208 protein-coding genes, 5 tRNA genes, 3 pseudogenes, 1 riboswitch and 1 other annotated feature (2 of these 218 cut by a window edge) are annotated in these 230686 nt (G+C 53.4%); of the genes and pseudogenes, 87 read left to right on the forward strand and 129 right to left on the reverse strand.

What is annotated here, in order from left to right:
- From fliZ to P0H77_RS13310, 3 genes are all read right to left on the reverse strand, one after another.
- On the reverse strand, positions 1-156 hold the 5' end (the start) of the coding sequence (fliZ, locus tag P0H77_RS13300) for a flagella biosynthesis regulatory protein FliZ (RefSeq protein ID WP_276157350.1). Its footprint begins 396 nt before the window's first position; the window shows 156 of its 552 coding nt (coding positions 1-156); the start codon lies at positions 154-156; its stop codon lies off the left edge, out of view.
- 62 nt (positions 157-218) lie between these two features.
- A complete protein-coding gene (locus tag P0H77_RS13305; RefSeq protein WP_276157351.1) occupies positions 219-938 on the reverse strand; it encodes an RNA polymerase sigma factor FliA in 720 nt (239 codons plus the stop codon).
- Between the two features lie 164 nt (positions 939-1102).
- The gene (locus P0H77_RS13310) at positions 1103-2560 is read right to left on the reverse strand and encodes a flagellin (RefSeq protein WP_276157352.1); all 1458 of its coding nucleotides are present in this window, start codon (positions 2558-2560) and stop codon (positions 1103-1105) included.
- 266 nt (positions 2561-2826) lie between these two features.
- On the opposite strand from P0H77_RS13310, the gene fliD reads away from it, so the two are divergent.
- From fliD to amyA, 4 genes are all read left to right on the forward strand, one after another.
- The gene (fliD, locus tag P0H77_RS13315) at positions 2827-4236 is read left to right on the forward strand and encodes a flagellar filament capping protein FliD (protein WP_276157353.1); all 1410 of its coding nucleotides are present in this window, start codon (positions 2827-2829) and stop codon (positions 4234-4236) included.
- Between the two features lie 17 nt (positions 4237-4253).
- Positions 4254-4664, forward strand: coding sequence for a flagellar export chaperone FliS (gene fliS / locus P0H77_RS13320; protein ID WP_276157354.1), 411 nt, complete (start codon positions 4254-4256; stop codon positions 4662-4664).
- Positions 4664-5038: a flagella biosynthesis regulatory protein FliT gene (gene fliT / locus P0H77_RS13325; protein ID WP_276157355.1), complete on the forward strand. Its 375-nt coding sequence runs from the start codon at positions 4664-4666 to the stop codon at positions 5036-5038. The genes fliS and fliT overlap by 1 nt, the downstream gene beginning before the upstream one ends.
- 110 nt (positions 5039-5148) lie before the next feature.
- Complete coding sequence (gene amyA, locus P0H77_RS13330) at positions 5149-6636, forward strand: alpha-amylase (protein ID WP_276157356.1); 1488 nt, start codon at positions 5149-5151, stop codon at positions 6634-6636.
- 313 nt (positions 6637-6949) lie between these two features.
- Here amyA and yedD read toward each other — a convergent pair.
- A pseudogene (gene yedD / locus P0H77_RS13335) lies at positions 6950-7345 on the reverse strand (lipoprotein YedD); the annotation flags it as partial.
- Between the two features lie 205 nt (positions 7346-7550).
- Between yedD and yedE the strand changes: the two are divergent.
- From yedE to P0H77_RS13355, 4 genes are all read left to right on the forward strand, one after another.
- On the forward strand, positions 7551-8762 hold the full coding sequence (gene yedE / locus P0H77_RS13340) for a selenium metabolism membrane protein YedE/FdhT (RefSeq protein WP_276157357.1): 1212 nt from the start codon (positions 7551-7553) through the stop codon (positions 8760-8762).
- Positions 8759-8992 (forward strand): sulfurtransferase-like selenium metabolism protein YedF, encoded by a 234-nt coding sequence (gene yedF / locus P0H77_RS13345; RefSeq protein WP_103674052.1) that lies wholly within the window; start codon positions 8759-8761, stop codon positions 8990-8992. Before yedE ends, yedF begins: the two co-directional genes overlap by 4 nt.
- 110 nt (positions 8993-9102) lie before the next feature.
- Positions 9103-9633, forward strand: a complete 531-nt coding sequence (locus P0H77_RS13350; RefSeq protein WP_276157358.1) for a TetR/AcrR family transcriptional regulator — start codon at positions 9103-9105, stop codon at positions 9631-9633.
- Complete coding sequence (locus P0H77_RS13355) at positions 9630-10766, forward strand: MFS transporter (protein ID WP_276157359.1); 1137 nt, start codon at positions 9630-9632, stop codon at positions 10764-10766. The genes P0H77_RS13350 and P0H77_RS13355 overlap by 4 nt, the downstream gene beginning before the upstream one ends.
- A 28-nt stretch (positions 10767-10794) precedes the next feature.
- On the opposite strand, the gene fliE is transcribed toward P0H77_RS13355, so the two are convergent.
- Positions 10795-11106: a flagellar hook-basal body complex protein FliE gene (gene fliE, locus P0H77_RS13360; protein WP_276157360.1), complete on the reverse strand. Its 312-nt coding sequence runs from the start codon at positions 11104-11106 to the stop codon at positions 10795-10797.
- Positions 11107-11320: 214 nt separating this feature from the next.
- On the opposite strand from fliE, the gene fliF reads away from it, so the two are divergent.
- From fliF to rcsA, 14 genes are all read left to right on the forward strand, one after another.
- Positions 11321-13024 carry a flagellar basal-body MS-ring/collar protein FliF gene (fliF, locus tag P0H77_RS13365; protein WP_276157361.1) on the forward strand — a complete coding sequence of 568 codons (1704 nt, stop codon included), beginning with the start codon at positions 11321-11323 and terminating at the stop codon, positions 13022-13024.
- Complete coding sequence (gene fliG, locus P0H77_RS13370) at positions 13017-14012, forward strand: flagellar motor switch protein FliG (protein ID WP_276157362.1); 996 nt, start codon at positions 13017-13019, stop codon at positions 14010-14012. Before fliF ends, fliG begins: the two co-directional genes overlap by 8 nt.
- Positions 14005-14703, forward strand: a complete 699-nt coding sequence (gene fliH, locus P0H77_RS13375) for a flagellar assembly protein FliH (RefSeq protein WP_276157363.1) — start codon at positions 14005-14007, stop codon at positions 14701-14703. The genes fliG and fliH overlap by 8 nt, the downstream gene beginning before the upstream one ends.
- Complete coding sequence (gene fliI / locus P0H77_RS13380) at positions 14703-16073, forward strand: flagellar protein export ATPase FliI (protein ID WP_276157364.1); 1371 nt, start codon at positions 14703-14705, stop codon at positions 16071-16073. The genes fliH and fliI overlap by 1 nt, the downstream gene beginning before the upstream one ends.
- An 18-nt stretch (positions 16074-16091) precedes the next feature.
- A complete protein-coding gene (fliJ, locus tag P0H77_RS13385; protein WP_276157365.1) occupies positions 16092-16535 on the forward strand; it encodes a flagellar export protein FliJ in 444 nt (147 codons plus the stop codon).
- Positions 16532-17671: a flagellar hook-length control protein FliK gene (locus P0H77_RS13390; protein WP_276157366.1), complete on the forward strand. Its 1140-nt coding sequence runs from the start codon at positions 16532-16534 to the stop codon at positions 17669-17671. The genes fliJ and P0H77_RS13390 overlap by 4 nt, the downstream gene beginning before the upstream one ends.
- Positions 17672-17776: 105 nt before the next feature.
- Complete coding sequence (fliL, locus tag P0H77_RS13395; RefSeq protein ID WP_276157367.1) at positions 17777-18247, forward strand: flagellar basal body-associated protein FliL; 471 nt, start codon at positions 17777-17779, stop codon at positions 18245-18247.
- Between the two features lie 4 nt (positions 18248-18251).
- Complete coding sequence (fliM, locus tag P0H77_RS13400) at positions 18252-19253, forward strand: flagellar motor switch protein FliM (RefSeq protein ID WP_276157368.1); 1002 nt, start codon at positions 18252-18254, stop codon at positions 19251-19253.
- Positions 19253-19666 carry a flagellar motor switch protein FliN gene (gene fliN / locus P0H77_RS13405; RefSeq protein ID WP_276157369.1) on the forward strand — a complete coding sequence of 138 codons (414 nt, stop codon included), beginning with the start codon at positions 19253-19255 and terminating at the stop codon, positions 19664-19666. Before fliM ends, fliN begins: the two co-directional genes overlap by 1 nt.
- 1 nt (position 19667) lies before the next feature.
- Positions 19668-20042, forward strand: coding sequence for a flagellar biosynthetic protein FliO (fliO, locus tag P0H77_RS13410; RefSeq protein ID WP_276157370.1), 375 nt, complete (start codon positions 19668-19670; stop codon positions 20040-20042).
- Positions 20042-20779, forward strand: coding sequence for a flagellar type III secretion system pore protein FliP (fliP, locus tag P0H77_RS13415; RefSeq protein WP_276157371.1), 738 nt, complete (start codon positions 20042-20044; stop codon positions 20777-20779). The genes fliO and fliP overlap by 1 nt, the downstream gene beginning before the upstream one ends.
- 10 nt (positions 20780-20789) lie before the next feature.
- The gene (gene fliQ / locus P0H77_RS13420) at positions 20790-21059 is read left to right on the forward strand and encodes a flagellar biosynthesis protein FliQ (RefSeq protein WP_176918972.1); all 270 of its coding nucleotides are present in this window, start codon (positions 20790-20792) and stop codon (positions 21057-21059) included.
- Positions 21060-21066: 7 nt separating this feature from the next.
- Positions 21067-21861, forward strand: coding sequence for a flagellar biosynthetic protein FliR (gene fliR, locus P0H77_RS13425; protein ID WP_276157372.1), 795 nt, complete (start codon positions 21067-21069; stop codon positions 21859-21861).
- 279 nt (positions 21862-22140) lie between these two features.
- Positions 22141-22764: a transcriptional regulator RcsA gene (gene rcsA, locus P0H77_RS13430; RefSeq protein WP_276157373.1), complete on the forward strand. Its 624-nt coding sequence runs from the start codon at positions 22141-22143 to the stop codon at positions 22762-22764.
- 39 nt (positions 22765-22803) lie between these two features.
- Here the strand turns inward: rcsA and dsrB are convergent, their stop codons facing one another.
- A complete protein-coding gene (dsrB, locus tag P0H77_RS13435; protein WP_276157374.1) occupies positions 22804-22995 on the reverse strand; it encodes a protein DsrB in 192 nt (63 codons plus the stop codon).
- Between the two features lie 129 nt (positions 22996-23124).
- Here dsrB and yodD point away from each other — a divergent pair, with 129 nt between their 5' ends.
- Both yodD and P0H77_RS13445 read left to right on the forward strand, forming a co-directional pair.
- Entirely contained in the window at positions 23125-23355 is a 231-nt protein-coding gene (gene yodD / locus P0H77_RS13440; protein ID WP_276157375.1) for a YodD family peroxide/acid resistance protein, read from the forward strand.
- Positions 23356-23658: 303 nt separating this feature from the next.
- A complete protein-coding gene (locus P0H77_RS13445) occupies positions 23659-24486 on the forward strand; it encodes a mannosyl-3-phosphoglycerate phosphatase-related protein (RefSeq protein ID WP_276157376.1) in 828 nt (275 codons plus the stop codon).
- Here the strand turns inward: P0H77_RS13445 and dgcQ are convergent.
- The 3 genes from dgcQ to P0H77_RS13460 form a co-directional block, all read right to left on the reverse strand.
- Positions 24471-26132, reverse strand: a complete 1662-nt coding sequence (gene dgcQ, locus P0H77_RS13450; RefSeq protein WP_276157377.1) for a cellulose biosynthesis regulator diguanylate cyclase DgcQ — start codon at positions 26130-26132, stop codon at positions 24471-24473. The genes P0H77_RS13445 and dgcQ overlap by 16 nt on opposite strands.
- Positions 26133-26249: 117 nt before the next feature.
- Positions 26250-26435 (reverse strand): DUF2158 domain-containing protein, encoded by a 186-nt coding sequence (locus P0H77_RS13455; RefSeq protein WP_276157378.1) that lies wholly within the window; start codon positions 26433-26435, stop codon positions 26250-26252.
- A gap of 78 nt (positions 26436-26513) precedes the next feature.
- Positions 26514-27425, reverse strand: coding sequence for a DUF808 domain-containing protein (locus P0H77_RS13460; RefSeq protein ID WP_276157379.1), 912 nt, complete (start codon positions 27423-27425; stop codon positions 26514-26516).
- Between the two features lie 176 nt (positions 27426-27601).
- On the opposite strand from P0H77_RS13460, the gene yedA reads away from it, so the two are divergent.
- Complete coding sequence (yedA, locus tag P0H77_RS13465; protein ID WP_276157380.1) at positions 27602-28513, forward strand: drug/metabolite exporter YedA; 912 nt, start codon at positions 27602-27604, stop codon at positions 28511-28513.
- On the opposite strand, the gene P0H77_RS13470 is transcribed toward yedA, so the two are convergent.
- From P0H77_RS13470 to drpB, 4 genes are all read right to left on the reverse strand, one after another.
- Positions 28503-28943 carry a very short patch repair endonuclease gene (locus tag P0H77_RS13470; protein ID WP_276165132.1) on the reverse strand — a complete coding sequence of 147 codons (441 nt, stop codon included), beginning with the start codon at positions 28941-28943 and terminating at the stop codon, positions 28503-28505. The genes yedA and P0H77_RS13470 overlap by 11 nt on opposite strands.
- A 22-nt stretch (positions 28944-28965) precedes the next feature.
- The gene (locus P0H77_RS13475) at positions 28966-30309 is read right to left on the reverse strand and encodes a DNA cytosine methyltransferase (protein WP_276165133.1); all 1344 of its coding nucleotides are present in this window, start codon (positions 30307-30309) and stop codon (positions 28966-28968) included.
- A 145-nt stretch (positions 30310-30454) separates the two neighbouring features.
- Positions 30455-31150: a phosphohydrolase gene (locus P0H77_RS13480; RefSeq protein ID WP_276157381.1), complete on the reverse strand. Its 696-nt coding sequence runs from the start codon at positions 31148-31150 to the stop codon at positions 30455-30457.
- Positions 31151-31171: 21 nt separating this feature from the next.
- Positions 31172-31441 carry a cell division protein DrpB gene (gene drpB / locus P0H77_RS13485; protein WP_276157382.1) on the reverse strand — a complete coding sequence of 90 codons (270 nt, stop codon included), beginning with the start codon at positions 31439-31441 and terminating at the stop codon, positions 31172-31174.
- A 617-nt stretch (positions 31442-32058) separates the two neighbouring features.
- Here drpB and ompC point away from each other — a divergent pair.
- Positions 32059-33237: a porin OmpC gene (gene ompC, locus P0H77_RS13490; protein WP_276157383.1), complete on the forward strand. Its 1179-nt coding sequence runs from the start codon at positions 32059-32061 to the stop codon at positions 33235-33237.
- 164 nt (positions 33238-33401) lie between these two features.
- On the opposite strand, the gene P0H77_RS13495 is transcribed toward ompC, so the two are convergent.
- Positions 33402-33491 (reverse strand) — tRNA-Ser (locus tag P0H77_RS13495).
- A gap of 93 nt (positions 33492-33584) precedes the next feature.
- Between P0H77_RS13495 and mtfA the strand changes: the two genes are divergently transcribed.
- Entirely contained in the window at positions 33585-34379 is a 795-nt protein-coding gene (mtfA, locus tag P0H77_RS13500) for a DgsA anti-repressor MtfA (RefSeq protein WP_276157384.1), read from the forward strand.
- A gap of 100 nt (positions 34380-34479) precedes the next feature.
- Positions 34480-34555: transfer RNA gene (locus tag P0H77_RS13505), tRNA-Asn, on the forward strand.
- A gap of 65 nt (positions 34556-34620) precedes the next feature.
- Here the strand turns inward: P0H77_RS13505 and ugpC are convergent.
- The 7 genes from ugpC to nac all read right to left on the reverse strand — a co-directional run bounded on the left by ugpC (position 34621) and on the right by nac (position 41970).
- Positions 34621-35682, reverse strand: a complete 1062-nt coding sequence (gene ugpC, locus P0H77_RS13510) for a sn-glycerol-3-phosphate ABC transporter ATP-binding protein UgpC (RefSeq protein WP_276157385.1) — start codon at positions 35680-35682, stop codon at positions 34621-34623.
- A 2-nt stretch (positions 35683-35684) separates the two neighbouring features.
- Positions 35685-36548, reverse strand: coding sequence for a carbohydrate ABC transporter permease (locus tag P0H77_RS13515; RefSeq protein ID WP_276157386.1), 864 nt, complete (start codon positions 36546-36548; stop codon positions 35685-35687).
- Positions 36529-37431 carry a sugar ABC transporter permease gene (locus tag P0H77_RS13520; protein WP_276157387.1) on the reverse strand — a complete coding sequence of 301 codons (903 nt, stop codon included), beginning with the start codon at positions 37429-37431 and terminating at the stop codon, positions 36529-36531. The genes P0H77_RS13515 and P0H77_RS13520 overlap by 20 nt, the downstream gene beginning before the upstream one ends.
- A gap of 10 nt (positions 37432-37441) precedes the next feature.
- Positions 37442-38770, reverse strand: a complete 1329-nt coding sequence (locus P0H77_RS13525; protein WP_276157388.1) for an extracellular solute-binding protein — start codon at positions 38768-38770, stop codon at positions 37442-37444.
- Positions 38757-39725: a TauD/TfdA family dioxygenase gene (locus tag P0H77_RS13530; RefSeq protein WP_276157389.1), complete on the reverse strand. Its 969-nt coding sequence runs from the start codon at positions 39723-39725 to the stop codon at positions 38757-38759. The genes P0H77_RS13525 and P0H77_RS13530 overlap by 14 nt, the downstream gene beginning before the upstream one ends.
- Before the next feature lie 276 nt (positions 39726-40001).
- The gene (gene cbl, locus P0H77_RS13535) at positions 40002-40952 is read right to left on the reverse strand and encodes an HTH-type transcriptional regulator Cbl (protein WP_276157390.1); all 951 of its coding nucleotides are present in this window, start codon (positions 40950-40952) and stop codon (positions 40002-40004) included.
- Between the two features lie 100 nt (positions 40953-41052).
- Positions 41053-41970 carry a nitrogen assimilation transcriptional regulator NAC gene (nac, locus tag P0H77_RS13540; RefSeq protein ID WP_276157391.1) on the reverse strand — a complete coding sequence of 306 codons (918 nt, stop codon included), beginning with the start codon at positions 41968-41970 and terminating at the stop codon, positions 41053-41055.
- A gap of 334 nt (positions 41971-42304) precedes the next feature.
- On the opposite strand from nac, the gene P0H77_RS13545 reads away from it, so the two are divergent.
- The 4 genes from P0H77_RS13545 (at position 42305) to P0H77_RS13560 (ending at position 46578) form a co-directional block, all read left to right on the forward strand.
- Positions 42305-42380, forward strand: a tRNA-Asn gene (locus P0H77_RS13545).
- A gap of 121 nt (positions 42381-42501) precedes the next feature.
- Positions 42502-43233, forward strand: a complete 732-nt coding sequence (locus P0H77_RS13550; protein ID WP_276157392.1) for a phosphodiester glycosidase family protein — start codon at positions 42502-42504, stop codon at positions 43231-43233.
- A 99-nt stretch (positions 43234-43332) separates the two neighbouring features.
- Positions 43333-44787, forward strand: a complete 1455-nt coding sequence (locus P0H77_RS13555) for an AMP nucleosidase (RefSeq protein WP_276165134.1) — start codon at positions 43333-43335, stop codon at positions 44785-44787.
- Between the two features lie 18 nt (positions 44788-44805).
- A complete protein-coding gene (locus P0H77_RS13560; RefSeq protein WP_276157393.1) occupies positions 44806-46578 on the forward strand; it encodes an aminopeptidase P family protein in 1773 nt (590 codons plus the stop codon).
- A 71-nt stretch (positions 46579-46649) separates the two neighbouring features.
- Here the strand turns inward: P0H77_RS13560 and P0H77_RS13565 are convergent, their stop codons facing one another.
- The gene (locus P0H77_RS13565; RefSeq protein ID WP_276157394.1) at positions 46650-47072 is read right to left on the reverse strand and encodes a DUF2000 domain-containing protein; all 423 of its coding nucleotides are present in this window, start codon (positions 47070-47072) and stop codon (positions 46650-46652) included.
- Positions 47073-47234: 162 nt separating this feature from the next.
- Between P0H77_RS13565 and P0H77_RS13570 the strand changes: the two genes are divergently transcribed.
- The gene (locus P0H77_RS13570; protein ID WP_276157395.1) at positions 47235-47705 is read left to right on the forward strand and encodes an Lrp/AsnC family transcriptional regulator; all 471 of its coding nucleotides are present in this window, start codon (positions 47235-47237) and stop codon (positions 47703-47705) included.
- Between the two features lie 47 nt (positions 47706-47752).
- On the opposite strand, the gene P0H77_RS13575 is transcribed toward P0H77_RS13570, so the two are convergent.
- Together P0H77_RS13575 and P0H77_RS13580 are read right to left on the reverse strand one after the other, a co-directional pair.
- Positions 47753-47828, reverse strand: a tRNA-Asn gene (locus P0H77_RS13575).
- Positions 47829-47949: 121 nt separating this feature from the next.
- A complete protein-coding gene (locus P0H77_RS13580; RefSeq protein WP_276165135.1) occupies positions 47950-49395 on the reverse strand; it encodes an EmmdR/YeeO family multidrug/toxin efflux MATE transporter in 1446 nt (481 codons plus the stop codon).
- 179 nt (positions 49396-49574) lie between these two features.
- On the opposite strand from P0H77_RS13580, the gene P0H77_RS13585 reads away from it, so the two are divergent.
- Positions 49575-49650: transfer RNA gene (locus P0H77_RS13585), tRNA-Asn, on the forward strand.
- Between the two features lie 69 nt (positions 49651-49719).
- Here the strand turns inward: P0H77_RS13585 and P0H77_RS13590 are convergent.
- Positions 49720-50523, reverse strand: a complete 804-nt coding sequence (locus tag P0H77_RS13590) for a hypothetical protein (RefSeq protein ID WP_276157396.1) — start codon at positions 50521-50523, stop codon at positions 49720-49722.
- A 184-nt stretch (positions 50524-50707) separates the two neighbouring features.
- On the opposite strand from P0H77_RS13590, the gene P0H77_RS13595 reads away from it, so the two are divergent.
- Positions 50708-51211, forward strand: a complete 504-nt coding sequence (locus P0H77_RS13595; RefSeq protein WP_276157397.1) for a DUF1543 domain-containing protein — start codon at positions 50708-50710, stop codon at positions 51209-51211.
- A gap of 80 nt (positions 51212-51291) precedes the next feature.
- Here P0H77_RS13595 and P0H77_RS13600 read toward each other — a convergent pair whose 3' ends face one another.
- The 6 genes from P0H77_RS13600 to dacD all read right to left on the reverse strand — a co-directional run bounded on the left by P0H77_RS13600 (position 51292) and on the right by dacD (position 56804).
- Positions 51292-51741, reverse strand: a complete 450-nt coding sequence (locus tag P0H77_RS13600) for a hypothetical protein (RefSeq protein WP_276157398.1) — start codon at positions 51739-51741, stop codon at positions 51292-51294.
- 336 nt (positions 51742-52077) lie between these two features.
- Positions 52078-53103, reverse strand: coding sequence for an LLM class flavin-dependent oxidoreductase (locus tag P0H77_RS13605; protein ID WP_276157399.1), 1026 nt, complete (start codon positions 53101-53103; stop codon positions 52078-52080).
- A gap of 292 nt (positions 53104-53395) precedes the next feature.
- Positions 53396-53737 carry a DUF496 family protein gene (locus tag P0H77_RS13610; RefSeq protein WP_276157400.1) on the reverse strand — a complete coding sequence of 114 codons (342 nt, stop codon included), beginning with the start codon at positions 53735-53737 and terminating at the stop codon, positions 53396-53398.
- A 165-nt stretch (positions 53738-53902) separates the two neighbouring features.
- Positions 53903-54961, reverse strand: a complete 1059-nt coding sequence (locus P0H77_RS13615; RefSeq protein ID WP_276157401.1) for an FUSC family protein — start codon at positions 54959-54961, stop codon at positions 53903-53905.
- Between the two features lie 104 nt (positions 54962-55065).
- Positions 55066-55533, reverse strand: coding sequence for a DNA gyrase inhibitor SbmC (sbmC, locus tag P0H77_RS13620; RefSeq protein ID WP_276157402.1), 468 nt, complete (start codon positions 55531-55533; stop codon positions 55066-55068).
- Positions 55534-55631: 98 nt separating this feature from the next.
- On the reverse strand, positions 55632-56804 hold the full coding sequence (dacD, locus tag P0H77_RS13625) for a serine-type D-Ala-D-Ala carboxypeptidase DacD (RefSeq protein ID WP_276157403.1): 1173 nt from the start codon (positions 56802-56804) through the stop codon (positions 55632-55634).
- Positions 56805-56987: 183 nt separating this feature from the next.
- On the opposite strand from dacD, the gene sbcB reads away from it, so the two are divergent.
- Complete coding sequence (sbcB, locus tag P0H77_RS13630) at positions 56988-58412, forward strand: exodeoxyribonuclease I (protein WP_276157404.1); 1425 nt, start codon at positions 56988-56990, stop codon at positions 58410-58412.
- 23 nt (positions 58413-58435) lie between these two features.
- Here the strand turns inward: sbcB and tsuB are convergent, their stop codons facing one another.
- The 4 genes from tsuB to P0H77_RS13650 all read right to left on the reverse strand — a co-directional run bounded on the left by tsuB (position 58436) and on the right by P0H77_RS13650 (position 62500).
- Entirely contained in the window at positions 58436-58663 is a 228-nt protein-coding gene (gene tsuB / locus P0H77_RS13635) for a thiosulfate utilization sulfurtransferase TsuB/YeeD (RefSeq protein ID WP_103674147.1), read from the reverse strand.
- 19 nt (positions 58664-58682) lie between these two features.
- The gene (tsuA, locus tag P0H77_RS13640; RefSeq protein WP_276157405.1) at positions 58683-59738 is read right to left on the reverse strand and encodes a thiosulfate utilization transporter TsuA/YeeE; all 1056 of its coding nucleotides are present in this window, start codon (positions 59736-59738) and stop codon (positions 58683-58685) included.
- 242 nt (positions 59739-59980) lie between these two features.
- Positions 59981-61339 carry an APC family permease gene (locus tag P0H77_RS13645; protein WP_276157406.1) on the reverse strand — a complete coding sequence of 453 codons (1359 nt, stop codon included), beginning with the start codon at positions 61337-61339 and terminating at the stop codon, positions 59981-59983.
- 336 nt (positions 61340-61675) lie between these two features.
- Positions 61676-62500, reverse strand: coding sequence for an SDR family oxidoreductase (locus P0H77_RS13650; protein WP_276157407.1), 825 nt, complete (start codon positions 62498-62500; stop codon positions 61676-61678).
- A gap of 171 nt (positions 62501-62671) precedes the next feature.
- Here P0H77_RS13650 and hisL point away from each other — a divergent pair, with 171 nt between their 5' ends.
- The 9 genes from hisL (at position 62672) to hisIE (ending at position 70123) form a co-directional block, all read left to right on the forward strand.
- Positions 62672-62722: a his operon leader peptide gene (gene hisL / locus P0H77_RS13655; RefSeq protein WP_101706263.1), complete on the forward strand. Its 51-nt coding sequence runs from the start codon at positions 62672-62674 to the stop codon at positions 62720-62722.
- Positions 62698-62821: a sequence feature (His leader region), on the forward strand. Its footprint overlaps the gene before it by 25 nt.
- A gap of 35 nt (positions 62822-62856) precedes the next feature.
- Complete coding sequence (gene hisG, locus P0H77_RS13660) at positions 62857-63756, forward strand: ATP phosphoribosyltransferase (RefSeq protein WP_176919175.1); 900 nt, start codon at positions 62857-62859, stop codon at positions 63754-63756.
- Between the two features lie 247 nt (positions 63757-64003).
- Positions 64004-65311, forward strand: coding sequence for a histidinol dehydrogenase (hisD, locus tag P0H77_RS13665; protein WP_276157408.1), 1308 nt, complete (start codon positions 64004-64006; stop codon positions 65309-65311).
- Complete coding sequence (gene hisC / locus P0H77_RS13670; protein WP_276157409.1) at positions 65308-66369, forward strand: histidinol-phosphate transaminase; 1062 nt, start codon at positions 65308-65310, stop codon at positions 66367-66369. Before hisD ends, hisC begins: the two co-directional genes overlap by 4 nt.
- Positions 66366-67433, forward strand: a complete 1068-nt coding sequence (gene hisB / locus P0H77_RS13675) for a bifunctional histidinol-phosphatase/imidazoleglycerol-phosphate dehydratase HisB (RefSeq protein WP_276157410.1) — start codon at positions 66366-66368, stop codon at positions 67431-67433. The genes hisC and hisB overlap by 4 nt, the downstream gene beginning before the upstream one ends.
- Positions 67433-68023, forward strand: a complete 591-nt coding sequence (gene hisH, locus P0H77_RS13680) for an imidazole glycerol phosphate synthase subunit HisH (RefSeq protein ID WP_276157411.1) — start codon at positions 67433-67435, stop codon at positions 68021-68023. Before hisB ends, hisH begins: the two co-directional genes overlap by 1 nt.
- On the forward strand, positions 68023-68760 hold the full coding sequence (hisA, locus tag P0H77_RS13685) for a 1-(5-phosphoribosyl)-5-[(5-phosphoribosylamino)methylideneamino]imidazole-4-carboxamide isomerase (protein WP_276157412.1): 738 nt from the start codon (positions 68023-68025) through the stop codon (positions 68758-68760). Before hisH ends, hisA begins: the two co-directional genes overlap by 1 nt.
- Positions 68742-69518 carry an imidazole glycerol phosphate synthase subunit HisF gene (gene hisF, locus P0H77_RS13690; RefSeq protein WP_276157413.1) on the forward strand — a complete coding sequence of 259 codons (777 nt, stop codon included), beginning with the start codon at positions 68742-68744 and terminating at the stop codon, positions 69516-69518. The genes hisA and hisF overlap by 19 nt, the downstream gene beginning before the upstream one ends.
- Entirely contained in the window at positions 69512-70123 is a 612-nt protein-coding gene (gene hisIE / locus P0H77_RS13695) for a bifunctional phosphoribosyl-AMP cyclohydrolase/phosphoribosyl-ATP diphosphatase HisIE (RefSeq protein ID WP_276157414.1), read from the forward strand. The genes hisF and hisIE overlap by 7 nt, the downstream gene beginning before the upstream one ends.
- A gap of 42 nt (positions 70124-70165) precedes the next feature.
- Here hisIE and P0H77_RS13700 read toward each other — a convergent pair whose 3' ends face one another.
- The 12 genes and pseudogenes from P0H77_RS13700 to P0H77_RS13755 all read right to left on the reverse strand — a co-directional run.
- Positions 70166-71269, reverse strand: a complete 1104-nt coding sequence (locus tag P0H77_RS13700) for a hypothetical protein (protein WP_133159215.1) — start codon at positions 71267-71269, stop codon at positions 70166-70168.
- 197 nt (positions 71270-71466) lie between these two features.
- Positions 71467-72447, reverse strand: a complete 981-nt coding sequence (gene wzzB / locus P0H77_RS13705) for an LPS O-antigen chain length determinant protein WzzB (RefSeq protein ID WP_276157415.1) — start codon at positions 72445-72447, stop codon at positions 71467-71469.
- A 117-nt stretch (positions 72448-72564) separates the two neighbouring features.
- Entirely contained in the window at positions 72565-73443 is an 879-nt protein-coding gene (rfbA, locus tag P0H77_RS13710; RefSeq protein WP_103674161.1) for a glucose-1-phosphate thymidylyltransferase RfbA, read from the reverse strand.
- Between the two features lie 24 nt (positions 73444-73467).
- Positions 73468-74364, reverse strand: a complete 897-nt coding sequence (rfbD, locus tag P0H77_RS13715; protein ID WP_276157416.1) for a dTDP-4-dehydrorhamnose reductase — start codon at positions 74362-74364, stop codon at positions 73468-73470.
- On the reverse strand, positions 74364-75449 hold the full coding sequence (gene rfbB / locus P0H77_RS13720) for a dTDP-glucose 4,6-dehydratase (RefSeq protein WP_276157417.1): 1086 nt from the start codon (positions 75447-75449) through the stop codon (positions 74364-74366). The genes rfbD and rfbB overlap by 1 nt, the downstream gene beginning before the upstream one ends.
- A gap of 26 nt (positions 75450-75475) precedes the next feature.
- Positions 75476-76018: a dTDP-4-dehydrorhamnose 3,5-epimerase gene (gene rfbC / locus P0H77_RS13725; RefSeq protein WP_103674164.1), complete on the reverse strand. Its 543-nt coding sequence runs from the start codon at positions 76016-76018 to the stop codon at positions 75476-75478.
- Between the two features lie 20 nt (positions 76019-76038).
- Positions 76039-77469 carry an undecaprenyl-phosphate galactose phosphotransferase WbaP gene (gene wbaP / locus P0H77_RS13730; RefSeq protein WP_276165136.1) on the reverse strand — a complete coding sequence of 477 codons (1431 nt, stop codon included), beginning with the start codon at positions 77467-77469 and terminating at the stop codon, positions 76039-76041.
- 2 nt (positions 77470-77471) lie between these two features.
- Positions 77472-78410: a glycosyltransferase gene (locus P0H77_RS13735; protein ID WP_276157418.1), complete on the reverse strand. Its 939-nt coding sequence runs from the start codon at positions 78408-78410 to the stop codon at positions 77472-77474.
- Entirely contained in the window at positions 78410-79549 is a 1140-nt protein-coding gene (locus tag P0H77_RS13740; protein WP_276157419.1) for a glycosyltransferase, read from the reverse strand. Before P0H77_RS13740 ends, P0H77_RS13735 begins: the two co-directional genes overlap by 1 nt.
- Positions 79542-80447, reverse strand: a complete 906-nt coding sequence (locus P0H77_RS13745; protein ID WP_276157420.1) for a glycosyltransferase family 2 protein — start codon at positions 80445-80447, stop codon at positions 79542-79544. The genes P0H77_RS13740 and P0H77_RS13745 overlap by 8 nt, the downstream gene beginning before the upstream one ends.
- Positions 80448-80563: 116 nt before the next feature.
- Positions 80564-81817, reverse strand: coding sequence for a flippase (locus P0H77_RS13750; RefSeq protein ID WP_276157421.1), 1254 nt, complete (start codon positions 81815-81817; stop codon positions 80564-80566).
- 665 nt (positions 81818-82482) lie between these two features.
- Positions 82483-82703: pseudogene (locus P0H77_RS13755) on the reverse strand (UDP-glucose 6-dehydrogenase); the annotation flags it as partial.
- A gap of 215 nt (positions 82704-82918) precedes the next feature.
- On the opposite strand from P0H77_RS13755, the gene P0H77_RS13760 reads away from it, so the two are divergent.
- On the forward strand, positions 82919-83923 hold the full coding sequence (locus tag P0H77_RS13760) for an NAD-dependent epimerase (protein ID WP_276157422.1): 1005 nt from the start codon (positions 82919-82921) through the stop codon (positions 83921-83923).
- A gap of 58 nt (positions 83924-83981) precedes the next feature.
- On the opposite strand, the gene ugd is transcribed toward P0H77_RS13760, so the two are convergent.
- From ugd to P0H77_RS13910, 30 genes are all read right to left on the reverse strand, one after another.
- A complete protein-coding gene (gene ugd, locus P0H77_RS13765; RefSeq protein WP_276157423.1) occupies positions 83982-85148 on the reverse strand; it encodes a UDP-glucose 6-dehydrogenase in 1167 nt (388 codons plus the stop codon).
- Between the two features lie 262 nt (positions 85149-85410).
- A complete protein-coding gene (gene gndA / locus P0H77_RS13770; protein WP_276157424.1) occupies positions 85411-86817 on the reverse strand; it encodes an NADP-dependent phosphogluconate dehydrogenase in 1407 nt (468 codons plus the stop codon).
- A 127-nt stretch (positions 86818-86944) separates the two neighbouring features.
- Positions 86945-87958: an alginate lyase family protein gene (locus tag P0H77_RS13775; RefSeq protein WP_276157425.1), complete on the reverse strand. Its 1014-nt coding sequence runs from the start codon at positions 87956-87958 to the stop codon at positions 86945-86947.
- 19 nt (positions 87959-87977) lie between these two features.
- Positions 87978-88784 carry a glycosyltransferase gene (locus tag P0H77_RS13780; protein ID WP_276157426.1) on the reverse strand — a complete coding sequence of 269 codons (807 nt, stop codon included), beginning with the start codon at positions 88782-88784 and terminating at the stop codon, positions 87978-87980.
- On the reverse strand, positions 88768-89595 hold the full coding sequence (locus P0H77_RS13785) for a glycosyltransferase family 2 protein (protein ID WP_276157427.1): 828 nt from the start codon (positions 89593-89595) through the stop codon (positions 88768-88770). Before P0H77_RS13785 ends, P0H77_RS13780 begins: the two co-directional genes overlap by 17 nt.
- Entirely contained in the window at positions 89588-90784 is a 1197-nt protein-coding gene (locus P0H77_RS13790) for an O-antigen polymerase (RefSeq protein WP_276157428.1), read from the reverse strand. The genes P0H77_RS13785 and P0H77_RS13790 overlap by 8 nt, the downstream gene beginning before the upstream one ends.
- Entirely contained in the window at positions 90771-92237 is a 1467-nt protein-coding gene (locus tag P0H77_RS13795; protein WP_276157429.1) for a hypothetical protein, read from the reverse strand. Before P0H77_RS13795 ends, P0H77_RS13790 begins: the two co-directional genes overlap by 14 nt.
- Positions 92230-93414 carry an oligosaccharide flippase family protein gene (locus P0H77_RS13800; protein ID WP_276157430.1) on the reverse strand — a complete coding sequence of 395 codons (1185 nt, stop codon included), beginning with the start codon at positions 93412-93414 and terminating at the stop codon, positions 92230-92232. Before P0H77_RS13800 ends, P0H77_RS13795 begins: the two co-directional genes overlap by 8 nt.
- 130 nt (positions 93415-93544) lie before the next feature.
- Positions 93545-94309 (reverse strand): glycosyltransferase family 2 protein, encoded by a 765-nt coding sequence (locus P0H77_RS13805; protein WP_276157431.1) that lies wholly within the window; start codon positions 94307-94309, stop codon positions 93545-93547.
- A 521-nt stretch (positions 94310-94830) separates the two neighbouring features.
- Positions 94831-95727, reverse strand: a complete 897-nt coding sequence (gene galF / locus P0H77_RS13810) for a UTP--glucose-1-phosphate uridylyltransferase GalF (RefSeq protein WP_276157432.1) — start codon at positions 95725-95727, stop codon at positions 94831-94833.
- A 147-nt stretch (positions 95728-95874) separates the two neighbouring features.
- Positions 95875-97281: a colanic acid biosynthesis protein WcaM gene (wcaM, locus tag P0H77_RS13815; protein ID WP_276157433.1), complete on the reverse strand. Its 1407-nt coding sequence runs from the start codon at positions 97279-97281 to the stop codon at positions 95875-95877.
- A gap of 11 nt (positions 97282-97292) precedes the next feature.
- The gene (gene wcaL, locus P0H77_RS13820; protein ID WP_276157434.1) at positions 97293-98513 is read right to left on the reverse strand and encodes a colanic acid biosynthesis glycosyltransferase WcaL; all 1221 of its coding nucleotides are present in this window, start codon (positions 98511-98513) and stop codon (positions 97293-97295) included.
- Complete coding sequence (gene wcaK / locus P0H77_RS13825; RefSeq protein WP_276157435.1) at positions 98510-99790, reverse strand: colanic acid biosynthesis pyruvyl transferase WcaK; 1281 nt, start codon at positions 99788-99790, stop codon at positions 98510-98512. The genes wcaL and wcaK overlap by 4 nt, the downstream gene beginning before the upstream one ends.
- Before the next feature lie 22 nt (positions 99791-99812).
- A complete protein-coding gene (locus tag P0H77_RS13830; RefSeq protein ID WP_276157436.1) occupies positions 99813-101291 on the reverse strand; it encodes an MOP flippase family protein in 1479 nt (492 codons plus the stop codon).
- Between the two features lie 10 nt (positions 101292-101301).
- On the reverse strand, positions 101302-102684 hold the full coding sequence (wcaJ, locus tag P0H77_RS13835; protein ID WP_276157437.1) for an undecaprenyl-phosphate glucose phosphotransferase: 1383 nt from the start codon (positions 102682-102684) through the stop codon (positions 101302-101304).
- 80 nt (positions 102685-102764) lie between these two features.
- On the reverse strand, positions 102765-104135 hold the full coding sequence (cpsG, locus tag P0H77_RS13840) for a colanic acid biosynthesis phosphomannomutase CpsG (RefSeq protein WP_276157438.1): 1371 nt from the start codon (positions 104133-104135) through the stop codon (positions 102765-102767).
- Between the two features lie 147 nt (positions 104136-104282).
- A complete protein-coding gene (cpsB, locus tag P0H77_RS13845) occupies positions 104283-105719 on the reverse strand; it encodes a mannose-1-phosphate guanyltransferase (RefSeq protein WP_176919140.1) in 1437 nt (478 codons plus the stop codon).
- Position 105720: 1 nt separating this feature from the next.
- Positions 105721-106947 carry a colanic acid biosynthesis fucosyltransferase WcaI gene (wcaI, locus tag P0H77_RS13850; RefSeq protein ID WP_276157439.1) on the reverse strand — a complete coding sequence of 409 codons (1227 nt, stop codon included), beginning with the start codon at positions 106945-106947 and terminating at the stop codon, positions 105721-105723.
- Complete coding sequence (locus tag P0H77_RS13855) at positions 106944-107423, reverse strand: GDP-mannose mannosyl hydrolase (protein WP_276165137.1); 480 nt, start codon at positions 107421-107423, stop codon at positions 106944-106946. The genes wcaI and P0H77_RS13855 overlap by 4 nt, the downstream gene beginning before the upstream one ends.
- Before the next feature lie 2 nt (positions 107424-107425).
- Positions 107426-108391: a GDP-L-fucose synthase gene (locus tag P0H77_RS13860; RefSeq protein ID WP_276157440.1), complete on the reverse strand. Its 966-nt coding sequence runs from the start codon at positions 108389-108391 to the stop codon at positions 107426-107428.
- Positions 108392-108393: 2 nt separating this feature from the next.
- A complete protein-coding gene (gene gmd / locus P0H77_RS13865) occupies positions 108394-109515 on the reverse strand; it encodes a GDP-mannose 4,6-dehydratase (RefSeq protein ID WP_276157441.1) in 1122 nt (373 codons plus the stop codon).
- Positions 109516-109580: 65 nt separating this feature from the next.
- Positions 109581-110117: a colanic acid biosynthesis acetyltransferase WcaF gene (gene wcaF / locus P0H77_RS13870; protein WP_276157442.1), complete on the reverse strand. Its 537-nt coding sequence runs from the start codon at positions 110115-110117 to the stop codon at positions 109581-109583.
- A 15-nt stretch (positions 110118-110132) separates the two neighbouring features.
- Entirely contained in the window at positions 110133-110879 is a 747-nt protein-coding gene (wcaE, locus tag P0H77_RS13875; RefSeq protein ID WP_276157443.1) for a colanic acid biosynthesis glycosyltransferase WcaE, read from the reverse strand.
- Positions 110880-110889: 10 nt separating this feature from the next.
- A complete protein-coding gene (gene wcaD, locus P0H77_RS13880) occupies positions 110890-112113 on the reverse strand; it encodes a colanic acid polymerase WcaD (protein WP_276157444.1) in 1224 nt (407 codons plus the stop codon).
- Positions 112088-113302, reverse strand: coding sequence for a colanic acid biosynthesis glycosyltransferase WcaC (wcaC, locus tag P0H77_RS13885; RefSeq protein ID WP_276157445.1), 1215 nt, complete (start codon positions 113300-113302; stop codon positions 112088-112090). The genes wcaD and wcaC overlap by 26 nt, the downstream gene beginning before the upstream one ends.
- Positions 113299-113790, reverse strand: coding sequence for a colanic acid biosynthesis acetyltransferase WcaB (wcaB, locus tag P0H77_RS13890; protein ID WP_276157446.1), 492 nt, complete (start codon positions 113788-113790; stop codon positions 113299-113301). The genes wcaC and wcaB overlap by 4 nt, the downstream gene beginning before the upstream one ends.
- The gene (wcaA, locus tag P0H77_RS13895; protein ID WP_276157447.1) at positions 113790-114635 is read right to left on the reverse strand and encodes a colanic acid biosynthesis glycosyltransferase WcaA; all 846 of its coding nucleotides are present in this window, start codon (positions 114633-114635) and stop codon (positions 113790-113792) included. The genes wcaB and wcaA overlap by 1 nt, the downstream gene beginning before the upstream one ends.
- Before the next feature lie 57 nt (positions 114636-114692).
- Positions 114693-116855 (reverse strand): tyrosine-protein kinase Wzc, encoded by a 2163-nt coding sequence (wzc, locus tag P0H77_RS13900; RefSeq protein ID WP_276157448.1) that lies wholly within the window; start codon positions 116853-116855, stop codon positions 114693-114695.
- A 2-nt stretch (positions 116856-116857) separates the two neighbouring features.
- A complete protein-coding gene (wzb, locus tag P0H77_RS13905; RefSeq protein WP_276157449.1) occupies positions 116858-117301 on the reverse strand; it encodes a low molecular weight protein-tyrosine-phosphatase Wzb in 444 nt (147 codons plus the stop codon).
- Positions 117302-117307: 6 nt separating this feature from the next.
- On the reverse strand, positions 117308-118447 hold the full coding sequence (locus tag P0H77_RS13910; protein ID WP_276157450.1) for a polysaccharide export protein: 1140 nt from the start codon (positions 118445-118447) through the stop codon (positions 117308-117310).
- 676 nt (positions 118448-119123) lie between these two features.
- Here P0H77_RS13910 and P0H77_RS13915 point away from each other — a divergent pair.
- The gene (locus tag P0H77_RS13915) at positions 119124-120707 is read left to right on the forward strand and encodes a TerC family protein (RefSeq protein WP_276157451.1); all 1584 of its coding nucleotides are present in this window, start codon (positions 119124-119126) and stop codon (positions 120705-120707) included.
- A 187-nt stretch (positions 120708-120894) separates the two neighbouring features.
- On the opposite strand, the gene asmA is transcribed toward P0H77_RS13915, so the two are convergent.
- The 3 genes from asmA to udk all read right to left on the reverse strand — a co-directional run bounded on the left by asmA (position 120895) and on the right by udk (position 124081).
- Entirely contained in the window at positions 120895-122742 is a 1848-nt protein-coding gene (asmA, locus tag P0H77_RS13920) for an outer membrane assembly protein AsmA (protein ID WP_276157452.1), read from the reverse strand.
- Positions 122743-122768: 26 nt separating this feature from the next.
- Positions 122769-123350 (reverse strand): dCTP deaminase, encoded by a 582-nt coding sequence (gene dcd / locus P0H77_RS13925; RefSeq protein WP_176919127.1) that lies wholly within the window; start codon positions 123348-123350, stop codon positions 122769-122771.
- Positions 123351-123439: 89 nt separating this feature from the next.
- The gene (gene udk / locus P0H77_RS13930) at positions 123440-124081 is read right to left on the reverse strand and encodes a uridine kinase (protein ID WP_276157453.1); all 642 of its coding nucleotides are present in this window, start codon (positions 124079-124081) and stop codon (positions 123440-123442) included.
- A 339-nt stretch (positions 124082-124420) separates the two neighbouring features.
- On the opposite strand from udk, the gene P0H77_RS13935 reads away from it, so the two are divergent.
- A complete protein-coding gene (locus tag P0H77_RS13935) occupies positions 124421-127750 on the forward strand; it encodes a diguanylate cyclase (protein ID WP_276165138.1) in 3330 nt (1109 codons plus the stop codon).
- Here the strand turns inward: P0H77_RS13935 and alkA are convergent.
- On the reverse strand, positions 127743-128588 hold the full coding sequence (alkA, locus tag P0H77_RS13940) for a DNA-3-methyladenine glycosylase 2 (RefSeq protein ID WP_276157454.1): 846 nt from the start codon (positions 128586-128588) through the stop codon (positions 127743-127745). The genes P0H77_RS13935 and alkA overlap by 8 nt on opposite strands.
- 168 nt (positions 128589-128756) lie before the next feature.
- Between alkA and P0H77_RS13945 the strand changes: the two genes are divergently transcribed.
- The 12 genes from P0H77_RS13945 to P0H77_RS14000 all read left to right on the forward strand — a co-directional run bounded on the left by P0H77_RS13945 (position 128757) and on the right by P0H77_RS14000 (position 146800).
- Positions 128757-130163, forward strand: coding sequence for an MBOAT family O-acyltransferase (locus tag P0H77_RS13945; protein WP_276157455.1), 1407 nt, complete (start codon positions 128757-128759; stop codon positions 130161-130163).
- Positions 130150-131178 (forward strand): SGNH family hydrolase, encoded by a 1029-nt coding sequence (locus P0H77_RS13950; protein WP_276157456.1) that lies wholly within the window; start codon positions 130150-130152, stop codon positions 131176-131178. Before P0H77_RS13945 ends, P0H77_RS13950 begins: the two co-directional genes overlap by 14 nt.
- Positions 131165-132379, forward strand: a complete 1215-nt coding sequence (locus tag P0H77_RS13955) for an SGNH/GDSL hydrolase family protein (RefSeq protein ID WP_276157457.1) — start codon at positions 131165-131167, stop codon at positions 132377-132379. Before P0H77_RS13950 ends, P0H77_RS13955 begins: the two co-directional genes overlap by 14 nt.
- An 87-nt stretch (positions 132380-132466) precedes the next feature.
- Complete coding sequence (yegD, locus tag P0H77_RS13960; RefSeq protein ID WP_276157458.1) at positions 132467-133819, forward strand: molecular chaperone; 1353 nt, start codon at positions 132467-132469, stop codon at positions 133817-133819.
- A 271-nt stretch (positions 133820-134090) separates the two neighbouring features.
- On the forward strand, positions 134091-134552 hold the full coding sequence (locus P0H77_RS13965; protein ID WP_276157459.1) for a DUF2314 domain-containing protein: 462 nt from the start codon (positions 134091-134093) through the stop codon (positions 134550-134552).
- A gap of 453 nt (positions 134553-135005) precedes the next feature.
- The gene (locus tag P0H77_RS13970) at positions 135006-136244 is read left to right on the forward strand and encodes an MdtA/MuxA family multidrug efflux RND transporter periplasmic adaptor subunit (RefSeq protein WP_276157460.1); all 1239 of its coding nucleotides are present in this window, start codon (positions 135006-135008) and stop codon (positions 136242-136244) included.
- The gene (locus P0H77_RS13975; protein ID WP_276157461.1) at positions 136244-139366 is read left to right on the forward strand and encodes an MdtB/MuxB family multidrug efflux RND transporter permease subunit; all 3123 of its coding nucleotides are present in this window, start codon (positions 136244-136246) and stop codon (positions 139364-139366) included. Before P0H77_RS13970 ends, P0H77_RS13975 begins: the two co-directional genes overlap by 1 nt.
- A complete protein-coding gene (gene mdtC / locus P0H77_RS13980) occupies positions 139367-142444 on the forward strand; it encodes a multidrug efflux RND transporter permease subunit MdtC (RefSeq protein ID WP_276157462.1) in 3078 nt (1025 codons plus the stop codon). It abuts the gene before it with no gap.
- Position 142445: 1 nt separating this feature from the next.
- Positions 142446-143861, forward strand: a complete 1416-nt coding sequence (locus P0H77_RS13985) for an MFS transporter (RefSeq protein ID WP_276157463.1) — start codon at positions 142446-142448, stop codon at positions 143859-143861.
- Positions 143858-145303, forward strand: a complete 1446-nt coding sequence (baeS, locus tag P0H77_RS13990; RefSeq protein WP_276157464.1) for a two-component system sensor histidine kinase BaeS — start codon at positions 143858-143860, stop codon at positions 145301-145303. Before P0H77_RS13985 ends, baeS begins: the two co-directional genes overlap by 4 nt.
- Positions 145300-146022 (forward strand): two-component system response regulator BaeR, encoded by a 723-nt coding sequence (gene baeR / locus P0H77_RS13995; RefSeq protein ID WP_276157465.1) that lies wholly within the window; start codon positions 145300-145302, stop codon positions 146020-146022. The genes baeS and baeR overlap by 4 nt, the downstream gene beginning before the upstream one ends.
- A gap of 64 nt (positions 146023-146086) precedes the next feature.
- Positions 146087-146800 carry a tetratricopeptide repeat protein gene (locus tag P0H77_RS14000; protein WP_276157466.1) on the forward strand — a complete coding sequence of 238 codons (714 nt, stop codon included), beginning with the start codon at positions 146087-146089 and terminating at the stop codon, positions 146798-146800.
- A 30-nt stretch (positions 146801-146830) separates the two neighbouring features.
- Here the strand turns inward: P0H77_RS14000 and P0H77_RS14005 are convergent, their stop codons facing one another.
- On the reverse strand, positions 146831-148186 hold the full coding sequence (locus P0H77_RS14005) for a DUF3999 family protein (protein ID WP_276157467.1): 1356 nt from the start codon (positions 148184-148186) through the stop codon (positions 146831-146833).
- Positions 148183-150840, reverse strand: a complete 2658-nt coding sequence (locus P0H77_RS14010) for a DUF2339 domain-containing protein (RefSeq protein WP_276157468.1) — start codon at positions 150838-150840, stop codon at positions 148183-148185. Before P0H77_RS14010 ends, P0H77_RS14005 begins: the two co-directional genes overlap by 4 nt.
- Positions 150841-151065: 225 nt before the next feature.
- Here P0H77_RS14010 and yegQ point away from each other — a divergent pair, with 225 nt between their 5' ends.
- Both yegQ and yegS read left to right on the forward strand, forming a co-directional pair.
- Complete coding sequence (gene yegQ / locus P0H77_RS14015; protein WP_276157469.1) at positions 151066-152427, forward strand: tRNA 5-hydroxyuridine modification protein YegQ; 1362 nt, start codon at positions 151066-151068, stop codon at positions 152425-152427.
- A 311-nt stretch (positions 152428-152738) separates the two neighbouring features.
- Entirely contained in the window at positions 152739-153638 is a 900-nt protein-coding gene (gene yegS / locus P0H77_RS14020; protein ID WP_276157470.1) for a lipid kinase YegS, read from the forward strand.
- A gap of 185 nt (positions 153639-153823) precedes the next feature.
- Here the strand turns inward: yegS and P0H77_RS14025 are convergent, their stop codons facing one another.
- From P0H77_RS14025 to dalD, 4 genes are all read right to left on the reverse strand, one after another.
- Complete coding sequence (locus tag P0H77_RS14025; RefSeq protein WP_346429451.1) at positions 153824-154495, reverse strand: HAD-IA family hydrolase; 672 nt, start codon at positions 154493-154495, stop codon at positions 153824-153826.
- A gap of 59 nt (positions 154496-154554) precedes the next feature.
- Positions 154555-155835 carry an RbtT/DalT/CsbX family MFS transporter gene (locus P0H77_RS14030; protein WP_276157472.1) on the reverse strand — a complete coding sequence of 427 codons (1281 nt, stop codon included), beginning with the start codon at positions 155833-155835 and terminating at the stop codon, positions 154555-154557.
- Between the two features lie 65 nt (positions 155836-155900).
- Complete coding sequence (gene xylB / locus P0H77_RS14035) at positions 155901-157364, reverse strand: xylulokinase (protein ID WP_276157473.1); 1464 nt, start codon at positions 157362-157364, stop codon at positions 155901-155903.
- A gap of 9 nt (positions 157365-157373) precedes the next feature.
- Positions 157374-158741, reverse strand: a complete 1368-nt coding sequence (dalD, locus tag P0H77_RS14040; protein ID WP_276157474.1) for a D-arabinitol 4-dehydrogenase — start codon at positions 158739-158741, stop codon at positions 157374-157376.
- Between the two features lie 211 nt (positions 158742-158952).
- On the opposite strand from dalD, the gene P0H77_RS14045 reads away from it, so the two are divergent.
- Positions 158953-159894 carry a sugar-binding transcriptional regulator gene (locus tag P0H77_RS14045; RefSeq protein WP_276165139.1) on the forward strand — a complete coding sequence of 314 codons (942 nt, stop codon included), beginning with the start codon at positions 158953-158955 and terminating at the stop codon, positions 159892-159894.
- A gap of 9 nt (positions 159895-159903) precedes the next feature.
- On the opposite strand, the gene P0H77_RS14050 is transcribed toward P0H77_RS14045, so the two are convergent.
- Positions 159904-160917 (reverse strand): LacI family DNA-binding transcriptional regulator, encoded by a 1014-nt coding sequence (locus P0H77_RS14050; protein WP_276157475.1) that lies wholly within the window; start codon positions 160915-160917, stop codon positions 159904-159906.
- Positions 160918-161154: 237 nt separating this feature from the next.
- Here P0H77_RS14050 and P0H77_RS14055 point away from each other — a divergent pair, with 237 nt between their 5' ends.
- The gene (locus P0H77_RS14055; RefSeq protein WP_276157476.1) at positions 161155-161904 is read left to right on the forward strand and encodes an SDR family oxidoreductase; all 750 of its coding nucleotides are present in this window, start codon (positions 161155-161157) and stop codon (positions 161902-161904) included.
- A 19-nt stretch (positions 161905-161923) separates the two neighbouring features.
- Positions 161924-163534, forward strand: a complete 1611-nt coding sequence (locus P0H77_RS14060) for an FGGY-family carbohydrate kinase (protein ID WP_276157477.1) — start codon at positions 161924-161926, stop codon at positions 163532-163534.
- Between the two features lie 64 nt (positions 163535-163598).
- Here P0H77_RS14060 and fbaB read toward each other — a convergent pair whose 3' ends face one another.
- Positions 163599-164651 carry a class I fructose-bisphosphate aldolase gene (gene fbaB, locus P0H77_RS14065; RefSeq protein ID WP_276157478.1) on the reverse strand — a complete coding sequence of 351 codons (1053 nt, stop codon included), beginning with the start codon at positions 164649-164651 and terminating at the stop codon, positions 163599-163601.
- A gap of 253 nt (positions 164652-164904) precedes the next feature.
- Between fbaB and P0H77_RS14070 the strand changes: the two genes are divergently transcribed.
- Genes P0H77_RS14070 through P0H77_RS14080 form a run of 3 tightly spaced genes read left to right on the forward strand, consistent with a single transcriptional unit; the run spans position 164905 to position 168151 of the window.
- Positions 164905-166188 carry a nucleoside permease gene (locus tag P0H77_RS14070; protein WP_276157479.1) on the forward strand — a complete coding sequence of 428 codons (1284 nt, stop codon included), beginning with the start codon at positions 164905-164907 and terminating at the stop codon, positions 166186-166188.
- A complete protein-coding gene (locus P0H77_RS14075) occupies positions 166185-167189 on the forward strand; it encodes an ADP-ribosylglycohydrolase family protein (RefSeq protein ID WP_276157480.1) in 1005 nt (334 codons plus the stop codon). The genes P0H77_RS14070 and P0H77_RS14075 overlap by 4 nt, the downstream gene beginning before the upstream one ends.
- A complete protein-coding gene (locus tag P0H77_RS14080) occupies positions 167186-168151 on the forward strand; it encodes a PfkB family carbohydrate kinase (protein WP_276157481.1) in 966 nt (321 codons plus the stop codon). Before P0H77_RS14075 ends, P0H77_RS14080 begins: the two co-directional genes overlap by 4 nt.
- On the opposite strand, the gene P0H77_RS14085 is transcribed toward P0H77_RS14080, so the two are convergent.
- The 4 genes from P0H77_RS14085 to P0H77_RS14100 all read right to left on the reverse strand — a co-directional run bounded on the left by P0H77_RS14085 (position 168125) and on the right by P0H77_RS14100 (position 171112).
- Positions 168125-168871: a GntR family transcriptional regulator gene (locus P0H77_RS14085; protein WP_276157482.1), complete on the reverse strand. Its 747-nt coding sequence runs from the start codon at positions 168869-168871 to the stop codon at positions 168125-168127. The two genes, P0H77_RS14080 and P0H77_RS14085, sit on opposite strands and share 27 nt — an antisense overlap.
- 42 nt (positions 168872-168913) lie before the next feature.
- Entirely contained in the window at positions 168914-169714 is an 801-nt protein-coding gene (gene thiD, locus P0H77_RS14090) for a bifunctional hydroxymethylpyrimidine kinase/phosphomethylpyrimidine kinase (protein WP_276157483.1), read from the reverse strand.
- Positions 169711-170499, reverse strand: a complete 789-nt coding sequence (thiM, locus tag P0H77_RS14095; protein WP_276157484.1) for a hydroxyethylthiazole kinase — start codon at positions 170497-170499, stop codon at positions 169711-169713. The genes thiD and thiM overlap by 4 nt, the downstream gene beginning before the upstream one ends.
- Before the next feature lie 36 nt (positions 170500-170535).
- Positions 170536-170632: riboswitch (TPP riboswitch) on the reverse strand.
- 150 nt (positions 170633-170782) lie between these two features.
- Complete coding sequence (locus P0H77_RS14100; protein WP_276157485.1) at positions 170783-171112, reverse strand: hypothetical protein; 330 nt, start codon at positions 171110-171112, stop codon at positions 170783-170785.
- 400 nt (positions 171113-171512) lie between these two features.
- Between P0H77_RS14100 and P0H77_RS14105 the strand changes: the two genes are divergently transcribed.
- Entirely contained in the window at positions 171513-173936 is a 2424-nt protein-coding gene (locus P0H77_RS14105; RefSeq protein WP_276157486.1) for a DUF3772 domain-containing protein, read from the forward strand.
- Here P0H77_RS14105 and P0H77_RS14110 read toward each other — a convergent pair whose 3' ends face one another.
- The gene (locus tag P0H77_RS14110) at positions 173937-174854 is read right to left on the reverse strand and encodes a LysR family transcriptional regulator (RefSeq protein WP_276157487.1); all 918 of its coding nucleotides are present in this window, start codon (positions 174852-174854) and stop codon (positions 173937-173939) included.
- A gap of 129 nt (positions 174855-174983) precedes the next feature.
- Between P0H77_RS14110 and P0H77_RS14115 the strand changes: the two genes are divergently transcribed.
- Positions 174984-176810: an adenine deaminase C-terminal domain-containing protein gene (locus tag P0H77_RS14115; RefSeq protein WP_276157488.1), complete on the forward strand. Its 1827-nt coding sequence runs from the start codon at positions 174984-174986 to the stop codon at positions 176808-176810.
- Entirely contained in the window at positions 176797-178140 is a 1344-nt protein-coding gene (locus P0H77_RS14120; RefSeq protein ID WP_276157489.1) for an NCS2 family permease, read from the forward strand. Before P0H77_RS14115 ends, P0H77_RS14120 begins: the two co-directional genes overlap by 14 nt.
- Before the next feature lie 117 nt (positions 178141-178257).
- Here P0H77_RS14120 and P0H77_RS14125 read toward each other — a convergent pair whose 3' ends face one another.
- From P0H77_RS14125 to P0H77_RS14170, 10 genes and pseudogenes are all read right to left on the reverse strand, one after another.
- Positions 178258-179277 (reverse strand): fimbrial protein, encoded by a 1020-nt coding sequence (locus P0H77_RS14125; RefSeq protein ID WP_276157490.1) that lies wholly within the window; start codon positions 179275-179277, stop codon positions 178258-178260.
- 17 nt (positions 179278-179294) lie between these two features.
- Complete coding sequence (locus tag P0H77_RS14130; protein WP_276157491.1) at positions 179295-181784, reverse strand: fimbrial biogenesis outer membrane usher protein; 2490 nt, start codon at positions 181782-181784, stop codon at positions 179295-179297.
- A 12-nt stretch (positions 181785-181796) separates the two neighbouring features.
- The gene (locus P0H77_RS14135; protein WP_276157492.1) at positions 181797-182480 is read right to left on the reverse strand and encodes a fimbria/pilus periplasmic chaperone; all 684 of its coding nucleotides are present in this window, start codon (positions 182478-182480) and stop codon (positions 181797-181799) included.
- A 57-nt stretch (positions 182481-182537) separates the two neighbouring features.
- Positions 182538-183065, reverse strand: coding sequence for a fimbrial protein YehD (gene yehD, locus P0H77_RS14140; protein ID WP_276157493.1), 528 nt, complete (start codon positions 183063-183065; stop codon positions 182538-182540).
- 281 nt (positions 183066-183346) lie between these two features.
- Positions 183347-183631, reverse strand: a complete 285-nt coding sequence (locus tag P0H77_RS14145; protein ID WP_276157494.1) for a DUF2574 family protein — start codon at positions 183629-183631, stop codon at positions 183347-183349.
- 130 nt (positions 183632-183761) lie between these two features.
- Positions 183762-184604: a hypothetical protein gene (locus P0H77_RS14150; RefSeq protein WP_276157495.1), complete on the reverse strand. Its 843-nt coding sequence runs from the start codon at positions 184602-184604 to the stop codon at positions 183762-183764.
- A 10-nt stretch (positions 184605-184614) separates the two neighbouring features.
- Positions 184615-185649, reverse strand: a pseudogene (locus P0H77_RS14155) (oxidoreductase).
- Between the two features lie 11 nt (positions 185650-185660).
- Positions 185661-187346, reverse strand: a complete 1686-nt coding sequence (locus P0H77_RS14160; protein WP_276157496.1) for a PTS transporter subunit EIIC — start codon at positions 187344-187346, stop codon at positions 185661-185663.
- A gap of 9 nt (positions 187347-187355) precedes the next feature.
- Positions 187356-187667 carry a PTS sugar transporter subunit IIB gene (locus P0H77_RS14165; RefSeq protein WP_276157497.1) on the reverse strand — a complete coding sequence of 104 codons (312 nt, stop codon included), beginning with the start codon at positions 187665-187667 and terminating at the stop codon, positions 187356-187358.
- Positions 187668-187682: 15 nt separating this feature from the next.
- Positions 187683-189002, reverse strand: a complete 1320-nt coding sequence (locus P0H77_RS14170; protein WP_276157498.1) for a PTS transporter subunit EIIC — start codon at positions 189000-189002, stop codon at positions 187683-187685.
- 236 nt (positions 189003-189238) lie between these two features.
- Here P0H77_RS14170 and P0H77_RS14175 point away from each other — a divergent pair, with 236 nt between their 5' ends.
- Complete coding sequence (locus tag P0H77_RS14175; protein ID WP_276157499.1) at positions 189239-189949, forward strand: GntR family transcriptional regulator; 711 nt, start codon at positions 189239-189241, stop codon at positions 189947-189949.
- On the opposite strand, the gene P0H77_RS14180 is transcribed toward P0H77_RS14175, so the two are convergent.
- On the reverse strand, positions 189918-190844 hold the full coding sequence (locus tag P0H77_RS14180) for a LysR family transcriptional regulator (RefSeq protein WP_276157500.1): 927 nt from the start codon (positions 190842-190844) through the stop codon (positions 189918-189920). The two genes, P0H77_RS14175 and P0H77_RS14180, sit on opposite strands and share 32 nt — an antisense overlap.
- 110 nt (positions 190845-190954) lie before the next feature.
- On the opposite strand from P0H77_RS14180, the gene P0H77_RS14185 reads away from it, so the two are divergent.
- Positions 190955-191962 carry a zinc-binding alcohol dehydrogenase family protein gene (locus P0H77_RS14185; protein ID WP_276157501.1) on the forward strand — a complete coding sequence of 336 codons (1008 nt, stop codon included), beginning with the start codon at positions 190955-190957 and terminating at the stop codon, positions 191960-191962.
- Between the two features lie 41 nt (positions 191963-192003).
- Here the strand turns inward: P0H77_RS14185 and wecA are convergent, their stop codons facing one another.
- The 8 genes from wecA to P0H77_RS14225 all read right to left on the reverse strand — a co-directional run bounded on the left by wecA (position 192004) and on the right by P0H77_RS14225 (position 201078).
- On the reverse strand, positions 192004-193014 hold the full coding sequence (gene wecA / locus P0H77_RS14190) for a UDP-N-acetylglucosamine--undecaprenyl-phosphate N-acetylglucosaminephosphotransferase (RefSeq protein ID WP_276157502.1): 1011 nt from the start codon (positions 193012-193014) through the stop codon (positions 192004-192006).
- 124 nt (positions 193015-193138) lie between these two features.
- Positions 193139-195313: a tyrosine-protein kinase gene (etk, locus tag P0H77_RS14195; protein WP_276157503.1), complete on the reverse strand. Its 2175-nt coding sequence runs from the start codon at positions 195311-195313 to the stop codon at positions 193139-193141.
- Positions 195314-195332: 19 nt separating this feature from the next.
- Positions 195333-195779: a protein tyrosine phosphatase gene (locus tag P0H77_RS14200; RefSeq protein ID WP_176919073.1), complete on the reverse strand. Its 447-nt coding sequence runs from the start codon at positions 195777-195779 to the stop codon at positions 195333-195335.
- Complete coding sequence (locus tag P0H77_RS14205; protein WP_276157504.1) at positions 195767-196906, reverse strand: polysaccharide export protein; 1140 nt, start codon at positions 196904-196906, stop codon at positions 195767-195769. Before P0H77_RS14205 ends, P0H77_RS14200 begins: the two co-directional genes overlap by 13 nt.
- Before the next feature lie 195 nt (positions 196907-197101).
- Entirely contained in the window at positions 197102-199195 is a 2094-nt protein-coding gene (locus P0H77_RS14210) for a YjbH domain-containing protein (RefSeq protein ID WP_276157505.1), read from the reverse strand.
- Entirely contained in the window at positions 199195-199938 is a 744-nt protein-coding gene (locus tag P0H77_RS14215; RefSeq protein WP_276157506.1) for a capsule biosynthesis GfcC D2 domain-containing protein, read from the reverse strand. The genes P0H77_RS14210 and P0H77_RS14215 overlap by 1 nt, the downstream gene beginning before the upstream one ends.
- Positions 199935-200561 (reverse strand): YjbF family lipoprotein, encoded by a 627-nt coding sequence (locus P0H77_RS14220; protein ID WP_276165140.1) that lies wholly within the window; start codon positions 200559-200561, stop codon positions 199935-199937. Before P0H77_RS14220 ends, P0H77_RS14215 begins: the two co-directional genes overlap by 4 nt.
- 268 nt (positions 200562-200829) lie before the next feature.
- Positions 200830-201078 carry a hypothetical protein gene (locus P0H77_RS14225; protein ID WP_049841205.1) on the reverse strand — a complete coding sequence of 83 codons (249 nt, stop codon included), beginning with the start codon at positions 201076-201078 and terminating at the stop codon, positions 200830-200832.
- 839 nt (positions 201079-201917) lie between these two features.
- Between P0H77_RS14225 and P0H77_RS14230 the strand changes: the two genes are divergently transcribed.
- Entirely contained in the window at positions 201918-202250 is a 333-nt protein-coding gene (locus P0H77_RS14230; RefSeq protein ID WP_276157507.1) for an RcnB family protein, read from the forward strand.
- Positions 202251-202285: 35 nt separating this feature from the next.
- On the opposite strand, the gene apbC is transcribed toward P0H77_RS14230, so the two are convergent.
- Entirely contained in the window at positions 202286-203395 is a 1110-nt protein-coding gene (gene apbC / locus P0H77_RS14235) for an iron-sulfur cluster carrier protein ApbC (protein WP_276157508.1), read from the reverse strand.
- A gap of 163 nt (positions 203396-203558) precedes the next feature.
- On the opposite strand from apbC, the gene metG reads away from it, so the two are divergent.
- Both metG and P0H77_RS14245 read left to right on the forward strand, forming a co-directional pair.
- Positions 203559-205592 (forward strand): methionine--tRNA ligase, encoded by a 2034-nt coding sequence (gene metG / locus P0H77_RS14240; RefSeq protein WP_276157509.1) that lies wholly within the window; start codon positions 203559-203561, stop codon positions 205590-205592.
- A 192-nt stretch (positions 205593-205784) separates the two neighbouring features.
- Positions 205785-206243: a YehR family lipoprotein gene (locus tag P0H77_RS14245; protein ID WP_276165141.1), complete on the forward strand. Its 459-nt coding sequence runs from the start codon at positions 205785-205787 to the stop codon at positions 206241-206243.
- 35 nt (positions 206244-206278) lie between these two features.
- On the opposite strand, the gene P0H77_RS14250 is transcribed toward P0H77_RS14245, so the two are convergent.
- Genes P0H77_RS14250 through P0H77_RS14260 form a run of 3 tightly spaced genes read right to left on the reverse strand, consistent with a single transcriptional unit; the run spans position 206279 to position 209193 of the window.
- The gene (locus tag P0H77_RS14250) at positions 206279-206746 is read right to left on the reverse strand and encodes a DUF1456 family protein (protein WP_276157510.1); all 468 of its coding nucleotides are present in this window, start codon (positions 206744-206746) and stop codon (positions 206279-206281) included.
- Positions 206747-206791: 45 nt separating this feature from the next.
- Positions 206792-207511 (reverse strand): two-component system response regulator BtsR, encoded by a 720-nt coding sequence (gene btsR / locus P0H77_RS14255; RefSeq protein ID WP_194206388.1) that lies wholly within the window; start codon positions 207509-207511, stop codon positions 206792-206794.
- Positions 207505-209193: a sensor histidine kinase gene (locus P0H77_RS14260; protein WP_276157511.1), complete on the reverse strand. Its 1689-nt coding sequence runs from the start codon at positions 209191-209193 to the stop codon at positions 207505-207507. Before P0H77_RS14260 ends, btsR begins: the two co-directional genes overlap by 7 nt.
- Positions 209194-209421: 228 nt before the next feature.
- Between P0H77_RS14260 and P0H77_RS14265 the strand changes: the two genes are divergently transcribed.
- Positions 209422-209529: a protein YohO gene (locus tag P0H77_RS14265; protein ID WP_276157512.1), complete on the forward strand. Its 108-nt coding sequence runs from the start codon at positions 209422-209424 to the stop codon at positions 209527-209529.
- A gap of 24 nt (positions 209530-209553) precedes the next feature.
- Here the strand turns inward: P0H77_RS14265 and P0H77_RS14270 are convergent, their stop codons facing one another.
- The 7 genes from P0H77_RS14270 to bglX form a co-directional block, all read right to left on the reverse strand.
- Positions 209554-211065: an AMP-binding protein gene (locus P0H77_RS14270; RefSeq protein ID WP_276157513.1), complete on the reverse strand. Its 1512-nt coding sequence runs from the start codon at positions 211063-211065 to the stop codon at positions 209554-209556.
- Positions 211058-211906: an SDR family NAD(P)-dependent oxidoreductase gene (locus P0H77_RS14275; protein WP_276157514.1), complete on the reverse strand. Its 849-nt coding sequence runs from the start codon at positions 211904-211906 to the stop codon at positions 211058-211060. The genes P0H77_RS14270 and P0H77_RS14275 overlap by 8 nt, the downstream gene beginning before the upstream one ends.
- Before the next feature lie 91 nt (positions 211907-211997).
- Positions 211998-212729, reverse strand: a complete 732-nt coding sequence (locus tag P0H77_RS14280) for an ABC transporter permease (RefSeq protein ID WP_276157515.1) — start codon at positions 212727-212729, stop codon at positions 211998-212000.
- Positions 212713-213660, reverse strand: a complete 948-nt coding sequence (locus P0H77_RS14285; RefSeq protein ID WP_276157516.1) for an ABC transporter ATP-binding protein — start codon at positions 213658-213660, stop codon at positions 212713-212715. The genes P0H77_RS14280 and P0H77_RS14285 overlap by 17 nt, the downstream gene beginning before the upstream one ends.
- A complete protein-coding gene (locus tag P0H77_RS14290; protein ID WP_276157517.1) occupies positions 213653-214810 on the reverse strand; it encodes an ABC transporter permease in 1158 nt (385 codons plus the stop codon). Before P0H77_RS14290 ends, P0H77_RS14285 begins: the two co-directional genes overlap by 8 nt.
- A gap of 13 nt (positions 214811-214823) precedes the next feature.
- A complete protein-coding gene (locus tag P0H77_RS14295) occupies positions 214824-215741 on the reverse strand; it encodes an ABC transporter substrate-binding protein (RefSeq protein WP_276157518.1) in 918 nt (305 codons plus the stop codon).
- A 150-nt stretch (positions 215742-215891) separates the two neighbouring features.
- The gene (gene bglX, locus P0H77_RS14300; RefSeq protein ID WP_276157519.1) at positions 215892-218189 is read right to left on the reverse strand and encodes a beta-glucosidase BglX; all 2298 of its coding nucleotides are present in this window, start codon (positions 218187-218189) and stop codon (positions 215892-215894) included.
- 197 nt (positions 218190-218386) lie between these two features.
- Between bglX and dld the strand changes: the two genes are divergently transcribed.
- The 3 genes from dld (at position 218387) to P0H77_RS14315 (ending at position 220985) form a co-directional block, all read left to right on the forward strand.
- Positions 218387-220162 (forward strand): D-lactate dehydrogenase, encoded by a 1776-nt coding sequence (gene dld / locus P0H77_RS14305; protein ID WP_276157520.1) that lies wholly within the window; start codon positions 218387-218389, stop codon positions 220160-220162.
- Between the two features lie 82 nt (positions 220163-220244).
- The gene (locus P0H77_RS14310; RefSeq protein ID WP_276157521.1) at positions 220245-220799 is read left to right on the forward strand and encodes a GNAT family N-acetyltransferase; all 555 of its coding nucleotides are present in this window, start codon (positions 220245-220247) and stop codon (positions 220797-220799) included.
- Positions 220800-220817: 18 nt separating this feature from the next.
- On the forward strand, positions 220818-220985 hold the full coding sequence (locus P0H77_RS14315) for a hypothetical protein (protein WP_276157522.1): 168 nt from the start codon (positions 220818-220820) through the stop codon (positions 220983-220985).
- On the opposite strand, the gene pbpG is transcribed toward P0H77_RS14315, so the two are convergent.
- Both pbpG and P0H77_RS14325 read right to left on the reverse strand, forming a co-directional pair.
- Complete coding sequence (gene pbpG, locus P0H77_RS14320; RefSeq protein ID WP_276157523.1) at positions 220982-221914, reverse strand: D-alanyl-D-alanine endopeptidase; 933 nt, start codon at positions 221912-221914, stop codon at positions 220982-220984. The two genes, P0H77_RS14315 and pbpG, sit on opposite strands and share 4 nt — an antisense overlap.
- Before the next feature lie 171 nt (positions 221915-222085).
- The gene (locus tag P0H77_RS14325; RefSeq protein ID WP_276157524.1) at positions 222086-222673 is read right to left on the reverse strand and encodes a Yip1 family protein; all 588 of its coding nucleotides are present in this window, start codon (positions 222671-222673) and stop codon (positions 222086-222088) included.
- A 164-nt stretch (positions 222674-222837) separates the two neighbouring features.
- On the opposite strand from P0H77_RS14325, the gene P0H77_RS14330 reads away from it, so the two are divergent.
- Complete coding sequence (locus P0H77_RS14330) at positions 222838-223401, forward strand: DedA family protein (protein ID WP_276157525.1); 564 nt, start codon at positions 222838-222840, stop codon at positions 223399-223401.
- Between the two features lie 24 nt (positions 223402-223425).
- Here P0H77_RS14330 and P0H77_RS14335 read toward each other — a convergent pair whose 3' ends face one another.
- Positions 223426-224196: an SDR family oxidoreductase gene (locus tag P0H77_RS14335; RefSeq protein WP_276157526.1), complete on the reverse strand. Its 771-nt coding sequence runs from the start codon at positions 224194-224196 to the stop codon at positions 223426-223428.
- Between the two features lie 58 nt (positions 224197-224254).
- Positions 224255-225697: a multidrug resistance outer membrane protein MdtQ gene (mdtQ, locus tag P0H77_RS14340; RefSeq protein WP_276157527.1), complete on the reverse strand. Its 1443-nt coding sequence runs from the start codon at positions 225695-225697 to the stop codon at positions 224255-224257.
- A gap of 227 nt (positions 225698-225924) precedes the next feature.
- Between mdtQ and yohP the strand changes: the two genes are divergently transcribed.
- Complete coding sequence (gene yohP, locus P0H77_RS14345; protein ID WP_000698460.1) at positions 225925-226008, forward strand: small membrane protein YohP; 84 nt, start codon at positions 225925-225927, stop codon at positions 226006-226008.
- 33 nt (positions 226009-226041) lie between these two features.
- Here the strand turns inward: yohP and dusC are convergent, their stop codons facing one another.
- On the reverse strand, positions 226042-226977 hold the full coding sequence (gene dusC / locus P0H77_RS14350; RefSeq protein WP_276157528.1) for a tRNA dihydrouridine(16) synthase DusC: 936 nt from the start codon (positions 226975-226977) through the stop codon (positions 226042-226044).
- A gap of 203 nt (positions 226978-227180) precedes the next feature.
- On the opposite strand from dusC, the gene P0H77_RS14355 reads away from it, so the two are divergent.
- The 5 genes from P0H77_RS14355 to P0H77_RS14375 all read left to right on the forward strand — a co-directional run.
- Positions 227181-227579 carry a CidA/LrgA family protein gene (locus P0H77_RS14355; protein ID WP_276157529.1) on the forward strand — a complete coding sequence of 133 codons (399 nt, stop codon included), beginning with the start codon at positions 227181-227183 and terminating at the stop codon, positions 227577-227579.
- Positions 227576-228271 carry a CidB/LrgB family autolysis modulator gene (locus P0H77_RS14360; protein ID WP_276157530.1) on the forward strand — a complete coding sequence of 232 codons (696 nt, stop codon included), beginning with the start codon at positions 227576-227578 and terminating at the stop codon, positions 228269-228271. The genes P0H77_RS14355 and P0H77_RS14360 overlap by 4 nt, the downstream gene beginning before the upstream one ends.
- A gap of 129 nt (positions 228272-228400) precedes the next feature.
- On the forward strand, positions 228401-229285 hold the full coding sequence (cdd, locus tag P0H77_RS14365; protein WP_276157531.1) for a cytidine deaminase: 885 nt from the start codon (positions 228401-228403) through the stop codon (positions 229283-229285).
- Between the two features lie 124 nt (positions 229286-229409).
- The gene (sanA, locus tag P0H77_RS14370) at positions 229410-230129 is read left to right on the forward strand and encodes an outer membrane permeability protein SanA (protein ID WP_276157532.1); all 720 of its coding nucleotides are present in this window, start codon (positions 229410-229412) and stop codon (positions 230127-230129) included.
- A gap of 122 nt (positions 230130-230251) precedes the next feature.
- Positions 230252-230686 carry the 5' end (the start) of a HipA domain-containing protein gene (locus tag P0H77_RS14375; protein ID WP_276165145.1) on the forward strand. Its footprint extends 915 nt past the window's final position, so 435 of the gene's 1350 nt are visible here — the first part of the coding sequence; its start codon is at positions 230252-230254; its stop codon lies off the right edge, out of view.

The raw sequence follows: 230686 nt of genomic DNA on the forward strand, positions 1-230686 counted from the left end.
GAGGCGGGAGATGGCAATTTTATTGACGATTTCGCCCTGCCGGACCAGCGTGATGCGGTCGAGCAGCTTGTGACAATGAGCGCAATGCGTCTGGCTGTGTTTAAAGTCTTTTAAATAGCGGCTTAAAGGCCGTCTTTTTACTTGCTGCACCGTCATGATAACTCCTGGTTGTCATTGCTTGTGCGGCACTTTTCAGGGGCGGTGAATTCACCACCAACCTATAACTTACCCAGGCGGCTCCTCAGACGTTTAATGGCCTGACTGTGCAACTGGCTGACGCGCGACTCGCCGACCTCCAGGACCGCGCCGATCTCTTTGAGATTCAGCTCTTCCTGATAGTACAGCGTCAGCACCAGCTGTTCGCGTTCCGGCAAGGCTTCAATCGCCTCCATGACGCGCTGGCGCAGGTTGCTGTCCAGCAATTGTTGCAGTGGATTTTCCCGTTGATGTTCGTCTGACACCAGTTCAATACCGTCGCCATGCTCTTCGTGATATTCGTCCCACGAGAAGATCTGACTATTATTGGTATCCAGCAGCATCTGACGATAATCTTCAACCGGGATGCTGAGATGCTGCGCAACTTCGGTTTCGGTTGCGCTACGTCCCAGCCGCTGTTCCAGCTGTCCCATTGCCTGCGCCACTTCGCGCGCGTTGCGGCGGACGCTGCGCGGGACCCAGTCCCGACTGCGCAATTCGTCCAGCATCGCCCCGCGAATGCGTTGCACTGCGTAAGTTGTAAATGCCGTTCCTTGCAGAGCATCGTATCGATCAACGGCATTTAATAACCCAATGCCACCCGCCTGAATCAGATCGTCCAGTTCAACGCTCGCCGGCAAGCGCACCTGAAGGCGCAATGCTTCATGACGCACCAGAGGTACATAACGCTGCCAAAGCGAGTGTTTATCCATTACACCTTCAGCGGTATAGAGTGAAGTCACGATAAACAGCCCTGCGTTAATGAGTTATCGGCATGATTATCCGTTTCTGGAGGGCTTTTAATCGGATGAATAGTGGGTGAAATGAGGGGTTATTTAGCAGTTACGACAGATCGGAGCAGTGAAAAAACCCCGCCGGAGCGGGGTTGGACAGGTCAGAGAGGCGATTAGCCCTGCAGCAGAGACAGGATCTGCTGTGGTACCTGGTTAGCTTTGGACAGCACGGAGTTACCAGCCTGCTGGATGATCTGCGCTTTAGACATGTTCGACACTTCGGTCGCATAGTCGGCGTCCTGAATACGGGACTGCGCTTCAGACAGGTTAGTGGTGGTGTTGTTCAGGTTGGTTACTGCGGAATCCAGTTGGTTCTGTACGGCACCCAGAGAAGAACGGAATTTGTCAACCATGGCAATTGCGTCGTCCAATGCAGCTAAAGGTTTATTAGTGGGACCTTCAGTTGCGATATCGTTAGATTTATCTGACAAATCTTTACCAGAAACATTGCTTAACTTATAAGTTTTGCCACTGGAAGCATCAGTAACGACTTCAGTAATACCGTCTTTACCGCCCAGTTTTACAGGCTGATCAGTTACAGCAGCACCAGTTGAATCTGTATAGCTGCCAACCTTCATTGAAACTGAGCCATCATCACTGTCTACTTCCGCTGCATAAAGGTTACCATCTTTATCCTGTAACGCGTAAGTATTAAGATCTTTACCATTAGCATCAGAGAGTTTTACGAGTGCAACATCTGCACCTAATGCAGTTTTAGTCCCAGCAGAAATGGTTACATCTGCGCCTGGAGGGCTATATTTTGTTACCTCAGTAGCATTTGTTGGGTCAACGGCCTCTTTAGTTTGTGTGCCAGACATGGTCGCAGCACCAGTATCACTTATTGTTACTTTATAATAGCCTGCGTTAGTTCCGCCTGTAGATTGAGTGTAATAGTTATCACCATCTTTATAAATCTTACCATCAAGAACGCCGCCACCAGCTAAAGCATCAGTTGAACCGGTTAAACCTGTCTTTGTAATTGTTACTGGAGCGCCATCAGGAAGCTTTTCAATTGCAGAACCAACCGTAACTTTAGCGTTATTTTCAACGTTGAAGCCATCCAGGCCCAAAGTATCGGAATTAATTTTTTTCAAATCAATTGAGATAGTTTGTCCATCATTCGCACCAACCTGAATTTTCATAGTACCGTCTTTTGCCAGTACGTCCACGCCGTTGAACTGGGTCTGACCGGATACGCGGTCAATTTCAGACAGACGGGATTTGATTTCATCCTGAATTGAAGACAGGTCAGAATCAGAGTTGGTACCGGTAGTTGCCTGAACGGTCAGTTCACGTACACGCTGTAAGTTGTTGTTGATTTCAGACAGTGCGCCTTCCGTGGTCTGTGCCAGAGAGATACCGTCGTTGGCGTTACGCGCAGCCTGAGTCAGGCCTTTGATGTTAGAGGTAAAGCGGTTAGCAATCGCCTGACCCGCTGCATCGTCTTTGGCGCTGTTGATACGCAGACCGGAAGACAGACGCTCGATAGAGGTAGACAGAGCAGACTGGTTTTTGTTGATGTTGTTCTGAGTGATCAGCGAGAGGCTGTTGGTATTAATGACTTGTGCCATGATTCATTTTCCTGTTTTGCAAGTCTACGATTAACGTGTTGGGTTTCCACCCGTCGGCTTCGTCGCCGTCAAACCTGTTATCGTCTGGTCGCTGATAACCTTTAGCTTTTTTTTCACAGCAGCGTTATTTTTCCTGAGCCGCGAAATACCCTTTTCTACCCCCCTTATTCCCGCCATTAAATAAACACAATTAATCGTAAACTTTGCGTTATTGAGGCCGATAACTCCGGTATTCGTTCTATATGTCGGTACATTAAGGAATTACTATGGCAAGTATTTCAACGCTGGGAGTCGGGTCGGGCCTGGATCTGAGCAGCATTCTGGACAGTCTGGAAGCAGCAGAAAAAGCAACCTTAAAGCCTATTTCGGCTCAGCAGTCCTCGTATACCGCCAAATTAAGCGCCTATGGCTCGTTAAGCAGCGCGCTGGAGAAATTCCAGACCGCAAATACCGCCCTGGGTAAAGCAGATTTGTTTACCGCGACCTCAACGACCAGCAGCAGCACGGCGTTTACGGCCACGACGTCCGGTAGCGCCATTGCCGGTAAATACACCATTAAAGTCACGCAGCTCGCCCAGGCGCAGACGCTGACCAGCCAGCAAACGCAGCTTGACAGTAAATCCGCGATTGCCACCAGCGATAGTACACTCACTATCCAGCAGGGTGGCGATAAAAAGCCGGTTACGATTGATATCAGCGCCGCGAACTCGTCATTAACCGGTATCCGTGACGCCATCAACAATGCCAAAGCGGGCGTCAGCGCCAGTATCATTAACGTGGGTGGCGGCGAGTATCGTCTGTCTATTACCTCCGACGATACTGGCGCAGACAACGCGATGACGTTAAGCGTCAGCGGCGACAGCGCGTTGCAGGAATTTTTAGGCTATGACGGTACTGACAGTACCAAAGGCATGGAAGAGAGCGTTACCGCCCAGGATGCTGAACTGTATGTCAACAACGTCAAAATTACCAACAGCAGCAACACCATCAGTAACGCGCTGGAAGACATCACGCTGAATCTGAGCGACGTGACCACCGGCAACCAGACCTTAACCATCACCAAAGACACCTCGAAAGCGGAAACGGCGATCAAAGACTGGGTGACGGCCTATAACACGCTGCAGGATACGTTCAGCAGTCTGACTAAATATACGGCGGTGGACGCTGGCGCTGAAAGTCAGGACACCAGTAACGGCGCGTTACTCGGCGACTCGACGCTGCGCACCATTCAGACGCAGTTAAAAGGTCTGTTAACGAACACGTCTGGTTCAACCTCTATAAAAACATTGGCGCAAATTGGCATCACGTCCGACCCGAGCACCGGGCAGTTAGAACTGGATGAAGACAAATTGAAAACCGCGCTGAAAACCGATCCTTCCGGTATCAAGGATATGTTCGTTGGCGATGGCAAAAAGACCGGGGTCACCACCACCATTGGCAGCAGCCTGACCAGTTGGCTATCTAAAACCGGCATCATCCAGGCGGCTAAAGATGGCGTGAGTAAAACACTGAATCATCTGACCGAACAATATAATGCTGCCAGCACGCGTATCGATTCACTGGTCACCCGCTACAAGGCCCAGTTCACCCAGCTCGATATTCTGATGAACTCATTAAATTCAACCAGCAGCTATCTGACTCAGCAGTTTGAGACGACCAGTAGCAGCAAAAATTAATTCATGCAGGAGACGTCATGTACGGCGCAAAAGGCACGCAAACCTACGCAAAAATTGGAGTGGAAAGCGCAGTGATGAGCGCAAGCCAGCAGCAGCTGGTGACCATGCTGTTTGACGGCGCGCTGAGCGCATTAGTGCGCGCGCGCCTGTTTATGCAGGACAACAATCTGGAAGGAAAAGGACTGTCTCTTTCGAAGGCAATTAATATCATCGAAAACGGCCTGAAAGTGGGCCTTGATGAAGAGAGTCATGACGAATTAACGCAAAACCTGCTGGCGCTCTATGCCTATATGGTAAGACGCCTGCTGCAAGCGAATCTTCGTAATGACGTTAACGCTGTCGAGGAGGTTGAAGGTCTGCTGCGCAATATCGCAGAAGCCTGGAAGGAATCGTTACTTACGCCTAATTTGATTCAGGATCCTGTCTAATGAACCACGCACCGCAACTGTATACCTCGTACCAGCAGCTGCTTGAACAAAGCAATATGATGCTGCGCCTTGCCACCGAAGGATTGTGGGAGGAATTAATCGCTACAGAAATGGATTACGTCAGTGCGGTGCAAAAACTCGCGCAGCTTACGCAGCAGGTTGCCCCTTCTTCCGTGATGCAGGACCAGCTTCGGCCCCTGCTGCGGCTGATTCTGAGCAACGAAAGTGAAGTAAAACGGCTGCTGCAAATCAGAATGGATGAACTGGCAAAGCTGGTGGGTCAGTCTTCCATTCAGAAATCCGTTCTCACCGCCTATTCTAAACAGGGCGGGCACGTACTGGTCCCACAGGATAACCTCGACACCAGCCATTAAGTTTACTTATCCCCCTGCCGCACGGCGCGAGAAAAATAATCTGACTCGTGCCAGGCACTTTTCAACCGTATATCCCATACTTGTGACACCTGGTTACATGGAGATTACGTATGCGCAACCCCACGTTGTTGCAATGCTTTCACTGGTATTACCCTGACGGCGGCAAACTCTGGCCTGAGATAGAAGAGCGAGCTGCCACGCTCAACGATATTGGTATCAATATGATTTGGTTGCCCCCGGCCTATAAAGCCGCGTCGGGCGGGTATTCGGTCGGTTACGATACCTACGATTTATTCGATTTGGGCGAATTTGATCAAAAAGGATCGGTTGCGACAAAATATGGTGACAAACAGCAGCTGCTGTCCGCCATCAACGCATTGCGACAAAACGACATCGCCGTGTTACTGGATGTGGTGGTGAACCATAAAATGGGGGCTGATGAAAAGGAGACGGTTCAGGTACAGCGCGTCAATGAACACGACCGCACGCAGATTGATGATGAGATCATCGAGTGTGAAGCCTGGACGCGGTACACCTTTCCGGCGCGAGAAGGGAAATACTCCCAGTTTGTCTGGGATTACAAATGCTTCAGCGGGATCGATCATATCGAGAATCCGGATGAAGACGGCATTTTTAAAATCGTCAACGACTACACCGGCGAAGGCTGGAACGATCAGGTCGATAATGAGCTGGGTAACTTCGATTATCTGATGGGTGAAAACATCGATTTTCGCAACCACGCGGTGACCGAGGAGATTAAGTACTGGGCGCGCTGGGTAATGGATGAGACACAGTGTGACGGTTTTCGTCTGGATGCGGTGAAGCATATTCCGGCGTGGTTCTATAAAGAGTGGATCGATCACGTGCAGGAAGTGGCACCGAAGCCACTGTTTATCGTTGCGGAATACTGGTCGCATGAAGTTGAAAAACTTCAGCAGTATATCGATCAGGTCGAAGGCAAAACCATGCTTTTCGACGCCCCGCTGCACATGAAATTTCATGAAGCATCGCTTCAGGGTCGCGATTACGACATGACGCAGATCTTCACCGGTACGCTGGTGGAAGCCGATCCGTTCCATGCGGTTACGCTGGTGGCAAACCACGATACTCAGCCGCTTCAGGCGCTGGAAGCCCCGGTTGAGGCCTGGTTTAAACCGCTGGCCTACGCGCTGATCCTGTTACGGGAAAACGGTGTGCCGTCAGTGTTCTACCCGGACCTGTTTGGCGCCAGCTATGAAGATACCGGCGGCGACGGTAATACGTATCAGATTGAGATGCCGATTATCGAACAGCTGAGCGAACTGATTATGGCCCGCCAGCGCTTCGCCCACGGTATTCAGACGCTGTATTTTGATCATCCGAACTGTATCGCCTTTAGCCGTAGCGGCACCGACGAAGCGGCAGGCTGCGTGGTGGTGATGTCCAACGGCGACGACGGCGAAAAAACCATCGAGCTTGGCGAAAACTACGCGAACAAACGCTGGTGCGACTTCCTCGGTAACCGTGAGGAAGTCGTTGAAACGGACGATCAGGGTACGGCAACATTCCTGTGCAACGGCGGCAGCGTCAGCGTATGGGTGATGGAGGACGTGCTGTAGGGGACTTACCACCCTCACCCCAGCCCTCTCCCTGAGGGAGAGGGCGCGGCACGGCGATGTCTTCAGGTAATGAGGATCATATGCCGCCCCGGTTCATCCTGACGCAGGTCCGCTAATCACCAGCGCCGCCGTATTTTTCTTAATGTAGGCCCGGTAAGCGCAGCGCCACCGGGCATTTCAGCCAGGCGGGCCGAATTCACGTATACTCACGTTGGGTCATTCACCCTCAACGGTAAAACCGGTTTTTCTTCTCTTTCGGCTTAGTGCTTTCAACTTTTTTCGCCGCAGGTTTCGCCACTACCGGTTGAGCCGACAGCGGATTTTTTGCCAGATAATCCGCGCATTCCTGCGTGGGGCGGTCAACACGATGCAGCGTCATACCGGCGTATTCCAGCTCTGCCCCGCTCCGCTCCAGGTTGTAAACCTCAAGTTTATTCGTGACGTTATAATAATCATCTGACCGCTTCATCAACTTGCCCGGCAGCGCAATCACCCGTTGCCACTGGCGACAATCAAGCGTATCGCCCTCACGCGTTACAATCAGGCTGGCAATCGCTTCCGGGCTCACCAGCTTGCTCTGCGGGCCGCTTGACTGCCAGTATCCGACCAGATCGCCAGGCGCAGGCGTTTTCACCACTTCCTCATAGTTATCGACCTGGGCACAGCCTGTCAGGGCCAGCAGCAGGCCGGCAAACGCTACTTTTTTCATCATCTATCCTGCAACGAACAAAAAAAACATTGTGGCATTAAAGCCCTGAGCCTGCCAGCCATTCCCCGCTGGCGTTATAAATTGATCTCATCGACCTTTTGTCTTTTTTCCATTAGTCATCTTTATCATTTCGCGTAATATTCCCTCTTCTTCAGCACGCTCTCATCGTGCGTATTAGTTCCTTCTGAGTTCAGAGGCTATATTAATGACCTGGCAACACTTCAAACAGGCTTACCTGATTAAATTCTGGGCACCTGCTCCCGCCGTTATCGCTGCGGGTATTCTCTCAACGTATTATTTTGGCATTACCGGCACCTTCTGGGCCGTGACCGGCGAATTTACCCGCTGGGGCGGACAGTTACTCCAGCTGGCCGGTGTCCATGCCGAAGAATGGGGATATTACAAACTTATCCATCTTGAGGGGTCGCCCTTAACCCGTATCGACGGAATGATGATTATCGGCATGTTTGGCGGCTGTTTTGCGGCGGCGCTATGGGCCAATAACGTTAAATTGCGTCTCCCGCGTAGCCGGGTTCGTATTTTTCAGGCCGTTGCGGGCGGCATTATTGCGGGTTTCGGCGCGCGTCTGGCAATGGGATGTAACCTTGCCGCGTTCTTTACTGGTATTCCACAGTTCTCCCTGCATGCCTGGTTCTTCGCCCTGGCCACCGCATTAGGATCGTGGTTTGGCGCACGCTTTACCCTTCTGCCGATCTTTCGTATTCCGGTTAAGATGCAAAAAGTCTCCGCCGCGTCGCCGCTGACGCAAAAGCCGGAGCAGGCGCGCCGCCGTTTCCGTCTCGGGATGCTGGTTTTTATCGGCATGCTGGGCTGGGCGCTCCTGACGGCGATGAATCAGCCGAAGCTGGGCCTGGCGATGCTGTTTGGCGTAGGCTTTGGTTTACTGATCGAACGCGCGCAGATCTGTTTTACCTCTGCGTTCCGCGATATGTGGATTACCGGACGCACCCATATGGCGAAGGCCATTATCTTCGGTATGGCGGTGAGCGCCATCGGCATCTTCAGCTACGTGCAGCTGGGCGTTGAGCCGAAAATCATGTGGGCCGGGCCGAACGCCGTGCTTGGCGGCCTGCTGTTTGGCTTCGGCATCGTGCTGGCGGGCGGCTGTGAAACCGGCTGGATGTACCGCGCGGTGGAAGGTCAGGTGCACTACTGGTGGGTCGGGCTGGGTAACGTTATCGGCTCAACGATCCTCGCATATTACTGGGACGATCTCGCCCCGACGCTAGCTACCCGATGGGATAAGGTGAACTTACTGGATACCTTTGGCCCGCTCGGCGGCCTGCTGATGACCTATGCCATGCTGTTTATCGCGCTGATGCTGATTATCGGCTGGGAGAAACATTTCTTCCGCCGTAAAACGATCCCGGTCACCGATGTTAAGGAGATGGCATGAAAACGATAGTACCGGATTACCGTCTTGATATGGTCGGTGAGCCCTGCCCTTATCCGGCAGTAGCTACCCTGGAAGCGCTGCCGCAATTAAAAAAAGGCGAGATCCTGGAAGTGGTCAGCGATTGTCCGCAGTCGATCAATAATATTCCGCTGGATGCACGCAATCACGGCTATACGGTGCTGGATATCCAGCAGGATGGCCCGACGATCCGTTATTTGATTCAGAAGTAACCCAACTGGCCGGGGATGTCGCCCCGGCCATGGTAATAGTAAAGGCTCTTTTTCCGGCGATTCGGTGCAGGTGGTTTGCAAAAGTAAAACGATCGGTTTACTTTTAAGGTATGCGAAAAAGAGACGATATCCTTCAGGCCGCCGAGCGGCTGTTCTATGAAAACGGGTTTCATAGCACCAGCACTGACCAACTCTGTCAGGAAGCGAAGGTGTCTACCCGCACGTTTTACCGTTATTTTCCGTCCCGGGAAATATTAACCGAAGCGGTGATGGCGGCACGTCAGCAGCGTTTTTTTGAAGGGCTGCATTCTCCCGATCATCCGCAGGCGATTAACCAGCTATTCTCACTTCTGGAGCAGTGGATGCGCGAGTACGGCACATCCGGATGTTTCTTTATCAAAGCCTGGGGAGAATATGCCCGCGAGGATGTGCGACTGTCCGCGCTGGCGCTGGATTTTCGTTACGCGCTGCGTCGTTATATCGCCGATTGCCTCGGCAATACTGATCCGGCACTGGCGGATACCGTCTGGATATTGTTTGAAGGCGCCATCACCTCTGCATTGATTACCGGCCCTGAAGCCGCGTGCCAGGCGGGTAATGCCGCCCTGTTCCTCCTCGCTCACAGCAGGGATCAAACATGAAATCGTCCCTGCCGCTGGCTTTCTCTGGCTTTGCCCTGATCGCCGTCACCTACGGACTGGCACGTTTTTCGTGGGGATTGATGCTGCCAGCGGTTAATCACGATATCCCGTTGCGCGCATCACAGGCGGGGATGATTGCTGCCGCCAGCTTTGCTGCCTACTGCATTGCCGTACTGGGCGCATCGCCACTAAGCGCACGGTACGGCTCCCGGCTGTCGGCCATCATCACGGCGCTTTGCGCGGCGGTAGGATTACTGCTGATGGCGATGGCCACCTCTCCTGCCATGCTGGGACTCGGCCTGTTTATTGCCGGCTTAAGCCCCGGTCTGGCATCGCCGTCACTGGCGGATGCGGTAAGTTTACGAGTGGCTGAGTACCGCCAGCCGCAGGTCAATACGTTGATTAACGCCGGCACCGGCGCAGGTATTATTCTTTCGGTACCCATCTTATTCTTTATGCCCGGCGGCTGGCGTGCCGCGTGCGTCGTATTTGCGCTTATCGCTCTGGCCTGTCTGCCGCTGATAGTGCGCTATCTGCCCGTAGAAAAACGACACGGAGATCGACACCGCGGACGTACGTGGTCCTCGGCGTTAAAGCGTCTGACGGTTATTGGGTTTATCTGCGGTTTTGCCAGCGCGGCATGGTGGAGTTTCGGGCCACAAATCCTGCAACAGCATCTGCATATCGAAAGCAAGGTAACCAGCATGCTATGGTTGCTGAGCGGCGGCGCAGGGATCCTCGGCATTTTTACCGGACCGTTGATCCGTCGTCATGGCGTTAACACCGTTTACCGTGTAGCACTGCTTTTTATGACGATACCGTTGCTGATCCTGACGTTCAGCCATGGGTTTCATCACGGCTTGTACCCTGCGGTGGCGCTGGCTGGCGTGGGCTATATCACGCTCTCAGCCGTGCTGCTGGTGAGCGGCGCAGCGGCCATCCCTGACGCGCCCGCCGCTGGCGTCGGTATTGCCTTTTTTATGCTGGCGGCGGGACAGGCTGTCGGTGCACTCACTTTCGGCAGACTGTATGTCGATATGGGAGCCTCCGTCACGCCCAGCCTTTTTGCTGCCACCGGCGCATTAATGCTGTTTTTCACGTTATCCGGGCAATCCGATCGGTGTACACAATGACCCTACTGCCGCACAACGTCTTTCGGTCTTACACACTCATCGCCATAATATCCTGATACGCCGCAATCAGCTTATTACGTACCTGAATCCCCATCTGCAGTGACACCGACGATTTTTGCAGATCGGTCATCACGTCATTCAGCGCCACACCCGGCTCGCCCAGCGAAAATTTTTCTGCCTGCACGCGGGCCGCATTCTGTGTATCGCTGATCCGGTCGATGGCGGCATGAAGCTGCCCGGCAAAGCCGACGGTCGGCTCGCTTTGCACGCTCTGATTGCGCGCGATACTGGCGGTTGCCTGTAGGGTGCTGAGCACCCCTTCAATACCCTGAACGGCCATGTTTTACCCCTGGTGAAATTCAACGCGGTGAGATTACCAGCTTGTCAATGGGATAAAGGCGTTAAATAACGCAGAAAAAACAGGTTATTTCGCCCATCGAAAATCGCAAACCGACAAATAATGGCGGGGCTAACAGTATGCGTTTGCCGACCCGGGAGTCTGTTTTGTTTCACTACACGTTTACCGCCATCCACCAGGATTTACGAGGTGCGCAATGAGCGCGGCTGCAACGACCACAACACAAGCGAAAACCGCCGAGTGGATCAATCGCCTGCGCGCCAATCCTAAAATTCCGCTGATGGTAATAAGCGCCGCTGCCGTGGCTGTGGTTGTCGCTATGGTACTGTGGGCAAAAAGCCCGGACTACCGCACGCTATTCAGCAATTTGTCCGATCAGGACGGCGGAGCCATCGTCCAGCAATTAACGCAGATGAATATCCCCTACCGCTTTGCCGATAACGGCGGCGCGCTTGAAGTTCCGGCGGACAAAGTGCATGAGCTGCGGCTGCGTCTGGCGCAGCAAGGGCTGCCGAAAGGCGGCGCGGTCGGCTTCGAGCTGTTGGATCAGGAAAAGTTCGGCATCAGCCAGTTCAGCGAACAGGTTAACTACCAGCGCGCGCTGGAGGGGGAACTGGCACGCACCATCGAAACCCTCGGCCCGGTTAAAACCGCGCGCGTGCATCTGGCCATGCCAAAACCCTCGCTGTTCGTGCGCGAGCAAAAATCCCCTTCGGCCTCGGTGACGGTGAATCTGGAACCGGGCCGGGCGCTGGATGAAGGGCAAATCAGCGCCGTGGTTCACCTGGTTTCCAGCGCGGTGGCGGGCCTGCCTGCGGGTAACGTGACGCTGGTCGATCAGAGCGGACATCTGCTGACCCAGTCCAATACCAGCGATCGGGCGCTGAACGATGCACAGCTGAAATACGCCTCCGACGTGGAGGGCCGCGTTCAGCGCCGCATCGAATCTATCCTCGGGCCTATCGTCGGTAACGGCAATGTCCATGCTCAGGTGACGGCGCAGATCGATTTCGCCGATAAAGAACAGACTGAAGAGCAATACCACCCGAACGGCGACAGCAGCCAGGCGGCGATGCGTTCCCGCCAGCTAAACCTCAGCGAACAGAACGGTAGCGGGATCGTGGGCGGCGTGCCGGGTGCGCTGTCTAATCAGCCTGCGCCAGCCAATACCGCGCCAATTGCCAATCCGCCGTCGACCACCGCGCAGAATGGCCAACAAAATGCGCAGCAAAACACGCAGTCAACGTCGACCGCCGGCAACAGCGCCGGTCCGCGCAGTTCCCAGCGTAACGAAACCACCAACTATGAAGTTGACCGGACTATCCGCCACACCAAATTAAACGTGGGTGATGTACAGCGACTCTCTGTCGCCGTAGTGGTGAATTATCGCACCCTGACGGATGGCAAGCCGCTGCCGCTGACCGCCGATCAGATGAAGCAGATTGAAGATCTCACCCGTGAAGCCATGGGTTTCTCCACCACCCGTGGCGACACGCTAAACGTCGTGAACTCGCCGTTCAGCGCGGTGGATGAAACCGGTGGTGAACTGCCGTTCTGGCAACAGCAGTCGTTTATCGATCAGTTGATGATCGCCGGACGCTGGCTGCTGGTGCTGCTGGTCGCGTGGCTGCTGTGGCGTAAAGCGGTGCGTCCGCAACTGGTGCGTCGTCAGGAAGAGATCAAAGCCGTGCAGGAAGAAGCGCAGGTGCGTCAGGAAAGCACCAGCACGGTGGATGGTGTTGAAGTTCGCCTGACCAAAGATGAACTGACCCAGCAGCGTCGCGCCAATCAGCGTATGGGCGCGGAAGTGATGAGCCAGCGTATCCGTGAGATGTCAGATAACGATCCGCGCGTCGTCGCGCTGGTCATTCGCCAGTGGATGAATAACGAACATGAGTAATCTTACCGGAACGGAAAAAAGCGTCATTTTACTGATGACCATTGGTGAAGATCGCGCGGCAGAGGTGTTTAAACACCTTTCCAACCGCGAGGTACAGCACCTGAGTTCGGCGATGGCCAACGTGCGGCAAATCTCCAACAAGCAGCTGACGGAAGTGCTGGGCGAGTTTGAGCAGGAGGCGGAACAGTTCGCCGCGCTCAACGTTAACGCCAGCGAATACCTGCGGTCGGTGCTGGTCAAAGCGCTGGGCGAAGAACGCGCCGCCAGCCTGCTGGAAGATATTCTCGAAACCCGCGAAACGTCGAGCGGCATCGAAACGCTCAACTTTATGGAGCCGCAAAGCGCTGCCGATCTGATTCGCGACGAGCATCCGCAGATTATCGCCACTATCCTCGTGCACCTCAAACGCGGTCAGGCAGCTGATATTCTGGCGCTGTTCGACGAACGCCTGCGCCACGATGTGATGCTGCGTATTGCCACCTTCGGCGGCGTCCAGCCTGCCGCGCTGGCGGAGCTGACCGAAGTGCTCAACAACCTGCTCGACGGTCAGAATCTCAAACGCAGCAAAATGGGCGGCGTGAGAACCGCAGCCGAAATTATCAACCTGATGAAAACGCAGCAGGAAGAAGCGGTTATCTCTGCCGTGCGCGAATTCGACGGCGAACTGGCTCAGAAGATCATCGACGAGATGTTCCTGTTCGAAAACCTGGTCGAAGTGGACGACCGCAGTATTCAGCGTCTGTTGCAGGAAGTGGATTCCGAATCCCTGCTGGTCGCACTCAAAGGGGCCGAGCAGCCGCTGCGCGAGAAATTCCTGCGCAACATGTCGCAACGTGCCGCCGATATTCTGCGTGACGATCTCGCCAACCGCGGTCCGGTTCGCCTGTCACAGGTTGAAAACGAGCAGAAAGCGATCCTGCTGATTGTCCGCCGTCTGGCGGAAACCGGCGAAATGGTGATCGGCAGCGGCGAGGATACCTATGTCTGATCAACTGCCGTGGAAAATCTGGCAGCCTGACAGCCTGTTTGCGCCGTTGACCGAGGCTGCGCCATTCGAGGATGACCAGCCAGCGCCGCTGCCTCAGGAGGAGATTTCTCCCGAACAGCAGCTACAGCAGCAGCTGGCGCAGCTACAAATCCAGGCCCATGAACAGGGTTACGCTGCCGGGATGGCCGAAGGCCGCCAGGCCGGTCATACGCAGGGGTATCAGGAAGGACTGGCGCAGGGTCTGGAGCAGGGGCAGCTTCAGGCGCGTCAGCTGCAGGAGCCGCTGCACGCGCGAATGCAGCAACTGGTGAGTGAATTCCAGAATACGCTGGATGCCCTCGACAGCGTAATTGCCTCACGCCTGACGCAAATGGCGCTGACGGCAGCGCGACAGATTATTGGCGAAATGCCCGCAGTGGATAACCACGGCTTAATGAAACAGATCCAGCAGTTACTTCAGCAGGAACCGCTGTTTAGCGGCAAGCCGCAGCTGCGCGTCCATCCGGATGATTTGCAGCGCGTGGAAGACGTACTCGGCGCGACGCTCAGTCTCCACGGCTGGCGGCTGCGCGGCGATAACACGCTGCATCCTGGCGGCTGTAAAGTCTCCGCCGACGAGGGCGATCTGGATGCCAGCGTTGCGACGCGCTGGCAGGAACTCTGCCGCCTAGCGGCACCGGGAGCCTGTTAATGACCTCCCGCCTCAGCCGCTGGCTGCAAACGCTGGATAACGTCGAGGCCAAAATGGCCCAGCTGCCGTCCGTGCGCCGCTATGGTCGGCTGACCCGCGCCACCGGACTGGTGCTGGAAGCTACCGGGCTCCAGCTACCGCTGGGCGCAACCTGCATTATTGAGCGTCAGGACCGGGGCGAAACGCAGGAAGTCGAAAGTGAAGTGGTTGGCTTTAACGGTCAGCGGCTGTTTTTAATGCCGCTGGAAGAAGTGGAAGGCATTCTGCCTGGCGCACGCGTTTATGCCCGTAACAGTAGCGGTGACGGCCTGCATAGCGGCAAGCAGTTGCCGCTTGGTCCGGCGCTGCTCGGGCGCGTCCTTGACGGCAGCGGCAAACCGCTCGACGGCCTCCCCTCCCCGGATACCACCGAAAGCGGGGCATTGATCACCCAGCCGTTTAACCCGCTGCAACGTACCCCGATTGAACACGTGCTGGATACCGGCGTGCGTCCGATCAACGCCCTGCTTACCGTCGGACGCGGGCAGCGTATGGGACTGTTTGCCGGGTCCGGCGTCGGTAAAAGCGTCCTGCTGGGCATGATGGCGCGTTACACCGAAGCGGATGTGATTGTGGTGGGGCTTATCGGCGAACGTGGACGCGAAGTTAAAGACTTTATCGAGAACATTCTCGGCCCGGAGGGTCGCGCCCGATCGGTAGTGATTGCCGCTCCGGCGGACGTCTCTCCCCTGCTACGAATGCAGGGTGCCGCTTACGCCACGCGTATCGCCGAGGATTTTCGCGATCGCGGCCAGCATGTGCTGCTGATTATGGACTCCCTCACCCGCTACGCGATGGCGCAGCGTGAAATCGCGCTGGCCATCGGTGAACCCCCTGCGACCAAAGGTTATCCGCCCTCCGTTTTCGCCAAACTACCGGCGCTGGTGGAGCGTGCCGGGAACGGGATCACCGGCGGCGGGTCGATTACCGCCTTTTATACCGTGCTCACCGAAGGCGACGACCAGCAGGATCCGATTGCGGATTCCGCCCGCGCCATCCTCGACGGACACATCGTCCTTTCCCGCCGTCTGGCGGAGGCAGGCCACTATCCGGCGATTGATATTGAAGCCTCGATCAGCCGTGCCATGACGGCGCTGATTGATGAGCGGCACTATGCGCGGGTGCGTAATTTTAAGCAGCTGCTCTCCAGTTTTCAGCGTAACCGCGATCTGGTCAGCGTGGGAGCCTATGCCAGAGGCAGCGATCCGCTGCTCGACCGGGCCATTGTGCTCTGGCCGCAGCTCGAGGCGTTTTTACAGCAGGGCATCTTTGAAAAAGCAGGCTGGGAAGAGTCGCTCCAGGCGCTGGAACTGATTTTCCCCACGGCGTAATGAAGCGGGAGAGCGAACGTGACGCAGAATAGCGCATTAGCCACCTTAAAAGATCTGGCGGAAAAAGAAGTCGATAACGCCGCGCTACGGCTGGGGGAAATGCGCCGTGGCTGTCAGCAGGCGCAGGAACAGCTGCAAATGCTGATGAATTATCAGGATGAGTATCAGTCCAGTCTCAACACCAGTATGAGCCAGGGAATTGGCAGTCAGCGCTGGCAAAATTATCAGCAATTTATTCAGACGCTGGAAAAAGCCATTGACCAGCATCGCCAGCAGTTAGCGCAGTGGAACCATAAGGTCGATCAGGCGCTCGGCGTCTGGCGCGAGAAAAAACAGCGTTTGCAGGCCTGGCAGACGCTATCGGACCGACAGGCTTCAGCCGCGCTGCTGGCGGAAAACCGTCTGGATCAAAAAAGAATGGATGAGTTTGCGCAGCGCGCAACCCAAAGGAAACACGAGTGATTACATTGCCTGATATCAGCGTCAGCGACGCCAACGTTACGTCCGGTGGACTGTCTGCTAAAAGCACAGACGGCGCGCAGGATTTTCTCGCCCTGCTGGCCGGCGCACTGGGCGGCGATAAAGCCCCGGCGACGCTGGCAGAGGTAGCAGACTCACGCCCGGTGGCGCAAAACGCACGCAAAAGCGGCCTTACGCTCGACGATCTCCATGCCAGTATGGAGGATGAAACGCTGACCGATCTCAGCGATATCCGCCTGCTGCTAAGCGGGCTGACGGCAGATCAAAAATCGGTGGTTAAAAGCGACGCTGCGGAAAACGATCTTCCGCCAGCGGACGTTCATGAAGACGATCTTACCGATCTGAGCGCGTTAATGGCGATGCTGCCGCCACCGTCCACTCCAGCGCCGACGCAGCCGGCAGCACGCGAGGCAACTCCGGCGCTCGCGAGCAGCGTTCCGCTCAAAGGGAATGTCAGTGGCGATAAAGCCTCATCACTGAAAGAGGCCATCGCTGACGGCCCGTCACGTCCGCAGACGACGGCAATTAACACGCAGCCATTCACGGCGGCACAAAGTAACGCAGCGGTCCGCGTTGAAACGGAAAGTACGCCGTCCCCCGTTGCCACCTCATCCAACGTCGCACCCGTCATCAGCCCGACCATGACGCCGGCACCGGCACACGCGGCGGCCATTGCCACCGTCAGCGCTCCGCTGGGCAGCCCGGACTGGCAGCAGACGGTGAGCCAGCACGTCACGCTGTTTACCCGCCAGGGCCAGCAGACGGCCGAACTGCGTCTGCATCCGGAAGACTTAGGACAGGTGCAAATCACCCTGAAAATGGACGATAACCAGGCGCAGCTACAGATGGTCTCGCCGCACAGCCACGTGCGCGCCGCGCTGGAAGCCGCGCTGCCGATGCTGCGCACGCAACTGGCTGAAAGCGGCATACAGCTTGGTCAGAGCAGCATCAGTAGCGAGAGTTTTGCCGGGCAGCAGCAGTCGTCCTCTCAGCAACAGTCGGCCCGCCATAGCCCGACTGGCGGCCAACTGGATGCGCAGGATGATGAATTGCTTAACGTGCCTGCCAGTCTGCAATCGCGCTCACGCGGCGAAAGTGCGGTCGACATCTTTGCTTAAACGCCAGAGGTAGCGTGATTATTCTCGTTTGTTCCACGCTTTGACCAACCGCGGACACGGGATAATCACCCCATAAGCAGTACCGAAACAGGAAGCACGTATCAGATGACCGACTCCGCCATCACCACCAAAAAAAGCAAACGCGCCATTTGGATCCCGCTGCTGGTGTTAATCACCCTCGCCGCGTGCGCCACCGCAGGTTACAGCTACTGGCGTATGCAGCAGCAGCCCGCCGCGCATGTGACCGCGGAAGCGCCGCCGCCCGCCGCGCCGGTGTTTTTTGCGCTGGATACGTTTACCGTTAATTTGGGCGATGCGGATCGTGTTCTGTATGTCGGCATCACCCTGCGCCTGAAAGATGAAGCCACCCGCGCGCGTCTTAACGAATATCTGCCGGAAGTCCGCAGCCGCCTGCTGCTGCTGTTTTCCCGCCAGGATGCCAGCCAGCTTGCCAGCAATGAAGGCAAACAAAAACTCGTTGCTGATATCAAGAGCACCCTGGCACAGCCGCTGATCGCCGGGCAACCAGGCCAGCAAGTGACCGACGTTCTCTATACAGCCTTTATTTTACGGTAGCGGCATGGGCGACAGCATTCTTTCTCAGGCCGAAATTGACGCGCTGCTCAACGGCGACAGCGATAAAACCGACGAACCGCAGCCGGGGAAATCCGCCGACAGCGACATTCGTCCCTACGATCCCAACACCCAGCGTCGCGTGGTGCGCGAGCGTTTGCAGGCGCTGGAGATCATCAATGAACGCTTTGCCCGCCAGTTCAGGATGGGGCTGTTCAACCTGCTGCGTCGTAGCCCGGACATTACCGTCGGCGCGATCCGCATTCAGCCGTACCATGAATTTGCACGCAACCTGCCGGTGCCGACCAACCTGAACCTGATCCACCTGAAGCCGCTGCGCGGTACCGGGCTGTTTGTGTTCTCTCCGGGGCTGGTATTTATCGCGGTGGATAACCTGTTTGGCGGCGATGGCCGTTTCCCGACCAAAGTTGAAGGCCGTGAATTCACCCATACCGAGCAGCGCGTGATTAACCGGATGCTGAAGCTGGCGCTGGAATCCTACAGCGACGCGTGGAAAGCGATTCACCCGCTGGACGTGGAATATGTGCGCTCGGAAATGCAGGTGAAGTTTACCAACATTACCACTTCGCCGAACGATATCGTGGTCAACACCCCGTTTCATGTGGAAATCGGCAACCTGACCGGCGAGTTTAATATTTGTCTGCCGTTCAGCATGATTGAGCCGCTGCGCGAAGTGCTGGTCAATCCGCCGCTGGAAAACTCACGCAGCGAAGATCAGAACTGGCGTGAAAATCTGGTGCGCCAGGTGCAGCACTCCGAGCTGGAGCTGATTGCCAACTTTGCTGATATTTCACTGCGCCTGTCGCAGATCCTGAAACTAAAACCCGGCGACGTACTGCCCATCGAAAAGCCTGACCGTATTATTGCGCATGTGGACGGCGTCCCCGTATTGACCAGCCAGTATGGTACGGTCAACGGTCAATATGCGCTACGCGTTGAGCACCTGATCAACCCGATTTTGAATTTGCTGAATGAGGAACAGCCCTAATGAGTGACATGAATAATCCTTCTGATGACAACAGCGGATCGATGGACGACCTGTGGGCTGAAGCGTTGAATGAACAAAAAAATCCCGCCGGGAAAAGCGCGACGGACGCGGTATTTCAGCAGCTGGGCGGTGGCGATGTGAGCGGTACGCTCCAGGATATCGATCTGATTATGGATATCCCGGTCAAGCTCACCGTCGAACTGGGCCGCACCCGGATGACCATCAAAGAGCTGCTGCGCCTGACGCAGGGCTCGGTGGTGTCGCTGGACGGTCTGGCCGGTGAGCCGCTAGATATCCTGATTAACGGTTATCTGATTGCGCAGGGTGAAGTGGTGGTGGTCGCTGATAAATACGGCGTGCGCATTACCGATATCATCACGCCGTCAGAGCGTATGCGTCGTCTGAGTAAATAAAATGAAAACCCAGGCCACGGTCGTTCAGCCGGCCGTTTCCCCTGCCTCGTCGCTGATGCAGGTCAGCGGCGCGTTACTTGGCATTATTTTCCTGATCCTGATGGCCGCATGGCTGTTAAAGCGGGTCGGGTTCAGCGGCAAAGGCAGCGCGGCTCGCGGCCTGAAGGTGAGCGCAGGGGCGACGCTTGGCCCACGCGAACGGATTGTGATTGTGGAAGTTGACGACGCCCGTCTGGTGCTCGGCGTAACGGCCGCACAAATCTCGTTATTGCATACGCTGCCCCCTGCCGCGCCGGAGAGTGCTCCGGCAACACCAGTCCCCCCCGATTTTTCGGCGATGATGAAAAACCTGCTTAAGCGTTCCGGGAGATCCTGATGCGCCGCGTACTACCCTTTTTGTTTGCCGGTCTCTGGCTGGCAGCCCCGGCGGCCATGGCCCAGCTTCCCGGCCTGGTCAGTCAGCCACTCGCCAACGGCGGCCAGAGCTGGTCGCTGCCGGTGCAAACGCTGGTGTTTATCACCTCGCTGACGTTCCTGCCCGCGCTGTTACTGATGACCACCAGCTTTACCCGCATCATTATCGTCTTCGGCCTGCTGCGTAACGCGCTGGGCACGCCTTCCGCGCCGCCGAATCAGGTGATGCTGGGTCTGGCCTTGTTTCTGACCTTTTTTATTATGTCGCCGGTGATCGACAAGATTTATACCGACGCATACCAGCCGTTCAGCGAAAATAAAATTTCGCTGGATGTGGCGATGGAGAAAGGCGCTCAGCCGCTGCGCGAGTTTATGCTGCGCCAGACGCGTGAAGCCGATCTCGCGCTGTTTGCCCGCCTGGCAAACAGCGCCCCGATTGCCGGCCCGGAAGCCGTGCCGCTGCGCATTCTGCTTCCGGCCTACGTCACCAGCGAACTGAAAACGGCTTTCCAGATTGGTTTCACCATTTTTATTCCGTTCCTGATCATCGACCTGGTGATCGCCAGCGTGCTGATGGCGCTGGGGATGATGATGGTGCCCCCCGCCACCATCGCTCTGCCGTTCAAGCTAATGCTGTTCGTACTGGTGGATGGCTGGCAGTTGCTGGTCGGCTCGCTGGCGCAGAGTTTCTACAGTTAGGGAGCGCGAAATGACACCTGAATCGGTCATGATGATGGGCACCGAGGCAATGAAAGTGGCCCTAGCGCTGGCCGCGCCTCTGCTGCTGGTGGCGCTGATCACCGGTCTTATCATTAGCATCCTGCAGGCCGCCACCCAGATTAACGAAATGACGCTGTCGTTCATTCCGAAAATTATCGCGGTGTTTATTGCCATTATCGTTGCCGGACCCTGGATGCTGAACCTGCTGCTAGATTATATGCGCACCCTGTTCAGCAATATTCCTTACATCATCGGATAACCGCCCCATGGTGCAGGCAACGAGCGATCAATGGCTTCACTGGCTGGGTCTCTATTTCTGGCCGCTGCTGCGCGTGCTGGCGCTGATTTCCACTGCCCCTATTTTAAGCGAGAAAAGCGTACCGAAACGCGTCAAGCTGGGGCTGGGCATCATGATCACGGTTATTATCGCCCCAACGCTGCCTGCCACAAATGTGCCGCTGTTCTCCCTTGAGGCGCTGGGGCTGGGGCTGGAACAAATCCTGATCGGCATCGCGCTCGGGTTTACCATGCAGTTTGCCTTTGCGGCCATTCGCACTGCCGGGGAGATTATCGGCCTGCAAATGGGGCTGTCATTCGCCACGTTCATCGATCCGGGCAGTAATTTGAATATGCCGGTTCTGGCGCGGCTGATGGATATGCTCGCCCTGCTGCTGTTTTTGACCTTTAACGGTCATCTGTGGCTGATCTCCATGCTGGCAGACACCTTCCACACCCTGCCCATCGGTGGCGACCCGATTAACAGCAACGCCTTTTTAGCCCTCGCCCGCGCGGGTGGGTTAATTTTCCTCAACGGCCTGATGCTGGCGCTACCGGTGATAACCCTGCTGCTGACGCTCAACCTGGCGCTGGGAATGCTCAACAGAATGGCCCCCCAGCTTTCCGTTTTTGTCATTGGCTTTCCGCTTACCCTCAGCGTCGGCATCCTGCTGATGTCGGTGTTAATGCCATTAATCGCGCCATTCTGTGAACATTTATTTAGTGAGATTTTTAATTTACTCGCTGACATTATCAGTGAGTTACCGAAAATAACATCCCGATAATTATCAGGTGTTATCTGAGGATAATCCTAAAATAAAAATTATTGTATACTCTCCACGATATACCGAATGGCTAATCGTTGTTTTAATTCCCATCACATAAACTTATCTGCAATTTAGTTTAAGATGATTCCTGGCAACTTATACGCAACTTTACGGGATAGTGCTCAGGCCTGAAAAACGCTGCCTGTATTATTAATCTAAAAAATTATTACCACAGGACGTTGTGAGATCGGCAAGGCAATGGGTTAATTATCGTTATGCATTGAGTGAGGGTATGCCATGTCAACGATTATTATGGACTTGTGCAGCTACACCCGATTAGGATTAATCGGATACCTGGCAAGTCGGGGGGTTAAACGACGCGAGATCGGGGATGCGAAGGACACAGCAGCCCTGGCGGTGGCCTGCCAGGAAAGCCGGCCTGACGTGGTGTTTATTAATGAAGACTGTTTTATCCACGACCCTGAAAGTAGTCAACAAATCAGGCAGATCATTAATCAACACCCCGACACGTTATTCATCGTATTTATGGCGATTGCTAATCTCCATTTCGATGAGTATTTACTGGTCAGAAAGAACTTGTTAATTAGTTCAAAGTCAATCAAACCTGAATCTCTGGATGATATTTTGGGTAATTGTCTTAAAAAAGGTAGCGAACATTTTAGCGCAATTAATATGCCGACACTGTCGTTAAGCCGGACTGAATCTTTTATGCTGCGAATGTGGATGTCAGGGCAAGGAACGATTCAGATTTCAGATCAGATGAATATCAAAGCAAAAACCGTTTCGTCACACAAAGGTAATATTAAAAGAAAGATTAAAACACATAATAAACAGGTTATTTATCATGTTGTCCGATTGACAGATAACGTTACTACCGGGATTTATGTCAACATGCGCTAAAGACAACCACTGGCGGGGCCACCCGCCAGTGATCCAGAATCAGCCATCGACCTTCTCAACGAAAACACCGTCATGATGTCCCAGTTCGTTAAAAAACCAAATCCCCATTGGATAATCTTCGAGCGACACCAGATACATTGTGCCTTCACTGAACTCTTCGATGGCCAGTACCACACCTGGCCGGCGCGGTCCGCCATCCGTCTTAACCGTCACACGATCGTTTACCTGCATAGGGTCACCTCCACATGTTTTTGTGCCAGTGTAGAACAAAACCGCGGTGCTGGCTGCGTCTGTCGTGACGAATGCTGCTTTTCTGGACGGTCTATACTTAGTCTGTGCGGCAGCCTGCGAGGAAATGATATGAAAACCGCAAAAGAGTACGACGATACGGCAAAACGCGAGGTCGGCGTTGACGTTGACGCCCTGCTGGCGGCGATCAATGAGATTTGTGAAGGTGAAGTCACGCGCGCGGAGGATGGCGACCCGCATCATGCGAGCGTCAACGGGCATGACTATCATACCTGGCGCGAACTGGCCGAAGCATTTGAGCTGGATATCCACGACTTCAGCGTGAGTGAAGTTAACCGTTAACCGGCACGAAAAAAAACCCGGCCCCATCAGGGTCGGGTTGAAGCTTGCGAATGCAAGAAGCACTTTAAAATTCGTTACACCAGGAAATCTGATGCGGCATTAAACATATCCGCAATTTTTTTGCATGACAAGATATATTCGCAAGGTGAATAGTTCATAACGATACGGTTTCAGACTGGTGAATTCTGATAGAGGGCATCGCGCCTCGCTTGTTGGGTTCGTTCCCATAAAAAGCGTTCAGCACGCCCGATTGTATTTAGGAATTATCTCAGGCTGATCATGACGGACTGAAAGGAGAAAAATATGCCCGACCTGCATCAACCGCTACTGGTTTTTACCGATCTGGAAGGCACCCTGCTAGAAAGCCATACCGGGGACTGGCAGCCTGCGGTGCCGTGGCTCAACCTGCTTAAAGAGGCGGGTGCGCCGGTGATCCTGTGCAGCAGCAAAACCGCTGCTGAAATGGCGCAAATCCAGCAGGAGACAGGGTTACAGGGGCTGCCTTTCATCGCTGAAAACGGCGCGGTGATCCAGCTTGCTGCTGACTGGCAGGATGATGAGCACTTCCCGCGACTGATCGCTGGTTCGCCTCAGGGGGAGATTGCTGAAATTCTGACATCGCTGCGCGAAAAAGAAGGATTTAAGTTCACCACTTTTTCGGATGTGGACGAGCAGATTATTAGCGACTGGACCGGCCTCAATAGCGCTCATGCCGCCCTCGCCCGTCAGCAGGAAGCCTCCGAAACGTTAATCTGGCGCGACAGCGATGCGCGCATGGCGGAATTCGCCACGACGCTGGCCTCATTCGGTCTGCAGGTGGTTCAGGGTGCCCGCTTCTGGCATGTTCTCGATCGGCAGGGCGATAAGGCGCAGGCGACAATTTTTTTACTCAATAAATACCAGCAGCGCGAAGGTAAACGGCGCACGACTCTGGGGCTCGGCGACGGACCTAATGATGCGCCTTTGCTGGATGTCGTTGACTATGCGGTGGTGGTGAAAGGTTTAAATCGCGATGGCGTGCAGCTAAAACGCCACGATCCGCAGCGCGTTTATCATACCACGCAGGAGGGGCCGGCGGGCTGGAGTGAAGGCATGGCGCATTTTTTCCCCGATGCTCAGCCACTGGAATAAACGCGGTTACGCCCGTTTTGTTTGGCCAGGTACAGGCGACGATCGGCAATGGATTGCAGATATTCAAACTCATAGCGACCATGCTCTTCCGTACTGCTCACGCCCAGCGAGGCGCTGATCCGCAGCGTGGTATTTTTGCGCACCAGAAACTCCTTTGCGCTAATGTGATTGCGGATCCGTTCAGCAACGCGCATTGCCATCGCCATGGTGGTATTGGGCAGGACAATACAAAATTCCTCGCCGCCCACGCGGCCCGCCACATCGTTCTCACGCAGGGCATTGGTGATGAGGCTCCCTACATGCGAAAGCACGCGGTCTCCGGCCTGATGCCCATGCTGATCATTAATCCGTTTGAAATGGTCGAGGTCGAACTGAATAACGCACAGCGGCTGCTGCGCCCGCTTGCAGGCCTGCACGGCCTCTTCCGCCCGGTCAAATAGTGCTCCGCGATTGGGTAGCCGCGTGAGGGTGTCATACCACGCGCGCCACTCAAGCGATTCCTGCATCGCGATCATATTGCGTACCATCCGGCGGATCACTATCCATGACAAGATCAGAATTAAGGTAAACGCCAGCCATAGCAGGCTCAGCGCAATAATAATATTGCCAAATGCGCCGCCAAGCCCTTCGCGCAGCGTATGGACATGCAAGACGATACCGTCGAAATTTTTGAGTTTTTGCCAGCTGATATAACCGCTGGTGGTCAGAATGCCCCCGCGCGTATCGCGGCCAATAGCGTCAAGAATACGCTGGCGATCCGTTGCGCTAAGGGTTGGCTCGTCAGAGGCGTCGGTTATGCTTGATGCCAGCCAGACAAGCTGACTATCGTAAAGTTGCCATCGCCCTTCATGCTGATCGCCGATGGCTTCCACCAGCAGGCGCTGCAATGCGCTAACGTCGACATCCATCGCCAGCACGCCGTACCAGCGATCGGCCAGCTCAAGAGGGATGCTGGCCGTAATGAGCTGCACGTCGTGCGCTTTACCCTGTTCCGTATACCAGCGGATCCCACGCCCACGATTATCACGTGTCGACTGAGTATAAAACCACGGTTTCGCAATTAACCATGCGTAATATGACCTGATATCCGCGATGGGCTGCGGATCGCTGGTGACGAAGAAGCCAGCCCGGGAGACATACTGCGTCCGGAATTCAATGCTGTTGCTGCTGGAGGAAAGATGCAGGAGATAGCCCAGTTCAAGGGCTGCCGTCAGCTCATTATGCAAAAGCGCATCATCCCGGTTCAGGTCCGGATCGTTTGCAACAAAGGCATCCGACACGCCATTTACGGTCAGTAAATGCCGGCTTCCGGAATGAACCGACCACGCATCCAGCCGGCGCTTGATATCAAACTCATGGCGGGCAATCGCCATGCTTTTTAATTGCAGAGGGGTTTTCAGGGCGGCCTGCATACCATTGCGCAGAAAAAACAGCCGGTCCATATTGAACTGAAGCTGCATATCCATGCCGTGTGAGACGCTCTCAAGACGATTGCGCTGGCTGCTAATATAGTTATCTTCCAGCACCGCGACTTCCCGCCAGGTCAAAAAAGACGAGCAGATCAGAACCACGATAAAACAAAGGCTGACCACCTGACCGGGCGTAAAGCGCAGGCCGAATTTTTTCAGCCACTGAGTTTTTTCCACTACTGTCTCGCGCTAAATGCAAACTCCAGGCGTCGCCTTATATGACCAGGATCTTGCTGGGGTGAATAATATGCCCGGCTCGCGGCAGGCCGGGCTTGAGGGAACGCAGCGACGCGCTTACGGATCCGGGTGGCGGTGAAAATAACCGTCCCCCGGTAATAACTCTTCTTCCCGAAACGCCTCCCGCTTTACGCCCAAGCCGTCATACCAGCGGCACTCCACCATGCCACTGGCATAGCCCGTGACCACCATGTGCCGCCCGCCGTTTTTAGTCATCACTTCATCGCTGACCATAAAGACCATTTTTTGCCTCCGGTATCAGAGTGAAACGATTTCACCTTAGACGAAATTTTGACGTTTTGCGTACCCTGTGATGGATATTTAATGAGCAGGCTGGCGCACGCGTGACACCATTTTCACCACCGCAACGACGATCAGGCCGAGAATAAATCCGAGGACCAGGTTAACCAGCGACGGAATTAACCACTGGATCGCCGCGCTCTGCTGCTCGCTAAAATGCTCTATGGCATGATGCAGCGGCGCGATACCGTGCACGACAATGCCGCCACCCACGAGGAACATCGCCAGCGTGCCGACCACCGAAAGGATTTTCATCAACCACGGCGCGATAAATAACAGCGTTTTGCCGAGAGCCTGCGCCAGGGCATTGGTTTTTTCCACCAGCCAGAAGCCCATATCGTCCAGCTTAACAATAACGGCAACAATGCCATATACGCCAATTGTCACAAGGATGGCAATGCCGGACAAAATCAGTACCTGAGTCAGCAACGGCGCTTCGGCGACGATGCCAAGGGTAATGGCCACGATCTCGGCTGACAAAATGAAATCGGTGCGGATTGCGCCTTTGACTTTATCGCGCTCGAACGTTTTCGGATCCTGTTTGGCGATAGAGGCTAATCGCTCCTGGCGCGCTTCGGGGCTTTCCTTATGTTTGCGCGCGTGCAGGGTATGGAGGATTTTCTCTGCGCCCTCAAAACACAGAAATGCGCCACCGATCATCAGCAGCGGCGTAATTGCCCACGGCAGAAACGCGCTGATCAGCAGCGCCAGCGGCACCAGAATCACCTTATTTAGCAGCGAGCCTTTAGCCACTCCCCAGACGACGGGTAATTCCCGATTGGCACGGACGCCGGAGACCTGCTGAGCGTTAAGCGATAAATCATCCCCCAGTACGCCAGCGGTCTTCTTTGCCGCCAGTTTTCCCATCAATGAGATATCATCCAGCAGGGTGGCAATATCATCTAAAAGCGTTAACAAACTCGATCCGGCCAAAATGTCTTTCCTTTGTTTAAAACGTCTCAGGTCAATAGTATGGAATAAAAGTGCCCGCTCGGGTATAGCAGAATAATGTCAACATTTAATTAACATCCAAATTAAGATTAACCGCTCGCCAGGCGGATAGTTTTGACGTTTACTATATGCGTCCTTTCTTTATGCTGTGAGGCAGTATGCGTTTCAGGCAACTTTTACCGCTGATGAGTGCGCTTTTCGCACTGTATATTATTTGGGGTTCCACTTATTTCGCGATAGGTATCGGCGTCAAGAGCTGGCCGCCGCTGCTGATGGCTGGCGTACGCTTTTCCACCGCAGGCGTGCTGCTAATGGCGTACCTGTTAATCATCGGCCACAAACTTCCTGCCCTGCGCCCGATACTCAATGCGGCGCTGATTGGCGTGCTTCTGCTCGCCGTAGGCAACGGTTTTGTCACCATCGCTGAACATCAGCACGTGCCGTCCGGGATTGCGGCGGTGATGGTCGCCACCGTACCGCTATTCACCCTGTGCTTTAGCCGCTTTTTCGGCATCGCCACCCGCAAGCTGGAATGGCTCGGCATTGCCATTGGCCTCGCGGGAATTATCCTGCTTAACAGCGGCGGCAACCTGAACGGAAATCCGTGGGGCGCAGTATTGATCCTGATAGGCTCGGTAAGCTGGGCATTTGGTTCGGTTTACGGTTCACGCATTGAACTGCCTGTCGGCATGATGGCCGGGGCGATTGAAATGCTGGCGGCGGGCATGGTGCTGCTGGCGGCATCGTTTTTAACGGGTGAGAAATTAACCGCGATGCCTGGACTGTCGGGGTTCCTCGCCGTCGGCTATCTGGCGATTTTCGGCTCGGTGATCGCCATCAACGCCTATATGTACCTTATCCGCAACGTCACGCCTGCGATTGCCACCAGCTACGCCTATGTTAACCCGGTGGTCGCCGTTTTACTGGGTACCGGCTTTGGCGGCGAACATCTCTCGTCAGTGGAATGGCTGGCGCTGGGAGTGATTATTTTTGCGGTGGTGCTGGTTACGCTGGGGAAATATCTCTTTCCGGGGCGTCCTGTGGTAACGCCGTGTGAGATCAAGAAATAACCGGCAGTGGATGAATGCCCTGAGTGTCGATCTGCGCGCTGTCACCGCCGCCGCAGATCCACTCCTCAAGCCGCTCAGTCAGGGCGCTGTCGCTGAGCTTTTCTCGTCCGCGTAGCGCACATTCCCAGACGATCAATACTCTCCAGCCCTGCTCCATCAGCCGCTGAACATCGCGGCGGTCACGCTCAACGTTTTTACCGATTTTTTCCAGCCAGAACTCCGTGCGGGTCGCGGGAACCTTAAACAGATAGCAGTCATGATGATGCCAGAAACAGCCGTGGGTAAAGATCACACAGCGGTACTCGGCAATCACAAAATCAGGACGCCCCGGCAGCGCGGCATCCTGTACGGTAAAGGTAAAACCGGACGTTTCCAGCAACAGCGCCAGCCGCTTTTCAATGGCCGTATCGCGGGTGCCTATTGCCCGCATATTCTTACTGCGCGTGGCCTTATTATGAACGTCCACCTAATCCGATCTCTTTTTTACGTAGCGCCACTGCCTGCAGGATGCGCGGCTTAAGTAATTTTGCCACCGCTGCAAATGCCGGAACCACCACCGAATTACCAAACTGGCGATAGGCCTGGGTATCGGATACCGGAATACGGAACTGAAAGCCCTGCGGCGCTTCAAATCCCATTAAGCGGGCGCACTCACGCGGCGTTAAACGACGCGGGCGATGCTGCTGATTCAGCGCATCATCGAAATTCGCCTCGCCTAGGGACATATCCCAGCCGCGATCGATAAGAATTTCGGCACCATCTTTGTAATAACGGGCGGAAAGCGTGCGGGCGACGCTATGGGGATTGGTCGGATCGACCAGCCCAAATCCAAAACCGTTGCCGCGCGCCTGATGCTTTTTGGCGTAGTGATAAAGGTATTTCCACAGCACCGGCGTCAGGATAAATTTGGCATCCACCACGGGCTCCAGCAGGTCAGCAAAGCGCAGCCGTTGCGCAGGGTAAAAAGCGGGAAGATCGCGCAGCGTAAACCCGTTATGCAGGTTGAGATCGCGGCGAAAGCCCACCAGCACGATACGCTCACGATGCTGTGGCAGAAAATGCTGGCCATCGACAATTTTTGGATCGTCCGCGCCCATTTCGGCGGCGTCGGACACTTCGTAGCCTAACTCATCCAGCGTCTGCATGATGATGCGGAACGTTTTACCGCCGTCATGGCTCTTCAGGTTTTTGACGTTTTCCAGCACGAAAATGGGCGGCCGGCGCGCGTCGATAATGCGCACCACATCAAAGAAAAGCGTCCCCTGGGTATCACAGGCAAAACCGTGCGCGCGGCCAAGCGCATTTTTCTTTGAGACTCCCGCCAGCGAAAAGGGCTGGCAGGGAAAGCCCGCCAGCAGCACGTCATGCTGCGGGATGACCTCGCGGATATGGTCTGCCGCCTGCCGATCGCTGACCTCTGGCTGGTGGCTCAGGGTAACATCACGAATATCTTCATTAAAATGATGCTGCTCCGGGTCACAATACCAGTTCGCTTTATAGGTACGCACCGCGTGTTTATTCCATTCGCTGGTAAACACGCACTGCCCGCCGATGGCTTCAAAGCCGTGGCGGATCCCGCCAATACCGGCAAAAAGATCAACGAAACGAAAAGCATAATGGGGATGATGGACGGGCGGTGATGGTAACAGCGCCGCAAGATGGGCCCGTTCATTCTCGCTCAGCCGCTGCCAGGCACGTTCACTGGTCGCCACGCGCTTGAGAATGGCGGGGCTCCAGTGATGTTCACCCAGCGAACTCAGTTCAGCGACCAGCGTTTTGACATCATAAATCGCCATTACCTGACGCAGCAAGGCGTGTACGGTGGCAGACGGCGCATCCGCAGTCCGGCCAGATGCCGCTGAGAGGGAAAGGTTTTCCTGCATAAAATTAACCGGGCAAGACAAATATTTCTCAGAGTATCATAAATTTGCTGCCAGCGTTTCAGCCCTTCGGCGTAAAACGCACGAGGATATCGTTATCCAGCGACTGATAGCAGCCCTGGAGTTCGGCGCTCAGTTTGGCCATGAACTGTACGAGGAAACGCACGTTCTCCTGGGCCAGCGCCCTCCCCTGTGGCGTCCGCATCGTGGATGGCAGACGCAGAAGCTTACGCTGGAAATGGTCGAGCGCGTACGCCCGGTCATCCAGCGGGCGACGATCGGCAAAGGGATCGTCGGCATCAAAAAGCGGGGTGTTGAGCGAGCCGGCAACGGCAAAGACTCTCGCCAGCCCAATGGCTCCTAGCGCTTCCAGTCGGTCCGCATCCTGAACAACGCGCGCTTCGTCCGTTTGCGGTTCGATTCCGGCGCTGTAGCTGTGTGCTTCTATCGCGTGCATTACCGCCTGGCAGCGTTCAGCAGGAAAATCGGCAAAATCCTCCGTCAGGATCCGCCGCGTCTCTTCAGCCGCCAGCGTTGAGGCGCGGTGCCGCTGTGGATCGTTTTTGGGCAGGCTAACGATGTCATGAAAATAGCAGGCGGTCAGGACCGTCAGTTCATCCACCGCCCCTCCCGATGCAAGCTGGCGGGCGGTGTTCCATACCCGGCGAAAATGCGCCAGGTCGTGCGCGGCATCATTGTTACGGTAATGTTGGTGGAACCAGTCTTCATAGCGTTGTTGCCAGTGGAGAATGTCCATGATCGGCACCGTCCTTACTCCTTAAAAATCTGCCTGCCGGGGTCGCGTATACCATGCCAGCGCGCCGAGCAGCAGCGCAACGGCGCTTAACACCAGAAAGCCCAACAAGGCGCCCAGCCATTTACCGGTCATGGTCCCCCAGTCCCCGTCCACCGTCGCGCCGGGGATACTTTGCACGTGGCTTACCACCCAAAAGTAGCGCACCATGGCCCAGGCAAAGTAGCCGCAAAAAGCATAAAAAAGCCACAATGCCAGTTTGCCACCAGGGCTACGGTTCATTTTTTCATCCATAAAATAGTCTCTGTTGATCGTGTTTGTACGCCCGGGCAGATAGCACCGTTTCACCACACAGGTGATTGACGTCACATTATAGTGCATATTCCGGGGTAGCCCGCGCGGATTAATTAAAATAATATATACAAATAAAATTTCTATTCACCTTTTAAATACATAAAGGCCAAAAAAATACTTTATCTTAAATAATAACTGTGCAATTATCTCTCCGTTATTAGCCTATTATCGTTACCACTGCACTTGTTATTATTGCCCTTCTTCTGTTTTCTATAAGCCTGACTTTGCGCCAGGCTTTTTTTTGCCACACAAAAAAGATGCAATTCATCAATACATACTACAAAGCAATCAGCCAGATTAATGCTATCCATGCAATGTATTGATTTCAATATACTATAATCCCAGTAAATACAACAATATCAATAATTTATATATTTAATTATTAAATCATAGTTCCCGTGAATTTAAAATAACATAGAAACATTTTGCAATACTACATATAACTTTATTACACCTTTCCCTTAAAATTTAATGAACTTAATAGAATAGTATCCGTGTTGTAGTCTGAATAAAGATTACATATATTCATAAAAATTATTCCTTGAAGGAAATATATAATGAACAGAAAAGTTCTGGCACTTCTTATGCCTGCCCTGTTAATGGCTGGCGCAGCAAATGCGGCTGAAGTTTATAATAAAGACGGCAACAAACTTGACCTGTACGGTAAAGTGGATGGCCTCCACTATTTTTCTGATGACGCGGGTAGTGATGGCGATCAGTCTTACGTTCGTTTGGGCTTCAAAGGCGAAACCCAGATTAGCGATCAACTAACCGGCTTCGGTCAGTGGGAATACAACGTTCAGGCAAATAGCACTGAAGGTGAAGGCTCCAATGCATGGACTCGTCTGGGCTTCGCCGGACTGGGTTTTGGCGATTATGGTACCTTTGACTACGGTCGTAACTACGGTGTGATTTATGACGTTGAAGCCTGGACCGATATGCTGCCGGAGTTTGGTGGTGATTCTTATACCCAGACCGACGTTTACATGTTAGGCCGTACCAACGGCGTGGCAACCTACCGCAATAATGACTTCTTTGGTCTGGTCGACGGCTGGAAATTTGCACTGCAATATCAGGGAAATAACGAGAATCCAGGCTCAGGTGAAGGCACCGGCAACGGCGGTGGTCGTAAACTGGCGCGTGAAAACGGCGACGGCTTCGGTATGTCCACCTCCTACGATTTCGACTTCGGTTTAAGCCTGGGTGCAGCGTATGCTAACTCTGACCGTACCGATAACCAGGTTGCGCGCGGATATCAGGATGGCCTCAACCACCGCAACAACTACGCTGGTGGTGATACCGCCGAAGCCTGGACCGTCGGCGCGAAATACGATGCGTACAACGTGTATCTGGCCGCGATGTATGCTGAAACCCGTAATATGACTTACTACGGCGGTGGCAACGGCGAAGCCAATGGTGGTATCGCGAACAAAACGCAGAACTTCGAAGTTGTTGCCCAGTATCAGTTTGATTTCGGCCTGCGTCCTTCCATTGCTTATCTGCAATCGAAAGGTAAAGACCTCGGTGGTCAGGAAGTGAGCCGCGGCAACTGGCGTTCTACTGATAAAGACCTGGTCAAATATGTTGATGTCGGCGCCACCTACTACTTCAACAAAAACATGTCCACTTATGTTGATTATAAAATCAACCTGCTGGATGAAGACGACAGCTTCTACGCAGACAATGGCATCGCTACCGATGACATCGTCGGCGTCGGTCTGGTTTACCAGTTCTGATAATCGCTGTATCGCAAAGCCCGCCGCGTGCGGGCTTTTTTATGGCTAAGAAAGAGCATTCTTATCGCGCGCGGAAGCCAGCGGCTATAAAATAATCGCTGGTGGGCAAAAAAAGCAACTGTGACGAGGGTCGTTGAAAGCGAAGCGGGTAAATGTTTGAATAATGGCGGAGAGAGGGGGATTTGAACCCCCGGTAGAGTTGCCCCTACTCCGGTTTTCGAGACCGGTCCGTTCAGCCGCTCCGGCATCTCTCCGTTTTGATGGTTGCAATAATGCCAGGAAATTTGGCATTTTAACAGTCCCAGTCCCTTCAATTCTGTTCAAGTGATGAGTTTGCGAGCAAAACGATGATTAAGTGGCCCTGGAAAGCACATGAATCAACCCGTAGCCCTGATTTCCCGTGGGAACAGGCACTTGCGATCCCTGTCTTAGCCAGTCTTACCATGGATGAACAAGCGAAACTGATACAGCTTGCTGAGCGTTTTCTCCAGCAAAAACGTATCGTTGCGCTGCAGGGGCTGGAGCTTGATACGCTGCAAAACTGCCGTATCGCTCTGCTCTTCTGTCTCCCCGTGCTCGAGTTAGGCATTGAGTGGCTTGATGGTTTTCATGAAATCCTGATTTACCCTGCGCCGTTCGTGGTGGATGACGAATGGGAAGATGATATCGGCCTGGTACATAATCAGCGTCTGGTGCAGTCAGGGCAAAGCTGGCAGCAAGGGCCAATCATTTTGAACTGGCTGGATATTCAGGACTCCTTCGACGCGTCAGGGTTTAACCTGATTGTGCATGAGGTGGCGCACAAACTGGACACGCGTAACGGCGATCGCGCCAGCGGCGTGCCCTTCATTGCGCTACGGGAAGTCGCGGGCTGGGAGCACGATCTGCATGCGGCAATGAACAATATCCAGGATGAGATCGATATGGTAGGCGAAAGCGCTGCCAGCATAGACGCCTATGCAGCGACCGATCCGGCCGAATGCTTTGCCGTGCTTTCCGAATATTTTTTCAGCGCGCCCGAGCTTTTCGCCCCACGTTTTCCTGCCCTGTGGCAACGTTTCTGTCTCTTTTACCAGCAGGATCCGCTTCAACGACTGCGGGAAAACAGAGAAGCGGATAGCGCCACGTCGCTGGTACATTAAAAGCACAGGTTGCATCATTATTAATCATTTGAATCAACGATTTAAATTTATCGTTGACACGAAATTGCGGGGCCAGTAATATGCGCCCCGTTCACACGATTCCTCTGTAGTTCAGTCGGTAGAACGGCGGACTGTTAATCCGTATGTCACTGGTTCGAGTCCAGTCAGAGGAGCCAAAATTCAAAGAAGCCCGCTTTTCAGCGGGCTTTTTGCTTTACGCCGTCCGGCCATTACCCCTACGTCAGTTCAGCCGCAGCCCGCTGGCGGCATCAAAAAGATGAGCATGACGGGCGTCCGGGACGATGCTCAACGTTTCACCGGGCGTCGCCGTGACGCGCTGGTGAAATAAGGTCGTCACTTTTTGCTGGCCGATGTTGAGCATAATTTGCGTTTCTGACCCGGTGGGCTCTACCACATTAACCTGCGCATCAATCGCGGCGCCCGGTGCCAATACAAAATGCTGCGGGCGCACGCCGTAAACCACGCGCTGTCCGATATCCACTCCTGACGTGGGTACTACCGGCAACGCAATACCGTCATCCGTCATGACAACACCCTGCCGCTCCACACGTCCGCTGAACAGATTCATCGACGGCGAGCCGATAAAACTCGCGACGAAGGCATTTGCCGGACGGTCGTACAATTCCAGCGGCGTCCCGACCTGCTCAATATGCCCGTCACGCAATACCACAATGCGGTCCGCCATGGTCATGGCTTCAATCTGATCGTGCGTAACATAAATCATGGTGGTGTTCAGCCGCTGATGCAGGGCTTTGATTTCGGTACGTAACTCAACGCGCAGTTTGGCGTCGAGATTGGATAACGGCTCGTCGAAAAGAAACAGCCGGGGATGGCGCAATATCGCGCGTCCCATCGCCACACGCTGACGCTGCCCGCCAGAGAGCTGAGCGGGTTTGCGGGTCAATAATGCTGTTAATCCCAGGGTGTCGGCGGCCTGGCGCACCTGCTGGTCAATGTTGGCCCTGGTCACGCCCTGCATTTTGAGCGAGAAACCCAGGTTTTCCGCCACTGACATATGCGGATACAGCGCATAGTTTTGAAAGACCATCGCCATATTACGATCCTGTGGAGACAGATCGTTAATCACGTCGCCGTCCAGCACCAGCTCACCGCCGTCAATACTTTCCAGTCCGGCAATCATCCGCAGTAAGGTCGATTTTCCACAGCCGGACGGCCCGACCAGCGCGATAAACTCGCCGTGATGGATGGTCAGGTTCAGATCCGGGATGATGGACTGCCCGTTAAAGGTTTTCGCGATATGTTGTAGTGTCAGCGTTGCCATAATTAATCCTTAATGCCCCCGGCGGTTAAGCCATGTACCAGATAGCGACGGACCAGCAGCGTAAACGCCACCACCGGCAGCATCACCAGCGTGCCGCTGGCGGCGATCTTGCTCCATTCCCAGCCTTCATATTGCAGGAAGTTCACAATGGCGACCGGTGCCGTGATGGCGTTAGTGCGCGTCAGGATCAGCGCGAAGAAAAAATCATTCCAGGAAAATATAAAGCACAGGATGGCCGTCGCCGCGAGGCCGGGTTTGACCAGCGGCAATGAGATGTGCCAGAAACTGCGCCACAGCGAGCAGCCGTCCATCCACGCGGCTTCTTCCAGCGCCACCGGGACCGCGGAAAAGAAGGTCTGCATCAGCCAGATCACAATCGCCAGATTAAACGTCAGATAGACGATCGCCAGCCCGATAATGGTGTCCTGTAAGCCCAGCCAGCGCCAGGCGAGGAAAAAGGGAATGGTGAACGCAATGGGAGGAGCCATACGGGTGACGAGGATCCACAATGCGACGTAACGGCGGGCGCGAAAACGCCAGCGCGTCAGCACCCACGCCGCCGGGACGCCCAGCAGCAGGGAAAACACGGTTGAAAGCACGCTGACCATCAGGCTGTTACCAAACGGCTGGAGAAAATTGCCGGCAATCAGCGCACGGTAGCCGTCAAGCGTCGGCGTAAACCATAACGTCAGCTCAAAGGCATCCAGCGAGGGGCGCACTGACATTATCACCATCCACAAGAATGGCGCGAGAAACACCCCCAGCAGCACCAGCGCCAGCAACGTGCGCTTTCCCCTGAGACGCCATTTTTTACGCCGGGCAGCAGCAAACGGCTGCGGCCGCGCGTCAGTGTGTTGTACTGTCATCGTTCCACCCTGCCCGGCCAATCAGCCAGCTTAAAATGAACACGCCCACCAGGATAACGACCGCAATCGCGCTGCCGTAACCCCACCAGGAAAAGTTAAACGCCTGAATAAAACCGTAGTAGTTAGTCACTTCCGTCACCGATCCCGGCCCGCCGTCGGTCAGGATATAAATGAGCGGGAACGCCTTAAAACTGTCGATCAGGCGGAACAAGATACACACGACCAGCACCGGCTTCAGATGCGGCAGGACGATATAACGAAAGATATTGAATGAGGATGCCCCGTCCAGGCTCGCCGCTTCCCGGGGTTCATTCGGTACCATCTGGAGCGCTGCCAGCACCATCAACATGGTAAATGGAAACCACTGCCAGACATCCGCCACCGCGATGGCCCATAACGCAGTGTCCGGGTTGGCAATCAGCGAGTCCAGCGGCAGGTTAAAGCGGTCCAGCACCTGATGCAGCGGGCTGATATCCGGCGTATAAATGATTTTCCAGATCAGCGCCACGATGATTGGCGGCAGGACCATGGGAATAAGCAGCAGCGTTCGTACGCCGTTCAGCCAGCGCGACGTCCCGTTCAACAGCAGCGCCAGCAGCAGTCCGATCAGCACCTGGAAAAACACGCTGACAATCGAAAGCTTAAGCTGTGTTACCAGTGAGCCGAGGAAACGATCATCGTGCAGTAACTGCTGATAGTTAACCAGCGGGTTGGCAAAGGTGAATGAGGTGTCCGGGTTGGTCAAACTGAACGGCGTCAGACTGGTAACCAGCAGCGCTAGCGCAGGCACCAGCGTCAGCAATGTCAGCACGATCAGCGACGGAGCGAGGCCCAGGAGCCAGGCATTACGCTGACGCGCGCGCCAGCTTAGTGATAACGCCATTTTCTCCTCCTCAGAGTTTCACGCCCGCACGCTGCAAATCGGCCACCGTGCCAGCCTGCGCTTTACCCATCGCCTCTTTGGCAGACAACTGCCCGGAAACAATAAGCGCAATCGCCTTATTCAGCTGTTGATCCACCTGCGGGTAAAACTCTACGGTACGATATTTCATGTAGCCGCCCTGTCCTGCCCGGTCGATCGCATCAATGGATAACTGCGCCAGATCCACGCCGTTAATCACCTGCTTACTGCGAAAGGCCTGCGAGTCAATGTCGCTGCGACGGGTCGGCGAGCCGTACCCTGCCGCCAGCGCGCGGGAAGTCATCTGTTTTGACAATGACCACTGAATAAAGGCCCACGCGGCTTCTTTGTTTTTCGAACCAACCGGGATCCCCAGCGCGTGCGTTGCCATACCGGGGAACCATCCTTTCGGTCCGTTGACCATCGGGCCGAAATGCGAGGTTTTAACCGTGCGCGAACTTTGCGCATTACCCAACTGCGCCAGATAAGTCTGACTGGCGTCGGAAAAGTTGACGCGCCCCTGCTTCAGCGCCTGTAGCGACTGGTCGGCCGTGTAGGTGATACCGCCATTAGGTCCGAAATCACGAATAAGCCGGGAAAAATACTCTGCCGCTTCGATGGCTTCTGACGTATCCAGCGTGGGGAAAAGATCGTCCGGCGGTGCGCGGAATACGTTGCCGCCAAACGCCTGCAGATAAGGGATAAACGTCCAGCCGTAGTGGTTATCCGTCACGTACCCGGCCACGCGCTCTTTTTTATTCACCGCCTGTAAAACCTTTACCAGTTCATCAGTGGTTTTCGGAAATTCCAGTCCTGCCTGCTGGATCAGATCGTAGCGCGATGCCCCCGCCAGCATCGCTTCTACAACATAAGGAATGCCGTACAGTTTACCGTCACGCCCGGTTTCTGCGGCAAGCGTGGCGGGCAGAAAATCCTGTAATCCCCAGTCCTGCGGGGTCAGGTTTGGATTCGTGATAAAGTCATTCAGCGGCGTCAGCCAGCCAGCGTTGATCCAGCGGCTGGTATAAATAAAGGTGACGTTCACCACGTCATACGCTGAGCCGCGAGTAGACAGCTCCAGATCGGCACGCTGGTTGTACACCGGGAATGCCGGCGTATCCAGTTGCACCTTTGCGCCGGTCAGCGCTTCAAACTCCGGTAGCCATTGGCGAATTAGCTGCGGCCAGGCGGTACTGAAGGTAGAGACATTCAGCGTGACGCCCTCATATTTTCGCGCCGTGTTTGCACCGCGCGCGATGGCGGGCACCATGCTGTACACGCCGAACGCTGCCATTGCTTTTAACAGATCACGACGCTGCATATTTCACATCCGTAGTTGGGTTAACCGGAGATCCTTCATTGACGGCATCCTGGGGACGGGCCACCGTGCGGCTGCGGCTGCCGTCAATGCCCGTTGCGGGCTCGCCCTCCACCGTCACCCGGCGTACCACGCGAGGCTGCGTTCCATAATCATTTACAGCGTAATGTTGCGTGCTACGGTTATCCCAGATCACCACGTCATCCTGCTGCCACTGCCAGCGGACGGTATTTTCCAGACGAATAATACGATTCTGCAATAAATCAAAAAGCTGTGCCGATTCGCGGCTGCTGAAGCCCACCAGATTTTTGACAAAATGGCCGAGTAATAAAATACGTTCGCCGCTCACCGGGTGAATATGCACAACCGGGTGTTCAGCTTCCCAGACGGAAGAGACAAAAACCTTTTTATGATGATTCAGTCGCTGTTTATCCGTTTCGACACGTTCAGCCGCATAATCATAATTATTAGTGTGAACGGCGCGCAGGGTTCCGACAAATTGTTTTAAGGATTCGGGTAATGATTCATACGCCCGTGCGGTATTAGCCCAGACCGTGTCGCCACCATATTCCGGGATCGTCACGCCGCGCAGAATCGATATTTTCGGAAAGGCTTCTACAAAGGTGACATCAGTATGCCAGGAATCAGCTCGTCCGCCGCCTTTGGAGGCGTCCAGTTCGAATAATTTGGTGCCATCAGGCGAGGGAACCGTAGGATGGGCAACGATTTTTCCAAAGCGTGCGCCAAATGCCTGGTGTGTTTCATCCGTTAAATGATGCTGGCGACGGAAAAATAAAACCTTATATTTTATCAGCGCATTTTCTATCTGCTGAATAACCTCGTCACTCAGATCCGCAGACAGGGATATATTACGAACCTCCGCACCAATGTTTCCGGCTACGGGATGAACATCTAATTGATCAAAGTCGCTACGGGCAACAGTAATTACTGAGGTCATGGTTGATTTCCTTAAATATTAACAGGAACTCAACTTTATTAATAAAGCGCGATGGCGGAAAAGACTTTTTGGTAATAAATATAGTAAGCGCTTCTGCATAAGCTAAGTCAGAAAACACAAATATACGTCACGGTAGTCTATTCATCTGGCACTACTGGCGAAAGCATGGGAGCAAGGATAACCGAACCCCATGCTTAAACAATAAAGCCCGGGTCCGGCAGGATGCCAGACCCGGGCTTTACCGACGCCAGACACGGCGTCAACCATTGCAAAGATTTAAATCTGGTAGTCAATCACCACTTCATCCGGCTCCATCGCCTGGCGTTTAATTTCCGCCAGCGACAGTCCGGCATTGCATAATTCGATAAACTGCCAGACATAATTACGCTGAAGCTGGCCGCGTTTAAGGCCCAGCCAGACGGTGCTGGCATCAAAAAGATGGCGGGTGTCGAGACGCACCAGCTTACCGTTCTCCTGCTCCCCGGCGGACTGCTCGGCCACCAGACCGATGCCCAGCCCCAGATCGACGTAGGTTTTGATAACGTCAGAGTCCTGAGCGCTCAGCACGATATCCGGCGTCAGCCCTTTACGGCTGAAGGCTTCATCAATGCGGGAACGACCGGTGATCCCCTGACGGTAAGTAATCAGCGGCCAGCCTGCGATGTCTTCCAGCGTCAGGGGGGAGATGAGCGTCAGAGGATGATCGTGCGGCAGCAGCAGGCTGTGATGCCAGCGAAACCACGGGAACGCCACCAGCGTTGGGTCATTACTTAATCGTTCACTGGCGATACCGATATCCGCCCCACCGTTATGCAGCAGCGCCTCTATTTCCTGCGGCGTCCCCTGCACCAGCTCCAGGCGAACCTCTTTAAAGAGTTCACGAAACGCTTTAATCACAGGCGGCAGGCTATAACGCGCCTGCGTGTGAGTGGTGGCAATAGTCAGCACGCCAGAGGCATCGTTAGTGAACAGGTCGGCCAGCCGACGCACGTTACTGGCTTCATTAAGGATCCTTTCCGCAATCACCAACAACGCTTTTCCCGGCTCCGTCATCCCCAGCAAGCGCTTGCCGCGCCGGATAAAGATTTCTATACCCAGCTCTTCTTCCAGTTCGCGAATGTGACGACTGACGCCGGATTGCGAGGTATAAAGCATGTTGGCGACCTCCGTCAGATTAAAATCCTGACGTGCCGCCTCGCGAATAATTTTAAGTTGCTGGAAATTCACCCTACCCTCCAGGGCCATATGACATAACGCTATTGTTAGAGTCCCGGGCCTGGCAGAACAAATAATAAAAACCAGCAACTTATTCTTTTTGGTTATATGGTTAACTGACCAGCAGTAATTCGCGGTTTTCCAGCGCCGGACGGGTGACCAGCGACATTAGGATCTCACGCACCGCCTGCGCCTGTGGCGAGAGTGCGCCCCGCGCAGAGACGTTTAGCGAAAGCGGCAGACTCATTGACGGCGTCGAGATCCGCGCCATCCAGCCATTCGCTGCGCCGGACAGTGAGCGGGCAGCCGACTCCGGCAGTACCGTAACGCCCATCCCACTGGCAATCGCCGCCGTTAGCGTTGCGATGGAGTCGATTTCGCCGACAATTTTCGCCGTCAGGCGGCGCAGCGAAAACGCTTCATCCACGCGTAAACGCACTGCGCTATAGTCCCGCGGCAGAAACAGGTTCATTTCCGCCACCGCCGCAAGATCGACGCTCTGCCCTGGACAATCACGCGTCCCGACAAGATACAAATCTTCTTTTAACAACGGCTGGCTGGAGATACCGGCCACGGGGGAACGCTCATACAGCACTGCCATATCAAGCTGGCCGCTGAGCAATTTATCATTCAACACCGAGCCGCTGTTTTCGTGCAGATAAACCTGCACATCCGGCAATTCCGCGCGTACCGCCTGTAACAGCGGCATGGTCACGGAAGACGCCGCGGTTCCCGGCGCAAGGCCAATCGATACCTGCCCGCGTAGCGTTTGCCCGACATTATTCACCGCCAGCTGCGCCTGTTCACACTGGCGAAGGATAGTGCGCGCGTGGGTATAAAGGATTTTGCCCGCTTCGGTCGGCGTCACGCCGCGTTTCGTGCGGATCAGCAATTGCTGATCCAGTTCCCCTTCCAGGGTGGCAACCTGCTGACTTAGCGCGGGCTGTGCAATATGCAGCACTTCCGCCGCCTGCGTCAGACTGCCAATATCGACGATTTTTACGAAATACTTCAGCCGTCTTAAGTTCATTTTGCCTCCGGTCAGGAAAGCCAGTAGTTATGCTGGCAATAATCTTATCGGGACTATTGCAAGATATTTGCCAGTTTTGACAAATGGTCTTTTTTGGACTCTAACCGGCTGGATAATAAGACATTGTGATGTGAAACAGCGTTTTTATCATTCAGCCAGTGGAAATGGCTATGCCCCATTAAGGGGTAGATTGCACCATCAGCGTGCGTGAATATCAGCAAAAACGCAGAACAGACCGTGTATTGTTGATTTTGTCAGCAATCAGACGTCTTCGCTGCATCCACCCTTTGACAAGATCTCTGACCCTCGCTACTATTCGCCCCGTTCACACGATTCCTCTGTAGTTCAGTCGGTAGAACGGCGGACTGTTAATCCGTATGTCACTGGTTCGAGTCCAGTCAGAGGAGCCAGATTTAAAGAAGCCCGCTTTTCAGCGGGCTTTTTGCTTTTCTCCCCTCCTGAAAAATCTCATACTTACCCCCACCGGACCGGGTGACTTTTACACCCTTGTTAATCGAAGGAACCGCCACGTTGAAATTACGTCTACTGCTTCTGCTTCCCACCTTGCTTTTACCGCTTTCCGCCCTTGCCAGCACCTGTACGCTCAGCGATCCAACGCTGACGGTGCAGAGTTATAACGTCAACGCGCAGCAAGAACGTATCGTCATGTACTGGAAAAAAGCGGATGGCGCCGCCTGGGAGTCATTGCTTAATCTGCTGGCGGACAATAATGCTGACGGACGGATACAAATGGCGATGAACGGCGGGATTTACGCAAAATCGTATGCCCCTCTCGGGCTGTATATTGAGAAGGGAAAGCAGTTAGCGCCGCTGAATCGCGCCTCCGGCGGCGGGAACTTTTTTATACGTCCCGGCGGGGTATTTTATGTGAAGGGTAAGCAGGCCGGAATTGTCAGTCTTGATACGTATAAACCCGCGCAAAGTATCGATTATGCCGTGCAGTCCGGTCCGCTGATGATCGAGAACGGCACCATCAACCGCCGTTTGCTCCCGTCCGCCAGTTCACGAAAAATCCGCAATGCGGTGGGCATCACAACGCGGGGCGAGGCGGTATTTATGCTGAGCGGGCGTGGAACCAGTTTCTATGACTTCGCCTGCTATGCCCGGTCAAAACTGGATGTCCGCCAGATGCTTTATCTCGACGGCACGATTTCCGCGATGTATCAGAAAGGCGCTGATATGCTGTGGCAGTCTCATCCGTTTGTGACCATGATCGCCGTAGAAACCCGGCATCCTGATTAACCGCCCGCGTTACCTTCAGTTTTATCTGCTGGCTTTTGTTTCATATTCCTGTGACATACTATCGGATACAGGCAGTCTATCTGACACATGGAGCGAATGATGAACAATAAGGGTACCGGGCTGACCCCGGAACAGGCGCTGGATCAGCTGGAAGCACTTTATGAACAGTCGGTAAGCGCGCTACGGGACGCCATCAGCACGTACGTGGCCGACGCCACTTTGCCCGACAGCGAGGCGCGCGCGAAAGGGCTGTTTGTCTATCCGCAAATTTCCGTGACCTGGGACGGCAACGCCCACAAGGCGCAGAAAACCCGCGCCTATGGCCGCTTTACCCACGCGGGCTGCTACACCACCACGGTGACGCGCCCCGCCCTGTTCCGCCATTATCTGGCTGAACAACTGACGCTGCTTTATGAAGATTACGGCGCGGAAATTATCGTGCAACGGTCGCAGCATGAAATCCCCTTCCCTTATGTCATTGATGGTTCCGAAATCACGCTCGATCGTTCGATGAGCGCGGGCTTAACCCGCCACTTCCCGACAACCGAACTGGCGCAAATTGGCGATGAGACGGCGGACGGGCTGTTTCACCCCACCGAGTTTTACCCGCTGTCGCACTTTGACGCCCGTCGCGTCGATTTCTCGCTGGCCCGTCTGCGTCACTATACGGGCACGCCGGTTGAACACTTTCAGCCGTTTGTCCTGTTCACTAACTACACCCGCTACGTAGACGAGTTTGTGCGCTGGGGATGCAGTCAGATCCTCGATCCTGACAGCCCTTACGTGGCACTCTCCTGCGCGGGCGGGATCTGGATCACCGCCGAAACCGAAGCGCCGGAAGCCGCCATTTCCGATCTGGCGTGGAAAAAACACCAGATGCCCGCCTGGCATTTGATCACCGCCGACGGTCAGGGCATTACGCTGGTGAATATTGGCGTCGGTCCGTCAAACGCGAAAACGATCTGCGATCACCTTGCCGTCCTGCGTCCGGATGTCTGGCTGATGATTGGGCACTGCGGCGGACTGCGTGAAAGCCAGTCTATCGGCGACTATGTGCTGGCCCACGCTTATTTACGGGACGATCATGTGCTGGATGCGGTTTTGCCGCCGGATATTCCCATCCCGAGCATCGCCGAAGTGCAGCGCGCGCTGTATGACGCCACCAAACAGGTGAGCGGCATGCCCGGCGAAGAGGTTAAGCAGCGTTTGCGTACTGGCACGGTAGTCACCACCGACGACCGCAACTGGGAGCTGCGCTACTCCGCCTCCGCCCTGCGCTTTAACCTGAGCCGCGCGGTGGCGATTGATATGGAGAGCGCTACCATTGCGGCGCAGGGCTACCGTTTCCGCGTGCCTTACGGCACTCTGCTGTGCGTGTCTGATAAACCGCTACACGGTGAAATCAAACTGCCCGGCCAGGCCAACCGTTTTTATGAGGGGGCGATTTCAGAGCACTTACAGATCGGCATTCGCGCCATCGACCTGCTGCGTGCCGAAGGCGAACGCCTGCATTCGCGCAAGCTGCGTACCTTTAATGAACCTCCGTTCCGTTAACCGCGATAAGGACTCTTTATGAACAGTTCTCTTTCTGCGCTCCGCGACGTTCTCATTACACAGTCGCTGGACGGTATGATCGTTCCCCGGGCGGATGCGCACCAGAGCGAAGACTGCGCCCCACACGATGACAAACTGGCGTGGCTTACTGGCTTTACCGGTTCCGCCGGGCTGGCGCTGGTCCTGCGCGATCGCGCTCTGCTGTTTGTCGACGGACGCTATCAGGTCCAGGCACGCAACGAGGTGGATCTCAACGCGTGGGAGATCCATCATCTGCATAATGAACCGCTTGCCGACTGGCTGATCGGCGAGCTTCCCGCGGGCAGCCGCATCGCTTTTGAACCGCTGCTGATGGTCAACAGCCAGTATGAGGCGCTCAGCGCCACCTCTTGTGAACTGGTGCCGCTGCCGCACGATCCCTTCGATGCGATCTGGACCTCGCGTCCCGCAGCGCCCGAGGGTGCTATTCGGGAAATGCCCACCGACATTGCCGGAGAGAGCAGCGAAGACAAGCGCCAGCGCATTGCCGCCCTGCTGCGCGAACAGAACGTTGATTTTCTGGCGATTACCCAGCCGGATAATATCGCCTGGCTGCTGAACGTGCGCGGGGCAGACGTGGCGATGAGTCCGGTTGCCCTTTCTTTTGCGCTATTAAGCCAGACCGGCGAGGTGGAATGGTTCGTCGCCGCGGGTAAAACGGCCGGATTGCCCGAATCGTGTCTTGCCTCGCTCACGCTGGCACCGGAGGACGCGTTTATTGCCCGCGTTCAGCAGGTTGCCACGGAAAAACGAATTTCGCTGGATGCGGATAATGCCCCGGTCGCGCTGCGTTTCGCCGTGGAGCAATCCGGCGGCGAGGTGGTCTGGCAGGCTGATCCCATCACGTTTATTAAAGCAAAGAAGAATCAAACCGAGCTGGAAGGCTACCGCCATTGCCACCGCTACGATGGCGCGGCATGGGTGAATTTTCTGGCGTGGCTGGCGCATGAGGTCTCGGCCCGTGAAGCTGCGAACAATCCGCTCACCGAACGTGAAGCGCAGGAAAAGCAGCTGGCGTTCCGCCAGCAGCAGCCGGGCTTTATTGAGCAGAGCTTCAGTACCATTTCGGCGGCGGGCAGTAATGCGGCGATGTGTCATTACCATTCCAGTGAGAAAACCAACGCCGCCATCACCGGGGCGAATTTTTATCTCAACGATTCCGGCGGTCAGTACGCTAACGGCACCACGGACGCCACCCGCACGCTGGCGTTCGGCACGCTGGATCCGCAGCGTCGCCTGCACTATACCGCCGTGCTGAAAGGCTTTCTGGCGCTGATCACCCTGCAATTTCCGGGCGGCACGCAGGGCCATCAGATCGACGCCTTCGCGCGCCGTCCGCTATGGGAGCTGGGCCTGGATTACGATCACGGCACCGGGCACGGCGTCGGCCATCAGCTGCTGATCCACGAGCAGCCGCACCGGATGGCGAAGAAAGTGAATCCCTGGCCGCTTACTCCTGGCAATATCATCACCATCGAACCGGGCCTGTATCTGGAAGATCGCTATGGCATCCGCATCGAAAACCAGGTGGAAGTGGTTGAAGGCCATCCGGGATTTTGTCGTTTCGCTTCGCTGACGCTGATCCCCATCGATTTAAGTCAGGTAGAGCTGTCGTTGTTGAGCGAGCAGGAGAAACAGTGGCTGGACGACTACCATCAGCAGGTGCGTGAAGCGCTTTCCTCTCTGGTGGAAAGCGATGCGCGTCCATGGCTGTTTGCCGCCACCGCGCCGCTGCGCGTGCAGGCGGGTTAACAGATAAATAACGGCGACCCGTTGCGGTGGTTTACCCCGCCGCAACGGGAATAATGCTATAAACTTTGCACTTATTTATAAAGCGCAAGATTTCCCGTCAGTTTGGTTATTTTCTTCTTCGGCCCTACCAGCCCGATAGCCACCAGTTCAATTGCATTGCTGTCTACCGAGGCAATTCTCTCGCCATACTCATCATAGGTTTTGCACGACTGTGCCAGCGCGCTAAAGGGCATAATTTCAATGTCATCGTCAGCTTCACCCGCGATCAATAACTCATGAATACAGGTTCCCGAAGCCCGCAGAACAGGAAGCGGACTGTATATTACACCGGGATAATTGATCCCATCACGGCTTTGCCTGTCAGGCCCCACAAGATCCTCAACGATGCGGCCAAAACCGATCCCTATAACGCTTGCGGCATTCATGGCAAGACCCACGGGTAGATCGTTATCAATAATAATCGTACAGCGATGCAGGCTGGCATCAAATTTCATCTTTCGTCCTCACTATAGCGGCATGTCTTCAGCAGGTGTCTGCAGGGTCGATACAGTATGCCGAAGCGAAACAGAAATGTGCTGCCTGTTTCATGTACTTACAGGACGATATCCGGTAAAAATAACCTTCTTATACTTCTTAAAAGAAAGGAATTCCCCGCTATGGTGCCAGACACGACAGAAATGAAACTCCTCAGGCTGTTGCAGGACAACGCTCGTATCACCAATCAGGAACTGGCTGACAAAGCGGGGATGTCCGCCTCCCCCTGCTGGCGCAAGGTACGCAAGCTGGAAGAAGATGATGTCATCCAGGGCTATCGTGCAGTTCTGAACCGGAAAAAAATCGGTCTGGGCGTGATGGTATTCATTCGGGTGACTATCGACAGCCATAGCGAAACGGAGGCGAAAAAATTTGAGGAGGAAGTAACCGCGCTGGAAGATGTCGTTGCCTGCTACAGCATCGGCGGGGATGCCGATTTTCTGCTACAGGTGGTGGCGTCGGATCTGGATTCGTATGCGGATTTCGCCATGTCGGTAGTGCGCAGGCTGCCGGGCATTAAAGAGATGCAAAGTATGTTTGTGCTCAAAGAGATCAAACCGCTGACCGCTTATCCCGTCAAGAGGCAGCGTTAAACGCAGAAAAGCAAAAAGCCCGCTACAAAGCGGGCTTTTTTGAATTTTGGCTCCTCTGACTGGACTCGAACCAGTGACATACGGATTAACAGTCCGCCGTTCTACCGACTGAACTACAGAGGAATCGTGTGAACGGGGCGAATAGTAGCGAGCCACCCGCCCCTTGTCAAAGCCTGTTTGGACAAATTCAATCGTTTGCCGATTTATTCTCCGAAATGCGCAGAAACAGCGCGATATCGTTCAGTTAATCGACCGCTTTCTTCTGCCGCGGATATTTCCACAGCCAGCGTCCGCTCACCATTCGCCAGTAGAAGCAGATGCCACGAACCGCCCAGTCGAAGAACATTCCCAGCCAGACGCCGACCACGCCCATACCGAGCATAATCCCCAGTACGTAGCCCGCCACCACGCGGCAGCCCCACATGCTGAGCATGGAGACCCACATTGAGAAACGCGCGTCGCGTGCGCCCTTCTGCCCGGCAGGCAGTACCCACGAGGCCGCCCAGATCGGCATAAAGGCGGCGTTGAGCCAGATAAGGATTTTAACCACTTCCTTCACGTCCTCCTCGCGGGTATAGAACGCGGCCATCAATCCGGCAAAAGGTGCAGTGAACCAGGCAATAATCGTCAGGCCAATGGTCGATAGCCAGAACACGTGGCGTAACTGGCGCTCGGCCTGGGCAATCTGCCCTTTCCCCAGCCGCTTACCGGTGATAATCGTCGACGCCGATCCGAGGGCGTTACCGGGCAGGTTAATCAGCGAGGCAATAGAGAACGCAATGAAGTTACCCGCGATAACGTCGGTCCCCATACCGGCAACAAACATTTGGGTCAGCAGTTTCCCGCCGTTAAACAGCACCGACTCAATGCTCGCCGGAATGCCGATCCCCAGCACTTCCCACAAAATGCTGAAATTCAGCGGTGCAAAGTAGCTTTTCAGGGAAATACGCAGCGCCGGGTTAAAACCGATCATCAGCACCATAATAATTGCCACCGCGCCGATATAACGCGCAATGGTCAGCCCCAGCCCCGCACCAACGAAGCCCAGCCCGTCCCAGGAAAAAACGCCGTAGATTAGCGCGCTGCTGATGATAATGTTCAGGATGTTCATCCCGCCGTTAATCAGCAACGGGATTTTTGTATTGCCCGCCCCGCGCAGCGCGCCGCTGCCAATCAGGGTGATCGCCGCCGCCGGATAGCTCAGCGCCGTTAATTCCAGATAGGTCAACGCCAGTTCTTTCACCTGCGGGGTGGCTTCTCCGGCGACAAAATCGATAATCTGACTGCCAAACGCGTGGATCAGTACCGTCAGCGCGATGGCAAACAGCGTCATGATCACCAGCGACTGCCGCGCCGCCGCCCGCGCCCGGCTGGGATCCAGTTTGCCAAGGCTGAAGGCCACCACCACCGTTGTACCCAGATCGACCGCGGTAAAAAAAGCCATGATGACCATATTGAAACTGTCGGCCAGCCCCACGCCCGCCATCGCCTCTTTACCCAGCCAGCTCACCAGGAACGTGCTGAGTACGCCCATCAACAGGACACAGGTATTTTCCAGAAAGATGGGAATGGCAAGCGGGGTGATCTCACGCCAGAAGAGAACCCGGTAACTCTTTCGTTTCGCATACCAGGGCGTGCGAGCGACGACCCGGCGCAGAGAAGCAGTAACGTCCAAAATTGACCTTAACAGAGAATGTTGAAACTACATTTCAAATGATGGGAGAGAAAGGCAAAACCTGCAAAGTATTTTCCCACAAAAATTTGTCGGCAAATACAACAGATTGTTGCAAAAAGAGCCAGTTGAACAACAAGCCCTGGATTGGGATTTGACAAAAGTTTTTACGCCGCTAAGATAAGCCTCCAACCGATTCCTCTGTAGTTCAGTCGGTAGAACGGCGGACTGTTAATCCGTATGTCACTGGTTCGAGTCCAGTCAGAGGAGCCAGATTTAAAGAAGCCCGCTTTGAGCGGGCTTTTTGCTTTTCTGGCGTAGACACCGTGACACGGCTGCATATTACGCCGTAATAACGTTCACCATCGTGGTGAACTTCTCCCACTGCTGCTGGAGCTTCGCCACGTGTGAAGAGGCAATATCCTTAAAAAAGTCCGTATCATTACCTGCGCCAATCCCCTGCCGTAATCCTGAAAACCAGGCCGAACTGTCAGTGGTGCTGTTGGTTAGCGACAGCATATCGCGCCGTTCATTTTGCGTTTCATGCTGGCCCGCATTGAGCTGCCTCAGCTGTTCGCTGAAGCTCTTCTCTCCTGCCGTATCACCGTATTGTTTTGCAATCGCCAGCGAACGGCTGGTCATATCTTTGACGATGTCATCCTGATCGTCAGCTTTTTTGGTCAGGTAGTTATTGATTTCAGCAACGCTTGCGGCCTGATGCTCAGATGGCACAAACTTCTGCACCAGAACGTTCAGTTTTGCCTGAGTAAGCGAAAGATCCATGGAAAGGGTTGTGGAGTTGCCTGAACCGCCTGGCGTCTGTAATGCTTCGGAAATCAGTCCGCCCATATCGAGCGAAGACAGCGAAGACTGTGAGAGCATGCCGGAAAAATAAGTATCAATGTCGTTTACGATAGCGTTGGTTTTGCTTTGAGTAAGTTCGATAATGCTATTTCTGGCCTGCAACATCTCCTTTTCGCTTTTGTCTATTGCTTCCTGACTCAACTGCGGATTGGCCGGGGCTTCTCCCGCGCGCATCCGTTCGATTTTTTCCTGTGAGAGAGAAATAGTAGTGGGCTGGTTGACTGCTTTCTTAAACACATCGTTCTGAGTCTGACTAAGATCCGTTACGCTCACGCTGCTCATACAAATTCCTTCGCGTTGTTTAGAAAATGATGTCGGGATTATCGGAAAAGCGGGAGAGAAACTTTAGCGGTGATTTAAGGCGTAATCGGCTTCAACGGCAGAGGAGTGCTCTTTTTAGCAGGTTGCAGCACAAATCGTTATGTAGTCAAATACATAACGAAGTAAAGCGCAAATGAGGGTTTTAATGAATCTGTATATGTTTTATATCGGCGGAAATGCCGGTAAATCGAATATTGAAGTGCATGACATTCAGTTTGTCGCTGCACGTGAGCCAAAAGAGGCCTGGCCTGCGCTTCGCGAGGCATGGTTTGGTGACAGCGATAAAATTCATATTGACGGCTACAGTCGCATTACGTGGGCCGACGGATATTCTGTTACGCTTTCGGCTGAAGCACCTCACTCTGCGGAACGGTTATTTTTCGTTAATGCCGGAGGTTACAGGCCGGACACCCTGGCGGAACTGCATGAGTTTGATCTGTTTGTCGCCGAAAATGCGCAGCGTGCTAAAAAGAAAGCGATGCAAACGCTGCTCCGTGGCGTCGATCATCAACATAAGGATAATTTAAAAGATGTTGATGATTGTCTGTTACTTGAAAAGGTGGGTGATTTATTTATTCACCTCACTCCCTGCGATGCAGGACATCGCGATAAACCTGAATGGCAAGGCTATCAACCGATTGGTGTCTGACACTGCAAAGACAGGCGTAGCAATCCAGGATGGAGAATGCCAGAGCCCGCGCCTTCAGCGGGCTTTAGCATCAGACGCCTTTACCCAATATCCACCACCCCTTCTGCCGTTCTCAACCACCGCGGCGCGCGCATTTCCGCTGAGAAGTAGCTGAGCAAGTCAAACAGCAGCCAGCTAAGGTATTTCTCCGTTTCTGAGGAAAACCCCGTCCCGGCCAGCGTTTGCGTCAGGGCCAGGCAGTAGTTGCACAGTTCAGTACATTCGGGGGTAAAACGGGGGACATCCTCCGGCGGCGCGTTCACCGTCAGGCTTTCAACAAGATGCGCCGGAACAGGGTCGAGCAAGGTGGGCTGTAATAACATCAGGCTGGCGTTGATTCTGCCGCACAGCGCCATTTTCAGGGTGGGATCGTTGCTTTCAATCAGCGTCCCGGCGAAGGTTTCGCAGTGTTCGGCCAGCACGGTGAAATCCGTGGCAGCGTTAAAGGGAACAGCAAGTAACGGGTGTGTTTGAGTGGGGATCGTAGCCATAAAGGCAACCTCCAGTGAGTAGTAAGTTATTTCCATCACCGGAGAGGCTAATCTCATGGGTGGTGGAACCGAACGGAGTTAGCCTTACCGGCCTCACTGACACCGGCGCGTCTTTCGACGCCCCCGTCCGGCCCCACCATTGAGGTGTAGCAGAACGCACGACACAAAAAAAGCGCAGACGCGCCTTGTGTCGTCAGTGAAGGATTTTCAGGAGGCTAATCCCGGCACCTGATTTTGCAGGTGCGGGAAAAGAATACTGCGATTGATAAGGAGCGGCAAGCGCGTTTCTGGAAGACGGCTCGCAAAATCATCACGCCGTCTTTATTTGATTAATCTCTACCCTTTCCACCCCATCGCAGGTGCCACGTGTTTCAGTATCGATTCAATCACGTGGACGTTATATTCCACGCCGAGCTGGTTCGGCACGGTCAGCAGCAGGGTATCCGCTTCGGCAATCGCTTCATCCTGTTTTAACTGCGTAATCAGCTTGTCCGGCTCGGCGGCGTAGCTGCGGCCAAAGATGGCGCGGGTCTGGTCGTCAATAAAGCCGACTTTATCGCTGTCATCGCCGCTGGCACCGAAATACGCCCGATCGCGATCGTTCATCAGCGCAAAGATGCTGCGGCTGACCGAGACGCGCGGCGTACGTGCATGCCCCGCTTCCGCCCAGGCGGCACGATAGGCGCGGATCTGTTTGGCCTGCTGAATATGGAACGGTTCGCCGGTTTCATCGTTCTTCAATGTAGAACTTTGCAGATGCATGCCCAGCTTCGCCGCCCAGACCGCCGTCGCATCGGACGAGGCTCCCCACCAGATGCGCTCGCGCAGCCCCTCAGAATAGGGTTCCGGGCGCAGCATTCCCGGCGGGTTGGGAAACATCGGCTGCGGGTTGGGTCTGGCAAAGCCTTCACCGCGTAGTACGTCCAGCAGCACCTCTGTATGCTGACGCGCCATATCGGCCTCGTTCTGCCCCTCAGCAGGCTGATAGCCGAAATAACGCCAGCCATCGATCACCTGCTCCGGCGAACCACGGCTGATGCCGAGTTGCAGGCGGCCACCGGCGATAAGATCCGCCGCACCGGCGCTTTCGGCCATATACAGCGGGTTCTCATAGCGCATGTCGATCACCCCGGTGCCAATCTCAATGCGGCAGGTCTTTGCGCCAATGGCGGCCAGTAAGGGAAACGGTGAGGCAAGCTGGCGGGCAAAATGGTGTACGCGAAAATACGCGCCGTCAGCGCCCAGCTCTTCAGCGGCAACCGCTAAATCGATGGACTGGAGCAGCGCATCGGCCGCGGAACGCGTTGCCGAATGCGGCGACGGCGTCCAGTGACCAAACGACAAAAAGCCGATCTTTTTCATGAGGGATTGTCCTGTTCTGGTAAATCATCAGCAGGCTCTCTACTTTACGCATGACTGTGAAAGAATAAATAGCGTTTGATTCACCTAAAACGTCAAATAAATTGACCAATTAAGACTGCTTTAAAGCGGGTGAATTTGCCCTGACGCATCGTTGCAGTGCTCACGCAGAATAAGCTACGCGTGATAAGGGCTAAGCAAATACGGGAGCGTGTCCCGCCATCATGGAATGTTTTTGCGCCAGATCTGGCTTAAGAAAGGATGCGGTGAGAGAGCCTCTCACCGCAGACCAGCATTACTCAGGCTGAGCATCCGTGTCGTGAACTTTCAGCTCGCCCATCACCTTCAGTTTTTTGGAGATTTCGCGGCGCTCTTTGGAGATTTCCGCATTTTTGATGATGTAGTCATCCACGCGATCTTCATAGTCGCTTTTCATGTTGGCGATGATGCCCTGAATCGCTTCCACGCTCATCCCCGGCTTGATGTAATCGCTGAGGTTGTCGAGCAGCAGTACGCGCTTCTGGTTATCACGGATCTTTTTCTCAACGTCCTGGATTTCACGCTGCAGTTTGTTTTTACGACGGAACAAACGAACAAACTCCAGTACGTCCTGAAATGAAGGCTTGGTGGTTTCCATTGCTATACCTCTGATAATTGAGATTCGGATTCGTTAATGCGACAGCCATAAGGTAAACACTACTGAGAGCTATCGCTGAAGACAATCATTTTTACTTTGTTCTTATCATACCGCTAAATGGGGCTGAATCGAAACACCTGGCGCAAAACCGCCGCCGTTTGCAGTTTATTTGCGCAGCGCCCGGCAAATCAGATGCGATAGCAGTTCCAGTTGCCGCGCCAGTTCCATGCTCAGCCACACGTAGCCGTGCATCGGTGTTTCGACCAGATCATCTCCTTCATACTCTTTGATAAGCTGACGAAGCTCGGCGACAATCTCATTGAGTTTTTCGCTATTGGCGAGGATCGGCTGCGGATTGCCTTCGTACAACGCATGAGCAATGGTCAGCAGCGTTTGCTGGGTCATCTGCTGGGTTTCGCGCAGGGTATGCGCGTTGAGCATGATGAAATGGCTGGCGCGCGAGGCCCAGAAGGCGTTGATTTGCAGCTCCAGGATACACACCAGATTGCGGTTAATGGTCTGGATGGCTTCAAAAATCGACTTCTGGATATGGGTTTCTTTGCTGGCGGGAGTAATCAAACCGCGCATTTTTACCACATCGTTAAGCACGTTTTGCTGGCGCTTTTCAAGACGCGGGCGCTCGACCAGGTTGGGCGAAAACCCGGCCTGATAAAGGCGGTTAAACGTGGTCACGTAGTTCGCCATCTGAATGCGCCAGTGCAAAAACGCCCGCTGCGGCCAGATGCCGGTAAAGAGCATTGCCAGCAAGGAGCCGAAAATAACATCGCCGCTTCGCCACAGCGCAGTGTGCATATCACCGACCGGCGACCCGACAACCACCGCGAGGGTAATGCCGATCAGTAGCGCCTGATAAGGTCGCTTGCCGAGCGTCAGCCAGGCGCATAAAAACATCGCGGCTGCACACCAGATCAGCATAATGGGCAATGAGTAGCGCTCGAGCTGAAGGGCCACCAGCCCCAGCGCCGAGCCGAGGATCGTGCCGCCGATACGCTCAAACGCGCGCGGCACCACGTTACCCCAGAACGAAATGGGCCCCATGATCACCACCAGGGTAATGAGCGGCCACGTCCCTTCCGGGATATCAAATAGTCTTACCAGTAAAAAGGTAAGAATAAACGCCAGTGCGATACGGACACCGTGCACTATCCGGTAGTGACGATACAAACGGATCTCAAAGGGACTTAAGGACTTATCAGCGCGCAAACCCGCTCTCCGGCCACTCGTTCAAAAGCGCAATTGTACCGTTTTTTTCCGGGCATAAGCATCCCCTCTGTGCGAATTCCCTTTCAATCAATAAGGCGATTTTCTTATGCATCCGCGAGCGGGATATACATATCAATATCCCAGTAGCCGTCCGCGTTACCGTCATTCAGGTAAATTTCAAAACAGGGACGAGGGGCAATCTGGTGGTTGCCATCCTGCGACAAGCTCTCAAAGAACTCACGCCACGGGGTGGCAAAATCATGATTGTCGACCCGCGCGCTGGCGATGGCGTACTGCCCGCCCTCAATCTCGGTATGGATCACGCCAGGGCTGTTTTCGCCAACGGTGAAGCCTTCTTCCACTCTCACCACCGTTGCACAGCGCAGTTTTTCGGCGGGCGTGTCATCCGGATTATCGTAATAAATCGCCAGCCATTCCTGCGGCTGAATATGCCGGGTATCAACCCACAGCACCAGTTGCTCAAAGCCCTGTTTAACCGTTTTCTCCCACGGTCCGACGAGGTGAAAACCTGCGACGTTGCGCGAGTCAGCCTGTTCAATGTGATAATCCATGTAGCCTCCCGTTGGATGACGATATGAAGCCGATAGGTTAAGTATGTCTGCTGAAAGGAGGAGATGCAAAAAGCGCCCCCGATGGGGGGCGCTGAAAATCAGGATTTGTGATGCAGATAATCGCTCAGGCGCGAGAACAGACCGCCTTTTTCCACGCTGTTCAGGGTGGTAAGCGGCAGCCGGGCGACGACCTTATCGCGATCGTAGAGTTCGATTTCACCGACAGATTGATGAGCGGCAATCGGCGCATCCAGCTCTTTGCCGTTCAGCACGTACCGGGCCTTAATATGTTCGATTTCCGTTTTCGGCAGCGCCATCCAGAAATCACGGTCCGGGCCAACGGCGACATTTTCTTTATCACCATACCAGACGCGCTCGTTGCCAATGGATTTCCCCTTCGTCAGGATCTGCACGGTGGCATAGTTCTGCTGGCCCCAGACCAGCAGCTTGCGCGCTTCATCTTCGCGGCCTTTGGCACTGGCTGCGCCCATAATCACTGCGATCAGCCGCTGATTTCCCTCTACGGCAGAGGCGATCAGGTTAAACCCGGCTCCCGACGTGTGACCGGTTTTCAGACCGTCGATTTTCAGTGTCTTATCCCATAACAGGCCGTTACGGTTCTGTTGGGTAATACCGTTCCACGTCAGGCTTTTCTCACTGTACATGTGATAAAACTCCGGCTCGCCGTGAATAATGGCGCGGGAAAGCACCGCCAGATCGTAAGCCGAACTGTGCTGCCCCGGCGCATCAAGGCCGTGGACGGTTTCGAAATGGGTATCGCGCAGGTTAAGCTTCTGAACATAGCTGTTCATCATCTTCACAAACTGCGGCTGGCCGCCGGCAACATAATCCGCCAGCGCCACGCAGGCATCGTTACCTGAATCGACAATCAGCCCCCGGCTCAAATCGTGTACCGTTAAGCGATCGCCGGGTTTAAGAAACATCAGCGACGAGCCGTCAAACACCGGATTCCCTTTCGCCCACGCGTCTTTGCCAACGGTTACAACGTCATCTGCACGAATACGGTGACTATCAATAGCCCGGTCAATAACATAACCGGTCATCAGTTTGGTCAGGCTGGCGGGGTTGCGCTGCTGATGTTCGTTCCCGGCGGTCAGAATTTGACCGGTGGTATAATCCATCAGCACCCAGGCTCCCGCCTGGACGGCAGGCGGCTGCGGCGAGACGGCAAAGGTATCGTCAGCCAGCGCGGAAGAAATCCCTGAAGCGAGTAAAGAAACAGCAATAAACAGACGGCGTTTCAACAGCATATCCTCATTCTATAATTCGCCGTCCTTTGTACGGGAGATCCTGACAACGTGCCCGGTTAAAGTGCAAGGAAATATGACATCCATCACGGACAGAAACCCGGAACTGACGCTTACGATGGCTGGCTAAATCGTTTACCATACCGGTGAGTCTCCCTCGCAGCCCATCACGGATTAATCATACCTATGCAAGATACGCCGCATCAGCCAGGATTTTTATTTCACGATTACGAAACCTTTGGTACCAGTCCGGCGCTGGACCGGCCTGCTCAGTTCGCCGCCATCCGCACCGATGCTGATTTTACCGTGACGGGTGAGCCCGAGGTGTTCTACTGCAAGCCCGCTGATGATTATCTTCCGCAGCCGGAAGCGGTAATGATCACCGGCATCACGCCGCAGGAAGCGCTGGCGAAAGGCGATAACGAAGCCACCTTCGCGCGGCGCATTCATGACCTGTTTACCGTGCCGAAGACCTGCGTGGTGGGCTATAACAACGTGCGTTTTGACGATGAAGTCACGCGGAATATTTTCTATCGCAACTTTTACGATCCCTACGCGTGGAGCTGGCAGCATGACAACTCGCGCTGGGATCTGCTGGACGCAATGCGCGCCTGCTACGCCCTGCGCCCGGAAGGCATTCACTGGCCGGAAAATGACGAAGGCTTGCCGAGCTTCCGCCTTGAGCATCTGACCAAAGCCAACGGTATTGAGCACAGTAACGCCCACGATGCGATGGCAGATGTCTACGCGACAATTGCCATGGCGAAGCTGCTGAAAACCAGACAGCCGCGCCTGTTCGACTATCTCTACACGTACCGCGGTAAAAATAAGCTGATGACGCTGATCGACGTGCCGCAGATGAAACCGCTGGTGCATGTCTCAGGGATGTTCGGTGCCTGGCGCGGCAATACCAGTCTGGTCGCCCCGCTGGCGTGGCACCCGGAAAATCGCAACGCGGTGATTATGGTCGATCTCGCGGAAGACGTCTCCGTGCTGCTGGACCTGGATGCCGACGCCCTGCGCGAACGGCTCTATACCGCGAAAGCCGATCTCGGCGATGCGCTGCCGGTGCCGGTCAAGCTGGTGCATCTGAACAAATGCCCGGTGCTGGCACAGCAAAATACGCTGCGCCCGGAAGATGCCGACCGTCTGGGCATCAACCGCCAGCGCTGCCTCGACAACCTGAAAATCCTGCGTGAAAACCCACAGGTGCGCGAAAAAGTGGTGGCGATCTTTGCCGACGCCGAGCCGTTTGTGCCGTCGGACAATGTCGATACGCAACTCTATAACGGCTTTTTCAGCGATGCCGATCGCGCGGCGATGAAAATCGTGCTGGAGACCGATCCGCGCAATCTGCCCGCGCTGGATATTACCTTTGCCGATAAACGCATTGAACGTCTGCTGTTTAATTACCGGGCGCGCAATTTCCCTGGTACCCTGGACGAAGCCGAACAGCAACGCTGGCTGCAGCACCGTCGCAACGTTTTCACGCCTGAGTTTTTACAGGGCTATGCGCAGGAGCTGGAAGCGTTGTGGGGGCAATATGAGGGAAACAGTGAGAAGCAGGCGCTGCTGAAGGCGTTATATCAGTATGCGCAGGAGACGGTGTAAGCCGTCCCCCGCGCCAGTCAAACTCAGGCTTTTTTGACGGTAATGGACCAGGCGGCATCGCCAACCTGCTGATAGTCGGTGATGCTGTGCCCCTCTTCTGCTGCCCACTGCGGGATCGCTTCCGTCGCCTGGGTACAGTCAAAGTCGATCACCAGTTCATCACCGCTGTGCATCTCTGCCAGCGCCGCTTTCGCTTCAATCAGCGGGAACGGGCAAACCTGCGTCACCACGTCGAGTTTTTTAATCGCCATTTCTACTCCAGTCAATCAATTAAGCGGCCGCAGCGGCGAGTTTTGCTTTACGCTGCGGACGTACATACAGGAACCAGGACGCCGTCCAGACACCGAGGATCATAAAGACCAGGCCAATCCAGCCCTGCCAGGTGAGCATGGCGGTCATGACCAGTCCGTTACCGATGGAACAGCCACCCGCGATGCTGGCCCCGAAGCCCATCAGCACGCCGCCGGAGGCGCTGCGCAACGTGGTGCCAACGTCAGCGGCACGCACGCGGAACTCACGGCTGGCCTTAGCGGCAATAAACGATCCGAGGAAAATCCCCAGCACTAGGAACACGCCCCAGTTGAGGAATTTGCTGTCACCCGCGACCAGAAATTGCAGGATATTGGCGGTTGGCGAGGTGATGCCTAAGCCGAACATGCGCCCGGTCGCTTCGCTGAGCGGCCATGCCAGCAGCGCAATCAGCCCAATCAGGGTTGCCGTGAAGAACGGATGCCAGCGCTTTTCGAACAGCAGATGCGCCAGACCGGTACGGCGCGGCGGCAGCGTTGCAACCCTCAGCTTCGGTTTACGCAGCTCTTTGAGTACCAGCCAGCCAGTGACCACCAGCAGGAGCGCAATCAACGGCCAGACGGAGACATTCAGCGTTTCGGCAATAGAGTTGTGCGCGGTGCTTTGTGTTTTCAGGAACTGGTTCAGCCCGGCGGCGTGCGGGGAGCGCATCACGGCACTCATCACCATGTAAGTCACCAGCGCGATCCAGCTGCCAATAAGCCCTTCTCCCGCCCGATACCAGGTGCCGGTCGCGCAGCCGCCGGCATAAACAATGCCGAGGCCAAAGACAAAGCCGCCCACCACGGTGCCGAGCCACGGGAATGCGCCCGCGTCGTATTGCACGATGCCCAGCTGGATCAGGGCAAACACGCCAACGCTCTGAATACAGATCGCGATTAACAGGGCGTAAAACATACGGTTATTTTTGGCGATGTACATATCGCGGAAGCCACCCGTCAGGCAGAAACGTCCGCGTTGCATCACAAAACCCAATAGCGCACCGCAAAACAGGCCGCTTACTATCATCTGCAACATAAGAAATACTTAATCCGGAAAATATCAGTCAGCAAATTATTCCTGACCCGTCCGGCGCAAACCAATAACCAAAGACTCTAAACCATAACCATGAGTTATAAGACATAAAAAAACCGGAGCACAAAGTCTCCGGTTTCGGGGGGCGTGGTGCCCGGCGGCGCTACGCTTGTGCGGGCCTACGGGTCATGGTTGACCGTAGGCCGGGTAAGGCGAAGCCGCCACCCGGCATTACGCCTTAATGATCAGGCGATATCTTCGTACTGCGGGACCGGGCTACGGAACACGCGGGTTACACAGGCCAGGTAAACCAGACCAATAGCGCCCCAAATCAGGCCGAGGATCATCGAACTTTCTTCGAGGTTAACCCACAGCGCGCCCACGGTCAGCGCACCGCACACCGGCAGGATCAGATAGTTGAAATGGTCTTTCAGCGTTTTATTACGCTTTTCACGGATCCAGAACTGGGAAATCACCGACAGGTTAACGAAGGTGAACGCTACCAGCGCACCAAAGTTAATCAGCGCCGTTGCGGTAACCAGGTCAAATTTAATCGCCAGCAGGGCAATCGCGCCAACCAGCAACACGTTCCATGCCGGGGTACGCCATTTCGGATGCACATAACCAAAGAAGCGGCTCGGGAACACGCCATCGCGCCCCATCACGTACATCAGACGAGACACGCCCGCGTGCGCTGCCATACCGGAGGCCAGTACGGTTACGCTGGAGAAAATCAGCACGCCCCACTGGAAGGTTTTGCCTGCCACGTACAGCATGATTTCTGGCTGCGAAGCATCCGGATCTTTAAAGCGAGAGATGTCCGGGAAGTACAGTTGCAGGAAATACGAAGCGACGATGAATACCAGCCCGCCAATCAGCGCGGTGAGGAAAATCGCTCTCGGGATCACGCGCTCGGCATCTTTGGTCTCTTCAGAAAGCGAAGAAATACCGTCAAAGCCCAGGAACGAGAAGCAGAGAATGGTTGCCCCGGTGATCATCGGCACGACATGTGCGCCTTCAGACCAGAACGGACGGGTGCTGGTCAGCGTCCCCGCGCCTTCGCCGTGATCGACACCATAAATGATCATCCCGACAATGACCGCCACGATGCCCATTTGCAGGATCACAATCAGGGTATTGAAATTGGCAACGGTCTTGATGCTGCGCAGGTTAGAGATGGTCATAAAGGCCACCAGCGCGACAACGAAAATCCACGACGGCACGGAAGGCACCAGCGCTTCAAAATAGATTTTTGCCAGCAGAATGTTGATCATCGGCATGAACAGATAGTCCAGCAGCGACGACCAGCCAACCATAAAGCCAACGACCGGGCTGATGGATTTCTGGGCATAGGTGTAAGCGGAGCCAGCGGACGGGAAACGACGTACCAGTTTACCGTAGCTCAGCGCCGTAAAGAGGATCGCCACCAGCGCGAAGGCGTATGCCGTCGCCACATGACCATCCGTCAAACCAGAGACTATGCCGAACGTATCGAACAGCGTCATCGGCTGCATATAGGCAAGACCCATCATAACAACCGGAATCAGCGTAAGCGTTTTACGCAATTCCACGCGAGAGGTGTTTGGAGTAACGTTATGCGACATGGTCATTCCCCTTTTCGGCGAATGCCGTCGCGTAAACAAAAAATTGCCCCATTTTCAGGATTCCTCAGCGACAACAACTGTCGGTTTTTAGTAAATATCTATCCGGTACGAAGCCCGGCCTCTTGGTATTGAATGAGTGTCTTTATGCAAAAAAATAACCGACGCGTTTAACGTCGGTTAGTTTCATTTTTTGCAGGCGGCGTATTTTGCCCTAAAGAAAGGCGGCCTGACAAGAGAATGCGAGGCAGATCATAAAATAACGCGCGTTAACTGACTGATTTTTAAGCACTGGCGGCATCATTAAAAGTATTAATAGCACTATTTGCTAAAAATACCCTACTCCATCGGCATAACCAGCGGATCGGGGAACTGATAGTCAAAGCCCAGTTCGTGACAAATCCGGCTGCCATCAATCAGTTTTCCTTTATTCTCTTCGGCACCCGAGGTGAATACCGGCGGCTCGAGTCCCAGTTGCCGGGCCATCTGCGGATAAAACACCGCGCGGGACGGGTGCTGCGGCGCGCAGATATTATAAATATGCCCGCCTTTAGGCGTCTGGAGCAGTAACGTGATGGCGGCAACAACGTCTTCCAGATGCACCAGATTAACGCCCTGCTGCCCGTCCGGTGCAGTTTTACCGGCAAAGAAACGCCCGGGATGACGCCCCGGCCCAACCAGCCCGGCGAGACGCACGATATCGACGGAGGTTCCCGGCAGATGGTGCAACCAGTCTTCCAGCTCCTTAAGCACCCGGCCACTGGCGGTAACCGGCTCGCGCGGTGCGTTCTCCTTTATTACCCCGGAGGCGTTACCGTACACTGACGTGGAACTGGTGAAAATAATTCGCTTCACCTGGTACGCCAGCGCACTGTCGACGATTTCCTGCACCGCCTGGAAATAGAAGTCTTCACCCGGTCCGCTGCGGCGGGCGGGCAACGTGATTACCAGCGCGTCAACGTTCATTAACGCGTCAAGATCGTCAGTCTCGCAGACCAGTTCCGGCTCCAGGCGCAGCAGATAACTGTCGATCCCGCACATCCGCGCGGCCTCAACCCCATCGGACGTGGTTTTACTGCCGGCGATCTGCCATCCTCGCGCCGTGAGTGAAAGCGCCAGCGGCATCCCCAGCCATCCTAAACCGACAATTGCGATCTTTTTCACGGCTTATCTCCTTAACGTGACCTGTTATTGATAAGGCTACGCCACCCTGACGGAACTGACAATTCAGTGGGTGAATATGAAATGAGTTAAAGTTGAAAAAAAGGGCTTGCCATTCTCAGGTGAAGTAGTTTAGGTTTAAAGCAACACGAATAAGCATTCATCGGAATTACTATGATCAGCGTTCAATTTAAACACCACCATCATCACCATCATCCTGACTAGTCTTTCAGGCGATGTGTGCTGGAAGACATTCAGATCTTCCAGTGGTGCATGAACGCAAGAAAAAGCCCCCGGAAGATCGCCTTCCGGGGGCTTTTTTTTGGACAGAATTCAGACAGGATAATGAGGACCACAGAATGTTAGATAACACCCGTTTACGCATAGCTATTCAGAAGTCAGGCCGTCTTAGCGATGATTCACGCGAATTACTGGCCCGCAGCGGCATTAAAATTAACCTGCACACTCAGCGTCTGATTGCGCTGGCGGAAAATATGCCCATCGACATTCTGCGCGTGCGTGATGACGATATTCCGGGGCTGGTGATGGATGGCGTGGTGGACCTCGGGATTATCGGTGAGAACGTGCTGGAAGAGGAACTGCTGACCCGCCGCGCACAGGGCGAAGATCCGCGTTACTTTACCCTGCGCCGTCTCGACTTCGGTGGCTGCCGCCTGTCGCTGGCGACCCCGGCCGATGAAGCCTGGGATGGCCCGGCGATGCTGGACGGCAAACGTATCGCGACCTCGTATCCGCACCTTCTGAAACGCTATCTTGATCAGAAAGGCATTGCCTTTAAATCCTGTCTGCTGAACGGCTCGGTTGAAGTGGCTCCGCGCGCAGGTCTGGCGGATGCGATTTGCGATCTGGTCTCGACCGGCGCGACGCTTGAGGCGAACGGCCTGCGTGAAGTCGAGGTGATTTACCGCTCGAAAGCCTGTCTGATCCAGCGCGACGGCGAAATGGAAGAAGGCAAACAGCAGTTGATTGACAAGCTGCTGACCCGTATTCAGGGCGTGATCCAGGCGCGTGAATCGAAATACATCATGATGCACGCGCCAACCGAGCGTCTGGAAGAAGTGGTCGCCCTGCTGCCCGGCGCGGAACGTCCGACCATTCTGCCGCTGGCGGGCGATCAGCAGCGCGTGGCGATGCACATGGTGAGTAGCGAAACCCTGTTCTGGGAGACAATGGAAAAACTGAAGGCGCTGGGGGCCAGTTCGATTCTGGTGCTGCCGATTGAGAAGATGATGGAGTAAGCGGCGTCGGCAAACCTGCCCGGTGGCGCTGCGCTTACCGGGCCTACAACAGGCAGGCAAAACGGTAGTCCATGCAAACCGGCAAACAGCCGCAAAGTCGGATATCCATCCGTAGGCCGGGTAAGCAAAGCGCCACCCGGCAGGCAGGCGCAAAAACGGATATTCATCCGTAGGCCGGGTAAGCGTAGCGCCACCCGGCAGGCAGGCGCAACGACTGGCGTTCAGCACAAACAGACAGGGTAATCATATGAGCTTTAACACCATCATCGACTGGAACAGCAGCACCCCGCAGCAGCAGCGTGAACTGCTGATGCGCCCGGCGATTTCCGCCTCCGACAGCATTACCCGCACGGTAGTGGAGATCCTCGACAACGTTAAAACCCGGGGCGACGCCGCGCTACGCGAGTACAGCGCCAGATTCGATAAAACCGACGTCAGCGCGCTGAAAGTGACCGCGCAGGACATCGCCGACGCCAGCGCGCGTCTGGATGATGACATCAAACAGGCGATGGCGGTAGCGGTGAAAAACATCACCACCTTCCACAATGCGCAGATCCTTCCCGCCGTGGATGTCGAAACGCTGCCCGGCGTGCGCTGTCAGCAGGTCACGCGCCCGATGGATTCCGTGGGCCTGTACATCCCCGGCGGTTCAGCGCCGCTGTTCTCTACCGTGCTGATGCTGGCGACCCCGGCACGCATCGCGGGATGTCATAACGTCGTACTGTGCTCGCCGCCGCCGATCGCCGACGAAATCCTTTATGCCGCGCAGCTGTGCGGCGTGCAGAACATCTTCAACGTGGGTGGCGCGCAGGCCATCGCGGCGCTGGCGTTCGGCACCGAATCCGTGCCCAAAGTGGATAAAATTTTTGGCCCCGGTAACGCGTTTGTGACCGAAGCCAAACGCCAGGTCAGTCAGCGTCTGGACGGCGCGGCCATCGATATGCCCGCCGGCCCCTCTGAGGTGCTGGTGATTGCCGACAGCGGCGCAACCCCGGATTTCGTCGCCTCCGACCTGCTTTCACAGGCCGAACACGGCCCGGACTCACAGGTGATCCTGCTGACACCGGACGCCGACATGGCGAGTCGCGTGGCGCAGGCCGTTGAACGTCAGCTTACCACCCTGCCACGTGCAGACACCGCGCGTCAGGCACTCTCCGCCAGCCGCCTGATCGTGGCACAGGATTTAGCCCAGTGCGTTGCCATCTCCAACCAGTATGGCCCGGAGCACCTGATTATTCAGACCCGCAACGCCCGCGATCTGGTCGACAGCATTACCAGCGCCGGCTCGGTTTTCCTCGGCGACTGGTCGCCGGAATCCGCCGGTGATTACGCCTCCGGCACCAACCACGTGTTACCGACTTACGGCTATACCCGCACCTGTTCAAGCCTCGGGCTGGCTGATTTTCAGAAACGGATGACCGTCCAGGAGCTGTCGCGCGAAGGCTTTGCGGCGCTGGCGTCGACCATTGAAACGCTGGCGGCGGCTGAACGGCTGACCGCGCACAAAAACGCCGTCACGTTGCGCATGAACGCGCTGAAGGAGCAAGAAGCATGAGCATTGAAGAATTAGCCCGCGCTAACGTCCGTGAACTGGTTCCTTATCAGTCCGCCCGCCGCCTTGGCGGTAAAGGGGACGTCTGGCTGAACGCCAATGAATATCCGCAAGCGGTGGAGTTCCAGTTGACCGCGCAGACGTTAAACCGTTACCCGGAATGTCAGCCGAAAGCGGTGATTGAAAACTACGCGCGTTATGCTGGCGTCACACCACAACAGGTGCTGGTCAGCCGCGGGGCGGATGAAGGCATTGAACTGCTGATCCGCGCGTTTTGCGAACCGGGTCAGGACGCGGTGCTGTTCTGCCCACCGACCTATGGCATGTACAGCGTCAGCGCCGAGACCATCGGCGTGGAATATCGCACTGTTCCGGCACTGGAAGACTGGCAACTGGATCTCCAGGGCATCGCCGACAAGCTGGACGGCGTGAAAGTGATTTATGTGTGTAGCCCCAACAATCCCACCGGGCAAATTATTAATCCACAGGATCTGCGCGTGCTGCTGGAGATGACGCGCGGCAAGGCAATTGTCGTCGCCGACGAAGCCTATATTGAGTTTTGCCCGCAGGCTTCGCTGGTTGGCTGGCTGAGCGAATATCCGCACCTGGTCATTTTGCGCACCCTGTCGAAAGCCTTTGCGCTGGCCGGGCTGCGCTGCGGCTTTACGCTGGCGAATGAAGAGGTGATTAACCTGCTGATGAAAGTGATCGCCCCCTACCCGCTTTCCACGCCGGTTGCCGACATCGCAGCCCAGGCGCTCAGCACGCCAGGTATCCTCGCTATGCGCGAGCGAGTACAACAGATCCTTGATGAACGCCAGCGCCTGATTGAGGCGCTGCAAAATATCCCCTGTGTGGAGCAGGTATTCCCGTCAGAAACCAACTATATTCTGGTGCGGATCACCGCATCGAGTGCGGTATTTAAATCTTTGTGGGATCAGGGCATTATCTTACGGGATCAGAATAAACAACCCTCTTTAAGCGGCTGCCTGCGTATTACGGTCGGCACCCGGGAAGAGTCTCAGCGCGTCATTGACGCCTTAAGTGCGGAGAAGGTATGACACAGAAGTATCTGTTTATCGATCGCGATGGAACGCTGATTGCCGAGCCACCCAGCGATTTTCAGGTCGATCGTTTCGACAAACTGGCCTTCGAGCCAGAGGCAATCCCGGCGCTGTTAACACTCAAGAAAGCCGGATTTAAGCTGGTGATGATCACCAATCAGGACGGGCTGGGGACTGACAGCCTGCCGCAGGCCGACTTTGACGGCCCGCATAATCTGATGATGCAGATTTTCTCTTCGCAGGGCGTTCAGTTTGAAGAGGTGCTGATTTGCCCGCACCTGCCTGCCGATAACTGTGACTGCCGCAAGCCGAAAACCCGGCTGGTGGAAGCCTGGCTGGCGGATGGCGTGATGGATAAAGCGCAAAGTTATGTGATTGGCGATCGCGCGACCGACATTCAACTGGCGGATAACATGGGCATTACCGGGCTGCTTTATAACCGCGACACCCTGAACTGGCCGGCGATTAGCGAACAGCTCACCCGCCGCGACCGCTATGCGCACGTCGAGCGCAACACCAAAGAGACGCAGATCGACGTTAAAGTCTGGCTGGACCGCGAAGGCGGCAGCAAAATGAACACGGGCGTCGGCTTTTTCGACCATATGCTCGATCAAATCGCCACCCACGGCGGCTTTCGCATGGAAGTGCAGGTGAAAGGTGATTTATACATCGACGATCACCATACCGTCGAAGATACCGGTCTGGCGCTCGGCGAAGCGCTGAAACTGGCGCTCGGCGACAAGCGCGGCATTAACCGCTTTGGTTTTGTTTTGCCAATGGATGAATGCCTGGCCCGCTGCGCGCTGGATATTTCCGGTCGTCCACATCTGGAGTATCGCGCCGAGTTTACCTATCAGCGCGTGGGGGATTTAAGCACTGAGATGGTCGAGCATTTCTTCCGCTCACTCTCCTATACCATGGGCGTGACCCTGCACCTGAAAACCAAGGGCAAAAACGATCACCATCGTGTCGAGAGTCTGTTTAAAGCCTTTGGCCGTACGCTGCGTCAGGCGATCCGCGTTGAAGGCGATACTCTTCCCTCCTCTAAAGGGGTGCTGTAATGAACGTCGCGATTCTGGATACCGGCTGTGCCAACCTGAATTCGGTTAAGTCCGCGATACTGCGCCACGGCTATGAGCCGGTGGTCAGCCGCGATCCGGATGTGGTGCTTCGTGCCGACAAATTGTTCCTGCCGGGCGTCGGTACCGCGCAGGCAGCGATGGATCAAATCCGCGAGCGTGAGCTGTACGATCTGGTCAGAGCCTGTACCCAGCCAGTGCTGGGGATTTGCCTGGGTATGCAGTTGCTCGGCAGCCGCAGCGAAGAGAATAACGGCGTCGAACTGCTGAATATCATCGATCAGGATGTGCCGAAGATGACCGATTTCGGTCTGCCGCTGCCGCATATGGGCTGGAACCAGATTTATCCGCAGGCGGGCAATCGTTTATTTCGTGGCATTGAAGACGGAGAGTGGTTCTATTTCGTACACAGCTACGCCATGCCGGTAAATACCTGGACTATTGCCCAGTGCCACTACGGTGAGCCGTTTACCGCCGCCATTCAAAAAGATAACTTCTACGGCGTGCAATTTCATCCGGAGCGCTCCGGTGCGGCGGGTGCGCAACTGCTGAAAAATTTCCTGGAGATGTGATGATCATTCCGGCTTTGGATTTAATTGACGGCACGGTTGTGCGACTGCATCAGGGCGACTACGCGCAGCAGCGTGATTACGGTAGCGACCCGCTGCCCCGGCTACAGGATTATGCCGCGCAAGGTGCTGAGGTCCTGCATCTGGTGGATTTGACCGGGGCGAAAGATCCGGCGAAGCGCCAGATTTCGCTGCTCAAAACGCTGGTCGCGGGCGTCACTGTCCCGGTGCAGGTCGGCGGCGGCGTTCGAAGCGAAGAAGACGTGGCAACGCTACTGGCGGCGGGCGTCTCCCGCGTAGTGGTTGGCTCCACGGCGGTCAAATCGCCGGAGGTCGTCAAAGGCTGGTTTGAACGCTTTGGTGCGGACGCGCTGGTGCTGGCGTTAGATGTTCGTATTGACGATCAGGGTAACAAACAGGTAGCGGTGAGCGGCTGGCAGGAAGATTCCGGCGTCTCCCTTGAAGCGCTGGTGGAAACCTATCTGCCGGTGGGGTTAAAACACGTCTTATGTACTGATATCTCCCGCGACGGTACGCTGGCAGGCTCCAACGTCTCGCTGTATGAGGAAATTTGCAGCCGCTATCCGCAGGTGGCATTTCAGTCCTCCGGCGGCATTGGCGATCTTAACGATATTGCCGCATTACGCGGCACCGGCGTGCGCGGCGTGATTGTCGGACGTGCGCTGCTGGAAGGTAAATTTACCGTGAAGGAGGCCATCGAATGCTGGCAAAACGGATAATCCCCTGTCTTGACGTGCGCGATGGTCAGGTGGTGAAAGGCGTACAGTTTCGCAATCATGAGATCATTGGCGATATCGTGCCGCTGGCCCAGCGCTACGCGGCAGAAGGCGCGGATGAACTGGTTTTCTATGACATTACCGCCTCCAGCGACGGGCGCGTGGTCGATAAAAGCTGGGTCTCCCGCGTCGCAGAAGTGATTGATATCCCCTTTTGCGTGGCGGGCGGGATTAAATCCCCCGAAGACGCGGCGCAGATCCTCTCCTTCGGCGCGGATAAGATTTCCATTAACTCCCCTGCCCTGGCCGACCCGGAATTGATTACCCGGCTGGCCGATCGCTTTGGCGTGCAGTGTATTGTGGTTGGTATCGATACCTGGCGTGATGAAAAAACCGGCAAGTACCATGTGAATCAGTATACCGGCGACGAAAGCCGCACCCGTATTACCCAGTGGGAGACCCTCGACTGGGTGCAGGAAGTGCAAACGCGCGGCGCGGGCGAAATCGTGCTGAATATGATGAATCAGGACGGCGTACGTAACGGTTACGATCTTGAACAGCTGAAGAAGGTGCGTGACGTCTGCCGCGTGCCACTGATCGCCTCCGGCGGTGCGGGTACGATGGAACACTTCCATGAAGCCTTCCGTGATGCCGACGTCGATGGCGCGCTGGCCGCGTCCGTCTTCCACAAACAGATCATTAATATTGGTGAATTAAAAGCGTTTCTGGTGACACAGGGCGTGGAGATACGAGTATGTTAACTGAGGAACAACGCGCAGCGCTGGACTGGGAAAAGACCGACGGGCTGCTGCCGGTGGTGGTACAGCACGCGGTGTCCGGCGAGGTGTTGATGCTGGGCTATATGAACCAGGATGCACTGGCAAAGACCGAGGAATGCGGTAAGCTCACCTTTTTCTCCCGCACAAAGCAGCGTTTATGGACCAAGGGCGAAACCTCGGGCCATTTTTTAAAGGTGGTGAGTATTACGCCAGATTGCGATAACGACACCCTGCTGGCGCTGGTGAACCCCATCGGGCCGACCTGCCATAAAGGCACCTCCAGCTGCTTCGGTGAGGCCAGCCATCAGTGGCTGTTTCTTTATCAGCTTGAGCAGTTGCTGGCCGCGAGAAAAACCGCCGATCCTGCGAGTTCCTATACGGCGAAACTGTACGCCAGCGGGACTAAGCGTATTGCGCAGAAGGTGGGAGAAGAAGGCGTGGAAACCGCGCTGGCTGCCACGGTGCATGACCGCTTTGAGCTGACTAACGAGGCGTCGGATTTGATGTATCACCTGCTGGTGCTCTTGCAGGATCAGGAACTGGATTTGACGGCGGTGATTGAGAATTTACGGGGAAGGCATCAGTAAAAAATACAGCGGTCAACATAACGTATGTTGACCGCCAGTGTTTTATCGGTTCATTTGCGTATAAAAGTAACGTTTACGATAAAACAGATCGATATGCTTTCTTAGACTACCGGTTTTATCAAACTCAATGCCATTGGTTTTGATAAACATCAGCAGATAAAAAATGATAACGACGCTCGTTTCTGCCCTTGCCATGATTGCCTCTGTAAATCCATAACAGATCAGCGAAAAGACCAGCACGATAAAGTACTTATTAGGGTTGTTGAGGATGGCCTGGTAAAGCATCCAGGTAAAAGGAATGATAAAAAATAAGCCGAGCGCACTCATTAGTATCAGATAGGAGTTATCGAGAGCATAATCCGGAAGCGCCGACCCAAATACATAATTGTAGGAATTAAGCGAGCTAAGATAATCATAAAAATAACTTAATCTTCCACTCAACATATAATCTAAATCGCCACCATGGTAATCCCACGGCAAAAACAAGGATATCGCCAGTAAAGTGACAGGCACCAGGGGCAAGTAGAAAACCACCAGATAGCGAAACAAGCCAATAGAAATGGCGACGTAAAAAATTAATGAAACAATCATCGCATAACCCGGCGTACGGGAATCTGCCAGGAAAGGTACACAGATGAAGAATACCAGAAGAATATTAGTAAACCAGCGAATAACGGAAGGTATTCTACCAGAAAGATATCCTTTACAGGCAAACAGAGTCATAAAGCAGGAATAAGCAATCATCCCTGGATAGTTTGCCGACCAGAATCCCATATTATTTCTATAGCGTCCAGTCTCAGGGATATAGACGATATCGGGATGGATGATGCCTTTGATGACTAACGCGGTGAAAAGCAGCGAAAACATTAATGTTGAATAATAAACAACTTCAATACTTTTAACCGCGCCTTTACGCCTTAACAGGTAAATAAACCATAGTGTAAAAATCAGGTTGATACAGGATTGGTTAAAGTTAAAGAGGAAAAAAACGGCAAGTACCACGCTACCGACGATGAGATTTAACTCTATATCAAGGTTTTTGATATAATAAATAACTATGATTATACCAATAGTGGCTCTTAATAACATTCCTGTTCGGTCGTCTATCACTTCCAGACCACTAATCAACAGCGAATTTGTTTGCATTAAAAACAATAAGAGTGCTGTCATATTATACGAAAATAGTTAATGTCATTAGAATATTTACCGGCATAAGATACGTCGTTAAAACTGTATCTGCCAGAAAACAATATACGTTACACCACCCTCCCTGGTAGTGTAATGGCTGGTCCGGCAAGCATCAATAAAATGATTTCAATACTTACCAGGAATCTTACTGCCTGTCATACATTTGCTTTATAATCACGCAATGCATTACGGGTTAATACAACACCAGCACCGATCATCAGCCCTAGGAATAAGCCAATAGCTACTGTTAAAGCACGTTTCGGACTGTCGCGGCGCACCGGCAATTTTGGCTTCATAACGTAACGATAAGAATGCAATTCAGAATCATCAATCTTAAGCGTACTGATTGCCATCAACGTCTGACGAGTCGCATAATAATCATCTGACAGTGCTAACGGGCGCGACTCTTCGTTCTTAACCATAGAAGCTAACGCATCGCTACCGAGCAAGAACATTGTATCCTGAGAAACTTGTTCAGCTTGTTGTGCCTGAGGCAATTTAATATTCGCCTGATTCGCCACGGTAAGCGCCTGATTAATTTGCGCCATCCGCTGATCCTTTTGCTCCTTAGCAATAGTCTCCTGGCGGGTTAAGGTTTGTTGTAGCTCAGCTGAACGAGCTTTAATATTCATCTGGAGATCGGCGCGTAGCTCTTTTGCTACTTCATCATCGACCTGTTGAATAGTCTCAGCTAACATTCTCTGCGCCAGTGCTGGTCCCTGATCAACATAAGATACTTTTATTGGGAGTCCCTGATCTTTCACGGCCGGTACGATATCAATAATTTTTTTATCTTCCCGATCGTTAACCGTCTCGGCAAGTGCTGAGAACGCAGCATTAAAGCGCTGAATAAAGTCCTGCTGAATGTTGGCCAGACCCGGGGCAGCAGGTCCGTACATGATATTCATTGCATTGCTATAAGCATTAATTTGACCAGCATCAGGTGCCGTAATAATTGACGTAGAAGTCCATTTCTCCTTCGCAATAGAAATATAACCCACCGATAAGACAATGCCGATAATAACCCAGATGGCAATTGTTTTTTTACCATGCCAAAGCTGCACCAGAAGGTCTATTAAATTAACCTGCTGGCGCTTTTTTGTGCGATTAACGTAACGCGTACTGGACTGATTCATATTAACCTTAAATGGAAATAATCATTCAAACTGATCGGAACGTAAATATTACTACGTGATATATCCTGCAAAGGAAGGTAATAACAACAGCCTGGGAATATCCAGGCTGTTGAGAAATCAATTAGTAGCCACTAATTTGATAAGGTACTTACCATAATTATTTTTCGCCAGCGGTTCCGCCAGTTTGTGAACCTGTTCAGCGTTAATAAACCCCTTGCGGTAAGCAATTTCTTCCGGGCACGCTACTTTCAGGCCCTGACGTTCTTCAATAGTCGCAATAAAGTTGCTGGCCTCGATCAGGCTCTGGTGCGTACCCGTATCCAGCCAGGCATAGCCACGCCCCATCATCTCGACGGAAAGCTTACCCTGCTCCAGATAAAGCTGGTTGATATCAGTGATCTCAAGCTCACCGCGCGCTGACGGCTTCAGATTTTTTGCGAGAGAGACAACTTCGTTGTCATAGAAATACAGACCAGTAACAGCATAATTGCTCTTCGGTTTGACTGGCTTTTCTTCCAGTGAAATAGCCTTACCATTTTCATCAAACTCCGCCACGCCGTAGCGCTCCGGATCATTGACATGATATGCAAACACGGTTGCGCCAGACGGTTGGTTCACAGCATTAGAAAGCAGTTTAGGCAGGTCGTGACCGTAGAAAATATTGTCACCCAGTACCAGAGCGCAGCTATCGTTACCGATAAACTCCTCACCAATAATGAAAGCTTGGGCAAGGCCGTCCGGACTTTCCTGCACTTTATATTGCAGGTTGAGGCCCCACTGGCTGCCATCGCCGAGCAACTGCTCAAAACGCGGCGTATCCTGCGGCGTGCTGATAATCAGAATATCGCGAATACCGGCGAGCATCAGGGTGGTCAGTGGATAGTAAATCATCGGTTTGTCATAGATCGGCAGCAATTGTTTGCTCACCGCCATAGTGACCGGGTAAAGACGCGTGCCCGAGCCACCAGCCAGAATAATACCTTTACGAGTTGTCATTGTTTTATCTCTGTTGTTCTTGTATTAAAGCGCAGCTGTGAACAGTTCCGCCAGCATTCGTTCAACGCCAGCCTGCCATTGCGGCAACTGGAGATTAAACGTGCTCTGGAATTTTTCTGTCGACAAGCGGGAGTTATTCGGGCGACGAGCCGGGGTCGGATAAGCGCTGGTCGGCACTTTCTTCACTTCCTGAACGGCAAGCTCAATACCTGCCTCACGCGCCTTTGCAAAAACCAGCTCAGCATAATCAGCCCAGGTGGTAATACCGGAGGCGACAAGATGATACAGCCCGGCGACGTCAGGCTTAACAAGTGCGGTACGAATAGCATGAGCGGTACAGTCAGCCAGCAGCTCTGCCCCGGTCGGCGCACCATATTGATCGCTGATAATAGAAAGCGTGTCGCGGGTTTTCGCCAGATTCAGCATTGTTTTGGCAAAGTTATTTCCCTTACCGGCATAGACCCAACTGGTGCGGAAAATAAGATGTTTATCGCAATGCTGCTGCAATGCCTGCTCACCAGCAAGCTTTGTCTCACCATAGACGTTAAGTGGTCCAGTCGCATCTGTCTCTTTCCACGGCGTTTCACCATCACCAGGGAAAACGTAATCGGTAGAGTAGTGCACAACCCAGGCATCCAGCTTCTGTGCTTCACGGGCGATAGCTTCCACGCTCTGCGCATTCAGCAGGTACGCCAGATCCGGTTCAGATTCAGCTTTATCCACAGCGGTATGCGCCGCCGCGTTAACGATCACGTCCGGGCGTAAGCGGCGCACGGTTTCAGCTACGCCTTCTGGTTTGGTAAAATCGCCGCAATAATCCGTAGAGTTAAAATCCAGCGCCGTCAGGTTTCCCAGCGGCGCTAACGCACGCTGAAGCTCCCAGCCTACCTGACCACTCTTACCGAATAACAAAATATTCATCACGCGCGATCCTTATAGTTCTGATCGATCCAGTTGGCGTAGGCACCACTTTTCACGTTATTCACCCACGCCTGATTATCCAGATACCACTGCACCGTTTTGCGGATGCCGGTTTCAAAACTTTCCTGCGGTGACCAGTTAAGTTCACGCTGAATTTTATCGGCGTCAATCGCATAACGGCGATCGTGGCCCGGACGGTCAGCCACCCAGGTAATGAGATCGCGATACGACGTTGCGGATGGAGCCAGTTCGTTGAGCAGATCGCAAATGGTATGCACCACTTCGATATTTTTCTTCTCGTTATGGCCGCCGATATTATACGTCTCACCCGGCTTGCCCTGGGTCAGTACGCAATAAAGCGCGCGAGCGTGATCTTCAACGTACAGCCAGTCGCGGATCTGATCGCCTTTACCATAAATCGGCAGCGGCTTCCCTTCCAGCGCGTTCAGGATCACCAGCGGGATCAGTTTTTCCGGGAAGTGGAACGGGCCATAATTGTTAGAGCAGTTGGTCACAATAGTTGGCAAACCGTAAGTACGTTTCCAGGCGCGAACCAGGTGGTCGCTGGAGGCTTTGGAGGCAGAATACGGGCTGCTCGGCGCGTAAGCTGTCGTTTCGGTAAACAGCGGCAGCGGTTCACTGCCGGTCCACTCATCCGGATGCGGCAAATCACCATACACTTCATCAGTGGAGATATGATGGAAACGAAACGCCGCTTTGCGTGCGGCATCCAGTTGATTCCAGTAAGCTCGCGCAGCTTCTAATAACGTATAAGTCCCGACCACATTGGTTTCGATAAAATCAGCAGGCCCGGTAATAGAGCGATCCACATGACTTTCAGCCGCCAGGTGCATCACCAGATCAGGCTGGTGATCGGCAAAAATACGCTCCATGGCTGCTTTATCACAGATATCTGCTTTCTCAAAAGCATAGCGCTCGCTGTCGGCCACGCTCTCTAGTGACTCAAGGTTACCGGCGTAGGTTAATTTATCAACATTAACAACGTGATCGGTTGTGTTCTCAATAATATGACGAACCACCGCAGAACCAATAAAACCCGCGCCACCTGTTACCAGAATTTTCATCAAATGGACCTTTATGTCGTAATTATTTAAAGTTGAGCAACGTATTCTTTGAAAGTCATTCCCTTCATGTCTTTCTCAGACAGAATAGGGTTGGTGACCTGCCAGTCGATATTCAGATCGGCATCATTCCACAGGATACATTTTTCACTTTGCGGATCGTAGTAATTAGTACATTTGTATTCGAAATCGACGGTATCGGAGAGAACGACAAAACCGTGCGCCAGTCCCGGCGGGATCCAGAATTGCTTTTTGTTGCTTTCGCTAAGAATGACGGATTCCCATACGCCAAAGGTGGGGGAATCTTTGCGGATGTCGACCGCGACGTCCAGCACTTCGCCCTGCACTACGCGAACCAGCTTGCCCTGTGGGTTGTTAGTTTGAAGATGCAAACCACGCAGGACGTTCTTCACGGAACGTGAATGGTTATCCTGAATAAAATCGAGATCGATATTCAGCATTTCCTTGTAACGCTGGGCATTAAAGGTTTCCAGAAAAAAACCGCGCGCATCTTCAAAAACGCGGGGCTCGATAATTTTCACACCCGCGATTTTGGTGTCAATAACGTTCATCATCATTCCTTTCGTACTTTTTAATATGCGCCGTCGCGTTTCAGAACGACGCCGACAGTTTTGAACAATATTACGATATCATTCCACAAAGACCAGTTCTTGACGTACCACGAATCAAAGTAGACGCGTTTTTCATAATCAACGTCATTGCGTCCGCTGACCTGCCACAGCCCGGTCATACCGGGTTTAGCCATGCGGTAATAGTCCGCATCATCGCAGTAGCGCAGCAGTTCTTCGGCAATAACCGGTCTGGGCCCGACCAGGCTCATCTCGCCTTTCAAGACGTTAAACAGCTGCGGGAGTTCATCAAGACTGGTACGGCGGATAAACTTACCGATTGGAGTAATACGTGGATCGTCTCGCAACTTAAAGTCTTTATCCCACTCAGCCCGTGCCACCGGATCGTTTTCCAGCAAGTTTTGCAAAACTTCCTGAGAATTCATGACCATTGAACGAAACTTGAGGCATTTAAACAGTCGGCCTTTGCGACCTACGCGTTCATGGCCATAGATGGCATAGCCACCATCTTTTTTCACCTGTAGGCTAAGATAGATAAACAGCGGCGAAAGCATGATAAGCAGCAGGCTGGAAACCACAATATCAAACGTGCGTTTAACAAAGCGGGAACTGCGTTTTGCCAGGTTATTGTTGACGCGTAATAACAGGACTTCGTGACTGAAAATAAATGCCATGTCCGTGCCGTACAGGGGTACGCCGCGAATAGTCGGGATGACGGAGATAGAACGGCATTTTTTCTTAGTCAGGTTTTTAAGCCATATCTCCAGCTGCTGAGAATCGCTTTCATCGAAAGCAAGTATGTACTGAATATTTTTATAATCTTTAAGGCGATAAATCTCTTCCTCGGAACTCAGTACCTTAATGTCTCCGTTAATCGGGACATCGTGCCCATTAACAGAATAAAAATACTGAATATCATATCCCAGGTTTTTTTCACTCATTAATGCCTGATAAGCATCATAAGCATTAATACCGCCGCCAAGAATGATGGTTTTTTTCTTCCACATGCCCAGTTTGTTGAGCAACAGCTTGATAAGTTTCCTGCCCACGGGTATGAACACAAAAATACCGCTCCATGTGAATACCCAGAGATAACGGGAAAAATGCCATTTTGAGAATGCCACCATCGCCAAATCGATGATCGCAAAAATGACAATGGTACGTAGTATCTCTTTAAGTTCATTCCAGAAAGGCTTACGGTATGTATAATGTCGTAAGCGTATCCCAAACCATGCTACCGCAATAAAGCCCAGGGCAAAATGCGAAAGCACACGGAAATTATAATCTTCCTGCGGCAAAAATGGGGAAAGGTCACCACCAAAAAACTGCTTTGTCAGCCACATTGCCACAAATAAACACGAAATATAGATACCAAAATCCATTAATGCAAAAAGGTATTTAGGTATAAAATGACGAACGCTATTACTCATTATACTCACCTGTTGTAAGCGCTACTGTCCCAGTACCTTCTGTGCATACTCATTTTCTTAACGAGTGAGAACGGTAGAGACTTATATTTCAAACCAAGTTTATAGCCAAGTAATTTAGCAGCATTATTAGCAAACGCTTTAGGCAATAATAATGGATTGTGTTTAATTAAATAGCTTATTTCTGATTTAATGAATTTACTACCCTCTGAAGAAACACCGTTGAACTCTTTTTGAATCCAGGGTTCATCATAATGAAATACACCGATGTCAAAATAGCGTTTAAACTCCTCAGTCGTGGAGTAGTTATGTGAGTGACGAGCTGCAGCATCGGCGCAATAGCCCGTTTTTAAATTTTGCTGGAGTGCCCTTGCGGCAAAATACATATCTTCACACAGGATAGTATCAACTGGAAAGCCGCCGATACGCTGAAAGTCAGCCACCTTGTAAGCTGAAAATGAGTTCGACATGAAGACCGTTTTAATACCACGTAATGAAATGTCCTGCCGCTGATTTACCAGTGAGCGATCGCCGTAGTTAAAGTAACGCGCATGCGCCGCCACCGCGTTGGCATCTAAATGCGGCAGCTGTTTACCATAGGCGGCACTGAGATCGTGCTCGATCATATAATTGACCAGAGTAGTAACGGCATCACTCGTGTGCAGGATTGCATCCTGTGTAAGCAGCACGACGTAGTCTTTATCGTGGAAAATGTCCATTGCCACATTACGTGTACCGCCATGATTAAATTCACTCCGAGCGATCTCATGGACAGTAAAACCATATTGTTTTGCAATCTGCTGGGTGTTGTCCCGGCTTTGAGAATCAATCACGACAACATCAATACCGGCCTGGCAATTCTGGTGAATAGCGTGCGCTGCCTGCTCCCAGATTTTTCCGCCATTATAAGTTACGACAGCAATACCTATTTTTACAGGAGAACTCATTATTTTGTTTCCAGAGAATCAAGAATATTTTTTACTAAAGCATCCCAGCTATGGCTAACTAAATATGCCGGATCATCAACAAAGCTTGTTGTACTAAAAATATTTTTTCCTTCACAGAGAGCAGTCAACTTTTCTGCCAGGTGCGTTACATCATCCGGTGGGAAAAAGGCAACCTTACCGTAATCACCTAGTGTCTCATGAGCATAGGGTAATTCAGCGCAAAGGATCGGCAAATTGAACGCCTTTGCTTCAGAAAGCGGCAAACCCCATGTCTCAAGCTTAGAAGGAAAGATCAGGGCATCTGTTTCGTTACGATACATCTCATCCAGACGCTGTTTACTCTGCAGGCCGATAAAGCGAATATTATCAAGCTGACGTCTTTCACATTCGTCAATGATGTAGTCACCAAATTTGGTCATTCCCTTGTCAAACGTCAGTCGGATCTGAATCCGATTATAAACCTCACACTGTCGCTGCTTAAGAAGGTCCATCGCTTCAACCAGTACAGAAAAATTCTTAAAAGTACGGGGAAAAGCAGGATAAAGTAACCTTTTGAGGCTATCGGGTTCTACAGTGGTACGCCTGTGCTCATCGTCTTTTTTGATGTTAGCTACCGGACGCGCAACCATAATGTTGTTAATGCCGTAGGTTTTCTGAAAATAGCGCGCAATCCACTGTTGTTGAACAATCACATAGCGGTTCGCTTTAATATTAATGCCATACAAAAACTTATAAAACTTAGTAAATAAGTAAAATGTGCGGTCATACTTTAAATCAACACTGCTGGACTGATAAAAAGGTGATGGATTATGGCAATAAACAAACTGATTCGGGACTGCCACGCGAGCTGACATATCGTGCAAAGAAATCCATGCGTCAGGTTTAAGCTCTTTGCTTAACGCATAGCTGGTCATATATTCAAATTTTATGCGTTTAAACCAGCTAGTTTTAATTTCTTTGTACTCACGAAACTCAACGTTGGGTAAGCCAACATAGTCATTAAACAGTGCAATATCATGAACCAGACAAATGAGTTTAACACCATGTACTTTACTAAAAGTGTCAATCATGGAGCGATACACGGTCAAAATCCCGCCCTCAACCATATTGACACCTGAAAGAACAATTAACTTATCCATGAATCAACCAAAGTATTGAAAAAATAATAGTGTAAGTCATTCTCTCTTTATAGTAAGGCAGGATGTTATTTTTAATAAATAATACCTTATCCTTTAACGAGATTCGACTTTGTGCATCTTTATGATGGAACATGAGATACATAAGGCGAGCGGATACCACCGATCGTTTGATTCCATTCAGGGTCTTCCTGAACCTTTTAATTCGAGCCAGTAAACCGCGCTGATGAGCACCAACAACATTGGCTGAGTGCTGACGATATTTTATTAATGCCTGATGTACGTAAAATATTTTACCATGTAACGCAGCCTGGAAAGCGTACCAGTGATCGTGCATAGCGATGTTCGCGGGGACGTTACCAGCCATATTCAATAAAAGCCGGTTCATTATTGTCGTACAACCGTATACCGACGAACGCCAAAGTAGATAATTTATATTAAGATTGTTTTCAGGCGTAAGCTGCGAAAAACGGTAAAAATCATGGTGAATGGTGTGTAAATGCTCGTCTACCACATGCAGGTTGGAAAAACCGAGACACGGATTCATTGTGCCATTGACGTTTTCAGTTTCGCATATCCGTGCAAGCATCACTTCAATTTTATTATTTTCCCACACATCATCTTGATCGCTAAACAAAATGTAGTCTGCATCACTATATTGCAATCCATAATTAAAATTGCTTACCACACCTGTTGAATCAGGACAAATATGCAGGCTAACCCGCGCATCCGTTGCTGCAATGCGCTTTACAATAGCTACAGTGGAATCTGTAGAACCGTCATCCGTGACAATTAGCTTTAATGCAATGTGTGTTTGCCCCAGAATAGATTCAATTTGTTCTTGTATATATTTTTCGCCATTGTGCGTGGCGAGAATGACGTCAACAACCCTATTACCCATAGTATTCATTGGCCTTGAACAATGCAAAATTGTCTTAATCAGATAACATCATTTGTAGGAAATATTTTGTTATGACTATCAGTAACTGAGCCACAGAGACTTTAACTAAAACAAACCTAATATTTTAGCTTTACTATTTTTCGTGAGAAATAGATCAATACCAAAGCATCAAATGTCATACGTGCCGTCCACGCAATCGCAGTACCCAGCAAACCATAGTGAAGAGTTAAAAGATAAAGCGCCAGTAAGTAAGGCACAATCTCGCACATATGAATAAATGCGGTGATTTTAGCACGGCCTAACGCTTGAATAGAGGAATAAGGTATTTGCGCTATCGAGTTCATATAGAATCCGATAATCAACACCCGCAGAATATTTGCTGAGTGTTCACCGAGTTCCGCCCCCATCCATAATGTCATAAGTTGTTGTGCAAGAAGAAGGCATACAATAACAACTGGTAAACATGCAACCGTCATTAGTACAAAGCTTTGCTTTTCAAGTTTTGTTCTTTCTTCAAGTGTCTTAGCGTAACTAAGCTTAGGAAACAACGCCCTTGACAGTGCCGCCGGAATATTTAATAACCGCCCTACCCCCTCGGAAGGTGCAGTATAGTAAGCTATTTTGTTTGCCCCGAGAAGATTGGAAATAATAAAACGATCGCAATAAACCATTAGCGGACTAATAATATTGCTAACGGTCAGCCATCCACCAAATTTTACCAAACGGTAGAATGTTTCTTTATAAAACTTAACGCCGCTGCTAATGATAATTTCACGACATATCACCAGCGTAATAAGAAATGAAATGACTCGCCCTACGACTAAGCCAAGAATAGCGGATTTTAACGACGCTTCAAAAAGACAAAACAATGCGGGAAAACTAGCAATAGCAGAGTTACTGATGGTCTTTTGAATGTTGATATTGAAGAACTTTTCATGACCTTCAAGCCAACCCAGCCATACCTGATTTAACAAATATATGGGTATTACCAGTGACAGAAATGCAAATGATTGTCGCACCTCCTGCGTATTACTCACCGAAACCTTCAGGAGGGTACCAAGATGTGGTGTGCTGATATAAAGGAGGAAAGCCGCAACAACACCAAGGATAAAAACGACGGTACTGGCAGTAGAAATGATTTTTTGTTGCTCCCCCTTGTCAGCGCGATACATCGAAATTTCTCTGATGACTGCCCGACTAAGGCCAGCATCAAATATGCTGGCATAACCTACAATAGCAAAAGCTAGCGTAAAAATACCGAATGCTTCGACGCCAATTGCACGCGCCAGGAAGCCCAGCGCTGGTACCGCGATCAAAGTGGGAATCGCAAACCCGGCCAAATTGTAAACGCTATTTTTTATTAAACTCATAATTTTTCTGTAATAGATAAAAAAGCAAGATGCGTGGGAACACAGCCAGGCACGCTACCGCCCCTGGCTTAACAGCTACCAGTGCACTGATCTGTAACCCAATTGGCCAGACTGACCTTGCGCAGGTTTGGAGTGATACCTACAGGCCAAAATTCTGCGATATTGTCGTTTGTATCATTACCAGATACAAGTAGCATTTTTGGTTATAATTTAACCCAACCATATAAAAAAGACGTAGTCACACGTCAGATTTCAACTGAACAGGGCCATAGTAAGGGCAATATTTATACTATTCATAGCGCAGGTACCAGATACGAATGTGAATGCATCTCAAACTTTTTCCCATAGCCAGTGTATTCATACCGCTCTTCTTCCCTCATACGTTGCCAGGTAATCCAGGAACACTTAACCGCCTGAAAAAATGAGTAAAGTAATCATAAATATGATGTGACATTATAGCCACTTCCAGTCACACCGCCAGCGAATGTCCATGCTTCGTCATGGGATTTGAGCCAACGGTATACCTTTTAAGCATTCTGAGCGCTAAGAATCTTCGCAAAACCTAGCGGTGATGTCATATGTAAAAAAAACCTCAGGGATTAGCTGGGGCTTTAAAGGTTATTACGTACTTTATGTATTAAGATGCATGTTGATATTTGACGTCTTTAATCACCCCCAAACAGATCTCGCGTATACACTTTATCCGCCACATCCAACAACTGATCAGCCATACTGTTCGAGACAATCACATCCGCTTCGTTTTTAAACACAGCCAGAGCGCGCACTACGCGTGAATGGAGAACTCATTTTCCGTCATTATTGGCTCAAAAACGATAACCTCGACACCTTTTGCCTTGATGCGTTTCATGATTAAACGGAGAATGCTGATGCCTTGCAGCATGAATCCTGTTGCAGCATGAACTCGTAGCATGCTATTGGACTAGACATATAAGATTTGGCCTATCAAAAAAATGTGTATCAGTTAGCCAACTCATACTTTTTTAGTAGTTGATAAGCCAAACCTAAATTAATGATTAGAAACCAATATAAATCAAGGTAAGATAAAGCCAGATAAGAAAAAACTCATATCCGGAGAAATACATGAAGTTTCTGATCACTGGTGCGGCAGGGTTTATCGGTTTTCACGTATCTCAGCGCCTTCTTGAAGCAGGTCACGAAGTCACAGGGATCGATAATCTTAATGATTACTATGAAGTTACGCTGAAAGAAGCTCGTCTGGCGCAGATAACATCACCACTTTTCATTTTCAAAAAAATTGATCTCGCCGACCGAATAGCGATGGAACAACTCTTTTCTGAGGGTAAGTTCGACCGGGTCATTCATCTTGCAGCACAAGCGGGAGTTCGCTATTCAATCGAAAACCCACATGCCTATGCTGAGTCTAATCTGATGGGACATTTAAATATCCTTGAAGGATGCAGGCATAACAAAGTAAAACATCTACTTTATGCCTCCTCAAGCTCAGTATATGGTTTGAACCGTAAGATGCCATTCTCAACCGAAGATTCAGTTGATCATCCGGTGTCTTTATATGCTGCGACAAAAAAAGCCAATGAGCTAATGTCACATACTTATTCGCATCTGTATGGGTTACCTACCACCGAGCTGCGCTTCTTCACCGTTTACGGTCCATGGGGAAGACCTGACATGGCTCTTTTCAAATTTACTAAAGCCATGATTGCGGGTAGAAGTATTGACGTCTATAACTACGGCAAGATGAAACGTGACTTTACCTATATTGATGATATAGCTGAAGCAATTGTTCGCCTTCAGGATGTCATCCCTCAGGAAGATGCTGAATGGACCGTCGAAAATGGCTCACCTGCAACAAGCTCTGCACCTTATCGAGTCTACAATATCGGTAATAGTTCCCCTGTTGAATTAATGGACTACATTACTGCACTCGAAGAGGCTCTTGGAATTGAAGCAGAAAAAAACATGATGCCAATTCAGGCGGGGGATGTGTTAGAAACAAGCGCTGATACTCAGGCGCTGTATGAAGTGATTGGATTCAAACCTGAGACTAGCGTCAAGAAAGGCGTCGCTAATTTCGCAGAGTGGTATAAGCAATATTATAATGTGTAAAAATAAAAGCCCTCAGAATGAGGGCTCGTTTCTTTTTTTGCAAATATAAATTATTTATTCAATCACCACCAAAGAGATCGCGCGTGTAAACCTTCGACGCGACATCTGTTAGCTCTTCAGCCATACGATTCGAGATGATAACGTCAGCCTCTTTTTTAAAAGCTTCAATATCTCGAATCACGCGAGAATGAAAGAATTCATCTTCGGCCATTACCGGCTCATAAACAATAACTTCTACGCCCTTCGCCTTAATGCGTTTCATGATCCCCTGAATGGAGGAGGCGCGGAAGTTATCTGAGCCACTTTTCATAATCAGGCGATACACCCCTACTACTTTTGGTTTCCGCGCAAGAATAGAATCCGCAATGAAGTCTTTGCGAGTGCGGTTAGCATCAACAATGGCTGAAATGAGATTATTGGGAACTGCTTCATAGTTCGCCAGCAATTGCTTGGTATCTTTTGGCAGACAGTAGCCGCCATAGCCAAAGGAAGGATTGTTATAGTGGGTGCCGATACGTGGATCCAGACAAACGCCTTCGATAATTTGTCTCGTATTGAGGCCCAGGCTCTCAGCGTAGCTGTCCAGCTCGTTAAAGTACGCCACGCGCATTGCCAGGTAGGTATTAGCAAAGAGTTTAATGGCTTCGGCTTCCGTTGAGTCAGTAAATAGCACTGGCACATCTTTCTTAATAGCTCCCTCCTGAAGCAGTGCCGCGAAACGTTCAGCACGTTCTGAGCGTTCACCAATCACAATGCGTGACGGATGCAAGTTGTCATAGAGCGCCCTGCCCTCACGCAAAAATTCAGGAGAGAATATAATGTTATCAACGTTCAGTTCTTTTTTAATCGCTTCTGTAAATCCCACCGGGATGGTTGACTTGATGACCATCACCGCCGAAGGATTGATTGCTGTGACATCCCGGATAACGCTTTCTACAGACGAGGTATTGAAGTAATTAGTTTTGGGATCATAGTCGGTTGGCGTCGCGATGATGACATAATCGGCATCGCGATAAGCTTCGTGCTTATCAGTCGTAGCCCGAAAGTTCAGTTCCTTCTCAGCCAAATATTGTTGAATCTCTTTATCAATAATAGGAGATTTTTTCTGATTAAGCATATCCACTTTAGCCGGGACGATATCTAATGCCACGACCTCATGATTTTGAGCAATCAAAATCCCATTTGATAAACCAACGTAGCCTGTACCAGAAATTGTTATTTTCATTAGAGAGCAACTTTAGTGAGTTTAAATGTGGAGGAGATGACTATACAGCCACCACGATATTCATCAGCTGTGAGAGTTTTTAACCCCGGAACTTATGGGCTGTCAAGAGGGGTATTTTAGGGCGCATAAGTTGTACCAACGGGAAACAGTGAGGTTTTTCTTAAAATTATTATAAATCGAGCGTATGTATAAAGGAATGCAAGCAAAAAAGCCCGGTCATTTTATTTCCCCGGGCTTTATTCTGACGACTTTCTAAATCAGATTAATCCAGCCATTCAGTGTGGAACACACCGTCTTTATCAGTACGCTTGTACGTATGCGCACCAAAGTAGTCACGCTGCGCCTGAATCAGGTTGGCAGGCAGTACAGCAGAGCGATAGCTGTCATAGTAGGCAACAGCAGCCGAGAAGGTCGGAACCGGGATACCGTTCTGCACCGCATAGGCAACCACATCACGCAGCGCCTGCTGGTAGTCATCAGCAATTTGCTTAAAGTATGGCGCTAAAAGCAGGTTGGCTATGCCGGCATTTTCGGCATAAGCGTCGGTGATCTTCTGCAGGAACTGCGCACGAATGATACAGCCCGCACGAAAGATCTTCGCGATCTCGCCGTAGTTGAGATCCCAGTTATGTTCATCAGACGCGGCACGAAGCTGTGAGAAGCCCTGCGCATAGGAGACAATCTTGCCCAGATAGAGCGCACGGCGCACTTTCTCAACAAACTCAGCTTTATCAGCAGCGGGTTTCGCCTGAGGACCACTCAGCACTTTCGACGCGGCTACGCGCTGTTCTTTAAGAGATGAGATATAGCGAGCAAACACAGACTCAGTGATCAGCGACAGCGGCTCGCCCAGATCAAGTGAACTCTGGCTGGTCCATTTACCGGTACCTTTGTTAGCCGCTTCGTCAAGAATCACATCAACCAGATATTTACCTTCTTCATCTTTCTTAGTGAAGATATCTTTGGTGATGTCGATCAGATAGCTGCTCAACTCGCCTTCGTTCCACTCAGTAAAGATGGACGCCAGCTCGTTATTAGACAGGTTCAGGCCACCTTTCAGCAGTGCGTAGGCTTCTGCGATCAGCTGCATATCGCCGTATTCAACACCGTTATGCACCATTTTTACATAGTGACCCGCACCGTCCGGACCGATATACGTCACGCAAGGTTCGCCATCTTCCGCAACGGCAGCGATTTTGGTCAGGATTGGCGCAACGAGCTCGTATGCATCTTTCTGACCGCCGGGCATGATTGACGGCCCTTTAAGCGCGCCCTCTTCGCCACCGGACACGCCAGTGCCGATAAAGTTAAAGCCTTCTTCAGACAGCTCACGGTTACGGCGAATGGTGTCCTGGAAGAAAGTGTTGCCGCCATCAATGATGATGTCGCCTTTATCCAGATACGGCTTCAGGGAATCAATGGCGCTGTCAGTACCTGCGCCCGCTTTTACCATTAACAGGATACGACGCGGCGTTTCAAGAGACTCAACGAACTCCTGCACCGTGTAGTAAGGAACCAGTTTCTTACCGGGGTTCTCGGCGATAACCTCTTCGGTCTTTTCACGGGAGCGGTTGAAAACGGAGACGGTATAACCACGGCTCTCGATGTTGAGCGCCAGGTTGCGCCCCATCACTGCCATACCGACGACGCCGATCTGTTGCTTGGACATTATGTACTCCTGTCAGGTGTTTTTATACATGCATAAAAGGTTGCAAGATATTAGCTCAAATATATTGTATTTAGAAGGACAACTATACATAAAAAGATTTACAAATCAAACTCTAATAAAGAGAACCCTATGAATAGCAATAAAAACTCATGACTACTGGTTCTTTATTGGAATCGAGCCTAATATTGAAATTATCTATCAATTCAGGAAGCATATATAAAACGTACCAAAAAAAAACACTAGAATATTCAGGGGAATAATTGCCACTATATCCATAAACATTATACTCTTTTCTCTTAATATCTAATGATTTATTTGAATTTTCAAACTCCATGTGTTTTTTTTCTCCAGTAGCATAGGGTAGAACCCATTTTGTTGCATCAATCAATTTTTTTTTACCATTGATCTGCATATCAATCCATGAGTCACCTTTTAATCTTGCATAGGATGCCGCCTGAAGAAGTGGTAAAAGATCATAAATTGCGTAACGTATAGCATTATGTTGCTTATAATCTAATGTAACAGAGTTACTATCAATATTATCTTTCAATTGCTTTAAGTATAACAATTTTGTCTCATTAAAAATTTCATCATTATGTAGAGAAACCCCCATAATAGTAAGCAATTTAATTCTATGACTTTGCCAGTTATTGTCAGAATTTTTTAAAAAAGGACCGTTAATTCTCTTCAGATAACCCTCCGCCCAATATTTTATTTTAGAATCGAAAAGATTACGCTCACTCTGTGTGAGGGAACTTCGAATCTTATAATAACTAAAAAATAAAGTATCAAACTTAGTTTCGTCGATTGGATTAAAATTTGGATTATATACCGTTAACCATTCGTTAAAATATGAAACTAATTTTTTCAAACTTTTTTCATCTTTATTAATTAACCAATATTTAGTCAACCTCCCTATTATAGTCATATCTTTCATGGCTATTATATCATTACTCTGAATCTGTTCAGGCAAAAGTCCTTCAAAGTGCATCTCCTTTTTTGGATTGGGGTGCAATAACAATATCTGATCTAATGGGATAATTTTTTTAGAAACCTCTTTACAAAACCTATCGTTACTAGGATAGGCTGGCAAACAATAAAACATAAAACAAATAATAAAAAAAATGTTTTTTTTGTTCATGATCTACTCGTAAAATTGATTAATCAAATTTAATTAATAACCCCTTGCAAAAAGCTGAAACTCCTGAAAAATAGCCTCCATTTATTTTAAATAATTTCCTACGAGATATAATAAATGGTAACGCCATAAAAAAACTGAAAAATCCAAAAACTTGGCGAAAGGTGACTCCTCTGGAGTAAGCCGTAATAACAGAGTTTTGTGTCCCGGATGACTCGCATGGATGTGAGCAAACTATTTTAGGATGGAATGATATTTTTTTTCCTTGCTTCAAAATATTAGCTAAAAAAATTGCTTCATCGCCGACCGGAAGATTTGTACCTGCTCCCATCTCCTCTGGAAAAAAATGGTTATGCGGTTTTTTTATTGTAATTTCTATAGTACCGACTGACATGATATTTAAAATACTTCTTTTTTTTATATCATTGTCAGATAGAATTTTTTTCCTTGGCTGCCCCGTCTCATCAACAATAATAAAAGTAATGACATCCGAATTATCTTCTAAATGAGATGAAATTATTTTTTCATAATAATTTTCAGCAAAAGTAATATCGTCATCACAGAACCAGATAATATCAGCATCAGATTTTTTAATTAAAAAATTTCTACTTTTAGTAACGCCTAGGCTGTCTAATCGAAAATATAAAACATCGCGTCTGCTGTTTATTATTTCCGAAACTTCCTCACCTACTCCAACATGATATTTTTGATGGCCAATCAAATAACGTACATTTTTCTTCTCAGATGGAAGTCGTTTTAAAATATCGAGTATCCTATCAGAATATGTTGAAATTAAAACATCTAAATTTTTGTTATTTAAACCATCCATAAAAACACCCTTTTAAAAAATAAAAAGATTTTAAAAATTCACCTTTATTGAAAGCACTAATTACAAGTCGCTTAAAAGGAGCCAAACACAATTTTGCTGCCCTATAGAACCCTATAATTCGGTAATTTTTTTTTATATAAAATGCATAACCGCCGCCGTAGGCTTGTAGACGAATTAATGTTTCCTTATCAAAATAATTCTCTTTAGCTTTATGATAAACAATTAAATCTGGATAATATAAACCTTTATGATTTATATGTAGTAGCTGAGTTATATAATCAGTTTCCTCTCCAGCACCATATTTCGTATTAGCACCAACCCCCATTCTCTCATCAAAATGAATCTCATCAAATTTTTTATTTCTTTTAAAGAAGTAAGTAAATGAGCATCCGGCTTTTTTATCAAAAGAAATCAAATGCTCATTCGAATCACAATACACGAGAGATTTTCTCGCATCCTTAGGATCGATTGTTTTGATTGAAAGGAAGTCAATTGAAGATTTTTTCTGAAATATATCAAAGACCTTATCAATCAATCTATTTGAATAGATGCAATCATCATCTGGAAAACAAATAAATTTTCCACTGGCATACTTCTTTCCATAATTCCTGGCCCTAGAAAGCCCACGAATATTAGTTTTAAGATGTTTAATATTTAAGAAACTATATTTTAATATAAGGTCATCAATTAAACCGTCATTGTTTTGATCAACAATAATTACTTCAAATTCCGTTTTATTTCCTATCAAAGAATTTAAAAAGAAATCAACATCATCATATCTATTAATGGTACATAATATTAAACTAAACATGTAGCCTCTTTTTCATTATTTTATTAAATAATATATACAATAAAAAATAAAAGAAGAAACCTACAAAACCGTTAGTTGCCAGTGGGTTCCTAAAAATCATCCCAAATGTTACGTTCAAAAAAAAGAGCATAAGCATAAATGAATTTAAGTCTTTCCTTAGCATTGCTTTTTTATAAACAATCCCATAAACAATCCCAAATATACTTCCATAAATGAGTGGGGCTCCCCACGAGAAATCTTGGTACATGTCATAAAAAATAGTATAAAAGGCATTAGCTTCATCACCATTATTGAGAACAATAAAAGAGTTTTTTAATAAATATTCTTGTGAATTAAAATATAGAAAATTTATAGAAAGTATTTTCGAAAAGGGATACAAAAGTAAATAAGAAAAACTGCCTAATGTGGCTTGCCCAAACCAACTACTAGTAGCGAAAAAAGAATTTGCCCCTCCGCTTTTTTCAAAGAGACTAAACCCGTAGAGATGATAGCCAACTATATACTTATCAATAAAGTAAGAAAGTGTAATTTCTCCACCAGCTCTATATGCAGATAAGAAAAATAATACACAAGCCAGAATAGATGCCAGTATAGGCACTTTTAAAGATAACTTACCATTTGATCTATAAATAATCGTAAAAATCACTAATAAAGCATAATAATATATTGGCGAGCGTCCTAGCATTACAATACTCATGACGAAAATCAGTACAAACCCTTTAAATAAATATGATTTTTTTCCAGTAAGTAAGTATAGAGACAAGAATGCAAATTGTATAAAATAGACTCCGCCTTCAATAAAGATAGTATATAAAATTCGTAAATTTTGATTTCCAAAAAGTATAGAAGCTTCATCATTGCTACCAAAAGCTTTTGCTCTATACTCCCAAATATTACCATTAGTCATTAATACTAATGATTTATATAATATGGGGATATATATACAAGTCACTATAACGAATAATATTTTAATGAATTTATAGTTAACAATATTTGTTTTTTGCAGAGGTGTTCTATAGAATGCTTTTGCTATTAAGTAACAAGTAATGAAAACTACTATAAAAGATAATATAAAAAAATAAGTATCTAATGAAATTCCTCCAATGCCAAAAAAATCAATATAAGCTAATGTGCTCCAAAGTAGAAGCCAAGTGCCCGTCCATACACCGATGTCTTTAGTGACTTTCATTGCGTTTCACTTTTTTCAAAATGTTATAAACACCCAATAGTTTGGTAATTACAATGATTTTTTTATACATCAATCCAACCATATGCTTATATTTCATTATAATATATCTTTTCTTTTGCAAAAAGATGAACCGTATTCCATATGTCCCACTTATAAAGTTTTCAATAAGTTTGATATCATCTTTGTCCTTTGACTCATTTCTATTCTTTTTAAAGTTATATAATTCATTTAATTCTATGAAGTTCACCCCTAAAAATGAAAAAGTCAAAGAATTAAAAATAAAATAATCACTAATTTTATGATTATAGTTTTTAACGTAGTGATTATGACTATTGCTCAGTAATTTCTTGTCGACGATGGATTTCGTAGATCCAATAGCGACAATATAATCAACATCATTAAATGATCTAATTCCTAATAGCCCTAAAATAACACTACCAGTAAAGACAAAGTTCTCACTATATAATTTATTCTTATCTAGGAAATAAATTATTTCCTTCAGGGCTGTAGTTTGTATATTATTTAATATAAGTTCACTATTTTGGTTAAATGTACACCTAACAAGGCCTAGTGTCTCCTCCTGATTATCAGTCATATGAATACAGTGTTTAAGGCCACTAAACTGTTGCCGGAACTTTTCCTTTATAAGGATATCATTATCAATCCCATGAGTTTTGAATAGCACCACATGAGTTTTTTCCTGATCGGAATAAACTTTTTTTGACTTTCCCCATGACCCATCCCATTTATTTTTGTAATTTCCAATCCACTTTTCTTTTTCGTAGCACGCAAGACATATATTATTTATACCATTTAGGCTAAGATCTAAACTTCTACTAAATATAAAATCTTCGTTAAGTAACTCCTCTAAATAGGAAGTATCTTTTTGTTTGGCGAACGGCCAAACAATTGCAATCCTAATGGCTTTATCAAAATGCGCCAACTCAGTTACTAAATTAAAAATTAATGAATCATCTTTAGTTTTTTTGTCAAAGTAATTTATATCATAATTACATTCAAGATTTTTTAATTCGATTACTGGAATTTTGATATTCAAAACATTTGCTATAGCAATACGGTGCGCACCATCAAGAGGCACTCCAGATGGACTGACTGGAACTAGTCCTTTTGTCTCATCAAAACCATTCTCTAATATATTTATATAAATTTCCCTGAAAGATTTCAGGTAATCTTGCTGGCTTCGCTTAAACGATTCACCGGGTTCGATAAAAGAATTATCAGTAAACGCTGATATAGTATCAATGTATAACTTTTCATAATAAGTGATCTTTTCAGCATCATTATTTATGATGGCTTTTAAAAAATTTATTTTTACAATAATATCAACACGTTTCGAAAAATCAATATCGTTCGTATCTAAGTAGTATATTTTGTTTTTAACATCATCTTTTAAGTAGGAATGAAATCTGCTATCAATAAGATTTTTATACATTTTTAGCCTTTATTTTTTTATTAATGATATATGTTACATATAGGTTCATTACTGCAATAAATAGTGGTGTATAATATATATTCATAAAACTACTAACATAAACCAACAGCGACATAGAGACATTTAACAAAAACAATATTTTAATCCTTTCTGATTTAAAACCTTGCCCATTCATAAGCGAAAGGTAAATATTAAAATAGCCTTGAATTATTATTAAAGGAATAAATAATATATATAAATTTAATGTTGAATCTAATTCATTAAGATATTTTAGAATCAAAAAGGCAGGAGCAACTGATGCTATTGAAAACAATACATTCAGAAAAAATGCTATTTTCTTCTTCTTTGCAAAGTACGAATAAACTGAATCTTGTCCGATTTTTTGATGATAAAAATTACTTTCTATTGATTGTATATATGTATTTACGGGTAATAAAGCAGTTGTTGCGAACCTTGAACATAAATTATATAGCCCCGAGATTTCACTTTTAAAAAATATATTAACTAAAATTTTATCTAATTGTTGATAGAGATTTCGAAGTGATGATGATGCAAGAAATGTGAGAGCTTCTGAAATATATTCTTTTACATCATTTAAATCAATTTTAGTCTTACAACTTCGTTTTATTATACCGTAGCTAAAAAATGCAAATGAAACCAAATTATAAGATATTACAAAATATACTATAGAATTTTTTTCAAGCGGCAAAAATCTTACTAATACAATTAGAAAAAACAAATATGAAACCCCAATTAACATATTGGACAAGGCCAATATCTTTATTTTTTTTTCACTATACAAAAAAGCTTTCGAAATTGATCTTAGCGATAAGTTTATAGTTTCAAAAAATAATATAAGAAATGCAAATTTAAATTCATTTATAAAGAAAACCCCAGAAACAATAAATGAGTAAATTATAGCGCTAAATAATGAAATTAAACATGCAATTTTAATTACTTTATTATAACTTGAATCATTACTATTTTTTTGAATTAAATTATATCCTCCAAAAACCGAGAACAATGCTAATATAGATGCCCATGTCATTAAAGTCGAATAGCTACCTAATATAGCCAATCCATAAGCTTTTGCTATATATATAGTTGACAACATTCGGAGGATTATCAAAAAAAATTCGCTGCTAAAAGCATTTAGCAAACTCAAATAGGAACGCATACACAAACCCTGTTAAACTCATCGCTAAGATAAATTATTTAAGCATAAAAAAATCTAAATTAGAAACATCCTGCCATTATAGCATACTTAGTATTATCTAATTAAACATCCTAATAAGCTTATATTTTAATCATCTTGCTACAGTCCTCCATGCATAATTAACAAAACACCAAGAGGCTTTTATTAAATTAATCCTTTCGATCTGCCTATAAATCTGCCATTGCCTCATGGCTTTTTTAAATTTATTCCTAGATATTGAGCCTTTAACAATTCTATAATGAGACAAAATTACTGGAAGTAAATGAGCTTTATTATCATTTTCTTTTAATAATTTTAACCACAATGCATAATCCTGTCCTGTACGAAGCAGGGGCATTTTAACATTTTTGTGATAACTTGCATCCAACATTACCGTTGAACAACCAAGCGTAACTTTTTTTAGTAATAAATCCTCGTAACATATTTCTAAACTATTTTCCCTGATATCGATTTGTTTGTTGATTGTAGTCCCCAGTTCACTGATAAGATCATATGAAGTGAAAGTAAATTTATATTCATTCTCTAACATAAACTTAAGTTGAGTTTCTAATTTATCTTTTTCCCAAAGATCATCACTGTCGATAAATGCTATGAAAGAACCCTGAGCATTTGCTAAGCTATTGTTTCTCGAATATGCAGCCCCACGGTTTCGTTCATTCTTAAACACTTTTACCCTTTGATCTTTCTCCTTTATCTGATCCAAAATTGCCCATGTCTCGTCTGTAGAACAATCATCTGTTACAAGCCACTCCCATTTTTGGTGGCTCTGATTAATTAGCGAGTTATAGGTTTGTAATATAAATGATTGTGAATTATAAGTAGGGGTAATGATTGAAACCAAGACAGAATTTTCCATTAGATATCTCCTTTGAAATCAACTTGGGATTTATATTTATTGAGTTAGGATATTAGCAATTCTAAAATCTATTACCTATGAAGTTAAGATATGCCGCTATAGGGCAGTTATTTAAGCCAAGCCCTTTAAATCCGACGTATAATCCGAAATTTTTTTTGCTTACAGTCCTCAGTTGGAGAGAATCTCCATTAAAGCCCTTTACAAATCGTGATAAGTTAGTTTATTGATTTTGCTGTTTTTTTCGGCACGCTACCGCTCTTGGCTTACAGCTACCACATTGCAATATCATGACAATTAGATTAAATTTTTCATATACACCATGTTAACCGAACATAGTGATAAGACAAGAAAATTCTTAATCTACATAATAAAAAATGTGTCTAAGCCTACCATTTTTAGTTGTTGATAGATAAGACAAAAACAAAACGGCAGTGGAATCATGATATGAGTAAAAACTCAAACATCATAATTCCACTGCCGTTGTCGGTATGGATTAACCGCGCCCCTGAAAGGGGTATTCGTTATCCTGCGTTAAGCAATTTTTTAATACTTTCGCGGAATTTTGCACCCTCATTCAGGTTACGCAGACCATAATTAACAAAGGCCTTCATATATCCCATTTTTTTACCGCAGTCGTAGCTGTCACCTGTCATTAGCATGGCGTCGACGGACTGCTTTTTAGCAAGTTCAGCAATGGCATCAGTAAGCTGGATTCGTCCCCAGGCACCGGCTTGTGTACGTTCCAGTTCCGGCCAGATGTCGGCGGAAAGCACATAGCGACCGACGGCCATCAGATCGGAATCCAACGTTTGCGGCTGATCCGGCTTTTCAATAAATTCAACGATACGGCTAACGTTACCTGCATTATCAATAGGCTCTTTGGTCTGAATAACAGAATATTCAGAGAGATCGCCTTCCATTCTTTTCGCCAGCACCTGGCTGCGTCCCGTCTCCTTATAGCGAGCGACCATTGCCGCCAGGTTATAGCGCAATGGGTCTGCGGTCGCGGTATCGAGGATAATATCTGGCAGCACAACGATGAAAGGATTATCGCCGATAATTGGTTGAGCGCAAAGAATCGAATGGCCGAGGCCAAGTGGCTGAGCCTGACGCACGTTCATAATGGTGACGCCTGGAGGGCAGATGGATTGCACTTCAGCCAGCAGCTGGCGCTTAACGCGCTGCTCCAGCAGCGCTTCCAGCTCATAGGACGTGTCAAAATGGTTTTCAACGGCGTTTTTGGAAGAGTGAGTGACCAGAACGATCTCTTTGATCCCTGCAGCAACAATCTCGTCGACGATGTACTGAATCATAGGCTTGTCGACAATCGGTAGCATCTCTTTCGGAATGGCCTTCGTGGCAGGCAACATGTGCATCCCTAAGCCCGCTACCGGTATAACCGCTTTCAAATTAATCATTATTTCTTCCACCTATAAATGATTTGTGAATTATAGACTCTAAAAATGTTTTATCCAGCCAGTTTTGGGATGATACGCCTTATCGCTGCTGAAAACCCGGGTTGAATTCTGAAGCGAGGCGTTTAATGTCCAGGAATCGTCGTAAAATTAGCGCCCCGGCAAATGAAAATTCACCCCTTCCACCCTCGCCACCTTCTGATCCACCCTATCGACGTCAACCGAACTCTCCCCTTTCTCGTTGACGGCTTTGATGTTCGCCATTGACAGCAAGGTGTCGTCGCGGGCCATAAACTTACCGCGTACGTCTTTACGCAGGTCGAAGTTGAGCTTTAAGGCAGAGCCGCGACGCGCCTCCTGCATGACGTTGATGTTACGCATGAAAAGATGCTGCGGTTTGTTATGAAACTCTAGCGAGGCGCGGGTGGTGGTAAGGTTGGTGATGGAGACGAACGAGGTGGCGTTGCCTGAAGAGATTTGAATGCCGCGCAGTTTCCACGGCAGATCGCCGTTATGGATGTGGATATTATTCAGGCGAAAGTTCTGCGGAATGGAGAGATAATTGCCTTTAATCACGCCGTAACCAATTAACATTCCGGCGCTGTTTTCCATATCGATATTATCAATGACGAAATTATCACAGCCATAAATAGCCACCGTAGCGTTATCAATGCCGGCGTTTTTGCTGTATTCCGGGGTGATATCCCGCGCTTTAACGTTACGGATAATAAAATGTTTGCCATTCTCGACGTGAACGAGCTGCCGACAGTGGCTACCGGTGATGTTGGCGACGACAAAGTTTTTTACCGTCATATGTTCCGGATAGTCGTTATCGTAGGTGCTGCCCGCGAGGCCGATGCCGATGCCCCAGTTGATTTTGCCGTTCGTGCAGTCGATGTGCTCAATCACATGGTCTGAGATCAGAATATCGCGGTCGTTAATAGCCACGTTCCATTCGATCGCATCGCCCTGCAGGTAGCTGAAGCGGCTGTGCGTGATTTTTGCATTCTCCACCGCGTCGTGGAAACCCTGACGCAAAATCCCGTAGTTGGCTTTGGTGACGGTAATGTCATTGATGGTCAGGTTGCGCATGGTCTGCTTTTTTTTGGTGCCGATGAAGATCTGCGCCACCGGACCATAGCCGCTCAATGTTACCCCCTGGATAACGCAATCCGAGCCACGCACATCGAGCATGATGTTATACAGGCTGGAGCCGGGCGTGCCGAGGATCTGGCAGCCATCGCTAAGGTTAAACCGCCCACGCCCGTTGCCCTTTAGCGCACCCTGTACGCGCAGGGTTTTACCCGGCGGCAGCGTAATACTGGTGTTGATGTTATCGCATACCACGCCCTTGGGGACCTCAACGGTGTCCGCCGCCGCAAATGCCAGCCTGAAGGCGCGGATCCAGTCGTTACCGGTATTGAAATCACGAATGTCCACCGCCTTCAGACTGCCAAGAGCGCGGGCCAGCGGACTGTGAAGTAAAGGAAGTACGGCAAGCGCGGAGCTTGCCGAGAGGAAATGACGGCGGGAGAGTTCTTGCGGATGTTTACCCATGGGACCTCGTTTTAAAGCGTTGGCAGCAGGCTGGCGAGGCGCTGGTTGATCACCTGCTGATTGAATTCAGTTTCGACTTTTTGCCGCGCGCGGTTGAGAACGGGAACCAGCGTCTCCTCGTCCAGCGTTGTGCATAAGGCCAGCCGGGCGGCCAGCGCGGCGGCGTCATTCTCGGCCACCAGCCAGCCGGATTTGCCGTCGTCGATGAGTTCGGGAATGCCACTGTGGACGGTTGAAACCACCGGAATGCCGACCGCCATGGCTTCCATCAGCGCGACCGGAATACCTTCCATATCACCATCTGCCCCGGTAATCGATGGCAGAAGGAACACATCGGCGTCATCCAGCATCGCTTTGACTTCATGGCCGGGACGGAAGCCGCACATCTCCACGACATCTTCCAGTTGATATTGCTCGATCAGCGTGCGCAGCCGCCGCTCCCACGGGCCGAGGCCGAGAATGCGGTAGTGGAATCTGACGCCCTGCGCTTTGAGCTGACGGCAGGCATCAATGGCGACGTGCAGCCCCTTTTTCTCGGTGAGGCGCGCGACAGAAATGATCTTCAATGTGTCGCCCGGCAATTTTAGCGGGCGACGGGAGAAGCGCTGCATATCGACGCCCATCCGTGAAACCACCACCTTCTCCGGCGGGCACCCCATCCCACTCAGCCGCTCCCCCCACAGTTCACTGATCGGCAGCATCGCATCCCCGGTGTGAAAGAGCTGCTGATACTGCGGGGTATAGCGGGCGAGTACCTCACGGCTGGAGATATCAATACCGTGAAAAATGGTGGCAATTTTGCCGTTGATGACGCCCAGCTCGCGCAGGCGGCTGGCGGTGACGCCCGCCGGGCCGAAGTGCGCGAGGTAAACGTCGGCGCTGAAGGTGCGCGGGGCTGTCGCGCAGATCGCCGGCAGGATCAGGTTACGCGCTTCGTCTCCGTAGCGGCCGACGTTAAGCGCCCGCCACACGGCGGGCTTGTGTGCGCCTTTCAACATGCTGAAGGCGCGGTAACGCAGTTTTGCCAGTTTGTTCTGCGGCTCGTCCTGCAACCAGTGGGTTTTTTCTGCCAGTCGATAGGTGTGAAAGGCAGGATGCGTGTTCTGCAAATCGCCTTTTTGCAGCGCGACGATCTCTACCTCATAACCCATGTCGATAAACGCGACGATCTGGTTGAGCACGAAGGTCTCCGACGACAGCGGGAATTTCAGCAGAAAGAAGCCGACCTTCATTTGGCCTCCCGGATCCTGTCGAGCACGGAGCCAATCATGGCGAAGCCTTTTTCACGTTCGGCGGAGACGGCCTCATCCACTTTCGCGCTCAGCGCGGGCAGCTGGTTGAGGATGTCGGCGACAACGCCCTTTAATGAGCCGTCAAGCAGATGACGGATGTCGATCGCCATCTCAGGCAGCCCCAGTTGCTGCATGATCCCGGCGGATTTGTGCTCATAGTTGATGGCGATGGCCGGCGTGCCGAAGTTCATCGAGATGATCGCCGAATGCAGGCGTGTACCGATGGTCAGCGCACATTCGGCGAGAATTTTGCCAAGCTCTACATCGTTCAGTTCGTCCATCGCAATGTGCAGTTGCTCGGGCGCGTTAACGTACTGCGCCATGCGCAGCGCCACCATCCGGTCGTCGCGGTTATAGCGGTCGATACTGGTACAGGTGGAGAGTACCAGCACCTGATAGCCATCTTCCATCAGGCGATTCACCACCCCGGCAAACGCCTGCTCGTAAGCCTGCTGAGTGGTTCCCAGACGTTTGTCGAACGGTTCGAGATCGCGCAGGGTGATGGCGACGGTTTTCTGGCGGCGCGCCACCTCCAGCCAGTGCTGTACCGCATAGCTGGGGGTAAAGGTGTCGTGGCGGCGATCCACCAGCCAGGCGGTATCCACGCCCTGCTCGACTTTGCTGGTATTAATATTGCTCTTTTCCATCAGATCGCGGCTGACGGTTTCACGCAGGATCAGCGCATTGGTGCGGGCAAAGACATAATTTGCCAGCTGGTTGAAGTCCGGGTTCTGGAACGGGCCGACGCTGTGACCGACCATATAGATCGGTTTGTTGGCCATAAAGGCGCAGAACGGATATTCGAAATGGGTCAGGCCGTAGAGATCGACATAGTTCGATCCCCCCACCTGAATGATCGCGTCGTAGTTTTTCAGGAACTCAGCGAAGCGGTTGAATTCCGGGGCGATGCGGAAATTACGCAGGCGGCCTTCGCCGGTGACTTTCGCCAGTAAAATGCGGTGCTGGTAGCGGCGACGCAGGACTTTTTTCACCCGTCCGCTCATGCCTGCCGCGGCCTGTTGTTTCTGGCTCAGTTGATACAGCGGATCGGCCATGATAGTGCGGCCCTGTAGCCAGGACGAACTCACCGGGAAGCGACTCATCACATCCAGTTCTGCCTCAGGCTCCTGACGAGTGATAGCGTCAATCAGTCCACGCATAATGGCGCTGTCGCCACGGTTTCCACAGGTGTGATTACCCAAAATTAATAATTTCATTATCGCCTCTGAAAGGTGTTTATTAATGCGCCCGCAGCAGCGTTTTTAACTTCTCGCTGCGGCAAAACGGCTTTTTCATTTCCACTACCAGGCTGTTGCGTGAAAGCACCAGCACCAGCCCAAAACTGATAACGCCTGCGGCGACCTGTGCGGCAAACAGCAGCGGCAGAGAGACGCGTCCCGCCAGCAGTTCGCCCAGCGCATAGCTGATGAGCAGCGTCGGCAGAGAAAGCCGCAGCGGCAGCCACAGGCTCTGCAAATACTGTTTGTAGCTCGGCCCGACTACCGGTTTAATCATCACGAAATAGCTCAGAACGGTGTTGAGGATCTGCACCAGCAGGAACCCCAGCGTCACGCCAATCACGCCCGCCAGATGCCCGCCGATCAGGATCGCCGGAATAAACAGGAAGGTTTTAAAGACGTTGAATTTAAAACTCAGATCGACCCGCGCCCGCGCCATCAGCAGCGAACCGATGGGGTTGCCTACCGAACGCAGCAGGCCAACGACGCACAGCAGTTGCAGCACAGGCACGATGTCCATCCACTTTTCGCCAAACACCAGCAGGACGAAATTGTTTGAAACCACCATCAGCCCCAGCAGCGCCGGGAAGTTGATGATCCCCACCACCGACTGCAGCTTGTAGAAGTTAAGACGCAGCTTCGCAGTGTCGTCCTGAATTTTGGCGAACGCCGGAAACAGCACGCGGGTAATGATCGGGTTCAGCTTCATCGGCGGTACGACGGCAACGTTCCACGCGAGGTTGTAGCCCCCCGCCGCGCTGGCCCCGAGAATACGCGCCAGCGCCAGCGTCGACAGGTTGGTATTGACGTAGTTGATGATGCTATCTGCCGTCAGCCATGCACCAAAACGCAGGTTCGGGGCGATAGATCGCAGGGAAAAATGGAAGCCCGGACGGTAAATCTTGCGACCGAACCAGCCGAACAGCAGGGTGCGCACCGCGCTGTTAACCAGATAACCGAGGATCGCGGTCATGGCGACAGGCCAGTAGCGCGCGCTGATCACCGTGAAGGTGAAGCCTGCCAGCACGGAAAGTGTTTCGATGGTGCCAATCTTGTTAAACTCCAGCTCTTTTTGCATCAGCGCACGGAACTGCTGACCGTGCGGCGTGACCACAAATGCCAGCGACAGGGTTTTGATCAGCGGAGCCAGATCCGGGTTATGCAGCAGCCCGGCAATAATATCGCTGAGTAAATAAATGGCGATGAACACCAGCACGCCCAGCCCAACGTTCAGCCAGTACAGGGTCGTCAGCTCGCCGTGGCTGATTTCTTTACGCTGGATAATCGAGTTGGCGATGCCAAAATCACACAGCGTATCGGCAAGAGCGATGATCACCAGCGAGATGGTCAGCAGGCCAAACTGATGACCGTCGAAAATGCGCGCCAGGAGGGTCATCTGAATCAGCCCCAGGCCGATGATGATCACCGTGGCGATGGCCGACCATTTTGCGCCGCTAAGGGTCTTTTCACGTAAACTCATTGACGATCCCTCAGTAGGCCGCTTTATTAACGAAGCCTTTGAACACCGTCAGGAAAACGATCTTGATGTCGAACCACAGGCTCCATTCACGGATGTATTCCAGGTCGAATTCAATACGTTTTTCCATCTTCTCAAGGGTGTCCGTTTCGCCACGCCAGCCGTTGATTTGCGCCCAGCCGGTAATGCCCGGTTTGACTTTGTGGCGCAGCATGTAGCCTTCGATCAGCGCCCGGTACTGCTCGTTATGTGCCACCGCATGCGGACGCGGGCCAACGATGGACATGCCGCCGGTAAGCACGTTGATAAACTGCGGCAGTTCATCTAGCGAGGTGCGGCGCAGGAAGTTGCCCACCGGCGTCACGCGCGGATCGTTCTGCGTTGCCTGAGTGACCACGGCATCGTTTTCCATCACCCGCATGGAGCGAAATTTCCATACCATGATCGGCTTACCATCCATGCCATAGCGCGTCTGGCGGAAAATCACCGGCCCCGGCGAAGTCAGTTTTACCGCCAGTGCGATGCAGCACAGTGCCGGGGAGATCAGCAGCAGGATCAGCGCGGCCAGTACGATATCTTCCAGCCGTTTGAGGATGCGGTTGATACCGGAAAGCGGCGTGTCGTACAGCGGCACCACGGGTACGCCGTTCACCTCTTCCACCCGCGAATGCAGGATATTGAAGGTAAAGAGATCGGGGATCAGGATCACCGAGCAGGTGGTGTCCGCCAGATCGCGCACCAGTTTTTTAATGCAGGCTTCATCCTGCATTGGCATCGCAATGTAGATATTGTGAATTTTGCCGTCGCGCGCATCGTCGACCAGTTGAGCAAAATCACCTGCACGCTCGCTCGTCTCGTTATCGTGATAAACCCCTACCACCTCATAGCCCAGCCACGGCTGATTGCGGAAACTTTGCAGCAGCGCCTGTCCGGCGGGCAGTTCCCCCGCTACGGCTACCCGGCGAGAGTTGTAGCCGAGATTGCGCAGCCAGCCCGCGCCAAAGCGGATCATGGTTCGGCAGGAGACCATACCGAAGGTGCTCAGCAGGTACCACGCCATTAGCGTCACAAAGCTGTGATCGAAGTCGTCGTTGAAGGCCATTAAGCCGGTGCCGAAAATCAGGCTCAGGGTCCAGTTCTGGATCAGCAGCAGCAGTTCGGTGGTCATTCTGACGCCGCGCCACGAGCGGTAGAAGTCCGTCATTCCACCAATCATCTGAAAGACGACCAGGGTGATCAGCGCCATGAGCAGATGCATATATAAAAATGGCAGCGCGCTGATCTGACAAACTACCCATAACCCACCGAACATGATGGTGATGTCAGAAAATCGCTGCACCATTGAGATTAACGATGCATTCGTTTTGGCTCGCTCGCGCTTTTTTAGAGTCGTCATCGTTGTTCCTATGTTTTCCCTTGCTTCAGGTTGGGAGATTCCCTTGCCCACAGGAAGGGAACTCCCCATGCCAAAGCCTGTTACTGGTTAAGCAGCGCCAGAATCGCCCCGGTCTGCGCCTGCATCAGCGCAGTATCACCGCGCGATTCCACGTTCAGGCGCACTACCGGCTCGGTGTTGGACGAGCGCAGGTTAAAACGCCAGTCGGCAAAGGCGAGGCTGATACCGTCGGTGCGGTCAGTCTCCAGCGCCTGCGGCGCAAAATGCGCCTCCACCCGGGCGATGGCCGTCGCCGGATCGGCCAGTTTGCTGTTGATCTCACCGCTCGCCGGGAACGCCGCCATCCGGTCGCGTACCAGTTCGCCCAGCGACTGCCCTTTCAGGCACAGCAGTTCCGTCACCAGCAGCCACGGGATCATCCCGCTGTCGCAGTAGGCAAAATCGCGGAAGTAGTGATGGGCACTCATTTCGCCGCCGTAGATGGCATCTTCCTCGCGCATCCGCTCCTTGATGAACGCATGGCCGGTTTTCGACATCACTGGCACCCCGCCCGCCGCGCTGACCACGTCCACGGTATTCCAGGAAAGACGCGGGTCGTGGATAATCTTCGCGCCAGGGTGTTTTTCGAGGAATGCTTCCGCCAGCAGGCCGACGATGTAGTAGCCCTCGATAAACTGCCCTTTTTCATCAAACAGGAAGCAGCGGTCGAAGTCGCCGTCGAAGGCGATGCCCATATCCGCACCGTGTTGAATGACCGCGTTGCGGGTATCGTCGCGGCACTCCGGCAGTAGAGGGTTAGGAATGCCGTTGGGGAAGTTACCGTTCGGGGTGTTGTGAACCTTGATAAACTCCACCGGAACGTTCAGCGCCTTAAAGCGCGCTTCAATGGCGTCCACCACCGGGCCGGCCGCGCCGTTGCCGGAGTTGATCACCAGCTTCAGCGGCGTCAGGTTTTTTACGTCGATGTAGCCAAGCAGATGGTCAATGTAAGCGGCGCGCAGATCGATGTGTTGATAGCTGCCGCGTTTCGCCGGGTTAACCGGCGGGAAGTCGTTGGCTTCTGCCAGACGCTGCACGTCGCGCAGGCCGGTATCGCCGCTGATGGGACGCGCGCCCTTACGCACCAGTTTCATGCCGTTGTAATCCATCGGATTGTGGCTGGCGGTGACTTCAATGCCGCCGTCCACGCCGAGATGGAAGGTGGCGAAGTAGATCTCTTCGGTGCCGGAAAGGCCGATGTCCAGTACGTTAACGCCCGCATCGCGCAGCCCTTCCGCCAGCGCCAGCTTCAGCGCCTCGCTGGTCAGGCGCACGTCGCCGCCCAGCACCACGGTTTCCGGTTTCAGGTATTCGCCATACGCACGTCCAATCCGCCGGGCGATGTCTTCGTTCAGCTCCTCGCCCAGCCTGCCGCGAATGTCGTAGGCTTTAAAACAGGTTAACGTTGTCATATTTTTTTCTCTTCTTTAGATATATGAAGTCTTTACTCGTTCTGCCCGGTGGCGCTTCGCTTACCGGGCCTACGGGTGGCTGCGCATTGCGGGGCACCGAACCGTAGGCCGGATAAGCGCAGCGCCATCCGGCAAATTTCGCCGGGGCTATACGCGCCCGTAGCGATCCTCAAACCGCACCACGTCGTCTTCCTCGAGATACGAACCGGAGCGCACTTCAATCAGGTCAAGCGGGATCTTGCCGGGGTTTTCCAGGCAGTGCGCCGCACCGAGCGGGATGTAAATAGACTCGTTTTCGCCCAGCAGTTTGATCTCGCCGTTGATGGTGACTTTGGCGGTGCCCGCCACCACTACCCAGTGTTCGGCGCGGTGATGATGCATTTGCAGCGACAGCCCTTCGCCCGGCTTAACGGTGATACGTTTCACCTGATAGCGATCCCCGGCATCAATGGAATCGTATTTGCCCCACGGGCGATACACTTCGCGGTGGATATGGTGTTCGTGGCGGCCATCTGCTTTGATCTGCTCCACCACCTTTTTCACTTCCTGCACGTGATGGCGATCGGCGATCAGCACCGCGTCTTTGGTCTGCACGACCACCAGATCTTTCACCCCGACGGTGGTCACCAGGCCGGATTCAGCGTACACGTAGCTGTTTTCGGTGTTGTGGCTGATGACGTCGCCGTGATGGACGTTTCCCTCCGGCGTGTGGGCGCTGATTTCCCACAGCGAGGACCACGAGCCAACGTCGCTCCAGCCCGCATCCATCGGCACCACCACCGCATCCGCCGTGCGCTCCATCACCGCATAGTCGATGGACTCTTCCGGGCAGGCGAGAAACGCCGCTTCGTCAACGCGAATAAAATCCAGGTCCGGGTCGACGGTGGCCATTGATTTTTCGCAGGCTTCCAGAATGTCCGGACGGTACTTCTTCAGTTCTTCGAGATAGCGTCCGGCGCGGAACAGGAACATGCCGCTGTTCCAGTAGTATTCCCCGCTGGCGACATAGGCCTGCGCGGTCGCCAGATCCGGTTTCTCAACAAACTGCGCCACCGAAAAGGCCACGCTGTCTTGTTCCCCCGGCGTGACGTCGCCGCGACGAATGTAGCCATAGCCGGTTTCCGGCAGATCCGGCACGATGCCAAAGGTCACCAGCTTGCCTGCCTGAGCATGCGGAATGGAGGCAGTGACCGCCGCGCGAAACGCCGCTTCGTCCTGAATCATGTGATCCGCCGCCAGCACCAGCAGTAGCGGGTCGTCCTGCGGCGAGTTGCGGGTGGCCGCCAGCGCCGCCAGCGCAATCGCAGGCGCGGTGTTGCGCCCCGCGGGTTCAAGAATAATGTTCTCGGTCAGCTTGTTAAGCTGGCGCAATTGCTCGGCGACGATAAAGCGGTGCTGCTCGTTGCAGATCACCACCGGGCTTTCGCATTCGACGCCGTTCAGACGGCTGATGGTGGCCTGAAGCATGGTCAGTTCCCCTTTCAGGCAGAGGAACTGTTTAGGGTAGAGTACGCGGGACAGCGGCCATAAACGGCTACCGGATCCGCCCGCCATGACGACCGGATAGAGCGTGGGTTGACTCATGTTAGTGATCCCGAATATCTGAAATAAATTGGCTTAACACGTTCTCTTTTTCGAGCGTGCGTTCGGCATAGTCACGTGCCACCGTGTTGGTTTCCGGCATCAGCAGCGCCTGCTCAATACCGGTAACGAGGGCGTCAACCACTTCCGGTTCGACGCAGACGGCGATGCCCGGGTACGTGCGGCAAAGCTGCCCTAATTCGGTTTCCGCTTCGGCGGTGATAACCGCATTGCCGCCGACCGCCAGAATATTGGTCAGTTTGGAAGGCAACACCGCATCCGCCGCGCCGCGCTTCTGGATAACCAGATGGCAGTCGCCCAGCGCGAGGAGCGCGGGCAAGTCGTCATAGGGTTGCAGCGGCAGAAAGCGGATAGTGGTCAGGTCGCGCTCGGCAACCATCTTCTCCAGCCGCGCTTTGCCCCCGCCCTGTCCGACAATCACAAAGGTCCACGGCCGGTCGCGCAGGCGGTCCGCCGCTTCAATCACGTTCTCCAGCCCCTGTTTCTCGCCGATGTTGCCGGAGTAGAGGACGATTTTTTGCGCGTCATCCAGACCGAGTCGGCTGCGCAGCGCGCTAACGTCCGCCGGGGCGACATCGCGAAAGCGATCCACTTCCGACCAGTTAGGGAAAAAGATAATGTCCTGCGCGGCGACGCCTTTTTCCTGCGCCTTGTTCATCATTGAGCGCGAGATGGTGGAGACCGCATCCACACCGAGCAAATTGCTGCGCTCAAACGCCGTCGCCAGGCGAGCGACTTTGCCGCCCTTACCTTTTCCCGCCATGCCCAGTCCGAGCATGGCGTCCACTTCATAATCCTGAATATGCAGGACGGTGCGCGCACCGCAGAGCTTTGCCAGCAGGCGCATGCCCGGCGTGCAGAACAGCGTTGGCACCACGCCAATAATGCGGTCCGGCTTCCAGCGACGCTGCGCCATCAGCGGGAAAAAGCTGCTCAGCGCGAAGCTGCCGAGATGGATCAGGCGCTTCAGGGTAGAAGGCTGCTTCGGCACGTAGAGCGGGCAGCGCCAGACGGTAGCGGCCCCTTCTTCGCGGCGGTAGCGCCAGGCGGAATACCCTTCGCCCACCTTCCACTCCGGGTAGTAAGGCGGGGCGGTGATCATCCGCACCTCGTGGCCCTGACGCGCCATCCACTCGACCATTTCGCCGGTGTATTTGCCGATGCCGGTCAGTTCGGGGGAGTAGTTAATGCCGTAAACGAGTATTTTCATAACCCCGGCACTCCCGCCAGGCGTTCGGCGAGGAAATAAGCGCGACTGTTGTCATGCACGTTGTCGCTGTCCAGCAGTGCTTCCGCCGTCAGCCAGCGGTACGCATTGTGCTGTTCGGTCGGCAATGGCAGCGCGCCAGCCTCCACCCGCAGGCGGAACGCCAGCACCACGTAGTGCGTCGAAAACCCGGTGCCGGAAAAGTTATCGTCATAAAAATGCTGCCAGACGCCGTAAAATTCGCCTGCCGTCATGGGCAGGCTGACGCCCAGCTCCGCTTTCGTCAGGCGGGCAAATGCCTGCTCCAGCGGCTCATCCTTCTGTACGCGTCCGCCAGGCACGAACCAGTATCCCTGCGCCGGGCGGTTGGTCCGCTGGCCGAGGAGAAACTCGCCGCGCGCGTTCTCCACGATCAGATCGATGGAGACGAGCGGCGTGGCGCGTACGACGGTGGCAAAATCTTCAGCGCTGAGAAACATCATTACCCCCGGAAACGCTGCTGGTTTTCCAGAAACCACTGGTATGTGCTGGCAAGCCCGGCCTCCAGGGTGATTTCATGGAACCAGCCGAGTTGATGCAGACGGGTAACATCCAGAAGTTTGCGCGGCGTGCCGTCAGGTTTGGTGGCGTCGAACACCACTCGCCCTTTAAAGCCCACCACCTGCGCAATCGTCAGCGCCAGTTCGCGAATGGTGCAGTCGACGCCAGTGCCGACGTTAATATGCGACAGCATCGGCTCGGTGTTTTCCTGCCAGACGCTGCGATCCAGCTCCATCACGTGAATGCTGGCGGCCGCCATATCATCAACGTGCAGGAACTCACGCATTGGCGTGCCGCTGCCCCAGACCACCACATCCGCCGCATTTTGTTCTGTCGCCTCATGGAAACGGCGCAGCAGCGCCGGGATCACGTGCGAATTGCTCGGGTGGAAATTGTCGTTCGGCCCGTACAGGTTGGTCGGCATCACCGAACGGTAATCGCGGTCGTACTGGCGGTTATAGGATTCGCACAGTTTGATACCGGCAATTTTGGCGATGGCATACGGCTCGTTGGTCGGCTCCAGGGTGCCCTGAAGCAGTTCACTTTCGGCCATCGGCTGTTTTGCCAGTTTCGGATAGATGCAGGATGAACCGAGAAACAGCAGCTTGTTCACGCCGTTGAGATGCGCAGCGTGAATGATGTTGCTCTCGATCATCATGTTTTCGTAGATGAAATCCGCCGGGTAAGTGTTATTCGCCACGATACCGCCGACTTTTGCCGCCGCCAGATACACCTGGTCGATACGTTGTTCGGCGAAAAACTGCTGCACCGCCGCCGGATCCAGCAGGTTCAGCTCATCGCGGCCGCGTAAAATCAGCTCCACGTCGCCGCGCTGTTCCAGCTGGCGAACAATGGCCGATCCCACCATGCCGCGATGGCCGGCCACAAAAATACGTTGTCTGGTCATGCTCAGGACTCCAGCGCGATGGCAACCTCGTAACCGTGGGATTTCAGCAGAGAGTGTTTCTTCGCCGCCTCCAGGTCTTTGGCAACCATTTCAGAGACCATTTCCTGCAGGGTGGTTTCCGGTTTCCAGCCCAGCGTCTGATGGGCTTTGGTCGGATCGCCGAGCAGGGTTTCCACTTCCGCCGGACGGAAGTAACGCGGGTCAACGGCAATAATCACATCGCCCGGCTTCACGCCCGGCGCGTCGTGACCGGTTACGGAAACCACGATGCCTTTTTCGTCCACGCCTTTGCCTTCAAAGCGCAGTTTGATACCCAGCTGTGCTGCCGCCATTTCGACAAACTCGCGCACCGAATACTGCAAGCCGGTAGCGATGACGAAATCTTCCGGTTTTTCCTGTTGCAGCATCATCCACTGCATTTTCACGTAATCTTTGGCGTGGCCCCAGTCGCGCAGGGAGTCCATGTTGCCGAGGTACAGGCAGGATTCCAGCCCCTGAGCGATGTTGGCAATGGCGCGGGTGATTTTGCGGGTGACGAAGGTTTCACCGCGGCGCGGGGATTCATGGTTGAACAGAATGCCGTTGCAGGCGTACATGCCGTAGGATTCACGGTAGTTAACGGTGATCCAGTAGGCGTACAGTTTGGCGACCGCATACGGCGAACGCGGGTAAAACGGGGTGGTTTCTTTCTGCGGGATTTCCTGCACCAGGCCGTACAGCTCAGAGGTGGACGCCTGATAGAAGCGGGTTTTCTTTTCCAGGCCGAGGAAGCGGATCGCTTCCAGCAGACGCAGGGTGCCCATCGCATCCACGTCAGCGGTGTATTCCGGTGATTCGAAGGAGACCGCAACGTGGCTCATCGCGCCGAGGTTATAGACCTCGTCCGGCTGCACTTCCTGCAGGATACGCGTCAGGTTGGAGGTATCGGTCAGATCGCCATAGTGCAGATGAAATTTCGGGTTGCTGGCGTGCGGGTCCTGATAAATGTGATCCACGCGCTCGGTGTTGAATGACGAGGCGCGACGTTTAATACCGTGAACCTCATACCCTTTCTCCAGCAGCAATTCTGCCAGATAAGACCCGTCCTGCCCGGTAACGCCGGTAATGAGAGCAACTTTAGACATAATCAGTTTCCTTTGTTAAACGTGTTGACCGTTTGATTCATGTAACGTTGTTGATAAGAGCGTGGTTATCGTTCGCGCACCGCCGTCGCCGGATTCCCCCGGCAAATCATCCCGCCAGGCAGCGAGGTAAAAACGCTGCTGCGCGCACCCACAACCGTGCCGTTGCCAATCGTGACGCCTGGCGCGACAAAGACATCCGTCGCCAGCCAGCACTTTTCGCCAATCACAATCGGCGTGGCGTTAATATCAAAATGCGCACTCATATAATCGTGGCTGCCGGTGCATAAATAACATTTCTGCGACACCACAGAATTAGCACCAAGGGTAATCTCGCCCAGGGTATATAACACCGCGTCATCGCCTACCCAGGCGTAATCCCCGATCGTTAATTTCCATGGATAGGTAATTTTTACCGAGGGCCGAATGACCACACCTTTACCTATTTTCGCGCCAAATAAGCGCAATAAAAACGCGCGCCAGCGATATAACACCTGCGGCGACCAGGCGAACAACGTTGCCTGAACGGCCCACCATAATTGCACTTTCAGCGCGTTACCGCCGCGAAAACCCCGCGGCACCGAGAAGCCGTTTAATTCCTGCATTAGTTTTCCTTATATTTACGATTTGTTATATAAGGCTTTGGTTTTGCCTGTGGTGCGCAAACGTAATCGATATGAAACTTCTGCAATTATTGCGGGTAAACGCAAAATACTTTTTTGCACTTTTTTGGCATCGCGGCACAGTTCCAGATTATTTGACGTTGACACACCGCCCATCGAAAATTCTGACACCAGCCCGTGGATCCGCTCAAACTTATAGCCTTTCTTATAGAGCTTTGCCGCTAAGGCATAATCCGAAGAGACGCGATATTGCAGATCGTACGGATAGTTTTTTAATCCCATCAGCGGAAAAAAGATCGCCTGATGGCTGGCGGGCAGGCTGTGATAAATATACCAGCCGCGTTTGGCGCTTCGTCGAATTTTTGTCCCGTCGCCAAAATCCAGCAGCGCATCGCCGATGTACATCGCGTTGTCTTTTTTATCCGCCAGCTGACGAACAAACTGCGCCACATCCGGGTGAAAAATGTCGCCAGAGTTCAGGAAGATGGCAAATTTACCCTGCGCCATATCAATGCCTTTATTCATGGCATCATACAGGCCGTTATCTCTCTCGCTGACGTAGCGTAAGTGGTACTCACCGTTGAGGTTTTCCAGGAACTCCGCGGTGCCGTCTGCGGAGCCGCCATCGACCACGATCCACTCGAACTCGATGTGCTTTTCGCGCGCCAGGTGCGCCAGCGACCGCCACGTTTTTACCACTCCATCGTAATTACGAAAGGCAACAGTAATGACACTTAACAGCATCTGACTTTCCTCATCTGGCCTGCACGATATTTAGCGCCTTGCGCAAAATAAACGGACAAACAATTAAAAACGCATATTCCGGGCTAAATATTGAACCGGTAAAAAACAATGATACTGGCGTAAAAAGATACAACTGAACGCCATAATTTTGGTTATTACCAAAAGCCTGCACCGCCATTTTTGCAACGTTGAATAAATACCATAGCGTCAGAAATACAGCGATCCATGAAAAATAAATAATTAACAGATACAGGCCATTGTCTATTGTTTTTCCGACGTCCGCACCGTTAAAGATTCCGAATGATGCAACATATTCATAAAGTGAGCCGAATCTGACAACACCGTCAATACTGGTTAATGAATGGCCAACCATCACTAACGGACCCACAATACGATAATAGGAGGACGTTCCTTCGGTTCCCAGTTCCCCCAGACGCTCAGCGATATACGGCATCGCGAAAAATACGCCAACCAGGAAAAAGGCCAGCGAGATAATCGCCAGCGGTAGCCGTTTTCTGATTGCCTCTTTATTCAAATACTGAAAGGCCCATTCCAGCAGGTAGAAAAGAATAAAGGTCATTACCCCCGAAAACGAACCTGAAAGCACTATCCCTGCGAGGATCATACCATCGGTCTTTGGTGTTTTGATACCAAACTGTTTGATGCTGAGCCAAATTGAGATTAGTGCCAGAGCGAAAAACGCCGGTTCAAAATAAAGTGCGGTAGTACGTTTTCCGCCATATTTGATAAAATTCAATACATAGCTGTTACTGTAAATAAGATATTTCGAAATTATTTCAATTAAACTACTGCCACCGCTGAGAATAATCTGCGCCATTTCGATGGCCGCCAGCATTACCACCAGCGTAACGACTATGTAGAAGAAGCGCAGGATCTTGCGATGGTTGTGCGGAGAAATGGTTTTAAAGCGGATACTCCACACCATTCCAATGATAATCACGATATAAACGAACAGCATGGTCGAGGTGACATATTTGCTGGCGTCCAGCGACTGACCAAACAGAAAGTTGTAGAGCGTCAACCCGGCCCCGGCCCCCAGCGCAATCATCAGTTTTTTGAGGCTGATTTTGTCAATAAACAGCAGCAACAGCAGCGGCAGAAAGGTCACGATGGTGACCGGAAAGCTTTCCCCCAACTGGACAATTTTGACGTTGACCAGCAGGTAGATCAGCGGCAGCAGCAGATAGCTACAGATTCTGATAGAACGAGACATATTCCTCCAGCATCTGTTGTCCGCTATAGGCCACGCGGCTGCGTTGATGAAACGCCGCGTGGGTGGTATTGAAAACCGCCTGGGCGATTGCCTCTCTTCCCTGCTGTACCAGCGTTAAAATGTCATCATCATCAAGCGTCACGCCGCCGGATTTATGCAGCACTTCCTGCGCCGCCTCACTGTGGGTGGCGATGACCGGTACGCCAATCGACAACGCCTCGCAGAGGATCAGCGGATAGTTATCCACCCTTGAGGTAAACAGCAGCGCATCCATCTGATTCAGGTCGGTCATGAGCTGGCGCTTGTCGGTCAGAAAGCCATGATTCACCACGTTATTTCCCTCGAAAGGAGAGAATTTACCGAAAGTATGCACTTCAACCGCCTCGCCCAGGGCGATCACATCGCGCACCAGTTGTTGATTTGTTTTACCGTCGTAGCGCAGGTCGTGCGCCACCACCGCAATTTTGGGTGTTCCGGCCGGGGCGACCGGGGCCAGACCCGCCAGAATGGTTTCGGTGGCAACGTCAATACCGTTATTTATGATCAGGCAGCGTCCTTTGCCATACAGGGTGTTAAACGCGTCGGCAACGTGCTGACTCGGCGAAATAAACTGGCAGCCGAGGGCCAGCATTTCGTGGATCAGCAGACGCTTTTTATCCACCAGTTGATGAGCACGATCAACCTTGACCGGCGGGTAATTGGCAAGCGTTGGACACTGTTTGCAGCCGGATTTCCAGCCATCGCAACCGTCAAGAAACGCGCAGCGTCCCGTGACGCTCCAGTGATCGTGCAGCGTCCAGACCAGTCTGACATCATGCTTGTGCGCTTTTACCCGCTGGCAAAAATCCACCAGCCGATCAAAGTTCAGCCAGTAGCTGTGTACCACGTGAAAATGCAGCACCATCGGCCCCTCGGTGCGGGTGACGGTGCGATACAAATTATCCAGATTGCCAAACACATCACGATTGAACAGGCGAAACAGCGCCAGATTCGCCATAGAGGTCAGGCGTGGCGTATGGCGAATGACATTCGGGTAAGCATCGTGACTGACGCTCTTTTTGCCGCCCTTGCCGTAGCCATAGACGAAACGTGAATAAAGCCCCTGTTGCAGCGCACGCTGATGGAGATCCAGCGCGACCCCTGCCGCCCCGCCCTCAGCGAGGCGAACGTTAAATTGCAGAATATTCATTGGCTCACCTTTATGCGCGCTTTCTCACCGACGACCAGGGCATTATCCGGCACGCTGTCGAGCACCACGCTACCCGCGCCGACTTTGACGTTATTGCCGAGGGTGATATCGCCGGTAATAATGACGTTCGCCCCCAGCTCAACGCCGTTGCCAATCACCGGACAGGCGAGATTTTCCGCGCCGCGATTGCCGATAGTCACGCCGTGGCGCAGGGTGAAATCATCACCGATGATGACGTTTTTGTTTATAACGACTGCGTAGCCATGATGAATGGTGAAGCGTCGGCCAATCGTTGCTCCTGCCTGAATTTCATAGCCGAACAAACATTCGGTCAGGAAGCGATAAAGCACCAGCACCGGCGCGGCCCACAGATTATTGAGCACGTTTTTCTTGCGCCAGACCGAGCAGAAATGGGCGATACGGTAGGCCACCACCATGCAGCACGGGCGCAGGCTCCAGCTATTCGCGCGTAAATCTTCCAGTAGCATTATTTCCTCCGCAGGCTGTCGGCCAGACGTTTACCGTTGCGCACCGAGAGCAGCGTCAGCCGCGTGCGCCAGTTCATGCGCTTGTTACGGATCTGATAGAGCGTAAACAGCTGATACTTTTTGCTGGCACGGTCAAATTTGTCTTTGTGCTTACGGTAAAACTGAAAATAGCCGGAGAATTTTTTCGGCGATGAGGTGATGCGCATTTCGCCGTGGTTAACGTGCAGAATTTGCGTCGCCTCTTCCACTTTCCACGGCTCGCCATATTCCACCACCATGCGCAGGAACATATCGTGGTCCTGTGCCGCTTTCAGGTTGATATCGAACAGGCTCTCTTTGAAGCGCTGCGCGTAGCTGAACACCTGATTGCCGATAATATTGCGCTTATAGAAACGCTTACGCGTATAGGGCGACTTTGGATACAGCGGCAGGCTGGCAGGCTGAGCGTAAATCTCGCCTTCACAGACATAGTCATTGGCATACAGAAACGCGTGGGTGACCAGCTGATGCTGATGTTCAAGGAACAATGAGAGGCGATTCGGCGTCCACTCATCATCATCATCAATGCCGGTAATAAAATGCCCTGTTGCCTGTTCAATTGCCTGATTGCGCACCGCACAGGCACCGGAATTGAAATCGTTATGAATATATTTCACGCGCGGGTCGTTCAGATCAGCAACAAACTGCTGAAGCTGTTCGAAGCTGGCAGAACAGTCGTCAACAATAAACATTTCCCAGTGCGGATAATCCTGACGCAGTACCGATTTTATCGCGCGGATCGCCAGCTGCTGCCGATTCCAGGTTGGCATATAGATGGAGATCAGGGGTGTTTTAGTAGTGCTCATTTTCCATTCTCCGGATGATTTTTCCCTCTCCCGGCGGGAGAGGATCGCAGTAAGGCGTTACTTAGCATCAGATTTGTATTCGTACTCGTAATACCCGTAGTCCTGATAGCCCGTCGCGCGGCGGAAAATAGAGTTCAGGACCACGCCTTTCACCGGAATACCGTTTTGTTCAAAGCGACTGATACTGGTTTCCACTTCGCGCAGGGTGTTCACCGCATAGCGCACCACCATCAGCGTGGTACCGGCATAGCGTGCGACCACGGCGGCGTCGGTGACGGCGAGGATCGGCGGCGTATCGATTAATACCAGGTCATAATTTTTACTGGCCCAGTTGATCAATTCGCCGAAGCGATCGCTCATCAGCAGCTCTGACGGATTCGGCGGCACCTGTCCGCGCGGAACGAGGTCGAAATTGGTAATGGAGGTAGGTCGGGCGCAGGCGGCAATTTCGCCATTTTCAATGAGAATGTCCGACAGGCCGTTAACGTTCGTGGTGCCCATCAGTTCATGGGTGTAGCCCTTACGCATATCGCAGTCGATCAGCAGCACGCGTTTATTGGTCTGGCTGATCACCGCCGCGAGGTTGGCGCAGACAAAGGTTTTACCAATTGACGGGCTGACCCCGGTCATCATCACCACGTTGTTGCTGGCCTGCATCATGGCAAAGTGCAGGCTGGTGCGCAGGCTACGAATGGCTTCAATCGCCAGGTCGGTCGGATTGCCCACGGCCAGAAGCTGACTCTGTTTATAGCGCTTCACGCCTTTGGACGTGGTCACGCGGTCGCGGGTTTTCTGCCATTCCGAGAGCGGGATGCTGGCGTAAACGCTAATGCCATGTTCTTCCAGAACCTGCGGACTTTCCACACCGCGGCGCAGCAGGGAGAACAGCAGCACGCCAACGATTGAGGCGATCAGACCGAACAGAATGCTGCCGAGAATAATCAGTCCTTTCTTCGGTTTCAGCACGCCCGGCTGGGTGATAGCGTCATCGACGATCCGCACGTCACCAACGGTGCTGGCTTCGTTGATTTTCAGCTCCTGTTGTTTGTTCAACAGTTGCATATAGACCTGCTGGCCGGATTCTACGTCACGGGTCAGACGCAGGATCTCCTGCTGGGTTTTCGGCATTGCCGTCACGCGCTTGTTAAGCTGGGCCTTCTCCTGCTCAAGCGCCTGGCGTTTTTCCATCAGCGTGCGGTAAGCCGGGTGACGTTTGGTATAAAGCTTGGAAATTTCGGCTTCTTTGAAGGTCAGTTCGTTGAGCTGGGCATCAATGTTAACCATCGAATCCAGCACCGATTTTGCTTCCAGCGGCAAATCGACTGAATCTTTCGTCTGGCGGAACGCGTTAAGTTTATTCTCCGCCACGTCGAGGTTGGCGCGCACTTCCGGCAGCTGTTTCTTAAGGAAGGCAAGGCTTTTCGACGCTTCTTCCGATTTCCGCGCCACGTTTTGTTTTACATAATTTTGGGTAATGCTATTCAGGATATCGCGGATCTGTTCGCGATCTTCTCCGGTGTAGGTCAGGGTGAGTACGCCGGTATCTTTGCCGTCTTCGGTCACGGTCAGGTTATTTTGCAGGGTATTGATCATACCGAGCGTGGAGAATTTAGTGACCGTAAATTCGGTATCAGGGCGCGCATGGATGGCGTCGACCATCAGCGTCACGCCATCCTGCTCCAGCCGTTTCCCCACCTGGCCGTCAGCGCTGACGCCGCCGTCGCTGGTCAGGCGATAGTGCTGTTTGTCCAGCACTTCCAGGGTAAAGACGTCCTGCCCCATGCCTTTCGGCAGGGTGAAGGTCGAGACGTTTACCGTCTCATTCTGGCGACCCATCAGGCGTTCCCAGCCGTCGCCGATCAGCGGCAGGGTATTTTTGGTGACGGCGATATCCAGGTCCAGATCGTCTACCGTTTGTCCCAGTACCAGACGCGACTGAACCAGCTTGATTTCCGCTTCTGAGGCGGGCGGCTTGTTGGTCAACGCGCTGTTAATATCCTGCACCAGCGCGCTCCCCTGGTTCTGCTCAATACGCACCAGCGCATCGGCGCTGTAAATCGGCGTGGCAAACAAGGTGTAAATAATGGCGATCAGCGCAAACAGCGCCGTGACGCCGAGCACCCACCATTTCGCCTCAATGACAGTGCCAACGAGGCGGCCAATATCGATTTCATCGCTGCCTGCACCAGAGGCGGCAGAAGGTTGTATTTTATCAGTCATTGTTATCCCTGCTGAACGTTCAGTGCCTGCGCCCACTGGCGGGCAGATTGATCGAGTAAGGCATACACCGCATCAAACGCATCGCGGCTTTTGCGGTACGGGTCGGGGATTTCACGCTCGCTATCCCAGTGACCAAACAGCATCACTTTGCCGCGCATCTCCGGGACGATTTCACACAGTGCGGCGATATGCTTTTTTTCCATCACCAGGATCAGGTCGTGCTCCTGGCACATGCGGCGGGTGATCTGCCGGGCGATATGGCCGTCCAGCGAAAGCTGGTGCGCCCCGGCTGCGCTGACCGCGCTGGCATCGGCCCCCTTCCCTGCCAGCGCACCGAGTCCGGCGGAGGTCACGGTGAGCTGAGGGGAGTAGTGCCGTAGCAGGCGTTCAGCCGTGGGGGAACGACAAATGTTCCCCACACAAACCACTAAGATTTTGTTAAACATCACGCGTTACCAGTTATGAAGGTCGGTCGCCGTATCGGTCATGTAGCGCACGCCGCTGATGGTTGGCAACAACTGGCTCACCAGACGGTTCCAGCGCGCCACCGGTGCGGTCGTGACGTACACCACGTCATACGGCTGGAGGCGGAAGTTGGTCGCCATGACCAGCGAGGTGGCATCCGACATATTGAGCTGATAAATATTGGCAATTTTGCCGCGCGCGGTGCCCTCGCCTTTCAGCGGACGAATCACGAAGATACCGCTGGCGTTGGAGGTAGTCAGGTCGAGACCCTCCGCCTGTCCCAGCGCTTCGGTCAGGGTCATGCCGCTGAAGTCCATTTTCAGGGTGCTCTGTTTTTTCACTTCGCCCATCACGAACACTTTCAGATCGTCGTTGCGCGGCACGAACAGAATATCGCCAGGATACAGCAGGCGGTTCTGGCTCAGGTCGCCGTTCTGCATCAACGCCTGGAGTGAAATACGCTGTTCCTTGCCTTTGTGGGTGAGGATTACGTTGCGCCAGTCCGCGGAATCCGTCAGGCCACCGGCGGCGTTAATGGCGTCAAGAATGGTCAGCGGAACGTTGGTAATCGCCTGCTGGCCGGATTTATTGACCTGCCCGGAGATATAGGCTTTTTGCGAGCGGAAGGCGGCAATATTCACGTCAACCTGCGGGTCGGTAATATAGCTCGCCAGGCGGCTGGAGATATCCGCACGGATCTCAGCCAGCGTTTTACCGCCCACTTTGATTCGGCCAACGTAGGGGTAAAAAATGGTGCCGTCAGGCTGTACCCAGTTCCCTGAATCGCTGGAGCTGCGGTACTGGCCCGCCGGGGTGGTCAGTTCCGGGTGATCCCAGACGGTGACGTTAAGTACGTCACCTGGCCCGATGCGGTACTGATAATTGCTTAGCTCCTGATCCAGCGACATGTTGGGCTGCGCCACGTCAGGACGTGGACGTAATTGCTCAATCAGCCGGGGCGTCAGCGGATAAACATTCACCATCCGATCGAGATCGAAATCAGCGTCCTGTTGTTTCACCACATCCTTGCCCATCGTCGACATATTACTGCCGGGAAAGACGGTACAACCGCTAAGCAGAATTGCAGACACCAATAATGGCATCAATTTTAGTTTGGGTTTCATCATTGATTAATTATCACTTTGGCAGAGTAATTATCCTGTGCGATTTAAATAAACAGGGACTGAGACAACTAAAAGAATGCCGGGAAACCTAAAAAAGTTAACTGGCATATATCCGAAAAAAAAGTTTATTCATCCGCAGGCTATTGACAGAATTGTCGAGGTTAATTGGCTGGCTTTCTGGCACGCTACCGCCCCTGGCTTTCAGTTACCAATTCACTATCGAATCATTCAGTTACAGGCACCACTCCGCATAAACGGCTATCGTGGAAATTATTTACGGCGCAGAAAGAGAAGCGATTACACCCCAGCGGGAATAACCTTTCCAGATGACCAAAAATGAATCTCCTCGTTTATGCAGGAGGAATTGTTGCAGCTAAGCTAAATACTGGCAAGGCGCTAATACTGACCATCGAGTTTTTTAAGAATAATATTAAGCGCAAAGTTTTGACGTTTTAGGAATTTATTGATATTGACATCAACCGATGAATTTGGATAGCGAATTAACGCTAAGATAAAGTCTGAAAATAAATTAACCTGTTGCAAATAAAAATAAAGTGCTATTTCGTATAGTTAATGAGTTACTGCCAGGATAAATCTCAGCAATTTATTGCATTTTGCCGTCGCTTTATCCATGATCAATTACTGACAAATGTCATGTTACGTAAGGTATTGCATCAATATGGAATGGATTGCCGATCCTTCAATCTGGGCTGGTCTGGTGACGCTGGTGGTCATTGAACTGGTCCTTGGCATCGATAACCTGGTGTTTATTGCTATTCTGGCCGACAAATTGCCCCCTGCAGAGCGCGATCGCGCCCGGGTCACCGGTTTGCTGATGGCGATGGTGATGCGCCTGGTACTGCTTGCTTCTATCTCCTGGCTGGTCACGTTGACGCAACCCCTTTTCAGCATCCGCAGCTTCAGTTTCAGCGCCCGCGATCTGATTATGCTGGGGGGCGGCCTGTTCTTGCTGTTTAAAGCCACCGTTGAACTCAACGAGCGCCTGGAAGGCAAAGACAGCGAAAACCCGACGCAGCGGCGCGGGGCAAAATTCTGGGCGGTCGTCGCGCAGATTGTCATTCTGGATGCGGTGTTCTCGCTGGATTCGGTGATCACCGCGGTCGGGATGGTTGACCATCTGGCGGTGATGATGGCCGCGGTGATTATCGCTATTAGCGTGATGCTGCTGGCCAGCAAGGCGCTGACCCGCTTTGTGAACAATCATCCGACGATTGTGATCCTCTGTCTGAGCTTCCTGCTGATGATCGGCTTTAGCCTGATTGCCGATGGCTTTGGCTACCATATTCCGAAGGGCTATCTGTACGCCGCGATTGGTTTCTCGGTACTGATTGAAGCGCTCAATCAACTGGCGAACTTTAACCGTCGTCGCTTTTTGTCGGCCAATCAGACGCTGCGCCAGCGCACGACGGAAGCCGTTATGCGCTTGCTGAGCAACCGGAAAGAGGATGCCGAACTGGACGCGGAAACGGCGTCGATGCTCGCCGATCATGATGACCGGCAGATTTTTAATCCGCAGGAGCGGCTGATGATTGAGCGGGTGCTGAATCTGAATCAGCGCACGGTCAGCAGTATCATGACTTCTCGTCACGATATTGAGCATATTGATCTGAGTGCGCCTGAAGAAGAAATCCGCGCCCTGCTGGACAAGAATCAGCATACCCGGCTGGTGATCACCGGCGGCGATGCGGAAGAAGATCTGCTGGGGGTGGTGCATATTCTGGATTTACTTCAGCAGTCGTTGAACGGCGAAGCGTTAAACCTGCGCGTGCTGGTGCGTCAGCCGCTGGTATTCCCCGAAGGGTTGCCGCTGCTTTCCGCGCTGGAGCAGTTCCGTAACGCGCGTACCCATTTTGCCTTTGTGGTGGATGAGTTTGGTTCGGTTGAAGGCGTGGTAACGCTCAGCGACGTGATGGAGACCATCGCCGGGAATCTGCCTAATGAAGTGGAAGAGATTGACGCCCGTCATGATATTCAGAAAGACGCCGACGGCGGCTGGACGGCGAACGGTCATATGCCGCTGGAAGATTTGGTTCAGTACGTGCCGCTGCCGCTGGACGAGCGCCGCGAGTACCACACCATTGCCGGTTTGTTGATGGAGTATTTGCAGCGCGTGCCGAAGGCCGGTGAAGAAGTGGTGGTCGGCGGATATACATTGAAGACGCTTCAGGTTGAGAGCCATCGCGTGCAGAAGGTAAAAATTATTCCACCCGCGGATGAGGATTTGTCAGATTACGAGGTGTAAGGCGTTGGGGATGGCGTGCGGGTAACAGGCCTGCGCCTGATGGCGGGGGTGGCGCTCTGCCTCCAATGCCGGATGGCGGCTTCGCCTTATCCGGCCTACAAATCGACAAATCCCACCAACCAACCACATCACAGGCCCGGTAAGCGCAGCGCCACCGGGCATTACCCGTAAAGCGCCCTGCCCGGCCCTATTTCTTGTCCATCAACTTTTTCACGTCCTGCGCATCGCGACTGTCTTTATTACGCTCAACCCAGTCATTAATCCGCCGTTTGGCTTCATCCTGGAGATATTTACGTAACGTCTGATCCAGCTGCAGGCTGTAATTAAGCGCCTGCCATTTGCCGTAAACGCGTAACGGAATGGCGGTATTTTTCAGCATGGCGATCAGCTTAGCATCACCCTGCCAGCCGTCGAGAACGCGCACATTAAACAGCATGTCCCCCTGCTGGTGAACCAGATCCAGCGCACCTGTACCGTCAAGCGCCAGCAGCGGTGAACTGCCGGAGAGATTTTCCAGGGTCACCTTGCCGTTCTTAAGTGACATATTACTGGTCAGCATATCCAGTCGCGTAGCGTTCTCATAACTTTCCTGCGCCCTGACGTTGGTGCTGCGTTCCACCGCCTGCTGCACAAGCTGCTGGAAGTTTAGCCCTTCAGAACGCACGTCGGCGATGCGGATTTGCGCCTCACCCTGCCAGTCCTGACGGAACGCCTGAGCATCCACTTTATGCCCGGAGAACGCCCCGCTGAGCGTCGTTTTGCCGGTCAGCGCAATAGGGTAATCAAACGCTTTCAGAATGGTGCCAATTTCAATATTCTCAAGCTGCGGCCTGAACAGGGCGACCGGGGTCACCGTCCGCGCGTCCAGCGAACCGGGAAGCGAAATATGGCCGCTGCCCAGGTTCCCCTGTAATTCATTAAACTTAAGCAGCCCGCCCTGATTAGTCACCTGAGTGCTCACCTGCGAAAACGGCATACCGCGCCACTGGAGCTGTTTGGCTTTCAGCAGCAGCTGAGCATCAAACCCGGCCAGATCGCGATAATCGGCCTCATCGCCATTCGCGGCAATCACCGGACGCGGCTGACTCTTCTGGCTTTGTCCCTGCTGGCTGACGGAAGTGCTGGCGGTCGCGTCGTCGCGAAGCAGCAGGTTATCAAGGTTAAGTTTGTCGAACTGAAGATTAAGCGACCACTGTGGCCGGTCGGCCAGCACCACGCTTCCTTCCCCTTTCAGCACGCTATCGCTGGCCGTAAGGTTAAGCTGGCTGAAGGCGATTTTTTTCTGCTCTTCCTGCCACTGCGCGTGCAGGCTCGCTTGCCCGCCGATGCCCTGCGCAGGCAGATCTGCGCCCTGAAGCTGCCAGTTTAGCTGGTTAATGGTCGCGGTTAATAAATGGGGATAATCCCCCGCATCCACCTGTGCTTTCAGGGACAGCGCCAAATCACGCTGGTTACGCGTAATATTGCCGGAGAAATCCACATCGGCCTGATGCTGTTTATTCTGCTGCATCTTCAGACGGATATTACGCACGGTGACCTGATCATCGCTGTCGTGCTGGAACACCAGCACGCTATCGGCGACCTGCAAACCGGCGATATCAAATGACCAGCCGCGATCTTCCGCCACCTGCGGCAGCGTGTTTTCTTTCGGGGCTACGGGGGCGTTATTCTCGCGCACCGCCTCGGTTTGCGGCGTGAGCTGGATCACCGAGCCTTTCAGCATCACCTGCTTCACCTGCAACTGATGAGAAAGCAGCGGCAGCAGCGAGACGTCGAGACGCATGTTATCCGCCACAATCAGCGGCTGGCTGGCCCCCGGCGCGGTCAGGGTCATTCGCCCGGAGATAATGCTTAACTGCGGCCAGACGTGCCAGCGCAGAGGACCGTCCAGCTTAAGCTGATAGCCGCTACGCTCGGCGACCTGACGCACCATATAGGCGCGGAAGTCGTTCGGATTAACCAACATCACCAACGCGGAAAGGCCGGCGACCAGCACCACCAGCAGGATCATCAGCGTCGTCAGAATTCGTCTCATGGCTTCCTCAGTAACACCGCGTTAACTCAGTCTTTATCGATACGGCTGGCGACAGCGCCCTGCTGATCGCGATACTTCGCGTCTTCACGGCGGTTGTAGGGACGCGCCGCCGGGCCGGAAAGCGGCTCAAAGCTCAGCGCGCCGATCAGCATTCCGGGACGCAGCGCCAGCGGAAGCTTCCCGGAATTATAGAACTCCAGCACGATACAGCCCGACCAGCCCGGATCGATACGATGCGCGGTGACGTGGACCATCAGCCCGAGACGGGCCAGCGACGAGCGCCCGTCCAGCCAGCCCACCAGATCGGCAGGTAACGTGACGGATTCCAGCGTAACCGCCAGCGCCAGCTCGCCCGGATGCAAATAAAATGCATCGCCTTCAGCCAGCACGATTTCATCGCTCATAACGCGATCGAGGGCCGCGCTCACTTCCGCTTTTGGGCCGCTGAGGTCGATAAATGCGGCAGTGTGCCCGCTAAAGGTACGGAATTTATTGCCGAGGCGAACGTCCACCGTCGCGCCGTTAATTCGCTCCACCGGAGGACGAGGATTAATCGACAGACGGCCTTCATCCAGCCAGGCTTCAATATCTCGGTCACACAGACGCATGCGCTTTCTCCTTTCGTGGCGCGTGCCCTTTCGCCAGCAGGCACAAAGGGTTAACAGATTCTCTCTGCACGTTACACAATTCGCGTGATTTATTCAAAAAACTGACTAATTTTGGCTTTCAGGATATCGATAGCAATCCGGTTTTTGCCACCGCGCGGCACAATAATGTCAGCGTACTGTTTAGACGGTTCGATAAACTGCAGGAACATCGGACGCACGGTTTTCTGATACTGCGCCATAACCGAATCCATAGAGCGGCCACGCTCGTTAACGTCGCGCTTAATGCGGCGCATCAGGCAGATATCCAGCGGCGTATCGACAAAAATCGAGAAGTTCATCGCGTCGCGCAGGCGGGCGTCGGTTAATAACAGAATACCCTCCAGAATGATGACTTTCTTCGGCTCGACGCGGATGGTTTCCGGCGTGCGGGTATGTTCAACGTAGCTATATACCGGGAGCTCAATCGGATTACCGCTTTTTAAGGATTGTAAATGCTCGAACAGTAAACTGTGATCCATCGCGCTGGGATGGTCGTAGTTGGTTTTTACGCGCTCTTCCATCAGCAGATGGCTTTGATCTTTGTAGTAGCTGTCTTCCGGAATAACGCCGATATGCTCATCACCAACCTGTTCACGTAACTCGCGATAAAGCGTGCTGGCGATGAGACTTTTACCTGAAGCCGATGCGCCTGCGATGCCTATGATGACGCACTGATGAGACTTATCAGTCATAAATTTAGCGACCTGATTAACCTGGATGTAAGGGAGGGCGACGCCGAAGCGCCAAACGCGGCAATTATAGGGATTTGTGCGTGATGATACCAGTCGAATGCGCGTAATGGTTTCAGACTCTCCTCACAGGCGGATCACGTCCCTTTAGTAAAATTTTTATGCTTAATTTTGATGCAGTTTCGTCTTTTTTTAACCAGACTCATTAATTAATATCTTTATGAAGTCAAATTATGACCAGTCACCATAGGAATTGTAAATTGTTTGTACTAGCATAATCCCAATTTGACATCTTAACGTCCGGGCTTGCTCCTGGCGCAGAGCCTGGCGGATAGAATGGTAATGAAGAAACCGTACCAGCGAGTATTAATCACTCCCACGCATCCACTTATGCGATTTATCAGCCTGGGGCTGTTGACCTTCATTTTTACCCTCTTTTCGCTTGAGCTGACCCGTTTTGGCACGCTTATCGCCCCGCTGTGGTTCCCGACGGCGATTATGATGGTCGCGTTTTATCGTCACGCCGGTAAAGTCTGGCCGGGGATTGCGGTGGCCTGCTCGCTCGGCAGTATTGCCGCGTCGATAATCGTCAACCCGCTTCAGACATTAAATCTGTGGTACACCAGCATCAATATTATTGAAGCCGTTGTCGGCGCGCTGCTGCTGCGCAAACTGCTGCCGCAGTATAACCCGTTAAAGGGTCTCGCCGACTGGATTCGGCTGGCCATTGGCAGCGCGATTATCCCGCCGCTGGTGGGCGGCGTGCTGATCCTGCCGCTGGCAAACGGCGGCGATACGGTGCAAATCTTCCTCGTCTGGGTGCTGTCCGAAACCATCGCCGCGCTGGCGCTGGTACCGCTGGGGCTGCTGTATAAGCCACATTATTTGCTGCGCCATCGGGAACCGCGCCTGTTGATTGAGACCCTAATCACCCTCGCCGCAACGCTGGCGCTCAGCGCGTGTGCCATGCTGTATCTGCCGTGGCCCTTTACCTGTATCATCGTGCTGCTGATGTGGAGCGCAGTACGCTTACCGCGGATGGAAGCCTTTCTTATTTTTCTGCTGACGGTAATGCTGGTGTCATTAATGCTGGCCACCAATCCGCGTGATTTGACCGCCACGCACATCGCCGCCATGACCAATGCCCCCTGGCTCCCCTTCCTGATGATGCTGCTGCCCGCCAATATTATGACCATGGTGATGTATGCGTTTCGCGCCGAGCGTAAGCACATTACCGAAAGCGAAGAGCGTTTTCGTAATGCCATGGAATATTCTGCCATCGGCATGGCGCTGGTGGGAACGGAAGGACAATGGCTACAGGTCAATAAAGCGCTGTGCCATTTCCTCGGTTATAGCCAGGAGGAATTGCGTAACCTCACCTTTCAGCAACTGACCTGGCCGGAAGATCTCAACTCCGACCTCGACCAGCTCAATAAACTGGTGCGCGGTGAAATTAACAGCTATTCGCTGGAAAAGCGCTATTACACCCGCAAAGGCGAGGTTGTCTGGGCGCTGCTGGCGGTATCGCTGGTACGTCATGCCGACGGCACGCCGCTCTATTTTATTTCACAAATTGAAGACATTACCGATCTTAAAAATACCGAATGGGTCAATAAGCGGCTGATGGAGCGCATCACCCTCGCCAACGAAGCGGGCGGTATCGGTATCTGGGAGTGGGAGCTGGAGCCCGACGTCATTAGCTGGGATCAGCGAATGTTTGAACTGTATGAGATCCCGCCCAATACCAGGCCGACCTGGCAACTGTGGTATCAAAGCCTACTTCCCGAGGATCGCGACAGTGCCTCAACAATAGTGCGTGATGCACTGCATAACCGCGCACCGTTTAAACTCGAATTCCGTATTCAGGTAAAGGAAGGCGTGCGTCATATCCGCTCTCTGGCAAGCCGGGTGCTGAATAAACAGGGCGAAGTGGAACGGCTGCTGGGGGTCAACATGGATATGACCGAAGTCAAACAACTTAATGAAGCGCTGTTCCAGGAGAAAGAACGTCTGCATATCACCCTGGATTCCATCGGTGAAGCGGTGGTATGTATTGATGATAATCTGCGGGTGACGTTTATGAACCCGGTCGCCGAGAAAATGAGCGGCTGGACACAGCAGCAGGCGATGGGCCAGTCGCTGCTTCAGGTGTTACAGATCACCTTCGGCGAAGACGGTCCGCTGATGGAGAATATTCACAGCGGCGATATGTCACGTTCGGCCATTGAGCAGGATCTGGTTTTAAAATGCCGCAACGGCGGCAGCTATGACATTCACTATAGTATTACCCCCCTCAGCACGCTTGAAGGACATACCATCGGCTCGGTGCTGGTGATTCAGGACGTAACGGAATCGCGAAAAATGCTGCGCCAGCTCAGCTACAGCGCCTCACACGATGCGCTGACCCATCTGGGAAACCGGGCCAGTTTTGAAAACCACCTGAAACGCATGCTGCAAACGGTACAGGAAACGCACCAGCGTCACGCGCTGGTATTTGTCGACCTCGACCGTTTTAAAGCGGTTAACGATACCGCCGGGCACGCCGCCGGAGATGCATTACTGCGTGAACTCTCCTCCCTGATGCTCAGTATGCTGCGCACCAGCGATATCCTCGCTCGTCTGGGCGGCGATGAGTTTGGCCTGCTTTTACCCGACTGCAATATTGAGAGCGCCCGCTATATTGCCGGACGCATTATCGAAGCCATCAATGACTACCATTTTATGTGGGAAGGCCGCCTGCACCGCATTGGCGCCAGCGCGGGGATAACGTTAATTGATGAGAATAATCATCAGGCGTCAGAAGTGATGTCGCAGGCTGATATCGCCTGCTACGCCTCGAAAAATAACGGCCGCGGTATCGTCACCGTTTACGAACCCCAGCAGGAACAGATACACGGTTCACGCAGCATGATGCCGCTGGAAGAACAGTGGCAGATGATTAAAGACAATGCGCTGTTGATGATGGCGCGCGGCGTCGCCTCGCCGCGCATTCCGGAGACCAGTTATTTCTGGCTGCTGTCGCTGCGTTTATGGACCAGCGAAGGCGAAATGATCGAAGAACAGGCGTTCCGCGCCGGGCTATCCGACCCGGAATTGCTGCACGCCCTGGACCGGAGGATCTTCACTGAATTTTTCGCCCATCACGCGCAGGCCGTCGCCACCAAAGGGCTGAGCATTACCCTGCCGCTGTCAACCGCCGGATTAACCAGCATGACGCTGGTCGATGAATTGCTGGCAAAACTCACGCATAGTGCGCTGCCGCCACGCCTGCTGCATCTGGTGATCGATTCAGAAGCGATTATGCGCAATGGTCATCAGATTCAAAACGGGCTGAAAAAACTGCGTCAGGCAGGCTGTAAAATCATTCTCAACCATATAAATCAGGATCTGGAGCTGTTTAATCGCCTGACGCCGCAGATGGCGGACTACATTTTGCTCGACCCTGAACTGGTCGCCAACATTCAGACCAACCTGCTGGATGAAATGATGGTGACCATTATTCAGGGGCACACTCATCGCCTGGGAATGAAAAGTATCGCCGGGCCGAGCAATACGCCGCTGATGATGGATGCGCTTTCTGGTATTGGTATCGACCTGATTTATGGCGATACCATTGCCCAGAATCAGCCGCTGGATCTGCTGCTCAACACCAGCTACTTTGCCATCAATTAACCGGCTGCCAGTCTTCGGTAAACCAGATATGCAGTAGCGCGTAAGAACGCCACGGCTGCCAGCGTTCGGCGTAGCGACGGATTTGCGCGGGCGTCATACCGTTGAAACGCTGCTTGATGGCATAATCATCCGGTAAAAAGATATCCTGCGCCTGCCAGCCGCGCAGGGCAAAGTAGTTAGCCGTCCAGCGACCGATGCCGGGAAAGGTTTGCAGCCATTTTACGCCCTGCTCCACATCCTCCGGCGCACGAAGCGGAAAACGCCCGTCCAGCGTTGCCTGCGCAAGATGAATCAACGCCTGGGCGCGCTTTAATGGCATTCCCAGCGACTTCAGCATCAGCGGATCGGCGACCGCCAGCACCTCTGGCGTCGGAAAGGTATAATACCCCGGCGCGTCGGCCAGCGGCTGACCGCAGGCTGCCACCACTTTCCCGGTGAGTTTTGCCGCCATGGCGACGCTAACCAGTTGCCCGAGAATAGCCCGCACGCCCTGCTCGAAAGCATCAATGGACCCCGGCAGGCGCAGCCCCGGCCTGGCGCTGGCGAGATCGCCCAGCGCGGCGGCGATCTGCTGCGGATCGCAACGTAAATCCAGCAGCCGCGCAATGCGCTGTAAACACGCTTCCGCCACCGGCAGCAGTCCTTGCGTCAGATGAACCCTCAGCGTATGCGTTTCCTGCTCCGGCGTTAACGTCATCACACCACGATGTCCGTCCAGTAACACGCTGCGGGTATAAACATCCCCTTCAAAGGTCTCAATGCCTTCAACGGCACGGGCGCGGAGAAAAGCCAGCATCCAGGGCCAGTCGTAGGGTGGGTGCCAGTGCAGCGTAAACATTTTCTCTCCTCAATAACGTCCGTTACCCATCATTAAACTATATGTTTTTATAAGAAATATTCCCAATGCAAATATTATAAAATTTAACTTTGCCAGCCGTTGCACCCTGCCAGCCTGTCAGCGTATATTTCTGCCTTCTCAGGATGATTTAGCATGGATGGCTAAATAATGAATATGTTGTCGCTCACCTTTAGTTATTTTTTCTTGCTCTTTTTCTTACTCTACTGGCTGTTGAACTCCTGGATTAACGTCCAGAACGGCCTTTTATTGCTTGCCAGCTATGCGTTTATCGCCAGCTTTTCAATCAGCTCTGTCATCATTTTATTAACCTATAGTTTATTGATATATATTTTAGGTAAATTTATTCACAAAACGAACTATGCCAGAACCGGCTATTCGGTATTGATTCTGCTGATTCTGACCTTTTTTATTGCGTTTAAATACTATCCCGCCAGCCGGGAAAGCCTCCAGCTAAGCCTGAGTCAGGCTAACATGGCGATTAATTTGCCGTTGATGGATATCATTGTCCCTCTCGGACTTTCTTTTTACATTTTTCATTCTGTCAGCTATATCGTCTCGATTGCCAAAAAAGAACTACCGCCCGCGACGCTGCTGAATACGTTGTTATATATCAGCTTCTTTCCCAGTGTGGTTTCAGGACCAATCAACCGCGCAAGCCATTTTCTGCCGCAAATCGCTACCTCAGCGCCCCGCACGCTGGGCAATGTGCAGAAGCCACTCTGCCTGCTGGCACTGGCCATCGCCAAATTATTTCTGTGCAGTACCTGGCTTGCCGACCAGTTCGTGAACCCGGTGTTTGATACCCCCGAAAATGCCACTTCGCTGCAACTGCTGGTGGCGGTATACGCTTATGCCTGGCAAATCTACTTTAACTTTTCCGGCTATACCAACCTGGTCACCGCGCTGGCCGCGCTGCTCGGCTTTACGCTGCCGGTCAACTTTAACGCGCCGTATCGGGCGCATAATTTACAGGCGTTCTGGAACCGCTGGCATATCAGCTTATCGCTGTTTATTCGCGATTATATTTACATCCCGCTGGGCGGTAATCGGCGAGGGTTTTTGCGCAAAAATATTAATTTGCTGATCGCAATGATCCTCTCCGGCATCTGGCATGGCACCGGCGTTAACTTCCTTATCTGGGGGGCGATTCACGGTGCCGGACTGGTGCTGTTAAATTATAAAAATCACCTTTTCCCGGTGCGCCACTCCGGACCGGTCATCACGTTAGTGTCCCGGCTACTAACCTTTCACTTTATTTGTTTTGCATGGATATTTTTCCGCGCGGCCGATTTACCAACGGCCTGGGCAATTATCACCAGCATCAGCCAGCTTCCGGTGTCTTCGCTGCTGACGGCGGCAGAAACGCCGGCACTCATTGCTTTTTTAATCTTCTTTATTATTTATCCTCAGCTGGATTCGTTGAGAATAAAACTCGGCGCGCTGGCCTGCCGCATTCCGTGGATATTGTTTCCGGTTCCGCTGGCGCTTTTTTTAACCGTGGTCTTTTTCTTTTCACCCGCCGGACTGCCGGGGTTTATTTATGCAAACTTTTGATAACGTCTCACTGTTTGGCAAAGTCTATAAATTTTTCTATATCCTGTTGTTCAGCACGTTATTTGTGGTCTGGCTCAATCAGCGCTCGCTGACGCTTTACTGGCAGCAGGAGTTTCATGAGGATTCGCCCTGGAGCGTGGTCAGACAGCCGCTATGGCTGGAAGGGGGAAAAATTTTAGCCGCCTTCTATGTCAGCAGAGAGGCGTTTAGCGAGGCGCTGGATGACACGCCCTCCGCGACCATCATGCTGCCTTTACCCCCCATCGCCGCACTACCGCCTGCACCTGCGGCGCTGCCACAGCAACCGGCAGCCCCTGCCCTGCCCGCGGTCCGGCATGATAAAGATCACATTACGCTAACGTCACACGGTAAAGTCTTTTTTGTCGGAGATTCAATGATGCAGGGCATTGCCCCGCATATCATGCTGGCGCTGAATAAGCGGTACGGCATTCAAAGCATCAACAAAAGTAAGCAGAGCACCGGCCTGACGCTGCCTGGTTTTTTTGACTGGCCGCGCACCGTCAGCGAAACGCTTCAGAGCGAGCCCGATATTGAAATGATGGTGGTATTCCTTGGTCCGAACGATCCGTGGTCAATGAAGCCTGACGGCGGCGGTCAGTACCTGAAATTTAAAAGCCCCGAATGGGAGCAGCTTTACCGCAGCCGTATCGACAATATTTTGCAAAGCGCGCAGCAAAAGCATATTCCGGTGGTATGGATAGGCCCACCGAATATGCGCAAAAAAGCGCTCTCCGAAGGCGTTGCCTGGCTTGATACCCTTTATTCTTCAGCCGTCACCGACGCGGGTCAATATTATCTCGCCGCGAATGACATCCTGGGTTATCAGGGCGATACCTATTCTGACTATCAGGAAAAAGAGGGCCGAAAATTCAAACTCCGCAGTGGGGACGGTATTCACTTTACTCCCTATGCGCAAAAACTGATTGCGAACAGAGTGCTTTCAATGATTGTCGTTGAAGGCGCAGAACAGGAGAAACCTGATGAATTACAATAAATGCTTACCCGTCGGTAAGCCGCTGGCGCTGCTGTTAAGCCTGCTGCTGATGATCTCATGTCACGACGAGGAACAAGAAGCGCCGGTTTTATCGGCGGGCCAATCGCAGGAGACGGTAAACCATAATCAACTGATCCGCTTCGGCGACGCCGGGCTGGACCGGCTGGCGGCAAAGCTACAGGCGGGCAATCAGCGCGTGCATATCCTGCAGCTGGGGGATTCCCACACCGCAGCGGATCTCTTTACCGGCCAGCTGCGTATGCGTTTTCAGCAGCGCTTTGGCGACGGCGGACCCGGGATGGTCAGCCCGGTGCAGGTTTCCGGACAGCGTAGCGCCGTGGTGAGTTTCAGCAAGCCCGGCCAGAGCTGGCAGCTCTTTTCAACGCGTAAGGATCCGGGTGAGGATTTTCCTTTTACCGGACTGATTGCCCAGCCGTTGCAGAATAACGCGACGGTGACATTGACCCTGACCAACGGCAACCCTGGCCGTTACCAGGTCAGCACGTTGTATAAGTCTTCCACAGATGCGACGCTCATGATGGGCAGCGCCAGTCAGACGCTGCCCAATAGCCAGAATCACTGGCAGCTCTCTGCGCCTCAACGGGCAACGTTTCCGTTGAACGCCACGTTGAGCGGCCAGGATCATAGTCAACTGGGCGGCTGGTTTATTTCTGCGCCGCATCCGGGCGTCATTCTTTCTGCGGTGGGCATCAACGGCGCGACGCTGTCGGCCTGGAAAAAATGGCAGGCCGATGCGCTGGCCCCTCTGGCCGCGTTAAAGCCCGATATGGTGATCCTCGCGTATGGCACCAACGAAGCGTTTGACGACGATCTCGATCCCGCGCTTTATCGTCGCCAGCTTGAAGCTCGCGTTGTGCAGATCCGTGAAATATTACCCGATGCGGTGATCCTGCTGATAGGTCCGCCAGACAGTATTAAAAACAAGGAGCAAACCCGCTGTAACCGTCGTGAACCGGTCAGTCTGGCAAACGTTATGCAGGTGCAAAAGCAGGTCGCCGAAGCACAGCAGCTCCTGTTCTGGGACTGGCGCGGCTTTATGGGCGGCGCCTGTTCAATAGAGCGCTGGTCTGCGGCAGGCTATGCGCGTCCCGATCTGATACATCTTTCTGCCGATGGCTATAAAAAAAGCGCCGATGCCCTTTTCAATCAGCTTATGACGCTGATGAAACAGGAGCAGTAAAATCGAGGCCCGGCGCAGCCGGGCTTGCAGCAATGCAGACATTTCGCTAAAGTCGCCCCCCTTCTTCACCGGCATGGGGATTCACCAGTGTTTATCGGATTTGACTACGGCACGGCAAACTGTTCGGTTGCCGTCATGCGCGATGGTGCGCCACAGCTATTGACGATGGAAAACGGCAGCACGCTTTTACCCTCCATGCTAAGCGCGCCAACGCGCGAAGCGGTCAGCGAATGGCTCTATCGCCATCACGATGTTCCGGCAACGCCGGGAGAAACGCAGGCGCTGCTGCGCCGCGCTATTAACTATAACCGTGATGAAGACATTGAGGTTCTGCCTGGCAGCGTCCAGTTTGGCCTTGCATCGCTACACCAGTATGTAGCCGATCCCGAGGAAGTCTACTTCGTTAAATCGCCGAAATCTTTTCTCGGTGCCAGCGGACTGAAGCCGCAGCAAATCGCGCTGTTTGAAGATCTGGTCTGCTCTATGATGCTGCATATTCGCCAGCAGGCGGAAAGCCAGCTCCCGGAAAGCATCACCCAGGCGGTGATTGGCCGTCCGATTAACTTTCAGGGATTAGGCGGCGACGAGGCTAATGCGCAGGCGCAGGGCATTCTTGAGCGCGCCGCCCGACGCGCCGGTTTTCAGGAGGTAATATTCCAGTATGAGCCGGTGGCGGCAGGTCTGGATTTTGAAGCCACCTTGCAGGAAGAGAAACGCGTGCTGGTGGTGGATATTGGCGGCGGGACTACCGACTGTTCATTGTTGCTGATGGGCCCACAGTGGCGTCATCGCCGGGAGCGGGATGCCAGCCTGCTGGGACACAGCGGCTGTCGTATCGGCGGGAACGATCTGGATATCGCGCTGGCGTTTAAAAGCCTGATGCCGCTTCTGGGACTGGGCGGCGAAACGGAAAAAGGCATCGCCCTGCCGATTCTGCCCTGGTGGAACGCGGTCGCCATCAACGACGTCCCGGCGCAGAGCGATTTTTACAGCAGCGCCAACGGACGCCTGTTAAACGATCTGGTGCGCGACGCCCGTGATGGCGATAAAGTCGCCCTGCTGCTAAAGGTCTGGAAGCAGCGCCTGAGCTATCGCCTGGTACGCAGCGCCGAAGAAAGTAAAATCGCCCTTTCCGATCGCCCGGAAGTGGTTACCACCCTGCCGTTTATCAGCGACGAACTGGCGGCGGCGATCACTCAGCAGGGGCTGGACGCGGCATTGAGCCAGCCGCTGACGCGTATTCTGGAACAGGTTCAGCTAGCCCTGGAAAACGCTCGGGAAACGCCGGACGTTATCTATCTGACCGGCGGCAGCGCCCGCTCCCCGCTGATTAAAAAAGCCCTCGCCGAACGCCTGCCGGGTATCCCGATCGCTGGCGGCGATGATTTCGGCTCGGTAACGGCAGGACTGGCTCGCTGGGCGCAGGTGATGTTTGGTTGATTTACAAGTAACACATTGATACTGATGACATTGTAGGCCGGGCAAGGCGAAGCCGCCTCCCGGCAAACGGCACAAAAAATATGTAATTCAGTTTTGTTATTACTCTCCCGTAATAGTATTCTCTGTCCTTAAAGACACTATTATTCTCAGGGGTGATCCCTGTGAAATTCTTATTTCCGTTAAAATTTTAATACCCTATACTGAATCGACGACCTGACGATAATCATCAGGTTATATTTATTTTTTAGAATACACGGATTGTGGAGAAGATATGAAATTTATAATGCTGACATTAACTTTGTTATTTTTTAGCGCTGCAGGTTATTGTGAAAAGCCCGATACGCTGGTGACAGAAGGTTATGATCAGCAAGAGATGTCCGCGGCAATCGCCCATGCACGCCGGGAGACCGACAACTTCATCGACATGCTGAATAAACATGATGCTGATTCATACGCGGTAAAAGCACCGATTACCGATCACGGCGACACCGAACATTTCTGGCTGACGGATGTTACCTACGCTGACGGCGTGTTTACTGGCAAAATCGGCAATGAACCCGGCATCGTTAAAAATGTACAGTACGGTCAGGAATGGAAAATTAAAAAAGCAGATATCTCTGACTGGATGTATACCCGAGGGGATAAAATCTACGGCGGGTATACTATCGATCCTTTACTGAGTACTTATCCTGAGGAAGAAGCAGCGGCGATGCGGGCGAGACTGGTTCGCTGAGTCGACGGGTAGTTGCTTTAACGGGTGCGTTTCTGCAATCAGGAAAAGCCGTTTAGCGCTATCAACGTGAGCGCTTAATATAATAAACGGTGCGAACGACTTCTTTAAATCAGGGCCCGGGAATGTATTCCCGGGCCTGTAGATGCGCCTATATAATATTGGCGAATGATAAATAAAGACTGAATATAATGTCGGGGTCATGGATTCTGAGCCTACTATCTCACCTCATGATGTAACATCCTGTAGTACCTGCATCGGGCGTTATCCATAACCGAAAACAGGCGTCCATCTCTGTCAGCAAAGTAACCGCTTTTGATGACGCCCCACGCCGTGCGCAGCCTCGCATTCAGACTATTCCTCCCTATCTTTCATACTTCCTCCATTTTTGTAAGGAGTTAGCTGACTAAACTAATATTATTCCGCGACCGGCTTCAGGAAGAGACACGTAAAACAATGAAAGGCAGTAACAAAGCCCGCTGGGCGACAGCGCTGATAGTGATTATTGCGGCCCTTGCCGCCCTCTGGTTCTGGCACAGCCGCAGTGCGTCAGAAAGCCCTTCGGCAACGACCGCTGCGCCATCCGGCGGTGGACGCCATGCGCAGCGTAATGCACAGCTGGCTCCGGTGCAGGCGGCGACGGCAACCAGTGAGTCGGTTCCGCGTTATCTTTCCGGGCTGGGGACCATCACCGCGGCGAATACCGTCACGGTGCGCAGCCGGGTGGATGGTCAACTGATGGCGATCCATTTTCAGGAAGGTCAGCAGGTGAAAGCGGGCGATGTGCTGGCGGAGATCGATTCCAGCGAGTTTAAGGTGGCGCTGGCTCAGGCGCAGGGACAGCTGGCAAAAGATCGGGCGACGCTGGCGAATGCCCAGCGCGATTTAGCACGCTATCAGCAGCTGATTAAAACCAATCTGGTTTCGCGTCAGGAGCTGGACGCCCAGCAGGCGCTGGTCAGTGAGACGCAGGGCACGATTAAGGCCGATGAAGCGAGCGTCGCCAGCGCGCAGTTGCAGCTCGACTGGAGCCGCATTACCGCACCGGTTGACGGTCGCGTCGGCCTGAAGCAGGTGGATATCGGCAACCAAATCTCCAGCGGCGATACCACCGGCATTGTGGTGCTGACGCAAACGCATCCTATCGATCTGGTGTTTACCCTGCCGGAAGGAGATATCGCGACTATCGTACAGGCGCAAAAAGCCGGAAAAACGCTGCCGGTAGAAGCCTGGGACCGGACGAATAAACAGAAGCTCAGCGCCGGTACCCTGCTGAGTCTCGATAACCAGATTGATGCCACCACCGGCACTATCAAACTGAAGGCGCGCTTTGATAATCAGGACGATTTGCTGTTTCCTAACCAGTTCGTTAACGCCCGCCTGCTGGTTGATACCCAACAAAACGCGGTCGTGATCCCTACCGCCGCGCTGCAAATGGGTAATGAAGGTAATTTCGTCTGGGTGGTTAACGCGGAAAACAAAGTCAGCAAGCATACCGTCGTACCCGGCATACAGGACAGCCTGAAAGTGGTGATTACCGATGGGCTTTCCGCGGGTGACCGCGTGGTGACTGACGGTATCGATCGCCTGACCGAAGGGGCGAAAGTCGAAGTGGTAGAAGCACAAAGCGCCTCTGCCACCGCCGCGGAAACCCCCACCAACCGCGAATACGGTAAAAAAGGAGCACGCTCCTGATGCAGGTGTTACCTCCCCGCGCTACCGGCGGCCCGTCCCGCCTGTTTATTATGCGCCCGGTCGCTACCACGCTGTTAATGGTGGCGATCATGATAGCCGGGATTATCGGCTATCGTTTTTTGCCGATTTCGGCGCTGCCGGAAGTGGATTATCCCACCATTCAGGTAGTGACGCTGTATCCCGGTGCCAGCCCCGACGTGACCACGTCCGCCATCACCGCGCCGCTTGAACGTCAGTTCGGGCAAATGTCGGGCCTGAAGCAGATGTCGTCGCAAAGCTCCGGCGGCGCGTCGGTGGTTACACTCCAGTTCCAGCTTACGCTGCCGCTGGACGTCGCCGAGCAGGAGGTGCAGGCCGCGATCAACGCCGCCACTAACCTGCTGCCTGACGATCTGCCCAACCCGCCGGTCTACAGCAAAGTTAACCCGGCGGACCCGCCGATCATGACCCTCGCCGTGACCTCTTCCGCCCTGCCGATGACTCAGGTCGAAGATATGGTCGAGACGCGGGTGGCGCAAAAAATCTCCCAGGTCTCCGGCGTCGGTCTGGTGACGCTGGCGGGCGGCCAGCGTCCGGCGGTGCGCGTCAAACTTAATGCGCAGGCCATTGCCGCGCTGGGGCTGACCAGCGAAACCGTGCGCACCGCAATCACCAGCGCCAACGTTAACTCGGCAAAAGGCAGCCTCGACGGCCCAACCCGCGCCATTACCCTTTCCGCCAACGATCAGATGCAGACGGCGGAAGATTATCGCCGCCTGATTATCGCTTATCAGAACGGCGCGGCGATCCGCCTCGGCGATGTAGCCACCATTGAGCAGGGAGCGGAAAATAGCTGGCTCGGCGCATGGGCGAATAAAGAGCAGGCGATTGTCATGAACGTCCAGCGTCAGCCGGGAGCCAACATTATCGATACTGCCGCAAGCATTCGTCAGATGCTGCCGCAATTGACGGAAAGCCTGCCGAAGTCGGTTCAGGTGAAAGTGCTGTCGGATCGCACCACTAATATCAGCGCCTCGGTCAGCGATACCCAGTTTGAGCTGATGCTGGCCATTGCGCTGGTGGTGATGATTATCTATCTGTTTTTGCGCAACGTCCCGGCGACCATTATTCCTGGCGTCGCGGTGCCGCTGTCGCTGGTCGGCACCTTTGCGGTAATGGTGTTCCTCGACTTCTCCATCAATAACCTGACGCTGATGGCGCTGACCATCGCCACCGGCTTTGTCGTCGATGATGCTATCGTGGTGATTGAAAACATCTCCCGCTATATCGAGAAGGGCGAGAAGCCGATGGCCGCGGCGCTGAAGGGCGCGGGCGAGATCGGCTTTACGATTATCTCCCTGACCTTCTCGCTGATTGCGGTGCTGATCCCGCTGCTGTTTATGGGCGATATCGTGGGCCGCCTGTTCCGCGAGTTCGCCGTTACCCTCGCGGTGGCGATCCTGATCTCCGCCGTCGTGTCGCTAACTCTGACGCCGATGATGTGCGCGCGCATGCTCAGCGTCGAGTCCCTGCGCAAGCAAAACCGCTTTTCGCGCGCCAGCGAGCGCTTTTTCGAACGGGTAATTGCCGCTTACGGTCGCGGACTGGCGAAAGTGCTTAATCATCCGTGGCTGACGCTGAGCGTCGCGCTGGCGACGCTGATCCTGTCGGTGATGCTGTGGATATTCATCCCCAAAGGCTTCTTCCCGATCCAGGATAACGGCATTATTCAGGGCACGCTTCAGGCTCCGCAGTCGGCTTCGTTCGCCAGTATGGCCCAGCGCCAGCGGCAGGTTGCCGATGAGATTCTGAAAGATCCGGCGGTGGAAAGCCTGACGGCGTTTGTTGGCGTGGACGGCACTAATCCCTCGCTTAACAGCGCGCGCCTGCAAATTAACCTCAAGCCGCTGGACGACCGCGACGATCGCGTGCAGACGGTGATTAGCCGGTTACAGCAGGCGGCGGGCCGGGTGCCGGGCGCGGAATTATATCTCCAGCCGACGCAGGATTTAACCATTGATACCACCGTCAGCCGTACTCAATATCAGTTCACCCTCCAGGCCACTTCCCTGGACGCGCTGAGCCACTGGGTGCCGCTGCTTATGACGCGCCTTCAGTCGCAGTCAGCCCTGGCGGATGTCAGCAGCGACTGGCAGGACAAGGGCCTGGTGGCGTATGTGAACGTCGATCGCGACAGCGCCAGCCGCCTCGGGATTAGTATGTCCGACGTGGATAACGCGCTGTACAACGCCTTCGGCCAGCGGCTGATTTCGACCATTTATACCCAGGCAAACCAGTACCGGGTGGTGCTGGAGCATGATACCGGGAATACCCCGGGCCTGGCGTCGCTGGACACCATTCGTCTCACCAGCAGCGACGGCGGCGTGGTGCCGCTGAACGCCATTGCCAAAGTGGAGCAGCGGTTTGCGCCGCTGTCGATTAACCATCTCGATCAGTTTCCGGTAACCACCATTTCGTTTAACGTCGCATCCGGTCATTCGCTGGGCGACGCGGTGGAGGCCATCACCACTGCCGAGAAAGATCTGAGCCTGCCCACCGATATCACCACTCAGTTCCAGGGCAGCACCCTCGCCTTCCAGTCGGCGCTCGGCAGCACGGTCTGGCTGATTGTCGCGGCGGTGGTGGCGATGTATATCGTGCTCGGCGTGCTGTATGAAAGCTTTATCCATCCGATCACCATCCTTTCAACGTTGCCCACGGCGGGGGTTGGCGCGCTACTGGCGCTGTGGCTGGCGGGAAGCGAACTGGACGTGATCGCGATAATCGGGATTATCCTGCTGATCGGTATCGTGAAGAAAAACGCCATCATGATGATCGACTTTGCGCTGGCCGCCGAACGCGAACAGGGGATGCCGCCGCGCGAGGCGATTTATCAGGCGTGCCTGCTGCGTTTCCGGCCGATCCTGATGACCACGCTGGCGGCGCTGCTCGGCGCGCTGCCGCTGATGCTGAGTACCGGAGTTGGTGCGGAATTGCGCCGTCCGCTGGGCATCGGCATGGTCGGCGGTCTGCTGGTCAGCCAGGTGCTGACGCTGTTTACCACGCCGGTGATTTATCTGCTGTTCGATCGTCTCGCCCTCAGGCTGCGCAGCCGTTTTCCGCAGCGTAATGAGGAGGCGTAAGTGAAGTTCTTCGCGCTCTTTATTCACCGCCCGGTGGCGACGTTTTTGATTTCGCTGGCGATAACCTTGTGCGGCATACTGGGCTTTCGTCTGCTGCCGGTCGCTCCCCTGCCGCAGGTGGATTTCCCGGTGATTATGATCAGCGCCTCGCTGCCGGGCGCGTCGCCGGAGACCATGGCGTCCTCGGTGGCAACGCCGCTGGAGCGCTCGCTGGGACGGATTGCCGGGGTCAGCGAAATGACCTCCAGCAGCTCGCTCGGCAGTACGCGCATCATTCTGGAATTTAATTTCGACCGCGATATCAACGGCGCGGCGCGTGACGTGCAGGCGGCAATCAACGCCGCGCAAAGCTTGCTGCCGAGCGGCATGCCGAGTCGTCCGACCTATCGCAAAGCCAACCCGTCCGACGCGCCGATTATGATCCTGACGCTGACCTCGGACACTTATTCGCAGGGCGAGCTGTACGATTTCGCGTCTACTCAGCTGGCGCAGACCATCGCGCAGATAGATGGCGTCGGCGACGTGGACGTTGGCGGCAGCTCTCTGCCCGCCGTGCGGGTAGGATTAAATCCGCAGGCGCTGTTTAATCAGGGCGTCTCGCTCGATGACGTAAGCAGTGCCATCAGCAGCGCCAACGTGCGTAAGCCACAGGGTGCGGTAGAAGACGGCACGCATCGCTGGCAGATCCAGACCAATGACGAGCTGAAAACTGCCGCCGAATACCAGCCGCTAATCGTCCACTACAACAACGGCGCGGCCGTGCGCCTCGGCGATGTCGCCACGGTTACGGATTCCGTGCAGGACGTGCGCAACGCCGGGATGACCAACGCCAAACCGGCGATCCTGCTGATGATCCGCAAGTTGCCGGAAGCCAACATTATTCAGACCGTTGACAGCATTCGCGCCCGCCTGCCGGAGCTACAGCAGACTATCCCGGCAGCCATCGACCTGCAAATCGCCCAGGACCGCTCGCCCACCATTCGCGCTTCGCTGGAGGAAGTGGAGCAAACGCTGGTGATCTCGGTGGCGCTGGTGATCCTGGTGGTGTTCCTGTTCCTGCGCTCCGGGCGCGCGACGCTGATCCCGGCGGTGGCGGTGCCGGTGTCGCTGATCGGCACCTTTGCCGCCATGTATCTGTGCGGTTTTAGCCTCAATAACCTGTCGCTGATGGCGCTGACCATCGCCACCGGGTTTGTGGTTGATGACGCCATCGTCGTGCTGGAGAATATTTCCCGTCACCTTGAAGCGGGAATGAAACCGTTACAGGCTGCGCTTCAGGGCACCCGTGAAGTGGGCTTTACCGTGCTGTCGATGAGCCTGTCGCTGGTGGCGGTATTCCTGCCGTTGCTGCTGATGAGCGGTTTGCCCGGACGGCTACTGCGGGAGTTTGCGGTCACCCTGTCGGTAGCGATTGGTATCTCGCTGGTGATCTCCCTGACCCTGACCCCGATGATGTGCGGTCTGATGCTCAAACGCAGTAAGCCACACCAGCCAACGCGGGTTAAAGGATTCGGGCGGCTGCTGGTCGCTCTTCAGCAGGGCTATGGCAAATCGCTGAAATGGGTGCTTAATCACGCCCGCCTCACCGGCCTGGTGCTGCTTGCCACCATTGTGCTTAACGTCTGGCTGTATATTGCGATCCCGAAAACCTTCTTCCCGGAGCAGGATACCGGGGCGCTGATGGGCGGGATTCAGGCGGATCAGAGCATCTCCTTCCAGGCGATGCGCGGCAAACTGCAGGACTTTATGAAGATTATCCGCGACGATCCGGCGGTAGATAACGTCACCGGTTTTACCGGCGGTTCGCGGGTTAACAGCGGAATGATGTTTATCGCCCTTAAAGATCGCAGTGAACGTACCGAAACGGCGCAGCAAATCATCGACCGCCTGCGCAAAAAACTGGCTAACGAGCCGGGGGCTAATCTGTTTTTAATGGCGGTGCAGGATATTCGCGTCGGCGGACGTCAGGCCAACGCCAGCTATCAGTACACGCTCCTGTCAGACGATCTTAGCGCGCTGCGCGAATGGGAACCGAAAATCCGTAAAGCCCTTGCCGCCCTGCCGGAACTGGCCGACGTTAACTCGGATCAACAGGATAACGGCGCGGAGATGAACCTGATTTATGACCGTGAAAGTATGTCGCGACTCGGCATCAGCGTGCAGGCGGCCAACAGCCTGCTGAATAACGCCTTCGGCCAGCGGCAGATTTCAACCATCTATCAGCCGCTAAACCAGTACAAGGTGGTGATGGAAGTCGACCCGGTGTACACCCAGGACATTAGCGCGCTGGATAAGATGTATGTAATCAATAGCGACGGCAAAGCGATCCCGCTCTCTTTCTTTGCGAAATGGCAGCCTGCAAACGCGCCGCTGTCGGTGAACCATCAGGGGCTGTCGGCAGCCTCTACCGTCTCCTTTAACCTGCCGACCGGGAAATCACTTTCAGAGGCCAGCGCGGCTATCGATCGCGCCATGACCCAGCTCGGGGTTCCCTCCAGCGTGCGCGGCAGCTTTGCCGGGACCGCGCAGGTGTTTCAGGAGACGATGAACTCGCAGGTGATCCTGATTCTGGCGGCTATCGCCACGGTCTATATCGTGCTGGGGATTTTGTATGAGAGCTACGTCCATCCGCTGACCATTCTTTCCACCCTGCCCTCGGCGGGCGTGGGCGCGCTGCTGGCGCTGGAAGCATTCGATGCCCCGTTCAGCCTAATCGCCCTGATAGGGATTATGCTATTAATTGGCATTGTGAAGAAAAACGCCATCATGATGGTGGACTTTGCCCTTGAGGCGCAGCGCAACGGGAACTTATCGCCAGAAGAGGCGATATTCCAGGCCTGCCTGCTGCGTTTTCGTCCCATCATGATGACCACGCTGGCGGCGCTGTTTGGCGCGCTTCCGCTGGTATTGTCCGGCGGAGACGGTTCAGAGCTGCGTCAGCCGCTGGGTATTACCATTGTCGGCGGTCTGGCGATGAGTCAGCTATTGACCCTGTACACCACCCCGGTGGTGTATCTGTTCTTTGACCGCCTGCGGCTGCGTTTTTCGCGAAAAACCAGACAACCAGTAAGCGAGTGATATGACAGAACTGCCCGCCAGCGTGCGCTGGCAACTATGGATTGTGGCGTTTGGCTTTTTTATGCAGGCGCTGGATACCACCATTGTGAATACCGCCCTCCCCTCCATGGCGCAAAGCCTCGGGGAGAGTCCGCTGCATATGCATATGGTGATCGTCTCCTATGTACTGACGGTGGCGGTGATGCTTCCCGCCAGCGGCTGGCTGGCGGACCGGGTCGGCGTACGCAATATTTTCTGTACCGCCATCGTGCTTTTTACCCTCGGCTCGTTATTCTGCGCCCAGGCGGGAAACCTTAATGAGCTGGTGATGGCCCGCGTGCTTCAGGGCGTGGGCGGCGCGATGATGGTGCCGGTCGGGCGGCTGACGGTGATGAAAATCGTCCCGCGCGAGCAGTATATGGCGGCGATGACCTTCGTGACCCTGCCGGGACAGGTCGGCCCGCTGCTTGGCCCGGCACTGGGCGGCGTACTGGTAGAGTACGCCTCCTGGCACTGGATCTTTTTGATTAACATTCCGGTCGGCATTATTGGCGCTATCGCCACCCTGATCCTGATGCCCAACTATAAAATGCAGACCCGGCGCTTCGATATATCCGGGTTTATTTTGCTGGCGCTGGGGATGGCAACCCTGACGCTGGCGCTCGACGGGCAGAAAGGCCTGGGCATTTCGACGCTGACGCTGCTGGCGCTGGTAGCCATCGGCATTCTGGCAATCCTGCTTTATTTGCGCCATGCAAAAGGTAACGACGGCGCACTGTTTAATCTCAACCTGTTTAAGACATCAACCTTCTCCCTCGGGCTGGCGGGCAGCTTCGCCGGACGGCTGGGAAGCGGGATGCTGCCCTTTATGACGCCGGTGTTCCTGCAAATCGGCCTCGGCTTCTCCCCCTTCCACGCCGGGCTAATGATGATCCCGATGGTGCTCGGCAGCATGGGGATGAAACGTATCGTGGTACAGGTAGTGAACCGCTTTGGCTACCGCCGCGTCCTGGTCGCCACCACCATTGGCCTGGCGCTGGTCAGCCTGCTGTTTATGAGCGTTGCCCTGCTCGGCTGGTACTGGCTGCTGCCGGTGGTGCTGTTTTTACAGGGGATGGTGAACTCTACCCGCTTCTCATCAATGAATACCCTGACGCTAAAAGATCTGCCGGATGACCTCGCCAGCGGCGGTAACAGCCTGCTGTCGATGATTATGCAGCTTTCAATGAGTATCGGCGTCACCGTCGCGGGCCTGCTGCTGGGGATGTATGGTCATCAGCACGTCGCCGTGGATAGCGGTACATCACACAGCGTCTTTATGTACACCTATTTCAGCATGGCGGTGATTATTGCCCTGCCGGCGCTGATTTTTGCCCGCGTTCCGGATGACACCAGCAAAAATGCGGTGATCGCCCGGCGCAAAAGGAGACACTCGTGAAATTATGGCGACCCGGCATTACCGGTAAACTGTTCCTGGCCATTTTCGCCACCTGCATTTTGCTGCTGGTCACCATGCACTGGGCCGTGCGCATCAGCTTCGAACGCGGCTTTATTGACTACATTAAGCGCGGCAATGAGCAGCGCCTGCAAATGCTCAGCGACGCGCTGAGCGACCAGTACGAACAGCACGGCAACTGGCGTTTTTTGCGCAACAACGACCGGTTTATTTTCCAGATCCTGCGCTCCTTTGAGCGTGACGATGAAGATCATCCTCATCCGGGCGGACCGGGTCCAGGTCCGGGTCCGGAGAACGATCCGAGGCCGGGAATGCCGCCGCACGGCTGGCGCACCCAGTTCTGGGTCGTGGATCAACAGCAGCAGGTGCTGGTGGGGCCACGCGCGCCCGTGCCGCCGGACGGCACCCGCCGGGCGATCGTGGTGGACGGACAGCGCGTCGGGGAAGTCATCGCCTCGCCGGTAGAACGACTGACGCGGAATACCGATATCAACTTTGACCGTCAGCAGCGGCGCACCAGCTGGATGATCGTTGCCCTCGCCACGCTGCTTGCTGCCCTCGCCACCTTTCCGCTGGCGCGCGGCCTGCTCGCCCCCGTTAAACGGCTGGTTGAAGGCACTAATAAACTCGCCGCGGGCGATTTTTCCACCCGCGTGGCGGCCAGCAGCCAGGATGAACTGGGCAGGCTGGCGCAGGATTTTAACCAGCTCGCCAGCACGCTGGAGCGTAACCAGAAGATGCGTCGCGATCTGATGGCCGATATTTCACACGAACTGCGCACGCCGCTGGCGGTGCTGCGCGGCGAACTGGAAGCGATTCAGGACGGGGTGCGCAAATTTACGCCGGAGTCGGTGAGTTCGCTGCAGGCAGAGGTCGGCACGCTGACCAAACTGGTTGACGATTTGCACCAGCTTTCAATGTCAGACGAAGGGGCGCTGGCCTATCAAAAAGCCCCGCTCAATCTTATTCCGCTGGTCGATATGGCTGCTGGCGCGTTCCGCGAACGCTTTGCCAGCCGGGGTCTGACGCTGCGGGTCATGCTGCCGGAAAGCGCCACGGTCTTTGGCGACGGCGACCGTCTGATGCAGCTATTTAATAACCTGCTGGAAAACAGCCTGCGCTATACGGACAGCGGCGGCCACCTGTTAATCACCGCGGCGCTCAGCTCCACCAGCGTGACGCTGGATTTTGCCGACAGCGCGCCGGGCGTGACCGATGAGCAGCTTGCCAGATTGCTTGAACGTTTTTACCGGGCGGAAGGCTCGCGCAACCGCGCCAGCGGCGGTTCCGGATTAGGGCTGGCGATCTGCCAGAATATTGTCGCTGCCCACGGCGGTACCCTGCGCGCAACGCACTCGCCGTATGGCGGCGTTAGTATTAAAGTAGAATTACCGCTGGATCGCGACGTACAGAGAGACGTATGACTGAATTACCTGTCAATGATAACACCCCACGCATTTTAATCGTGGAAGATGAGCCTAAACTGGGACAGTTGCTGGTCGACTATTTGCTGGCGGCGAACTATGCGCCGACGCTTATCAGCCACGGCGACAAAGTGCTTTCTTATGTTCGTCAGACGCCGCCGAATTTGATCCTGCTGGATCTGATGCTTCCCGGCACCGACGGCCTGACCCTGTGCCGCGAAATCCGCCGTTTTTCCGAGGTCCCCATCGTGATGGTGACGGCGAAAATCGAGGAGATCGACCGCCTGCTGGGCCTGGAAATCGGCGCTGACGACTATATCTGTAAACCTTACAGTCCACGAGAAGTCGTCGCGCGGGTGAAAACCATTCTCCGTCGCTGCAAACCACAGCGCGAACTGCTGGCGCAGGATGCGGAAAGCCCGCTGATCGTCGATGAAAGCCGCTTTCAGGCCTCGTGGCACGATAAGCTTTTAGACCTGACACCTGCCGAATTTCGTCTGTTAAAAACGCTGTCGCAGGAGCCGGGAAAAGTGTTCTCACGCGAACAATTGCTGAATCATTTATATGATGACTATCGGGTCGTGACCGACCGCACTATCGACAGCCATATTAAAAACCTGCGCCGCAAGCTGGAAGCGCTGGATGCCGAACAGTCGTTTATTCGTGCAGTGTACGGCGTCGGGTATCGCTGGGAAGCGGATGCCTGCAGATTAGGGTAGTTACCTCGTTAATCTTCTTACTGTATAAGGTTAAAAATCATGAAACCACAGTAAGGATTTAACCATGTTTGCAGTACGTGCCGGGATTTGCGCGCTGGTCATGTTGTCATTCGCTGCGCAGGCTGAAATTAGCGATGAGGAAGTCAAGGAAGCCTGCGCGAAGGTCCCTGAGCATGCCCGCAACGGCGAACAGGCTTACAAAGCGAAAAATTATGCCAAAGCCTACGATGCTTTTGCTGAACAAGTTATCTGGAGCGAAAGCTGCGACCTTGGAGACAGTGCCATCGCCACGGCCTACAACAACGTCGCCCTGACCTATATCCGGCAAAAAGAATATCGTAAAGCCCAGGCATGGTTAATGCTCAAGCCCAACGATCCGAAATCGGTTTATAACCTGAATCTGATTAAAGATAAGCTGGCTGCGCTGCCGGCGCCTGCGTCTCCCGCTGGCGAATACTGGCAGTATGCCGGCGGTTCCGCCTGGAATACGCTGACGCTGAAAGCGGGTAAATCAGCGGACGAATATCAGGCCGATTATATGGGCTATTACTTTGGCATCATGGGCGCGTGGATGGGGCCGAATACCGGCGAATTCTCCGCGCCGGTACGGTTAAAACAGGGCAAAGGCGTGATTGCCGTGCGTGACGGGAATATTGCGCATTGTGACATTGCCCTTACCGTGAAGCCTGACGTGGCGGTGTTAAAGACCGATGAACCGCAGGAGTGCGGCTTCGGGCATAATGTCGATGCTAACGGTGAATTCGTGCGGGTAAATTGAGCCGCACCGCCCTCTTGTGCAAAGAGGGCATTACCCCTGACGTTTAAACTCCCGCCACACCCGCAGCATCAGTATGACCAGCCCGGCAACGCCAAGCAGTAGCACGCCCCAGAGCAGGATTTTATTCAGCAGACTTGCCCGCTGCGCCGGATCGGTAGCGGTCAGCCGCGCTTCGCCGCCCAGCGCCACCGCCTCCCCGACGTAGGCAGAGGGTAAGCCAGAAATATCGGGCATATCAGGCGGGAGCAGCGCGGTGGCGCTGAGCGCCTGTGGCCCGGCAGCTTTATTACCCCACGCCAGCAGGAAAGGCGGATTGCCCTGGGCATTAAACGCCAGCGTGCGTTTTTCACGCAGCCCCGTCACTTCCGGCAAATCCTGGCCCCATTGTTGATTGATTCCTTTCAGGCGAATACCCTGAATCACTTTGCCATCCAGCGCCAGCGGCACAGGATCGTAACCGTTTACCGCATAAGCCACCTGCTTCGCCAGCGGATGCCAGCGGTCTGACGTGGAACTGCGGTATTCAATTTCCAGGGGTAGCACGCTGTTTTTAACCGACGGCACGATCCGCACGGCATTTAACGGCTGCGGCTGCTGCCAGAAATAGTGCGCCTCCGCCGGGGAAATCGCCTGCGCGCGCGGCGAAAGCGCCAGCATCTCCCGGGCAGTCGGCAGGTCATGGCTCACCGCCTGCGCCGCCACGATATTCAGCTTTGGCACCGCGTGAGGATCGCGTGCCAGCACCAGCCAGTATTTCTTCGCTCCATCGATATCCAGCGAGTTAAGCAGCAGTCGGTCGCTGCCGGAACTCAGATCCATCAGCGGTACGGCGTCAGCAACCGAATACCATGTTTTAAGATCGTTACTGGCAAGCACGTCCACGCTGGTTTGCCAGTTTTCTGGCAAGCGTTCCCATTCCAGCCTGAGTTGATCGACCCCATGCTGGTTACGCATTTTATCGCTCAGCTCAAGAAGCCAGCCTCGCTGCGTGGTTTGCCGATCGTCCGATCGCAGGGTTACTTCCAGTCCCGACGCTGAGCGCAGAGAAACCTCGCCCGGCGAGCCGGATGCCGACGCCGTCCGGCTCATCCGGTATACCCGCAGAAGACTGTTTTTCTCCACCACGGCGCGCGCGGGCGGCGGGACCCAGGCAAACGGCAGATTCTGCCCCTGACCATTAAAAACGCGAACGTCGCGCAGATCCGGCCAGACGCTTTGCGCGTATACGGCGTCAGGCAGCGCAATCTGATAATACGGCTCACTGCCGTCGGTGGTGAGCGATGTGCCATAGGCAAAATCCTCTGGCTTGTCCGCCGCATAACCCATCCCCGTGCCGGTCAGCGCGATCCCGCCGAGCAGAATAACGCTTAATACGATCCGTCTCATTTATCTGTCCTCTCGCTGGTCATTTTCCCCTGGCCGGGCGGCAGGGGTGAGAAATAACCAATGATCAATATCAGTACCGCTACGCCAATGAAGGCTACCGCACGCAGTGATCCACCGCCGCCCGCGCTGTCGACCAGGAAGAGTTTACTCACCACTACGGCTAACAGCGTTGCGCCGGTAAACCAGCCGATGCGGTGATTTCGCCGCGTGGCGATAGCCATAACGCTTAATGCCGTCAGCCCCCACAGCAGAGCAAACGCCGTCTGGATGAGGCGCGAATCCCAGAGCGTTTCAATGCGCCATGCGGTATCGGAGTAGTACGCCAGCGCGCGCAGCAGAATGCCGTTGCCCCACCAGAAAATCACCGCCGCGCTGAAGATCGCCATCGCCCGTCCCGACTGCGGATACGGCACGCGGCCTATTCTGCACCACCAGAGGATCAGCGTCAGCAGAGTGAGCATGGCGCTTACTTCGAGCGGGTTAAGCAGGGGAAGGTAATGCCAGTCCGGCATGACGCCATCCATCAGATTCCCGAACAGCAGGAACAGCACCGCCAGCGGGAGCAGCGGCAGCACGCCCCAGAAGGCATACAGCTGCCGGTAACGCGCTACCGGCCAGATACCCCGGCGCAGCGCAATCAGCACGATTTTGATGGTCAGCGCGATGGCGGTAACCCTTGCCGCCTCCCGCCACTCTTCCATACCCCATGCAAAACGGGCAGTCTGCCAGACGATTTCACCGCCGAGCGCAAACAGGATCGTCCAGAATAGCGCCAGATGCAGTCCCTGCTTGAGCGGGAATTTGACCGGCGGCACCACTTCGCGCCGCAGAAGGAAGATGGCGATAGCCAGAACGGGCAGCCAGAGAAGGTTCAGCCAGCCCGCGTGCAGCGGCGAGGTATCGACCAATACCTGCCAGAGGACGACGCCTGCCATTACCGGCCACAGCAGCCAGTCCGCGTAGCGCAGCGCTCGCCAGTGCAGACGCATCCCTGCCCGGCGCCACAGCAAACTGGAAGCGGCAACCAACGCCAGCAGCAGCAAAATTTGCCGCTGCCATGGCAATTGCAGCAGCCAGAGCGTCCCCATCAGACAGGCCATCCACAGGGCGATACCGCCGCTGAGCAGCCCCAGACTGATTAATCGCCAGAGCGCATGAATTCGCACGGCGCGCCAGATATAACACGCGATCAGCCAGCTTAGCGCCAGAATAGCGAACGTAAGACTAAACGTCAGCGCCCCCATGCCGTTTTGCCACGCCCATAGCGCCGATCCCAGCGCCAGTAACTGTAGCGCAGTGCCGCTGTAGCTCATACGGATCTGTTTTTGTGTATGCCCAAGCCACAGCACCCCCATTCCTTCCAGCGCCCACGCCATTGACGTCCACTGCGCCGACAGCGCCAGCGGAATGGCCAGGGTGACAAAAATCCCGCCCAGCGCCAGCGCGGCAATAACGATTTGTCTGCCGAGCGACGGGTACCGTTTCAGCGCCACCCACGCCAGTAGCAGATAGCCTGCGGCAAAGAGCAGCGCTGAAAACGCCGGGCCAAACGCCCAGTGACGGGTTATCGCGTACTGCATGCCAAAGCCAACCAGCGGCGTACCAAAAAGCAGTACGCCATCAACGATTTTTTCCCCCGGTCGCCGTGAACGTAATGCCAGCGCCACGCTCAATATGCCAAAGATGATCAGATTGGCTAACAGAAAGAGCTGACAGCTAAACCAGAACTCAGGCTGGTAGCTTTGCACTCCCCACAGCCCACCAACGGCGAAGGTAAATACAAAGCCAAGCAGATTCAGCGGCCGCCAGGGTTGCCAGAGACTAATGACCAGAATACCCAGCGACAGCAGTAGATAATAAGAGAACAGCGCGACGTGACTGCCGCCGCCGGTAGAGAGCAGGACGGGCGACAAATAGCCGCCCATGCTGGCGAGCATCGCCAGGCTCAGCGCGCGTTGCAGAACGGCCAGACCGACGCTGGCGACACAGACCACCAGCATCAGGCCAAAGGCGAGAAAATGTGGCAGCAGATGGTAAAGACGGAACGCGCCGAAGAGCGTGATATACAGCGCGCCGACCGCCCCGCCCTGAAGGATCAATGCATAGCGAGGATTTTTGTGCCGCAAGCGCCAGCCAACGACCAGCAGCGCTATGCTCGCCAGCGCCGCGCCCGTCAGACGCAGTTCAACAGGGAACAGATCGCGTTCGACGCTGTACTTCACCAGAAACGCCAGGCCGAAAAACAGCAGAATAATGCCCACTTTGGCCAGCGGATTGCCGCTGGTAAACCAGCTCAACAGCCCCATCACCGGCTGCGGAAGGGTATATTTCTCTTTCGCTGGCGCGAGAATGTCGTCCCGGATCTCATCCACTGGCGCGGGTTCGCTAACGGGCGACGCGGCAGGTGCAGACGGCCAGAATGGCTGAACCTCAGGCGACACGGTATCTGCAGCGCTTTCCGCTACCGCCGGCGTTTCATCCAGCGGAGGTTCATGGCGGGCGAGCTGATGTTGCAACTCTGCCACCTGCGCCGTTAGACGGTCGATTTGATACTGGTTACGCCGTCCTTTTGCCAGCGCGTTTAACGCCAGTGCGGGTACGACTAACAGGTAGAAAAGCGCGATAATAATGCCAAAAATGACGATCTCATCCATGTCTTTTTCCCTTAACCCACAATCCGCTTCGCTGATGGAGAATCATTTTCACTATAGCTGAAAAGCGCCGGGGCGTAACATGGCTGTATTTCCAGCCAGCGGGCAGCGCGAAATATTTACTCCCTGCCCACGAAAGCGTTACAATGCCCGCCCTTAATGTGGGGGCACTCCCCTGACGCCTTATCAGGTAAGGCGGATCTGACCTGTCATCAGAACGAGAATATCATGTTTAAACCGGAACTCCTCTCCCCGGCGGGAACGCTGAAAAATATGCGTTACGCCTTCGCCTATGGCGCGGATGCTGTGTATGCGGGCCAGCCGCGCTACTCGCTGCGCGTGCGCAATAACGAATTCAATCACGAAAATTTGCAGTTCGGTATTAACGAAGCTCATGCGCTTGGTAAAAAATTCTATGTGGTCGTTAACATCGCGCCACACAATGCCAAGCTGAAAACCTTTATTCGTGATTTAAAACCGGTTGTGGAGATGGGGCCGGACGCGCTGATTATGTCCGATCCGGGGCTGATTATGCTGGTGCGCGAGCATTTCCCGCAGATGGCGATCCACCTCTCCGTCCAGGCTAACGCCGTTAACTGGGCGACCGTGAAGTTCTGGAAACAGATGGGGCTGACCCGCGTCATCCTCTCCCGCGAACTGTCGCTGGACGAGATTGCTGAAATCCGCGAACAGGTGCCGGAAATGGAGATCGAAATCTTCGTTCACGGCGCGCTGTGCATGGCCTACTCTGGCCGCTGCCTGCTTTCCGGCTATATCAATAAACGCGATCCTAATCAGGGCACCTGCACCAACGCCTGCCGCTGGGAATATAACGTGCAGGAAGGCAAAGAGGACGATGTGGGTAATATCGTCCACAAATATGAGCCGATTCCGGTACAAAACGTTGAGCCGACGCTGGGCCTCGGCGCGCCAACCGACCAGGTATTTATGATCGAGGAAGCCAAACGTCCGGGCGAATACATGACCGCCTTCGAAGACGAACACGGCACCTATATTATGAATTCCAAAGATCTGCGTGCCATTGCCCACGTTGAGCGTCTGACCCAAATGGGCGTTCATTCGCTGAAAATCGAGGGCCGCACCAAATCGTATTACTACTGCGCGCGTACCGCCCAGGTTTATCGTAAGGCGATTGATGACGCCGCTGCGGGCCTGCCGTTTGATACCAGCCTGCTGGAAACACTGGAAGGTCTGGCGCACCGGGGTTATACCGAAGGGTTCCTGCGCCGTCATACTCACGACGATTATCAGAATTACGAGTACGGCTATTCCGTTTCCGAGCGTCAGCAATTTGTCGGGGAATTTACCGGCGAGCGCAAAGGCGATCTCGTCGCGGTGGCGGTGAAAAACAAGTTTTCGGTGGGTGATAGCCTCGAATTAATGACTCCGCAGGGCAACGTTAATTTCACGCTGGAACATATGGAAAACGCGAAAGGTGAAGCGATGCCAGTCGCGCCGGGCGATGGTCATACCGTATGGTTGCCTGTTCCGCAGGAGATGGTGCTGGATTACGCCCTGCTGATGCGCAATTTTGACGGGCAAAGTACCCGAAATCCGCACGCGAAGTAGTTTAATAAGGTTATTTTTACTCAGTGAAGGAATCTTAGAATCGGATCACACACCGCTGTGTTTAATAAGGATATTATCCCCCCGCTGAAAAACATAACTCATAAATGCTAGTTGTACCAGGAACCACCTCCTTAGCCTGCGTAATCTCCCTTACGCAGGCGCATTTTTTTGCCTCTTATAATTCAGCGTGTTCCTACACGTTCCTCTCTTTCCTGAGATACACTTATATTCTGAAATTCGGGTTACGATTAACTCGTCCCCGCCTGAAAAATGAGCATTATGTCAGCGCACTGCGACAAGAGGCAAAAAGGATGACCAATTTTCCCGCCAGTTTACTCATTCTGAATGGTAAAAACGCCGGCGACGAACTGTTACGCGAAGCGGTTTATATGCTGCGCAATGAAGGCGTGACGATCCACGTTCGTGTCACCTGGGAAAAAGGCGATGCGGAACGCTATGTTGAGGAAGCCCTGCACCTGGGGGTGGAAACCGTCATCGCTGGCGGTGGAGACGGCACGATTAATGAAGTTTCTACCGCGCTGATCCAGCTTTCTGGTGAAAACGTTCCGGCAATGGGCATTCTGCCGTTGGGAACCGCGAATGATTTTGCCACCAGCGCAGGCGTGCCGGATACGCTGGATAAAGCGTTAAAACTGGCCATCGCCGGTAATGCCGTGGCGGTGGATATCGCCAGAGTTAACCATAAAACCTGTTTTATTAATATGGCGACCGGCGGCTTTGGTCCGCGGATCACCAGCGAAACGCCGGAAAAGCTGAAAGCCGCCCTGGGCGGCGTATCCTATCTTATCCACGGCCTGATGCGTATGGATACCTTAACGCCGGATCGTTGTGAAATTCGCGGGGAGAATTTTCACTGGCATGGCGACGCGCTGGTCATTGGCATCGGTAATGGTCGTCAGGCAGGCGGCGGGCAGCAGCTTTGTCCGGATGCGCTGATCAATGATGGTTTGCTGCACCTGCGGGTGTTTACCGGCGACGGCCTGCTCCCGGCGATTTTTACCACCCTCACCCAGCCGCAGGACAGTCCAAATATTATCGACGGGGCATCGTCATGGTTTGAAGTCAGCGCTCCGCATGAAATCACCTTTAATCTCGATGGCGAGCCGCTGCGCGGGGAGTCTTTCCGCATTGAGATCCTGCCAAACGCGCTGCGTTGCCGTTTGCCACCCGATTGCCCGCTGTTACGCTGAGGGTTGTGCCGTTGTGCCCGGTGGCGCTGCGCTTACCGGGCCTACGGTATGGCGTCTGACGTTACAGCCTGATGTAGGCCGGGTAAGGCGAAGCCGCCACCCGGCATCGGAGGGAAGTAAGCGCTGAGACCTCCATAATGAGACCGTTTACATCCAGGAAATGTGTCTCAACGCTTACCTGTTCGTTAAATGCTTTCGCAGGACAGGGTTTTCAGAGAGGAGAGTTCCGCCACCAGTTCGCTGAGCGTGTGGCAATTTCCGGCGGCATGGCTGAACTTTTCCTGATGGCACTGCGGCGTCACCACCCACGTCTGCATTCCGGCGCGCTGGGCGGCGAGGAAACCATTGCCGCTGTCTTCAATCACCAGACATTGTTCAGGCGTCAGGGCTAGTTTTTCTGCCGTGGCCAGATAAACCGCCGGATCGGGCTTACCGCGTTCGACGTCAGCCGCGCTGCTGATCACATCGAAATATTTCCACAAACCGAGCTTATCAAAAACAACCTGAATCACCCGGTGGCTGGACGAGGTGGCCAGCGCAATTTTGTATCCTTCGCGGCGGAAATAGTTGAGCGCATCATACAGCCCTTCCATCGCCTCACCGGAGCGCTCGATCAGGCTGACTACCCGCGTCAAAATATCGGCCTCCAGCAGCAAAGGATTAATATCGAGATTAAATTTTTCCTGCCAGATACAGGCTATTTCATCTGAACGTCTGCCGGTAGTTAACTGCTCGCACTGTTCATGGGTGACAGCAATGCCAAACTCCGCCAGCGACGTGATTTGAGCGCTCTGCCATAGTGCCTCGGAGTCAATAATCACTCCATCCATATCAAAAACTGCGGCTTTAGCGTTCATCATAACAACATCATCCATAATACGCTGGCACAACGTCCGGTCGTGCCAGCTACGTTAAATCAGGAAACCTTCAGAGCACCATCTTCGGCATAACGCGTTTTACGTTCAAAACCCGGTTGTTCTACATCAATGAAATGGCAAATCACAAAGGCAATAAGGTACAGCGCGGTGTAGGCAATAACCACGCCAATCGTGTCGAACCACGGCAGCAGCACAACTGCGATAGCAGGCGCAAGGAAGTTAGACAGGCCGGCAGAGAGGTTATAAACCGAAATCGCCGCCCCGGTGTGATGCGGTTCCAGCGCCGGGAAAACAGCGGCCATCGGCACGAATGCGGCGACGAAAATACCCAGGGAAATAGCCGGAATCAATGCCATAGCAAAGTTATGACCTGCCCACAGCGGAATGTAGTAAAACGCGAGGCTGGACAATGCCATGCCGATGCAGCCAAACCAGCGCACCACTTTCATCCAGCCCATTTTTTCTGCCACGATGCCCCAGAAAATATTGGAGAAGATAGTGGTAAAGAAGAATACCGCCCAGACCTGCAACCATTCTGAGGTAGTAAAGCCGAGCTTATCAACAAACATCATCGGCATAATCACCGCGAAGCCAAACAGCGACAGCGTATTAATAATGCGCACAATACTGGAGCAGAGAATGTTTTTGTTGGTATAAAGCAGCGTAACCGCACGGCTCAGCTCGCTGAATTTTTCACGCGTGGTGAGATTATGCATCCGGGTCGGCGTATTAACGTTACGCAAAGACACCATGGCAATTACCCCCCCGGCGACACAGAAGGCCAGCGCCGTCCACAGCGTACCCAGTTCGCCCATCAGCGGGATGGTGAAGCTGGGAATATAACTTCCTGCCACGCCGATACCAATAGAGTAAACGGCCCAGTACCAGCCCAGCGCAGAGCTCGAACTGTCGCTCTTGACGTTGTGAATGATGATGACGATAAAGGAGTAGAGGAACAGCGGATAGGCAAAGCCGCGGATGCCGTAAAACAGCAGGATCAGCGCGTAATTCGCGTGACCAAGGCCGAATACCAGAAACAGAACGTGGAAAATAGCCCACATCACAAAACCAATAAACATGGTTTTTTGCGGCGTAATGATTTCAGCGACCACGCCAGAGATCCACGCGGACAGCGCTGCCGCCAGGCCATACAGCGTAAAGGCAAACGAGGCTTCCGCCGGGGTAAAGCCCAGGCCGGTGATGTAGTGAGAGAGGAAGGCCAGTTCAAATCCGTCGCCGGTCATAAACACCGCGATTGCGATATAGCCCCATAACAGATTTAGCGGCAATCCCAGCCACTGTTTATTGGTATTCGTCATAAGTGCCTCATTTGTAGGGTATAAAGTTCTGGCACCCACACTTACGCGGGGTGCCTTTGTAAAAATTATTTATTCCGTAACCTGAGATCGTTCTGATAAAGCGCGTTAAACGCCCGGTAGCGCTGCTGCAGAAGGTCCTGACGCGCAGACGTCGCCTGATAGATTTTATAAATTTCCGGTTTTTTGCAGACCGTTTCCACAGACTGTCCGGTTGCCAGACAAGCCAGACGTGCGGCCCCCAGCGCTCCGCCCGTTTCGCCGCCTTTATGGGTGACGATCGGCATGTTGAGAATATCGGCCAGCAGTTGCGCCCAGTAAGGACTGCGCGCCCCGCCGCCCACCAGCGAACATTGTTCGATGTGGGTGCCGCTCTCCTGCAATACCCGTAACCCATCGGCGATCCCGAAGCTCACGCCTTCAATCACCGCGTAGCCCAGCAGCGCGCGATTGGTGGAATGGGTCATGTCGTGGAACATCCCTTTCGCATCCGGATCGTTATGCGGTGTACGTTCGCCGGACAGATAAGGCAGGAACTGCGGTGCGCTGGCCCGCTGCTCGTCGCTAAGTTGCGCCACTTCTTCCAGCAGTTCCGCTTCGGTGATCCCCACCAGGCGGCAGAACCATTGCAGACAGCTCGCCGCGCTTAACATCACGCTCATTTGATGCCAGCGATTCGGCAGGACGTGGCAAAACGCGTGAACCGCCGACTGCGGTGCGGGACGATAGGCCTCGTTTACCACAAACAGCACGCCGGAGGTGCCAAGGGAAATAAAGGCATCGCCAGGGGCAACCGCGCCGACGCCAATCGCGCTGACCGCGTTATCGCCACCGCCACCCGCCACCACCACGGAAGGGTTTAAGCCCCAGCTTTCGGCAACGCGCGGGTCCAGCGTGGCGGAAGCGTCACAGCCTTCCACCAGGCTCGGCATGTTGCAGCGCGCCAGTCCGCATTTCTCCAGCAGATAATCTGACCAGTCGCGGCGCGCGACATCCAGCCACAGCGTCCCTGCCGCATCTGACATATCGGCAATTTTTTTGCCGGTCATTTTGAAGCGCAGGTAATCTTTCGGCAGCAGCACGGTTTGCAGTCGCTGGAAGTTTTCCGGCTCGTGCTTGCGTACCCACAGCAGTTTCGGCGCGGTAAATCCCGGCATGGCGAGATTACCGGCGATGGCGTGCAGTTCAGACGCGCTTTCTTCCAGCTCAAGGCACTCCGCGGCGCTGCGGGTGTCGTTCCACAGGATCGCCGGACGGATGACGGTATTGTCGCCGTCAAGCAGTATCGCGCCGTGCATTTGCCCGGAAAGCCCAATCGCTTTAATCGCATTCCAGTGCGGCGCGCACTTCTCGCGCAGCGTGGCAATAACGTAGTTGGTCGCATCCCACCACGCCTGCGGGTCCTGTTCCGACCAGTGCGGGTGGGGCCGCTGAATGGTCAGCGGCGCGCTATGGGTGGCGACGATATCGTGATTCTCGTCAATCACCAGCCCTTTGACTTCGGAGGTGCCCAAATCGATGCCTAAGTACATAGCGACCTCTCAATGGATCAGGGAGTAGACAGCGTTGATTTTTTCACGCAGCAGCGCGGCAAAATCGGCGTTGTTAGCCAGGTCGCCAAACAGCGCGCGGTCTTTGGCGTAAACGCTAATCGGGTCCGTCGCGTTAAACATCGCGTGAACGGTCTGCGCATCCAGAATGCCGTCCTGATACTCGTACGGCAGTTTGCCTTTATGCCACTGCTCCATGTAGACGAAGAACAGCGCTGGCAGCATGGCGGTGGCCGCCGGACGTACGCCGCGCTGGTAGCACTCCTGCAGGGTCGGGGCGATCATTGCCGGGATTTTAGAGAAGCCGTCAGCCGCAACGCGCTGGTTGGTGTCCTGAATATGCGGGTTGGTGAAGCGCTGCAACACCACGTCGCGGTATTTCGCTAAATCGATGCCGTTATCGCCAAGGCAAGGGATAACATCTTCAGTCACATAACGATCGGCAATCGCGTAGATGGCGTCGGTTAGCGTGCTTTCATGAATGTACTGCTGGCCCATCAGCGTACCGGCCCACGCGATGCAGCTGTGGGAAGAGTTCAGGATGCGAATTTTGGCTTCTTCATAAGGAATAACGGAATCCACCAGCTCGGCGCCCACGTTCTCAAAGGCCGGGCGTTCGGCTTTAAAATTGTCTTCGATAACCCACTGGATGAAGGTTTCGCCCATCACCGGCGCTTTATCGTCAATACCGGTTTGCGCTTTGATCCGTGCCGGCAGATCTGCCGCCGGACGCGGGGTGATGCGGTCCACCATGGTATTCGGGCAAGTGGCATTGTGATGCAGCCACTCAATGACCGCCGTTTTACCGGTCAGGGTGAGGAATTCAACCAGGCCGTCATGGAAACGCTCGCCGTTGTGACGCACGTTATCGCAGTTCAGCAGCGTCAGCGGGCCCGCGTTATCGGCGATACGTTTTTCAAGAATTTTCGTGATAGTGCCGTAAATCGTTTTGTTGCCGCCGTTCAGGTCGCTGACGATATCCGGGTTATTCACCTCCAGTTTATGACTGGTATTCAGGTAATAACCGCTTTCCGTGACGGTAAAGGCAATGACTTTGGTCGCGGCGTTAGCGCCTTCGTTAATCAGCGGCTGCAGGTTTTCCTGCCACGGCAGCAGTTTCTGAATAGAGGTAATTTCTTCGTACTTACGCTCGCCTTCCGGGCTGACGGTTTCCAGAACATAGCGCCCGTGTTGCGCGGTTAATGCCGACACAACATGTTCAGCATCGCTACGAATATTGCCAGCGGCGATATGCCATGTGGTGTCGCCGGACTCAATGAGTTTGTGCATGTACCAGGCTTGATGTGCACGATGAAAAGAACCCAGACCGATGTGTAACCATGTGTATTGATTGTTCATTGCTTTGCTCTCCATTGAGTTTATGCAGCTGAATGTACATGAGCAATTGATTGAAAATAGAGCTATGGATCACAAAAGAGCAATTGACCATTAAAATTACTTTTGACCAAAGCAGAACAAAAAGTTGCCTGCCATAACGGCAAACGCCACAATGAAAAGAGACGCCACTGAAATATTGTTGCCACGTTGTTAACGTAAGGGCCTGAAAATCATAATGAAAGAAGACGACATCCGATTTGACCAAAAAGTCAGAGCCGCATGGATGTATTATGTTGCGGGTCAGAACCAAAGTGAGATTGCGGCGTTGCTCGGCACATCACGGCCCGTAGTACAGCGCCTGATTGCGGCAGCAAAAGAAGAAGGTATCGTTTCTATCGGACTTCATCATCCGGTGGCTGCCTGTCTTAACTACGCCTCGCTATTGAAAGAAAAATATAAACTTCACGAGTGTAATATCGTGCCGACCTTTGCCAGCGAGTCTACGCTGGATAGCGTTTCTTACGGCTGCTATCAGTTAATGTCGCAATATTTGAAGGGCACCAGCGCCAAAGTCATTGGCATCGGCTCAGGTTTGACGCTGAAAAAAACCATAAAACGTATTGATTTCGAAAGCAAAAACAGCAAATGCGTGGCGCTGATCAGCGCGATGGATGAAAACGGCCAGTGTAACTACTACGATGATGTTCCGCTGTTGCTGGCGCGGAAAATCCAGGCGAACTATTTTCAGTGGCCCGCGCCGCGCTACGCAAAATCGCTTGCGGAACACAAAATGTGGTCCACCAACCGCCTGTTCGAAAGCGTCACCTCGGTGGCCGATCATGCGGATGTCATTTTTGTCGGTATTGGTGCGCTGGGCACCCAAAGTCCGATTTTTAAAGATGGCTTTATTAACCTTGAACAATTGGACGATTTGCGCCAGCGCGGGGCTATTGGTGAAATCCTTGGACGCTTTATTGATGCCGAAGGCCAGGTGGCGGAGTCCGATAGTAACCGGCTGATCACCAGCTATGATATCCGCCGCAACAGCCACCCGCGCATCGCCGTGGCCTGCGGCGAGGACAAGCGCCCGGTGATTCTGGCCGCGCTAAAAGGCGGCTGGATCAACGGTCTGGTAACCGATGAAGGGACCGCCCGCTGGCTGTTAACCCAGTAAACATAGCGGTCAGGAAACAAAAATCGGCGGGATCTCCCGCTGCTGTTTCTGCACGTCTCCGGCATCGATGATCTCAAAGACCGCCTTCAGCATGGCGGGCACATCCTGCCTCACCATTTCGATGTCGTGCCCCAGCAGGGTAACGAACGGGTCCCAGTCAAAACAGCCCATCGGCGGCTGATCGTGACCGCGATATCCCGCCTGCGTCAGCCAGCTTACAACGCCTTCCAGCGAGATCGTGGAGTTAACAAACAGACCGCCGGTGTGTTTCTCTCCCGCGCTGAAAAATGTGCGTAGCGCCAGCTCCGCTTTATGCGGCGCATAGCCGCAGGCCAGCATGTTCTCCCCGGGCAGCGTGAGACCCGCCTCCTGATGGGCGTCGCGAAAACCGCGCAGACGCTCGCGGGTGTTGTGATCGGATCCGCGTCCGCCCACGAACACCAGCGGGCGTTTTTCGCCGTAGCGTTTCTCGCTGTTCGCCAGGATACGCCGGGTCAGCTCCTTCGCGCCCGCGTAGTTATCCGAAATGACCGAGGGGGCAAGCGTGCCCGGCAGATCGAGATTTAGCGTCGGCACCCCGGACGGCGCACACAGTTCGGTGATTTTATCCGGATCGGTCGCCCCGGTGGCAATCAGCCAGTCCACCTGCCAGGAGAGCATCGTGCGCGCGGCTTCCAGCTCCAGCACCGGATCGCGGCGCGTACAGGTAATGATCGGAAACAGGCCGCGCTCACGCGCCATCGCCTCAAAGGTTTCGACAATCGAGCCAAAGTAGCGGTTATCGTACTTGGGCACGATCATGCCGATAATTTTTGACCGGTTACTGCGTAGCAGGCTGGCCTGCCGATTCACCGCGTAGCCCTGCTCCTGCGCGATTCGGGTTACCTTTTCCGCCAGCTGCGCGCTGATGCGCCGTTTTTTCCAGTTGCCATTGAGGATCGCACTCACCGCGCTGGCGGAAACGCCCGACAGCTCGGCCAGATCGTAGATAGTCGTTTTCCTGCTTTTTCCGATCCCGGTCACAAATATTTCTCTCCGTTTATCGCGAAACTTGCGCTTGTTTTTTGAAAAGTGCTAAATCAGCTTCATCGATTGAGCATGTTGCGCAAATCGCTGGCATTATGCAGGCAGAGGCGAAGAAAAACCAGCCTGAATTTGCTTAAAAAGCTATATTTTTCATCGACATGAAAGATAAAAAACCCTCACGACTGTACCCTACGTGCGGCCGAAATTTTCATCAGATTTATGAAGGATTATAAAATGAATTCGTCTGTAGTTTCTATGAATAGTCCACTGGCGGGTAAAGTCGCCGCGGTTACCGGTGCTGCTTCCGGTATTGGTCTGGAATGTGCCAAAACGCTGCATCAGGCAGGGGCAAAAGTGGTGCTGATTGACCGCGACGGGGAAAAGCTGAAGAAGCTGGTTGCGGAAATTGGCGAGAATGCGTTTGCTTTACAGGTCGATCTGCTCAAGCCGGCTGAAGTGTCCGGCATGCTGGACGGTATTCTTGAGCTGGCGGGCGGGCTGGACATTTTCCACGCCAATGCCGGGGCTTACATTGGCGGGCCGGTAGCCGAAGGCGATCCTGACGTCTGGGACCGGGTGCTCAACCTTAACATTAATGCCGCCTTCCGCTGCGTTCACGCCGTGCTGCCGCACATGATTGCCCAGAAATCCGGCGACATTCTGTTTACCAGTTCTATTGCGGGCGTCGTGCCGGTGATCTGGGAACCTATCTACACGGCGTCTAAATTTGCGGTACAGGCATTTGTTCATACCACTCGCCGCCAGGTCGCACAGCATGGGGTGCGCGTTGGCGCAGTGCTGCCGGGGCCGGTGGTGACTGCCCTGCTGGACGACTGGCCGAAAGCCAAAATGGATGAAGCGCTGGCCAACGGCAGTCTGATGCAGCCGATTGAAGTGGCGGAAGCCATTCTGTTTATGGTGACGCGCTCGAAGAACGTCACCGTCAGGGATCTGGTGATCCTGCCTAACAGCGTCGACCTCTGATGGCATGCCGGGAGCCTGTATGAATTACGATAGCAGAACCATTATTGGCGTTGACGTCGGTTCGGGAAGCGTGCGCGCGGGGATTTTCGATCTCAACGGTACCCTGCTCGCCCACGCCACCCGCCCTATCACCCTGTGGCGCGAGGCGGGACACATCGTCGAGCAGTCCAGTCGCGAAATCTGGCAGGCGGTCTGCCAGTGCATTAAAGAATCTGTCGCCCGTTCCGGCGTTGCGCCCACAAGCGTGGCGGGTATTGGTTTCGACGCCACCTGTTCGCTGGTGGTGCTCGACGGCGAAGGCAAGCCGTTGCCAGTCGGGCCGTCTGACGATCCGGACCGCAACATTATTGTCTGGATGGACCATCGCGCCACCGAACAAGCCGAGCGTATTAACCAGACCGGGCACCCGGTGTTGCAGTACGTTGGCGGTAAGATTTCACCCGAGATGGAAACGCCAAAGCTTCTGTGGCTGAAGGAACATCGCCGCAAAATTTACGACCGCGCCGGACAATTTTTTGATCTGGCGGATTTCCTGACATGGCGCGCCACCGGCGATGCGGGACGTTCAACCTGTACCGTCACCTGTAAATGGACCTATCTGGCGCATGAAAAACGCTGGGACCCGGATTATTTTCGCACTATCGGCCTGGGCGATCTGGCAGATGAAGACTTTGTGCGCATTGGTCAGCGTATTATGGAGCCGGGAACACCGTGCGGTAACGGTCTCACGCAGGAAGCCGCGGACGAGATGGGTTTGCCGGTGGGCACGCCGGTCGCTATTGGTATGATCGATGCCCATGCGGGCGGGATTGGTACCGCTGGCGTCGATCGCGGTGCGCTGCATAATATGGCCTGGGTGTTCGGCACCTCAGCCTGCACCATGATGTCGACGGAAAAACCGGTCTTCGTGTCCGGCGTCTGGGGGCCGTATTACTCGGCGATGGTGCCGGGCCTGTGGCTGAATGAAGGCGGCCAGAGCGCGGCGGGCGCGGCGATTGATCAACTGGTCGCTTTCCACCCTGCGGCGGCGGAAGCTCGCGAGCTGGCCACCGCCGCTGGCGTGCCGCTGCCGGTTTTCCTGGCCGATCGGGCGCTGAAAAGCGTCAGTTCGCCTTCAGCGGCGGTGACGCTGGCACTGGGGCTGCATGTTGTCCCTGAGTTTTTAGGCAACCGGGCGCCGTTTGCCGATCCGCATGCGCGGGCAGCCATTGCCGGGTTAGGCATGGAGCGCGATCTTGATAACCTGGTCGCACTGTACGTCGCGGGACTGTGTGGCATCGGCTACGGCTTACGCCAGATCCTCGAAACGCAGGGTGAGAACGGGATCAAAACCGAGAAAATCGCCATTAGCGGCGGGGCCGGGCAACATCCGCTGGTGCGTCAACTGCTGGCTGACGCCTGCGGCCTGCCGATTTTAACCACCGTCTCCAGCGAGCCAGTGCTGCTGGGCTCGGCAATCCTCGGGGCTGTGGCAGGCAACATGTCGCCGTCGGTAAGCGATGCGATGGCGCGCTTCACGGTGCTCGACAAGCAGTACGATCCCGATGCCGGGCAGCAAACCGTTCACCAGGAGCGTTATGAAGCCTATAAGTTGTTGCAGCAAACCGCACGCAAGCTGCGGGAGTTTTAAGCGGTGAGATTGCCCGGCGGCGAATGCGCCGCCGGGCAAACGTGGCACAGGGCCTGCGTTACCGTCAGGCGATACTGATCTTACCGTCCAGATACACATCCTGCACCGCGTTAATCAATTTCACCCCGTCCGCCATCGATTTCTTAAACGCTTTACGCCCGAGGATCAGCCCCATCCCACCGGCGCGCTTATTAATCACCGCGGTACGCACGGCGTCAGTCAGGTCGGTTTCACCGCCGTCTGCGCCGCCGGAGTTGATCAGCCCGGCGCGGCCCATATAGCAGTTTGCCAGCTGATAGCGCACCAGATCGATGGGATTATCACTGGTCAACTTGCTGTAAACGCGATCGTCGGTATAGCCGAACTTCACTGCTTTATAGCCGCCATTATTCTCGGCCATTTTCTGCTTAACAATATCTGCGCCAATAGTGGCGGCCAGGTGGTTGGCCTGCCCGGTCAGATCGGCGGAAACGTGATAATCCACACCGTCTTTCTTAAAGGCAGAGTTACGCAGATAGGCCCATAACACCGTCACCAGCCCCAGTTCATGCGCGCGTTCAAAGGCGGCGGAGATCTCTTCTATCTGTCGGCGCGACTGCTCAGAGCCAAAATAGATCGTCGCCCCTACCGCCACGGCCCCCATATTGAACGCCTGCTCAACGCTGGCATACAGCGTCTGATCGTATTCAGTCGGATAGCTAAGGGTTTCGTTGTGATTCAGTTTTACCAGAAAAGGAATGCGGTGCGCGTAGCGACGCGACACTGAGGCCAGTACGCCATAGGTTGAAGCCACGCAATTACAGCCCGCCTCCAGCGCCAGCTCCACGATATTCCTGGGATCGAAATACAGCGGATTCGCCGCAAAGGAGGCACCGGCGGAGTGCTCCACGCCCTGATCGACCGGTAAAATAGAAAGGTATCCGGTTCCTGCCAGACGTCCGGTATTATAGAGCGTCTGCATGTTTCGCAGCACCGCTGGCGGACGGTTGTTATCCACCATAACGCGATCAACATAATCGTGTCCGGGTAGATGAAGTTGGTCGGATGGAATGGTCATACAACGATGCTGTAACAGGCTGTCGGCGTCTTTGCCAAGCAACTGCGCAATATCAGTCATAACTATGCTCCCGTTTGTTCCGACATCGCGTCGGATGTGGGTTTTTCCTGTCCCGCCTTATGCGGGCAGCACTAAGTCTGGTACCAGGTTGACTATTTTTCCATCTTTAAGGCCATTTTTGCCGGCATCATCTGGCACGCCTGAAAGACAGTAAAAGTGTTAAGCCGGTCAAACTTTCATCTCAAAGGTATTTAAAAGGTATTATTGAATGGTATCTTCATTACGTACCTTACCTGTCATGAAGGATTTAAAGATGAAAACTACAGTTAAGCTGTCGTTCATGATGTTCATTGAGTGGTTTATCTGGGGCGCATGGTTCGTTCCACTGTGGCTTTGGCTGAGTAAAAGCGGCTTCAGCGCCGGGGAAATTGGCTGGTCGTACGCCTGTACCGCAATTGCCGCTATCCTGTCGCCAATCCTGGTCGGTTCGCTTACCGATCGTTTCTTCCCGGCACAAAAAGTGCTGGCGGTGCTGATGTTTGCCGGAGCGGTGCTGATTTACTTTGCCGCGCAGCAAACCACCTTCGCCGGTTTCTTCCCGCTGCTGCTGGCCTACTCGCTGACCTATATGCCGACCATTGCGCTGACCAACAGCATCGCTTTTGCTAACGTGGCGGACGTTGAAGGTGATTTCCCACGCATCCGGGTGATGGGCACTATCGGCTGGATCGCCTCCGGTCTGGTCTGTGGATTCCTGCCGCAGATGATGGGCTACAGCGATATTTCGCCAACCAATATTCCGCTGTTAATCACCGCCGCCAGTTCAGCGCTGCTGGGCGTTTTTGCGTTTTTCCTGCCGAATACACCGCCGAAAAGTACCGGAAAACTCAGCCTGCGCGTGATGCTGGGGCTGGACGCGCTGATCCTGCTGCGCGACAGAAACTTCCTCGTATTCTTTGTCTGCTCATTCCTGTTCGCTATGCCGCTGGCCTTCTATTACATTTTTGCCAACGGCTACCTCACCGAAGTCGGCATGAAGAATGCGACCGGCTGGATGACGCTCGGCCAGTTCTCTGAAATCTTCTTTATGCTGGCGCTGCCGTTCTTTACCAAACGCTTTGGTATTAAAAAGGTACTCTTGCTTGGTCTGGTGACCGCGGCGATCCGCTACGGGTTCTTTGTTTACGGCGGTGCCGATCAGTATTTCACCTACGGGCTACTGTTCCTCGGCATTCTGCTGCACGGCGTGAGCTACGATTTTTATTACGTCACCGCCTATATCTATGTCGATAAAAAGGCGCCGGTACATATGCGTACTGCCGCGCAGGGGCTAATCACCCTGTGCTGTCAGGGCTTTGGCAGCCTGCTGGGCTACCGGCTCGGCGGCGTAATGATGGAAAAAATGTTTGCTTATTCGCGGCCGGTGAATGGACTGACCTTTAACTGGGCCGGAATGTGGGCGTTTGGTGGCATTATGATCGCCATCATCGCCGTGCTGTTTATGTGGTTGTTCCGTGAATCGGATAAAGAAATCACCGCCATAAAGGTGAACACCGATGAGCGAGATATTGCGCTTACACAAGGGGAATCTAAATGAAATATGAACGTATTCTCGGTGCTCTTTACGGGCAGGCATTAGGGGATGCGATGGGCATGCCATCAGAGCTGTGGCCGCGCTCGCGAGTGAAAGCTCATTTTGGCTGGATCAACCGCTTTTTACCCGGTCCGGCGGAAAACAATGCTGCCTGTTATTTTAACCGGGCGGAGTTCACCGACGATACGTCAATGGCGCTCTGTCTTGCGGATGCGCTCCTGGCGCGTGAAGGCCAGATCGACCCGGACCTGATTGGCCGAAACATCCTCGACTGGGCGCTGCGTTTTGACGCCTTTAATAAAAACGTTCTCGGCCCTACCTCAAAGATTGCCTTAAACGCCATTCGCGACGGCAAGCCGGTGGCGGAACTGGAAAATAACGGCGTTACCAACGGGGCCGCGATGCGCGTTTCGCCGCTGGGCTGCCTGCTTCCGGCGCGCGATCTGGATACCTTTATTGATGCGGTGGCGCTGGCTTCCAGCCCGACACACAAATCGGATCTGGCGATTGCCGGTGCCGTGGTGGTGGCATGGGCGATTTCCCGGGCCATCGACGGCGAGGCGTGGCACAGCATTGTCGATTCCCTTCCCGCGATTGCCCGCCACGCGCAGGAAAAACGCATTACCACCTTTAGCGCTTCGCTGTCCGCGCGTCTGGAGCTGGCACTGAAAATCGTCCGCGAGGCCGATGGCCCTGAATCCGCCAGCGAAGCGCTGTATCAGCAGGTCGGTGCAGGCACCAGCACGCTTGAATCCGTTTCCTGCGCCATTGCGATGGTCGACCTGGCGCAGACCGATCCTAATCGTTGTGCCATTCTTTGTGCCAATCTCGGTGGCGATACCGACACCATCGGCGCGATGGCCACCGCGATTTGCGGGGCGCTACACGGCGTGCAGGCGATAGATCCGGCGCTGAAACAGGAGCTGGACGCGGTAAATCAACTCGATTTCGGGCGCTATGCGACAGCGCTGACGCGCTACCGCCAGCAGCGGGAGGAAGCATGAATGCCGGATTACTGCGGGAGAAACTGCCGACCCTGAACGCGCGCCGTCCGGTCACGGTGGTCGGCGCAGCGGTGATCGACGTCATCGCCGATGCTTACGCCCTGCCCTGGCGCGGCTGTGATATCGAACTGAAACAGCAAAGCGTCAATATCGGCGGCTGCGCGCTAAATATTGCCGTGGCGCTGAAACGACTTGGCGTTGCGGCCAACAACGCGCTGCCGCTCGGCCAGGGCGTGTGGGCGGAGATCGTGCGCAATAATCTGGCGAAGGAAGGCCTGACGAGCCTGATTGACAATGCCAGCGGCGATAATGGCTGGTGTCTGGCCCTGGTCGAGCCGGACGGCGAACGCACCTTTATGTCGTTCAGCGGCGTGGAAAACGCCTGGAACGCCGGGTGGCTGGAAAAACTAGATGTTGAACCCGGTAGCCTGGTGTCGCTGTCCGGCTACCAGCTGGCCTCCTCCTGCGGTGAGCTGCTGGTAAGCTGGCTGGAGGGATTACAGGAGGTCACGCCGTTTATCGATTTTGGGCCGCGCATCGCCGATATTCCCGCCCCGCTGATGGCACGGATCATGGCCTGCAAGCCGCTGGTGTCGGTGAATCGACAGGAGGCGGAAATCGCGGCAGACGCTTTTCACTTCAGCCGCGAGACGGCGGCGTTTGGCGCAGCCTGGCTGGAGAAATTTAACGCGCCGCTGATCGTGCGTCACGATAAAGAAGGCGCGTGGTATTTCAGTCATGAAGGTCAGGGAAACGTCGCCGCGTTTCCGACGGTGGTTGTCGATACCATCGGTGCGGGAGACAGTCATGCGGGCGGAACGCTGGCCGGACTGGCGAGCGGCTGGTCGCTGGCGGATGCCGTCATGCTCGGCAATGCAGTGGCGGCATGGGTCGTCGGGCACCGGGGCGGCGACTGCGCCCCCACCCGTGAGCAATTACTCCTCGCAGACAAAAACGTATAGATCGCTGCGGCAGTAGCTGATGCTGTACTCAATGGGCCGTTGTTGTTGATCGAGCGCTACCTGCTTTATCACCAGCACCGGCACTTTGCTTTCCATCTGAATGTGCGACTGAAACTCCGCGTCCGGCATCCGGGCACTGACCCGCGAGCGGGTGCGCTGCGGAAAAATGTGCTGGCTGCGAAAGTAGTCATACAGCGACACGCCGATGGCATCAACATCGTGGATCAGCTGCACGGGCACCCAGGACTCTTCAATAGAGACCGCCTCTTCATCAACATAGCGAATACGCTTAAGCAGAAAAACATCGCTTTGCGCGGCAATCGCCAGCTGTTGCGCGACCTCTTCCGGACATTTGACGATCCGCTTGTTGACCCACAGCGTATCCGGCTTCTTACCGCGCAACACCACCTGCTGAGAAAAGCCCCGCGCCTCTTTCAGTGAATACTCGAAGATATTATTGATTTGCGTCCCGTAGCCGCGGGCGCGCGTCACCACGCCCTCTTCCTCCAGCGTCTGCATCGCTTTACGCACGGTGATCCGCGAGACCCCGGTGAGCTGACTGAGATCCCGCTCGCCGGGCAAAATATTACCGTGTTCAAGCGCACCGCTACGTACCGCATTTTTGACTGTTTCTGCGAACTTCAGGTACAGCGGCGTGTGATCGGCAGCGGCGATGCGCTCATTAAGCTGGGCAATAAGCCGGGTATGCGCTTGTTCCATTTATCTTTTCCAGGCTTCGGGTCTGGTGGAAGTATACTCCTTTTACCACCACGCGTGAAAATGATGTACCGGACCAATACCTTTCCCGACCTCCAGCGAGTCGGCCTGCGCCAGCGCGGCGGAGAGCCATTCCTTAGCGTCCTTCACCGTATCCGCCCAGTTGCTGTGACGCGGGCGCAGCGCGGCCAGCGCCGCCGAGAGCGTGCACCCCGTACCGTGGGTATTTTTGGTCATAATGCGCGGCGCGTTGAAGCGCTGCTCGCCGTCGCGGGTAAACAGCCAGTCCGGGCTGTCGGCATCGGCCAGATGACCGCCCTTCATCAGCACCGCGCCGCAGCCCATAGCCAGCAACGCGCGCCCCTGCTCCAGCATTTCACGTTCGTTACGGGCATGAGGGGCATCAAGCAGCGCGGCGGCTTCCGGCAGGTTTGGAGTGATGACAGAAACGTGCGGCAATAAGCGCCTGCGCAGGGTGTCGACAGCGGCGGCAGACAGTAGCGGATCGCCGCTTTTCGCCAGCATCACCGTATCCAGCACTACGCTCTGCACCTGATAACGTTGCAGCCGCTCGGCCACCGCCTCGACGATATCCGCGTCAGCCAGCATACCTATTTTAGTGGTATCAATGCGGACATCGCTAAAAACTGAATCAAGCTGTGCGGCAACAAACTCCGGCTCAATGCGATAAACCGACTGCACGCCGCAGGTATTTTGCGCCACCAGGGCGGTAATTACCGTGCAGCCGTATGCGCCAAGGGCGGAGAAGGTTTTCAGATCCGCCTGAATCCCCGCGCCGCCGCTCGGATCGGTGCCAGCGATGGTCAGTGCGTTGATCCGTTTCATACCTGCACCTCCGCGTCCAGCGTCCACAGGGCGTCGAGAAAGGCCGGGATAAAACTGCCGGCACCGGCGCTTTGCTGCGCGGCGGTCAACCCGGCCTGTTTAATGAGCGCGCAGGCAGAAGCCACGTTTTCCAGCCTGTCACCGGGTAATGCGCAACTGGCGGCCACCACCGCTGAAAGCGCGCAGCCGGTGCCCACCACGCGGGTCATGAGCGCATCGCCCCCGGCGATGGCCAGCGTGCGGCTGCCGTCGGTGACGTAATCCACTTCCCCGGTGACGGCCACAATGGTCGAGGCTTCTCTGGCAAGCGTGCGCGCGGCTGGTAGCGCGGCGCCAGCAGTGTCGGTGGTGTCAACACCGCGCCCGCCTGCGCTCATGCCTGCCAGGGCGAGGATCTCCGAGGCATTACCGCGTATCGCAGCAGGCCGCAGCGCGATAAGCTCCCGGCAAAAGCGGCTACGTAATGTGAGTGCGCCCACGGCTACCGGGTCGAGCGTCCAGGGTTTTTGCGCCGCACTGGCGCTGACGACCGCCGCTCGCATCGCCTGCGCACGTTCCCCGGTCAGCGTGCCGACGTTAATTAACAGCGCGTCAGCGATGGCCGCAAACTGCGCGGCTTCCTGCGCATCAACGACCATTGCCGGCGATGCACCGAGCGCCAGCAGGACATTTGCGGTAAAGGTTTGAACAACATCATTGGTCATACAATGAACCAGCGGAGAACGGGTTCGAACGTGGTGTAGCGCGTGGGCGGTAGCCGTGCGGCTGTGCAGGTCAGGTTGCATAATTATGCTCCTGCCAGACGGTGAAGAAGGGACTTCTTTACAGGAGTCAGACTTCCCTACGCTGGCATTATCCAGATCAGGTGGTACGGGTATTTCTCAGCCTTCACCAGGAAGGGCACCCCGAGTCATCAAAATTCAAAACGTGCGATTAATGATGGTCATTAATCCCAGACCGGGATAATAATGCCAGCGGAAAAGCTTGTAAACGGTAAAAGCGGTGCGCCTGTGCTTTTCAGGCCAGAGACATGAGACGCTGGCAACCGCTGCCAGCGTCCTGGTTTTATTAATATTTGAGACGATTGGACTGCTGCACATAATCTTCAATGGCAATTGTGGCTCCCAGCCTTTCATACAGCATAAGAATACTTATCATCACTTCTCCGCCATACGATAATAAATCATCCGGTGCGGTATGATTTTCTTCGTTCGCTAAAAATTGCAGTTGCTCAATAATGTCATGGTATTCGCCGTAAATACCAATGGCCACATTATTTGCAGGAATACATTCCTGACAATAACGCAACGCATCCGCCGCTTTTTCCGGTATTGAGCGCCGATGTATAAAGATAACCATTAGCTCGCGGAGCTTAACCATCATCAATGTATTATTCATATATTCTCCTCCCAATACGAACGCCAGTAATAACTGATTGGGTGATAATTCGCTTTAAAATGTAAAAAATTGGGTTGCATTAAAATTCTCACATCTCAAATCTGAACTCAATGTTAATAATATGTTTCATTGATTAATGTCAATATCGTAATATCATTATATGTTTTAATAATAATTAACATTTAATTCATTCATGCCACACCTGAATTTACGCTAATTATTTTAGCTTTAAGGAGCGCGCGCACGCCTGTTTGACTAAAAAAAAACCTGCCGGAACCGGCAGCTTCTCAGTCGGTGACGCAGAAGTCGGACAAACGGTACTATTCATATCGTGAATAACAGGTATTCTACAAGAGGCGCTTAAGCCCTGTTACTTTCGATTTCGTGGAACAATCCTTCTATGCAAAAACTATTTCGCGTGCCGCTGCTGCTGGCGCTGTTGTCCTGTCTGATGATGCCGTGTTTTTCCTGGGCCGATGAGGCGACGGGTCAAAATGACGTTGAGCAGCCGCAGCCGGTGAAAGTGAACGTCAGTACGGCGCTGCCCGCGCTACAAAAACGGCTGGATTCGCTTAAACAGCGGGTAGCAACGGCAAAAGCGGATAAGCAGTTCACCACTCTGAATGACGATGCGCAAAAACTGGCTGCCGATGCCGAGAAACTGGCCGTCGCGCTGGCGCCGCAACTGGCGCAGATCCAGGGACAGTTAGACGTATTAGGCCCGGCCCCGGCGCCCGGTACCCTGACGGAAACGCCACAGGTGATTAGCCAGCGTAATAAACTGAATAACAATAAAACGCAGCTCACCACCCAGATCGAGCAAACCAAGGCGATAGGCGTAGGCGCGCAAAATCTTTCGGCGCAAATTTCCGGAATGCGCCGCGATGCGCTGAAAACGCAGATTGCCCTTAATACCGGCAGTATTCTTGGCGCAAAATTCTGGACGCCGCTCATCAGCCCGAGTGAAAAGGACGCCGCGCGGTTTGATGAGTTCGGTGCGCAGGTGGCTAGCGCGTGGAGTCAGGCATGGGACGATGAATGGCGCATCGGCAGCGGCTTTTTACTGCTACTGGCGCTGGCAATTGGCCTTGCTGGCCGCCGCGTGCTGGACAGACCGATTAACTGGATCCTGCCGCGCTGGCTGCCACAGGGCCGCTTTCGCCGCAGTTTCCTCGCCTTATTTACGACCTTAAGTACCACGCTGACGCTTGGGATCAGCATGCAGTTGCTGTGTTATATCTTTACCCGCCTGCCGGATACCACCCAGCCCGTGACTGAGTTTGCCGAGCTGCTAATTGGTCTGACCTACTTCTCGGCGGTTATCGCCGGACTGGGGATCGCCCTGCTGTCAAATCGTCACCCCTCCTGGCGGTTGCCGGGCATTGCCGATCCGCTCGCCAAAACGCTGGCCTCATTCCCTGTTCTGCTGGCCACCTTTATCTTCATTTTTGGCATTGTCGAACAGCTCAACGGTCTGATCGGGGCCAGCATTGACGCTACGCTGTTCGGTAACGGGCTGTCGGCGCTGCTGGTGGCGATTAACTGTCTGATCGCACCAATACGGGTTAACCGGATGCGGCGGACCATGCGTGCCGAAGGGGAGCAAACCGAGGCACGCTCAACTCTGGCGGGCCTGATTCATTTGCTGATAAGCCTTACCGCCTTTGTGATCCTGATGGCGCTGCTGATCGGCTATATTCCGCTGGCGCGTTTTGTCACTTTTGAACTGCTGTGGATTGGCCTGGTGGTCAGCTCGCTATATCTGCTGATTCATTTTGTGGTGGATCTGTGCGAAAGCGTATTTTCCCCCTCGACGCACAGCGGCAAAATTCTCAAAAGCACGCTTAGCCTGAACGATCGCCATCTCTCTCTGGCTTCCACCCTGTTCTCGGCCCTCGGCAAAAGTAGCCTGCTGCTGATGGCTGCGGTCGCCCTGCTCAATGGCACCTTTGGCACCACCACGCCGCTGGAGTTGCTGAGTAAAATTGCCGATATCTGGGGCGGTAAAGGGCCGGAGGAAATGAAAATTATCCCGGCCCATGCGGTTAATGCCGTACTGTGCCTGGTGATTGGCTGGTACGTGTTGCGCTCGTCGCGCCGCTGGCTGGACAACGATTTCCTGCCCAAAACCATGATGGATCGGGGTATGCGCGCGTCGCTGGTGACCCTGTTCACCAACGTAGGCTACGTGCTGATTATTATGCTGACGCTCTCGATGCTCGGCATTGAGTGGAACAAGCTGGCGTGGATTGTCAGCGCCCTGTCGGTAGGGATCGGTTTTGGTCTCCAGGAAATTGTGAAGAACTTTATCTCCGGGCTGATCCTGTTAACGGAACGGCCAGTTAAAGTGGGCGATCTGGTCAGTATCAGCGGAGTGGAAGGCGATATTCGACGTATTAACGTGCGTGCCACGGAAATCCAGCTCGGCGATAAGTCGACGGTTATTGTGCCCAATTCCCAGCTCATTTCACAGAACGTACGTAACGCCACGATGGGTAACGCGCAGGGCGTCGCCACCATCACCCTTACCTTCCCGCTGGATATCGATCCACAGAAGGTGCGCGATTTACTGCTGGAAGCCTACAACCTGCATGAGTCAGTGCTGGAAACCCCCTCGCCATCGGTGAGCTTTAAAGAACTGGGTCCGACCGGGATCGTGTTAAGCGTGACGGGTTATGTGAATAGCCCGCGTATGGTGAGCGCCACCCGCAGCGATCTGCTGTACGAAATTTTGAAAATGCTGCGCGATGAGGGGATCAGCCTGAGCCAGACCCAGACCATGATCCTGGAACAACCCACGCCGCGGCCTGCGACCGAAGAGTAATTATTGCCCGCGCAGTATGCTCAACAGAAGCTGAAAACAGGCTTCTGGCTGCGGTGCCAGCGGCTGCGGGCTGCGCATCAGGGCTACCGTGCGGGCCAGTGCCGGTTGCTGGAGCTGCACGACTTTCAGCTGCGGATCGCATAAATGAGTGGTATAGAGCTGCGGCAGAATCGCCACCGCCAGTCGGGAGCGCACCAGCCCGTAAAGCGTCTCAATATAGTCAACCTGATAGCGTAGCCGTAAGGTCAGGCGCTGGCTTTCCACCAGCGCCGACACCAGACGCGGGACGTTGCCTCGGGAAAAGACGGCAATATCCCGGGATACAAGCTGTTTCCACGGCAGATGCGCGGAATCCGCCAGCGGATCGTCACAGTGAATCAGCGCGATAAACGCATCTTCCCGTAGCGGAAAGGTCTGAAGCTCTGCGGGAACGGCGCTATCCAGCGCGCCAATGCCGAAATCAATCCCACCGTCGCGGATCTCTGCCACCAGCGAGTCGTTGGTATGATCGTGGAACTCAAGCTTTACGCGAGGGAAAGCCTGGGCCAGTTTTTCAGGTACCGAGGGGAACAGAAGCGAGCTCACGGAGGGAACCAGACCGATGCGCAAGGTGCCGTCACCGCCAGCGTCGACAATTTGCTGCATATCCTCAAACGCCCGCTGCGCCACGCTCAGCACGCGCTGAGCGTGCGGTAAAATCGCCACGCCCAGCTCTGTCAAAGAGACCGAAGACGCGGTACGGTTCACCAGTTTGCCGCCCAGCACGATTTCAATTTGCCGCAGCGCACTGCTCAGCGCAGGCTGGCTGATGGCAAGGCGGCTGGCGGTATCGGTAAAATGCCGTAGCTGTGCCAACGTGACAAAATACTGTAGCTGTTTCAAAGAAAGCGCGGGTAACCGCCGCCAGGGTTCCATCATTGTTGTCTTCAGAGGTTGTCCGTTCGCCTCAGAATAACTCTTTCTTATCGCATCATAAAATTATTCAGATAGGCAAACGTTTGCCGTCCCCCTACAGTAGGGCAACTTTTTTGATCGGATACTGTTTTTATGAGTGCGACAGATGATACCCGCCGTCGGGCTGTGCAGGCCGCCAGAGGCGAAATTCCTTTCGATCTTCTGCTGACCGATGCACACATCGTCGATATGGTGACGGGTGAGATCCGCGAGGCCGACGTCGGGATCAGCGGGGAATGGATTGCCAGTGTTCATCCACGCGGGCAGCATAAGGCGGCGAAAGAAATCCATTCGCTCGCCGGGAGCTTCCTCTCACCGGGCCTGATTGATACCCATGTCCATCTTGAGAGCTCACATCTTACTCCGGCACGCTACGCGCAAATCGTGCTGGCACAGGGAACCACGGCGGTATTCTGGGATCCCCATGAACTGGCCAATGTGCTCGGTATCGACGGCGTAAAATATGCCGTCGAGGCCAGCCGGGATCTCCCCCTGCATGTGATGATCGCCGCCCCCTCCAGCGTGCCATCAACGCCCGGTCTTGAGATGTCCGGCGCGGACTTTGCGGGGGAAGAGATAGCTTCATTGCTGAGCTGGCCGGAAGTCCGTGGGGTGGCGGAGGTGATGGATATGCACGGCGTGCTGCACGGTAGCGAGCGTATGCAGGCGATCCTCGCCGCCGGACAACGCAGTGGTAAGCTGATTGAAGGCCATGCCAGAGGGTTGAGCGGTGCCGATTTGCAGGCGTATCTCACCGCGGGCGTGACCTCCGATCATGAGCTGGTTTCCGCCGACGATGCGCTGGAAAAACTGCGCGCGGGTTTGTCATTGCAGATTCGCGGTTCGCATCCCTATCTGCTGCCCGGTATTGTTACAGCATTGATGACCCTTCCGCATCTGTCTTCACAAATCACCGTCTGTACCGATGATGTGCCACCGGATGTGCTGCTGGAAAAAGGCGGCATTATTGCTCTGCTCAATACCCTGATTGCCCACGGTCTGCCCGCCACCGAGGCGCTGCGTTTTGCGACGTTTAATGCCGCCCTCCGTCTGCAGCGTCACGATTTGGGCCTGATTGCGGCGGGTCGGCGTGCCGATCTGGTGGTTTTTGATTCCCTGGAGACGCTGACGGCTCGCCAGGTATATGTTGCAGGCAATCTGATTGCCCGTGACGGCAGGATGCTAAACGCGATTGTACCGATGGCGGAAAGCCTGCCGCCGCAGAATACCATGCAGCTTCCTCCCGCGGTGGAGGAGGATTTTGTACTGCGACTCGCGGCTATTCAGCACGGCGAGGCGCGGCTGCGTCACATTCGCGGCGCGCGTTTTACGCAGTGGGGCGAGGTGGATGTGCAAATTCGCCATGGAAAAGTGGTGATCCCCGACGGGTTTAGCCTTATCTGGGTGCGTCATCGTCACGGTCGCCACGAGGCCAAACCGCAGATGGCACTGCTGGAAGGATGGGGCGAACTGGACGGCGCAATTGCCACCAGCTATTCCCACGACTCGCATAATCTGGTGGTGCTGGGACGCGATCCGGCAGAGATGGCGCGCGCGGCCGGGCAGCTTATTGCCAGTGGCGGCGGTATGGCGCTGGCACAGCACGGTAACATTATTGCTCATGTGGCGATGCCGATTGCGGGCATCCTTTCCGATCTGCCGGCGGAAGAACTGGCCGCGCGGTTTAGCGATCTTCGCCAGCGCAGTGAGGATATCGCTGAGTGGGAGCCACCGTATCGTGTCTTTAAAGCGATTGAAGGCACCTGTCTGGCCTGTAATGCCGGACCGCATCTTACCGATCTGGGGTTAACCGACGGGCTGACGCGGCAAATTGTCGACCCGCTGATTTCATGCCGGGAGCTTCCCGAAGAAACGCCATCTGAGTATCGCCAAAGGAGAACACATAATGGCCGAAAATAGCGTCAATACGCCGGTATCGGGGAACTGGCTGGAACGACGTTTTGCCCTGTACTCACGTCAAAGTACGGTAAAAACAGAGTGCCTGGCCGGGATAACGGGTTTTCTGGCCGCCGCCTATTTGCTGGTTGTGATCCCCGGCTTACTGGCCGCGGGTGGCATAGATAAAGGCGCGGCGACCACCGGCACTATTCTGGTTTTTGTTGCCGGTACTCTGCTGATGGCGTTTTACGGCAACCTGCCGTTTATTGTAGGTCCGGGTATCGGCGGATCGGTGCTGGTGGGCGTAACGCTGGCGGGAAGTGAAGGGGTTGGCTGGCAAATCGGGCTCGGCATCGCCTGCTGGTCCGGCATTTTATTTTTCCTGCTTACCTGTCTTGGCCTGCGTGAAATCGTAACGCGCTCGGTTCCGCAATCGATAAAGCTGGGGCTGACGGCCTCCATCGGGCTGTTTGTCGCGGTACTGGGGTTTCGCAATGCCGGTCTGGTGCTGGCTAACGCAAAAAGTAACGCGCTGATGCTGGGCGACTTTCTCTCTCCCGGCGCGCTGGTCGCGCTATGCGGGTTATTTGTGGCTATCGCCCTTCAGGCGCGGCGTATTCCGGGCGCGATCCTGTGGGCTATTCTCTTCGCCACGCTGATTGGCATTCCGGCGGACGTAACGCGTTTGCCTGAGCATTTCATTGCCCTGCCCCACTCCCTGGCACCGGTACTCGGTCAGGTCGATCTGTTTGGCGCATTAAATGTCGTTTTTCTGCCTTTCCTGTTTGTTTTCTTCGCGTCTGAATTTTTTTCGACGATGGGAACCACCCTGGCCGTTGGTGGCGAGGCCGGATTGCTGGATAAAGACGGAAATATGCCCCAAATCAATCGCCCGTTTATCGTCGATTCTATCGTTGCCGCGCTGGGGCCGTGGACGGGGATCCCTGCCGCCACCGCCCTGATTGAGTCCTCCGCTGCCGCAGAAGCCGGGGGAAAAACCGGGATGACCGCACTGGCCGCGGCGATGATGTTCCTGCTGATGCTGTTTTTTACCCCGCTGGCGCTGATGATCCCTAAAGAAGCCACCGCGCCCGCGCTGATCCTGATTGGTCTGAATATGTTCAGCGGCCTGCGCAAAGTCGACCTGGCGAACTTTACCGATGGCCTGCCGGTACTGATGATGGTGATGATTACCCTGATCGCTAACAGTTTCGGTACCGGTATCGCTGGCGGACTGCTGTTTTTTATTGTCATTAAAGCGATTGCCGGTAAATGGCGTGAAATTCCGCTGGGTCTATGGATTATGGCGATCCCGCTGGTTTATTATTTTGCCACGCTGGTCAGGCATTAAAAGCACGCGGGTGACATAGTTCACCCGCGTCAGACGTTATACCGTGGAATTATGCCCGGCGGCGCTTCGCTTGCACGGGCCTGCAGATGATATATAACCTACCACCGCCATCCGGCGTTAATCGTATTTGACATGGATTAATGCCGTTGCCTTAAGTCCACCCGGTTTGACTTTGTTTTTGTCATAAACATAATAGCTGGCGGTCAATGGAATAGTGACTTGCGCATTGCTGATAATTCCCGCCTTGTTAATGCTCCACAAATTATCCGCGCTGGCAGAACTGCTCTCCACCGAAGATATATTGACGATTTTATTATTATGTTCCAGCACAAAGCCCACACCATTATGAGCATCGCCCTTTAATATTGAACGACTTCCGCTGGCTAAATCGCTGCTGGAAAGATAAACCGCCATTTTCCGCGAAGTTTGCTTACTGGTACCAAACAGGTTGTCGCATTGCAGTTCAATATTACCCGTCGTGCTCCTGAGCGTAGCTTTCCCCGTGGCGGGAAGTTCTGAAAGCGCGATACCTGGCAGCGTCATGGTTAAATCCTTTGCCTTACAGGTCGTTTTCTTCGGGTTGTAGTGGATGGTAAGATTTTCCACATAGGTATCGCCTTTAAGGGCTGTGGTTATATAGTCAACGCAGCCAGACCACCCCATTCCCTTACAAACCGCCAACGCTAAATTTATTAAAAAATTAGAGTTACCGCCGGTATTTGCTGCCATAACGCCAGGTAGCGTGATTGAAGCAGATCCTGTACCCGATGGTTCGTAGGAATCATGGGTAATCTTAACGGTATAATTAACCGTTTTTTCAGTCATCTCTGTCGTACCCACATTTTCAGACGTTTTTGGCACTGTGACGCTGATTTTCAGGTTCTCTCCGTTACTGAAAGGCCCAACCAGCTTATTCGTTGCCAGTGTCATATACGAGATAACATCTTTCTCTGAACTGCATTTTATGCCGGAAAACGTGGCCATTACCGACTGGCTATCCTGCCCTGTGACCGGAAACATTTCATTAATCGTAATAACACCCGTATGTTCTAATGACATATTGGTTAATTGACAGTTTGCCCACGAATAGCCAAAGCTACACCACAGCATGACTGCCAGAATTAAATTATTATTCATTACGCTGTCCTTAATGGTTACCGGCAAATGTAGATGTGCCTTTCATCAATCTTATTATTTAAGGTGATGGCGCATTTATTTTGCTGTTGTTTATCCGTCGCTACGTAGATCACTGGTGGCACGTCATTGGTGCGGATAAAAAGCTGACTTCCCTGACCGACGACGCCGATGTTATGGCCGCGCTCATCTTCCACCGCATAACCAAAGGTCAGGGGTGAACCATCCGTACGCAACGCTCTGATAAGCCACGGCTTGCGCCGGTCGGTAGCAAATTGCACCTGTAAGACCGCGCCACGATAAGGTGCCACCACTTTGCGATTGCCGCGTAATTCAGTCTCGCTTTCACTCTGCGAGGTATCGAGCATTAAATGGTTTTCCCGGTACGGCGTCAGATTGTCATAAACGACCGTGCCTTTATTATCGGTGGTGCGGTATTTTTGCCCGTTAACCCATGCTCCTTCCAGCCCCGGCGCCTGCATTACCGCAATGGTCTCTGAGAGCTGGTTAGCCAGATTCACGCCGCCAGACCATGCCACTACGCCGCCGGAAAGGCTGGCCCCGCTCTGCGTGTATTCAGACGACTGACTATAACTGCCGTTGAGCGTCGCGAAAGGCGTATTCCACGTCAGGTTAGCCCCGGCGGTGGTTTCACTGCGCTGCCGCTGATGGCTGACATTAATGCCGTAATTAAACTGATCGTGCTTTCCGACCGTTCCTGCCAGCCCGGTATTGTTCGAGGCAAAACCCTTGTCATCAAACAGCGTCGAGTTTGATAAATTCACATGGCGACGCGGCGTAGTAATGCCGTCTCCCCAGTTGAACGGAACCGAGAAAAAGAGGTTAAACCGTTTCTCTTCACGGCGCTCGTCGTCATAGGTTTGACTTGCCGATACGGTATAGCTGAGCTGCCGCCAGCGATTTGAATAACTTAACTGGTAATCCTTACTGCTGCCGCTACGTCCCCAATAGTTGCGCCACAGGCTGCTCAGCGCCAGCGAACCCCAGCCCTCCGGCAATGACTGGCTCATGTTGGCGGAAAAGCTGTTTTTACGCCCGAAGTCGTTCTGGTAGTAATCGGCGATATCATAAATATCGTTTTCGTCCCGCGCATATTCACGTTTATTATTCGCCCAGACATGATCGTTAAGGGTGCGATAGTCTCGTGACGAGTAGCGATATGCTGCCAGGCCAAAACGGGTGGCGGTTTGCGTCAGATATTTGTTATAGGCAATCTGGTAACTTTGGCCGTCAAAAACATCACCATTATCCTGCTTACTGTGGGATCGCGTTACATCGACGGAAATAGCGCCCAGGCGGGTATTCCAGCCGGTGCCCAGGGTAAAGGCGTAATAATCATCAGACAGCATCGTGCCGCCGTAAAGCGTCAGCACGTTATTTAAACCATACTGATAGCTGAGCTGAGCAAAATCAGCCTGGTGATTGGCACCTTCAATCGCACTGCGCCCGGCAACCACATCATATTTTGCTACCCCAGGTTGCAACATATTTGGTACCGCCGCAAACGGCACCAGATAACGGGTGACAGAACCATCGGCTTCTTTAACCGTGACATCAAGATCCGCACCGCCGCCCGCCAGTTGCAGATCGGCGATGGAAAAAGGCCCCGGCGGCACCTCTCTCTGATAAACAATAAAATTGTTCTGCTCAATGGTCACCAGCGCGTTACTGCGGGCGATACCCTGCACCAGCGGCGTAAAATTTTGCTTTGAATTAGGTAACATTTGCATGTCGCGATAAATCCGCACCCCGCGAAAGCGTAGCGCGTCAAAGATATCCGCAGACGTATACATCTCCCCGGCGCGCAGCGTCGCCAGCAGGGAGGCAACGCCTCTCTCCAGATAAAGCGTGTTGCTTTTCCATTCGCCGGAACTGTCGTCAGCTTTGTTATAACTGGCGTCGGAATGGAGCTGCCAGCCCAGTAAATTTATGCCGCTGCTAAAACGGGCGTAGGTACTTTTATTATTGCCCGCATGTTTATAATCGCTGAAATACTGACTGAGATAGTACGACGTATAAAATGCGTTAATCCCGCGATCCCAGTTTTCAGGTAATACATAACCCGCCTCAACGTCATTCACAAAAGCCTGTGGAACCACTAAATCAAGGCGGAAGGTACCGATGTCGAAAGAATAGCTACCGCCTCTTACTACAGTTTTCAATGTCAGACAGTCGGCGGACTTGTTTGGCTCAAGTCCCCGAGTGCTAATCCCGAGTTTGCTCAGCATGGAATAAGGGATACAGGTGTTATCCGGCTCATCGTCGATAGCAATATCATATTTTCCACGCCACTGCTTGTTGACATAAATGTCTAATTCATAATTGCCTGACATAGGTTTTTTGTCGTCAATATGAAAATTTGACAGTTTCTGGTCTTTCATGCCACCCATCATAAAATGGGTATCAAAGGTTTCTTCTGCTACCGCGCTGTCCGGGGAAGTTAACAGCAGTAATATTATCGCTGAAGCACGTGGCAACGTCCGTGGCATATTCAGCTCCTGTTATTTTACAGTGACTTTATCACTAATGTAATTACCAAAATCATCAACGATCGTGATCTCATAATGCCTGGCATGCGCATTTTTTAGCGTCACTGTCTGGCTGGATAAAGGGGCCAACATAATGCTTTGGTTATTTATTTTTACACCGCTGGCATGAATATCTGAAATAGTTATCCAGTTAGCGCTGTCATTTTTTATGGTGGCGCTATTTCCGTTTCCTGAAACGCTAAGTTTACGTATTGACTCTTTATTGACCGGGGCAATATTAGCCGGTCGCCAGATAAACTTTATCCGATTTTGCATGGCAAATTTAAGAACGTTTTTATCAGCATTCTCTGGATTGTTTGGTGGGATATCCAGAACGTTGAGAAAAAATAATGTTTCCCGATCTGCCGGTAACGCGTTGGCCATTTTTTTAATTTTAAGCTGCTGGCCGGATGCGCCAGCGACCCGCGACACGGGTGGCGTTAGCATAAAAGGAACCTGGATCTTTTCCGGCGGCAGTGAAGTATCGCCATCGTCAATCCACGCCTGCACCAGCGAAGTTTGTTTTCCCTCGTTCATCAGCTGGACAGTAATCTCTTTTTTTTCAGCCGGATAAATAACGCGAGTGCCGTAAATCACAATGCCAGCCTGAGCGGGCAGGATCATGGCGGAGAATAATAATGCCGCTAATCTTTTCATAGAATGAAGCCTTGCACAGAGAAACAACCGGCGACAGCCGCCGCCGGTAAAGCAGAATTAATCAGTGACGACCGTCATGGTTAAAGTTGATTTAACATCACCGGGAACAACGGTACCTTCTGCACGTGCATAACGGGCGAGGAAATTGAGGGTATATTCGCCTTTTTCGTCCACGTTCAGTTTTACCCCTTTTTGAGGATCGACTTGTGTTTTAGTATCACCGTAATAAACAGCAAAACCGACACCTTTCGCAGAACCGTTATTTAATGTCACGTCTTTACTATCAAACTGGGTGGTGGAAAAACTAATGGTGGGTGCTTTTCCATCGGCGCATTTCACTTTAAGCGGAACGGGGGTATTGGCTTCTACGCCGGTATAAACATCGCCCACATTTAACGATTGCAGTTTGTCGGCACCGATTTCGTTCAGGTTAATTTCAGCTTCGTTGCCGCCAATAAATGTACAGGTTGTGCCCACCACTTTTCCTGTAATTTCAAGGATACCTGCATCTTCATTAGCGGCATACGCCCCGGCGCTCACCAGAACAGAAGACAATACGGAGACAGCAATGAATGAATGTTTCATAGTTACTTCCTTTTTAATAATTAAGTTTCAGTTTCGTAAGAGATGTTAACCACTGAAACAAATTTCTCACATCTAAGAAGTTACTACAATGTAAACACTATGTTTTATTGATTTAAAGCAATTTAATTAATGCATTATAATCTTAACAAATAAGTCACCCTAATGTGTATTTACAGAATGAATCATTTTTCAGGAGAAATAAGCTAAATGATCTACTTAATCAATAAGTAATGCCGATATTATTCATGAAAATAATATCGGCGGAGTGAATTAGCGGAACGTTATTCGTAGCGGTTTAAAATAATATGGCGAGTGGCATCATCAGGCAGAGAAACAATCTCGGTACTCACTCCCCGGGCAGACGAAACGGGGGAGCCGGTAAGCGCTGTCAGTTGAATCGAATTACCGCAGCGCTGCTGCACATTATTGTTGCTGACTTCTGAACTGCAGGTTGGCGTACTGACGCGCCCGTTGATAGTCAGTGTTGCCGTGTCGGAGGCGACGGCAGGAAACGCGCTAATACCGCAGCCGAGAGCCAGGGTTCCCATCAGCAAACACGTTTTCATAATGGTCATCACTCCTTATTTGTTAGCAGAGCTAAGCTGCTCTGTAATAAAAATTATGAGTGTTATTTGCAGGAAAAGCGATACGCTTCAGATAAAGAGTAGCGCCTGTAGAAGGCGCTACTGCGTAACATTATCGTGCCAGCGATGCGGCCATTCTGACCCACGTGTGTCTGCGCCCTCGCACAGCCATTGACAGGGTATAAACCGCCTGCGGATCGGCCATCCCTGCGACGCCAGCATCGCCAAAGTTAAACAGATCGGCCCCGCAGCGTTTGCTGGCAAGGCCAATCTGGCGGATGGTTTCCTCATCAGCCCCTTCCTGGCTGCTGCTGATCGTGGTGATAGCAATCCCGCCTGCCTGCCGTATCGCTGACAGCGCTGCCTCAACGCGTGCTTCAGACGCGCCGCGACAGCTGGCGGGAGCCGGAACCACCGCGCCGTCAGCCCCGGCCGCGATAAAACTGGCATATTCTTCCGCCGGGGCCAGTCCTGCCGCATAAAATTTAGCGACGAGGATCATTTTATCCGTCTGCGCCCGGATCTGTTTTAACGCGTGGCAAACGCGTTGCGCGGTGACGCCAGGCTTGTCATACGCTGTCAGGCAGAAGAAATCGGCGTCGGCAACCTGAGCAAAGTTCGCCAGATTGCAGGCGCGCGGATTATCCTCCGCTTCATCCGCCAGCACTTCCAGACTGACGCCCACCATCCGGCCAGTGAGTTGCTTAAAATGCTGAAGGTCGCGGCAGCCCTGAATGGCCTGGGTGCGGCAATCCATACCTTTCACCAGCAGCAGGTCCGCGCCGAACGCGCACAGCAGTTCGCCGTTGGTGACTTCGCCGTATAATGGCGCGGCACCGGCGGCCACCTCCGCCATGATCGTTCGCCCTTCTGAGGCGATAATCGCCTGCCTCAACTCTCCGCTGCTGGCGGGCTTGGTAAAGTCACTGGTGCGACAGTTTAAAATACGCTGCATATTCTTCTCCTTAAGAAAGCGTCACCAGCGAAGGCGATGGCTGGCGGAAGGCAGTTTCGAGGATCTCCAGATTGGTCAGCGCCTCAACTTCACTGACATAATTCGCGGCACCGTTAGTCAATGTCTCGTACAGCGCATCGTAGACGCGGCCATAATCGCCTTTTACCGGCGGCAAATGTTCGGTATGCGTCTCGCCATGCTCATCGACATATTCCAGCAGCGCGCACTGGCTGTCCGCCGCGAAGTCCGGGTGATCCGGCATAATACCCGCCTTCAGGCTGGTCTCCTGCTAGTCGATTTGATAGCGCACGAAGCTGCCTTTGGTGCCGTGGACAAGGAATTTCGGGTACGGCACTTTGACCAGATGACTGGTTTTGATGATGGCTTTTACGTCGCCGTAAAACAGTTGCGCTTCGAAGGTATCATCCGGGTTGGCCTTCTGGCGCAGGTGACGCAGGTGATAAGCCACCTGCTGCGGGCGACCAAACAGCGACAGGATCTGATCCAGCGTATGCACGCCGAGACCGTAAAACGCGCCGTCGAACGCGCCGCCCGGCTGGAGGTCGGTCTCGGGACGGAAGTAGTCGAAGTGGCTTTCAACCTCAACAATATCGCCCAGTTTACCGCTGTCGATGGCCTGTTTCATGGTCAAAAAGCAGCTGTCAAAACGACGGTTCTGGAAGGGCGACACCAGTAAGCCTTTTTCTTTTGCCAGCGCAAACAGCGTCCTGGCTTCATCGAGGGTGGTGGTAAAGGGTTTTTCCACCAGCACGTTTTTGCCATGCTCCAGGCACAGCTTTGCATAGTGAAAATGGCTGTCAGGCCGGGTACAGATGGTCACCAGGGTGATGTGCGGATCGTTAAGGATCTCATCAATCTTATCGGCAAAGGCGATACCCTTATATTCAGGCAGGCTCTCACGCTGCGGATTGCGCACCACGTCAAAAATGCGTTTAACGGTGAATTTCTCTTTCCGGGTTAAGACGTAGGGCAGATGGTAACGGGTGGCGCTTTTGCCAAAGCCGATGAATGCACTATAAATCACGGTCGTTCTCCTTAACTGTTTATATATGGCAATGCGGCAAGCACGGCGGCTTTGCCGTCCAGCTTACTGAAGTGGCCCGCGTCCAGCGGTTGAACCGGGCAGCGGTCGTTAATTTCTTCACGGATACTTTCGCGCAGGTAGCCTAACTGCGGCCCCAACAGGATGAGGTCGGCTTTTTGATACTCTTCCTGAAGGCGCCCCACGTTGATGGCGTAAATGGTGAATGGGTAGCCCGCCGACTGGGCAAATTGACTCATTTTTCTTGCCATGATGGACGTGGACATGCCTTCATTGCACATCAGAATAATGGTTTTTTCCTGCTGCGTTTTGGGATCGGGTGCGGCAGTCTCAACGGGTATTCCCTCGGCTATCTCATTGACCAGCTTCTGGTTTTTTGCGCTCATCAGCGATCTCTCATAGGCGGCGAGGAACGGCAGGTAAATCGCCACGCCCAGCGCCAGCAGGATGATTTGCAGAATGACGTTGCGGAAATCACCGCCGGATCCCAGCCAGCCGGAGAGTAGCGGCGGCACCGACCACGGTACGTAGGCGACGATTTTTGACACCATTCCCCACTGGGTCGCAAAGTACGCGATGATAAAATTAATCTGCGGATAGATGATGAACGGGATCATGATCAGCGGGTTATATAACACCGGAAAACCAAAAATCACCGGCTCGTTAATGTTAAAGATCCCCGGCGCCAGCACCGTTCTGGCAAATTTCTTATGGCTCGACATTTTGCTGCGCAGGAACAGCGCTATCAGCAGCGCCAGCGTGGTTCCCGTCCCGCCCATATGTCCATACAGATCGCGAAACGGCAGGACGATGATATGCGGCGGCACCTCCCCCTTCGCAAAGGCGGCCATATTCTCCTGCATCGCCACCAGCAACGGCGGTTCGAGGATCGGGTTAATAATGCCGGAAGGATGGATGCCCAGCGAAAACAGCAGATTGGTTAAGGTGGTCAGGGTCAGAAAACCAGGCAGATTGGTCGTCAAATGGACCAGCGGTGCCTGAATCGCTTTCTGAATAATTTCATGCACCTCCATATGGAAAATAGTGTGCACCGCCCCTGCTACTATCGCAAAGGCCAGCACGGTGAGCATGATAGAGAACATCGACTGAAACGACTGCGCTACCATCGGCGGAACGTCATCACCCAGGCGAATTTGCAGCCGTTTGCTGTTGGAGATCCACAGAAAAAGATCGGTTGCCGCCACCGCCGTCAGGATCGCCACAAATACCCCGCCCGCGTTGGTGAGGCCAAAAGAAATGACTCCGCTGACCTGCACCGCCGTTTCGCTGCCGACCGGGATCAGTGAGAGTTGATTGGGCATCAGCACCAGAAACGCCGCCAGCGACACCATCGCCGGGATGACCGACGTGACGAATTTACGTTTGGTGGCGATACTCCAGGAAATCAATACCACCAGCATCAATGACAAAATGTTCATCGTGCCGTTGAGGATTCGATCGCCGACGCTTCTTAATGAAATAAGCGTGTCGCTGGAAAACGCTGAGGCAAGAAAGCCGTTCGGATCGAGGAAAACATAGTTCACCATGATGAACAGACCGGCCAGCACCAGGAATGGCACGGTGATGATAAAGCTGTCACGCAGACTTCGCAGATGAACTTCCGAGGCCATTTTCTGCGAGATATCGGTGATTTTTTGCAGTAGCGTTCCGCTGCCCATAACCTGTCCTTATTTCTCGTTGATCAATGCCAGCGCCTGTTCAACCACCGCCTGCGCATTAATGCGGCCAAAATCGATGGGGCTTATAACGGAGACGGGCAGCGTCTCCTGTACGCGTTTGCAGACAGACTCTTTCAAATAGCCGATCTGCGGCCCCAGCAGGACAATATCTGCTTCCCGGTATTGCCCTTCCAGCGCCGATTCGGGTATCGCCCACGCGTGGATATCCAGCCCCTGCTGTTGCGCATAGTCATTCATCTTGTTGCATAAGAAGCCGGTAGACATGCCTTCGTTGCAAATAAGCAGTATTTTTTTCATCATTTATATCCTTAATGATTATTTTGAAGCCGCCGTTTCCTGCATTGTCAGCATCTTTTCATACAGCATCAGGAAAGGCATATAGAGCAGAACCCCCAGCACCAGTAAAATAAGCTGCAAAATGACATTGCGGTAATCGCCGCCGCTGGCCAGATAGCCGGAAATGAGCGGCGGGACGGACCAGGGTATATAGACCACGATTTTCGATACCCACCCCAGCGCGGTGGCATAATAGGCGATGACGTAAAGGATTGAAGGAATAAAGGTAAAAGGGATCATCAGTATCGGGTTGAAAATAATCGGGAAGCCAAAGATAACCGGTTCGTTGATATTAAAGATCGTCGTCGGGATAACCGTGCGTGAAAAGGAACGCAGCTCCTGGCGTTTGCTTCTGAGAAATACTGCGATCACCAGGCACAACGTCATCCCGGTGCCGCCCATGCGTCCGTATAAATCACAGAACGGACGCACGATAATATTCGGGATTTCTTTACCGGCTGCCCACGCATCCATATTTTGCTGGGTCGCCACCATAATTGGCGCTTCCATAATCGCGCCTGTGATGCCGCCGGGGTTGATGCCCATAGAAAAGACGAAATTATTGATGATGTCGATCAGGATATAGGCTGGCAGGTTCGTCGCCAGCCCGAGCAGCGGTGCCTGGATCACTTTATTAATGATCTCATGCAGCTCCATACCGAAAAAAGCGACAATCAGGCAGGAGGCGAGCGCGAACAGCAACACGGTGATCATCACGGCAAACAGCGTATTAAAGGACTGGATAACTGCCGGAGGCACGTTGCCTTCAAGGCGAATTTGCAGGTGTTTGTTTTTACAGATTCGGGTAAAAATCTCCGTGGCCAGGCCGCCGCACAGCAGGGAAACAAAGGTGCCGCTGGTTCCCAGCAGCGCATAGGGCACAGCATCTTTGATCAACACCTTTGCCTGCGCGCCTTCAGGTGTAAAACCGTTCAGTACGGGCATCAGCACAAAAAGGCAGCTGACGGTGACCAGCGCGGCCATCAGCGGATTGGCAAACTGGCGGTTGCGCGCCAGGTTATAGCTGAAAATAATGCCTATGAGCATCCCGAGGATATTCATGGTGCCGTTAACCACTTTATTCCCCATCTCCTGCCAGGCCGCCAGCGTGGCATCGGCAATAAAGCCGGAAAGAATGCCGCCCGGATTTATAATAACATTGTTGACCAATATCATCATTCCTGCTAACACCAGGAACGGAATAAGCATAATAAATGCATCACGCATAGTCCGGAGATGAATTTGCGACGCCATCCACTGCGCCATGGCGAGGGTTTTCTTTAAAAATAGCTCTTTCATTATTTTTCCTCGATGGGTCCGATTTATATATTCACACCAAGAATTATTTAATGTAATCAATAAGTCATATTTATAATTAAATCGCGCTATCATCGGCGAAAGTAGAATGAAACGGCAGGCACCATAAAATCAAGGTTTTTATTTTAAAAGTAGACTACTTTTAAAATAAATGAGATCTGGATAATGTTTTACCCGACAGGATATAATCATGCCGTTGACGATAGAGGAGAGTCGTTTTGCGTAGATATATTCAGATATCAAATATAATAAAAGACAGAATTCAGAATGGTGAATATATTGCGGGCGAGAAGATCCCCTATGGCCATCAGCTATGCGAAGAGTTCGCCTGCAGTAAAATCACCCTGAATAACGCGCTGGATATTCTGGTCAATGAAGGGTTTATTACCCGGCAACGCGGGCTGGGGACCATCGTAAAAACCGCCTCCCCTCAACAGACGTCGTACACCTTACCAATTCAGGGCGTCAGCCGTCGGCTGGGGGCGCACGGAGAGGAAGTCCATAGCCACCTGCTGCATTTTGATATCGCCGTTCCGCCTGCGGATATCGCCTCGCAGCTGGCGATGGCGGAAGGGCATTACGCCTGGCATTTCAGGCGGGTGCGTTACGTCAGTCAGGAGCCGCTGTCCATTGAAGAGACCTGGATACCGGTCAAGATCCTGCCGGAATTTACCCGCCAGAATGCGCTGGGGTCGGTATACCAGTTCGTTGAACACTCGCTGAAGAAGATCCCCTGCAGCTCCCACACGCAGTTTTACTCCCTGCCCAGCGATGAAGAAGCCCGGGAATGGCTTAAGCTTCAGGCAAACGAACCGGTGAGCGTGACGCTTTCAGTGACCTATCTGAACGACGGCCAGCCGTTCGAATACTGCACCAGCCGCTATCATTACCAGCGCTTTAATTACAACGCGATTGTGCAGCGAAGCTAGCCTGTACGCTTGCGCATTGCGCTTTCACCGCGTCATACAGCAGCCGTACGGCGGGAGAAAGCTGCTGGCGGTGCGGACAAATCATATTCAGCGGTACGCTTTCGCCCTGATACTGTGTCAGGATCGGCTGTAAGCGCCCTGCGTCCACGTCATCGCTGACATCCAGCCAGGATTTATAGGCAATTCCCTCACCCGCTATCGCCAGACGACGAATAACTTCCGCATCATCGCTCATAATAGCGCCAGAGACATTTACCTCATGAATTTCCCCGTCTTTCAGTAACGTCCAGCGATCGTGTAATTTGCCACGCAACATAAAGGTGAGCGCATTATGCTGCGCCAGTTCGGATAGCGAACGTGGTTCCCCATGCTGACGCAGCCAGGCTGGCGAAGCCACCAGCACGCGCCGGTTGTCGGGCGCGACCGGCAACGAAATATAGGAAGCGTCGCCGTTAGTGCCGTAGCGAAACGCGACATCGACTGGATCTTTAAACACATCCGTAATCTGGTCGGAGAAAAGCAGGCGCAGGCGTAATGCGGGGTGCCGCTGACCAAAAGCGCGAAATACGCTAAGCAGGAGGTGACGCCCGAGGTCTGACGGTACCGCAATTTGCAGCGTGCCGCGCACGTCGTCATCGGGCGTCTGAATTTTTTGCATACCGGCATGCATGGTCTCCAGCATCTGCATGGCATAAGGCAGCCAGCTCTCCCCTTCCACCGTCAGCCGCAGGCTGCGCGTGGAGCGTGCAAAGAGGCGGATGGTTAACGCTTTTTCCAGCCGTTTGATGGCCGCGCTGACCTGCGCCGGGGGCAATCCCGCTTCGCGTGCCGCCTCACTAAAGCTGTTTAACGCTGCGGCGCGCACAAACAACGTCAAATCTTCCAGCCTGAACATTTTCACTCCCGGAATATAAGTGCTGTTGCCGGTGAACCGTTTTTCCCGTCGCAGGGGGAACTATTATTGATTCATCAACACAATAACTGTTTACCATCCCAGGAGTCATTATGAAAGCCATCGTCATTAACCGGGCTGCGCAGAACGGCAGCAATATTGATTTTTTACAGGATGTCGAACTGCCCACGCCAGTGGCGCACGGACACGATCTGCTGGTGGAGGTGAAAGCAATTTCGGTGAATCCCGTAGACACCAAGGTCCGCGCCGGTTTTGACGCTGACCAGCCGCGGGTACTGGGCTGGGACGCAACGGGCGTGGTGGTGGCCAAAGGCGATAAGGTGACGCTGTTCAATGAGGGAGATGAGGTGTGGTATGCCGGGGCGTTAACGCGAGCGGGCAGCAACAGTGAATTGCAGCTGGTGGATGAGCGTATCGTGGCGCTTAAGCCAAAGCGTATTGATAACGCGGCCGCGGCGGCCCTGCCGCTAACGGCGATCACCGCATGGGAGCTGTTATTTCACCGGCTGGGAATTAAAGAAGGCGGTGGTGAAGGCGAGAGTTTACTGATCGTCGGTGCGGCGGGCGGCGTGGGTTCAATTCTGACGCAGCTGGCGCGAAAATTAACTCGTCTGACGGTGATCGGCACCGCCTCGCGTCCGGCCAGCCAGCAGTGGGTGACGGAGGCTGGCGCACATCATGTGATCGACCACAGCCAGTCCTTCAGCGCGCAGCTTGAGGGCATCGGTATTAAAGAGGTGAACTACGTTGCCAGTCTGACCCATACCGATGAGCACTATCAGGCCATCGTTGAAGCGCTGGCACCGCAGGGTAAACTGGCGCTGATTGACGATCCGCAAAGCCTGGACGCTCTGCCGCTTAAAAAGAAAAGTATTTCGCTGCACTGGGAGTTTATGTTTACCCGCTCCATGTTCGGGACTCACGATATGATTGAACAGCATCACCTGCTCACCCGCGTTGCGTCACTGATTGACGATGGGACGCTGGTCAGCACGCTGGGCGAGCATTACGGAAAGATTAACGCGGAAAATATACGCAAAGCCCATCGGCTTCTGGAGACGGGACGCTCGGTCGGGAAGATTGTGCTGGAAGGATTCTGAGAGGAGAAGGCGCGACGGAGCGATCCGTCGCGCGCTTGAGCTTAACGGTGAAACACTTTCATTGAAAACCGGACCCACGCGGCAAAGCACAGCAGGAATAGCGTCAGGCTCACCCACTCGGCGATTTGCAGGCGATCAAAAACGATACCAACTGACGCACATAACACCGCAGCGGCGAAGAGGATCACCAGCGTCCGGCGGCTGCTGTAACCGCACTTCATGATGATATGGTGGATATGACCGCGGTCCGGACGGAACGGGCTGCTACCGCTAAGAATACGCCGCAGGGACACGGCGGACATATCCGCCAGCGGAAGCGCAATCAGCCACAGTGCGGTAACGGGCGCGATGATCGCATCGTCGTTTTGCGTTGCCATTACCAGCAGCCAGATGGCGGCAAAGCCGATCACCGTACTGCCGGCATCGCCCATAAATACTTTGCGTTTGGTGCCGCCAAACAGACCAAGATTAGCCATCAGATAAGGCATGATGGCCAGGACCAGCGCCAGACACCAGTGCCATGCGCCAATGTTGCCATGCAGATAAAACAGAATGCCCAGTGCGCCAAAGGTGACACACGATACTGCGCCGAGTAATCCATCAATGCCGTCAATCATGTTAAAAGCATTAATCGATGCCCAAATAGCAATCAGGGTAATCAGATATCCCACTACACCGAGCGTGACGACATAACCCGGAATAATTTCTCCCAGCGAGGCTAGCCATAATCCCGATCGCATCATCAGGACGGCGGCTATCGCCTGGGCAATCACCCGCGGCAGCACCGGAAGGTTAAAGCGATCGTCGAGTACGCCGACAATTAACAGCATTGAAATACAGAACCAGAATACCTGCTGGTGGGGTAGCCACTGCGGGTTTAGATATTGCAGGGCGCTCATCGCTACCCATACTGAAATACCGCCGACGAGAGGAATGTGACCTTCATGAACTTTACGTGCATCTGGTTTATCGACCAGCCCGAAGACGGGTGCGGTCAATCCTGCAACTGCCAGGCCACCAATAGCACTGATCAGGATCATCACGAAATCCATATAATTCTCCAGTATTTTCCGTGCACATAGACAGACCGCCAGGGGTCGAAACTGGCGGCGGATTTTTTTGATTTATAACGAAGCGAAATGCCCCGGCAGCGGATGCCGGGGGGTAGTGCGGGGATTATTTCTTATCGGTATAGCTATAGCCGTAGTGATTGTATCCGTAGCCATAGTAGCTGCTGGCACGTTTGATGACGCCGTTGAGGATCGCGCCCTTCACGTTTACGCCCGCCTGCTCAAGGCGCTGTACGCAGACCGTCATTTCTTTCACGCTGTTGACTTCGAAACGTGCCACTACCAGACAGGTACCGGCAGAGCGACCGATAACGGCAGCGTCGGTCACCGCCAGAATCGGCGGCGTATCAATGACTACCATATCGTAATGTTCGCTTGCCCAGGCCAGCAGTTCACGGAAACGATCGTGCATCAGCAGTTCAGCCGGGTTTGGCGGCACCTGACCACGGGTCAGAACGTCAAAACCCCCTTTGCTGAAGTTCTGGATAGCCGCTTCAACCGTTGATTTACCGGACAATACGGTAGACAGGCCGTCAGTGTTGCTGAAATTAAACAGATCGTGCGCATAACCGCGACGCATGTCCGCATCGATATAAAGCACTTTCTGTCCCGCCTGCGCAACGATAGCCGCCAGCGTACTACTGACGAAGGTTTTACCGCTGTCCGGCGTGGCCCCGGAAATCATCAGCACATTATTGGTCGATTCCATCATCGCAAAGTGCAGACTGGTACGCAGACCACGAATGGCTTCTACCGACAGGTCGATCGGATTATCGACCGCGAGGAACGGGATATTCTTGGTCTTATGCTGGGTACGGGAAGAGAAGATGTTTTTGCTTCTCAGGCGGGTTTTCTGCGCCAGCCAGTCGGACATAGGGATGGTCGCATATACGTTTATGCCCTGCTCTTCCAGCTGTTCAGGCGAATCAATACCCTTACGCAGCAGCATGCGCGCCAGCACCAGACCGATGGAAACAAACAGGCCCATCAATAAGCCCAGCGCAACTACCAGCGCTTTTTTTGGCTTGATCGGCAGCGGCTGAGTCACCGCCGGATCGATGATGCGCACGTTACCGATAGCGCTCGACTGGGCAATGCTCAGCTCCTGCTGACGGTTTAACAGCTGGAGATAGACCGCACGTCCGGATTCCACATCGCGGCTCAGACGCAGGATCTCCTGCTGGGTGCCCGGCATGGATGACACACGTTTATTCAGACGCGCTTTTTCCTGCTCCAGCGTTTCACGCTTCTCCATCAGCGCCCGGTAGGTCGGGTGATCCTTTTTATACAGCTGGGAGATTTCCGCTTCGCGGAAGGTCAGCTCGTTGAGCTGGTTGTCCGCATTCACAATCTGTTCAAGAACCGATTTTGCTTCCAGGTTCAGGTCGACGGAATCGCTCTGCTTACGATAGGCATTAAGTTTATCTTCCGCCTGATCGAGGTCGCTGCGTACCTGAGGCAGTTGCTTTTGCAAAAATTCCAGGCTCTTGGAATCCTGCGCCGCCTGGCGGGCAATATTTTGCTGCAGGTAGTTGTCAGAGATGCTGTTCAGAATGCGGGCGATGAGCTGCGGATCTTCTCCGGTGACGGTCAGACCCAGCATGCCGCTGTCTTTGGTTTTTTCGCTGACGGTGAAGTCCTTGAGCAATTCATTAATCGCTTCAAGATCGGTCAACTGACGCAGGGTAAAACGGGTGCCCGGTTCCGCAGCAATATCGGCGATTTTGAGGGAGAAACCGTTTTTATCGATCAGCTGACCAATCTGCCCGTCTACCGTAAAGTCGTCACCTTCTACCTGAAAATGCCCTTTTTCACCGACGGTAAGGGTAAATTCCTGTTGGGCCATCTCTTTTGGTACGGCAAGCCAGCTCAACGCAATCACGCCCGGCGTTTGGCCTGTTAATCGCGCCCAGCCACGACCAAAGACCGGAAAATAGTCCTGCTCGACGACATTACGCAGGCTAAGGTCATCAATGGTTTTACCAAGGATCATGCGCGACTGAAGCAGCTGAATTTCAGGCGCGGATTCCGGCGACGAATCCGGGATCATTTGGCTCAGGCTGCTGAGGATCGCATTCCCCTGCTTTTGTTCCACCTGAATTAACGCATCCGCCTGATATACCGGCGTAGAAAACAGCGCATAAATCACGGCGATAATCGTAAAAAACGCGGTGACGAAAAAGATAAGTTTTTTATGGTCGATCAGATCGCCCAGAAGACGCCCTAAATCCAGCTCGTTGTTCGCGGTTTCAGCAGGGGCAGTTGTGACTTTTGTCGACATAACGAATATTTATCCCGTTTTATTTTCCGAGCCTGACAGCCCATTCTTTACTGGCCTGCTCAAGCAGTCCGTAAACGTGTTCAAAGGCCTCATGGCTTTTGCGGTAGGGGTCAGGAATTTCCTTTTTACCCGCCCATTGACCAAAGAGCATGGTTTTGCCTCTTACCTCGGGCGCGATAGCCGTCACCTGCTCAATATGGGCAGGTTCCATCACCAGAATCAGGTCGTAATCGCGCGCCATGGCGGGAGTGAGTTTGCGTGCGATATGCCCTTCCAGCGAAACGCCGTGCGCTGCCGCCACTTCTATCGCGGTGGCATCGGCAGGCTGGCCGCTCAGGCCAAAAGTGCCTGCCGAGTCGACTTTCATGTCAGGAAGCGTATGCCGCAGCAAACGTTCCCCGGTAGGGGAACGGCAAATATTTCCGGTACAAATTACCAGGATCGAGCTAAACATTAATCTGGCCATCTTTCGATATAACGAGCGGTTTCCGTCAGGTCATGAACACCGGTGATAGTCGGTACCAGCTGTGAAATCACGCGGTTCCAGCGCACCAGCGGTGCGGTTGTTACATAAACGATATCGTACGGTTCAAGCTGGAATTCGGTTCCCAGCACCATCGCCGACGCATCCTGCGCGTTCAGCTGATAGATATTGGCGATTTTGCCGTTCTGCTTGCCTTTCAGGGAGCGGATAACAAAGATGCCGGTCGCGTCGGACATATCCTGCTTCATGCCTTCCGCATTGCCCAGCGCTTCGGCCAGGGTCATGCCGCTGCGATCCATTTTAAGCGTGCTTTGTTTACCCACCTCACCCATCACAAAGACTTTCAGATCGTCATTGCGCGGGATAAACAGGATGTCACCCGGATAGAGTAGTTTATTCTGGGTCAAATCGCCGCGCTGCATCAGCGCCCACAGCGAAATTTTGGTGTCGTGACCGTCATGCGTCAGTACTACGTTGCGCCAGTCGGCATCCTGCGTCAGACCGCCGGCGTTGTTGATCGCATCCATTACCGTTAAAGGGATATTGGTAATCGGCTGCTGTCCTGATTTCGCCACTTCACCCGTCACATAGGCTTTCTGCGAACGGAAGGCCGCAATGCTGACGTCAACCTGCGGGCTTTCGATAACCGAATCCAGACGTGCGGTAATTTCATCGCGCACCTGCGCCAGCGTTTTGCCCGCAACGCGCATTTTGCCAACGTAAGGATAGAAGATGGTGCCATCAGCACTCACCCAGTTACCGGTATCGCTAGCGCTGCGATACTGCCCCGCCGGAGTGGTCAGTTCAGGGTGATCCCACACGGTTACCATCAGTACGTCACCGACGCCGATGCGATACTGGTAGGTTTTCAGGAGATCGTCCAGCTGGGGATTGGCCTTCGAGATGACCGATACCGGACGAAGTTGATCAATCAGCCCCGGCGTCATGGGGTACACATTGACCATTCTGTTCAAATCGTAATCGCTATCAGGAAGATCGATAACATCTTTTCCACTGGTGCTCAAACCCTGCCCCGGAATGATGGTACAGCCTGCTAACGCCCCGACAGCCAATGCCACGAGAGAAACCCTAAGAATACTCTTTTTCATTATGTAAAATCATCTGTGGTTCAAATGGTTTAGTGTCAATCCGATTGCATTTCCGGCAATCTTATTAACGTGCGCTATCAATATTGTTTTTATCACGTCATGCGAAGAGATAAAAACAGAATGTCGGCCCTAAAATGAACGTTGTTCTCAAAGATAAAAATTTTTTACCTTTTGCGGGCGTTTACGCCCACCAGCTTAGTAGCCGATGGGAACATCGCGATCCGTCGTCATGTTATAAAGTTGATATTTCCGTCCAAGCATCTGTCCACCATCACGCGTCAGCGGCGTCCAGCTTATTGATGCGCGGCTGCGGGTTGGCGTGACGGTCATCAGATCCAATGGCACGGAGACATAGAAGCCTTTGCTGAACCCGCCTTCACCGTAGTCATCCTTCGATACGTTAGTCACTGCCGCCCATGCCCCGACCGTTACGCCACTGTCGAAGCGTTTTGAAATGTCGAGGGTGCCGCCTTTATCTTTTGCCAGATACTGTCCGAGGCTGAGTTTAAACAGCACGTCATCAAATACCGGCGGTGTCCAGTAGCCGGTCAGATGACCGGTTGGCGCTTTGTAGTCGATAAAGCGCATCATGTTGTTCCAGTCACGCTGCTTGACGTAGTTGCCGTCAATGCCCACGGCCCAGTTACTGTCCAGCGGACGGTACAGCACTTCCGCCCCTGCGCCGCCGTACATCGTTTCCAGATAACCGCCGTACACCTGGCCGTAAAAACCGTTGCCTAAGTAGCGGACGTAGTTACTTTGCAGGTTGTTAACGTAAACATCATTTTCAACGTAATCACGGATATGGGTACGTACCGGCGGCAGCGTTGAATCGCCCGGCGTGTCGGTGGATTTGAATTTGTTGTAGTTGTTATAAACGTTGGCAAAGACGCCGCCATCCACCAGCCAGTGATCGGTCAGCCAGTAATTCGCGCTGCCCATCACGCCAATCTGGAACATGTAGAAGTTTTCCGGGCCACCGAGAGACTGGCTGAGCACCGGCGAAATGGAGTAGCCAAAGCGATCCGGACGGATGCGATAACCGCGTCCCAGCGCATCGGTATCAACAGGATTAATACGGCGCTGTTGCAGGGTCTCTTCGTGACCCAACGGGTAGCCTTCGAGCTGTTTACGCAGGCTGGCAACGCTGGTTTCGGTGGTAACCTGCGGCAGATGCTGTGATTTCTGGGTCACGCTGATGGTATCGACGCCAGCTGGCAGGTTATTCATCAGAATGCGGTTTGCGCGGTCGACGCCTTCACGGGTGTCGCGGTAGCGGTACTGGACGCCGGTCATATACAGCGTATTCCCACGCTGGAGAATTTCCGGCTCGTCAAAACCAGCGTTATATTTCAGCTGGGTTAACGCATTCGCTGCGGTGGTGTATTGCAGGTTACTGGTCGGCGGTGCGGGCTGATAGGCCGGTTTCGGATTATCGCGCTGCGACGGTTTGAGATCGTTGAAATTGGTGCGCAGGGTGAAGCCAAACATCAGGGTATTGCCACGCTCATAGCTGAGGTTAACGTCTGCCCAGTCAGCGGCGCGATAAATCGCCCCTACGTTGAAGTGGCTGCGCTGGTCAATTCGCCCGGCAAAATCATCCTGGTAATCGTTGCCGTCATATTCCAGCTTCAGGCGCAGCGGCGTCCACGGCGTCTGATACTCTACGCCGCCGAAAATCGCCGCCGGTCCACGAAAGACATCGGTAAAACTGATATCGCCTGCATCATGAGAGTCAGCGCGAGTACAATATTTGTCGCTGGCGCGGCAGAACGGGTTGGTAATATTGCCGCTGTTACCGTTATAGCCCCAGCCCATACCCAGCGAGAAATCAAACGGGCCAACCATTTTGCTGGTGACCAGATATTCGCCATCAAACAGCCCCGTACCGGCGATATCACGTTTACCAAAGGCAAACTCAGGCAGCCAGAATCCCTCTTCCCATAAGCGCACTTTAAAGTCGAAAGATTTGTCTTTATAGGTTTGATCGCCACTGAAGTCTTCATTCTGGCTGTACTTACGCGTACGCACATCCGTGTAACGGACAGTACCTTCCAGCCAGGGAAAGAGTGCGATTGAGGTTGAGTAGAAACGGTATTGATCGTTATCGCGGTAGTTGACGCTGAATTCGCCTTCTTTGGCAATACGGGCATTCGGGGTCTGCATCAGCCCGGTGCCGCCAAAATCAGACTGCGAGGGCCCAATCGGGTCCGGATACGTCAGCACATCGGCATGACAGGCGCTGGATACGGCGATGGCCAGCAGGCTGACCAGATATTTTTTATTCATCAGTCAGGTATCCGGTGTGTCAGAACAGAGACAATTTGTTGATTTATTTTTTCGAATTCTCCGGGCGTAGCCCATGAGGAAAATCCCACCCAGATAATGCTGCCCGGCTCCGGTTCTACGTGACGATGATTCCAGTACGCAACCGGTGCTTGCTGGACGCTACCATCGGGGTGGATCACCACCGCGATATTGCGATCCGCGCCGGTCAGCCGTTCGCGTCCCGCCAGATAATCGCGCACGCTTCGCCCTGCCTGCCAGCTGATTTTGCCCGTGCCTTCAATCGCGCCAAGTAGCGTAATTGTCGTCGGACGCGCCGGTAGCCAGAGCGAATAACGCCCTTCAAGGCGGGGATTGTTTTCATCGCGGGTGCGCACCAGATCCGGGTCGAGAGGAACAAATTGACGTCCTGTCACCTTAATAGCCTGAAGCTGCTGAATGACGGCGCGAATGCTGGCGGCCTGGTCCACGCTTTCCGTCGCGGCCCAGGCATTAAGTTGTTGTAGCGTCTGCTGATACTGCTGCTGAATCACTGCCGTGGCCTGCGGTTCTGCAATCACCGCGCCCTGCCACCAGATCCCGGCGGGCAGGTTAGACACCGTAACGACCTGCGACAGTCGCTCTGCATGATCGATGGTCAACGTTTTACCCGAAGTGAGCGCGTGTACCGTGACCTGGCTATCTGCCCACGCGGAGCAACTGAGAGCCAGAAGCCCAGCGCTGGTGAGTAATGTTTTTATTTTCATAGCGTCGCTGGTTTCAGGATAGTGAAGTCGATAGGAAGGATCCCGGCCCCTAACATCTGGCGGCCCTGACGAACCTGCCCGCTAACCGCATCTACCCAGAAGGTGTTTTGCCAGTCGCGCGAAGGAGTATCCGTGTGGGCATTTTCATGCCATACCAGGCAGCGAACCCGTTTACCCGCAATGGTCAGCACGTCTTCACCGCCAGAAGTAAAGCGGGAAACCACGGTCGCCGAACGGTAGCGTTGATCCTCTGTCCAGCTTATCGTTCTGGTCCAGGTAGCGCCGTTTGTGAGCTGTCGGGCATTCAGGAGGGGGTCTTGCGGCTGATTGCTGACGTCAAGAAGGTTATCGGGCAAGTTAACGGTTTTCACTAACCGGCCGCTTTTCGTTACCAGCATCGCCTTATCCTGCGTCAGCCATTTACGCTGGCCGTTCTCAAGATAACCCAGTACCACAAAAATGCGCTGGCCGTCGTTAATGCGCAGATACATGGTGTTATAGGGCAGTGATTCAATTTGCTGGTTAGAAACGGTAACGTCCTTCGCGCCAAAAAAGGTCGAATCCAGGGTATCAACAATGCTTTGCTGGCTATGGGTGCAGCCCTGCATCAGCAGGCAGGCCATGAGGAAGAGGAGTATGCGCACCAGAGGATCCCTTTCACAATGTGTTAATACAAAAAATAACCTCAAAGAAGCGGTTATTTGCACGCACTTATTTGCCAGAAGACCGCAAAAGAGGGTTTCCAGCATTATACATAATTAGCGATAAAAATAGTTTTACGTGGGTATTATTTACTTTTTTAAGATGCCCGGCAAATCATATCTGCCGGGCATCTTATATACCATCCCACACTGTTAATTAACTGTACAGAAATTCAGTTAATTCTCAAGCTTAACGCGTAGTGGTGGTGGTAGTCAGGTTAACGCCAGAGCCGGAGCTGTCGTCGTCGCTTGCGGCAACGGCAACTAACGCAACCAGACCTGCTACTGCAGTTGCAGTGACGATAGTGGTGGTGCCGATTGCGCCTGCTGCAGCGCCGCCAGACGTAGTTTCAGTCCCGGTGGCCGGAGCAGCAAACGTAGCCGGGCTAACACCCGCCAGCGCCAACGCTGCGAGAACCGCACACATTGTCTTTTTCATTCACGTTCCTCATCATTCAACGAATGTAAAATTGATAGCCTGAAAACCAGGCAATATTAGCATACCATAACCTTCAGCTTTTGGGCTGAATAGCGGGCAGGCTACCGCCGTGGCTTAAAGCTACCACCCTGCACTAACTTCCTTTCTGCCAGATCGGAAATCAGAAACCGGCAATTCACTATTTAATACCTGACAAAACATTCGTGAACGCCATAACTCATTGAATTCATTCCAGTTATCATAAAACCATATTAAAGTAAAGCTTAATTCAGTTGACTAAGCTCATCCCTAATACGCAGACGAAACAGATGACAGATCGCATGCATCTTTATAATTAGATAACTGAGTTTTTATTCAATGAAACGGTAGGATAAGTCTTAGCGACATGAAAAACAACAACCAGAAACGATGTTTCGACAAATCTAACAAATTAGGATGACATGATACACATCAACCGCGCTAATATACCGCTCACTTTTGAGGCAATCCTTTGTAAACCCTACTAAATCTGGCAGGAAAGCGGCTAAGTGAAAATGTTTCAGGGTTACTCAGGACATAAGCTGGCCGGATTAAGTGATTAAGATTGCGCGTAGAACAAATATATTTTTTTGCAAGCATATCGATATTATTTCGTTAATACGCGAATTATGGCAAATAGCGAAACGGATCTTAAGGCAATAACAATATCAGAGGAAATCGGCCATTCAGACGAGGCTGAAAAGCTGACAAGATACAGAGTAATCAGGCACATTACGTTCGCCTCTGGTATCTTAGATAAGGTATAACCAGACGCGTAGTTGCGCTCCGGCCACGGCCTGTAATGATGATATGGAGAAAGAATGAAAAGAGTTAAGCTACTGTTATTGGGCGTTGCACTCGGCGTGGCGACCTGCGTGAGCGCTGCCCCGCAAACGGCGGTCAAGGCGCAGGGCACACAATCCTATGAGCTGAAAGAATTTTTCGCTGATTTCACCCATTTTACTATCGGTGACACGGTGCCCGAAATGTACCGTACTGAAGAATACAACATCAAGCAGTGGCAGCAACGTAACCTGCCCGCGCCGGATGCCGGAAGTCACTGGACCTATATGGGCGGTAACTACGTGCTCATTACTGATGCAGAAGGCAAGATCCTGAAAGTCTATGACGGTGAAATTTTCTATCACCGTTAAGTTGTGACGGCTGCCCGCCAGGGCAGCCGGAGACCTTATACTGCGCGGAAGGCAATTTCACTGGGGATCACGTCCCCCTGCCAGTACAGCTGTGCCGCCACGCGCCCTGCCAGCTGGCGATAGATAGCAGTAAATTCACTGTCAGGACGATGAATAACCGTTGGCGTGCCGTGGTCGAGATCCTCGCGCAGGCTGATATGCAGCGGCATTTGCCCCAGCAGCTGCGTATGATACTGTTCCGCCAGCTTTTCTGCCCCGCCAGTGCCGAAAATAGGCTCATGATGCCCGCAGTTGCTGCACACATGCATACTCATGTTTTCGACAATCCCCAGTACCGGCACGTCCACTTTCTCGAACATCACAATGCCTTTTTTAGCATCAATCAGCGCGATATCCTGCGGCGTGGTGACTACCAGCGCGCCCGTGACCGGAATGTTTTGCGCCAGCGTCAGTTGAATGTCACCGGTTCCCGGCGGCATATCCAGGACCAGATAATCCAGATCCGGCCACAGCGTTTCCTGGAGCATCTGCATTAGCGCTTTGCTGGCCATTGGTCCGCGCCAGACCATCGCATTATCATCCGTCACCAGATAGCCAATGGAGTTGGTCGCTAGCCCATGCGCGACAATCGGCGTCATATGCGTGCCGTCCGGCGAGGTCGGACGCTGGTGTTCGGTGCCCAGCATCGTCGGGATAGACGGACCATAGATATCGGCGTCCAGCAGGCCGACTTTTGCGCCTTCCGCCGCCAGCGCCAGCGCCAGATTCACCGCCGTTGAGGATTTCCCTACCCCACCCTTGCCAGAACTGACGGCAATAATATTTTTTACGCCGTTGATGCCCGGCTGATTGTTGACGCGCTTTAGCGTGGCGACAGTGTGAGACAGCTTCCAGTCAATCGCTTTAGCGCCGGTGATGCGCAACAGCTCCGCACTGGTCTCCTCTTTCAGATCCTCGAACGCGCTGGTCCAGACAAACGGCATCTGCAGTTCGATGTGGATGGTGTCATCCAGCCAGGCGACGTGATGCAGCGCTTTCAGCGTCGTCAGATTATGCTTCAGTGTGGGATGCTGAAAATTTGCCAGCGTCCCGGCGACCATTGCTCGCAAGCGTTCCGGGGATTTGGCCTGGGATTGTTCGTTCATCCCGACTCCTCTGTTGTTGTTCTGAAAAGACAGTGTAATTACCCAGTTTACCTCAGAGACGACAATTATTCATTTGTGGATAAATGCCCTTATCACTTGGCGCGGCAAATACCATTTTGGTACTATCAAAGCCCTTTTCATTACCAAAGAAGTAATACTCACTATGACTCAAGTCGCGAAGAAAATTCTGGTAACGTGCGCGCTGCCGTACGCCAACGGCTCAATCCACCTCGGCCACATGCTGGAGCATATCCAGGCTGATGTCTGGGTCCGTTACCAGCGAATGCGCGGCCATCAGGTAAACTTCATCTGCGCGGACGATGCGCACGGGACGCCGATCATGCTGAAAGCACAGCAGTCAGGCATCACCCCTGAGCAGATGATTACCGAAATGAGTCAGGAGCATCAGACCGATTTTGCGGGCTTCGACATCAGTTACGATAACTACCACTCCACGCACAGCGATGAGAACCGTGAGCTGTCGGAGCTTATCTATGGTCGTCTGAAAGAGAACGGTTTTATTAAAAACCGTACCATCTCTCAGCTCTACGATCCGGAAAAAGGCATGTTCCTGCCGGACCGTTTTGTGAAAGGCACCTGCCCGAAATGTAAGTCGGCAGATCAGTATGGCGATAACTGTGAAGTGTGCGGCGCAACCTACAGCCCGACCGAGCTGATCGAGCCGAAATCCGTGGTTTCTGGCGCGACGCCGGTCATGCGTGATTCTGAACACTTCTTCTTCGACCTGCCCTCCTTCAGTGAAATGTTGCAGGCGTGGACCCGCAGCGGCGCGTTGCAGGAGCAGGTGGCAAACAAAATGCAGGAGTGGTTTGAATCCGGCCTGCAACAGTGGGATATTTCCCGCGATGCGCCCTACTTTGGTTTTGAAATCCCGAATGCGCCGGGCAAATTTTTCTACGTCTGGCTGGATGCGCCAATTGGCTACATGGGTTCCTTTAAGAATCTGTGTGACAAGCGCGGCGACACGACCAGCTTTGACGAGTACTGGAAGAAAGACTCCGCGGCCGAACTGTATCATTTCATCGGCAAAGACATTGTCTACTTCCATAGCCTGTTCTGGCCAGCCATGCTGGAAGGCAGCAACTTCCGCAAGCCGACGAACCTGTTTGTTCACGGCTACGTCACGGTAAACGGCGCCAAGATGTCAAAATCGCGCGGTACCTTTATTAAGGCCAGCACCTGGCTGAATCATTTTGATGCCGACAGCCTGCGTTATTACTACACCGCCAAGCTCTCCTCGCGCATTGATGATATCGACCTGAACCTGGAAGATTTCGTGCAGCGCGTTAACGCGGATATCGTCAATAAGGTGGTCAATCTGGCTTCACGTAACGCGGGCTTTATTGCCAAGCGTTTTGACGGCGTGCTGGCGTCTGAACTTGCCGATCCGGCGCTCTACAAAACCTTTACCGATGCCGCGACGGTCATTGGTGAAGCCTGGGAAAGCCGCGAATTTGGCAAAGCCGTGCGTGAGATTATGGCGCTGGCCGATGTTGCCAACCGCTATGTCGATGAAAAAGCACCATGGGTAGTGGCGAAGCAGGAAGGTCAGGAGGCGGAGTTGCAGGCAATCTGCTCCATGGGCATCAACCTGTTCCGCGTGCTGATGACCTACCTTAAGCCGGTGATCCCAACGCTTGCCGGGCGCGCGGAAGCCTTCCTGAATACCACCCTGGAATGGGACGCTATTCAGAAACCGCTGCTGGGCCATAAGGTCAACACCTTTAAAGCGCTGTATAACCGCATCGACATGAAGCAGGTTGACGCACTGGTAGAGGCATCGAAAGAAGAAGTGAAAGCGATGGCGGCTCCGGTAGCGGGACCGCTGGCCAATGACCCGATTCAGGAAACCATCACCTTTGATGATTTCGCAAAAATCGACCTGCGCGTGGCGCTGATTGAAAACGCCGGCTTTGTTGAAGGCTCTGACAAGCTGCTGCGTCTGACGCTGGATCTGGGCGGCGAGAAACGTAACGTTTTCTCCGGTATCCGCTCCGCTTACCCGGACCCGCAGGTGCTGATTGGCCGTCTGACGGTAATGGTCGCCAACCTCGCGCCACGTAAAATGCGCTTCGGCGTCTCTGAAGGCATGGTGATGGCCGCAGGCCCTGGCGGATCAGATATCTTTCTGTTAAGCCCGGATGACGGCGCAAAACCTGGCCAGCAGGTGAAATAATATTTGCTTCAGGCGCCGCACTCGCGGCGCTTTTTTTATCCCTGTTTCGACCTTTTCCTACGACGAACTCCACTTCCGGACTGCGCAATATTTTAAAAAGCCTCTATGCTTTATTGCACTGGTGCAATTTGCGCTTCGCTACGCCGCTTCATGCGGTTATTTTTTAAACATTTTTATAAAATGGAGTTTTGTATGAAAGCATTAAATAAATTGTTGTCAGTTGCGTTTGCTTCGGCGCTGGTTGTTTCCCTGGCAGGCTGCGGTGACAAAGAAGAAACCAAAACCTTTAACGCTAATATTAACGGCGCTGACATCAAAATCACCTATACCTATGAAGGTGATAAAGTTCTGAAGCAAACCTCAGAGAATAAGATTAACTACTCCACCATCGGCGCGAAAAACAAAGAAGAAGCGGCACGCGTGCTGGATCCGCTGAGTGCAAAATATAAAAACATTCAGGGTGTTGATGAAAAATTAGATTACAAAGACACCTGGGCGGAAGAAACAGTTACCGTCGATATGGAAAAAGTGGATTTCAAAGCGCTGCAGAGCGTTTCTGGCTCCATGGTTACAGGCGATACCAGCAAAGGTGTCAGCATGAAGCAAACCCAGACTATGCTTGAGTCAGCTGGCTTTAAAGAAGTGAAATAAGCCCTTTCAGGCCGGGTTTAGCCCGGCCTGGTATTCTATTTAGCAGCGTGTTCACGCGCCGTCAGACCGCGCAGAAAATAACGCAGCATCTGATCGCCACATTCACGGAAGTTTTTATGATCCGGGGCGCGCATCATGGCGGTAATTTCCGGCATCGAAATGCGGAATTGCTGCTCAGTCAGAATAGCCAGAATGTCATCGGTTTTAAGTGCAAACGCAATACGCAGCTTTTTCAGGATCACATTATTATTGATGCGACGCTCAACCGACAATGCCGGAGTCGACTCATCACGTCCGCGTTTATCGTAAATCAGGCCGTTTAAAAAGCACGACAGCATAATATCCGGGCACCGCACGAAGCCATCTTCATCTTCCTTACGCAGCCAGGGCACCAGTTGTTCTGCGGTCACATCCGCTTCCCCCAGTGCAAAAATACGCACCAGATCGTTATTATTGTTTTTCAGAATGTAGCGGACGCTACGCAAAATATCGTTACTGACCATAGTGCCTTCGGTGATGAAAAAATGCGGGAGCTCATTCTACACCAATTACAGCCCCAGCGCCTCTTTCAGGTTTTTCAGGTAGCGGCGACTCACCGGCACCGTCTGCCCGGCGCGTAACAGCAGTTCGGCCTGACCGTTCTCTTCCAGGCGAATTTCTTTCAGGTGCGCCATATTTACCAGATACTGACGATGGCAGCGCAGCAGCGGCGTCCGGCTTTCCAGCGTGCGCAGCGTGAGTTCAGTGAATCCCTCTTTCCCTTCATGGCTGGTGACATACACGCCGCTCATCCGGCTGCTGACAAACGCCACGTCTTCCATCTGCAAAAGCCAGATCCGGCTGTGCCCGGTGCAGGGAATAAACTTCAGCGCCTGCTGATTCTCCGGCAGGACCGAAATGTCCTGCTCGCCGCGCTCCTGGCGCAGGCGGGTCAGGGTTTTATTCAGTCGCCCGGCTTCAATCGGTTTGAGCAGATAATCGAAGGCGTGTTCCTCAAACGCTTTTACGGCGTATTCATCAAAAGCCGTCAAAAAGACCACCCACGGCCGATGTTCCGGGTCGAGCATGCCGACCATCTCCAGCCCGCTGATACGCGGCATCTGAATATCAAGAAACAGCACGTCCGGGCGCAACGTATGCACCGCGCCAATAGCCTCAACGGCATTCGCACACTCGCCTACAATCTCGATGTCATTTTCGTCCTGTAGCAGAATGCGCAGATTCTCGCGTGCTAACGGTTCGTCATCCACAATCAGCACTTTTAACATGCGTTTTCCTCCAGAGGCAGTCGCAGGGTAATTCGGGTAAAACATTCTGGCTCACAGTTGACGGTAATCCCGCAGTCGTCACCAAAACGGGCGCGCAGGCGTTTGTCGACCAGACTCATCCCCAGCCCGCTGGCGCTGGCATTCGGATGATAAAGCCCGGCATTATCTTCAATATCGAGCTGTAAATAACGTTGATACTGGCTGGCATGGATCCTGATTTCCCCGACGCCAAGATGCTGCGACGTGCCGTGCTTAATGGCATTTTCTACAATCGGTTGCAACGTAAAGGCAGGAAGCTGGAGATGCGCCAGCGATTCCGGTACAAAAAGCTGCACCTGAAGGCGCGACTGGAAGCGCGCTTTTTCGATTTGCAGGTAGGCATTCACATGTTCAATTTCATCCGCCAGGGTCACTATCTCGGATGGCCGCTTGAGATTTTTACGGAAAAAAGTCGACAGATACTGGACCAGCTGGCTGGCCTGATCGCTGTCGCGGCGGATCACCGCCTTTAGCGTATTCAGGGCATTAAACAGAAAATGCGGATTGACCTGCGCGTGAAGCAGCTTGATTTCCGACTGGGTCAGCAACGCTTTTTGCCGTTCGTACTGGCCCGCCAGTATTTGCGCCGACAGCAACTGGGCAATCCCCTCCCCCAGCGTGCGGTTGATGGAGCTGAACAGACGGTTTTTCGCTTCATAGAGTTTAATGGTGCCGATCACCCGCTGGTTCTCGCCGCGTAGCGGGATCACCAGCGTCGAGCCCAGTTTGCACTGCGGATGCAGAGAACAGCGATACGGCACTTCGTTACCGTCGGCATACACTACTTCGCCAGTATTGATCGCCTTCAGTGTCCATTCGGATGAAATCGGCCGACCGGGCAGATGATGGTCGTCGCCGGTGCCGGTAAACGCCAGCAGCTTGTCACGATCGGTGATGGCGACCGCGCCGATATCCAGCTCCTGATAGAGTACCTGCGCCACCTTCATGCTGTTCTCTTCGTTAAATCCCTGACGCAGGATCCCCTCCGTCGAGGCGGCAACCTTGAGCGCCGTGGCCGAAAACGCGGAGGTATATTTTTCAAACATGGCGCGCTTGTCGAGCAGGATACGCATAAACAGCGCGGCCCCCACGGTGTTAGTGACCATCATCGGCGCGGCAATGCTATTAACCAGGTGCAGCGCATCCTGAAACGGACGGGCAATCAGCAGAATAATCATCATCTGTACCAGCTCCGCGACAAAGGTTACTGCCCCGGCCGTCAGCGGACTGAAGACGCGATCTGTCCTTCCCCGTTTGATCAACATGCTGTGGACCAGCCCGCCCAGCAAGCCCTCGACCATGGTGGAGATCATGCAGCTTAGCGCGGTCATCCCGCCCAGCGAATAACGATGTAGCCCCCCGGTCAGCCCTACCAGACCGCCCACGACCGGACCACCCAGCAGCCCGCCCATTACCGCGCCAATCGCGCGCGTGTTGGCAATGGAGTCTTCAATGTGCAAGCCAAAATAAGTACCGAGAATACAAAAAATAGAGAACGTCACGTAGCAAAGCAGCTTGTGCGGCAGGCGTACCGTAACCTGGATCAGCGGTATAAACAGGCGCGTCTTACTCATCAGCCAGGCGATGACCAGAAAAACACACATTTGCTGCAACAGCAGCAACACAAGATTAAATTCGTACATACCTGCCAACCACACTTTCTGAAAGCGCGTAACATACAGGTTGAAGGTTTAACTTTCTTTGAAGCGCGGCATAAAATCGAAAATTCGTGCGCCGGATCACTGAACGGGCGCACAAATGTACAAAAAACGCACTATCTAAAACCTGCTCGCTCACCATGACCAAAATTAATGGTTCATTAACACATCAGCTTCGCCGTATAATCTTTTGGTTAACATAAGGAGCAAAGTATGAGCATAGCCAAACTGGGTATCATCACCCTTTTTGTGGTCATGGCCGTAAGCGGCATCGGCGGCGTCATGCTGGCCGGATATACCTTTATTGTGCATGGCGGTTAAGATAACGTCTTCAACGCCCGGCCCCTATCGCGTCAGGCGGCGAACGTCAGGCTTGCCTACCGCCGTCAGCGGGATGTCGTTTATTACCTGAAGATCGACAGGCATCAGGTAGCGTGCGACCCGCGGCTTTAACCAGGCAAGCAGTTCCGCGTTATCGGTCTTTCCTTTTAACGTCACCCAGGCTTTTAGCCGCTGGCCAAATTCGGCGTCTTCAACGCCCGCGACCAGGCACTCCCTGACGGCAGGATGCGTCATTAACACCTTCTCCAGCTCCAGGGGATAAACATTTTCGCCAGCTGAAACAATCATGTCGTCTATGCGTCCACAGAGGAAATAATCGCCGCTGGCATTGCGCCAGGCCAGATCGCTCGTGGAAATGGGAATATTATCGCCCTGTGTGGACCAGGCACACTGAATAACAATTTCACCACGCTCGCCAACACCGGTGAGCATCTTTCCACTCTGCCGATCGCGCAGCGCCAGCGTTAGCCCGTGGACAGGACGCCCTACCATATCCGGGGCGCGCTTAAGATCCTCAGGCGTGGCAATCAGACAGATGCCCGCTTCCGACGTCCCGTACAAGTTGAATAGCGTATCCGGCAATCGCGCCTGTGTTTCCTGTACCAGCATCGGCGAGAGATGCGCACCACCGGAAATAATACAGCGTAACGATGACAGGCTGCCTGCATCATTATGGATCATTCGACTGAGCATTAAAGGAACTAAGGTGACCACCTCAATGTGGTGCCGGGCGATAAGCGCTGCGGAAGATCGGGCATCAAAGCGACGACGCAAATAGATCGTTGCCCCTAATAATACGGCCAGGCAAACCGTTGCCAGACCAAAGCCATGATAGACAGGCGTGGCAATATACAGGCTGCGATAGCGGCTCAGTTGTAACTTTTCCAACAGCGAAAAGAGTGGATTAAAGAAAGCGAATAATGAAGGTTTACGCGCCGCAGGTTTAAAATCACCGGTGTTGCCGCTGGTTAACACGGTGATACTACCAGCCCGCCAGGCGACTCGTTTGCGGGGTGATGGCGGCTGATGCGATCCAGTGCCGGGGTCATCATGGAGGGGCAGGCGCGTGCCGCGATAGCCGCTGTCATCAATACGGGAAGCCAACTCCGGGTCGTGAATAATGAGATCAAAGCGCTGCTTTTCCACTTGTGCTACCCACTGGGCTGGCGACATCTCGACATTAAGCAGACAGAGATCGGCTCCGGTGCTGGCACAGGCAAACAGCGCCGTCAGCAGTTCAGCGTGGTTGCAACAACAGAGCGCCACTTTTTTGCCCCGGGCAAGTTGATAATGGTTGCTGAGTTCTCCGGCCAGGCGGCGCGTGCGGGAATAGAGTTCAGCCCAGGTCATCCGTTGACGATCATCCTGCACGGCGATACGTTCAGGGAAGCGTCGTGCGCTGTAACCCAGCAATGCCGTCAGGCTGATCCCCTCAGCGCCGAGGGAGGTTATCAGCGTGATGATGCCCTTTGTTGTCAGCAGGCCCGTCTGATGCAGAAGTTTGAGTCTATGCATTACGTTTATGCCTCAGCCAGGCGATGCACAGCCGCCGCCATAATCCGTTAAACAACACGGAGCACAGTTGTCCCGCACCAAGCCACCAGGGTTTTAGGCTGCTTTTTTGCGTTAGTAGCACCCAGCACAGCACGTTAGCCGCCTTGCCGACCGCCAGAACCGGCACGTGATTCTTATCATACGTGGGGGTAATCATACGGGTATCGACCAGCGGAAAATAAACGGTGGTAACGCGCACGCCGTTAACACGCAGCTCGGGTTCAGCGCAGCGGAGCCACTGGTCAAATGCGGTTTTTGATGCCTGATATGCCGCCCAATAAGGCGCTGGTGCCAGAAGCACGTTGGCAGCGCTGACGTTGATAATGTGCCTGAGCGTTGGCGCGGAACAACGCAGCAGGCTGAGGCAGAGATGTACCGGGGCGAAGTAATTCAGGCGCATCGTGCGTTCCGCGTCATGCAGGCGGTCAAGAGAGTGCATCAGCGGGCGACAAATGGATTTCCCGGCGTTATTGACCACAATATCAACCGGATGAGCCTGCGTCCTGAGCGTGTCGATAAATGTCTGACGCGACGGTGCGTCAGACAAATCGGCGACAAAGATCTGACAGGTCGCGCGGCGAGAGGAAAGGCTTTCCTGAATCTGCACCAGCTTCTCCCGCGTGCGGGCGACCAGCAGCAAGTGCACCGGCATGTCGGCAAGCGCATAGGTTAATGCTTCGCCAATACCATAGCTGGCACCGGTAATTAAAATGGTTTGTTGATGAAGTGCCTGCCGTAGTGCCTGCGGGTTGACCTTCCGGCAAGGGAAAAGCAAGCCGGAGATCAGTCGGTTAAGTATCATAACGGTATTCTGAAAATCCTTTTCCAACCATGCCGCTGGTAATAGCATGGCACCGTCTTTTTCTCAATATGAAAAGCGGGACCGGATGCCTTTATTGTGCATGGCGGTTAAGATAACGTCCCAGCCGCTCGAACCCGCGGTCGACAATTACCGCCGCCAGTGCGACCAGGATGGCCCCCTGGATAATATACGCTGTATTAAATCCGCTCAGGCCGATAATAATCGGTGTGCCTAGCGTACTGGCCCCGACCGTCGAGGCGATGGCCGCCGTACCGATATTAATAATGATAGAAGTGCGGACCCCGGCGAGGATCACCGGCGCGGCCAGCGGCAACTCAACCTTGATCAACCGCTGCCAGCGATTCATCCCCATGCCTTCCGCCACGCTGGTAACGCCCGCGGGCACCGCGGCCAGCCCGGCTAAGGTTCCCTGTAAGATCGGTAAAACACCGTAGAGGATCAGCGCAATAATGGCGGGCTGCTGACCAAACCCCATCACCGGGACAGCAATGGCCAGCACCGCAACCGGCGGAAAGGTTTGCCCGATAGCGGCGATCGTCTCGACCAGCGAGCGGAATTCCCGCCCTGCCGGGCGCGTGACCAGGATACCGGCCCCCACACCAAGCACGATTGCCACCAGGCTTGACACGCCCACCAGCCAGAGATGAGCCAGCGTCAGCGCCAGAAAGCTCTCCTGCTGATAGACCGGTCGCGGCAGTTGCGGGAATAAGGCGCTGAACAGCCTCTCACTGTGCGGTAGCCCGACCAGTAGCGCGATAAAAAGCACCATCAGCCACAGCAACGGATCACGGATGCGTTTCACCGGCCCCCTCCTCACGCAACAGATCTTCGAAATGGAGGTTGCCGCAGAATCGGCCCTCTCCGTCGACGACCGGTAATACCAGACGCTGACGGGCGACGAAAGCGGAGAGCGCCTCGCGCAATGTCATGGCATCCACAACAGGCTCGCCCTCCACCGGCTCACCGTGGCGCAGATAATCCCGCACCGCACGCAGCGACAGCAGGCGCACGCCGAGCTCGCTGCGGCCAAAAAACTCGCGCACGAAGTCATTTGCCGGATGAGTCAGCATCTGCAGCGGCGTCCCCTGCTGCACTACCTCGCCTTTATCCATCAGGATCAGATGATCTGCCAGGCGCAGCGCTTCGTCGATATCATGGGTAACCAACACAATGGTGCGTCCCAGCAGGCGATGGATGCGGCTCATTTCTTGCTGTAGCGCACTGCGCGTCACCGGATCGAGCGCGCCAAACGGTTCGTCCATCAGCAAAACATCAGGATCGGCCGCCAGCGCACGCGCCACGCCAACGCGCTGCTGCTGTCCGCCAGAAAGCTGGTGTGGAAAACGTTCGCGCAGCGACGCATCCAGCCCCAGCAGGGCCATTAATTCATCAATACGCGCGTTAATGCGCTTGCGATCCCATTTTATCAGTTGCGGCACGGTGGCAATATTTTGCGCCACCGTCCAGTGGGGAAAGAGGCCGATAGACTGGATGGCGTACCCCATCCGCCGACGCAGCGCCAGCAGCGGCAGCTGGCCAATATCCTCCCCGGCAAAGCGAATGGTACCGCTGTCATGTTCGACCAGACGATTGATCATCTTCAGGGTGGTGGATTTCCCCGAGCCTGATGTGCCGATAAGGACCGAGAAAGCGCCCTCTTTCAGGTGCAGGTTGAGATTTTTTACCGCGTCCTGCCCGGCAAACGTTTTGCTTACCTGGTTAAATTCAATCATGCGCACGTTCCTTAAGCAGTGCACTCCACAGGCCGAATAGCGCGTCTACGACGACGGCCAGCGCAATCACCGGGATCACCCCCAGCAACACCAAATCAAGCGCGCTACTGAGTAGCCCCTGGAATACCAGCGCGCCAAATCCTCCCGCCCCGATCAGCGCCGCAATCACCGCCATTCCGATGGTCTGTACGGTGACCACGCGTAATCCGCGGATCAATACCGGCAGCGCCAGCGGCAGCTGGACGCGGAAAAAACGCTCGCGTGGGCTCATGCCCATCGCGGCGGCGCTTTCCAGTACGTCGCGCGGTACCTGTCCCATCCCGGCCACTACGCCGCGGACCAGCGGCAATAATGCATAGAGCACCAGCGCAATAAGCGCGGGCGTTCTTCCGGTTCCGGCCACGCCGATTTTTGCCAGCAGCGGAAAATGCTGCACCAGCCCGGCAAGCGGCGCAATCAGCAGGCCGAACAGCGCAATAGAAGGGATAGTCTGGATGATATTTAATACTGTAAACACCGGAGCCTGCCGCGCAGGATGGCGATAGCACCACAGCCCCAGCGGTACCCCAATCAGCAGGCCGGGCAACAGCGTACCGAACAATAGCGTCAGGTGCTGTAATAACGCGTCGTTAAAGACGTCCTGACGATTGGCGTACTCTTTCATCAGTGACAGCTCATTAAGCGCGCCGGATCCCAGCAGCACCAGCGGTAGCAGCCAGACCTGCGCATTTAACAGCCAGCGCCATGTCGCTTTATCTGTCAGCCGCCGAATGGTATCACTCAGAATGAGTAGCGAAAGCGCCAGCCATAGCCACAGGCCGCTTCCCGGTGAGGTACGCGCCAGCGGACTGCCGGTCTGCGCCAGCCAGCTGGCAGATTTTCCCGCCCCCCAGATCAGGGCGATAAAAATCAGCTCAACCGCCAGCAATGTTACTACCAGCGACAGGCGTCCGCGCAGGAAACTCAGCAGGATCAACCCCAGCGGCACGACCAGCAGCCAGAGCGGCGGAAATACCCAGACCTGCCAGAGTGCGCGACCTTCCCCGGAAACCAGTCGGTTAGGCGCATAATTCACAAATGGCAGCGCTGCCGCCGCCAGCGAAATCATCGCCAGCAGCAGCAGCACGCGGTTTTGACATTTTATATGCACAACGCCGTCCGTGTTATTTCACCAGCCCTTTTTCCTTCAGATAGTCGGCGGCGACTTTCTTCGCATCCAGACCTTCTACGGCAATTTTGGCATTCAACGTTTGCAGGGTTTTCTCATCCAGGCTGGCGAAAACCGGCTTCAGCCATGCGTCCATCTCCGGATACGCCTTCAGCACCGCCTCACGTACCACCGGCGTCGGGGCATAAATTGGCTGCACGCCTTTCGGGTCGCTCAGCGTTTGCAGGCCCAGAGCCGCCACCGGACCGTCGGTGCCGTAGGCCATTGCCGCATTCACGCCGGAGGTTTGCTGCGCGGCAGCCTTGATAGTCACCGCGGTGTCACCGCCCGCCAGCGACAGTAACTGGCTCTGGTTGAGCTTGAAATCGTAGGCTTTTTCAAAAGCAGGCAGCGCGTCCGTACGTTCGATAAATTCCGCGGAGGCCGCCAGTTTAAAAGTGCCGCCCTCTTTCAAATAGCGGCTGAGATCGCTTAATGAAGTGAGTTTATTTTTTGAGGCGAGATCCTGACGCACCGCAATGGTCCAGGTATTGTTGGCTGGTGCAGGGGTCAGCCAGACCAGCTTGTTCTTCTCCGCATCCAGCTGCTTCACTTTCTCATAGCCCTGCTGCGCGTTTTTCCACGCCGCATCGTTTTCCAGCTTGAAGAAAAACGCGCCGTTACCGGTATATTCCGGGTAAATATCCAGCTCGCCGGAGGTGATTGCGCCGCGCACGACTGGCGTGGTGCCCAGCTGAACTTTATTAACGGTTTTAACGCCGTGGCTTTCCAGAACCTGCAAAATAATATTGCCCAGCAGCGCCCCTTCGGTATCAATTTTGGAGCCTACTTTTACCGGTTCTGCTGCGTGTAGCGGCAGGCTTATTGCGGAGAATAATGCGATAGCGCTAAGCGTTCCCTTGAATGTCATCATCTGCTTTTCCTCGTTCTTTTACGACCCACTTACAGGGGCTTAAGAGAAAAGCGTAGACGAAAAAAGGGCATTTAACCTTTAAATGATGTGCGGCCCTCCCGCATTAACAACAAACGGGAGGGCCGACGAAAGAAATGCGATGTTACTGGATTACTGCAACTCAAATTCTCCCTGCTTCACACGCGCGGAATCTACGCCAATAAAGACGTTGAATTTGCCCGGTTCAGCATCGTATTTCATTTTCTGATTCCAGAACTTCAGCGCCTCAACGTCAATCGGGAAACTGACGGTCTGCGTTTCACCTGGCTTCAGCGTGACTTTCTCAAACCCTTTCAGCTGTTTTACCGGACGGCTCATCGAGGCGGTGACGTCCTGCAAATACATCTGAATAACCGTCGCCCCTTCGCGTTTACCGGTATTGGTGACCTCTACGCTCGCGGTAACGCTGCCGTCGCGCTTCATGGTCGGCGCGGAGAGTTTCACGTCAGAAACGGTAAACGTGGTGTAGCTCAGACCGTAGCCAAACGGATACAGCGGGCCGTTTGCCTCGTCGAAATAGCGCGAGGTGTACTTGTTGGGTTTGTCGGCGTTATACGGACGCCCGGTGTTCAGATGGCTGTAATACACCGGGATTTGCCCTACCGAACGCGGGAAGGACATCGGCAGCTTGCCGGACGGGTTGTAATCGCCAAACAGCACATCGGCAATCGCATTTCCGCCTTCGGTGCCCGCGAACCAGGTTTCGAGGATCGCATCAGCCTGCTGATCTTCTTTCACCAGCGCCAGCGGACGACCGTTCATCAACACCAGCACCAGCGGCTTACCGGTGGCTTTCAGCGCACTAATCAGATCGCGCTGGCTCTGCGGAATAGTGATATCCGTTCGGCTGGAGGCTTCGTGCGCCATGCCCTGCGCCTCGCCCACGACGGCCACGACGACATCAGACTGATTCGCTGCCGCCACGGCTTCGTCAATCATCGCTTTCGGCGTGCGCTCATCGACCTGCACCGCAGGCTCGTACTGGTTAAGGAAGGTCACGATGTCTTTATCGTTCGTGACGTTCGCGCCTTTGGCAAAGATCACTTTGCCCTGGTCGCCCATCACGTTTTTAATGCCGGTCAGCACGGTCACCGACTGGTCAACGACGCCCGCAGCAGACCAGCTGCCCATGACATCACGCTTGCTGTCGGCCAGCGGCCCCACGACGGCCACGGTCGCCGTTTTTTTCAGTGGCAGCGTGTCCAGGCGGTTTTTCAGCAGTACCAGGCTTTCGCGCGCCACGTTGCGCGCGTCCTGGCGGTGCAGGCGGCTTTCAGCATTGGTGTCTTTTGGATCGGAATCTTTCGGCCCCAGGTGGCTATACGGATCGTTGAATAGCCCCATATCGTATTTGACGTTCAGCACGTGACGCGCCGCATCGTCCAGTTCGGCCATCGGGACTTTGCCGGACTTCACCAGCCCCGGCAGGTACTTACTGTAGTATTCGTCGCTCATGCTCATGTTAATGCCCGAGTTGAGCGCCACGCGTACCGCGTCTTCCGGATCGGCAGCGGTGCCGTGTTTAATCAGTTCTTTGATGGCCCCGTGATCGGAAATGGTGATGCCCTTAAAGCCCCATTCATCGCGCAGCAGGTCTTTTAGCAGCCAGGAATCAGAGGATGCCGGCGTGCCGTTCAGCGAGTTCAGCGCCACCATCACGCCGCCGCTGCCCGCGTCCAGTGCGGCTTTGTACGGCGGCATATAGTCGTTGAACAGCCGCTGCGGGCTCATATCGACAGTGTTGTACTCTTTCCCGCCCTCGACCGCGCCATAGGCGGCGAAGTGTTTCACGCTGGTCATGACGGAATAGCGATCCGCCGGGCTTTTCCCCTGCATCGCGTCGACCATGGTTTTACCCATGATGGAGGTCAGGTACGTATCTTCACCAAAGCCTTCCGAGGCGCGGCCCCAGCGCGGATCGCGCGAGACGTCGACCATCGGTGCCCAGGTCATATTCAGGCCGTCGTCCGCCGCTTCATACGCCGAAATCCGTCCCACGGTTTTCACCGCGTCGAGATCAAAGGTCGAGGCCAGCCCGAGGCTTATCGGAAAAACGGTGCGCTGGCCATGGACCACGTCATAGGCAAAAAACAGCGGAATTTTCAGGCGGCTGAGTTCCATCACCTGATCCTGCATTTTGCGAATATCTTCACGGGTCACGGTATTAAAGATGGCCCCAACCTGCCCCTCTTTAATCATCTCGCGAATGGCTTCTTTCGGGTTATCCGGACCGACGCTGATAAGCCGCAGCTGACCAATTTTTTCATCCACCGTCATTTTTTTCAGCAGCCCGGTGACGTAAGCGTCACGGGCTTCCGGGGTCAATGGATGTTGGTTTTTGACTTCCTCTGCCAGCGCGGGATGACACGCCAGACTCACAGCGACACCTACAGAACACAGCCATTTCATATGGTTTACTCTCTTATGCTAAAGCCGGGGGGGGACGGCCTGATCCGTGCGAAGATCGCAGTTTGCCATAATCGTAACCGCGGTTGCAGTATCTTGCCTCGCTTATTCTCTTATTTTTCTGGCGTTTTTACCCTCCGCCTCGTTTTTCTCGGGCTATTCTTAAAGACGTTTATTTGTCCCACCACAAGGAGTGGAAGATGCCGTCTACAACTCATTATGATAATCACGCGCTACTCAACGAACTGACCCGCCTGGTGGGCCACTCTCATCTGTTAACCGACCCGGCGAAAACCGCCCGCTACCGCAAGGGTTTTCGTTCCGGGCAGGGCGAGGCGCTGGCCGTCGTCTTCCCCGGCAGCCTGCTCGAACTATGGCGGGTTTTAAGCGTCTGCGTGCAGGCCGATAAAATAATTCTGATGCAGGCGGCAAATACCGGCCTGACGGAAGGGTCGACGCCAAACGGCAACGATTACGATCGCGACATCGTTATTATCAGTACCCTGCGCCTGGATAAACTTCAGTTACTGGATAAGGGCGAGCAGGTGCTGGCATTTCCTGGCACCACGCTGTATTCGCTGGAAAAAGCGCTCAAGCCGCTGGGACGCGAGCCGCATTCGGTGATCGGCTCCTCCTGCATTGGTGCCTCGGTAATTGGCGGCATTTGCAATAACTCCGGCGGCGCGCTGGTCCAGCGTGGACCGGCCTATACCGAGATGTCGCTGTTTGCCCGGATTGATGAAAACGGACGCTTACAGCTGGTCAACCATCTGGGGATTGAGCTCGGGCAAACGCCGGAGCAGATCCTCAGTAAGCTGGACGATGAACGCATCACGACTGGCGATGTGCGCCACGATGGCCGTCATGGACATGACAATGATTACGTGACCCGCGTGCGTGATGTCGAGGCTGACACGCCTGCCCGTTATAATGCCGACCCGGATCGCCTGTTTGAATCTTCCGGCTGTGCGGGCAAGCTGGCGGTTTTTGCCGTGCGTCTCGATACGTTTGTGGCGGAAAAAAATCAGCAGGTGTTTTATATCGGCACCAATCAGCCGGAGGTACTGACGGAAATTCGTCGTCATATTCTGGCGAATTTTACTCATCTGCCGGTAGCTGGTGAATATATGCACCGCGATATTTACGATATTGCCGAGCGGTATGGCAAAGATACCTTCCTGATGATCGACAAACTCGGCACCGATAAAATGCCGCTGTTCTTTACCCTAAAAGGCCGCACCGATGCGCTGCTGGAAAAAGTCTCGCTGTTTAAGCCGCATTTTACCGATCGCACAATGCAGAAGCTGACCCGCGCCTTCCCTGCGCATTTGCCGCCGCGGATGAAAAGCTGGCGCGATAAGTATGAACATCATCTGCTGCTGAAGATGGCCGGAGACGGTGTTAGCGAAGCACAACGCTGGCTGAGTGACTATTTTAAAACCGCCGAGGGTGATTTTTTTGCCTGTACACCTGAAGAGGGCAGTAAAGCGTTCCTGCATCGTTTCGCCGCAGCGGGCGCGGCAATCCGCTACCAGGCGGTGCATGCCGATGAAGTAGAAGATATTCTGGCGCTGGATATCGCCCTGCGGCGCAACGATACCGAGTGGTTCGAGCATCTGCCGCCGGAGATCGACAGCCAGCTGGTGCATAAGCTCTATTACGGTCACTTTATGTGTCACGTTTTCCATCAGGATTACATCGTCAAAAAAGGCGTCGATGCGCATCATCTGAAAGAGCAGATGCTTGAGCTGCTGCGGGCGCGAGGGGCGCAATATCCTGCTGAGCATAACGTTGGCCACCTTTACGAGGCGGCAGAGAGTTTAAAAACGTTTTATCGCAAGAACGATCCGACTAACAGTATGAATCCGGGGATTGGTAAAACCAGTAAACAGAAGTACTGGGGCGAAGGCGCTTCTGCCGCACAACAGCCTGCCGAAACCGCAGAGAGTGTGCCGACGCCACCTCCTGCCGTTTGAGTTTTTGACCTTAGTCGTAATAAAGTGGTTCAACGTGCCAGAGACGGTGTTCTCTGGCTTTTTGTTGTGAGGAGCTTGCGTTATGTCTGCGGTTGACGTTTTAAACGGCGTGGATATTGAAGTCCGTGATGCCCTGCCCGACGATGTTCATGCCATTGCCGCGCTGTATGCCTGGCACGTACTGAACGGTCGGGCCTCTTTTGAAGAAGTACCGCCCCCGGTGGAAGAAATGCGCGAGCGGATGGAGAACGTCGCGGCGCAGGAGCTGCCGTGGCTGGTGGCGCTTTATCGCGGCGTGGTTGTGGGCTATTGCTATGCGACGCACTATCGTCCGCGTCCCGCCTACCGTTTCACCATTGAAGAGTCGATTTATATTGATACGACGATGACCGGGCGCGGTATCGGCACGCGCCTGCTGTCGCAGCTGATCGCCCGTTGTGAACAGGGACCGTGGCGGCAGATGCTGGCAGTGGTGGGTGACGGGCATAATAATTCCGGCTCGCTAAAGTTGCATCAGCAGCAGGGGTTTGACATTGCCGGACGGTTGCGCAGCGTGGGATATAAAAAAGGTGACTGGCGCGATACGTTGATTATGCAGCGCGCGCTTAATGACGGGGACTGGACGCTGCCGGAATAGGCTTCGGGAAGTGGCCCGGTGCGCATGATGCCGGGTGGCGGCTTCGCCTTACCCGGCCTGGGAGAAATAGCATCGCAACACCGTAGCTCTGGTGCCATCGGGCAATACCACCACACCGTAGGCCCGGTAAGCGCAGCGCCACCGGGCAAAGTGGCGCATAGCCCGCGTCATAACCACGCGGGTTAATCGTTTTGCGCGGTGAAATCCGTGCTGGCCATCTGCGCCGCCTTCTGCTTTTTATAGCTCAGCGCCGAGGCAGGAACCGGCATGACTTTCCCGGTCTCAATCCAGGTTTTCAGGCGGCTGGCATCGGCAAAGTGGGTATACTTGCCAAACGCGTCCATCACCACCAGCGCCACCGGGCGTTGATTGATCAACGTGCGCATCACCAGACAATGACCCGCCGCGTTGGTAAACCCGGTTTTGGTCAGCTGGATATTCCAGTTATCGCGATAGACCAGATGGTTGGTGTTACGGAACGGCAGCGTATAGGCCGGATTTGAAAACGTCGCCATATCTTCACGCGTGGTGCTGAGTTGACCAATCAGCGGATACTGCTTGCTGGCAATCAACAGCCGGGTTAAGTCGCGCGCCGTGGAGACGTTTTTAATCGACAGGCCGGTCGGCTCCACATAGCGCGTGTGGGACATCCCCAGCGCCTTCGCTTTTGCGTTCATCGCGCGAATAAACGCATCGTAGCCGCCCGGATAATGGTGGGCAAGGCTCGCCGCCGCACGGTTTTCCGATGACATCAGCGCCAGCAACAGCATATCTTTACGGCTGATTTCGCTATTCAGGCGCACGCGCGAATAAATGCCCTTCATTTCTGGCGTATGGCTAATATCCACCTTCAGTTTTTCATCCAGCGGCAAATGCGCGTCCAGCACCACCATCGCGGTCATTAGCTTGGTGATAGAGGCTATGGGACGCACCAGATCCGGGTGGCTGGCGTAGATCACTTTATTGGTCTGAAGATCGACAATCATCGCACTACCGGAGGCAATTTCCGGTTGTAACGCCGTGGCGGCCGCAGCCGTTTTGGCACTGACCTGTGGTGCGAAAACCACCGGGAGCATAAGCGCAAGGCTCAGCAAAGAAACGCGTAATTTCGGCATGATGAGATTCTGGTAGTTATATGCACAGGTTATGTTTTTGGGGCGTGATTCATTATAGATATCAATACAAAACACGCCTGCGCATCATACCCGCGGGGAAACGGCTCCGCCAGAGAAGAATCATGTCCAAATACTGCATGGCAAGCGCGGCTGGTAGCCGCGCGACATCTGTCAGATTAGATGGTAACCATAGCCCCACAGCAGCACCGTCAATGCCAGCAGAACCTCAAGCACCAGCACGCCGATAGCCAGCGTAGAGCTGGAAAAACTCAGTCCTTCTTCTTTGTTGATGTTGAGGAAGGTCGGGATACCCAGATAGAGTAAATAACCGGTATAAAACAGCGCCACCGTTCCCACCAGCGCGCACAGCCAGACCAGCGGATAGAGCGCCACGATACCACTTAAAAATATTGGCGTGGCGACGTAGCCCGCAAAGACCATGCAGCGTGCCAGCGAAGGGCGATGCGGATAATGACGCGCCATCCACCAGATCACCCGCCCCATCACCGCCACCCCCGCCAGCATCAGCCCGTAGAACAGGATCGCCAGCGCAAAGGCGGTAAACAGCGACAGCCGCACCACGTTATTTTCACCAAAATTCCAGCCAATCTGCGTGGTACCGATAAAGGCGCAGATAACCGGGATGGCCGCCATAACCAGTACGTGATGGGTATAATGATGCGAAACCGTTTCGTTTTCGCGCTTAATAGCCTGCATTTCACGATTAGGATGGGAGAGAAGTCCCCAGACATGGTTCATATAATCCCCTCAGCTCGACGTGTTACGACCGTGGCTAAAGTATAATGCACATCGATAGATTATTTTATGTACAGATTAAAAATACGTATCTTTCCTCGCCTGCAACATTTCGCATAGCGATTATGCTTGATGGGTGCGGTAGAAAGAGGAGAGATGTGTAACGCATGGATATCAATTTATTAATTACGGAGTATGGCTATGCGGCCCTGACGGTTGGCAGTCTGGCAGAGGGTGAAACCATTACGCTGCTGGGTGGCGTGGCGGCCCACCAGGGATTGCTGAAGTTTCCGCTGGTAGTCATTGCGGTCGCTCTGGGTGGGATCATTGGCGATCAGTTGCTCTATTTTTTAGGCCGTCGGTTCGGCAACCGGATTTTGGCCCGTTTCTCCGGGCATCAGGATAAAATCGACCGGGCACAGCGGCTGATCCAGCGTCGGCCGTGGCTGTTTGTGATTGGTAGCCGCTTTATGTACGGTTTCCGTATCATCGGTCCCCTGCTGATCGGAGCCAGTCGGCTGCCGCCGACGCTGTTCCTGCCGCTCAACATTGCTGGCGCAATTGTCTGGGCGCTGATTTTCACCACCCTTGGCTATGTGGGGGGTGAGGTGATTGGGCCGTGGCTGCATCATTTCAATCAGCATTTAAAACATCTGGTCTGGCTGGCTATCGCTGTCGTGCTGGTACTGGGCGTGCGCCTGTGGTTAAAACACCGGCAGAAACGGCAGTAGTCGCTGCCGTTCCCCCTGCAAGATCTATTTCAGCCCGGCAAACTGCGGGTTGACCAGCATAAAACCGCCGTCGACAATAAATGACTGACCGGTTGTATAGGTCGCGTATTCCGAGCACAACCATGCCACCAGGCTGGCAATTTCTTCCGTTTTACCGGGGCGAGTCAACGGGATAGTCGGCATGGAGCCGGGTTTAGCATCGTCATCGCTCATATCGTTCATGGGCGTGGCGATAGCGCCTGGCGCGACAGAGTTGACCAGAATATTATGTTTGACCAGCTCCAGCGCCATCGATTTGGTCAGGCCGCCAAGCGCATGTTTGGCGGACGTGTAGGCACTGGCATCAGGCAGAGGAGAATGCTCATGCACGGAGGTAATGTTAACGATGCGTCCACCCTCCCCCTGCTCTACCATCTTTCTGGCAGCAATTTGTGAACACAGGAATGCGCCTTCAACGTCTACCGTAAAAATCGCCCGCCAGTCTTCCAGCTTGACGTCGAGAAAGGCATCTTTGGTCATCATGCCCGCGTTGTTGACCAGCACGTCAATACGGCCAAACTGTTTAATCAGTTCTTCCAGCGCCTGCGTGCCTTCTGGCAGGTGGCTGAGATCCAGCTGTAGCGCAATTGCTTTGCGTCCCAGCGCCTCAACCTCTTTTACCGTCTCCTGCGCGCCCTTTTCATCCGAGTGCCAGGTCACGCCAATGTCATATCCGCCTTTAGCGAGAAATAACGCGCACATCTTACCGATGCCGGAATCCGACGCGGTGACTACTGCAACTTTGTTTGCCGCCATACTGACCTCCCGTTAAGTTCAGGAGGTAAGTATAGAAAACCCCGGCGCACTCTGGAGGTCAGGACGAGAAATGATAGCCGCCGCCAAGCGCAGAAGTCAGCTGGATAGAAGCATCCAGCCACTGTCCCTGCAATTTCAGGCCGTTAATTTGCTCCTCAAGGGCCGGAATGCGTGCCTGGTTAACGCGAGAGCCTGCAATCAGACCGGCTTTCAGCCGCGCTTCCGCCAGGGCAACAATGCGCGAGGCATCCTGCTGGACCTGTTTCTGACGCGCGTTTTTCTCCATCAGCGTTTCAACCTGGGTGGCGCTGCGGGCAACCTGATTCACCGCGTCAACCACCGCCTTATTGTAATTAGCGATGGAGAGACCGTTTTGGGCGCTGGCGATATCCAGATTCGCATTCAACCGACCGCTGTCAAAAATCGGCAGCGTCAGCCCCGCCGTCACGCCCATTTGCTGCGCGGAGTGACGGAACAGATCGCTGAGATGCAGCGCGTCCTGCTGTAAAAATGCCATCAGGTTGATGTCCGGGTAAAACGCCGCTTTGGCCGCATCCACGTCCTTTAATGAGGCTTCGATGTACCAGTGGGCAGCCTGCAAATCCGGTCGGCGCGCCAGTAATTCATAACCAAGGCTTGAAGGCATTTTCGTTTGTACGTCCGGCAGCGGCACGCTGTGCAGGGCAAGCGTAGACGATTGTCCGTTAGTCAACGCCTGAAGGCGGGCTTCTATAATTTTCATATTACCGGCGACTTCCGCCAGCTTCTGCTGGGTTTTACCCGCATTGATATCGGTTTCTGCCCCTTCAACAGAAGAGGTGATCCCCTGCAGATAGAGCTCGCGATCGACGGCAACAATGGCTTTCTGCTGCTGTTCGATATTGCTGAGTACGGTTTGGATAGCCGCTTCGGTCTGCCATTCCCAGTAGAGACGCGCCACGCTGCTGGCCAGCAGCTGCTGCGCCTGCTCTAATTCAGCATTACGCGCACGTACCAGGCCGATGCGCCCTTCCACTTCAGCACGGTTTTTGCCCCACAGATCTAAATCCCAACCGGCCGTCAGGCCGAAAGTACCGTTAGTATACCAGGGGCCGGTAGTCCCGGCCGCCGGATCGGTAAGCGCAAACGGCCCCATCAACCCCTCCGCCGACATTTTTTGCCGCTCAATGTCGGATGAGAAATTTACCGCCGGGCCATCTGCCGCTTCCGCCATCTTCGCCTGCGCTTCCGCCAGCGCGATACGCTGTTGCGCCACTTTCAAATCCGGCGCGTTGGTCAGGGCATGGGTAATCAGCGCATCAAGCTGCGGGTCCTGATATTGCTTCCACCACTGGCTTTGCGGCCAGCCGTTTTGTAACGCGGCCGGTAACGTACTGCTTACCGACACCGCCGGCGTTTGTGGTGTGATCCCGGCGTTAACATCATGTGAGGGGGCGCAACCCGTCAGGGTAAGGACCAGCGGCAGAACTGACATCGCAGTCAAAATCAGGGGACGATTCATAACGTATTTTTACGAGGTAATAAGGAGGCGGCAAGATTACGTGGCGGGTAAGAATTTTGTTTAGTAACGCGTGGCAATGAACAAATGGAAATAAAAAGAAATAGTTAGAAAATTATTCACCAAACTAATAATTAACAGGCTATTGATTAACAAAATTGTTCCTCGCCCAGGCAAATTCTCTCTGCTTTCCTATACTTGATGTGAATACAACAAAGAGGGAATGCGCGATGAAAATTTTACTATGGGCAATTTTGATTATTTTTCTGATTGGGCTGTTAGTTGTAACAGGGGTGTTTAAGATGATTTTCTGATGGTTATCGCCCCCTGCACGGGGGCGATAGTTTTCAGGTCCAGCGTTCAATGACCCGCGCGATGGACGTCGAATCCTGAAACGTCCGAATAGCCGTAAACAGTTCCAGCGCCTCATCATATTCTTTACGCAAATATCCCAGCCACTGTTTTATGCGAGCGACATGGTATAAACCGGTGTCGTCCTGCTTCTCGAGGCGAGAATATTTCCGCAGCAGTTCAACAACCTCCGGCCAGGGCATACGCGGCTCGTTATATTTGACCACCCGGCTAAGGTTTGGCACGTTTAGCGCCCCGCGGCCGATCATCAGGGCAGTGCACCCGGTGGTTTGCAAACAAGCCTGCGCGCTCTCCCAGTCCCAGATTTCACCGTTGGCAATCACCGGGATGGTCAGCCGCTGGCGGATGTCGCTAATCGCCTGCCAGTTAATCCGCTCCGCTTTATAGCCATCTTCTTTTGTACGTCCATGCACCGCCAGCTCGGTCGCTCCGGCCTGCTGTACCGCATCGGCAATTTCAAACTGGCGATCGCCGCTGTCCCAGCCAAGCCGGACTTTTACCGTCACGGGTAAATGTGCGGGCACGGCATCGCGCATCGCTTTAGCTCCCTGATAAATCAGTTCCGGATCTTTTAGCAGCGTTGCGCCGCCTCCACTGCCATTCACCGCTTTGGACGGACAGCCGCAGTTGAGGTCAACGCCGTACGATCCCAGTTCCACAGCACGGGCCGCATTCTCTGCCAGCCATTGAGGATACTGGCCCAACAGTTGAACACGCACCAGGGTGCCAGACGAAGTGCGGCTCTGGTGATGCAGTTCCGGACACAGTTTATAGAATGATTTGACCGGCAAGAGCTGATCCACCACCCGCAAAAATTCGGTGATGCACAGATCGTAGTCGTTAACCTCGGTCAGCAGCTCTCGCACCAGTGAATCGAGCACGCCTTCCATCGGCGCGAGGAGTACACGCATATCTTTACCCGTAAAAAAAGAGACGCTATGTTAGCTTCTCTGCGCCAGGGTTTAAAGCACCCGCGGAATTCACTGGCCGGATTCGTTCATTTGCCCGATGTTCCGCTTATCTATCTCAGCTATGCTTCGAATTCATGATGTGATCGGTAGCACATTTTAGGCTTTAATTGTATGATGAATGCGTTTTCGTAAGGATTGATACCATGAGCAAAACCTTCACAGTCATCTGGCAATACCTGCGTGCATTCGTTCTGATTTATGCCTGTTTATACGCCGGAATTTATATCGCCTCTCTCCTGCCGATAACCATCCCCGGCAGCATTATTGGCATGCTGATCCTCTTTTTTCTGCTGGCGCTGCAAATCCTGCCCGCTAAATGGGTTAATCCCGGTTGCTATGTGCTTATCCGCTATATGGCGCTGTTATTTGTCCCCATTGGCGTTGGCGTCATGCAATACGTTGACGTTCTGCGGGCGCAGTTTGGTCCGGTCGTAGTTTCATGCGCTATCAGCACCCTGGTGGTGTTTCTGGTGGTAAGCTGGAGTTCACATCTGGTGCACGGTGAACGTAAAATCGTTGGTCAAAAGGATGTGAAAAAATGATGGACTCTATCTGGTGGTCCTTGCCGTTAACCCTGGCGGTCTTTTTTGCGGCGCGTAAACTTGCCGCCCGTTTTAAGATGCCGCTGCTTAATCCGCTGCTGGTCGCCATGGTAGTGATTATTCCCTTCTTATTGTTAACCGGTATCCCCTACGATCGCTATTTTCAGGGCAGCAAAATCCTCAACGATCTTTTGCAGCCTGCCGTGGTCGCACTGGCGTTTCCGCTTTATGAGCAGCTGCACCAGATCCGTGCCCGCTGGAAGTCGATCATTACTATCTGCTTTATTGGCAGCGTCGTGGCGATGGTGACGGGGACCAGCGTGGCGCTGCTGATGGGAGCAACCCCAGAAATCGCCGCGTCTGTTCTGCCGAAATCGGTCACGACACCTATTGCGATGGCCGTTGGCGGCAGCATCGGTGGGATCCCGGCTATCAGCGCGGTTTGCGTGATTTTTGTCGGGATCCTTGGCGCGGTGTTCGGTCATACCTTGCTCAATATTATGGGGATTCGAACTAAAGCTGCACGCGGACTGGCAATGGGCACCGCCTCGCACGCCCTGGGGACGGCTCGTTGCGCGGAGCTGGATTATCAGGAAGGCGCGTTTAGTTCTCTGGCGCTGGTGATTTGCGGCATTATGACCTCGCTGATTGCCCCGTTTCTGTTCCCTCTGATTCTGGCCGTCCTGGGATAAATTTGCGATACGTCGCGCAATTTTCATTTTCATTGCAATAGTTGCACACATAATGGGATCTGGATCACGTTACAAATCTTCTGACGCCTCGTAAACTACGATTCCATTACATTGTTACGAGGCAACTCCATGCATCAACGTTTTCACTCTGCTCTCCCGCAGCTGTCGGGTGAGTTGCAGGCGGCGATGGCACCTTTGCTGGAAGATGAACATTTTCCCGCCATGCTGAACGCAGGGCAGATCTCATCGTTACTGAAGGCGACGGGAATGGACGAAGACGCGCTGGCCTTCGCCCTTCTGCCGCTTGCTGCCGCCTGCGCGCGCGCCGATCTTTCCAGCTTTAACGTCGGTGCCATTGCGCGTGGCGTCAGCGGCACCTGGTATTTTGGCGCGAATATGGAGTTTCACGGCGCGACGATGCAGCAAACGGTGCATGCCGAACAAAGTGCGATTACCCACGCCTGGTTACGGGGTGAAAAATCCCTCAATGCCATTACCGTGAACTACACCCCCTGCGGCCACTGCCGCCAGTTTATGAATGAACTGAACAGCGGACTGGATATCAATATCCATTTACCGGGCCGCCCGGCGCATACTCTTGGTCACTATCTGCCTGATGCGTTCGGTCCTAAAGACCTCGACATTAAAACCCTGCTGATGGACGAGCAGGATCAGGGTTACCGCGTGCAGGGCGATGCGCTGGCGCAGGCCGCCATTCGCGCCGCTAACCGTAGCCATGCCCCCTACAGTAATGCGCCGTCCGGCGTTGCGCTGGAATGTCGGGATGGCGCAATTTTCACCGGCAGCTACGCGGAAAACGCCGCCTTCAACCCTTCCCTGCCGCCGTTACAGGGTGCCCTGAACTTGCTGAGTCTGAACGGTTATGATTATCCGGATATTCAGCGAGCCATTCTGGCAGAGCGTGACGATGGCGCGTTGATTCAGTGGCAAGCCACCAGCGCCACCCTCAACGCGCTGGGCTGTGAGAATATTGAACGCGTATGTCTTGCCTGACAGTCAATGCGGACTTTCGGGTCCGCATTGATGAAAATCCCTGCAGTTGAGCGTCCGTTTCTTGCGCTTGCTTCACGGGTAAAGTAGCCTGAATGAAATTTTCGCCACCGCCGGGTCTGGATCCATGTTGAAGCGTTTGTTATACAGTGTGTTAGTCCTGATCGGCTTACTGCTGTTAACGGTGCTTGGCCTCGACCGGTGGATGAGCTGGAAAACCTCTCCTTATATCTACGATGAACTTCAGGACCTCCCCTGGCGACAGGTCGGCGTGGTGCTTGGCACGGCAAAATATTACCGCACCGGCGTGATTAATCAGTATTACCGCTACCGGATCCAGGGTGCGCTCAACGCTTACAATAGCGGGAAAGTTAACTATCTGCTGTTAAGTGGTGATAACGCCCAGCAAAGCTACAACGAGCCGGTCACGATGCGTAAAGACCTGATTGCCGCCGGCGTTGACCCTGCGGATATCGTGCTGGACTACGCGGGTTTTCGCACGCTAGATTCCATCGTCCGTACCCGAAAAGTCTTTGATACCAACGATTTCATCATTATCACCCAGCGGTTTCACTGCGAGCGCGCGCTGTTTATTGCGCTGCATATGGGCATCCAGGCACAGTGCTATGCCGTTCCTTCGCCGAAAGATATGTGGAACGTTCGGGTACGTGAATTTGGTGCCCGCTTCAGCGCGCTGGCCGACCTCTATATTTTCAAACGCGAGCCGCGTTTTCTGGGTCCGCTGATCCCTATCCCTTCCCGCCATGAAATCCCGGAAGATAGTCAGGGTTATCCGGCTGTAACCCCGGAGCAACTGCTGGAATTGCAGCCGAAAACGAGAAAGTAATCTTAGCGTGATATAAGTTACATTAATGCAGAAAAGAGTGTTCTATGCGTGTTATAGGGAACATTACTTGCCTTCAGCCTGCTTTATGCGTAATATTTTACTCATAATCTAAAGGAGGCATGATGGAATCCTTAACATTACAGGCTTTTTATAGTCAACAATGGCATGACATCGCGCAAATTACGTTTCCAGATAGTGGAAATCATGACTTCCGCCGCACAGAAATTAACTATCTATCAGATTATGCTGTCGACTTTCTGGATTGGGACGATTTACATGCCGTTTCATTAAATCATCCTGTCTCACTGTTTTTTGACGATGGCGGTGAACCGGGCTGGTTGAAGTTTATAGACGATATTATGCCCAGCGGAGCAAGCCGTCGCTACTGGGTTAATTATCTCGATCTTGCAGGACTCAGCGTTAACCAGCAAAATTTTATATTACTAAAATATGGGACAATGTCTCCTGTTGGTAATCTCCGTATTAAAGAATCGCTTCCTGAATATAATGTAACCGCAGAAAAACTATTCTTTTCAGTAGGCGATGTTATTAACAGA

It is taken from the genome of Superficieibacter sp. HKU1 (assembly GCF_029319185.1).
GTDB lineage: Bacteria > Pseudomonadota > Gammaproteobacteria > Enterobacterales > Enterobacteriaceae > Superficieibacter.

Excerpts from the sequence above, each read along its gene's own strand:
- P0H77_RS14150 (WP_276157495.1), bottom strand. The coding sequence starts at position 184,604 with ATGCAGCGTATTTTAAACTGTCGCACCAGTGACTTTACCAAGCCCGCC.
- P0H77_RS13525 (WP_276157388.1), bottom strand. The coding sequence starts at position 38,770 with ATGCAGCGTCGTGATCTGTTAAAAGCAATGGCAGCGTTCGGCGTGTAC.
- wcaK (WP_276157435.1), bottom strand. The coding sequence starts at position 99,790 with ATGAAATTATTAATTTTGGGTAATCACACCTGTGGAAACCGTGGCGAC.
- P0H77_RS14325 (WP_276157524.1), bottom strand. The coding sequence starts at position 222,673 with ATGAACCATGTCTGGGGACTTCTCTCCCATCCTAATCGTGAAATGCAG.
- fliM (WP_276157368.1), top strand. The coding sequence starts at position 18,252 with ATGGGCGACAGCATTCTTTCTCAGGCCGAAATTGACGCGCTGCTCAAC.
- rfbB (WP_276157417.1), bottom strand. The coding sequence starts at position 75,449 with ATGAAAATTCTGGTAACAGGTGGCGCGGGTTTTATTGGTTCTGCGGTG.
- fliT (WP_276157355.1), top strand. The coding sequence starts at position 4,664 with ATGAACCACGCACCGCAACTGTATACCTCGTACCAGCAGCTGCTTGAA.
- P0H77_RS13740 (WP_276157419.1), bottom strand. The coding sequence starts at position 79,549 with ATGGATAAGTTAATTGTTCTTTCAGGTGTCAATATGGTTGAGGGCGGG.
- alkA (WP_276157454.1), bottom strand. The coding sequence starts at position 128,588 with ATGTTTACGCTGCACTGGCACCCACCCTACGACTGGCCCTGGATGCTG.
- P0H77_RS13520 (WP_276157387.1), bottom strand. The coding sequence starts at position 37,431 with ATGGCGTTATCACTAAGCTGGCGCGCGCGTCAGCGTAATGCCTGGCTC.
- P0H77_RS14310 (WP_276157521.1), top strand. The coding sequence starts at position 220,245 with ATGTCTGCGGTTGACGTTTTAAACGGCGTGGATATTGAAGTCCGTGAT.
- sbmC (WP_276157402.1), bottom strand. The coding sequence starts at position 55,533 with ATGGATTATCACATTGAACAGGCTGACTCGCGCAACGTCGCAGGTTTT.
- P0H77_RS13610 (WP_276157400.1), bottom strand. The coding sequence starts at position 53,737 with ATGGAAACCACCAAGCCTTCATTTCAGGACGTACTGGAGTTTGTTCGT.
- P0H77_RS14165 (WP_276157497.1), bottom strand. The coding sequence starts at position 187,667 with ATGATGAAAAAAATACTGCTTATTTGCAACGAAGGCATGTCTACCGGC.
- pbpG (WP_276157523.1), bottom strand. The coding sequence starts at position 221,914 with ATGCCGAAATTACGCGTTTCTTTGCTGAGCCTTGCGCTTATGCTCCCG.
- hisF (WP_276157413.1), top strand. The coding sequence starts at position 68,742 with ATGCTGGCAAAACGGATAATCCCCTGTCTTGACGTGCGCGATGGTCAG.
- P0H77_RS14355 (WP_276157529.1), top strand. The coding sequence starts at position 227,181 with ATGAGCAAAACCTTCACAGTCATCTGGCAATACCTGCGTGCATTCGTT.
- wcaJ (WP_276157437.1), bottom strand. The coding sequence starts at position 102,684 with ATGACGACTCTAAAAAAGCGCGAGCGAGCCAAAACGAATGCATCGTTA.
- P0H77_RS13775 (WP_276157425.1), bottom strand. The coding sequence starts at position 87,958 with ATGAACAAAAAAAACATTTTTTTTATTATTTGTTTTATGTTTTATTGT.
- yehD (WP_276157493.1), bottom strand. The coding sequence starts at position 183,065 with ATGAAACATTCATTCATTGCTGTCTCCGTATTGTCTTCTGTTCTGGTG.
- fliQ (WP_176918972.1), top strand. The coding sequence starts at position 20,790 with ATGACACCTGAATCGGTCATGATGATGGGCACCGAGGCAATGAAAGTG.
- yegQ (WP_276157469.1), top strand. The coding sequence starts at position 151,066 with ATGTTTAAACCGGAACTCCTCTCCCCGGCGGGAACGCTGAAAAATATG.
- mtfA (WP_276157384.1), top strand. The coding sequence starts at position 33,585 with ATGATTAAGTGGCCCTGGAAAGCACATGAATCAACCCGTAGCCCTGAT.
- P0H77_RS14075 (WP_276157480.1), top strand. The coding sequence starts at position 166,185 with ATGAAATATGAACGTATTCTCGGTGCTCTTTACGGGCAGGCATTAGGG.
- P0H77_RS14225 (WP_049841205.1), bottom strand. The coding sequence starts at position 201,078 with ATGAAAAAGACAATGTGTGCGGTTCTCGCAGCGTTGGCGCTGGCGGGT.
- wcaI (WP_276157439.1), bottom strand. The coding sequence starts at position 106,947 with ATGAAAATACTCGTTTACGGCATTAACTACTCCCCCGAACTGACCGGC.
- rcsA (WP_276157373.1), top strand. The coding sequence starts at position 22,141 with ATGTCAACGATTATTATGGACTTGTGCAGCTACACCCGATTAGGATTA.
- P0H77_RS13475 (WP_276165133.1), bottom strand. The coding sequence starts at position 30,309 with ATGGCGATTTATGATGTCAAAACGCTGGTCGCTGAACTGAGTTCGCTG.
- wzzB (WP_276157415.1), bottom strand. The coding sequence starts at position 72,447 with ATGAATCAGTCCAGTACGCGTTACGTTAATCGCACAAAAAAGCGCCAG.
- P0H77_RS14275 (WP_276157514.1), bottom strand. The coding sequence starts at position 211,906 with ATGATACTTAACCGACTGATCTCCGGCTTGCTTTTCCCTTGCCGGAAG.
- P0H77_RS14000 (WP_276157466.1), top strand. The coding sequence starts at position 146,087 with ATGTTTGCAGTACGTGCCGGGATTTGCGCGCTGGTCATGTTGTCATTC.
- fliL (WP_276157367.1), top strand. The coding sequence starts at position 17,777 with ATGACCGACTCCGCCATCACCACCAAAAAAAGCAAACGCGCCATTTGG.
- yedE (WP_276157357.1), top strand. The coding sequence starts at position 7,551 with ATGACCTGGCAACACTTCAAACAGGCTTACCTGATTAAATTCTGGGCA.
- cpsB (WP_176919140.1), bottom strand. The coding sequence starts at position 105,719 with ATGAGTCAACCCACGCTCTATCCGGTCGTCATGGCGGGCGGATCCGGT.
- P0H77_RS14060 (WP_276157477.1), top strand. The coding sequence starts at position 161,924 with ATGAATTACGATAGCAGAACCATTATTGGCGTTGACGTCGGTTCGGGA.
- thiM (WP_276157484.1), bottom strand. The coding sequence starts at position 170,499 with ATGCAACCTGACCTGCACAGCCGCACGGCTACCGCCCACGCGCTACAC.
- wcaF (WP_276157442.1), bottom strand. The coding sequence starts at position 110,117 with ATGCAGGAATTAAACGGCTTCTCGGTGCCGCGGGGTTTTCGCGGCGGT.
- P0H77_RS14170 (WP_276157498.1), bottom strand. The coding sequence starts at position 189,002 with ATGAAAGAGCTATTTTTAAAGAAAACCCTCGCCATGGCGCAGTGGATG.
- P0H77_RS13515 (WP_276157386.1), bottom strand. The coding sequence starts at position 36,548 with ATGACAGTACAACACACTGACGCGCGGCCGCAGCCGTTTGCTGCTGCC.
- nac (WP_276157391.1), bottom strand. The coding sequence starts at position 41,970 with ATGAACTTAAGACGGCTGAAGTATTTCGTAAAAATCGTCGATATTGGC.
- P0H77_RS13595 (WP_276157397.1), top strand. The coding sequence starts at position 50,708 with ATGAATCTGTATATGTTTTATATCGGCGGAAATGCCGGTAAATCGAAT.
- metG (WP_276157509.1), top strand. The coding sequence starts at position 203,559 with ATGACTCAAGTCGCGAAGAAAATTCTGGTAACGTGCGCGCTGCCGTAC.
- yedF (WP_103674052.1), top strand. The coding sequence starts at position 8,759 with ATGAAAACGATAGTACCGGATTACCGTCTTGATATGGTCGGTGAGCCC.
- dacD (WP_276157403.1), bottom strand. The coding sequence starts at position 56,804 with ATGCTGTTGAAACGCCGTCTGTTTATTGCTGTTTCTTTACTCGCTTCA.
- fliF (WP_276157361.1), top strand. The coding sequence starts at position 11,321 with ATGAGCGCGGCTGCAACGACCACAACACAAGCGAAAACCGCCGAGTGG.
- P0H77_RS14005 (WP_276157467.1), bottom strand. The coding sequence starts at position 148,186 with ATGAGACGGATCGTATTAAGCGTTATTCTGCTCGGCGGGATCGCGCTG.
- P0H77_RS14055 (WP_276157476.1), top strand. The coding sequence starts at position 161,155 with ATGAATTCGTCTGTAGTTTCTATGAATAGTCCACTGGCGGGTAAAGTC.
- wcaL (WP_276157434.1), bottom strand. The coding sequence starts at position 98,513 with ATGAAGGTCGGCTTCTTTCTGCTGAAATTCCCGCTGTCGTCGGAGACC.
- drpB (WP_276157382.1), bottom strand. The coding sequence starts at position 31,441 with ATGGATGAAAAAATGAACCGTAGCCCTGGTGGCAAACTGGCATTGTGG.
- tsuA (WP_276157405.1), bottom strand. The coding sequence starts at position 59,738 with ATGTTGCAGATGATAGTAAGCGGCCTGTTTTGCGGTGCGCTATTGGGT.
- etk (WP_276157503.1), bottom strand. The coding sequence starts at position 195,313 with ATGTCGACAAAAGTCACAACTGCCCCTGCTGAAACCGCGAACAACGAG.
- P0H77_RS13785 (WP_276157427.1), bottom strand. The coding sequence starts at position 89,595 with ATGTTTAGTTTAATATTATGTACCATTAATAGATATGATGATGTTGAT.
- P0H77_RS13480 (WP_276157381.1), bottom strand. The coding sequence starts at position 31,150 with ATGGACATTCTCCACTGGCAACAACGCTATGAAGACTGGTTCCACCAA.
- P0H77_RS14245 (WP_276165141.1), top strand. The coding sequence starts at position 205,785 with ATGAAAGCATTAAATAAATTGTTGTCAGTTGCGTTTGCTTCGGCGCTG.
- dusC (WP_276157528.1), bottom strand. The coding sequence starts at position 226,977 with ATGCGTGTACTCCTCGCGCCGATGGAAGGCGTGCTCGATTCACTGGTG.
- P0H77_RS14135 (WP_276157492.1), bottom strand. The coding sequence starts at position 182,480 with ATGAAAAGATTAGCGGCATTATTATTCTCCGCCATGATCCTGCCCGCT.
- cdd (WP_276157531.1), top strand. The coding sequence starts at position 228,401 with ATGCATCAACGTTTTCACTCTGCTCTCCCGCAGCTGTCGGGTGAGTTG.
- gndA (WP_276157424.1), bottom strand. The coding sequence starts at position 86,817 with ATGTCCAAGCAACAGATCGGCGTCGTCGGTATGGCAGTGATGGGGCGC.
- P0H77_RS13565 (WP_276157394.1), bottom strand. The coding sequence starts at position 47,072 with ATGAAATTTGATGCCAGCCTGCATCGCTGTACGATTATTATTGATAAC.
- P0H77_RS14010 (WP_276157468.1), bottom strand. The coding sequence starts at position 150,840 with ATGGATGAGATCGTCATTTTTGGCATTATTATCGCGCTTTTCTACCTG.
- P0H77_RS13950 (WP_276157456.1), top strand. The coding sequence starts at position 130,150 with ATGCAAACTTTTGATAACGTCTCACTGTTTGGCAAAGTCTATAAATTT.
- tsuB (WP_103674147.1), bottom strand. The coding sequence starts at position 58,663 with ATGGCGATTAAAAAACTCGACGTGGTGACGCAGGTTTGCCCGTTCCCG.
- P0H77_RS13795 (WP_276157429.1), bottom strand. The coding sequence starts at position 92,237 with ATGTATAAAAATCTTATTGATAGCAGATTTCATTCCTACTTAAAAGAT.
- wcaC (WP_276157445.1), bottom strand. The coding sequence starts at position 113,302 with ATGAATATTCTGCAATTTAACGTTCGCCTCGCTGAGGGCGGGGCGGCA.
- P0H77_RS13780 (WP_276157426.1), bottom strand. The coding sequence starts at position 88,784 with ATGGATGGTTTAAATAACAAAAATTTAGATGTTTTAATTTCAACATAT.
- fliE (WP_276157360.1), bottom strand. The coding sequence starts at position 11,106 with ATGGCCGTTCAGGGTATTGAAGGGGTGCTCAGCACCCTACAGGCAACC.
- P0H77_RS13860 (WP_276157440.1), bottom strand. The coding sequence starts at position 108,391 with ATGACCAGACAACGTATTTTTGTGGCCGGCCATCGCGGCATGGTGGGA.
- P0H77_RS13570 (WP_276157395.1), top strand. The coding sequence starts at position 47,235 with ATGGTGCCAGACACGACAGAAATGAAACTCCTCAGGCTGTTGCAGGAC.
- fbaB (WP_276157478.1), bottom strand. The coding sequence starts at position 164,651 with ATGACTGATATTGCGCAGTTGCTTGGCAAAGACGCCGACAGCCTGTTA.
- thiD (WP_276157483.1), bottom strand. The coding sequence starts at position 169,714 with ATGAAACGGATCAACGCACTGACCATCGCTGGCACCGATCCGAGCGGC.
- sanA (WP_276157532.1), top strand. The coding sequence starts at position 229,410 with ATGTTGAAGCGTTTGTTATACAGTGTGTTAGTCCTGATCGGCTTACTG.
- yohP (WP_000698460.1), top strand. The coding sequence starts at position 225,925 with ATGAAAATTTTACTATGGGCAATTTTGATTATTTTTCTGATTGGGCTG.
- fliS (WP_276157354.1), top strand. The coding sequence starts at position 4,254 with ATGTACGGCGCAAAAGGCACGCAAACCTACGCAAAAATTGGAGTGGAA.
- P0H77_RS14270 (WP_276157513.1), bottom strand. The coding sequence starts at position 211,065 with ATGCATAGACTCAAACTTCTGCATCAGACGGGCCTGCTGACAACAAAG.
- P0H77_RS13800 (WP_276157430.1), bottom strand. The coding sequence starts at position 93,414 with ATGCGTTCCTATTTGAGTTTGCTAAATGCTTTTAGCAGCGAATTTTTT.
- apbC (WP_276157508.1), bottom strand. The coding sequence starts at position 203,395 with ATGAACGAACAATCCCAGGCCAAATCCCCGGAACGCTTGCGAGCAATG.
- wecA (WP_276157502.1), bottom strand. The coding sequence starts at position 193,014 with ATGGATTTCGTGATGATCCTGATCAGTGCTATTGGTGGCCTGGCAGTT.
- P0H77_RS13970 (WP_276157460.1), top strand. The coding sequence starts at position 135,006 with ATGAAAGGCAGTAACAAAGCCCGCTGGGCGACAGCGCTGATAGTGATT.
- xylB (WP_276157473.1), bottom strand. The coding sequence starts at position 157,364 with ATGTACTTAGGCATCGATTTGGGCACCTCCGAAGTCAAAGGGCTGGTG.
- P0H77_RS13605 (WP_276157399.1), bottom strand. The coding sequence starts at position 53,103 with ATGAAAAAGATCGGCTTTTTGTCGTTTGGTCACTGGACGCCGTCGCCG.
- hisG (WP_176919175.1), top strand. The coding sequence starts at position 62,857 with ATGTTAGATAACACCCGTTTACGCATAGCTATTCAGAAGTCAGGCCGT.
- amyA (WP_276157356.1), top strand. The coding sequence starts at position 5,149 with ATGCGCAACCCCACGTTGTTGCAATGCTTTCACTGGTATTACCCTGAC.
- P0H77_RS13745 (WP_276157420.1), bottom strand. The coding sequence starts at position 80,447 with ATGGGTAATAGGGTTGTTGACGTCATTCTCGCCACGCACAATGGCGAA.
- dalD (WP_276157474.1), bottom strand. The coding sequence starts at position 158,741 with ATGAACAATCAATACACATGGTTACACATCGGTCTGGGTTCTTTTCAT.
- udk (WP_276157453.1), bottom strand. The coding sequence starts at position 124,081 with ATGACTGATAAGTCTCATCAGTGCGTCATCATAGGCATCGCAGGCGCA.
- fliP (WP_276157371.1), top strand. The coding sequence starts at position 20,042 with ATGCGCCGCGTACTACCCTTTTTGTTTGCCGGTCTCTGGCTGGCAGCC.
- wzc (WP_276157448.1), bottom strand. The coding sequence starts at position 116,855 with ATGACTGATAAAATACAACCTTCTGCCGCCTCTGGTGCAGGCAGCGAT.
- rfbA (WP_103674161.1), bottom strand. The coding sequence starts at position 73,443 with ATGACAACTCGTAAAGGTATTATTCTGGCTGGTGGCTCGGGCACGCGT.
- P0H77_RS13945 (WP_276157455.1), top strand. The coding sequence starts at position 128,757 with ATGAATATGTTGTCGCTCACCTTTAGTTATTTTTTCTTGCTCTTTTTC.
- P0H77_RS13805 (WP_276157431.1), bottom strand. The coding sequence starts at position 94,309 with ATGGAAAATTCTGTCTTGGTTTCAATCATTACCCCTACTTATAATTCA.
- dcd (WP_176919127.1), bottom strand. The coding sequence starts at position 123,350 with ATGCGTCTGTGTGACCGAGATATTGAAGCCTGGCTGGATGAAGGCCGT.
- btsR (WP_194206388.1), bottom strand. The coding sequence starts at position 207,511 with ATGTTAAAAGTGCTGATTGTGGATGACGAACCGTTAGCACGCGAGAAT.
- hisH (WP_276157411.1), top strand. The coding sequence starts at position 67,433 with ATGAACGTCGCGATTCTGGATACCGGCTGTGCCAACCTGAATTCGGTT.
- wcaB (WP_276157446.1), bottom strand. The coding sequence starts at position 113,790 with ATGCTACTGGAAGATTTACGCGCGAATAGCTGGAGCCTGCGCCCGTGC.
- sbcB (WP_276157404.1), top strand. The coding sequence starts at position 56,988 with ATGCAAGATACGCCGCATCAGCCAGGATTTTTATTTCACGATTACGAA.
- hisA (WP_276157412.1), top strand. The coding sequence starts at position 68,023 with ATGATCATTCCGGCTTTGGATTTAATTGACGGCACGGTTGTGCGACTG.
- P0H77_RS13555 (WP_276165134.1), top strand. The coding sequence starts at position 43,333 with ATGAACAATAAGGGTACCGGGCTGACCCCGGAACAGGCGCTGGATCAG.
- P0H77_RS14295 (WP_276157518.1), bottom strand. The coding sequence starts at position 215,741 with ATGATGACATTCAAGGGAACGCTTAGCGCTATCGCATTATTCTCCGCA.
- wcaM (WP_276157433.1), bottom strand. The coding sequence starts at position 97,281 with ATGGGTAAACATCCGCAAGAACTCTCCCGCCGTCATTTCCTCTCGGCA.
- dld (WP_276157520.1), top strand. The coding sequence starts at position 218,387 with ATGCCGTCTACAACTCATTATGATAATCACGCGCTACTCAACGAACTG.
- P0H77_RS14330 (WP_276157525.1), top strand. The coding sequence starts at position 222,838 with ATGGATATCAATTTATTAATTACGGAGTATGGCTATGCGGCCCTGACG.
- P0H77_RS13985 (WP_276157463.1), top strand. The coding sequence starts at position 142,446 with ATGACAGAACTGCCCGCCAGCGTGCGCTGGCAACTATGGATTGTGGCG.
- P0H77_RS14030 (WP_276157472.1), bottom strand. The coding sequence starts at position 155,835 with ATGACGAATACCAATAAACAGTGGCTGGGATTGCCGCTAAATCTGTTA.
- rfbC (WP_103674164.1), bottom strand. The coding sequence starts at position 76,018 with ATGAACGTTATTGACACCAAAATCGCGGGTGTGAAAATTATCGAGCCC.
- P0H77_RS13600 (WP_276157398.1), bottom strand. The coding sequence starts at position 51,741 with ATGGCTACGATCCCCACTCAAACACACCCGTTACTTGCTGTTCCCTTT.
- yedA (WP_276157380.1), top strand. The coding sequence starts at position 27,602 with ATGCGTTTCAGGCAACTTTTACCGCTGATGAGTGCGCTTTTCGCACTG.
- P0H77_RS14250 (WP_276157510.1), bottom strand. The coding sequence starts at position 206,746 with ATGGTCAGTAACGATATTTTGCGTAGCGTCCGCTACATTCTGAAAAAC.
- dsrB (WP_276157374.1), bottom strand. The coding sequence starts at position 22,995 with ATGCAGGTAAACGATCGTGTGACGGTTAAGACGGATGGCGGACCGCGC.
- P0H77_RS14120 (WP_276157489.1), top strand. The coding sequence starts at position 176,797 with ATGGCCGAAAATAGCGTCAATACGCCGGTATCGGGGAACTGGCTGGAA.
- baeR (WP_276157465.1), top strand. The coding sequence starts at position 145,300 with ATGACTGAATTACCTGTCAATGATAACACCCCACGCATTTTAATCGTG.
- hisB (WP_276157410.1), top strand. The coding sequence starts at position 66,366 with ATGACACAGAAGTATCTGTTTATCGATCGCGATGGAACGCTGATTGCC.
- P0H77_RS14160 (WP_276157496.1), bottom strand. The coding sequence starts at position 187,346 with ATGGGCAGCGGAACGCTACTGCAAAAAATCACCGATATCTCGCAGAAA.
- bglX (WP_276157519.1), bottom strand. The coding sequence starts at position 218,189 with ATGAAATGGCTGTGTTCTGTAGGTGTCGCTGTGAGTCTGGCGTGTCAT.
- P0H77_RS13350 (WP_276157358.1), top strand. The coding sequence starts at position 9,103 with ATGCGAAAAAGAGACGATATCCTTCAGGCCGCCGAGCGGCTGTTCTAT.
- fliH (WP_276157363.1), top strand. The coding sequence starts at position 14,005 with ATGTCTGATCAACTGCCGTGGAAAATCTGGCAGCCTGACAGCCTGTTT.
- P0H77_RS13830 (WP_276157436.1), bottom strand. The coding sequence starts at position 101,291 with ATGAGTTTACGTGAAAAGACCCTTAGCGGCGCAAAATGGTCGGCCATC.
- fliN (WP_276157369.1), top strand. The coding sequence starts at position 19,253 with ATGAGTGACATGAATAATCCTTCTGATGACAACAGCGGATCGATGGAC.
- hisC (WP_276157409.1), top strand. The coding sequence starts at position 65,308 with ATGAGCATTGAAGAATTAGCCCGCGCTAACGTCCGTGAACTGGTTCCT.
- P0H77_RS14260 (WP_276157511.1), bottom strand. The coding sequence starts at position 209,193 with ATGTACGAATTTAATCTTGTGTTGCTGCTGTTGCAGCAAATGTGTGTT.
- P0H77_RS14110 (WP_276157487.1), bottom strand. The coding sequence starts at position 174,854 with ATGATGGAACCCTGGCGGCGGTTACCCGCGCTTTCTTTGAAACAGCTA.
- mdtQ (WP_276157527.1), bottom strand. The coding sequence starts at position 225,697 with ATGAATCGTCCCCTGATTTTGACTGCGATGTCAGTTCTGCCGCTGGTC.
- cpsG (WP_276157438.1), bottom strand. The coding sequence starts at position 104,135 with ATGACAACGTTAACCTGTTTTAAAGCCTACGACATTCGCGGCAGGCTG.
- P0H77_RS14105 (WP_276157486.1), top strand. The coding sequence starts at position 171,513 with ATGCAAAAACTATTTCGCGTGCCGCTGCTGCTGGCGCTGTTGTCCTGT.
- wcaE (WP_276157443.1), bottom strand. The coding sequence starts at position 110,879 with ATGCTGTTAAGTGTCATTACTGTTGCCTTTCGTAATTACGATGGAGTG.
- P0H77_RS14125 (WP_276157490.1), bottom strand. The coding sequence starts at position 179,277 with ATGAATAATAATTTAATTCTGGCAGTCATGCTGTGGTGTAGCTTTGGC.
- P0H77_RS13530 (WP_276157389.1), bottom strand. The coding sequence starts at position 39,725 with ATGACCTCAGTAATTACTGTTGCCCGTAGCGACTTTGATCAATTAGAT.
- P0H77_RS13910 (WP_276157450.1), bottom strand. The coding sequence starts at position 118,447 with ATGATGAAACCCAAACTAAAATTGATGCCATTATTGGTGTCTGCAATT.
- P0H77_RS14230 (WP_276157507.1), top strand. The coding sequence starts at position 201,918 with ATGAAAAGAGTTAAGCTACTGTTATTGGGCGTTGCACTCGGCGTGGCG.
- gmd (WP_276157441.1), bottom strand. The coding sequence starts at position 109,515 with ATGTCTAAAGTTGCTCTCATTACCGGCGTTACCGGGCAGGACGGGTCT.
- yegS (WP_276157470.1), top strand. The coding sequence starts at position 152,739 with ATGACCAATTTTCCCGCCAGTTTACTCATTCTGAATGGTAAAAACGCC.
- P0H77_RS13590 (WP_276157396.1), bottom strand. The coding sequence starts at position 50,523 with ATGAGCAGCGTGAGCGTAACGGATCTTAGTCAGACTCAGAACGATGTG.
- P0H77_RS14265 (WP_276157512.1), top strand. The coding sequence starts at position 209,422 with ATGAGCATAGCCAAACTGGGTATCATCACCCTTTTTGTGGTCATGGCC.
- P0H77_RS14100 (WP_276157485.1), bottom strand. The coding sequence starts at position 171,112 with ATGAATAATACATTGATGATGGTTAAGCTCCGCGAGCTAATGGTTATC.
- fliI (WP_276157364.1), top strand. The coding sequence starts at position 14,703 with ATGACCTCCCGCCTCAGCCGCTGGCTGCAAACGCTGGATAACGTCGAG.
- fliR (WP_276157372.1), top strand. The coding sequence starts at position 21,067 with ATGGTGCAGGCAACGAGCGATCAATGGCTTCACTGGCTGGGTCTCTAT.
- P0H77_RS13965 (WP_276157459.1), top strand. The coding sequence starts at position 134,091 with ATGAAATTTATAATGCTGACATTAACTTTGTTATTTTTTAGCGCTGCA.
- P0H77_RS14070 (WP_276157479.1), top strand. The coding sequence starts at position 164,905 with ATGAAAACTACAGTTAAGCTGTCGTTCATGATGTTCATTGAGTGGTTT.
- P0H77_RS14335 (WP_276157526.1), bottom strand. The coding sequence starts at position 224,196 with ATGGCGGCAAACAAAGTTGCAGTAGTCACCGCGTCGGATTCCGGCATC.
- P0H77_RS13645 (WP_276157406.1), bottom strand. The coding sequence starts at position 61,339 with ATGTCGCATAACGTTACTCCAAACACCTCTCGCGTGGAATTGCGTAAA.
- P0H77_RS14210 (WP_276157505.1), bottom strand. The coding sequence starts at position 199,195 with ATGAATAAAAAATATCTGGTCAGCCTGCTGGCCATCGCCGTATCCAGC.
- P0H77_RS14360 (WP_276157530.1), top strand. The coding sequence starts at position 227,576 with ATGATGGACTCTATCTGGTGGTCCTTGCCGTTAACCCTGGCGGTCTTT.
- rfbD (WP_276157416.1), bottom strand. The coding sequence starts at position 74,364 with ATGAATATTTTGTTATTCGGTAAGAGTGGTCAGGTAGGCTGGGAGCTT.
- P0H77_RS14130 (WP_276157491.1), bottom strand. The coding sequence starts at position 181,784 with ATGCCACGGACGTTGCCACGTGCTTCAGCGATAATATTACTGCTGTTA.
- P0H77_RS14145 (WP_276157494.1), bottom strand. The coding sequence starts at position 183,631 with ATGAAAACGTGTTTGCTGATGGGAACCCTGGCTCTCGGCTGCGGTATT.
- wcaD (WP_276157444.1), bottom strand. The coding sequence starts at position 112,113 with ATGTCTCGTTCTATCAGAATCTGTAGCTATCTGCTGCTGCCGCTGATC.
- P0H77_RS13955 (WP_276157457.1), top strand. The coding sequence starts at position 131,165 with ATGAATTACAATAAATGCTTACCCGTCGGTAAGCCGCTGGCGCTGCTG.
- P0H77_RS14205 (WP_276157504.1), bottom strand. The coding sequence starts at position 196,906 with ATGAAAAAGAGTATTCTTAGGGTTTCTCTCGTGGCATTGGCTGTCGGG.
- ugpC (WP_276157385.1), bottom strand. The coding sequence starts at position 35,682 with ATGGCAACGCTGACACTACAACATATCGCGAAAACCTTTAACGGGCAG.
- ugd (WP_276157423.1), bottom strand. The coding sequence starts at position 85,148 with ATGAAAATAACAATTTCTGGTACAGGCTACGTTGGTTTATCAAATGGG.
- P0H77_RS14085 (WP_276157482.1), bottom strand. The coding sequence starts at position 168,871 with ATGGAACAAGCGCATACCCGGCTTATTGCCCAGCTTAATGAGCGCATC.
- P0H77_RS14180 (WP_276157500.1), bottom strand. The coding sequence starts at position 190,844 with ATGTTCAGGCTGGAAGATTTGACGTTGTTTGTGCGCGCCGCAGCGTTA.
- yodD (WP_276157375.1), top strand. The coding sequence starts at position 23,125 with ATGAAAACCGCAAAAGAGTACGACGATACGGCAAAACGCGAGGTCGGC.
- P0H77_RS13355 (WP_276157359.1), top strand. The coding sequence starts at position 9,630 with ATGAAATCGTCCCTGCCGCTGGCTTTCTCTGGCTTTGCCCTGATCGCC.
- ompC (WP_276157383.1), top strand. The coding sequence starts at position 32,059 with ATGAACAGAAAAGTTCTGGCACTTCTTATGCCTGCCCTGTTAATGGCT.
- wcaA (WP_276157447.1), bottom strand. The coding sequence starts at position 114,635 with ATGAGCACTACTAAAACACCCCTGATCTCCATCTATATGCCAACCTGG.
- hisD (WP_276157408.1), top strand. The coding sequence starts at position 64,004 with ATGAGCTTTAACACCATCATCGACTGGAACAGCAGCACCCCGCAGCAG.
- fliO (WP_276157370.1), top strand. The coding sequence starts at position 19,668 with ATGAAAACCCAGGCCACGGTCGTTCAGCCGGCCGTTTCCCCTGCCTCG.
- P0H77_RS14220 (WP_276165140.1), bottom strand. The coding sequence starts at position 200,561 with ATGGCCTGCCTGCTGATGCAGGGCTGCACCCATAGCCAGCAAAGCATT.
- hisIE (WP_276157414.1), top strand. The coding sequence starts at position 69,512 with ATGTTAACTGAGGAACAACGCGCAGCGCTGGACTGGGAAAAGACCGAC.
- asmA (WP_276157452.1), bottom strand. The coding sequence starts at position 122,742 with ATGAGACGAATTCTGACGACGCTGATGATCCTGCTGGTGGTGCTGGTC.
- P0H77_RS13750 (WP_276157421.1), bottom strand. The coding sequence starts at position 81,817 with ATGAGTTTAATAAAAAATAGCGTTTACAATTTGGCCGGGTTTGCGATT.
- P0H77_RS14080 (WP_276157481.1), top strand. The coding sequence starts at position 167,186 with ATGAATGCCGGATTACTGCGGGAGAAACTGCCGACCCTGAACGCGCGC.
- galF (WP_276157432.1), bottom strand. The coding sequence starts at position 95,727 with ATGATTAATTTGAAAGCGGTTATACCGGTAGCGGGCTTAGGGATGCAC.
- P0H77_RS13470 (WP_276165132.1), bottom strand. The coding sequence starts at position 28,943 with ATGCGGGCAATAGGCACCCGCGATACGGCCATTGAAAAGCGGCTGGCG.
- fliD (WP_276157353.1), top strand. The coding sequence starts at position 2,827 with ATGGCAAGTATTTCAACGCTGGGAGTCGGGTCGGGCCTGGATCTGAGC.
- P0H77_RS13700 (WP_133159215.1), bottom strand. The coding sequence starts at position 71,269 with ATGCAAACAAATTCGCTGTTGATTAGTGGTCTGGAAGTGATAGACGAC.
- P0H77_RS14215 (WP_276157506.1), bottom strand. The coding sequence starts at position 199,938 with ATGAAAATAAAAACATTACTCACCAGCGCTGGGCTTCTGGCTCTCAGT.
- P0H77_RS13935 (WP_276165138.1), top strand. The coding sequence starts at position 124,421 with ATGAAGAAACCGTACCAGCGAGTATTAATCACTCCCACGCATCCACTT.
- P0H77_RS13560 (WP_276157393.1), top strand. The coding sequence starts at position 44,806 with ATGAACAGTTCTCTTTCTGCGCTCCGCGACGTTCTCATTACACAGTCG.
- fliG (WP_276157362.1), top strand. The coding sequence starts at position 13,017 with ATGAGTAATCTTACCGGAACGGAAAAAAGCGTCATTTTACTGATGACC.
- P0H77_RS14115 (WP_276157488.1), top strand. The coding sequence starts at position 174,984 with ATGAGTGCGACAGATGATACCCGCCGTCGGGCTGTGCAGGCCGCCAGA.
- P0H77_RS13855 (WP_276165137.1), bottom strand. The coding sequence starts at position 107,423 with ATGTTTCTCAGCGCTGAAGATTTTGCCACCGTCGTACGCGCCACGCCG.
- P0H77_RS13445 (WP_276157376.1), top strand. The coding sequence starts at position 23,659 with ATGCCCGACCTGCATCAACCGCTACTGGTTTTTACCGATCTGGAAGGC.
- P0H77_RS14025 (WP_346429451.1), bottom strand. The coding sequence starts at position 154,495 with ATGAACGCTAAAGCCGCAGTTTTTGATATGGATGGAGTGATTATTGAC.
- P0H77_RS13790 (WP_276157428.1), bottom strand. The coding sequence starts at position 90,784 with ATGAAAGTCACTAAAGACATCGGTGTATGGACGGGCACTTGGCTTCTA.
- P0H77_RS13760 (WP_276157422.1), top strand. The coding sequence starts at position 82,919 with ATGAAGTTTCTGATCACTGGTGCGGCAGGGTTTATCGGTTTTCACGTA.
- P0H77_RS14285 (WP_276157516.1), bottom strand. The coding sequence starts at position 213,660 with ATGATTGAATTTAACCAGGTAAGCAAAACGTTTGCCGGGCAGGACGCG.
- P0H77_RS14200 (WP_176919073.1), bottom strand. The coding sequence starts at position 195,779 with ATGGCCAGATTAATGTTTAGCTCGATCCTGGTAATTTGTACCGGAAAT.
- P0H77_RS13975 (WP_276157461.1), top strand. The coding sequence starts at position 136,244 with ATGCAGGTGTTACCTCCCCGCGCTACCGGCGGCCCGTCCCGCCTGTTT.
- P0H77_RS14185 (WP_276157501.1), top strand. The coding sequence starts at position 190,955 with ATGAAAGCCATCGTCATTAACCGGGCTGCGCAGAACGGCAGCAATATT.
- P0H77_RS13310 (WP_276157352.1), bottom strand. The coding sequence starts at position 2,560 with ATGGCACAAGTCATTAATACCAACAGCCTCTCGCTGATCACTCAGAAC.
- wzb (WP_276157449.1), bottom strand. The coding sequence starts at position 117,301 with ATGTTTAACAAAATCTTAGTGGTTTGTGTGGGGAACATTTGTCGTTCC.
- P0H77_RS13735 (WP_276157418.1), bottom strand. The coding sequence starts at position 78,410 with ATGAGTTCTCCTGTAAAAATAGGTATTGCTGTCGTAACTTATAATGGC.
- P0H77_RS13455 (WP_276157378.1), bottom strand. The coding sequence starts at position 26,435 with ATGGTCTTTATGGTCAGCGATGAAGTGATGACTAAAAACGGCGGGCGG.
- P0H77_RS13915 (WP_276157451.1), top strand. The coding sequence starts at position 119,124 with ATGGAATGGATTGCCGATCCTTCAATCTGGGCTGGTCTGGTGACGCTG.